156 protein-coding genes, 5 tRNA genes and 1 pseudogene (1 of these 162 running past the window's edge) are annotated in these 171,799 nt (G+C 72.7%); 63 read left to right on the plus strand and 99 right to left on the minus strand.

Annotated elements, in window-relative coordinates:
• The 4 genes from FQ330_RS05025 to rpoB all read right to left on the minus strand — a co-directional run.
• Window positions 1-5,638, minus strand: partial view of an Ig-like domain-containing protein gene (locus FQ330_RS05025; RefSeq protein ID WP_146355719.1) — the 5' portion only. It extends 461 nt beyond the left edge of the window; the window shows 5,638 of its 6,099 coding nt (coding positions 1-5,638); it begins with the start codon at window positions 5,636-5,638; its stop codon lies beyond the left edge, outside the window.
• 215 nt (window positions 5,639-5,853) lie between these two features.
• Window positions 5,854-7,380 (minus strand): hypothetical protein, encoded by a 1,527-nt coding sequence (locus tag FQ330_RS05030; protein WP_146355721.1) that lies wholly within the window; start codon window positions 7,378-7,380, stop codon window positions 5,854-5,856.
• Between the two features lie 157 nt (window positions 7,381-7,537).
• A complete protein-coding gene (rpoC, locus tag FQ330_RS05035) occupies window positions 7,538-11,422 on the minus strand; it encodes a DNA-directed RNA polymerase subunit beta' (RefSeq protein ID WP_146355723.1) in 3,885 nt (1,294 codons plus the stop codon).
• A 43-nt stretch (window positions 11,423-11,465) separates the two neighbouring features.
• Window positions 11,466-14,936, minus strand: a complete 3,471-nt coding sequence (gene rpoB / locus FQ330_RS05040; RefSeq protein ID WP_128188740.1) for a DNA-directed RNA polymerase subunit beta — start codon at window positions 14,934-14,936, stop codon at window positions 11,466-11,468.
• A gap of 254 nt (window positions 14,937-15,190) precedes the next feature.
• On the opposite strand from rpoB, the gene FQ330_RS05045 reads away from it, so the two are divergent.
• The 4 genes and pseudogenes from FQ330_RS05045 to FQ330_RS13510 all read left to right on the plus strand — a co-directional run.
• The gene (locus tag FQ330_RS05045; RefSeq protein ID WP_128188741.1) at window positions 15,191-16,030 is read left to right on the plus strand and encodes a spermidine synthase; all 840 of its coding nucleotides are present in this window, start codon (window positions 15,191-15,193) and stop codon (window positions 16,028-16,030) included.
• A gap of 209 nt (window positions 16,031-16,239) precedes the next feature.
• A complete protein-coding gene (locus FQ330_RS05050) occupies window positions 16,240-16,812 on the plus strand; it encodes a hypothetical protein (RefSeq protein WP_128188742.1) in 573 nt (190 codons plus the stop codon).
• Window positions 16,813-16,905: 93 nt separating this feature from the next.
• Window positions 16,906-17,364 carry a SprT-like domain-containing protein gene (locus FQ330_RS05055; RefSeq protein WP_128188743.1) on the plus strand — a complete coding sequence of 153 codons (459 nt, stop codon included), beginning with the start codon at window positions 16,906-16,908 and terminating at the stop codon, window positions 17,362-17,364.
• A gap of 85 nt (window positions 17,365-17,449) precedes the next feature.
• Window positions 17,450-18,046 (plus strand): annotated as a pseudogene (locus FQ330_RS13510) (spermidine synthase); the annotation flags it as partial.
• Window positions 18,047-18,183: 137 nt separating this feature from the next.
• Here FQ330_RS13510 and FQ330_RS05060 read toward each other — a convergent pair.
• The 5 genes from FQ330_RS05060 to FQ330_RS05080 all read right to left on the minus strand — a co-directional run bounded on the left by FQ330_RS05060 (window position 18,184) and on the right by FQ330_RS05080 (window position 23,085).
• Window positions 18,184-19,662: an MFS transporter gene (locus FQ330_RS05060; protein ID WP_146355725.1), complete on the minus strand. Its 1,479-nt coding sequence runs from the start codon at window positions 19,660-19,662 to the stop codon at window positions 18,184-18,186.
• Between the two features lie 70 nt (window positions 19,663-19,732).
• Window positions 19,733-20,776 (minus strand): L-glyceraldehyde 3-phosphate reductase, encoded by a 1,044-nt coding sequence (gene mgrA / locus FQ330_RS05065; protein WP_146355727.1) that lies wholly within the window; start codon window positions 20,774-20,776, stop codon window positions 19,733-19,735.
• The gene (locus tag FQ330_RS05070; RefSeq protein WP_146355729.1) at window positions 20,773-21,225 is read right to left on the minus strand and encodes a hypothetical protein; all 453 of its coding nucleotides are present in this window, start codon (window positions 21,223-21,225) and stop codon (window positions 20,773-20,775) included. The genes mgrA and FQ330_RS05070 overlap by 4 nt, the downstream gene beginning before the upstream one ends.
• Before the next feature lie 46 nt (window positions 21,226-21,271).
• Window positions 21,272-21,811, minus strand: a complete 540-nt coding sequence (locus FQ330_RS05075) for an NUDIX hydrolase family protein (protein ID WP_128188748.1) — start codon at window positions 21,809-21,811, stop codon at window positions 21,272-21,274.
• A gap of 38 nt (window positions 21,812-21,849) precedes the next feature.
• A complete protein-coding gene (locus FQ330_RS05080) occupies window positions 21,850-23,085 on the minus strand; it encodes a hypothetical protein (protein WP_146355731.1) in 1,236 nt (411 codons plus the stop codon).
• 80 nt (window positions 23,086-23,165) lie between these two features.
• Here FQ330_RS05080 and FQ330_RS05085 point away from each other — a divergent pair, with 80 nt between their 5' ends.
• Together FQ330_RS05085 and FQ330_RS05090 are read left to right on the plus strand one after the other, a co-directional pair.
• Complete coding sequence (locus FQ330_RS05085) at window positions 23,166-23,780, plus strand: alpha/beta hydrolase (protein ID WP_146355733.1); 615 nt, start codon at window positions 23,166-23,168, stop codon at window positions 23,778-23,780.
• A gap of 94 nt (window positions 23,781-23,874) precedes the next feature.
• Window positions 23,875-24,573 (plus strand): LysR substrate-binding domain-containing protein, encoded by a 699-nt coding sequence (locus tag FQ330_RS05090; protein ID WP_146355735.1) that lies wholly within the window; start codon window positions 23,875-23,877, stop codon window positions 24,571-24,573.
• 4 nt (window positions 24,574-24,577) lie between these two features.
• Here the strand turns inward: FQ330_RS05090 and FQ330_RS05095 are convergent, their stop codons facing one another.
• The 4 genes from FQ330_RS05095 to FQ330_RS05110 all read right to left on the minus strand — a co-directional run bounded on the left by FQ330_RS05095 (window position 24,578) and on the right by FQ330_RS05110 (window position 25,939).
• Entirely contained in the window at window positions 24,578-24,781 is a 204-nt protein-coding gene (locus tag FQ330_RS05095) for a hypothetical protein (RefSeq protein WP_225792696.1), read from the minus strand.
• Between the two features lie 154 nt (window positions 24,782-24,935).
• Window positions 24,936-25,023 (minus strand) — tRNA-Ser (locus tag FQ330_RS05100).
• Window positions 25,024-25,034: 11 nt separating this feature from the next.
• The gene (locus FQ330_RS05105) at window positions 25,035-25,574 is read right to left on the minus strand and encodes a GNAT family N-acetyltransferase (RefSeq protein WP_146355737.1); all 540 of its coding nucleotides are present in this window, start codon (window positions 25,572-25,574) and stop codon (window positions 25,035-25,037) included.
• Window positions 25,571-25,939 (minus strand): VOC family protein, encoded by a 369-nt coding sequence (locus FQ330_RS05110; RefSeq protein WP_146355738.1) that lies wholly within the window; start codon window positions 25,937-25,939, stop codon window positions 25,571-25,573. The genes FQ330_RS05105 and FQ330_RS05110 overlap by 4 nt, the downstream gene beginning before the upstream one ends.
• Before the next feature lie 118 nt (window positions 25,940-26,057).
• Here FQ330_RS05110 and radA point away from each other — a divergent pair, with 118 nt between their 5' ends.
• Window positions 26,058-27,419, plus strand: coding sequence for a DNA repair protein RadA (gene radA, locus FQ330_RS05115; RefSeq protein ID WP_128188754.1), 1,362 nt, complete (start codon window positions 26,058-26,060; stop codon window positions 27,417-27,419).
• A gap of 18 nt (window positions 27,420-27,437) precedes the next feature.
• On the opposite strand, the gene FQ330_RS05120 is transcribed toward radA, so the two are convergent.
• From FQ330_RS05120 to cmtR, 6 genes are all read right to left on the minus strand, one after another.
• Window positions 27,438-28,805, minus strand: coding sequence for a flavin monoamine oxidase family protein (locus FQ330_RS05120; protein WP_146355740.1), 1,368 nt, complete (start codon window positions 28,803-28,805; stop codon window positions 27,438-27,440).
• 68 nt (window positions 28,806-28,873) lie between these two features.
• The gene (locus FQ330_RS05125; RefSeq protein ID WP_146355742.1) at window positions 28,874-29,542 is read right to left on the minus strand and encodes a hypothetical protein; all 669 of its coding nucleotides are present in this window, start codon (window positions 29,540-29,542) and stop codon (window positions 28,874-28,876) included.
• A 25-nt stretch (window positions 29,543-29,567) separates the two neighbouring features.
• Window positions 29,568-30,101 carry an amino-acid N-acetyltransferase gene (locus tag FQ330_RS05130; protein WP_146355744.1) on the minus strand — a complete coding sequence of 178 codons (534 nt, stop codon included), beginning with the start codon at window positions 30,099-30,101 and terminating at the stop codon, window positions 29,568-29,570.
• 111 nt (window positions 30,102-30,212) lie between these two features.
• Window positions 30,213-30,899, minus strand: a complete 687-nt coding sequence (locus FQ330_RS05135) for a DsbA family protein (protein ID WP_146355746.1) — start codon at window positions 30,897-30,899, stop codon at window positions 30,213-30,215.
• A 9-nt stretch (window positions 30,900-30,908) separates the two neighbouring features.
• The gene (locus tag FQ330_RS05140; RefSeq protein ID WP_146355748.1) at window positions 30,909-31,547 is read right to left on the minus strand and encodes a cation transporter; all 639 of its coding nucleotides are present in this window, start codon (window positions 31,545-31,547) and stop codon (window positions 30,909-30,911) included.
• A gap of 42 nt (window positions 31,548-31,589) precedes the next feature.
• Entirely contained in the window at window positions 31,590-31,943 is a 354-nt protein-coding gene (gene cmtR, locus FQ330_RS05145; RefSeq protein ID WP_128188788.1) for a Cd(II)/Pb(II)-sensing metalloregulatory transcriptional regulator CmtR, read from the minus strand.
• Window positions 31,944-32,204: 261 nt separating this feature from the next.
• Here cmtR and FQ330_RS05150 point away from each other — a divergent pair, with 261 nt between their 5' ends.
• Both FQ330_RS05150 and FQ330_RS05155 read left to right on the plus strand, forming a co-directional pair.
• Window positions 32,205-33,164, plus strand: a complete 960-nt coding sequence (locus FQ330_RS05150; protein WP_225792697.1) for a cytochrome c oxidase assembly protein — start codon at window positions 32,205-32,207, stop codon at window positions 33,162-33,164.
• A 738-nt stretch (window positions 33,165-33,902) separates the two neighbouring features.
• Entirely contained in the window at window positions 33,903-34,556 is a 654-nt protein-coding gene (locus tag FQ330_RS05155; RefSeq protein WP_164877049.1) for a M23 family metallopeptidase, read from the plus strand.
• 87 nt (window positions 34,557-34,643) lie between these two features.
• Here the strand turns inward: FQ330_RS05155 and FQ330_RS05160 are convergent, their stop codons facing one another.
• The 3 genes from FQ330_RS05160 to FQ330_RS05170 all read right to left on the minus strand — a co-directional run bounded on the left by FQ330_RS05160 (window position 34,644) and on the right by FQ330_RS05170 (window position 37,304).
• Entirely contained in the window at window positions 34,644-35,882 is a 1,239-nt protein-coding gene (locus FQ330_RS05160; RefSeq protein WP_128188761.1) for an Nramp family divalent metal transporter, read from the minus strand.
• Between the two features lie 89 nt (window positions 35,883-35,971).
• Complete coding sequence (locus FQ330_RS05165) at window positions 35,972-36,913, minus strand: cation diffusion facilitator family transporter (RefSeq protein WP_128188762.1); 942 nt, start codon at window positions 36,911-36,913, stop codon at window positions 35,972-35,974.
• Window positions 36,897-37,304, minus strand: coding sequence for an ArsR/SmtB family transcription factor (locus FQ330_RS05170; protein ID WP_146355750.1), 408 nt, complete (start codon window positions 37,302-37,304; stop codon window positions 36,897-36,899). Before FQ330_RS05170 ends, FQ330_RS05165 begins: the two co-directional genes overlap by 17 nt.
• A gap of 156 nt (window positions 37,305-37,460) precedes the next feature.
• Between FQ330_RS05170 and FQ330_RS05175 the strand changes: the two genes are divergently transcribed.
• Complete coding sequence (locus FQ330_RS05175) at window positions 37,461-38,432, plus strand: arsenic resistance protein (protein ID WP_128188764.1); 972 nt, start codon at window positions 37,461-37,463, stop codon at window positions 38,430-38,432.
• Between the two features lie 75 nt (window positions 38,433-38,507).
• Here the strand turns inward: FQ330_RS05175 and FQ330_RS05180 are convergent, their stop codons facing one another.
• Both FQ330_RS05180 and FQ330_RS05185 read right to left on the minus strand, forming a co-directional pair.
• Window positions 38,508-41,420 (minus strand): cell wall-binding repeat-containing protein, encoded by a 2,913-nt coding sequence (locus tag FQ330_RS05180; RefSeq protein ID WP_146355752.1) that lies wholly within the window; start codon window positions 41,418-41,420, stop codon window positions 38,508-38,510.
• Window positions 41,421-41,613: 193 nt separating this feature from the next.
• Complete coding sequence (locus tag FQ330_RS05185) at window positions 41,614-44,094, minus strand: ATP-dependent Clp protease ATP-binding subunit (protein WP_128188766.1); 2,481 nt, start codon at window positions 44,092-44,094, stop codon at window positions 41,614-41,616.
• A 178-nt stretch (window positions 44,095-44,272) separates the two neighbouring features.
• Here FQ330_RS05185 and FQ330_RS05190 point away from each other — a divergent pair, with 178 nt between their 5' ends.
• The 3 genes from FQ330_RS05190 to FQ330_RS05200 are packed head-to-tail and all read left to right on the plus strand — an operon-like array spanning window position 44,273 to window position 46,345.
• Window positions 44,273-44,893 (plus strand): hypothetical protein, encoded by a 621-nt coding sequence (locus tag FQ330_RS05190; protein ID WP_128188767.1) that lies wholly within the window; start codon window positions 44,273-44,275, stop codon window positions 44,891-44,893.
• A complete protein-coding gene (locus tag FQ330_RS05195) occupies window positions 44,893-45,132 on the plus strand; it encodes a helix-turn-helix domain-containing protein (RefSeq protein WP_128188768.1) in 240 nt (79 codons plus the stop codon). The genes FQ330_RS05190 and FQ330_RS05195 overlap by 1 nt, the downstream gene beginning before the upstream one ends.
• A 37-nt stretch (window positions 45,133-45,169) precedes the next feature.
• The gene (locus tag FQ330_RS05200; RefSeq protein ID WP_128188769.1) at window positions 45,170-46,345 is read left to right on the plus strand and encodes a CPBP family intramembrane glutamic endopeptidase; all 1,176 of its coding nucleotides are present in this window, start codon (window positions 45,170-45,172) and stop codon (window positions 46,343-46,345) included.
• Window position 46,346: 1 nt separating this feature from the next.
• On the opposite strand, the gene FQ330_RS05205 is transcribed toward FQ330_RS05200, so the two are convergent.
• Genes FQ330_RS05205 through FQ330_RS05230 form a run of 6 tightly spaced genes read right to left on the minus strand, consistent with a single transcriptional unit; the run spans window position 46,347 to window position 52,344 of the window.
• A complete protein-coding gene (locus FQ330_RS05205) occupies window positions 46,347-46,616 on the minus strand; it encodes a hypothetical protein (RefSeq protein ID WP_128188770.1) in 270 nt (89 codons plus the stop codon).
• Between the two features lie 29 nt (window positions 46,617-46,645).
• A complete protein-coding gene (locus FQ330_RS05210; protein ID WP_128188771.1) occupies window positions 46,646-48,397 on the minus strand; it encodes a lysine--tRNA ligase in 1,752 nt (583 codons plus the stop codon).
• Window positions 48,398-48,436: 39 nt separating this feature from the next.
• On the minus strand, window positions 48,437-49,297 hold the full coding sequence (gene panC / locus FQ330_RS05215; protein WP_128188772.1) for a pantoate--beta-alanine ligase: 861 nt from the start codon (window positions 49,295-49,297) through the stop codon (window positions 48,437-48,439).
• 49 nt (window positions 49,298-49,346) lie between these two features.
• A complete protein-coding gene (locus tag FQ330_RS05220; protein ID WP_146355754.1) occupies window positions 49,347-50,042 on the minus strand; it encodes a Rossmann-like and DUF2520 domain-containing protein in 696 nt (231 codons plus the stop codon).
• Window positions 50,039-51,853, minus strand: coding sequence for a PH domain-containing protein (locus FQ330_RS05225; RefSeq protein ID WP_146355756.1), 1,815 nt, complete (start codon window positions 51,851-51,853; stop codon window positions 50,039-50,041). The genes FQ330_RS05220 and FQ330_RS05225 overlap by 4 nt, the downstream gene beginning before the upstream one ends.
• The gene (locus FQ330_RS05230) at window positions 51,850-52,344 is read right to left on the minus strand and encodes a PH domain-containing protein (protein WP_128188775.1); all 495 of its coding nucleotides are present in this window, start codon (window positions 52,342-52,344) and stop codon (window positions 51,850-51,852) included. The genes FQ330_RS05225 and FQ330_RS05230 overlap by 4 nt, the downstream gene beginning before the upstream one ends.
• 101 nt (window positions 52,345-52,445) lie before the next feature.
• Between FQ330_RS05230 and FQ330_RS05235 the strand changes: the two genes are divergently transcribed.
• On the plus strand, window positions 52,446-53,441 hold the full coding sequence (locus FQ330_RS05235; protein ID WP_146355758.1) for an LCP family protein: 996 nt from the start codon (window positions 52,446-52,448) through the stop codon (window positions 53,439-53,441).
• 7 nt (window positions 53,442-53,448) lie between these two features.
• Here FQ330_RS05235 and FQ330_RS05240 read toward each other — a convergent pair whose 3' ends face one another.
• From FQ330_RS05240 to tilS, 10 genes are all read right to left on the minus strand, one after another.
• Window positions 53,449-53,916 (minus strand): DUF3180 family protein, encoded by a 468-nt coding sequence (locus FQ330_RS05240; protein ID WP_164877050.1) that lies wholly within the window; start codon window positions 53,914-53,916, stop codon window positions 53,449-53,451.
• Entirely contained in the window at window positions 53,913-54,413 is a 501-nt protein-coding gene (gene folK, locus FQ330_RS05245) for a 2-amino-4-hydroxy-6-hydroxymethyldihydropteridine diphosphokinase (protein WP_146355760.1), read from the minus strand. Before folK ends, FQ330_RS05240 begins: the two co-directional genes overlap by 4 nt.
• Window positions 54,410-55,621 carry a dihydropteroate synthase gene (folP, locus tag FQ330_RS05250; protein ID WP_146355762.1) on the minus strand — a complete coding sequence of 404 codons (1,212 nt, stop codon included), beginning with the start codon at window positions 55,619-55,621 and terminating at the stop codon, window positions 54,410-54,412. Before folP ends, folK begins: the two co-directional genes overlap by 4 nt.
• Window positions 55,618-56,184 carry a GTP cyclohydrolase I FolE gene (gene folE, locus FQ330_RS05255; RefSeq protein ID WP_128188780.1) on the minus strand — a complete coding sequence of 189 codons (567 nt, stop codon included), beginning with the start codon at window positions 56,182-56,184 and terminating at the stop codon, window positions 55,618-55,620. Before folE ends, folP begins: the two co-directional genes overlap by 4 nt.
• Window positions 56,184-58,139 (minus strand): ATP-dependent zinc metalloprotease FtsH, encoded by a 1,956-nt coding sequence (gene ftsH, locus FQ330_RS05260; protein ID WP_146355765.1) that lies wholly within the window; start codon window positions 58,137-58,139, stop codon window positions 56,184-56,186. Before ftsH ends, folE begins: the two co-directional genes overlap by 1 nt.
• Window positions 58,140-58,217: 78 nt before the next feature.
• Entirely contained in the window at window positions 58,218-58,955 is a 738-nt protein-coding gene (locus FQ330_RS05265) for a hypothetical protein (protein WP_146355767.1), read from the minus strand.
• A gap of 58 nt (window positions 58,956-59,013) precedes the next feature.
• Window positions 59,014-59,829 (minus strand): hypothetical protein, encoded by an 816-nt coding sequence (locus FQ330_RS05270; RefSeq protein WP_146355769.1) that lies wholly within the window; start codon window positions 59,827-59,829, stop codon window positions 59,014-59,016.
• 102 nt (window positions 59,830-59,931) lie between these two features.
• Window positions 59,932-60,483 carry a hypoxanthine phosphoribosyltransferase gene (hpt, locus tag FQ330_RS05275; protein WP_128188784.1) on the minus strand — a complete coding sequence of 184 codons (552 nt, stop codon included), beginning with the start codon at window positions 60,481-60,483 and terminating at the stop codon, window positions 59,932-59,934.
• A 92-nt stretch (window positions 60,484-60,575) separates the two neighbouring features.
• Entirely contained in the window at window positions 60,576-61,340 is a 765-nt protein-coding gene (locus tag FQ330_RS13260; RefSeq protein WP_192575850.1) for a hypothetical protein, read from the minus strand.
• Window positions 61,341-61,344: 4 nt separating this feature from the next.
• Window positions 61,345-62,337, minus strand: a complete 993-nt coding sequence (gene tilS, locus FQ330_RS05285; protein WP_146355771.1) for a tRNA lysidine(34) synthetase TilS — start codon at window positions 62,335-62,337, stop codon at window positions 61,345-61,347.
• Window positions 62,338-62,384: 47 nt separating this feature from the next.
• Between tilS and FQ330_RS05290 the strand changes: the two genes are divergently transcribed.
• Window positions 62,385-62,930: an inorganic diphosphatase gene (locus FQ330_RS05290; protein WP_146355976.1), complete on the plus strand. Its 546-nt coding sequence runs from the start codon at window positions 62,385-62,387 to the stop codon at window positions 62,928-62,930.
• Window positions 62,931-62,992: 62 nt separating this feature from the next.
• Here FQ330_RS05290 and FQ330_RS05295 read toward each other — a convergent pair whose 3' ends face one another.
• Entirely contained in the window at window positions 62,993-64,426 is a 1,434-nt protein-coding gene (locus FQ330_RS05295) for a peptidoglycan DD-metalloendopeptidase family protein (RefSeq protein ID WP_146355773.1), read from the minus strand.
• A gap of 264 nt (window positions 64,427-64,690) precedes the next feature.
• On the opposite strand from FQ330_RS05295, the gene FQ330_RS05300 reads away from it, so the two are divergent.
• From FQ330_RS05300 to FQ330_RS05315, 4 genes are all read left to right on the plus strand, one after another.
• A tRNA-Glu gene (locus FQ330_RS05300) sits at window positions 64,691-64,763 on the plus strand.
• Between the two features lie 40 nt (window positions 64,764-64,803).
• Window positions 64,804-64,881 (plus strand) — tRNA-Asp (locus FQ330_RS05305).
• 72 nt (window positions 64,882-64,953) lie between these two features.
• Window positions 64,954-65,026, plus strand: a tRNA-Phe gene (locus tag FQ330_RS05310).
• Between the two features lie 160 nt (window positions 65,027-65,186).
• Window positions 65,187-65,507, plus strand: coding sequence for a hypothetical protein (locus tag FQ330_RS05315; RefSeq protein ID WP_146355775.1), 321 nt, complete (start codon window positions 65,187-65,189; stop codon window positions 65,505-65,507).
• Here FQ330_RS05315 and FQ330_RS05320 read toward each other — a convergent pair.
• The gene (locus FQ330_RS05320; protein ID WP_146355776.1) at window positions 65,504-66,181 is read right to left on the minus strand and encodes an NADPH-dependent F420 reductase; all 678 of its coding nucleotides are present in this window, start codon (window positions 66,179-66,181) and stop codon (window positions 65,504-65,506) included. The two genes, FQ330_RS05315 and FQ330_RS05320, sit on opposite strands and share 4 nt — an antisense overlap.
• 104 nt (window positions 66,182-66,285) lie before the next feature.
• Between FQ330_RS05320 and FQ330_RS05325 the strand changes: the two genes are divergently transcribed.
• The gene (locus FQ330_RS05325) at window positions 66,286-66,771 is read left to right on the plus strand and encodes a hypothetical protein (RefSeq protein ID WP_146355778.1); all 486 of its coding nucleotides are present in this window, start codon (window positions 66,286-66,288) and stop codon (window positions 66,769-66,771) included.
• Between the two features lie 2 nt (window positions 66,772-66,773).
• On the opposite strand, the gene FQ330_RS05330 is transcribed toward FQ330_RS05325, so the two are convergent.
• The 7 genes from FQ330_RS05330 to FQ330_RS05360 all read right to left on the minus strand — a co-directional run bounded on the left by FQ330_RS05330 (window position 66,774) and on the right by FQ330_RS05360 (window position 73,537).
• The gene (locus tag FQ330_RS05330; RefSeq protein ID WP_128190539.1) at window positions 66,774-67,217 is read right to left on the minus strand and encodes a pyridoxamine 5'-phosphate oxidase family protein; all 444 of its coding nucleotides are present in this window, start codon (window positions 67,215-67,217) and stop codon (window positions 66,774-66,776) included.
• Between the two features lie 45 nt (window positions 67,218-67,262).
• On the minus strand, window positions 67,263-67,895 hold the full coding sequence (locus tag FQ330_RS05335) for a 1-acyl-sn-glycerol-3-phosphate acyltransferase (protein ID WP_146355781.1): 633 nt from the start codon (window positions 67,893-67,895) through the stop codon (window positions 67,263-67,265).
• A complete protein-coding gene (locus FQ330_RS05340) occupies window positions 67,892-68,974 on the minus strand; it encodes a fatty acid desaturase family protein (protein ID WP_146355783.1) in 1,083 nt (360 codons plus the stop codon). Before FQ330_RS05340 ends, FQ330_RS05335 begins: the two co-directional genes overlap by 4 nt.
• A 119-nt stretch (window positions 68,975-69,093) precedes the next feature.
• Window positions 69,094-71,319 carry an acyl-CoA dehydrogenase family protein gene (locus FQ330_RS05345; protein WP_146355785.1) on the minus strand — a complete coding sequence of 742 codons (2,226 nt, stop codon included), beginning with the start codon at window positions 71,317-71,319 and terminating at the stop codon, window positions 69,094-69,096.
• A gap of 213 nt (window positions 71,320-71,532) precedes the next feature.
• Complete coding sequence (locus FQ330_RS05350) at window positions 71,533-72,993, minus strand: amidohydrolase (protein WP_146355787.1); 1,461 nt, start codon at window positions 72,991-72,993, stop codon at window positions 71,533-71,535.
• A gap of 36 nt (window positions 72,994-73,029) precedes the next feature.
• Window positions 73,030-73,209 carry a hypothetical protein gene (locus FQ330_RS05355; RefSeq protein ID WP_146355789.1) on the minus strand — a complete coding sequence of 60 codons (180 nt, stop codon included), beginning with the start codon at window positions 73,207-73,209 and terminating at the stop codon, window positions 73,030-73,032.
• 64 nt (window positions 73,210-73,273) lie between these two features.
• Complete coding sequence (locus tag FQ330_RS05360) at window positions 73,274-73,537, minus strand: hypothetical protein (RefSeq protein WP_128189248.1); 264 nt, start codon at window positions 73,535-73,537, stop codon at window positions 73,274-73,276.
• A gap of 106 nt (window positions 73,538-73,643) precedes the next feature.
• Here FQ330_RS05360 and FQ330_RS05365 point away from each other — a divergent pair, with 106 nt between their 5' ends.
• Window positions 73,644-74,618: a helix-turn-helix domain-containing protein gene (locus tag FQ330_RS05365; RefSeq protein ID WP_225792698.1), complete on the plus strand. Its 975-nt coding sequence runs from the start codon at window positions 73,644-73,646 to the stop codon at window positions 74,616-74,618.
• 24 nt (window positions 74,619-74,642) lie between these two features.
• Here the strand turns inward: FQ330_RS05365 and FQ330_RS05370 are convergent, their stop codons facing one another.
• The 8 genes from FQ330_RS05370 to FQ330_RS05405 form a co-directional block, all read right to left on the minus strand.
• Window positions 74,643-75,668 carry a hypothetical protein gene (locus FQ330_RS05370; RefSeq protein WP_146355793.1) on the minus strand — a complete coding sequence of 342 codons (1,026 nt, stop codon included), beginning with the start codon at window positions 75,666-75,668 and terminating at the stop codon, window positions 74,643-74,645.
• 217 nt (window positions 75,669-75,885) lie between these two features.
• Entirely contained in the window at window positions 75,886-77,616 is a 1,731-nt protein-coding gene (gene treZ, locus FQ330_RS05375) for a malto-oligosyltrehalose trehalohydrolase (RefSeq protein WP_146355796.1), read from the minus strand.
• 57 nt (window positions 77,617-77,673) lie between these two features.
• The gene (locus tag FQ330_RS05380; protein ID WP_146355798.1) at window positions 77,674-78,141 is read right to left on the minus strand and encodes a hypothetical protein; all 468 of its coding nucleotides are present in this window, start codon (window positions 78,139-78,141) and stop codon (window positions 77,674-77,676) included.
• Between the two features lie 13 nt (window positions 78,142-78,154).
• Entirely contained in the window at window positions 78,155-80,503 is a 2,349-nt protein-coding gene (gene treY / locus FQ330_RS05385; RefSeq protein WP_146355800.1) for a malto-oligosyltrehalose synthase, read from the minus strand.
• 13 nt (window positions 80,504-80,516) lie between these two features.
• Window positions 80,517-82,880, minus strand: a complete 2,364-nt coding sequence (glgX, locus tag FQ330_RS05390) for a glycogen debranching protein GlgX (protein ID WP_146355802.1) — start codon at window positions 82,878-82,880, stop codon at window positions 80,517-80,519.
• A 66-nt stretch (window positions 82,881-82,946) separates the two neighbouring features.
• The gene (locus FQ330_RS05395; RefSeq protein WP_146355804.1) at window positions 82,947-83,420 is read right to left on the minus strand and encodes a YbaK/EbsC family protein; all 474 of its coding nucleotides are present in this window, start codon (window positions 83,418-83,420) and stop codon (window positions 82,947-82,949) included.
• A gap of 168 nt (window positions 83,421-83,588) precedes the next feature.
• Window positions 83,589-84,701 carry an ABC transporter permease gene (locus FQ330_RS05400; protein WP_146355806.1) on the minus strand — a complete coding sequence of 371 codons (1,113 nt, stop codon included), beginning with the start codon at window positions 84,699-84,701 and terminating at the stop codon, window positions 83,589-83,591.
• A complete protein-coding gene (locus FQ330_RS05405; protein ID WP_146355808.1) occupies window positions 84,698-85,729 on the minus strand; it encodes an ABC transporter ATP-binding protein in 1,032 nt (343 codons plus the stop codon). Before FQ330_RS05405 ends, FQ330_RS05400 begins: the two co-directional genes overlap by 4 nt.
• 121 nt (window positions 85,730-85,850) lie before the next feature.
• Here FQ330_RS05405 and FQ330_RS05410 point away from each other — a divergent pair, with 121 nt between their 5' ends.
• The gene (locus FQ330_RS05410) at window positions 85,851-86,795 is read left to right on the plus strand and encodes an EamA family transporter (protein WP_146355810.1); all 945 of its coding nucleotides are present in this window, start codon (window positions 85,851-85,853) and stop codon (window positions 86,793-86,795) included.
• 56 nt (window positions 86,796-86,851) lie between these two features.
• Window positions 86,852-87,367, plus strand: coding sequence for a hypothetical protein (locus FQ330_RS05415; RefSeq protein WP_146355812.1), 516 nt, complete (start codon window positions 86,852-86,854; stop codon window positions 87,365-87,367).
• 4 nt (window positions 87,368-87,371) lie between these two features.
• On the opposite strand, the gene FQ330_RS05420 is transcribed toward FQ330_RS05415, so the two are convergent.
• Complete coding sequence (locus tag FQ330_RS05420) at window positions 87,372-87,968, minus strand: antibiotic biosynthesis monooxygenase (RefSeq protein WP_128189222.1); 597 nt, start codon at window positions 87,966-87,968, stop codon at window positions 87,372-87,374.
• 60 nt (window positions 87,969-88,028) lie between these two features.
• Here FQ330_RS05420 and FQ330_RS05425 point away from each other — a divergent pair, with 60 nt between their 5' ends.
• Window positions 88,029-88,397 (plus strand): VOC family protein, encoded by a 369-nt coding sequence (locus tag FQ330_RS05425; protein ID WP_146355814.1) that lies wholly within the window; start codon window positions 88,029-88,031, stop codon window positions 88,395-88,397.
• A gap of 13 nt (window positions 88,398-88,410) precedes the next feature.
• Here the strand turns inward: FQ330_RS05425 and FQ330_RS05430 are convergent, their stop codons facing one another.
• From FQ330_RS05430 to FQ330_RS05460, 7 genes are all read right to left on the minus strand, one after another.
• The gene (locus FQ330_RS05430) at window positions 88,411-89,178 is read right to left on the minus strand and encodes an LmeA family phospholipid-binding protein (RefSeq protein ID WP_146355816.1); all 768 of its coding nucleotides are present in this window, start codon (window positions 89,176-89,178) and stop codon (window positions 88,411-88,413) included.
• A gap of 248 nt (window positions 89,179-89,426) precedes the next feature.
• A tRNA-Gly gene (locus tag FQ330_RS05435) sits at window positions 89,427-89,497 on the minus strand.
• Between the two features lie 104 nt (window positions 89,498-89,601).
• On the minus strand, window positions 89,602-89,937 hold the full coding sequence (locus tag FQ330_RS05440; RefSeq protein WP_146355818.1) for a GNAT family N-acetyltransferase: 336 nt from the start codon (window positions 89,935-89,937) through the stop codon (window positions 89,602-89,604).
• Between the two features lie 42 nt (window positions 89,938-89,979).
• Window positions 89,980-90,795 (minus strand): TerC family protein, encoded by an 816-nt coding sequence (locus tag FQ330_RS05445; protein ID WP_146355820.1) that lies wholly within the window; start codon window positions 90,793-90,795, stop codon window positions 89,980-89,982.
• A gap of 86 nt (window positions 90,796-90,881) precedes the next feature.
• Window positions 90,882-91,931: a lipoate--protein ligase family protein gene (locus FQ330_RS05450; RefSeq protein ID WP_146355823.1), complete on the minus strand. Its 1,050-nt coding sequence runs from the start codon at window positions 91,929-91,931 to the stop codon at window positions 90,882-90,884.
• A gap of 175 nt (window positions 91,932-92,106) precedes the next feature.
• Window positions 92,107-92,976: an alpha/beta hydrolase gene (locus FQ330_RS05455; protein ID WP_146355825.1), complete on the minus strand. Its 870-nt coding sequence runs from the start codon at window positions 92,974-92,976 to the stop codon at window positions 92,107-92,109.
• A gap of 51 nt (window positions 92,977-93,027) precedes the next feature.
• Complete coding sequence (locus tag FQ330_RS05460; protein ID WP_146355827.1) at window positions 93,028-93,567, minus strand: TetR/AcrR family transcriptional regulator; 540 nt, start codon at window positions 93,565-93,567, stop codon at window positions 93,028-93,030.
• A 61-nt stretch (window positions 93,568-93,628) separates the two neighbouring features.
• Here FQ330_RS05460 and FQ330_RS05465 point away from each other — a divergent pair, with 61 nt between their 5' ends.
• On the plus strand, window positions 93,629-94,531 hold the full coding sequence (locus FQ330_RS05465) for an alpha/beta fold hydrolase (protein ID WP_146355829.1): 903 nt from the start codon (window positions 93,629-93,631) through the stop codon (window positions 94,529-94,531).
• A gap of 16 nt (window positions 94,532-94,547) precedes the next feature.
• Here FQ330_RS05465 and FQ330_RS05470 read toward each other — a convergent pair whose 3' ends face one another.
• On the minus strand, window positions 94,548-96,911 hold the full coding sequence (locus tag FQ330_RS05470; protein ID WP_146355831.1) for an ATP-binding cassette domain-containing protein: 2,364 nt from the start codon (window positions 96,909-96,911) through the stop codon (window positions 94,548-94,550).
• Between FQ330_RS05470 and FQ330_RS05475 the strand changes: the two genes are divergently transcribed.
• Together FQ330_RS05475 and FQ330_RS05480 are read left to right on the plus strand one after the other, a co-directional pair.
• Entirely contained in the window at window positions 96,910-98,235 is a 1,326-nt protein-coding gene (locus tag FQ330_RS05475; RefSeq protein ID WP_146355833.1) for a uracil-xanthine permease family protein, read from the plus strand. The two genes, FQ330_RS05470 and FQ330_RS05475, sit on opposite strands and share 2 nt — an antisense overlap.
• 65 nt (window positions 98,236-98,300) lie before the next feature.
• Window positions 98,301-99,587, plus strand: coding sequence for an MFS transporter (locus FQ330_RS05480; RefSeq protein WP_146355835.1), 1,287 nt, complete (start codon window positions 98,301-98,303; stop codon window positions 99,585-99,587).
• On the opposite strand, the gene solA is transcribed toward FQ330_RS05480, so the two are convergent.
• Window positions 99,553-100,701 (minus strand): N-methyl-L-tryptophan oxidase, encoded by a 1,149-nt coding sequence (gene solA, locus FQ330_RS05485; protein ID WP_146355837.1) that lies wholly within the window; start codon window positions 100,699-100,701, stop codon window positions 99,553-99,555. The two genes, FQ330_RS05480 and solA, sit on opposite strands and share 35 nt — an antisense overlap.
• Before the next feature lie 220 nt (window positions 100,702-100,921).
• On the opposite strand from solA, the gene FQ330_RS05490 reads away from it, so the two are divergent.
• The 4 genes from FQ330_RS05490 to FQ330_RS05505 all read left to right on the plus strand — a co-directional run bounded on the left by FQ330_RS05490 (window position 100,922) and on the right by FQ330_RS05505 (window position 104,430).
• Window positions 100,922-102,133, plus strand: coding sequence for an LLM class flavin-dependent oxidoreductase (locus tag FQ330_RS05490; RefSeq protein ID WP_146355977.1), 1,212 nt, complete (start codon window positions 100,922-100,924; stop codon window positions 102,131-102,133).
• Window positions 102,130-102,747: a CE1759 family FMN reductase gene (locus FQ330_RS05495; RefSeq protein ID WP_146355840.1), complete on the plus strand. Its 618-nt coding sequence runs from the start codon at window positions 102,130-102,132 to the stop codon at window positions 102,745-102,747. Before FQ330_RS05490 ends, FQ330_RS05495 begins: the two co-directional genes overlap by 4 nt.
• Window positions 102,744-103,217 carry a MarR family winged helix-turn-helix transcriptional regulator gene (locus FQ330_RS05500; protein WP_225792700.1) on the plus strand — a complete coding sequence of 158 codons (474 nt, stop codon included), beginning with the start codon at window positions 102,744-102,746 and terminating at the stop codon, window positions 103,215-103,217. The genes FQ330_RS05495 and FQ330_RS05500 overlap by 4 nt, the downstream gene beginning before the upstream one ends.
• A 97-nt stretch (window positions 103,218-103,314) precedes the next feature.
• Window positions 103,315-104,430, plus strand: coding sequence for a phosphotransferase (locus FQ330_RS05505; RefSeq protein WP_146355842.1), 1,116 nt, complete (start codon window positions 103,315-103,317; stop codon window positions 104,428-104,430).
• 19 nt (window positions 104,431-104,449) lie between these two features.
• On the opposite strand, the gene FQ330_RS05510 is transcribed toward FQ330_RS05505, so the two are convergent.
• Together FQ330_RS05510 and FQ330_RS05515 are read right to left on the minus strand one after the other, a co-directional pair.
• Window positions 104,450-105,112, minus strand: a complete 663-nt coding sequence (locus FQ330_RS05510) for a response regulator transcription factor (RefSeq protein ID WP_146355844.1) — start codon at window positions 105,110-105,112, stop codon at window positions 104,450-104,452.
• Window positions 105,097-106,731 (minus strand): sensor histidine kinase, encoded by a 1,635-nt coding sequence (locus FQ330_RS05515; RefSeq protein WP_146355846.1) that lies wholly within the window; start codon window positions 106,729-106,731, stop codon window positions 105,097-105,099. The genes FQ330_RS05510 and FQ330_RS05515 overlap by 16 nt, the downstream gene beginning before the upstream one ends.
• A 96-nt stretch (window positions 106,732-106,827) precedes the next feature.
• On the opposite strand from FQ330_RS05515, the gene FQ330_RS05520 reads away from it, so the two are divergent.
• The 5 genes from FQ330_RS05520 (at window position 106,828) to FQ330_RS05540 (ending at window position 110,952) form a co-directional block, all read left to right on the plus strand.
• Window positions 106,828-108,099, plus strand: a complete 1,272-nt coding sequence (locus FQ330_RS05520) for a phosphotransferase family protein (RefSeq protein ID WP_146355848.1) — start codon at window positions 106,828-106,830, stop codon at window positions 108,097-108,099.
• 62 nt (window positions 108,100-108,161) lie between these two features.
• Window positions 108,162-108,599, plus strand: coding sequence for a hypothetical protein (locus tag FQ330_RS05525; RefSeq protein WP_146355850.1), 438 nt, complete (start codon window positions 108,162-108,164; stop codon window positions 108,597-108,599).
• A 166-nt stretch (window positions 108,600-108,765) separates the two neighbouring features.
• Window positions 108,766-109,185 carry a MarR family winged helix-turn-helix transcriptional regulator gene (locus FQ330_RS05530; RefSeq protein ID WP_128189332.1) on the plus strand — a complete coding sequence of 140 codons (420 nt, stop codon included), beginning with the start codon at window positions 108,766-108,768 and terminating at the stop codon, window positions 109,183-109,185.
• Between the two features lie 11 nt (window positions 109,186-109,196).
• Window positions 109,197-110,447 carry an MFS transporter gene (locus tag FQ330_RS05535; RefSeq protein ID WP_225792701.1) on the plus strand — a complete coding sequence of 417 codons (1,251 nt, stop codon included), beginning with the start codon at window positions 109,197-109,199 and terminating at the stop codon, window positions 110,445-110,447.
• 34 nt (window positions 110,448-110,481) lie between these two features.
• Window positions 110,482-110,952, plus strand: a complete 471-nt coding sequence (locus FQ330_RS05540; protein WP_146355854.1) for a DUF427 domain-containing protein — start codon at window positions 110,482-110,484, stop codon at window positions 110,950-110,952.
• Between the two features lie 7 nt (window positions 110,953-110,959).
• On the opposite strand, the gene FQ330_RS05545 is transcribed toward FQ330_RS05540, so the two are convergent.
• The 5 genes from FQ330_RS05545 to FQ330_RS05565 all read right to left on the minus strand — a co-directional run bounded on the left by FQ330_RS05545 (window position 110,960) and on the right by FQ330_RS05565 (window position 116,352).
• On the minus strand, window positions 110,960-111,754 hold the full coding sequence (locus FQ330_RS05545; RefSeq protein ID WP_225792702.1) for a sulfite exporter TauE/SafE family protein: 795 nt from the start codon (window positions 111,752-111,754) through the stop codon (window positions 110,960-110,962).
• Between the two features lie 48 nt (window positions 111,755-111,802).
• Window positions 111,803-112,594 (minus strand): hypothetical protein, encoded by a 792-nt coding sequence (locus FQ330_RS05550; RefSeq protein WP_146355856.1) that lies wholly within the window; start codon window positions 112,592-112,594, stop codon window positions 111,803-111,805.
• Between the two features lie 67 nt (window positions 112,595-112,661).
• Window positions 112,662-113,684 (minus strand): cytochrome b/b6 domain-containing protein, encoded by a 1,023-nt coding sequence (locus FQ330_RS13515; RefSeq protein WP_225792703.1) that lies wholly within the window; start codon window positions 113,682-113,684, stop codon window positions 112,662-112,664.
• A gap of 926 nt (window positions 113,685-114,610) precedes the next feature.
• Window positions 114,611-115,579: an electron transfer flavoprotein subunit alpha/FixB family protein gene (locus FQ330_RS05560; protein ID WP_146355858.1), complete on the minus strand. Its 969-nt coding sequence runs from the start codon at window positions 115,577-115,579 to the stop codon at window positions 114,611-114,613.
• Window positions 115,576-116,352 (minus strand): electron transfer flavoprotein subunit beta/FixA family protein, encoded by a 777-nt coding sequence (locus FQ330_RS05565; RefSeq protein WP_146355859.1) that lies wholly within the window; start codon window positions 116,350-116,352, stop codon window positions 115,576-115,578. Before FQ330_RS05565 ends, FQ330_RS05560 begins: the two co-directional genes overlap by 4 nt.
• A gap of 66 nt (window positions 116,353-116,418) precedes the next feature.
• On the opposite strand from FQ330_RS05565, the gene FQ330_RS05570 reads away from it, so the two are divergent.
• Entirely contained in the window at window positions 116,419-116,952 is a 534-nt protein-coding gene (locus FQ330_RS05570; protein ID WP_146355860.1) for a MarR family winged helix-turn-helix transcriptional regulator, read from the plus strand.
• Between the two features lie 15 nt (window positions 116,953-116,967).
• Here FQ330_RS05570 and FQ330_RS05575 read toward each other — a convergent pair whose 3' ends face one another.
• Genes FQ330_RS05575 through FQ330_RS05585 form a run of 3 tightly spaced genes read right to left on the minus strand, consistent with a single transcriptional unit; the run spans window position 116,968 to window position 120,052 of the window.
• On the minus strand, window positions 116,968-117,759 hold the full coding sequence (locus FQ330_RS05575) for an enoyl-CoA hydratase-related protein (RefSeq protein WP_146355861.1): 792 nt from the start codon (window positions 117,757-117,759) through the stop codon (window positions 116,968-116,970).
• Complete coding sequence (locus FQ330_RS05580) at window positions 117,756-118,868, minus strand: enoyl-CoA hydratase/isomerase family protein (RefSeq protein WP_146355862.1); 1,113 nt, start codon at window positions 118,866-118,868, stop codon at window positions 117,756-117,758. Before FQ330_RS05580 ends, FQ330_RS05575 begins: the two co-directional genes overlap by 4 nt.
• A complete protein-coding gene (locus FQ330_RS05585; protein ID WP_225792704.1) occupies window positions 118,865-120,052 on the minus strand; it encodes an acyl-CoA dehydrogenase family protein in 1,188 nt (395 codons plus the stop codon). The genes FQ330_RS05580 and FQ330_RS05585 overlap by 4 nt, the downstream gene beginning before the upstream one ends.
• Window positions 120,053-120,355: 303 nt before the next feature.
• Here FQ330_RS05585 and FQ330_RS05590 point away from each other — a divergent pair, with 303 nt between their 5' ends.
• Genes FQ330_RS05590 through FQ330_RS05600 form a run of 3 tightly spaced genes read left to right on the plus strand, consistent with a single transcriptional unit; the run spans window position 120,356 to window position 123,497 of the window.
• Window positions 120,356-121,114, plus strand: coding sequence for an SDR family NAD(P)-dependent oxidoreductase (locus tag FQ330_RS05590; RefSeq protein ID WP_128189056.1), 759 nt, complete (start codon window positions 120,356-120,358; stop codon window positions 121,112-121,114).
• A gap of 9 nt (window positions 121,115-121,123) precedes the next feature.
• Entirely contained in the window at window positions 121,124-122,284 is a 1,161-nt protein-coding gene (locus FQ330_RS05595; protein ID WP_146355863.1) for an acyl-CoA dehydrogenase family protein, read from the plus strand.
• A 28-nt stretch (window positions 122,285-122,312) separates the two neighbouring features.
• Window positions 122,313-123,497 (plus strand): thiolase family protein, encoded by a 1,185-nt coding sequence (locus FQ330_RS05600; protein ID WP_146355864.1) that lies wholly within the window; start codon window positions 122,313-122,315, stop codon window positions 123,495-123,497.
• Between the two features lie 398 nt (window positions 123,498-123,895).
• On the opposite strand, the gene FQ330_RS05605 is transcribed toward FQ330_RS05600, so the two are convergent.
• The 5 genes from FQ330_RS05605 to FQ330_RS05620 form a co-directional block, all read right to left on the minus strand.
• Complete coding sequence (locus FQ330_RS05605) at window positions 123,896-124,393, minus strand: glutathione peroxidase (RefSeq protein WP_128189053.1); 498 nt, start codon at window positions 124,391-124,393, stop codon at window positions 123,896-123,898.
• 54 nt (window positions 124,394-124,447) lie between these two features.
• Window positions 124,448-125,728, minus strand: coding sequence for an MFS transporter (locus FQ330_RS05610; protein ID WP_146355866.1), 1,281 nt, complete (start codon window positions 125,726-125,728; stop codon window positions 124,448-124,450).
• Window positions 125,729-125,945: 217 nt separating this feature from the next.
• A complete protein-coding gene (locus FQ330_RS05615) occupies window positions 125,946-126,563 on the minus strand; it encodes an ArsR/SmtB family transcription factor (RefSeq protein ID WP_146355868.1) in 618 nt (205 codons plus the stop codon).
• Between the two features lie 2 nt (window positions 126,564-126,565).
• Window positions 126,566-126,718 carry a hypothetical protein gene (locus FQ330_RS13265; RefSeq protein ID WP_164877077.1) on the minus strand — a complete coding sequence of 51 codons (153 nt, stop codon included), beginning with the start codon at window positions 126,716-126,718 and terminating at the stop codon, window positions 126,566-126,568.
• A gap of 206 nt (window positions 126,719-126,924) precedes the next feature.
• Entirely contained in the window at window positions 126,925-127,704 is a 780-nt protein-coding gene (locus FQ330_RS05620) for an SseB family protein (RefSeq protein ID WP_146355870.1), read from the minus strand.
• A gap of 69 nt (window positions 127,705-127,773) precedes the next feature.
• Here FQ330_RS05620 and FQ330_RS05625 point away from each other — a divergent pair, with 69 nt between their 5' ends.
• Complete coding sequence (locus FQ330_RS05625; protein ID WP_146355872.1) at window positions 127,774-128,226, plus strand: ArsR/SmtB family transcription factor; 453 nt, start codon at window positions 127,774-127,776, stop codon at window positions 128,224-128,226.
• Window positions 128,227-128,228: 2 nt separating this feature from the next.
• On the plus strand, window positions 128,229-128,900 hold the full coding sequence (locus tag FQ330_RS05630) for an SRPBCC family protein (protein ID WP_146355985.1): 672 nt from the start codon (window positions 128,229-128,231) through the stop codon (window positions 128,898-128,900).
• A gap of 114 nt (window positions 128,901-129,014) precedes the next feature.
• Here FQ330_RS05630 and FQ330_RS05635 read toward each other — a convergent pair whose 3' ends face one another.
• Entirely contained in the window at window positions 129,015-129,719 is a 705-nt protein-coding gene (locus FQ330_RS05635; RefSeq protein ID WP_146355874.1) for a hypothetical protein, read from the minus strand.
• 64 nt (window positions 129,720-129,783) lie between these two features.
• Window positions 129,784-130,113, minus strand: coding sequence for a cupin domain-containing protein (locus tag FQ330_RS05640; RefSeq protein WP_146355876.1), 330 nt, complete (start codon window positions 130,111-130,113; stop codon window positions 129,784-129,786).
• A gap of 48 nt (window positions 130,114-130,161) precedes the next feature.
• Between FQ330_RS05640 and FQ330_RS05645 the strand changes: the two genes are divergently transcribed.
• Both FQ330_RS05645 and ctlX read left to right on the plus strand, forming a co-directional pair.
• Window positions 130,162-130,596: a cupin domain-containing protein gene (locus tag FQ330_RS05645; RefSeq protein ID WP_225792705.1), complete on the plus strand. Its 435-nt coding sequence runs from the start codon at window positions 130,162-130,164 to the stop codon at window positions 130,594-130,596.
• Between the two features lie 133 nt (window positions 130,597-130,729).
• Window positions 130,730-131,767: a citrulline utilization hydrolase CtlX gene (ctlX, locus tag FQ330_RS05650; protein ID WP_146355878.1), complete on the plus strand. Its 1,038-nt coding sequence runs from the start codon at window positions 130,730-130,732 to the stop codon at window positions 131,765-131,767.
• 105 nt (window positions 131,768-131,872) lie between these two features.
• On the opposite strand, the gene FQ330_RS05655 is transcribed toward ctlX, so the two are convergent.
• From FQ330_RS05655 to FQ330_RS05680, 6 genes are all read right to left on the minus strand, one after another.
• Window positions 131,873-132,616 carry a PIG-L deacetylase family protein gene (locus FQ330_RS05655; RefSeq protein ID WP_146355880.1) on the minus strand — a complete coding sequence of 248 codons (744 nt, stop codon included), beginning with the start codon at window positions 132,614-132,616 and terminating at the stop codon, window positions 131,873-131,875.
• 24 nt (window positions 132,617-132,640) lie between these two features.
• Entirely contained in the window at window positions 132,641-133,564 is a 924-nt protein-coding gene (locus FQ330_RS05660) for an ABC transporter permease (protein ID WP_146355882.1), read from the minus strand.
• Window positions 133,561-134,544 carry an ABC transporter permease gene (locus FQ330_RS05665; RefSeq protein ID WP_128189041.1) on the minus strand — a complete coding sequence of 328 codons (984 nt, stop codon included), beginning with the start codon at window positions 134,542-134,544 and terminating at the stop codon, window positions 133,561-133,563. The genes FQ330_RS05660 and FQ330_RS05665 overlap by 4 nt, the downstream gene beginning before the upstream one ends.
• A 24-nt stretch (window positions 134,545-134,568) precedes the next feature.
• On the minus strand, window positions 134,569-136,080 hold the full coding sequence (locus FQ330_RS05670; protein ID WP_192575853.1) for an ABC transporter substrate-binding protein: 1,512 nt from the start codon (window positions 136,078-136,080) through the stop codon (window positions 134,569-134,571).
• A 209-nt stretch (window positions 136,081-136,289) separates the two neighbouring features.
• Window positions 136,290-138,149 carry an ABC transporter ATP-binding protein gene (locus FQ330_RS05675; RefSeq protein ID WP_192575854.1) on the minus strand — a complete coding sequence of 620 codons (1,860 nt, stop codon included), beginning with the start codon at window positions 138,147-138,149 and terminating at the stop codon, window positions 136,290-136,292.
• Window positions 138,150-138,379: 230 nt separating this feature from the next.
• Window positions 138,380-139,555: an FAD-dependent oxidoreductase gene (locus FQ330_RS05680; RefSeq protein WP_146355888.1), complete on the minus strand. Its 1,176-nt coding sequence runs from the start codon at window positions 139,553-139,555 to the stop codon at window positions 138,380-138,382.
• A 107-nt stretch (window positions 139,556-139,662) separates the two neighbouring features.
• On the opposite strand from FQ330_RS05680, the gene FQ330_RS05685 reads away from it, so the two are divergent.
• The 9 genes from FQ330_RS05685 (at window position 139,663) to FQ330_RS05725 (ending at window position 148,878) form a co-directional block, all read left to right on the plus strand.
• Window positions 139,663-139,878, plus strand: a complete 216-nt coding sequence (locus FQ330_RS05685) for a heavy-metal-associated domain-containing protein (RefSeq protein ID WP_146355890.1) — start codon at window positions 139,663-139,665, stop codon at window positions 139,876-139,878.
• Between the two features lie 78 nt (window positions 139,879-139,956).
• Window positions 139,957-140,940 (plus strand): heavy-metal-associated domain-containing protein, encoded by a 984-nt coding sequence (locus FQ330_RS05690; protein ID WP_146355892.1) that lies wholly within the window; start codon window positions 139,957-139,959, stop codon window positions 140,938-140,940.
• Between the two features lie 41 nt (window positions 140,941-140,981).
• On the plus strand, window positions 140,982-143,282 hold the full coding sequence (locus FQ330_RS05695) for a heavy metal translocating P-type ATPase (protein ID WP_128189035.1): 2,301 nt from the start codon (window positions 140,982-140,984) through the stop codon (window positions 143,280-143,282).
• Window positions 143,283-143,330: 48 nt separating this feature from the next.
• Entirely contained in the window at window positions 143,331-143,540 is a 210-nt protein-coding gene (locus tag FQ330_RS05700) for a YHS domain-containing protein (RefSeq protein WP_128189034.1), read from the plus strand.
• Between the two features lie 144 nt (window positions 143,541-143,684).
• On the plus strand, window positions 143,685-144,032 hold the full coding sequence (locus FQ330_RS05705) for an ArsR/SmtB family transcription factor (RefSeq protein WP_225792706.1): 348 nt from the start codon (window positions 143,685-143,687) through the stop codon (window positions 144,030-144,032).
• Entirely contained in the window at window positions 144,025-145,245 is a 1,221-nt protein-coding gene (locus FQ330_RS05710; protein WP_146355897.1) for an MFS transporter, read from the plus strand. The genes FQ330_RS05705 and FQ330_RS05710 overlap by 8 nt, the downstream gene beginning before the upstream one ends.
• Before the next feature lie 135 nt (window positions 145,246-145,380).
• On the plus strand, window positions 145,381-146,100 hold the full coding sequence (locus tag FQ330_RS05715) for a FadR/GntR family transcriptional regulator (RefSeq protein WP_146355899.1): 720 nt from the start codon (window positions 145,381-145,383) through the stop codon (window positions 146,098-146,100).
• A 127-nt stretch (window positions 146,101-146,227) separates the two neighbouring features.
• Window positions 146,228-147,571, plus strand: a complete 1,344-nt coding sequence (locus FQ330_RS05720; protein WP_225792707.1) for an MFS transporter — start codon at window positions 146,228-146,230, stop codon at window positions 147,569-147,571.
• A 50-nt stretch (window positions 147,572-147,621) separates the two neighbouring features.
• A complete protein-coding gene (locus FQ330_RS05725; RefSeq protein ID WP_146355901.1) occupies window positions 147,622-148,878 on the plus strand; it encodes an alpha-hydroxy acid oxidase in 1,257 nt (418 codons plus the stop codon).
• A 12-nt stretch (window positions 148,879-148,890) separates the two neighbouring features.
• Here FQ330_RS05725 and FQ330_RS05730 read toward each other — a convergent pair whose 3' ends face one another.
• The gene (locus FQ330_RS05730) at window positions 148,891-149,265 is read right to left on the minus strand and encodes a VanZ family protein (RefSeq protein WP_128189028.1); all 375 of its coding nucleotides are present in this window, start codon (window positions 149,263-149,265) and stop codon (window positions 148,891-148,893) included.
• A 169-nt stretch (window positions 149,266-149,434) separates the two neighbouring features.
• On the opposite strand from FQ330_RS05730, the gene FQ330_RS05735 reads away from it, so the two are divergent.
• A complete protein-coding gene (locus tag FQ330_RS05735) occupies window positions 149,435-149,728 on the plus strand; it encodes a HigA family addiction module antitoxin (RefSeq protein WP_146355902.1) in 294 nt (97 codons plus the stop codon).
• Window positions 149,729-149,752: 24 nt separating this feature from the next.
• Here the strand turns inward: FQ330_RS05735 and FQ330_RS05740 are convergent, their stop codons facing one another.
• Genes FQ330_RS05740 through FQ330_RS05755 form a run of 4 tightly spaced genes read right to left on the minus strand, consistent with a single transcriptional unit; the run spans window position 149,753 to window position 156,373 of the window.
• Complete coding sequence (locus FQ330_RS05740) at window positions 149,753-150,898, minus strand: Wadjet anti-phage system protein JetD domain-containing protein (RefSeq protein ID WP_128189026.1); 1,146 nt, start codon at window positions 150,896-150,898, stop codon at window positions 149,753-149,755.
• Window positions 150,895-154,224 carry an ATP-binding protein gene (locus FQ330_RS05745; protein ID WP_146355904.1) on the minus strand — a complete coding sequence of 1,110 codons (3,330 nt, stop codon included), beginning with the start codon at window positions 154,222-154,224 and terminating at the stop codon, window positions 150,895-150,897. The genes FQ330_RS05740 and FQ330_RS05745 overlap by 4 nt, the downstream gene beginning before the upstream one ends.
• Window positions 154,221-154,922 carry a DUF4194 domain-containing protein gene (locus FQ330_RS05750; RefSeq protein WP_146355906.1) on the minus strand — a complete coding sequence of 234 codons (702 nt, stop codon included), beginning with the start codon at window positions 154,920-154,922 and terminating at the stop codon, window positions 154,221-154,223. Before FQ330_RS05750 ends, FQ330_RS05745 begins: the two co-directional genes overlap by 4 nt.
• Window positions 154,919-156,373 (minus strand): DUF3375 domain-containing protein, encoded by a 1,455-nt coding sequence (locus FQ330_RS05755; RefSeq protein WP_192575855.1) that lies wholly within the window; start codon window positions 156,371-156,373, stop codon window positions 154,919-154,921. The genes FQ330_RS05750 and FQ330_RS05755 overlap by 4 nt, the downstream gene beginning before the upstream one ends.
• A gap of 288 nt (window positions 156,374-156,661) precedes the next feature.
• Here FQ330_RS05755 and FQ330_RS05760 point away from each other — a divergent pair, with 288 nt between their 5' ends.
• The gene (locus tag FQ330_RS05760; protein WP_146355910.1) at window positions 156,662-157,726 is read left to right on the plus strand and encodes a Fic family protein; all 1,065 of its coding nucleotides are present in this window, start codon (window positions 156,662-156,664) and stop codon (window positions 157,724-157,726) included.
• A gap of 41 nt (window positions 157,727-157,767) precedes the next feature.
• Here FQ330_RS05760 and FQ330_RS05765 read toward each other — a convergent pair whose 3' ends face one another.
• The gene (locus tag FQ330_RS05765) at window positions 157,768-158,664 is read right to left on the minus strand and encodes a LysR family transcriptional regulator (protein ID WP_146355912.1); all 897 of its coding nucleotides are present in this window, start codon (window positions 158,662-158,664) and stop codon (window positions 157,768-157,770) included.
• A 126-nt stretch (window positions 158,665-158,790) separates the two neighbouring features.
• On the opposite strand from FQ330_RS05765, the gene FQ330_RS05770 reads away from it, so the two are divergent.
• The 3 genes from FQ330_RS05770 (at window position 158,791) to FQ330_RS05780 (ending at window position 162,424) form a co-directional block, all read left to right on the plus strand.
• A complete protein-coding gene (locus FQ330_RS05770; protein ID WP_146355914.1) occupies window positions 158,791-159,951 on the plus strand; it encodes an iron-containing alcohol dehydrogenase in 1,161 nt (386 codons plus the stop codon).
• A gap of 84 nt (window positions 159,952-160,035) precedes the next feature.
• Complete coding sequence (locus tag FQ330_RS05775; RefSeq protein WP_146355916.1) at window positions 160,036-161,550, plus strand: CoA-acylating methylmalonate-semialdehyde dehydrogenase; 1,515 nt, start codon at window positions 160,036-160,038, stop codon at window positions 161,548-161,550.
• Window positions 161,551-161,557: 7 nt separating this feature from the next.
• On the plus strand, window positions 161,558-162,424 hold the full coding sequence (locus tag FQ330_RS05780; RefSeq protein ID WP_146355918.1) for an SDR family NAD(P)-dependent oxidoreductase: 867 nt from the start codon (window positions 161,558-161,560) through the stop codon (window positions 162,422-162,424).
• A 130-nt stretch (window positions 162,425-162,554) separates the two neighbouring features.
• Here the strand turns inward: FQ330_RS05780 and FQ330_RS05785 are convergent, their stop codons facing one another.
• Window positions 162,555-163,304, minus strand: coding sequence for a hypothetical protein (locus FQ330_RS05785; protein WP_146355920.1), 750 nt, complete (start codon window positions 163,302-163,304; stop codon window positions 162,555-162,557).
• A gap of 198 nt (window positions 163,305-163,502) precedes the next feature.
• On the opposite strand from FQ330_RS05785, the gene FQ330_RS05790 reads away from it, so the two are divergent.
• The 5 genes from FQ330_RS05790 (at window position 163,503) to FQ330_RS05810 (ending at window position 167,638) form a co-directional block, all read left to right on the plus strand.
• Window positions 163,503-164,762, plus strand: a complete 1,260-nt coding sequence (locus tag FQ330_RS05790) for an ATP-binding protein (protein ID WP_146355922.1) — start codon at window positions 163,503-163,505, stop codon at window positions 164,760-164,762.
• Window positions 164,763-164,851: 89 nt separating this feature from the next.
• Window positions 164,852-165,145, plus strand: a complete 294-nt coding sequence (locus FQ330_RS05795) for a hypothetical protein (protein ID WP_146355924.1) — start codon at window positions 164,852-164,854, stop codon at window positions 165,143-165,145.
• Window positions 165,146-165,154: 9 nt separating this feature from the next.
• Entirely contained in the window at window positions 165,155-165,703 is a 549-nt protein-coding gene (locus FQ330_RS05800; protein WP_146355926.1) for an NYN domain-containing protein, read from the plus strand.
• A gap of 68 nt (window positions 165,704-165,771) precedes the next feature.
• Window positions 165,772-166,257, plus strand: a complete 486-nt coding sequence (locus FQ330_RS05805; RefSeq protein ID WP_128189781.1) for a hypothetical protein — start codon at window positions 165,772-165,774, stop codon at window positions 166,255-166,257.
• A gap of 577 nt (window positions 166,258-166,834) precedes the next feature.
• Window positions 166,835-167,638 (plus strand): class I SAM-dependent methyltransferase, encoded by an 804-nt coding sequence (locus tag FQ330_RS05810; protein ID WP_146355928.1) that lies wholly within the window; start codon window positions 166,835-166,837, stop codon window positions 167,636-167,638.
• Between the two features lie 417 nt (window positions 167,639-168,055).
• On the opposite strand, the gene FQ330_RS05815 is transcribed toward FQ330_RS05810, so the two are convergent.
• Together FQ330_RS05815 and FQ330_RS05820 are read right to left on the minus strand one after the other, a co-directional pair.
• A complete protein-coding gene (locus FQ330_RS05815) occupies window positions 168,056-170,032 on the minus strand; it encodes a DUF262 domain-containing protein (RefSeq protein WP_146355930.1) in 1,977 nt (658 codons plus the stop codon).
• Window positions 170,002-171,483, minus strand: coding sequence for a DUF262 domain-containing protein (locus FQ330_RS05820; protein ID WP_164877124.1), 1,482 nt, complete (start codon window positions 171,481-171,483; stop codon window positions 170,002-170,004). Before FQ330_RS05820 ends, FQ330_RS05815 begins: the two co-directional genes overlap by 31 nt.
• Window positions 171,484-171,799 lie beyond the last annotated feature (316 nt).

The following is a 171,799-nucleotide window of genomic DNA, read 5'->3' on the forward strand; positions in this document are numbered from 1 at the left end:
TGATGGAGTCGCTGTTGCGCACCGACTGCCAGCTGCCGTTGTCGATGCGGATGCGCGTGGTGATGTTCCGGCCGTTCCGCGCGGGAGCGCTCCACTGGAAGGTCACCTGCTCGACCTGCCCGCTGCCGCTCGCCGACGGGCTGCCGATCGCGCCGTAGGGCCGCGCGACGTTGCCGGCGGCCGTCCAGCCGCTCGAGTACTCGACGCCGTCGACGATCGCGTAGGCGCGCACCTCGAACGTGTACGGTCCGCCGTTGTTGTCCACGCCGGTGTAGGTGCCGCCGGGGCCGAACGACTGGGCGCCCGCGCCGCCGCCGCGCACCTCGAAGCGGATCTCGTTCGAGCGCAGGCCGTTCGGGTTGCCGGGCGTCCAGCCGACGACCGAGTCGCCGTTGCCGTCGGTCGCGCTCACGCTGCTCGGCGCGTCGGGCGCCGTGTAGGTGCGCACGGGGGCGGATGCCGCCGATGGCTGGCTCGTGCCGGCATCGTTCGTGGCCGTGACCGTGAACGAGATGCTCTCGTCGGCCGCCGGGAACCGGAAGTTCGCCGAGGTGCCCGTGACCTGCACGGGAGCCGCGCCGTTCGACGGCGTGACCGTGTACGTCTCGATCGTCGCGCCGTTGGGGTTCGGCGCCTGCCACGTCACCTGGATCTGCACCTCGCCCGGGATCGACCGGTCGGGGCTCGCCGACACCTGCTGCACCTGGGTGGGCGGGCCCGCGGGCGTGACGGGCTGCGAGTACGCCGAGAAGTCGCTCGGCTCGGGCGCGAGGTTCACCGCCTGGATGCGGAAGCTGTATGCCGTGCCGTTCGCGAGCCCCGTCCAGGTGAAGCTCGTGCCGGCCGCCTGCTGCTGCACGACTCCGCCGGGCGCCGGGGGCGAGATCTCGACGACGTAGTGCTGGATCGGCGAGCCCAAGGACGCCGGCGGCGTCCAGGTCAGGCCCACCTGCGTGTCGCCGCGCTCGACGACGGGAGGTGCGGGCTGCTCGGGACGCCGGTCGGGTCGGGCCTCGTTCGACGCCGGGGAGGGGTCGGAGTCGCCGACCTCGTTCTGGGCGACCACCTGGAACGTGTAGGTGATGTTGTTCCGCAGCCCGGTGACGGTGCACGTGGTGGACGAGCACGGGAAGCTGATCGCGCCGTCGGTCGACTGCACGACGTAGCCGGTGATGGGCGCGCCGTTCGACGGCGGTGCGGCCCAGGTGAGCGTCACCTGCCGGTCGCCGACCGCGTCGACGTTCGGCCTCGGGGGCGCGTCCGGGCGCGCCTTGACGTTGAGCGTGAGGGTGCCGGTCACCTGCCGCTCGACGCGCTCGGTCGCATCCTGGACCGTGTAGCGCACGGTCAGCACGCCCGAGAAGTCGGCCGCGGGCGTGACGGTGACCGTCCTGCCGTCGGTCGAGGGCTCTCCCTGACCGGCGACCAGCTCGGCAGAGAGGATCTCGAGCGGCACGCCCTCGTCGCGGTAGGGGTTGAAGTCGTCCTGCAGCACGTCGACGGTGACGGGCTGGCCCGCGGTCGCTTCGCCGGTGTCCGGCCGCGCGATCGCCATCGGCCTCGTCGTCGCGACGACCTCGACGACCACGGTGCCGGGCGCCTCGTTGCCGAGCGGGTCGATCGCCACGATCTGGAACGAGCCGGTGGTGCCCGGCGCGGTCGTGCGGTCGGCGGACGCGGTGAAGACCGAGCCCTCGAGCGAGTGCTGCACGCCGGGCATCGAGCCGCCGCGCAGCTCGAAGCGCATCGCCTCCATGTCGCCCACATCGGGGTCGGTGGTGGCGTCGAGCAGGTCGAACGTCGCGGCGCGCTCGCCCGCCTCGGGGCGCACGACCGCGCCCGCGAAGCTCGGCGGGATCGCGCTCGACGGGGTCACGTCGATCGGGATCGTCAGCATCGCCGTGTTGCCGTCGGGGTCGTCGGGCCCGTCGCCGTCGGTCACCTCGAAGGTGATGGATGCGGGGCCCACGTAGCCCTGCGGCGACTGGAAGCGCAGCGTGTCGTTGTCGACGATGAGCGAGCCCTCGGCGTTGACGGCCGTGACCGTGTCGCCGGAGGTGATGCGCGGAGCCCCGCCGCTCGGCACGGTCACCTCGTCGCGCAGCTCGATGATGAGCTCGAGCCCCGATCCGATCTGCAGCGCCTGGGTCGATGCGAGGTACGGCGCCCGGTCGCGCACCGGCGGCACGGCGACGAACGCCTCCGCCGCGAGCCCGTCGATGTCGGTGACGCGGTAGGTGACGACCTGGAACTCCTCCGAGGGCACGACCTGCACCATGTCGCCGACCACGCGGCCCTCGCCCGTGACGATCGACAGCTCGAGGTCGCTCGGGTCGCCGTCGGGATCGAGGTCGTTCTCGAGCACGGGCACGTCGAACGCCTGGTCGAGCTCGACCTGGTCGCGCGGCAGCGGGTCGTCGCGCGCGGCCGGCGGCTGCAGCGGCGCGTCCTCGGCGACCGTCAGGAGCACCGTGCCGGTCGTGCTCGCGCCCCGCGCATCCACCACCGCGTAGGTGAACTGGTAGTCGCCGGGTGCCGAGGGCGACCGCAGGTCGACGGTGCTGCGCTCGGTGTTGACCTCGGCCTCGGACAGCTCGGAGGGCAGCTCGAGCCCGTCGACCTGCAGCGTCAGCGCGTCCTGGTCGGGGTCGGAGTCGTTCTCGAGCACCGGGACGGCGATCGCGCGATCGGGCCGCACCGTGATGAGGTCGGTCTGCGCGAACGGCGTCTGGTTGACGTCGGCGGCCTGCGCGATGCCGATGATCGCGGTCGCCGTGCCCTCGGCGCCCCAGCGGTCGCGCACGCGGTAGGTGAACTCGACGGTGCCGGCGCTGCCGGGGAACGCCTCGAAGTCGAAGTAGTCGGGTCCGACCTCGGGCAGCACGCGCCCGCCGTCGGGGCCGGTGTCGTAGCCGACGAGCTCGACGCCGTCGCCGTCGGGGTCGATGCCGTCGAGCGGGATGGGGATGCGCACGGTCGCGCCGGCGAGCACGCGGGAGGTGACCGTCTCGGGCGCGGGCGGCGCGTTCTGCTCGGCCTCGCGCGGCACGATCGTCACCGCGACCGTCGCCGAGTCGCGGTTGCCGAGCTCGTCGAGGATCTCGTAGGTGACGGTCGCGCGCGTCGGCCCGCCCTCGAGCGCGTGCACGCGCAGCTTGCCCTCTGAGATGAAGGCGACGCCCTCCTCCTCCGAGGCGAAGCTCGTGTCGATCACCTGCGGGTTGATCTCGAACGGCGTGCCGTCGGGCGAGAAGTCGTTGCCGAGCACGTCGACCGTCGCGTAGTCGCCTGCGCGCACGGTCGCCGCGTCGTCGACGGCCTTCGGCGCGCGCGGCTGCTCGGGCGGCGCGACCGGGATCACCTCGACCGTGCCGGTCTCGGAGTAGCGGCCGTTCGAGACGGTGTAGGTGAACTGGAAGGGGCTCTCGAGGCCGCGGTTGTCGACGATGCTGACGATGCGGCGATCGCGCAGCTCGACCGTGACCGGCGCCGCGTTCTCGATCGTGAACTGCTGCACGACCAGCACGCCGCCGGCCGGGTCGACGTCGTTCGCGAGCAGGTCGACGACGGCGCTGCCCTGCTGCGGCACGAGCGCGATGTCGCGCACCGCGACCGGTCGCGCCTCGTCGTCGGGCGTCCGGATGTCGACGCGTACGCGCCCGATGCTCGACAGCGGGCCGTCGGCGATCATGTAGGTGAAGTAGTGGGTGCCGACCGCGCCGCCGGTGATCCGCACCGTGCCGGTCGACGCATCCCAGGTCATCTCGAGCCCCTCGGCGGGCTCGACCGACGCGAGGCGCAGCGGCCGCCCCGAGGGCGAGAAGTCGTTCAGCATCGGGCGCACCGTGGCCTCGCGGCCCTCGATGGTCGTGATGAAGTCGGCGTTCGCGAGCGGGTTCGCGTCGCCGCGCTCGCGCACGTCGACGGTGACCTCGGCCGTCGTCTCGGTGCGGCCGTCGGAGACCGTGATCTCGACCTCCTGGATGCCGACGTCGCCGGTGGCCGTGTAGATGAGGCGGCCCGACGGGTCGGTCTGGATCGTGTCGCCCGAGGCGGAGGTGGCGCCCTGCAGGTAGAGGTCATCGCCGTCGGGGTCGAGCCAGTCGCTGAGCGCCTGGTACTCGTACTCGCCGCCCTGCTCGACGGCGAACGCCTGCGCGCGCAGCTGCTCGGGCGCGCCGTTCTCGCTCTGGGCGCGCACCTGCACGGCCACGGTCGCCTCGTCGGTCTCGCCGCGGCCGTCGTCGATCTCGTACGAGAAGCTGAAGCCGCCGCCCGCATAGTCGGCCGGCAGCTCGAGCTGCAGCCGCGAGTCGTTGGCGACCGGGGCGACGCTCACGCCCTCGGGGAGGGGACCTGCGACCGCCGCCGTGAGCACGTCGCCGTCGGCGTCGACGTCGTTCCACAGCACCGGCAGGATCGTCGAGCGGCCCGGCCGCGCGCCGAACCGGTCGTCGTTGGCGACGGGCGCGGTGTTCTCCTCGTTGACGGGCGGAGGCTGGTTCGTCAGGAGGTCCTCGGTCGACTCGTCCTCCTCCTCCTCGGACTGCTCCTCCGACTCGGGCGGCACGAGATCGTCCCAGTTGTCGACCATGATGAGCGTGTCGGCGAGGATCCACGAGGCGCCCTGCACGAACTGGTTGAGCACGACCGCGTCGCGGTTGACGCGGAAGGCGGTGGGCGAGCCGTCCATCCCCTCGACCTGCACGCGGTGGTCGCGCGCGTCGTCCTGGCAGTCGCGCACGAAGTCGGCCGCGGCGGGCCAGACGCCGTAGACGCAGCCGTCGAGCTGCACGGGGCGCACAGCGTCGCCGCCGTCCGGGTGCTCCTCGACCTCGGGCTCGCCGCCGCCGAGCGGCTGGCGGATGAGCTGGGTCGGCGTCGACAGGACCACGCGGTCGGACGCGTCGCCGACGAGCTGCACCGCGGCGCCCTCGGGCACCTCGACGGCGCGGCCGGGCAGCAGCAGCGCGCCCGTGCTCGCGTCGAGCACGACCGGCTCGGCGCCGACGGCGGTGACCACGGGGTCGGCCATCTCGCGCAGCTCGCCCCGCTCGCGGAAGCGCGGCTCGTCGAGCACGCCGTCCTCGAGCGGCACCACCACCTGCTGCGCGCCGCTGGGCGAGACGGCGTGCACGGTGCCGTCGAGCCCCACGGCGACCGCCGCCCCCTCGCCGAGCTCGGCGATCGGGTCGGTGCTCTCGGCCGAGAACCCGCCCAGCTCGTCGAAGGGCATCGCCCAGAGGAAGCCGTCGGCGGGGTCGAGGATCGCGACGATGCCGCCGCCCATCGCGATCTCGCCCTGCGGCGGCAGCTGCACGCTCGTGCCCGTGGCGACCTGCAGCGGGTCGACGACGAGGGCGGCGGATGCCTCCTGGTTGTGGAGCAGGACCCGGTCGCCGTCCTGCAGCACGTCGAACGTCGCCGTCGGCGACGTCAGGCCGGCGTCGAGCTCCTCGGCCTGGATGTTGATGCGGCCGAGCTCCTGCGTGCTCGTGCGCGTCACCCAGACACCGCCGTCGTTGAGGTCGACGTCGGTGGTCGTGAAGCCGTCGTAGGTGAACGCGAGGATCCCGAGCGCGACGGAGACGGCGGTGACGAGACCGCCCGCTGCCGCAGACCTGCGGTGGTGCTTCACCCACCGGAGCAAGACCGGCTCCCCCACCTCATGAGAAACGCTGACCGAAACCTGAGGGCACGCTTGCAGAGCGTGACCGCGGCCATTGTGTCAGATGAGCGAGCCTCGAGTCTGGGCGGTGTGTCGCGGCCGGTGTCTCGCGACGCGTGCGACCTGCGGTCGCGCGCTCCTCGACCTTGAGCCCTCCGCGCTCACCACGCAGGTGAGCTCCGGGCTCAACTCCTGGCGCGCTCGTAGGCCGCGAGGCGCTCGGCGTTCTCGGCGTTGAAGTCGTCCATCGCCTGGCGGTTCCACTCGCGGGCGCGGCGGCCGCGGCGGGAGACGATCCCGCCGACCCACACCGGCACCTCGCGCGCGATGACGAACGCGAGCACCGACAGGGGCGCCAGGATCAGCTGGCCCAGCTCCTCCGCGTCGATGCCCGGGAGCGCCGTGTAGCTCTCCCAGCCGCCCTCCGCCTCCATGTAGGCGCCGCCGATGTGCGCGGCGTAGACGAGGAGCGCGACGAGGAAGGCGCCGAGCACGTGCGCCCACCAGCCTGCGCGGTTGACGACGAGCGTGACCAGCCAGTAGGCGAGGAAGAAGACGATGACCGGCAGGAGGAACGAGGGCCGCAGCCACACGGTCTCGAGCGTCTCGGCGGCGTCGAAGCCGCGGTCGAAGAGGTAGCCGACCGCGAAGAACGCGGCGGCGAACACGAGCGCGAAGATCGCCGTGGCGAGGAGCGCGACCGCGAAGCCGACCCCGCGGGCGCCCTTCCGGCGCGGCGGCACGGGCTCCTCGACGAGCACGATGGGCGTGCCGCCCGAGGCCGCGCGCGCCGTCTCCTCGTCGACCGCGATCGCCGATGCGGGCACCTCGTCGCGCACGATGCCGAAGCGTTGCGTGCGCTCGTCGGCGCCCGGCTGCTGCTCGAGCACGCGGGTGTCGCCGTCGGCGTCGTGCGTGTCGATCGCACGGGTGGCCTGGTCGTCGTGGTGCTGGGCGTCCATCGCCTGCGTCGGCTCCGGCTCGACGAAGTCGCGGTCGGAGCGGCCGTCGCGGGAGGCGGCGGCGGCACCTGCGGCTCCGGCGGCGGCGACGCCGCCCGCGGCGAGCGCGCCGGCGTGGCCGCGATCGGCGTCGGGCGCGGGGTCGCCGTCGGGCGTGCCGTCGCCGCCGACGTCACCGGCCGCGCCGGCGTCCGTGCCGGCGGTGTGGCGGCGCAGGCCGAAGGAGGGGCGGCGCGGCTCGACGAGCGGAGGCGGGCCGTCGCCCGCGTCGCGCGAGGCGTCGTCGCCGTCGGCCGCCGCGTCGCGGGGGCCCTCGGGCTCGTGCGGGGCGAGCTCGGGCTGCTGCTCGAGCGAGCTGGCCGCCGCGTCGCCGTGCGCCTCGTGGGCGTCGGTGCGGGCCATGTCGTCGGGCGCGGCGGCCGAGTGCGACGGGCCGCGCAGCGTGGAGGGCGCGATCACGGTCGGCTCGATGGGGCTGTCGCCCCGGTCGTCGGCGACCGCGGTGTCGAGCGGCGCGGTGTCGGTGCCCGGCTCGTGCTCCACGAGCGGCTGGTGCTCGTCGTGCTCGGAGACCGAGGTGGCCGCGACCTCCGCGTCGTCGGGCGCGTCGTCGGCCGAGTGGTGGTGCACCTGGCGCTCGCTCGTCGAGGGCTCGACGGCCTCAGCGCCGGTGTCGCCGGTGGTGGGCTCCTTGGCCGATGCGCTGCCGAAGAACCGATCGCGCCACGAGGTGGGCTGCTCGTCGCTCATGGTGAAACCTCCTGAGGCGGCTCGGTGCCGCGCCGTCGGCCGATTGTAGGCACGGCGCGCCGGGCGTCCCCCGCGCCGCACCGCGCGCATCCGTTTTGCCCCGGGCACGACGAAGGGGCCGCACCCTCGCGGGTGCGGCCCCATCGTCGACTGCGGGCTAGACGTACTGCCCGGGCTCCTCGCCGAGCTCGCCGCCCGTGAAGGCGTCGAAGTCGAGGTAGGACAGGTCGGACTCGTCCACGCCGCCGGCGTCGGCGAACAGGCGGTTCGGGTAGCGCTCCGCCTTCGCCTCCTCCGTGGCCTCGACCGAGACGTCGCGATAGCGCGCCAGGCCGGTGCCCGCGGGGATGAGCTTGCCGATGATGACGTTCTCCTTGAGGCCGAGCAGCGGGTCGCGCTTGCCGGCCAGAGCCGCCTCGGTCAGCACCTTGGTCGTCTCCTGGAAGGAGGCGGCCGACAGCCACGACTCCGTCGCGAGCGACGCCTTCGTGATGCCCATGACCTCCTGGCGGGCCGAGGCCGTCTTCTTGCCCTCGGTGAGCGCCGCGCGGTTCAGCTCGTTGTACCGCGAGCGGTCGACGAGCTCACCCGGGAGCAGGTCGGTCTCGCCGTGGTCGACGACCGTCACCTTGCGCAGCATCTGCCGCACGATGACCTCGATGTGCTTGTCGTGGATCGGCACGCCCTGCGAGCGGTACACGTCCTGGACGCCCGAGACCAGGTGCTTCTGCACCTCGCGGACGCCGCGCACGCGCAGCACCTCCTTCGGGTCGACCGAGCCCACCTGCAGCTGCTGGCCCTGCTCGACGTGGTCGCCGTCGCCGACCTCCAGCGTTGCGCGGCGCAGCACCTGGTAGACGAGCTCCTCGTCGCCGTTGTCGGGCGTGAGCACGACGCGCTTCGACTTCTCGTCCTCCTCGATGCGCACCCGGCCGGCCGCCTCGGCGATCGGCGAGGAGTTCTTCGGGGTGCGGGCCTCGAAGAGCTCCGTCACGCGGGGCAGACCCTGCGTGATGTCGCTCGCGCCGACCGAGCCGCCCGTGTGGAACGTGCGCATGGTGAGCTGCGTGCCGGGCTCGCCGATCGACTGGGCGGCGATGATGCCGACCGCCTCGCCGATGTCGACGAGCTTGCCGGTGGCCAGCGAGCGGCCGTAGCAGTGGGCGCAGACGCCGACCGCCGACTCGCACGTGAGCACCGAGCGCACCTTGACCTGCTCGACGCCCGCGGCGATGAACGCGCGGATCTCGAGGTCGCCGATGTCGGAGCCCGCGGTGGCGAGCACCGTGCCGTCGGCCGCGACGACGTCCGTGGCGACGTTGCGGGCGTAGACCGCGGACTCCACGTTCTCGTGCAGCACCAGCTGGCCGTCGACCAGCTCGGCGATCGGGGTGTCGAGGCCGCGCTCCGTGCCGCAGTCGTCCTCGCGGATGATGACGTCCTGCGAGACGTCGACGAGTCGACGCGTCAGGTAGCCCGAGTCGGCGGTGCGGAGCGCGGTGTCGGCCGAGCCCTTGCGCGCGCCGTGCGTGGCGATGAAGTACTCCGCCACCGTCAGCCCCTCGCGGTACGAGGAGATGATCGGACGCGGGATGACCTCGCCCTTCGGGTTCGTCACCAGGCCTCGCATGCCGGTGATGTTGCGCACCTGGATCCAGTTGCCGTTCGCGCCGGCGGTCACCATGCGGTAGATCGAGTTGCCCTCGTCGAACGCGTCCTGCGTCGCCTTCTGCACCTCGTTGGTGGCCTTCGTCCAGAGCTCGGTCAGGTCACCGCGACGCTCGGCGTCGGTGATGAGGCCCTTCTCGAACTTGTCCTGCACCTTGCGCGCCACCTCTTCCGCGGCGGCGACGATCTCGCCCTTGCGCGCGGGGGTGATGACGTCCGAGAGCGCGACCGAGATGCCCGAGCGCGTGGCCCAGTAGAAGCCCGCGTCCTTGATCTTGTCGAGCGTCGCCGCCACCACGGTCTTCGGGTAGCGCTCGGCGAGCGCGTTCACGATGAGCGAGATGACCGGCTTCGCCGCGACCTCGGAGACGAACGGGAAGTCGTCCGGCAGCAGCTCGTTGAAGAGCGCGCGGCCGAGCGTCGTCTCGTGCAGGAACGGCTCGCCGTCGACGAAGCCCTCCGGGCGGTCCTGGTCGCGGAAGACCAGGCCCGACAGGCGGATGCGCACCACGGCACCGAGGTCCAGGGAGCCCTGGTCCATGGCCATGATCGCCTCGGCGACCGAGGAGAACGCGCGGCCCGTGCCCACCGCATCCGCCTTCACCGTGGTGAGGTGGTGCAGGCCGGAGACGATCTCGTGGGTCGGGAGCGTCACCGGGCGGCCGTCGGACGGCTTCAGGATGTTGTTCGACGCGAGCATCAGCACGCGGGCCTCGGCCTGGGCCTCGACCGACAGCGGCAGGTGCACGGCCATCTGGTCGCCGTCGAAGTCGGCGTTGAACGCCGAGCAGACGAGCGGGTGCAGCTGGATGGCCTTGCCCTCGACGAGCAGCGGCTCGAAGGCCTGGATGCCGAGGCGGTGCAGCGTGGGCGCGCGGTTCAGCAGCACGGGGCGCTCGCGGATGATCTCCTCGAGCACGTCCCACACCTGCGGCTTCGACCGCTCGACCATGCGCTTGGCGTGCTTGATGTTCTGGGAGTGACCCAGGTCGATCAGGCGCTTGATGACGAACGGCTTGAAGAGCTCGAGCGCCATCTGCTTGGGCAGGCCGCACTGGTGCAGCTGCAGCTGCGGGCCGACCACGATGACCGAGCGGCCCGAGTAGTCGACGCGCTTGCCGAGCAGGTTCTGGCGGAACCGGCCCTGCTTGCCCTTCAGCATGTCGGAGAGCGACTTCAGCGCGCGGTTGCCGGTGCCCGTGACGGGACGGCCGCGGCGGCCGTTGTCGAACAGGGCGTCGACCGCCTCCTGCAGCATGCGCTTCTCGTTGTTCACGATGATCTCGGGGGCACCGAGGTCGAGCAGGCGGCGGAGTCGGTTGTTGCGGTTGATGACGCGGCGGTAGAGGTCGTTCAGGTCGCTCGTCGCGAAGCGGCCACCGTCGAGCTGCACCATCGGGCGCAGCTCCGGCGGGATCACCGGGACGACGTCGAGCACCATCGCGGCCGGGCTGTTGCCCGTCTGCAGGAACGAGTTGACGACCTTGAGGCGCTTGATCGCGCGGATCTTGCGCTGGCCCTTGCCCTCGGCGATCTGCGTGTGCAGGTCCTCGGCCTCGGCGGCCAGGTCGAAGGCGAGCAGGCGCAGCTTGATCGCCTCGGCGCCCATGTGGCCCTCGAAGAACTCGCCGTACAGGTCGGTGAGGTCGTGGTACGCCGCGTCCTCCGCCTTCAGGTCGCCGACCTTCAGTGTGCGGAAGTCGTCGAAGACCCGCTCCATGTGGGCGATCTGGTCGTCGGCGATCTTGCGCAGCTGCGCCATCTCGCGCTCGCCGGCGTCCTTGACCTTGCGCTTCTGGTCGGCCTTGGCGCCCTCCTCCTCGAGCTGGGCGACGTCGGCCTCCAGCTGCGAGAGGCGCTCGGCGATGTCGGCGTCACGGCGCTTCTCGATCTCGGCGACCTTGAGGCGCAGCTCCTGCTCGAGCTGCGGCAGGCGCTCGTGACGAGCCTCCGTGTCGACCCGGATGATCATGTACGCGGCGAAGTAGATGACCTTCTCGAGGTCCTTCGGCGCCATGTCGAGCAGGTAGCCGAGACGGCTGGGCACGCCCTTGAAGTACCAGATGTGCGTGACGGGGGCGGCGAGCTCGATGTGGCCCATGCGCTCGCGGCGCACCGACGACTTCGTGACCTCGACACCGCAGCGCTCGCAGACGATGCCCTTGAAGCGCACGCGCTTGTACTTGCCGCACGCGCACTCCCAGTCGCGGCTCGGGCCGAAGATCTGCTCGCCGAACAGGCCGTCCTTCTCCGGCTTCAGCGTGCGGTAGTTGATGGTCTCCGGCTTCTTCACTTCGCCATAGGACCAGCCCCGGATGTCGTCGGCCGTTGCCAGGCCGATCCGCAGCTCATCGAACGTGGTTGCGTCGATCAATGCATTTCCCTCTTGTTTCGAAGTTCTGTCTGCGGCTGCTGGATCAGATGTCGTCGATCGACGACATCTCCGGCCGGGAGATGTTGATGCCGAGCTCCTCGGCCGTGCGGAGGGCCTCGTCCTCGTCATCGCGCAGCGTGACGACGTCGCCGGCTGCGTTCAGCACCTCGACGTTCAGGCAGAGCGACTGCATCTCCTTCATGAGCACCTTGAAGGACTCGGGGATGCCGGGCTCCTGGATGTTCTCGCCCTTGACGATCGCCTCGTACACCTTCACGCGGCCGACGATGTCGTCCGACTTGATGGTGAGGAGCTCCTGCAGCGTGTAGGCCGCGCCGTACGCCTCGAGCGCCCAGACCTCCATCTCGCCGAACCGCTGGCCGCCGAACTGCGCCTTGCCGCCCAGGGGCTGCTGCGTGATCATCGAGTACGGCCCGGTCGAGCGCGCGTGGATCTTGTCGTCGACCAGGTGGTGCAGCTTGAGGATGTACATGTAGCCGACCGAGATCGGGTACGGGAACGGCTCGCCCGAGCGGCCGTCGAGCAGGTTGGCCTTGCCCGAGCCGTCGATGAGGCGGAGGCCGTCGCGCGTCGGGAGCGTCGCGTCGAGCAGGCCGATGATGGTCTCCTCGGTCGCGCCGTCGAACACCGGCGTGGCCACCTTCGTGTCGGCGGGCGCCTCGAGCGTGCGGGGGTCGAGACCCTCTGCCCACTCCGGCGTGCCGTCGACCTTCCAGCCCGTCTTCGCGATCCAGCCGAGGTGCGTCTCGAGCACCTGGCCGAAGTTCATGCGCTTCGGGATGCCGAGCGGGTTCAGCACGATGTCGACCGGCGTGCCGTCGGCGAGGAACGGCATGTCCTCCTCGGGCAGGATCTTCGCGATGACGCCCTTGTTGCCGTGACGGCCGGCGAGCTTGTCGCCCTCGGTGATCTTGCGCTTCTGCGCGATGTAGACCACGACCTTCTCGTGCACGCCCGAGCCCAGCTCGTCGTCGCCGTCCTCAGCGCGGAACTGCTTGACGGCGATGACCGTGCCCTGCTCGCCGTGGGGCACCTTGAGCGACGTGTCGCGCACCTCGCGGCTCTTCTCGTTGAAGATCGCGCGGAGCAGGCGCTCCTCGGCCGACAGCTCGGTCTCGCCCTTCGGCGTCACCTTGCCGACCAGGATGTCGCCCGGCACGACCTCGGCGCCGATGCGGATGATGCCGCGCTCGTCGAGGTCGGCGAGCAGGTCGGGGCCGACGTTGGGGAGGTCGCGGGTGATCTCCTCCTTGCCGAGCTTCGTGTCGCGCGCATCCACCTCGTACTCCTCGATGTGGATCGACGAGAGCACGTCGTCCTTCACGAGGTTCTGGCTGAGGATGATCGCGTCCTCGTAGTTGTGGCCCTCCCACGGCATGAACGCCACGAGCAGGTTGCGGCCGAGGGCGAGCTCGCCCTGGTCGGTCGCGGGGCCGTCGGCGATGACCTCGCCGGCCTCGATGCGGTCGCCCGCCGAGACGATGACGCGGTGGTTGTACGACGTGCCCTGGTTGGAGCGGTCGAACTTGCGCAGGAAGTACTGCTGCGTGCCGCCCTCGTCGAGCTGGATCGAGACCATGTCGGCCGAGACCTCGGCGACGACGCCCGCCTTGTCGGCGGTGATGACGTCGCCGGAGTCGATCGCGGCGAAGCCCTCCATGCCGGTGCCGACGAACGGCGCCTCGGAGCGCACGAGCGGCACGGCCTGGCGCTGCATGTTCGCACCCATGAGGGCGCGGTTCGCGTCGTCGTGCTCGAGGAACGGGATGAGGCTCGTCGCGACCGACACCATCTGGCGCGGCGAGACGTCCATGTAGTCGACCTCGGTCGGGACGACGAGCTCGACCTCCTCGCCCTTGCGACGGGCGACGACGCGGTCCTCGACGAACTGCTGCTTCGAGTTGAGGCGGTTGTTCGCGTGGGCGACGACGAACTCGTCCTCCTCCGACGCGGTCAGGTAGTCGATCTGCTCGCCGACGATGCCGTTCTCGACGCGGCGGTACGGCGTCTCGATGAAGCCGAACGAGTTGATGCGCGCGAAGGTCGCGAGCGAGCCGATGAGGCCGATGTTCGGGCCTTCCGGCGTCTCGATCGGGCACATGCGGCCGTAGTGCGAGGGGTGCACGTCGCGCACCTCGACGCCGGCGCGCTCGCGGCTCAGGCCGCCGGGGCCGAGGGCCGAGAGGCGGCGCTTGTGGGTCAGGCCCGCGAGCGGGTTGTTCTGATCCATGAACTGCGACAGCTGCGAGGTGCCGAAGAACTCCTTGATCGCGGCGCTCACGGGACGCACGTTGATCAGGGTCTGCGGGGTGATCGCCTCGATGTCCTGCGTGGACATGCGCTCGCGGACGACGCGCTCCATGCGGGCCAGGCCCGTGCGGACCTGGTTCTGGATGAGCTCGCCGACGGCGCGGATGCGACGGTTGCCGAAGTGGTCGATGTCGTCGACGTCGAGGCGGATGTCGACGGCCTCGCCCTTGCGGACGCCCGGCAGCGTGGTCTCCTCGGCGTGCAGCGCGACGAGGTACTTGATCGTCGCGACGATGTCCTCGACCGAGAGCACCGAGTCGCTCATGGGCGCGTCGATGCCGAGCTTGCGGTTGATCTTGTAGCGACCCACCTTCGCGAGGTCGTAGCGCTTCGGGTTGAAGTAGAAGTTGTCGAGCAGCGCACGGGCGGCCTCGGCGGCGACCTGCTCGCCCGGACGCAGCTTGCGGTAGATGTCGCGGAGGGCGTCCTCCTTCGACATGGGCGCGTCCTTCTCGAGCGTCGCGAGGATCGACTCGTAGCCGGCGAACTCCTGCGCGATGTCCTCGGCGGTCATGCCGAGCGCCTTCAGGAAGACGGTGACCGACTGCTTACGCTTGCGGTCGATGCGCACGCCGACGGCATCGCGCTTGTCGATCTCGAACTCGAGCCAGGCGCCGCGGCTGGGGATGACGCGCGCCGAGTAGATGTCCTTGTCGGAGTTCTTCTCCGGGGTGCGCTCGAAGTAGACGCCGGGGCTGCGCACGAGCTGCGAGACGACGACGCGCTCCGTGCCGTTCACGATGAACGTGCCCTTCTCGGTCATGAGCGGGAAGTCGCCCATGAAGACGGTCTGCGACTTGATCTCGCCCGTCTCGTGGTTCATGAACTCGGCCGAGACGTACAGCGGCGCGGCGTACGTCTTGCCGCGCTCCTTGCACTCGTCGATCGTGTACTTGGGCACGTCGAGCACCGGCTCCGAGAAGGAGAGCTGCATCTTCTCGCTCAGGTCCTCGATGGGCGAGATCTCCTCGAAGATCTCCTCGAGGCCCGAGTGCGCGGGGACGTCGTCGCGACCCTCGGCGTTCGCCAGGTCGAGGCGGGCCTTCCAGGCAGCGTCGCCGATGAGCCATTCGAAGCTCTCGGTCTGCAGTGCCAGCAGGTCGGGGACGGTCAGGGTGTCCGAGATTCGCGCGAAGCTCAGTCGGCTTGCGTTCCGACCGGTCTTGGGGCTCAGTTCAGCCAAGGCAGATACCTCCGGGCCGGGAAGGGTTGCGGGTCTTCCCGGGATCGTGTCGTCGGTGAGAGACTCGTCAACACCCTGAAGCGCCCTGTTCGGGCGCAGGCCGACCGCAATATGAAGGCAGAGGGGATGTCTGTGAGCGCAAATGGCTACGATACGCCGCGGATGCCCGGATGTCCAGCCGGGTCGGCGTGTCGGCCCTCGCCCCTGCGTCCGACGATGCTAGCGCGCGACCCGGATCGCCGCGAGGGCGGACAATGGTGCCTGTGGAGACCCCCAGTCGCCGGCTCTCGAGCGGCCTGCACGCCGAGATGCGCTTCGCCGGCGCGGGCGGCTGGCAGCTCGTCGTCGACGGCACGCCGCAGTCGCACGTCGACCCCGAGCGGCCGGAGCTGCTCGTCTACGAGTACGTGCAGCAGATCGGGCACGTCATCGACGCGCTGCCGCCCGGCCCGGTCACCGCGGTGCACCTCGGCGCCGGCGCGCTGACGCTCCCCCGCTACGTCGACGCGACCCGCCCGGGCTCCCGCCAGCAGGTGATCGAGCTCGAGCCGCTGCTCGTCGAGCTCGTGCGCGAGGTCGCGCCGCTCCCCCGCGGCGCGAGCGTGCGGGTGCGCTACGGCGATGCCCGCGAGCAGCTCGGCCGCCTGCCCGCGGGGCTGCGCGGGAGCGCCGACCTCGTGGTGGTGGATGTCTTCTCGGGCTCGCAGACGCCGGCCCACGTGACCACCGTCGAGTTCCACGCGCTCGTGCGCGACCTGCTCGCGCCCGACGGCGTCGTGGTCGTGAACATCGCCGACGACCGCACGCTCGCGTTCGCCAAGCGCCAGCTCGCTGCGCTGCACGAGGTGCACGGCGAGGTCGCCGCGCTCGCCGATCCCGGCATGCTCAAGGGCCGCAGGTTCGGCAACGTCGTGGCGGTCGCGGGCGCGGCGCTGCCCGACCTCGACGCGATCGGCCGCGCGCTGCGGCGCGACCCGCTGCCGGGCAAGGTCGTCTCGGGCGCCGAGCTGCGCCGCTTCCTCGGGGGCGCGCTGCCGGCGCGGGACGCCGACGCGACGCCGAGCCCCGCGCCCGGCCGCGGCGTCTTCGGCTGACGCGACCCGCCGCATCCGTCCCTTCCCGGGCGCAGGCCGCGCGGCCCCGGCGCACAACGCAAGCCCGGCGCGCCGGCTCAGCGCGCCTCGGCGGGCGGTGGCTCCAGCGGCCGCTGATCGTCGACGGCGGGCTTGCGTTGTGCTGGGCGCCCCGCGGCTCGCGGGGCGGGCTCCCGGGGAAAGCCGCCCCGGTGCGGGACGATGACCGCATGAGCGAGTCGATCGGCTACGACCAGACCGCGCTGCGGAACGCCGTCGACGTCGGGGCCGCGGCCCGCAGGCTGCGCCAGCTCGGCCGCGAGCGCTCGCTCGCCGCGGTGTCGGAGCGCGCCTGGCTGCTCGAGAGCATCGGCCGGCTCGACGAGGCGCTCGCGGCGGCGAGCGAGGCGGTGACCCTCGCGCGAGCGTCGGGCTCGCGCGACCGGGTCGCCGAGGCGCGGCTGCTGCGCGCCTCCGTCGTGCAGACGCGCGGCGACCTGCGCACGGCGCTGCGCGAGTGCACGGCGATCATCGCCGAGTCGCGCTCGAACGACTGGGTCGAGCTCTGGGCGCACGCGCTGCAGCAGCGCGGCACCGTGCACTTCGCGCTCGAGCAGTGGCACGAGTCGCTCGTCGACTTCACCGTCGCGGTCGAGCTGTGCCGCGAGGCGCAGCTGCCGGCCGAGCAGCTCGAGGCGGCCGAGGTCGCGCTGCTCGTCGCGACCGACCGCGCGCAGACCGAGGCCCTGCGGGCCGACCAGGACGTGCCGCGCGCCTCCCACCCCATCTGGGGCGGGCGCTGACGCGCACCTTCCACAGGCGTTCGCGGCCGGTCGGCGCAGCGTGGGCGGCGGCTGGCATGCTCGCAGCCGGGCGCGGGGCTGGAGGAGGAGCGGATGGCTGATCTCGATCGGGTGCGGATCTGGGCGGAGGCCCTCATCCGGCTGCACCTCGACGACAGCTGGAGCTTCGCCTTCGACCGTGCCGCGAAGCGCGCGGGCCTCACGGACTACACGCACCGGCGCATCACGGTCTCGCGGCACCTCGCCGCGCGCTGGGACGACGACGAGGTGCACCAGACGCTCCTGCACGAGGTCGCCCACGCGATGGTCGGGCCGGGTGCGGGGCACGGCCCGCGCTGGGAGCGCACCGCGCGCGAGCTCGGCTACGTCGGCGGGCGCACGCACCAGGGCGAGATCGCCGCGGAGCGCGCCGGCTGGGTGGGCTCGTGCCCCGGCGGCCACGAGCACGTGCGCTTCCGGGCCCCCAGGGGCCGCTACGCGTGCACGCCGTGCACGCGCTCGGCGCGCCGGGTGGTCGAGGTGCGCTGGCGCCGCCGCGAGCAGGCCGCGTGAGCCGCGGGCGCCGGCGGTGACGGCCCGCACGCTCTCGAATGGGCTCGAGGCCCGACTGGTCGCCGACGCGCACGGGCTCGTGCTGGTGATCGACGGCATCGAGCAGTCGCACCTCGGCCCCGCCGGCGCGCCGCCCCGGCACGCCTCGCACCGGTGGATGCTCGCGGCCGCAGTCGAGTCGCTGGCCGCCTCCGGCGGCGGCACGGCGCTCCACCTCGGCGGCGGCGCGGCAGCGCTGCCGCGGGCGCTGCAGGAGGCGCTGCCGCACCTGCGGCAGACGGTGGTCGAGCTCGAATCCGCGATCGTCGCGCTCGTCGCCGAGGCGGCGCCGCTGCCGGCGGGCATCGACGTCGTCGTCGGCGACGGGCGCGCCGTGCTCGAGCGCGTCGCCGCGCCGGTCGCGCTCGTGACCATCGACGTCTTCGGCGCGGGGCGGGTGCCGGCGCCCTTCACGACGCTCGAGTGCTTCGCGGCGGCCCGGGCGGCGCTCGAGCCCGGCGGCGCGCTCGTCGTGAACTCGGCCGACGGCCCGCCGCTGCGGTTCCTCCGCGGTCAGCTCGCGACGCTGCGGGCCGTCTTCGCCCACGTCGCGCTCGTCACCACCGGCTCGACGCTCGCCGGCGCCCGCCACAGCAACGCGGTGCTGCTCGCGAGCGATGCGCCGCTGCCGCTCGACGCGGTGCGGGAGCGGGTGCGCACCGGGCCGCCGCCGGCCGCCGTGCTCGGCTGGGATCGGCTGCGGCGCTTCGTCGACGAGGCATCGCCGGTGCCGGTGCGCGATGCCACCGCGGTCGACTCCCCCGCCCCGGTGCGGTCGGCCTACCTGGGCTCCGCCGCGCTGCCGCCGTCGCTCACCGCGCCGGACGCCCGACCTGCGGGCGGCCCTGACGCATCCCCCGCCCGCACCGCGCCGGGCGCGACCGCCCCGGCCGGCCCGCCCGGCGCATCCGCGCCCTCGACCGCCTCGGGCGGCGCGGCCGCCTCGTAGGAGGCGCTGATGACGCGGTACGAGCGGGTGAGGAAGGCCAGCGCCGACGCGACGACCATGATCGCTCCCGCGATGAGGAACACGAGCGCGATGCCCCGCGCCTCGCCCCTGCCGAGCACCGGCTCGAGCGCGGCGGCGCCGCTGTCGGAGCGCGCCCATGGGATGATCCAGAACTCGGCGATCGGGGCGATGAGGAACGCGGTGACCGGCGCGGCCGCCGCCTCGAACGCCATCGCGAAGCCGAAGACCCGGCCCTGCCGCGAGAGCGGCACGACGCGCTGGATGATGGTCTGCTCGGCGGCCTCGGCCGCCGGGATGAGGCACATGTACGCCCAGATGCCGAGGGCGTACAGCCACCACGAGTCGCGGATGGTGAAGAGCGCCCCGAGGGCGCCCATGATCATGACGACGATCAGCAGCGTGCGGATCGGGCGCCTGCCGAGCCCGAGCCTCGCGATCACCATGCCGCCGATGATGAAGCCGGTGGCAGAGACGCCCACGACGATGCCCCAGACCTCGACGCTGAACAGCTCGAGCCCGTACGGGTCCATGAGCGCCATGTAGACGCCGCCGATGAGGTTGTTGAAGGTCGAGAACACGATGAGCGCGAACAGGCCGCCGATCGCGAGCACCGCGCGCACCGAGCCGCGCAGGTCGATGCCGCGCACCGTGTCGTCGGCGTCGAGCGCGACGACGTCCTCCGGCACGCGCAGCGTCAGCAGGTGGGCGAGGCTCGCGGCGGTGAGGGCGACGGCGATCGCGATGGTCCAGCCCATGCCGAGCTGCCCGATCGCGAGCCCGGAGAAGACGCTCGTGATGATGAACGCGATGCCCTGCACCGTGCCGACCATGCCGTTCGCGTTCGCGTGCCGCGCGTCGGGCACGAGCATCGTGACCATGGTCGACAGGGCGATGTTGCGCATGTGCTCGACGACCGCGCCGCCGAGGATGACCGCGGTGAACAGCCAGAACCACGGCGCCGCGAGGTCGAGCAGCGCCGGCTCGGGCAGCAGCAGGTACATCGCGCCGGCGAGCGCGAAGGCGAGCAGGGTGACGGCGCCGGAGAGCAGCATCACCCGCAGCTTGCGGTGGTGGTCGACGATCGAGCCGAAGAGCATGCTGCCGACCGCGACGAACAGCATGTAGGCGCCGCCGATGATGCCGGTGGCGAGCACGGAGCGCGTCTCGAGATAGACCCAGAAGGTGAGCGCGAACCACAGGAAGCTCGTCGTGACGTTGGCCATCGCCGTGTTGACGAGCACGTGCAGGAACGTGCGCTCGCCCGCCGTGCGCACCTCGCTCGAGGTCATGCGACGACGCTAGCCCCGACCGCCCACGCGCGGCACCCGTCGATCTCGGGCGCCGCGCGTGCCGGGAGGATCAGCCGCGCGAGTCGCGCGCCTCCGCCCACAGGTCGACGCCCGGCTCGTCGCGCGCGAGCTCGTCGATCGCCGCGAGCTCGTCGTCGCCGAACGAGAGGCTGTCGAGCGCGCCGAGGTTCTGCTCGAGCTGCTCGACGCGCGAGGCGCCGATGGTGAGCGACGTGACGCGCTCGTCGCGCAGCGCCCACGACAGCGCCAGCTGCGCGAGCGTCTGCCCGCGCTGCTCGGCGATGCGCCCGAGGCCGCGGATGCGCTCGATCGCCTCGGGTGAGACGTCGGTGTCGAGCGGCTTGCGGGCCGCGCCGCGGCCGGCGCGCGAGTCGGCGGGCACCCCGTCGAGGTACTTGCCGGTCAGCAGCCCCTGCGCGAGCGCGGTGAAGCCGATCACGCCGATGCCGAGCTCGCCGGCCGCGTCGAGGAGGCCGTCGCGCTCGATCCAGCGGTTGAGCATCGAGTACGACGGCTGGTGGATCGTCAGCGGCGTGCCGAGCGACGCGAGGATCTCGTGCGCGCGGCGGGTCTCGTCGGCGCTGTAGCTCGAGACGCCGACGTACAGGGCACGACCGGTGCGCACGATGTGGTCGAGCGCCGCCATCGTCTCCTCGAGCGGCGTCTCGGGGTCGGGCCGGTGGTGGTAGAAGATGTCGACGTAGTCGAGGCCCATGCGCGCGAGCGACTGGTCGAGGCTCGAGATGAGGTACTTGCGGCTGCCGCCGATGCCGTACGGTCCCGGCCACATGTCCCAGCCGGCCTTCGTCGTGACGAGGATCTCGTCGCGGTGCGCCGCGAGGTCGCTCGCCATGACCCGGCCGAAGTTGAGCTCCGAGGCGCCGAAGGGCGGGCCGTAGTTGTTGGCGAGGTCGAAGTGGGTGATGCCGCGGTCGAAGGCCGTCGTCAGCAGCTCGCGCTGCCGCTCGAGCGGCACGTCGTCGCCGAAGTTGTGCCACATGCCGAGCGTCAGCAGCGGCAGCTTGAGGCCGGAGGTGCCGGCGCGTCGGTACTGCATGCGGTCGTAGCGTGCGGGGTCTGCCTGCCAGCTCATCGTGCTCCTGCCTTCTGGTGGGCCGCCGCGTCGGCGGCGACGAGGGTGTTGGTGGCGCCGCGCAGCGCGACCGCCGCGGCGCAGGCCGCGGCGCACGCGGGGCTGTGGAAGTCGATGCCGAGCTCGGCGAGCGCGTCGACGACGCGGCCGGCGACGAGCAGGTCGGCGGCGTTCGGCCGCAGGCTGCCGTCGGCCCACCGCTCCCCCGCCGCCACGATCGCGATCGAGGCGCGGTCGCCGAGGCGCACCTGCTCGTCGAGCGCGGCGCGGGCGATGTCGGATGCGTTGGCGAGCGTCGCGTCGAGCACGAGCGACGTGCGCGGGGCGAGCGCGAGCAGCTCGCGCGTCTCCTCGCCGCGGTCGGCGTCGGCGATGACGATCACGTCGGCGGACGCCGCGCGCACGCCGGCGGCGCCCCACTCGAGGGTCACCTGGTAGTCAGCGCTCATCCTGCAAGCCTACGGATCGCGACTGGACGCATCCGTCGTCGCCGCGTCAGCGCAGCGCGCCGCAGTGGGCGAGCGCCGCGCGCACGAGCGAGCCGCGGCCGCCCTCCATCTCGCTCGCGATGAGCTCGGACGCCGCGGCCTCGGGGCTGAGCCACGTGAGCTCGAGCGCGTCCTGCCGCGGGTCGCACGTGCCGCTCACGGGCACGATGTAGCAGAGCGAGACGGCGTGCTGGCGGTCGTCGGAGAACAGCCCGTCGCCGACGAGCGGGAAGTACTCGGCGATGTGGAACGGCACGGGGCTCGCCGGCAGCTGCGGGAAGGCCATCGGGCCGAGGTCCTTCTCGAGGTGGCGGTAGAGGGCGTCGCGCACGCGCTCGCCGCGCATGACGCGGCCGGAGACGACCGTGCGCGTCATCTCGCTCTGCTCGTTCATGCGCAGCAGCAGCCCGACCTCGGTCACCTGCCCCATGCCGTCGAGGCGCACCGGGATGGCCTCGACGTAGAGGATCGGCAGGCGCTCGCGGGCCTGCTGCAGCTCCTCGTCGCTCAGCCAGCCGGGATTGGGGTCGGGGGTGCGCACAGCCATGGCCCCATTGTGCCTGCCGGAGGGCGGATGCGCCGCGGTCAGGGCCGCAGGCGGCGGCCGGAGCGGTCGGCCCAGAGCGCGAGCCCGAGCCAGGCGGCGGCGACGACGAGCGCGAGGACGACCGAGGGGATGTCGCCGAGCGCGGCGAACCAGCCGACCGGGTCGGGGTCGGGCAGCGCGCTCAGCAGCGTGCGCGCCGCGAAGGTCGTCGCGACGGCGAGCATGCTGATGCGCCCGACGGCCGCGAAGGGCTCGGCGAAGGCGCCGAGCGCCGACGTGCCGCCGCGCAGGTCGGTGTCGACGGTCGGATGCATCGCGCACGCGAGCACGGAGGCGAGGCTCGCGACCGCGAGGGTGAGGGGCGGCGTCCAGAGCGCCGTCGCCGGCTCGAGCGGCTGCTGCCCCCACACGGTCGGCGTGAAGTAGGCGAGGATGCCGAGCACCCCGAAGAGGGTCGCGGCGAGCAGGCCGTAGCCGACGACCCGGCCGCGCTGGTGGCCGGGGACGCTGCGGGCGCGCAGCAGCGCGTGCGCGAGCGCGGCGCCGGCGGCAGCGGGCACCGCGAGGCCGAGGCCGGCGACGACCGTCGTCACCGCCTGCACGACGAGCGGATCGGCGGTCGTGCCGGCGGCATCCGCGATCCCGCCGACGAGGAGCGTGGCGGGGCTGCACCGGTCGCTCAGCTCGCCGCAGAGGCCGGTCGTGAGCCACAGCGCGCCGGCGCCGACGGCCGTGCTGATCACGGTCGCCCATGCCCAGCCCGCCCAGCTGCGCGCGAGGGTGCCGAGCAGCCCGAGCGCCGCGAGCGCGACCGCGAGCTGCACGAGCGGGCCGGCCACGGCGATCCGCTCGAGGCCGCCGAGGGAGCCGCCCTCCGGATCGAGCGGGATGCCGGTCGCGGCCCCCCGGATGAGCGCGGCGCCCGCGGCGACGACGAGGCCGAGGAGGAGCAGGATGAGCGTGCGCCGGGTCGCGCGGCCGGCGCTCGTCCAGCCGCGGTGCTGCGCGAGCGCGTGCGCGCAGCCGGCGATGAGCGCGAAGGCGGGCAGCGCGATCGCGTCGAGGCCGACCGCGCCCCACGGCTCGGAGGCGGGGAACGGGCGGCTGGGCGCTGCGAGCCACGCGACGGTCGCGAGCACGAGCAGTCCGCGCGCGGCGTCGAGCGAGACGACGCGCCCGATGCGCCCGCGGCGCGCCGGGCGACGGGGCCCACCGCGGGCGCCTCGGCCCCCCATGCCCGGCAGCACCCGGGTGGTCGCCGAGGTGCTCGTCACGTGCCCTGCTCCATGCTTCGAGGCTACGGTGTCGGTGAGGCCGCGGGGCCGTCCTGCGCCTCGTGACGAGAGGGGCTCGCATGCACGAGATCGACGCCGAGGCGGTGCGCTGGCGCGAGGGCACCGGGGATGAGCTGCTGGTCGTGATGCACGGCATCGGCTCGCACGAGGGCGACCTGTTCGGCCTCGCGCCGCACCTGCCGCCCGAGCTGACGATCGCGTCGCTCCGGGCGCCGCTGCCCTACGGGGGCGGCTTCGCCTGGTTCGAGTTCTCGCCCGTCGACAGCGACGACCACGAGCTCATCGACCGCTCCGCCGCATCCGTGCTCGGATGGCTCGACGGGCTCGAGCGGCAGCACGACCGCGTGCACCTGCTGGGCTTCTCGCAGGGCGGGGCGATGGCGGTGCAGCTCGTGAGGCTCGCGCCGGAGCGCTTCTCGTCGATCGCGCACCTCGCGTCGTTCGTGCATGCGGGCGAGCTGCCGGGCGACGCGGTGCTCGCGGCGCGCGAGCCGCGCATCCCGCTCCTGACGACGATCGGCGACCTCGACGACGTCATCCACCGCGACAAGATCGAGCGCTCGACGCCGTGGCTCGACGCGCACTTCGCCGTCGAGCGCCGCACCTACCACCGGGCGCACACGATCGTCGCCGAGGAGCTCGCCGACGTCGTGGCCTTCCTCGGCCGCGTCTAGCGGGCGCGCGCTCGATCGGCCCGAGCGAAGGCTCGCGGCGCATGCGGCGGCGTGCGCGCGCTCAGGCCGATCGAGCGCACGGCAGACTGGACCCATGCAGCGGTTCAGGCTCGGCGGCGTCCCGGGCGTCACGCCCGCCAAGTGGATGCGGGTGTGGGCCGAGCGCGTGCCCGACGTGCCGATCGAGCTCGTCGAGCTCGGAGAGGCGGATGCGCCGGCGGCGCTGCGGGAGGGGCGCGTCGACGCCGTGCTCGCGCGCCTGCCGCTCGCGGGCGACGACCTGCACGCGGTGCCGCTCTACGACGAGCTGCCGGTGGTGGTCTCGGCGAAGGGGCACCCGATCGTCGCGTTCGAGACGGTGACGCTCGCCGACCTCGAGGGCGAGCCGCTGCTCGCCGACGAGGGCATGACCTCCGCGCAGCTGCTCGAGGTCGTCGCGTCGGGCGCCGGGCTCGCGATCGTGCCGATGTCGGTCGCGCGGGCGCTCGGCGGCCCCGACACGCGGCACCGGGTCGTGACCGACGCACCGCCGACCACGGTCGCGCTCGCCTGGCTGCGCGCGAACGACTCGCCGCTGCACCAGGAGCTCATCGGCATCGCGCGCGGACGCCGCGCCGGCTCGTCGCGCGGCGCCGAGCGCGAGGGCGGCAGGCACAGCGTGGAGCCGGGCAACGCGGCGACCGGCGCCAAGCCGCGCCCGTCGAAGCCGAAGCCCACCCCGACGCCGGGCCGCCCCCGCCGACGCGGCGGGCACGGCAGGTCGGGCCGCCCGGGCCCCGGCGGGCGGCGCTGACGGCTCAGGCGCCGACCGCCTCCAGCGCGTGGAAGATCAGGTAGACCGGCCAGACCATCGCCTGAAGCAGGCCCAGGATCACGGCCCAGAAGCCGCCGCCCGACTGCCCGACGAAGTAGATCGCCGCGCCGATGTACGCGAGCAGGAAGAAGAACCCCCACGGGCCGGTCTTCTCGACCACCTGCACGCCCCGCCGCTGCTCCGCCACGATGCCCTCGCTCCTCGGCGGCGCCGGAGCCGGCACCGCCGGGCGACGCCTCGCCGTCGTCCGCATCGTACGTCCGGCCCGCCCTCGCGTCGACGGGCGATCCCGCCTGGCACGACGAAGCCCCGCCTCACGGGGAGGCGGGGCTTCTCGAGTGCGGTGACGGTGGGATTTGAACCCACGGTGGAGGGTTGCTCCACACGACTTTTCGAGAGTCGCACCTTCGGCCGCTCGGACACGTCACCAAGGGGAGACCTTACACGACGCCCGGCGCAGACCCCAACCTGACGCCGAGCGTGCGCACCCGGCGGCGCTCGTGCATCCCCTGCTCGACCTTCTCGCCGCCGTCCTCGTGCCAGCCGTGCTGCTCGTAGAAGGTCGCGGCGCGCTCGTTGCCGGCGAGCACCCACAGGTAGGCGCGCTCGTGGCCGTCGGCGGCGAGCCTGCGCTCCGACTCGGCGAGCAGCGCGTGCCCGACGCCGCGCGACCAGCGGTCCTGCATCGCGTAGATCGCGTAGAGCTCGCCGGTGACGCCCTCGACCCGGTCGTAGGCGGGGCCGCACATCGCCCAGCCGACCACCTCGCCGTCGGCCACCGCGACGAGCTCGTGCCGGCGCGCATCCGCGTGGTGCTCCTCCCAGAGCTCGACGCGCCGCTCCGCCTCGCGCTGCACGTCCATGCGGTCGAGCACGCTCTGCGGCACGAGGCCGCGATAGGCGGCCCGCCACGTCTGCACCCGCACCTTTGCGATGCCGGCGGCGTCGTCGATGCTCGCGTCGCGCACGTTCGCGGTCATGCTGCCGCCCCCTGCCGGGTGTCGATGACGCAGAAGCGATTGCCCTCGGGATCCTGCATGATCACGTAGTCGGCGTCGGCGGGCCGCTTCGGCCAGTGCACGCGCTGCGCCCCGAGGCGCTCGAGCCGCGCGACCTCGGCGGCCTGGTCGTCGGCGTAGAGGTCGAGGTGGATGCGCGGGGGCAGGGTGCGCTCGGAGGGCGCCGCGTCGAGCGAGACGTTCGGCCCCGGGCCCGACCGGGGCCTCAGGGGTGCGAAGTCGTCATCCATCGGCAGCCTCGGCTCGTAGTCCAGCGCCTCCGTCCAGAAGCGCAGCTGACGATCGACGTCGGCGCATCGGATCACGACGGAGCCGATGGTCAGCATGGCGTCACCGTAGCGGCGGAAGCCTCAGGAATGCTCCGCTTTTGGTAACGTTGTCCGCAAACTTTTGCGGCGGCTCGGCCCGCGACCCGCGTGGGCGGCTCCCGATACCCTCGCACGCATGGCCAGAGCACCCGGATACCGCTGCGCCGAGTGCGGATGGACGAGCCTCAAGTGGGTCGGCCGCTGCGGCGAGTGCCAGCAGTGGGGCACCGTCGAGGAGGTCGGCGCGACCGTCACGCGCATCGCGCCCGCGGCCGTGCCCGCGTCGCGCGCCGCACGCCCGATCACCGAGCTGCAGGCGGGCGATGCGCCGCGCTGGCCGACCGGGATCGGCGAGTTCGACCGCGTGCTGGGCGGCGGCATCGTGCCCGGCGCGGTCGTGCTCTGCTCGGGCGAGCCGGGCGTCGGCAAGTCGACCCTGCTGCTCGCGGTCGCCGCGACGGCGGCCGCCGCGGGCCGGCGCGTGCTCTACGTCTCGGGCGAGGAGTCGCTCGCCCAGGTGCGCCTGCGCGCCGAGCGCACCGGCGCGCTCGAGCCCGAGCTCTACCTCGCCGCCGAGACCGACCTCGCCACGATCCTCGGCCAGATCCAGGCGACGGCTCCCGAGCTCGTGATCGTCGACTCGGTGCAGACGGTCGCGAGCGCCGACAACGAGGGCCTCGCGGGCGGCCCGAGCCAGGTGCGCGACGTCGCCGCCGCGCTCACGCGGGCGGCGAAGGCGGCGGATGTCCCGCTGCTGCTGGTCGGGCACGTCACCAAGGACGGCTCCGTGGCCGGGCCGCGGCTGCTCGAGCACCTCGTCGACGTGGTCGCGCACTTCGACGGCGACCGGCAGACGGCGCTGCGCTTCGTGCGCACCTCGAAGAACCGCTTCGGCCCCACCGACGAGGTGGGCTGCTTCGAGATGACCGGCGACGGCATCCTCGAGGTGCCCGACCCCTCCGGCCTCTTCCTCTCCCGCTCCGCGACGCCGCTCGCCGGCACGTGCGTGACGGTGGCGCTCGAGGGCCGGCGCGCGATCCCGGTCGAGGTGCAGGCGCTCGTCGTGCAGGCCTCGACGCCGCAGCCGCGCCGCGTCGTGAACGGCGTCGACGCCTCGCGCGTCGCTATGGTGCTCGCGGTGCTCGACCGGCACGCGGGCCTCCACCTCGGCGGCTTCGACGTCTACGTCTCGACGGTCGGCGGCATCCGCATCACCGAGCCCGGTGCCGACCTCGCGATCGCGCTCGCGATCGCGAGCGCCCACCGCAACGTGGCGCTCCCCCGGCAGCTCGCGGCGATCGGCGAGATCTCGCTCGCGGGCGAGATCCGCGCCGCCTCGGCGGTGCAGCGCCGCGCCGCCGAGGCGCGGCGCCTGGGCTACTCCCGCGTCGTCGACGACTCGGTCGGGCTCGTGCGCGCGGCCGTCGCCGACGCCATGCGCGTCGGCCGCGCCGACCCCGCGCCGGCCCCCGCGCTCGCGGCGGTGCCGCGGGGCTGAGCGACGACCGCTGCGCCGCTACGGCTGCAGCCGCTCGAGCACGTCGGCGGCGGCCTGCCGGCCCGAGCGGATGGCGCCGTCGACGTGCTGGTAGCCGCGACCGGCGTAGTCGCTGCACGCCCAGTGGATGGGCCCCACCGGCTGGCGCTGGTCGGCGCCGTAGCGGTGCAGACCGCCGAGGTCGTAGCTCGCGGCGTAGGCCCCGCGAGTCCACTCCTCGCTGCCCCAGTCGCTCTCGTAGTAGACGACCGGCTCGAGCGCCTCGGGCCCGAGGTAGCGCGCGATGGAGGCCAGGACGCGCTCGCGCCGCTCCTCGTCGCTCCAGCGGAACGCCTCGTCGGCGTGCTCATCCGAGACGAAGCCCACGAGCGTGCCGCGCGCATCCTCGTGGTTGGTGTTGTCGTAGAGCTCGTGCACGAGCTCGTGCGGGCCGAAGCCGGTGCCCGAGAGCCCCGCGTCGCGCCAGAAGGGCCGGTCGTAGACGGCGTGCACCTTGATGACGATGCCGAGCGAGAGGTGCTGGTGCAGCTGGTGCTGCCGGCGCGGGAGCGGCGGCTGCACGTCGATGCGGGTGATGAGGTTGGGCGGCACTGCCACGATCACCCGCCGCCCGCGCGCCACGACGCCGTGGGCGACGACCGTCACCGCGTCGTCGCCGCGCTCGATCCGGCGCACCGAGGCACCGAGGCGCACGGCGTCGCCGAGCTCCTCGGCCATGCGCTCGCTCACCCGCTGCATCCCGCCGACGACGCGGCGGTCGAGGATCTCGTCCTCGTCGAGCAGGTTGGCGAAGCCGTCGGCGCTCGCGGCCATGAGCAGCGCCTGCAGGGTGGAGAAGGCGTGCGACGGCTTCGTCAGCATCGCGGGCCCGATGAAGAGCGCGACGAGGTGCGCGGCCGCGGTGTCGTCGGTCTGGCCGGCGAGCCACGCCTCGAACGAGACGGTGTCGAGCTCGCGGGCCCGCGGGTGCGCCCACGGCGCCTCGGGGTCGACCTCGGCGACGAGCGCCTCGATGACGGCGACCAGGCGGTCGACCTCGGTCGCGGTCTCCGGCGCGATCGGGAAGTCGCCGGTGAAGCGCACGGCGCGGCCGCCGTCGACGTACACCGACTCGCCGTCGCGGTGGCGGGGGAAGGTCTCGAGGCCGAGCGCCTCGATGGTCTCGAGCAGCACCGTCTGGTGCGGCGAGACCCACTGGCCGCCGATCTCGAGCATCGCGCCGTCGACGACGTCGGTCCAGGTGCGCCCGCCGACGCGGTCGCGCGCCTCGAGCACCGCGACCGAGCGGCCCGCGGCCACGAGCGCGGTCGCGGCGGAGAGCCCCGCGGGCCCGGCGCCCACGATGACGACGTCGACCTCGAGCTCGGCCTGCTGCGCCTGTGCCACCGCGTCCTCCGATCCGGCCGCTCCGCGGCTCCCTGGCGAGACGATAGCGCGACCCAGCGGCGCGGCGGCTACTCGAGGATGAACTGCGTCGCGGCCGTCGAGGCGTACTCGCCGACGCGCACGCTGAGGCTGTACGCGGCGCCGCCTGCGGCGACCTGCGGGCGCTCGGCAGTGCACGAGTCGACCGAGGATGCGGTGCGATCCCACTCGACCGGCACCGTCGACTGCGGGGCGCCGGGCTCGAGCTGCACGACGTTGTCCTGCACGTCGGCCGCGCAGTCCGACCAGCGGTAGACGACCTGGTCGCCCGTGCGGATCTCGTACTCCTGCACTGCCGTGCCCGCGTTGAGCGAGCACGCGGCCTCGCCCGTGTTCTCGATCGTGAACGACAGCTGCACCCGCTCGCCCGCCGCGTAGGAGGAGCGATCGGTCGCCGGCGTCAACCGCACCTGCTCCGGCGCGCACGGCTCGGTGGGCTCGCCGGTCTCGGGTGTGCCGCCGACCGGGGTGAACGGCTGCGTCGGCGTGGGCGTGGGCGTCGGCGTCGGCGTCGCGCTCGGCTGCGGGCTGGGCGCCGCGGTGCCGGAGGGTGCGGGCGGCGGCGCGTCGCTCCCCGCCTCCCACGGCCGCCACACGAGCAGCACGAGCGCGGCGACGGCGACGAGGGCGAGCAGGCCGAGCAGCGTCCGTCGTCGGCGGACGGCGGCGCGTCGCTTCGCGGTGGATGCCTTGCTCACCGATCCAGCGTAGGCGAGCGGCGGCTCAGAGCCGCTTGAGCATGCGCGTGTTGCCGAGCGTGTTGGGCTTCACGTGCGCGAGGTCGAGGAACTCGGCGACGCCGCCGTCGAGGGAGCGCAGCAGCTCGGCGAAGACGTCCTGGCTCACGACCTGCTCCGCCACCTCCTCGTAGCCGTGGCGGCCGAAGAACTCGGTCTCGAAGGTGAGGCAGAAGAGCCGCGAGAGTCCGAGGTCGCGCGCCCGCTGCTCGAGGTCGACGAGCATCGCGTGCCCGACGCCCTTGCCGAGGGCGCCCTCGGCGACGGCGATCGTGCGCACCTCCCCCAGGTCCTCCCACAGCACGTGCAGGGCACCGCATCCGACGATCTGCCCGTCGCGCTCGGCGACCACGAACTCCTGGACGGCCTCGTAGAGGGTGACGAGCTCCTTGCCGAGCAGGATGCGCCGGCGCACGTAGGGCTCGATGAGGTCGCGCATCGCGCGCACGTCGCCCGTGCGCGCGCGGCGGACGGTCAGCGCGGCGGGGGCGGGGGCGGATGCGTCGGAGGTCACGGTCATCGAGCCTAATCGGCTCCGGCATGCACGCTCAGCGCGCGGTGCATCCGGCGCCACCCGACCGAGTCGAAGCGTGCCGGCGCCCGCCATGGCCGCGCGCACGCTCACTTCGCCCTAGTCGCGGATCGCCGCCTGGATGGCCGTCTCGATGTCGCTCGCCTGGGTCAGCTCGAGTCGCTCCCCGTCGACGAAGATCGTCGGCGTGCGGTCGACGCCGAGCGCGATCCCGGCCTGGAAGTCCTGCTCGACGCGAGCCTCCGTCGCGGGGTCCGCGACCGCCTCGTCGTACGCAGCCATGTCCAGCCCCAGCTGCTCGGCGTACCCGCGGAATCGGGCGGCCTCGGACTCGCGGGCCTCACCCCATTCGGGCTGGGTCTCGAACATGCGCTGGTACATCGCCTCGAACTCGCCCTGCTGCGCGGCGGCCTCCACCGCGATCGCCGCGTTCCGCGAGTTGAAGTGCCCCGGCAGCGGGAAGTACCGGACGCCGAAGGTCACCTCGCCGCCGTACTCCTCGCGGAGCGCTTCCATGGTGGGGTAGACGGCACCGCATGCCTCGCACTCGAAGTCGAGGAACTCCACCACCACCGGCGCGCCGGCGCCGGCATCGTCGAGCAGGTGCGTCGACGGATCCAGGACGGGCGGCGCAGCGGCAGCGGAGGCGGCAGGCGACGCCGGCCCGGCGCTCGTGTCTCGAGGCGCCCCGCTCTCCCATGGCCGCACGACGAGCAGCATCACCCCGATGAGGATGGCCGCGGCGGCGGCGATGATTGATGCCGCGATGACTGGACGAGTGCGCATCGCACCAGTCTACGGGCAGGGCGCGACGCATACCCCGTCGCACGCGTCCGCGCAGTCCTCGCCATCGCCTCCGCGATCCGCTGGACCGCAGCAGAGCTCGCCGCCCCACGCTTCCAACCCCTCCCGCACGGCCAGTGCGGCGACCAGCAGCGCGGCGACGGGATCGGCCCACCACCAGCCGAGCAGCCAGCTCGCCAGCAGTCCGAGCAGCACGGCGGCCGACAAGTAGGTGCAGATCAGCAGCTGCTTCGCGTCCGCCTGCACGCTCCGCGAGCCGAGCTCCTCGCCGGTGCGCAGCTCCGCGATCGCGAGCGCCGGCATGACGACGACGCTCAGCGCGGCGATCACGACGCCGACAGGGCTGGGATCCGCCGCCTCCAGCGTGACCAGTGCCGCCACAGCATCGACTGAGACGTAGGCAGCGAGGGCGAAGAACGCGATCGCGACGATCCTCACCGTCGCGGCTTCCCATCGCTCCGGATCGCTGCGTGAGAACTGCCATGCCACGGCCACCGCCGAGCCGACCTCGACCACGGAATCGAGGCCGAAGCCGATGAGCGCCGCGGAGGACGCGACAGATCCCGCCCAGATCGCGACCGCCGCTTCGACGACGTTGTACGCGATGGCGACTCCGACGATCCACCGCACGCGTCGGCGGAGGCGCGCGGCGCTCCAGGGATGTGCCGGCGGTCACGCTGCTGCCCCGCAGCAGCCCTCGACCGGGCATCCGGCTCCCAGGCACGGGACGCCCTCGTCGACCCGCAGCGTCACGGCGAGCATCGCCTCGATCGCCTGGGTCAGGTGCGGGTCAGCGATCTCGTAGCGCGCCTGCCGACCCTCCGTCTCGGAGACGACGATGCCGCAGCCTCGCAGGCAAGCCAGGTGGTTCGAGACATTGGTGCGCGAGAGCCCGAGATCACGTGCCAGCGCGGCCGGGTAGCCGGGCCCCTCGATCAGTCGGAGGAGGATTCGCGCGCGCGTCGGGTCGCCCATGGCGCGCCCGAGCCGGCCCATCGCATCGAGCCGGTCGACAGTGGTCAGCATATACTGACTATACATCGCAGAGTGACGCTTGATGACGCGCAGGCCGGTCGGCATCGACGGACCGAGCGGGCTCAACGGCCCCACCGGCTATCATCGGTCCGTCGGCGGCACCAGCCCAGCCCAGCCGGACACCGACCGGCGACCGACGCGACCCAGGAGCAGCACCATGCCAGAGCCGCGGGCCCGCGCGAACCACGCACGTCGCGCTCAGCGCCGACCGCGACAGGTCCGGCCGCGCCGGGTCGTCATCCTCCCCACGCCGTGAGCGGCTCCGACGCAGCGTGGTTGCCGCCCCCGAGCCTCGAGCAGTTCCTGCTCCCCGGCTCCACCGGTGCGCCGGTGCTCCCGGTGCTCGCGGCGATCATGGCCATCGCATACGCAGCGGGCGTCACGCGGCTGCGACGCCAGCGGCGACACTGGCCTCCGCTGCGCACTGCGTGGTTCCTGCTGGGCTGCGGCATGCTCGCTGCGGTCACCGGGACACGGATCGACGCCTACGGGCAGTTGATGTTCTCGGTGCTCATGTTCCAGCAGCTCGCGCTCATGATGGTGATCGCGCCGCTGCTCGCTCTCGGCTCGCCCGGCACGCTGCTGCTGCGGGCGACGCCCCGCCACGGCGCCGGCCGCGCCGTGCTCAGGGTCGCCGTGTCCGGGCTGCGCTCGCGGGCAGCCCGCTTCGCGCTGCACCCGGCGCTCGTCATCCCCTTGATGCTGCTGTGCTTCTTCGGGCTGTACGTCGGCGGCGCGGCGGATGCGCTGCTGCAGGTCGATGCCGGACACATCCTGATGGAGGCGGCATTCCTGCTCGTGGGGCTCCTGATCACGGTACCTCTGGTGTCCTCGGATCCGCTGCCCCGGCGACCCTCCTACCCGGGCCGACTGCTCGACATCTTCCTCGAGATGCAGGTCCATGCCGCGTTCGGCCTGGTGATGCTGTTCTCGTCTGCGCCGTTCGTCCGCCACTTCGCGACGTCTGCGCCTGCGGAGTGGCGCGTCGACCCCGTGCACGATCAGGGCGTCGCCGGCGTGCTGGCATGGACGTTCGGAGAGCTGCCGCTCGTGACGATGCTGGTCGTGACGCTCGCGCGCTGGCAGCGCCGCGACCGGTCGCGAGCAGGAGCCCAGCAGCGCCGCGCCGATCAGGAGACAGAGGCGTACAACGCCTACCTCGCCCAGCTGCGGCAGCGCGACCTGCGCGGCGACGGGGACCCGGAGGCGTGACGCCACGACGACCGTCGTGGCGCGACGGGCGGCACCGTCGTCCGACGCTGCGACCCCTTGCGCTGTCGTTATCGTTCCGTTACCTTCGAGGTTGCGTGTGCGTCAGCGAGCGGTGCAGAGGACAGCACTCCGCACGCCCGCGCCCCGGTTCCGCTCGGAACCCTTCCGCTCAGGGCCTGCGGATGCCGCAGCCCTGCTCCACGACTCGACCCGAGGACAGCTTGCCGCGTGACGCTGGACGTTGACCGAGCATCCCGCTCGACCCCTGATGCGCCTCAGGCGCAGACCCGCAGGGCCGCCCGTGAGCGGGAGCGCGCGGCTGCCGCCATCGCGAGGACCGCTGCAGAGGCTCGGGCGGCGGCGCGCACGACCGTCATCGCGGGGTCTCCCCCGATCTACTCGAGCCGCCGCGCGCTCCGGGAAGCCGCGACGCGCTCGGCGGAGTCGCTCGAGGTCCGCGTGACCGGCCCGACGTACGCGCCCCCGGTCGTCGCGGTGGACGCTCCCGCCCTCGGTGTGGGCGGCGCTCACGTGCCGATCGCCCGGCCCGCTCGATCCCCACGACCGGTCGGCGAGCGCCAGGCCCCGACTCGGCGCCCCGCTGCGGTGCGCGGCCGAGCTCGCAGCTTCGCACGGAAGGCCACCGCCGGCGCTGCGCTCGTGTTCATCGGCTCGCTCGTCGTGGTCACCTCCATGCCTGCGCAAGCGGTGCAGCCTCCCGGGGAGCTCGATCCCCAGGTGGCGCAGCTCGAGCCCGAGACGCAGTCGCTGGATCCGGTCGCCGCAGATGCCAGCACGGTCTTCGCCCGTGACGACATCGTGGTCAGGGACCCCCTCGAGAGCGCGCTGATGTCCGAGGGTGAGCGTGCGGCCCTCCAGGCTGTCGCCGACTCAGAGCCCGGCGGCTCCTACTACGGCGGCCGCCCCGCATTCCCCGCCACCTGGTCCATGATGGAGACCGACTACGTGCAGACGCCGTTCCCCCAGGTCACGCAGCTGCCGATCTCGAGCGGCTTCGGGTACAGGTCCGGCGGCTTCCACGGCGGCACCGACATCCCATTGGCCCCTGGACAGGAGATCCGTCCAGTCGCCAACGGCGTGGTGTCGGCGGTGTGGCAGGGCGACAACCCCGGGGGCGGCGGGTACGCCGTCTTCGTCGACCACAACATCGACGGCCAGTTCGTCCAGTCGTGGTACCCGCACATGCAGGCGGGGTCGATCCGCGTGGAGGTCGGCCAAGTCGTCGACATCTCGACCGTCCTCGGCGGGGTGGGCAGCACGGGCCGCTCGACCGGCCCGCACCTGCACCTCGAGATGAAGAACAGCGACTACGTGTCGTTCGACCCGCTCAGGTGGCTGCAGACCCGAGAGACGCGCCTCGAGGTCGGGTAGCGGCCGAAGGCCCCCGTGGCGCCGGCGTGACTCGTTCGACGCCGGCGACGCAGCGGCTACCGTGGCCTCCAGGCGCAGCAAGTCGGCTCACGCGCCCGTGAGCACGAGCCACAGCAGCACGGCGTTGAGCGCTGCGAGCGCTGCGGCCGCGACCCCGCCGGCGATCGTCGTCCAGATGCGGTTCACGTGCGGCCCCATGAGCCGGCGGTCGGCGGTCAGGCGCACAAGCGGGATGAGCGCGAAAGGGATGCCGAAGGAGAGCACCACCTGGCTCAGCACCAGGGCGAGCGTCGGATCGACGCCGAGCCACAGCACGACGAGCGCTGGGACGAGCGTGACCAGCCTGCGGGCGAGCAGCGGGACGCGGACGCGGAGCAGGCCCTGCATGATCTCCGCGCCCGCGTACGCGCCCACCGAGGTCGAGGCGAGCCCGGACGCCAGGAGCCCGATCGCGAACATGGTCGCCACGACCGGCCCGAGCGATGCACCCAGCGCGGCGTGCGCGCCCTCCAGCGTGTCCGTCCCCTCGACGCCTGCGAGGTTCGCGGCCGCAAGCAGCATCATCGCGACGTTCACGCTGCCGGCGATCACCATCGCGACCGAGACATCGATGCGCGTCGCCCGTAGCAGCCGCGGCGTGCTCAGCGCGCGCCGATCGCGGAAGCGGTCGCGCGACAGGCTCGAGTGCGCGTAGATGGCGTGCGGCATGATCGTCGCGCCGAGGACGCTGACCGCGAGGAGCACGGAGCCGGAGCCCTCGAACCGAGGCACGAGCCCGGCCGCGATGCCGAGGGGGTCGGGCGGAGCGACGACGACTCCCCAGGTGAAGCCGAGCACGATCACGGCGAGCAGGCCGATCACTACGTGCTCGAACGCGCGCGGACCCCGCTGCGACTGCACCGCCAGCAGCACCAGCGAGACACCGCCGGTGATGAGCCCGCCGACGAGCAGCGGCACGTCGAACAGCAGCCAGAGCGCCACGGCGCCGCCGATCACCTCGGCGAGGTCGGTCGCCATCGCGACGCCCTCGGCCTGGATCCAGTAGGCGATCCGACCGGCGCGCGATCCGATGCGCTCGCCGCACAGCTCCGGGAGGCTCTTGCCTGTCACCACGCCGAGCTTCGCCGACAGGTACTGGATTAGCCAGGCGACGAGGTTGGCGCTCACCACGACCCAGATCAGCAGGTAGCCATGGCGTGCGCCCGCCGTGACGTTGGAGGCGACGTTGCCGGGATCGAGGTAGGCCACGCCGGCGACCAGCGCCGGCCCGAGCAGCAGCAGCGCTCCGGGCGCAGGCCTCTTCCTCGTCGTCGCGGCGAACGTCATTGCGCCATCGTAGACCTGATTTCGGCTGGCCGAATAATCTGCTTGCGGTATGCCGAGACGCTCTTCCGCCCGCGGCGCCCGGCACGGCCTCAGGGATGACGCACGGCGGCCGACTCCTGCTCGCTGATCCGCGATGTCTCCAGCTGGAACGTGGAGTGGTGCACCGAGACGGGGAAGTGCTCGGCGACGCATCGCTGGATGTCCTCGAGCACCTCGACCGCGTGCCCATCGGCGAAGCAGCTGTCGTCGACCACCACGTGAGCGCTGATCGTCGGGAGGCCCGTCGCGACGGTGGACGCATGCAGATCGTGCAGCTCCTCGACGTGGTCGAGCTCGAGGATGTGTCGGCGCACGTCGTCGAGGTCGAGGTCCTTTGGAGTGAACTCCATGAGGACGCCCGCGGTCTCCTTCATCAGGATGAGCGCTCGGGGCGCGATGAGCGCGGCGATGAACAGGCCCGCGATCGCGTCCGCCTGCTGGAATCCTGTCGTCCAGATGACGATCGCAGCGGCGATGACGCCGAGCGAGCCGAGCGCATCGTTCAGCACCTCGAGGAACGCCGCGCGCATGTTGAAGTTCGCGCCGCGGCCGGACGACAGCACCAGGATCGCGATGATGTTGACGACGAGTCCGATCACGCCGAACACCACCAGCTCGGACGCCGGGATCTCCGGGGGCTCGAACAGCCGACGGATGCCCTCGACGGCGGCATACACCCCTACGGCCAGCAGCAGCGTGGCCTGGCCGAGCGCGGCGATCACCTCGATGCGACGGAAGCCCCAGGTGCGCCGTGATGTGGCCGGACGCCGCATGAGCGACGCGGCGATCAGCGCCACCAGGAGCCCCGCGGCGTCGGTGACGGCATGCGCCGTGTCGGTCAGGAGGGCGAGGCTGCCCGTCACGACCGAGCCGATCAGTTGGGCGACGACGATCGTCGCTGTCAGCGCGAACGCGATGCCCAGACGGACACGGAAGTCGCCGGTCGCCGCGGGGGCACCGTCGGTCGATCCATGGCTATGCCCGGCGGCCATCGGGACCCTCCTCCCCGGTGGCGCCCGCGACCACTGCTGCGTGCGAGCTGATATGCGAGCAGGGCCGCTGCTGCGCGCCGGCCGCCTCGAGCAGTCGCTCCGCCGCCGCGGCCAGGCGCTCGAGATCCTCCGGATGCGCCAGCGCGTACCAGGTCGCCCGCCCGTCGGCCCGGGCGTTGACGAGCCCGCAGTCGGTGAGGAAGGCCATGTGCTTGCTCACCGTCGACTGCGCGAGCCCCAGATGGCCCACCAGATCGCGCACCCGGTGCTCGCCGGTCGACAGGTGCTGGAGCACGCGCAGTCGCGAGGGCTCCGCGAGCGCTTGGAACAGGTGCGCGAACGCCGTCGTCATCCCGACATCGGCGTCGCCGCGCTCGAGTATCATCGTCATGCAGCGATGCTATCTCCGCCGCGCTCTCGTCGCCACCCGTGCCGACGCATCCGCAGCCCGGGCCGGCTCGGGGCAATAGCGTGGAGGCATGAGCGATGAGATGACGGGCAGGTCGAGACCGGTCGCGGCCCGCGTGCGGCTCGTTCCCCGCCGCGGATGACGCTGCGCTTCCTCCGGGCCCTGGACCGGCACCAGGTGCCGCTCTACATCGCCGCGATCGCGGCTGGGGGCGGGCTGGGACTCCTCGCACCCCGCGCTGCCCCGGCTCTCGAGCGGGCGATCGAGCCCGCGCTGATGCTCCTGCTGTTCGCGACGTTCCTCTGCGTGCCGATGACCCAGCTCGGTCGAGCGCTGCGCGACGTGCGATTCCTCGCGACCGTGCTCACGGCGAACTTCGCGCTGCTGCCGCTGCTGGCGTGGGGCCTGTCGCTGCTGGTCGCCGACGACCGGGGCCTCCTCCTCGGCGTGCTGCTCGTGCTGCTCGCGCCCTGTGTCGACTACGTGGTCGTCTTCGCTGGCCTCGCGGGCGGTGCGGGTCCGCGCCTGCTGGCGGCAACGCCATTCCTCATGCTCGTGCAGGTGATCCTCCTGCCGGTCTACATCGCGCTCTTCGCAGGAGCCGAGCTGCTCGGCGTGATCGAGCCGGCGCCGTTCGTCGAGGCGTTCGTGCTGCTCATCGCCATCCCGCTCGCGGCGGCCGCGACCGTCCAGTCGCTCGCACGGAAGCATCCCGCCGCGGGCGCGATCACGACCGCGATGGCGGATGCGACGCCACCGCTCATGATGCTCGCACTCGCCGTGGTCGTCGGCTCGCAGGTCGCCGCGGTCGGGTCGCAGCTCCAGGTGCTCATGCGTGTCGTGCCCCTCTTCGTGGCGTTCGCGGGCGTCGCGGCGGCACTCGGCGTGCTCGTGAGCCGCATCGCCAGGCTCGACGCGGCCGGCGAGCGGGCAGTCATCTTCTCGCTCGCGACCAGGAACTCGCTCGTCGTGCTGCCCTTGGCGCTCGCACTCCCGCCGGCAATGGCGATCGCGCCGCTCGCGGTCGTGACGCAGACCCTCGTGGAGCTCGTCGTGATGGTCGTGCTGGTGCGCGTCGTCCCGCAGGTGACGCCAGCGCGAAGCGCTTGACCGCGGGCGGCGCGGGACGGCCAGCGCGGCGTGAGGGGCGGGACCGAAGCCCCGCCCCTCGCGCCGATCATGCGACTACGAGCACGACGTCAGCGCCGCCACCTCTGCGCTCAGCGACGGCTCGCCGCCGACGAGCGTGAGCGTCGGCATCTGCAGCCGCTCCAGCTCGTCGAGGATGCGCTGCGGCACGCAGTCGGTGCGCGTGATCAGCAGCGGGGCGTCCTGCGCGCCGGCCGCCGCGCCGCCCGCGAGGGCGTCGGGGAAGACCAGGCCGGATGCCAGGTAGGCCCGCTCGACCGGGGCGTCGAACGCCGAGGCCGTGATGATGGCGCTCGTGGCGTAGCGGTCGGAGCCGCCGAGGCGGTTGACCGTGAAGCCCGCGTCGACGAAGTCGCCCGCGATCGACGACGGGACGGCCTCGGCCGAGCCCGCGATGCGGATGCGATCGGCGCCGAGCTCGTCGAGCAGCGCGGTCGTGGCCTCGGGCACCTCGGTGCTCGTGCTCACGAGCAGCAGCGGCCAGTCGAGGTGACCGGCGGCGGCACCGGCCGACAGGCCGTCCGGGAACCGCGTGCCGGCGGCGACGTACGCGCCCTCAGCACCCTCGAAGGCGTACTCGGCGACCAGGCGGCTCGTGTGGTACCGGTCGGAGCCGCCGAGGCGGTCGACCTGCTCCACCGACGCGATCGCGGCGATCTGCGCCTCCGTCTCCGCGCTGATCGACGGCTCGCCGCCGACGATCACGACGCGAGCGGCGCCGAGGCGCTCGATCTCGTCGAGCACGACCTCAGGGGCCTCGGTGAGGCGCGTCAGCAGCACCGGTCCGCCCTCGTGCGCGGCGGCCGGGCCGGCCGTCAGCGCGTCGGGGAAGAGCTGGCCGCTCGCGACGTAGACGACCGGAGCGCCGCCGGGGTAGGCGTCCTGCGACACCTGCACGGCCGTCTCGTACCGGTTGACGCCGTCGAGGCGCTCGGTCGTGAGCGCGATCGGCATCGAGAACGGCACCGCGGTGCCCGAGGCCGTGCGCAGCTCGAAGCGGTCGCCCGCGACGGGCAGCGGCGCCTCGAACTCGACGGTCGCCGAGTCGTCGACCACGGGGAACGTGCCCAGCAGCTCGTCGCCGTAGTGCAGCTCGAGCTCGGTGCTGACCGGCGTGCCGAGCGACGTCAGGTCGATCTCGTTCACCGTGAGCGACACGGGAGCGCCGATCGCGACGGGCGCGGTGGGCAGGCCGACGACCTCGAGCTGGCGGCGCGAGAAGTCGGGCGAGATCGGCGACTGCGCCTCGATGTACGCCGCGAAGGCCTCGGAGTCGACCAGACCCGAGTCGCGGTCGTCCGTGCCGGCGATCAGGCCGCGGAAGTTGTCGCCGCCGGAGAGCAGGAAGCTGGGCACCGCGACGCGGTACGTGTCGTCGGCGGCCACCTCGGCGCCGTCGACCCAGATGCCGGTGATGCGCGAGCCCTCGGCGAGCGTCGAGTCGTAGGTGTACTCGACGTTGTCGCTGAGCCCCAGCTGCAGGTAGGCGCGCGAGGGCACCTCGCCCGCGGCGTTCCGCTGCCACTGCTGCTCGAGCACGACGCGCAGCTGCTCGCCGGTGAGGGTCGTGGTCCACAGGTTGTTCGCGAAGGGCAGCACGGCGGCGGCCTCGCCGACCGTCACGATGCCGTCCTCGGTCTCGCCCTCGCCGGCCTCGTAGAGGAGCTCGGCGCGCAGGCCGCCCGGGTTGGTGATGCCGATCTCGGCGCCGCCGCGGTTCTCGGGCGCGAGCTGGTCGCGCAGCATGTTGGCCACGAGCGTGCCCATGGTGGATGCGCTGCCGCGGTCGTCGCGCTCGTCGGCCGTGAAGGCGGTGGTGATGTCGCCGGTGATCTCGCCGAGCGGCTCCTGGCCGATGACGGCCGCCTGCTCGAGCGCTGCCTCGGTGATCTCGGCCACGGCCGCGACGCGCGGGTAGGTCGCGATCAGCTCGTCCTGCGGCGTCTGCGTGCGCGGCACGATGCGGGCCAGGTCGAAGCTGGCGACGCTCGTGGCCGGGTCGACAGTCGCGACGAGCTGGCCGAGCTGCGCTCCGTAGGACGACGTCTGGATGATCGGGCGCACGTCCTGCTCGCTGCCGTCCGGAGCGGGCGCGAGCCACGAGTAGGACTGGTGCGTGTGGCCGTTGAAGATCGCGTCGACCTCGGGGGCGGTGTCCTCGACGATCGCGCGGAACGCGTCGCTGTCGGCCATCGCGGCGGTGAGCGCCGCGGCCTGCTCCTCCTGCGGAGCGTTCGGGGCGAGGGTCGCCTGCGCGCCCTCGTGGTACTCGGCGACGATGAGGTCGGCCTCGCCGTTGGTGGCGTCGCCGTCGGAGAGCTGGGCGGCGACCGCGTTGACCGCGGCGACGGGGTCGCCGAACTCGACCCCGGCGATGCCGGACGGGTCGACGAGCGAGGGGGTCTCCTCGGTGACGGCGCCGATGACGGCCACGGTGACGGCGTCGTCGCCCTCGCCGACGGAGAAGGTGGCGTAGGAATCGCCGATCGGCGCACCGTCGCGCGTCGCGTTGGCGGCCAGGATCGGGAAGTCGGCCCGCTCGTCGACGCGGCCCTGCAGGTCGTCGATGCCGCGGTCGAACTCGTGGTTGCCCGCGGCGGATGCCTCGAGCTCGAGCGCGTTCAGCACGTCGATCGTGGGGGCGTCCTGCTGCACGGCCGAGGCGTACAGCGACGCGCCGATGCTGTCGCCGCCCGAGATGACGAGCGAGTTCGCGTCGCCCTGCTCGGCCCGCAGCTGCTCGACGGTGCCGGCGAAGCTCACCGTGTTGCTGTCGATGCGGCCGTGGAAGTCGTTGAAGTGGATGAGGTTGACGACGGTGCCGTGCGCGTCGGCCGGGGTGTCGCCCCCGCCGTCCGTCGCGAGCGCCGCGGACGGGGCGACGAGCAGCCCGAGTCCGACCGCGCAGGCGGCGCCGGCCGCCAGGTTGCGCTTGAAGTGGTTGTTCACTGTGGTTCTCCGTTGCAGGGGATGTGAGGCGCGCGAGGCACGCCACTCGCGAGCCTATGAAGTTCTCTCGCGAACCGCGAGGGCCAATCGCCTCCCCCTGGTGAACATCCGGTAACGGTCCGAGCACGACGAAGAGGGAGGGGACCCGCCGGGTCCCCTCCCTCTTCGTGCGGCCTGGCTCGCCGCGCCGCCGTCAGGCGTCGGCGGGCGCCAGCTCCGGCTCGTGCGGCTCCGGCGACGTGTGCGTGAAGACGAACTCGTCGTCGACGAAGTCGACCGTGACGTGCTCGCCCGAGCCCAGCTCGCCGTGCAGGATCCGCTCGCTCAGCGCATCCTCGATCTCGTGCTGCACCGCTCGACGCAGCGGCCGGGCGCCGAGCGCCGGGTCGTGGCCGATGTGGATGAGGCGGCGCTTGGCTGCCTCGGTCAGCTCGATCGTCATGTCGCGGTCGAGCAGGCGCTCCTGCAGCCGCTTGATGAACAGATCGACGATCTGCAGCAGCTCGTCGGGGCTGAGCTGCGGGAAGACGATCGTCTCGTCGACGCGGTTGAGGAACTCGGGCTTGAAGTTCTTCTTGAGCTCCTCGCGGACCTTCGCGCGCATCCGCTCGTAGTCGTTCTCGCTCGAGCCCTCGAGCACGAACCCGACGGGCCCGCCCGAGATGTCCTTGGTGCCGAGGTTGGTGGTCATGATGATCACGGTGTTCTTGAAGTCGACCACCCGGCCCTGGCCGTCGGTGAGACGACCCTCCTCGAGGATCTGCAGCAGGGAGTTGAAGATGTCGACGTGCGCCTTCTCGATCTCGTCGAAGAGCACGACCGAGAACGGCTTGCGCCGCACCTTCTCGGTGAGCTGGCCGCCCTCCTCGAAGCCGACGAACCCGGGAGGGGCGCCGAAGAGCCGCGAGACGGTGTGCTTCTCGCTGAACTCGGACATGTCGAGCGAGATCAGCGCGTCCTGGTCGTCGAAGAGGAACTCGGCGAGCGCCTTCGCCAGCTCGGTCTTGCCGACGCCCGTGGGCCCGGCGAAGATGAACGAGCCGGAGGGGCGGCGGGGGTCCTTGAGGCCCGCGCGCTGCCGGCGGATGGTCTTGGCGAGCACGCTGATCGCCTCGTCCTGGCCGATGACGCGCTGGTGCAGCGCCTTCTCCATGAAGATGAGCCGCGCCGACTCCTCCTCGGTGAGCTTGAACACCGGGATGCCGGTCGCGTTCGCGAGCACCTCGGCGATCACGCCCTCGTCGAGCACGCCCGTGGGGCCGCCGTTGCCGGAGCGCCACTGCTTCTCGGTGCGGAGCCGCTCGCCGAGCAGCTCCTTCTCCTCGTCGCGAAGGCGCGCCGCGGCCTCGAAGTCCTGGCCCTCGATCGCGGCCTCCTTGCGCGTGCGCACGTCGGAGATGCGGTCGTCGAACTCGCGCAGCTCGGGCGGGGCCGAGAGGATCGACAGGCGCAGCCGGGCGCCGCCCTCGTCGATCAGGTCGATCGCCTTGTCGGGCAGGAAGCGGTCCTGCACGTAGCGGTCGGCGAGGTTGGCCGCGGCGACGAGCGCGCCGTCGGTGATCGTCACCTTGTGGTGCGACTCGTAGCGGTCGCGCAGGCCCTTGAGGATGTTGATCGTGTGGGCGACCGACGGCTCGTTGACCTGGATCGGCTGGAAGCGGCGCTCGAGCGCGGCGTCCTTCTCGAAGTGCTTGCGGTACTCGTCGAGCGTCGTCGCGCCGATCGTCTGCAGCTCGCCGCGGGCGAGCAGCGGCTTCAGGATGTTGGCCGCGTCGATCGCGCCTTCGGCCGCGCCGGCGCCGACGAGCGTGTGGATCTCGTCGATGAAGGTGATGATGTCGCCGCGGGTGCGGATCTCCTTCGTCACCTTCTTGAGGCGCTCCTCGAAGTCGCCGCGGTAGCGGCTGCCCGCGATGAGCGAGCCGAGGTCGAGCGTGTAGACCTGCTTGTCCTTGAGCGTCTCGGGCACCTCGCCCTTGACGATCGCCTGCGCGAGGCCCTCGACGACGGCGGTCTTGCCCACGCCGGGCTCGCCGATCAGCACCGGGTTGTTCTTCGAGCGGCGCGAGAGGATCTGCATGACCCGCTCGATCTCCTTCTCGCGGCCGATGACGGGGTCGAGCTTGCCGTCGCGCGCGGCCTGCGTGAGGTTGCGGCCGAACTGGTCGAGGATCTGCGATCCCTTGGCGTCGGTCTGCTGCGTCTGGTCGCCCCCGACCGTCGTCGACTCCTTGCCCTGGTACCCCGCGAGCAGCTGGTTGACGGTCTGGCGCACCCGGTTGAGGTCGGCGCCCAGCTTGACGAGCACCTGCGCGGCGACGCCCTCGCCCTCGCGGATGAGGCCGAGCAGCACGTGCTCGGTGCCGATGTAGTTGTGGCCGAGCTGCAGCGCCTCGCGCAGGCTCAGCTCGAGCACCTTCTTGGCGCGCGGCGTGAACGGGATGTGCCCGGTGGTCTGCTGGCTGCCGGTGCCGATCATGTCCTGCACCTGCGCGCGGACGGCGTCGAGCGAGATGCCGAGCTGCTCCAGCGCCTTCGCGGCGACCCCGTCGCCCTCGTGGATGAGGCCGAGCAGGATGTGCTCCGTGCCGATGTAGTTGTGGTTGAGCAGCTTCGCCTCTTCCTGGGCGAGCACCACGACCCGGCGAGCGCGGTCGGTGAACCTCTCGAACATCGCTGCCTCCCTTCCTTGAGATTCGAGCGTAGCCGCGCGGGTTCGCGGACACGGCCGTGTTCGCTGTCGGCGGCACGGGGCGGATGGCCCGCAGCGCTCGAGCGCGCAGCGCGCTTGACGCGCATATCGATCATCGATAACTTATCGACATTCGATTCGCTGAACGAAGGAGTTCGCGATGACCGCACAGACCGCCAGAGTCCTCTCCCGCACCGATCGCGCCGTGCTGCGGCTCGTGCAGATCGCGGCGTGGGTCGGTGCGGCGCTCACAGCCGTGACGACCGCGCTGAACGCCACGCTCCCGCTCCTCCAAGGCATGGGGGCGGCGCCGCTGCTCGTGCAGCCCGAGCTGCCGGAGCCGCTGGCCGGGCCGACGGAGGGCATCGCCGTCGTGAGCACCCAGTCGCTCGACACGGTCGTCTTCCTCACCGGCCAGCCGACGCACCTCACCCTCGCCATGGTTGCCGCGCTCGTCGCGCGATCGGCCGGCGTCGCGCTCGTGCTCGTCGGCATCGCCATGCTCGCCGGCCGATTGCTGCGCGGACGCGCATTCCTCCAGGCTGCGCAGCTGCCGCTCGCGCTCGTGCTCATCGGCGCAGCCGCCGGGCCGATCGTGGCGGATGCGCTCGAGGGCTGGGTGAGCATGGGCACGTGGCAGGCGATGGGCACCCCGGCCGGATACGGCGCGGTCGCGGCGTTCAACCCCGCGGCCATCTTCTTCGGCCTCGTCGTCGCGACGCTGATGACGGTGTTCCGCGTCGCCGACCGCGCCGAGCGGGACGCCGACGGTCTCGTCTAGTGCCGGCCGAGGAGGACCTCTCGCGGCTGCACTGCCGGCTCGACGAGCTGCTCGAGTCCCGCGGCATGACGCTCACCGCCCTCGCCGAGGCGGTGGGCGTCAGCCTCGTCAACCTCTCGGTGCTGAAGAACGACCGTGCCCGGGCCATCCGCTTCTCCACCCTCATCGCGCTGTGCGATGCGCTCGAGTGCCAACCCGGTGACCTCTTCACGGTCGGCGCTCACGGAACGCAGGGGTGACATCGGTAGCCTCTGAGAGACGACGACGAGGAGCACTGTGACCGATCAGCCCGCGCAGCCCTGGAGCCCACCGCCCGGCCAGTTCGGGCAGCCCAAGTACGGGCAGCCACCGTACGGGCAGCCCCAGTACGGCCAGCCGCCGTACCGGCAGGCGCCGTACGGCGCGGCACCCGTCCCCTACGGCCAGCCGCGGCAGCCGCCCGCGCCCACGCGACCCGCGCTGCTGCCGGCGGCGCTCCCGATGCGCGGGCAGGCGTTCGTCGGCGCCTTCCGGCCGCTGTCGAAGCGGGTGGGCCGCTGGTTCCTCGCGTGGGCGATCGCCATCGGCTTCTTCGCCGCGGGCCAGATCGTCGCGCTCGCCCTGCTGATGCCCGGCGTCGTCGACCTGTTCTCGCAGCTCGACCCCACGAGCGCGCCGACCGAGGAGGAGTTCCTGGACGGGCTCACGCAGCTGATCGGCTCACCGCTCGGCATGCTGGGCGTGAACCTCTCCTGGGCGGCGATGATCCCCGGCACGATCGTCGCGATGGCGGCGTTCGGCAAGGGCGCCGCCGGCTTCGCCTCGAGCGTCGTCGGCCGCTGGCGCTGGCGCGCGGTGGGCCGCTCGGCGATCGTGCTCCTGCCGGTCTTCGCGATCTACATCGGCATCTCGCTCTGGCTGGACCCGTCGGTCGAGTGGCAGTGGGACCCGAACTGGGCGCTCGTCGCGATCGTGCTGCTCACGACACCGCTGCAGGCGACCGGTGAGGAGTTCGCGATCCGGGGCTTCCTGACCCAGATGCTGGGCGGCTGGATCCGGAACCAGTGGCTCGCGTCGATCACGATGGGCGTGCTCACCGGGCTCGCCTTCGGGGCCGCTCATCTGCATCCGTCGTTGTCGGCCACGCTGCAGCTCGCGCTCGTGGGCTTCACGTGCTCGATGCTCACGTTCCGCACGGGCGGACTCGAGGCCGCGTCGGTGCTGCACACGGCCAACAACGTCTTCATCATGGTGCCGCTCGCGCTCACCGGCACGTCGGCCTTGTCGGCGCAGCCGGTCGCGGGCGAGGACTGGCTGTCGTTCGGCGTCACCGCGCTGGCGCTGGCGGTCGCCTACCTCGCGGTGCACTTCTTCCTGGCGAAGGAGCAGCGGTGGACGACCGGCACACCGGCGGCCGACCTGCTCGAGCCGCAGGCGCCCGTCGCGGCGCCCGAGCCCGTCGGGGCGCGCTGAGCTAGGCGCGCGGCGGGGCGTCGGCCGGCGGCGTCGACGCGACCTGGGGCTGCGCGTCGCCCTCGGCCGCGGCATCGGCCGCCGCCAGGGGCCGCTCGCCCTTCGGCGGCAGGCCGGCCTTGGCGCGCTCCTCGGCCTCGATGCGGTCGTACTCGCGACGGGCCGTGCGATCGCCGCGGATGATCATCCGCAGCACCATCCAGAAGATGAGCCCGAGCATGATCGTCGGGATGAGCGAGAAGATCGCGTTCCCCCACCAGCTCTCAGGCATGCCCCCACCCTACCGCGCGCATCCGCCCCTCACGGGGTGAGCAGCGCGCGCACCCGCTCGCGACCGATCGCGAGCAGCAGCGTGGGGATGCGCGGACCCGTCTCGCGGCCGACCAGCAGCCGGTAGAGCAGGGCGAAGAAGGCGCGCTGCGCGGCCGAGAGCTCCTTGTCGCCCTTGACGATGGCGTCGGGCTCGAGCCCGCGCTGCACCTTCGCGACGCCGTAAACCTGGTGGGTGAGCCCGTCGAGCGTCCACGCCTCCTCGAGCGGCGGCAGGCCCTGCCCGCCGTCGAGCAGCAGCGCGATCGCGTCGCGCTCGGTCTCGGTGAGCGCGAGCAGCGCCTCGCGGTCGGGGGCGTCGCGCACCGCCGTGTGCTCGTCGGCGGGCATGTGCGTGGCGACCCACGCCTCCACCTTGTCGAGCCGCGGCCGCAGCGGGTCGAGGTCGACGATCGGGTCGTCGGCGTCGAGGCCGCCGAGGATCCGCAGGATCTGCGCCTCGTCGCCGAAGGTGATGTCGACGACGGATGCGAGGGTGCGGTAGGGCACGCGGCGCGGCGTCTCGGGCAGGCGCTCGTGCGCCGTCGAGACCGCCCGCTCGAGCGCGGCGAGCTCGGCCGGCTGCGCGGTGCCGGCGGCGGCCTTCCGCGCGAGCGCGTCCCACTCGTCGTAGGTGCGCTGCAGCTCGGAGCCGAAGGCGACGTCGAACGACTGGTTCATGCGGCGACGCGCGTAGAGCCAGCGCAGCACCGGCGCCTCCATCACGGCGAGCGCGTCGGCGGGCACGGGGGCGCCGCCGCGCGATGACGACATCTTGGCGACGCCGCCGAAGCCGACGAAGGCGTACATCGGGCCGAGCGGCCGCTGCCAGCCGAACACCGGCGCGAGCTCGAGCCCCACCTGGAAGGACGAGCCGGGCGACTGGTGGTCGACGCCGGAGGGCTCGAAGACGACCCGCTCGTACGCCCAGCGCATGGGCCAGTCGACCTTCCAGACGAGCTTGCCCGAGCGGAACTCGCGCAGCAGCACCGTCTCGCGGTGCCCGCAGGTGCACGAGTACGTCATCTCGGTCGAGTCGTCGTCGTACGCCTCGATCGACGTGAGGTCCTTGCCGCAGCGCGTGCAGTAGGGCTTGTAGGGGTAGTACTCGCCGCCGCTCGAGCCGTCGTCCTCGGTCGCGGCGCCGGATCCGGCGTCGAGCGCCGCCTGCAGCGCCTCGTCCTCGTCCTTCGCCGCCGGCAGGGTGCGGAACTGCGCGAGGATCGCGTCGATCTCGCGGCGGTGGCGCATCGCGTGCAGGATCTGCTCGGTGTAGGCGCCGGCCCGGTACTGCTCGGTCTGGCTGATGCCGCGGTAGCGCACGCCGGCCTCGGCGAACGACGCCTCGGCGGCGCTGCGGAAGTGCGCGGCCCACGAGTCGTGCTCGCTGCCGGGCGGGGCGGGCACGCTCGTGAGCGGCTTGCCGATGTGCTCGGCCCACGTCTCGTCGACGCCCTCGATGCCGGCCGGCACCTTGCGGAAGCGGTCGTAGTCGTCCCAGGAGATGATGTGCTCGGTGTCGACGCCGCGCCGCTGCAGCTCGTCGACGACGAGGTGCGGGCTCATGACCTCGCGGAAGTTGCCGAGGTGGATGGGCCCGGAGGGCGAGATGCCGGATGCCGCGACCGGGCGCGAGCCGCGGCGCTCCGCCTCGGCGATCACCTCGTCGGCCAGGCGGGAGACCCAGTCGGCGCGCTCGTGCTCGGCAGTGCTGTCGTCAGGCGTCTCGGTCGTCTCGGTCACGACGTCCGATCCTACCGGCGGGCGGACCGTGCCCGTCGGTCAGGCGATCGTGAAGACGGCGTTGTCGATGAGCCGCACCGCGCCGACGCGCGCCGCGACGAGCACCTGCACGGGCCCGTGGTGCTCGGCCGGCGCGAGGCGGAACGTTGCCGGGTCGACGATCGCGAGGTAGTCGAGCTGCACGCCCGTGTCGGACTGGAACACCGACTGCGCGGCGGCGAGCATCGCCTCGACGCCGCGGTCCGCGGCCGAGCCCGCCGCGGCCAGCGCGCGCGACAGCGCCAGCGCATCCGCCCGCTCCCCCGGCCGCAGCATGCGGTTGCGGCTCGAGAGCGCGAGGCCGTCGGGCTCGCGCACCGTGGGCACGCCGACCACCTCGACGGGCAGGTTCAGGTCGCGCACCATGCGCCGCACGAGGAACAGCTGCTGCGCATCCTTCTCGCCGAAGAGCGCCACGTCGGGGCCGACGATCGACAGCAGCTTCGTGACGACGGTCAGCACGCCGTCGTAGTGGCCGGGCCGGCTGCGGCCCTCGAGCACCATGCCGAGGTGGCCGGCCGTGACGAGCGTCTCGCTTCGGCCGCCGTCCGGGTACATCTCGTCGACCGTCGGCATGAAGACCGCGGCGACCCCGAGCTCGGCGAGCGCCGCGGTGTCGGCGTCGGGCGTGCGCGGGTAGCGGTCGAGATCCTCGTGCGGCCCGAACTGCATCGGGTTGACGAACACGGAGGCGATCACGAGGTCGGCGCGCTCGAGGCCGGTGCGCACGAGCTCGGCGTGGCCCTCGTGCAGCGCGCCCATGGTCGGCACGAGCGCGATGCGCCGCCCGTCGGCGCGGGCATCGCGCACGAGCGCGCGCACCGCGTCGATGGTGGTCAGGGTCTGGATGGGCTCGGGCACCTGGCCAGCCTAGGCGCGCGGGCGCTCAGGGCCGGGCTCGAGCAGCGGCTCAGGGCTCGACCGGCGGGTCGGGGTAGCGCGCGAGCGCGGTCTCGACCGCCGAGCGGACGACGCCGCCGAGCACGCGGGAGGGCCGCTCGATGCCGATCTCGTGCAGCTGGCGCAGCGCCTGCGCGACGATCCCCTCGGCGAAGCCGCGCGCGGCCTCGAGCGCCTCCGCGTACGCCGGGCGATCGGCCTCCTCGACGACGATCGGCTCGCCGCCCATCTCGACCGCGAGCGCCTGGCCGATCGGCAGCACGGGGCGCGGCGCCGTCACGGCGATGGTCGCCTCGAGCAGCCGCGCGAGGTCGAGCGAGGTGCCCGAGAAGGTCATCGCCGGGTGCAGCGCGATCGGGATCGCGCCGCGCGCCGCGGCCGGGCGCAGCACCTCGATGCCGTGCTCGGGCGCGGTGTGCACGACGATCTGGCCGGGCTGCCACGCGCCGGTCGCGGCGAGGCCGGCCACGAGGCCCGGCAGCTCGTCGCTCGGCACGGCGATGAGCACGAGCTCGCTGCGCTCGACGATCGTGGGCGCGTCGAGGATGGCGACGCCCGGCAGCACCGCCTCGGCGCGGTCGGCCGCCTCCTCGCCCGTGGCGTCGATGCCGACGATCGCGTGGCCGGCGCCCGCGAGCGCCGCGCCGAGCACGGGGCCGACACGGCCGGCGCCGATGATGCCGACGCCGAGGCGGCCGGGCCTCATCGCTCGTCCCGGGGCCGCTGCCAGCGGGCGTCGGGGTGCTGGTGCGGTGGGATCGGGGGCGGGGTGGTCTCGACTCGAGCCGGACGCGCGGCGACCGGATCGGCTCGGCCGGCGGAGGAGGGCGGGGCGGCGGGGGGTGGGGCGGAAGGCGGCGGGGCGGCCTGCGTGACCGTCGGCGGCCGCATGAGGCCGTCCTGCACGGCCGGCGCGGTGGCGAGCACCGCGTGGCGCGACAGCGACGACGCCCACGACTCCGACCCATCGCGGTCGATCGCGACCTTGATCGTGCGCATCGCGTGGTCGAAGAGCAGCGCCGCGTCGCGCTGGTCGATCGCGCCGATGCCCGGCGAGAGCACGGTGTCGGGCACGTGGAGCTGCACCTTGCCGAGGCGCGCGAGGCCGTAGAGCGGACCCTGCTGCAGCGCCACCGACTGCACGCGCGCCTGCGGCACGAGCTGCAGCGAGCGCCAGATGCGGCCGTGCCGCAGCAGGAAGGCGGCCGGGTGCACGTGGAAGCCGTTGCGGCGCACCGAGAACCAGCGGAACACCCGAGCGCGCGGCGGACTGACGACGAACGCGTCGGGTGCCTGGCCGAAGAGCCCCTGGTCGATGAGCAGCGAGTGGGCGAGCTCGGGGAGCACGAGCCCGACGACCGTGCGCACGTCGCGCAGGTCGCCCACCGGCAGCAGGTAGCTCGCCATCTGGCTGCTCTGCCCTGTGCCCGACCCGTCGGGCTTGATCTTGCCGGCGCGCGTGAACGTCACCTGCCACCAGCCGAACGGCCGCCACAGCAGCGGCTGCTTCACCTGCAGCGCGAAGATGCGGCCGGGCGGGATGATCTCGGTCGTCGTCGACGCGAGCCCGTAGGCCAGGCGGATGCCGTCGGGCGTCGCCGCGATCGAGTAGCGCAGCTTCGACCCGAGCGACTTCACGCCCGCCGCGAAGAAGGCGATGGCGCCCGGCAGCAGCGCGAAGATCGCCCAGAACTGCTGGAAGCCGATGATCGCGACGCCGGTGGCGACGACGTAGGCGATCGCCCACACGATCCAGCCGTCGAGCAGCGACGAGATGACGATGCGCACGACGGGGATGCGCACGAGCGAGTCGGGCGCGAGGTGGGCGATCTCGGCGTCCGGTCGCAGCAGCTCGTCGACGACGCCGCCGGGTGCGCCCGCCTGCCGCTGCGCGGCGAGGCGCTGGGCGTCGGCGGCCGACCTGCCCGACGCGCGGTCCATGATCTCGAACCGCAGCGCATTCGCCACCGACGAGCTCAGGTAGTCGAGGTCGACGTTGGAGTCGTTGCCGGCCTGCTGGATCTCGAGCTTGCAGGCGCCGAGCAGCCGCGCGAACCAGGGCCTCTGGATGTTGATGGCCTGGATGCGCGCGAGTGGCGCGCGGCGGTGCCGGCGGAAGAGGATGCCCTGCTCGACCTCGACCGCGTCGCCCGTGATGCGGAAGCGGTGCACGCGCCAGGCGAGCCAGAAGAGCACGATGCCGAGCAGCACGAGGCCCACGACGCCGAGCGAGACCCACAGCAGCTGGTCGAGCACGAAGTCGCCGAAGGGGTCCTGGTCGAAGTCGGCGTCCCACTCGTCGGGCACGAACATGCCGATGATGCGGTCGCGGAACGAGGAGACGACGATGCCGAGGAAGATGATGAGCGCGAGCCCGCCGCGCAGCAGCGGCGTCGCGGGGTGCAGGCGGTGCCACTCGCCGTCGACGAGCCCGATCGCCCGCGCGCGCGCCTGCTGCGCGGCGCTCGGGACGGGCGCGGCAGGCGGGGGCGCCTGCGGCGGAGGGGCGGTCGTCACAGGCCGGCCCGCCGCGACTCCGACACGGCGACCAGCCGGTCGCGCAGCTCCTCCGCCGTCGAGCCGGGCATGCCGGGGATCGTGATCGCGCTCGACGCGGCCGCCGTGACGAACTTCAGGGTCTTGAGCCCGAACATCCGCTCGATCGGCCCCTGCGTGATGTCGACGATCTGCATGCGGCCGTAGGGCACCGCGACGAAGCGGCGGAACAGCATGCCGCGGCGCACGAGCAGGTCGTCGGGCCGTTGGAGGTAGCCGATGGTGCGGGTGCGCAGGAACGCCCAGACCACGCCGATGAGCGCGAGCGCGCCGGCGGCGGCGAGCGGCAGCCAGCCCCACCACGGCATGCGCTGGTCGTTGGCGAGCCAGATGGGCACGGTGGCGCCGAGGGCGACGATCAGCCAGCCGATGACCGAGCCGATCGACTCGACGACCGCGTAGCGCATGCTCACGCGCTGCCACTCTCCGGTGACGTCCAGGCGCTCGGCCACGGTTCCCTCCCCCGTCGTCCGGCGGGCAGCCGGAGGCCCCCGCGGACCCGCCTCCAGGCTAGTGCGAGGCGGCTGAGGGGCGGGTCTGGGATACTGCCGCGGTGAAGGCAGAGACGGAAGAGCGCACGCGGCACACCGGCAGATGGGTCGCCGTCGGGATCGTCGGCGTCATCGTGCTCGCGCTGCTCGCGGCGATCGGCTGGTACTTCCTGCGCGTCAACCCGTCGCTGCAGCAGGTCGAGACCATCGAGACGGCGTTCCCCGAGGAGTCGCTGCGCCCCACCGAGGCCGCGACCGACGGGGCCGCGCCCATCAACGTCCTGCTCCTCGGCAGCGACTCGCGCGCCGCCGACGGCTCGCTGCTCACGGGGCTCGGCGACCGCGCCGACACGATCCTCGTCGCGCACATCCCGCCGGACCGCGAGACGATGCAGCTGATGTCGATCATGCGCGACTCGTGGGTCGAGATCCCGGGCCACGGCATGAGCAAGATCAACGCCGCCCTCTCGCTCGGCGGCGTGCCGCTCATGGTGCAGACCGTCGAGGGCGTGATCGACCAGCGCATCGACCACATCGCCATCATCGACTTCGACGGCTTCGAGGGGCTCACCGAGGCGCTCGGCGGGGTGACCCTGCAGAACGACATCGCCTTCGGCTACCAGGGCTACGACTACCCGCAGGGCGAGATCACGATCCAGGGCGAGGAGGCGCTGATGTACGTGCGCGCCCGCTCGCCCTTCCCCGACAGCGACTACCAGCGCACCTACAACCAGCGCGCGTTCCTGCGCGGGCTCATGGAGCAGCTGATGACGCGCGAGAACCTCACGAACCCCGACCGGATGGCCGACATCCTCGCGCAGGTCTCGCCCTACATGGCCACGAGCGACACGTTCTCGCTGCCGACGGTCATCGACCTCGGGCCGCAGCTGGCATCGCTCGACTCGAGCGACGTGCGCACCTTCACGATGCCCACCCTCGGGGTCGGCATGGAGGGCTCGCAGTCGGTCGTCTACGTCAACTGGGACGGCGTGGAGGAGATCCGCGCGGCGTTCGACGAGGAGTCGATGACGACCTTCGAGCCGGCGCCCGAGCGCTAGGCGCGCCTCAGGCGGCGCCGCGCACCGCCGCGCCCGCCTCGTCCTCGTCGTCGGGCGGCAGCACGCACCAGTGCTCGGCGACGAGGCCCGCGATGAGCTGCAGCAGCCCGCCGACCGCGACGACCGCGAGCGCGAGCACGGCGTCGTCGGCGACGACGACGCGGGTGGCGAAGAACGCGAGCGCGCCGAGCGCCGCGCCGCCGAGCAGCGCGCCGACGAGCGACGACGCCTTCGCGAAGCCGAGCACGCTCGTCGCGTGCCGGTAGCCGATGCGGCGCTTGCCGTGCGCGGCCTGCCGCACCGGCCACGCGACGAGCAGCAGCACCGCGCCGAGCACCCCGAGCGCGGGCCCGAGCGTGATCGGCGGCACGATCGCCGGCCGCCCCGACATCACGAGCATGGTCTCGAGCGCCCACGCGGCGATCGCCGCGAGCAGGGTCGCGACGATCAGCACCGGGGCGGTCGTGCGGGTCACGCGAGCCGCCACACGTCGCCGTCGGCGTACTCCGCGAGCTCGGCGATCGGGCCGTGGCCCGGGAGCGACGCCTCGGGCTCGAGCTCGAGCCACGGCTGCAGCACGAACTGCCGCTCGTGGGCGCGAGGGTGCGGCAGCACCAGGCGGTCCTCGGCGCGCTCGACGCCGCCGATCGTCACGATGTCGATGTCGATCGTGCGGCTCCCCCACCGCTCCGCGCGGACCCGGCCGAGCGCATCCTCGACCGCGTTGACGGCGTCGAGCAGGTCGAGCGGCTCGAGGGTCGTGCCGACGATGAGCACGACGTTCACGTAGTCCGGCGAGAGCCCCTCGCCGTCGGGGTGCCACGACGGCGACTCCCACGCGCTCGAGCGCTCGAGCACGCGGATGCCGTCGATCGCATCGAGGGCGCGCACGGCCGCGTCGATGGTCGCGAGGCGGTCGCCGAGGTTGGCGCCGAGCGAGAGCACCGCGCGACGCTCGAGCGCGAGCCTCATCGGATGCCCGTCCCGTGGCGCAGCCGCGCTCGCTGCACCGTGACCGACACGTCGGCGAACGGCACGGCGATCGGCGCGCTCGGCTTGTGCACGGTCACGACCGCGTGCGCGACGCGGCGGTCGTCGAAGCACGCGTGGGCGATGCGGTCGGCGAGCGTCTCGATGAGGTCGACCGGGTCGCGCTCGACCTCGGCGACGATGCGCTCGGCCAGCTCGCCGTAGTGCACGGTGCGCGTGACGTCGTCGCTCGCGACCGCGTCGCGGATGTCGAGGCCGAGCTCGACGTCGACGACGAACTCCTGCCCCGCCGCGCGCTCCTCGGGCAGCACGCCGTGGTGGCCGCGCGCGCGGATGCCCTGCAGGCGGATGGTGCCGTGCAGCCGCTCGACGTCGTCGAGCACGACGTCCCAGTCCGGCCCGTCGGCGCGGCGCACCGCGTCGAGCGCGCGCAGCGCCGACACGGTGGAGGCGACGTCGTGCACGCGCACGGCGGCGGCGCCGCGCTGCGCCGCGAGCATCGAGGTCGCGGCGGTCGCGGCGTCGCGCTCCTCGGGCGGCGCGCCCTCGGGCACGAGCGCGCCGAGGAAGCGCTTGCGGCTCGTGCCGACCAGCAGCGGCAGCCCCAGCTCGATCACGCGGTGGAGGCCCGCGAGCAGCCGCCAGTTGTCGTCCGGCTGCTTGGAGAAGCCGAAGCCGGGATCGAGGATGATGCGCTCGCGCGCGATGCCGGCGGCCTCCGCCGCGGCGACGCGCTCCTCGAGGTGGGCGACGACCTCGGCGACGACGTCGCCGTAGTGCGTGTCCTGCGTCACGTCGATGCCGCGCGAGTGCATGAGCACGATGCGGGCGCCGCCCTCGGCGACCGCGGCCAGCATCTCGGGGTCGTGGAGCCCCGCGGTGACGTCGTTGACGATCTCGGCGCCGGCGGCCATCACGGCGCGCGCGGTCGAGGCGTGGATGGTGTCGACCGAGACGCGGATGCCCTCCCGCACGAGCTCCTCGACGACCGGCAGGATGCGCGCGAGCTCCTCGGCGGGATCGAGCGGCGTCGCGCCGGGCCGGGTGGACTCGCCGCCGATGTCGATCACGTCGGCGCCCTGCGCGCGCATCCGCCGCGCGTGCGCGATCGCGGCGCCCGCGTCGACGTAGCGGCCGCCGTCGCTGAACGAGTCGGGCGTGACGTTGAGGACGCCCCACACCTCGCTCATCGGCGCTCCCCGATGAGCGCCATGATCTCGGCGCGCTCGATGGGCTCCGCGAGCGCTCCGCGGCTCGCCACCGTGACCGTCGACGACTTGGCCTGCCGCGCGCCCCTGGCCGCGACGCATCCGTGGCCCGCCTCGACCACCACGAGCACGCCGCGCGGGTCGAGCCCCGCGACGAGCGCGTCGGCGATCTCGTCGGTGAGGCGCTCCTGGATCTGCGGGCGCGAGGCGATCGTCTCGACGACGCGGGGGATGCGCCCGAGGCCCACGATGCGGTCGCTCGGCAGGTAGGCCACATGGGCGACGCCCGTGAACGGCAGCAGGTGGTGCTCGCACATCGAGCGGAACTCGATGTCGCGCAGCAGCACGAGCTCGCCCGACTCGCCCGCGAGGTCGGCGGAGTCGAGGTGCGCCGTCGGATCCTCGCCGACGCCCGAGAAGTACTCGGCGTAGGCCTCCGCCACCCGCCGCGGCGTCTCGGCCAGGCCGGGCCGCGCCGGGTCGTCGCCGATCGCCGCGAGGAGCTCGCGGACTGCCGCCGCGATCCTCTCCCGGTCGACGGCCATCAGCTGGCGGGCTCGGTCTCGACGTCGGGCTCGACGACCTCGTCGACGTGCTGCGAGACCGGCAGCTCGATCGGCGGACGGTCGCTCACCGGGCGGTCGGGGTGCGAGAGCCACTGGGGCCGCTCGGGCAGCTTCTCGACCTCGGCGAAGATCGCGGCGAGGCGCACGTGGTCGAGCGTCTCCTTCTCGAGCAGCTCGCCCGCGAGCCGGTCGAGCACGTCGCGGTTGGTGTTGAGCACCTGCCAGGCCTCGGTGTGCGCCTGCTCGATGAGCGCGCGCACCTCGCGGTCGACGGCCTCCGAGAGGGTGTCGGAGTAGTCGCGCCCGCCGCCCATGTCGCGGCCGAAGAACGCCTCGCCCTGCGCGGCGCCGAGCTTGACCGCGCCGATCGCCGCCGTCATGCCGTACTCGGTGACCATCTTGCGGGCGATGCCGGTGGCCTTCTCGATGTCGTTGCCGGCGCCCGTGGTCGGGTCGTGGAAGACGATCTCCTCGGCGACGCGGCCGCCCATCGCGTAGGTGAGCTGGTCGAGCAGCTCGTTGCGCGTGACCGAGTACTTGTCGTTCACCGGCAGCACCATCGTGTAGCCGAGCGCGCGGCCGCGCGGCAGGATCGTCACCTTCGTGACCGGGTCGGAGTGGCGCATCGCCGCCGCCGCGAGCGCATGGCCGCCCTCGTGGTAGGCCGTGATCAGCCGCTCCTTGTCGTTCATCACGCGCGTGCGCCGCTGCGGGCCCGCCATCACACGGTCGACCGCCTCGTCGAGCGCCTCGTCGGTGATCTGCGTGGCGTTGGTGCGCGCGGTGAGCAGCGCCGCCTCGTTGAGCACGTTCGCGAGATCGGCGCCGGTGAAGCCCGGCGTCTTGCGCGCGAGCACCTCGAGGTCGACGCCCTCGGCCATGGGCTTGCCCTTGGCGTGCACGGTGAGGATGGTCTGCCGGCCCTTCATGTCGGGGGCGTCGACGCCGATCTGGCGGTCGAAGCGGCCCGGGCGCAGCAGCGCCGGGTCGAGGATGTCGGGGCGGTTGGTGGCGGCGATGAGGATGACGTTGGTCTTCACGTCGAAGCCGTCCATCTCGACGAGCAGCTGGTTGAGCGTCTGCTCGCGCTCGTCGTGCCCGCCGCCGAGGCCGGCGCCGCGGTGGCGGCCGACCGCGTCGATCTCGTCGACGAAGATGATCGCCGGCGCGTTCTGCTTCGCCTGCTCGAACAGGTCGCGCACGCGGCTCGCGCCGACGCCGACGAACATCTCGACGAAGTCGGAGCCAGAGATCGAGTAGAACGGCACGCCGGCCTCACCCGCGACCGCGCGGGCGAGCAGCGTCTTGCCCGTGCCGGGAGGGCCGTAGAGCAGCACGCCCTTCGGGATGCGCGCGCCGACCGCCTGGAACTTCGAGGGGTCCTGCAGGAACTCCTTGATCTCGCCGAGCTCCTCGACCGCCTCGTCGGCGCCGGCGACGTCGGAGAACTTCACCTGCGGCATGTCCTTGGTGATCAGCTGGGCCTTCGACTTGCCGAACTGCATCACCCCGCGGTTGCCGCCGGAGAGGCGCGTCATGAAGAAGTAGAACAGCGCCGCCAGCAGCAGCACGGGCAGCAGGATGCCCATGAGCGAGAGCAGCCAGTTGCTCTGCGGCACCTCGTCGATGAACCCCTCGGCGGGGTCGGCGGCGGTGATCGCGTCGACCAGCTCCTCGCCGCGCGGCTCGACGTAGTAGAACTGCACCTGCTTGCCGAACTCGGCGTCCGGCTCGGTGAGGATGAGGTCGACGCGCTGCTCGCCGTCGACGATGCGCGCCTGCTCGACGCGGCCGTCCTCGATCATCTGCATGCCGACGTCGGTCTGCACGGGCCGGAACTGCGGCGTCATGAAGAAGCTGAACGCGACAGCGACGATGACGAGCGCGAGCACGATCCAGGGGATCGGACCGCGCAGGAACTTCTTGAAGTCCATGACGTCCTTCTTGGTCGGATTGCACCAGGCTAGCCCCGCGCATCCGCACGGGACCGGCCTGTTCGCTGAGGGCGCGGGCTACGGCAGCAGCTCGAGCGACATGAGGATCGCGCGGATGGTCGCGAACTCCTCGGAGCCCACGTAGGCCTGCGCATCGGCGAGCGAGCCGACCGCCCACGGGGCGCCCTCGCCGGAGCCGGTGACGATCGTCTCCGAGCCGAAGGAGACGAGCCCCTGCTCGGAGTCGAAGGCGTTGATGATCGGGCAGCGCGGCGACTGCGCCTCGGCGGCCGGGCGAAGCCCCATGCTCACGATCCACTGCTCGCCGAGCTGGAGCGCCGCCGCGCCGAAGGCCACGCCGGTGGCGCCGGTGATCGTGACGTCCTGCCGGTCGAGGCCGAGGGTGCGCCAGCCCACCGCGGTGCCCGCGGCGTCGACGCAGCCGGTGGGCAGCGACGCGAGCGTCTCGCCCGTCGCGCCGATCGTGAGCGCGAGCTGCCGCTCGCCGTCGGCGCGCAGCACCGCGAGGCCGCCCGAGATCTCCTCGGTCGACCACTCGGGCGGGATGCGGAAGGTGGCGACGCCGGCGACGGGCACCTGCTGCCACGCGCTCGTGTCGACGCCGGCGATCTCGGGCGGCAGCGACGACTCCACCTCCGGGGCCGGAGGCTCGGCGGGCGCGGTGGGCGGCGGCGCGGTGATGCCGGGCGGGATCGACGGCTGCGGCGTCGGCGTCGGCGCGGTCGAGCAGCCGACCAGCGCTGCAGCGACGACGGCGACGGCGAGCGGCGCGAGCGCGCGTGCGGAGGACCTCATCCCAGCATCCTCCCAAACGATCGCGCGCCCGTGCCTGGGAGCCGACCGAGTGCCGTGCTCAGGGCGCCTCCTCGAGCACCGGGGCGCCAGTGAACTCGAACGAGGAGAGGACGTCGACGAGCAACGCGGCCTCCTCACCGGCGAACCAGTCGCGCGCAAGCTGCTCGGAGCCGAAGTCGATGGTGGTGTCCGGCTCTCCCGCAGCCCCGGCTCCATCGGCGGTCACCGACACCTCGGCGATGCGGTTGCCGAGCCAGAGCACGCCGGTCTGGTCGAGGCACGTCTCGTGGCTCGGGTCGATCGTGGTCGTCATGCCCATCGTCGTGGACCATGCGCCGGGCGCGGCGTCGTTGCTCCAGGTGCTCGCCTCGGCGAGCTCCCCGAGCACGAAGCTCGGGCCGGCCGAGCCTCCGGACTGCTCGATGACCGCCCGCGCCTCGGGGCTGTACGGGTCGACGGGAGCCTTGATCGGGGTCTCGTAGATCGGCCGGCAGTCCGCGAAGTCGGTGCCGTACGCCTCCCGGTACCAGAGCATCTGGGCACCGTCGCCATCGAGCACGACGAGCTCGTTGAGCCAGCCCGGGCCGCGGTCGTACATCTCGGAGGCCTCGCCCATCGCGCTGCGGTCGTCGACCGACCACCCCTCGGGCACCGCGAACCGCACCGCGCCGTCCTGCGACTCGAACGCTCGCCACAGCTCGGCCGAGGCGCTCGGCTCGGGCGTGGCGGATGCGGTGGGCGCGGTTGTCGGCGCGGGCTCGGCCGCGGGGCTCGAGGGAGCCGCGGGCGCGGCAGGCTGCGCGCATGCGGCGAGCGCGAGCGCGGCGAGGACGGCGGCGGATGCGCGGAGCGCGCGGACGGCGGTGCGGGACATCGTGACTCCTTCGGGCGGGCCGGGCGGCCCGTGCTCACCGACATGTCCGATCCTGCCCGCCGGTCACGCCCGGCGGGTCACGATCAGGTCACGATCGCGGCATCACTCGTAGACGTGCGGCGCGAGCACGCCGATGCCGCGCAGGTTGCGGTACTGCTCGGCGTAGTCGAGGCCGTAGCCGATGACGAACTCGTTGGGGATGTCGAACCCGCAGTACTTCACGTCGACCTCGACCTTGAGTGCGTCGGGCTTGCGCAGCATCGTGCAGATCTCGACCGAGGCGGCGCCGCGGGACTCGAGGTTGCCGCGCAGCCACGAGAGCGTGAGGCCGGAGTCGATGATGTCCTCGACGATGAGCACGTTGCGCCCGGTGAGGTCGCTGTCGAGGTCCTTGAGGATGCGCACGACGCCCGAGGAGACGGTGCCGGAGCCGTAGGAGGAGACGGCCATCCAGTCCATCTCGATGTGGCGGCGCAGCGCTCGCGAGAGGTCGGCCATCACCATCACCGCGCCGCGGAGGACGCCGACGAGCAGCAGGTCCTTGCCCTCGTAGTCGGCCTCGATCTGGCGCGCGAGCTCCTCGAGCTTCGCGTGCAGCTCCTCCTCGGTGACGAGCGTCTTCGAGAGGTCTGCCTCGACGTGCGTGAAGTCCATGTGCGCTCCTGAGCGGTCGGCATCGGCGGTGCGACCAACCTACCGGCGACGCGGAGGGACGCGCGTCGCTCAGCGCCGGATGACGCCCCGGCTCACTGCGGCCCCTCGAGCAGCTCGAGCGAGCGGAACATCTCGATGAGCTGGTCGTACTCCTCGGTCGCGGCGTACGCGACGCCCTCCTCCAGCGAGGCCATCCGCCAGCGGTCCGGGTCACCGGTGGTGCCGAAGCCGGTGGACGGGTAGCCCTCGGGCGTCGGCACGTCCGAGTAGGTCAGGCACGGCACGCTGTCCTCCCGCACATCGCTGAGCGAGTGCCCGGCGAAGAACCACGCGGTGTCGGCGGTCTGCTGGCTCGAGAAGGCGACGAGCCGACCCTCCTCGACCGGCCCGACGAAGCTGGTCAGCGGTCCCTCGGCGGTCTGCACCGCCTCGTCGAGGTGCACGACGGCGGGCACGTACCCTGTGCCGTCGCCGTCCCAGTCGTCGCACACGCCGCCGCGGTCGCCGCCGGTGTAGTGGCTGCTGAAGAACGCCAGCACCTCGCCGTCGGCGTCGGAGATGTCCATGCGGTTCATCCATCGACCGTCGAGCTCACTCTCGCCGCTCTCGTCGACGATGCTCCAGCCGGCGGGGATCCGCCAGCGGAAGAGCCCGTCCTCGGTCTCGATGCGCTGCCAGTCCGCGGTCGCATCGGCGGTCGGCGTGGGCGATGGCTCGGCCGTCGGCGTCGGCGCGGGCGTCGACGACGTCGACGCCGAGGTCGAGGCGGGCGCGGTGGGCGCCTCGGCTGCGCTCGAGCAGCCGACGAGCAGCAGCGCGGCCGCGATCATCGCGGGCGCGAGACGGCGGCGCTGCACGGGGTCAGGCCGCGACGAAGACGAGCCTGCGGCCCTCGCGGCTCACGCGGATGCCGGGCAGGTGGATGGGCCCCTGGCCGTGCCAGTCGGTGACGAGCCGCGAGACCTCGAGCGTCTGCTGCCGCGAGAGCGCGACGTGGAACTCGCTCTGCACCGCGAGCCGGATGATGCGCTGGCGCAGCGCCGGCGGGTTGGCCGCGAGCGCACCTGCGTCGAGCGACAGGCCGCCCTCGGCGTGCTCGACGAGGTCGAGGATCTGCTCCTGCGCGAAGTGCGCGAGCGCCTCCGCGTCCTCTCGGAGCGTGTCGGCGGTGCGGGTGAGGGCGAGCGCGACGCCGCCGCCGAGCACCTCGTCGAGCATCGGCAGCACGCGGTGCCGCACGCGCACGCGCAGGAAGCGGTCGTCGTCGTTGTGCGGGTCGCTCCACGGCTCGAGCCCCTGGTCGCGGCACGCCTGGTGCGTGGTCGCGCGCCGCACCTGCAGCAGCGGGCGGCGCAGGAAGCCGATGCGCGGGTGCATGCCCCAGAGGCTCTCGGGGCCTGAGCCGCGCGCGAGCCCGATGAGCACGGTCTCGGCCTGGTCGTCGAGCGTGTGGCCGAGGAGCACGGCGGATGCGCCGGCCTCCTTGCGCGCCTGGAGGAGGGCCGCGTAGCGGGCCTGGCGGGCGGCCGCCTCGGGGCTCCCGTCGTGCGCGACCTGCACGGGCAGCACGCGCACGGGGTCGAGGCCGAGCTCGCGCGCCTGGTCGGCGGCGCGCTCGGCGATCTCGGCGCTGCCCGGCTGCAGCCCGTGGTCGACGACCACGGCGCCGGCGCGGCGGCCGGAGCGCTGCGCCTCGAAGGCGGTCGCGGCGGCGAGGGCGAGCGAGTCGGGGCCGCCGGAGAGCGCGACCAGCACGAGCGCTCCCTCGGGCAGGTCGTCGATGGCCTCGCGCACCGCCCGCCGGACGTCGGCGACGGCGGGCGTCAGCCGCGGTCGACGGTCGCTTTCGGGCATGAAGTAACCTTATGCCGATTCCCCACCCCCACGAGAAGGAGCCGCCGTTGGCCGCCTACGACGTCGTCATCGAGATCCCCAAGGGGAGCCGCAACAAGTACGAGGTCGACCACGAGACGGGCCGCGTCTACCTCGACCGGGTGCTGTTCACGACCTTCGTCTACCCCACCGACTACGGCTTCTTCGAGGGCACGCTCGGCCTCGACGGCGACCCGGTCGACGCGCTCGTGCTGCTCGAGTACCCGGTGCCGCCGGGCGTCTTCGTGCGTGCGCGCCCGGTCGGCCAGCTCAACATGGAGGACGACGGCGGCATCGACACGAAGGTGATCTGCGTGCTGGAGAAGGACCCGCGCTGGGCCCACATCCAGGACATCGACGACGTGCCCCAGCAGATCCGCAACGAGATCGAGCACTTCTTCCTGCACTACAAGGACCTCGAGCCCGGCAAGTGGGCCAAGCTCGGCGACTGGGAGGGCGCGGAGGCCGCGGAGGCGACCGTCCAGGCCGGCATCGCCGCGTTCGACGCCGAGCACGGCGACCAGACCGGCGAGTCGGTGGAGAAGCCCGAGGGCGGACGCGACATCGACGACTGACGCGCGCAACGAGACGAAGGGGGCGCACCGCGAGGTGCGCCCCCTTCGTCGTGCCGGGTCGGTCAGCGCAGGTAGACGCCGCGGGCGTTGAGGAACGACTCGGGGTTGACGAGCGTGCCGCCGACGCGGATCTGGAAGTGCAGGTGGCAGCCGGTCACCCAGCCGGTGCTGCCCTCGTAGGCGATCACCTGTCCGGCGCTCACGCGCTGACCGGGAACGACGCTGGCGGGTCTGATCATGTGGTAGTACTCGGTCTGCACGCCGCCGCCATGGTCGATGTAGAGCATGTTCGCGCCATAGATGTCGCGGGAGCGGAGCGTCACGACGCCGCTGGCCGCGGCGTAAATGGGCGAACCACAGCCGCCTGCGATGTCCACTCCGGCATGCAGCTTGCGGCCGAGCTGGCCGACCGGGTCGTTGCGCATCCCGTAGCCCGACGTGAAGCGTCCGTACAGGGGAGTCTGCCAGCCGCTGCTGGCGGGGGGCGCCACCGGGACGGAGCTGCCGCCACCGCTCGACGAGCCGCCTCCTCCCGAGCCGCCGCCAGCCGCAGCCCGAGCCGCGGCTTCCGCGGCGGCCTGCGCCGCGGCCTCGCGCTGGCGCTGCTGCTCGGCGAGCCAGCGCTGCCGCGCCTCCTCGGCCTCGCGGCGCTCGCGCTCGATGCGCAGCCGCTCCTGCTCGGCGAGGTACGCCTGCCAGCGCTGGCCGGCCTGGTAGTCGGCCTCGGTGGCGGCGCGGTTCTCGACGAGCACCGACAGCTGCGCCTCGAGCACGACGCGGTTGTTCTGCTCCTCCTCGACAGCGGCCTGCGCGGCCATGGCGGCCTCCTGCGCGGCGAGGTAGGCGGCGTCGGCCTCCTCCTTGAGCTGGCCGAGCGCGTCGCGCGCGACGGCCGCCTGGTCCTGGAGGGCCTGCGCGGTGTTGGAGTCCTGCTGCGCCTGCTGGTAGAGCGAGTCGGCGGTGCCGGCGGCGCGATCCATGAGGTCGAGGCGGTAGAGCCAGCTGTCGGCAGAACCGGGGTTGGCGAAGAGCTCGGCGCTCATGTCGCCGGTGCCGCCGCTGCGGGCGAGCTGCGCGGCGAGCTGGCCGGCGGCGAGCTCGGACTCGCTGGCGCGGGCCGACGCCTCGTCGGCCTGCTCCTGCAGGCGCTGGGCGACCGCGACGGCCTCGTCGTAGACGCGCTGCGCCTCGATCGCCTCGGCGGCCTTCTGGTCGGAGAAGGCCTGCGCGTTCACGGCCTCGGTCTCGAGCTGCGCGATGAGGCCGCGGATCTGCTCGATCTGGGCGTTCTTCGCGGTCACGTTGCCGCGTGCGGCCTCGACCTCGGCCCACGTCGGGTAGCCCCACTGGTCCTCGGCGTTGGCGCTCGGGGCTCCGGGCACGACCATGACGAGCACGAGGCTGGCGACTGCCGCAGCCGTGGCGAGGCCGTGGCGGAGGGCGCGCAGGCGCGACCGATCCGCGAGGCCTGGGGCCGGCCGGCTGGGGTGGGCCATGTCGCTCCGTTCGAGCAGCGCGCGGCTGCATCAGTCAACATCGTGCACCCGGGCTGCGCCCGTGTCACGACACACATCGGGAGCCACGCTATCAACTTTCATGTTCCACCTGAAGGTTCCGTTCAGCCGACACTGAGGCGGGTGTGTCGCCGGAACCGCCGCCCGGGTCACACCAGGGGCTCGCCGCGCGGGTCGGCCCCGGTTTGCACGGCGGCCTCCGCGTGCTGTAACGTCATCCCTCGGTAGTCATGTGCTCCGGCGCATGGCCCCATCGTTTAGCGGCCTAGGACACCGCCCTTTCACGGCGGCAGCACGGGTTCGAATCCCGTTGGGGTCACTCACTGCGGATTCACTCTGTACGATGGGACTACCGGTATGGCCCTGTAGCGCAGTCTGGTTAGCGCGCCGCCCTGTCACGGCGGAGGTCGCGGGTTCAAGTCCCGTCAGGGTCGCCATTGCCCTGGCCCTCTCTCACGAGAGGGCCTTGTGCAAGGGCGGGCTCCGGTCCGCCGGGTTCGAGAGAGCCAGGCTCTGTAGCTCAGTTGGTAGAGCGCACGACTGAAAATCGTGAGGTCACGGGATCGACGCCCGTCGGAGCCACAGCAGAAGCCCCCGCCAAGCGGGGGCTTCGTCGTTGGTGCGGCAATCCTGATCGTGCGACACGCCGCATCCGCCCGCCGCCCGCGGCGCCGGCCCGTCTGGCGCGAGCCCGCGACGCGACCTAGGCTCTCGACCGTGACGACGCCGATGCCGCCGACGGATGCGTCCGGCGACGCATCCGGGACGGCCCGCCCCTCCCCCGCCCGCGCCTGGGCCGCGCGGCATCGCCGCGCTCGGGCTCACCGGCGCGGTCGTCGCCGCGGCCATGGCGGTGCTGTGGACGCTCGTCGTCCCCGAGCAGGCGGCTGCTGCGACGGGCGTGCAGCAGCTGGCGCTGCGCTGGGGCCACGCGGCGACCTGGGCGCTGCTCGCGGTCGTCGGCGCGCTGGTCGCCCTCGACGCCGCGCCGCGGCTGCGCTCCGCGCTCGCCTGGGCGAGCCTCGCCTGCTACGCGGCGTTCCTGCTCGCGCTCTGGCTCTAGTCGGCCAGCAGCCCGCGGAGCGTCGCGGCATCCTCGTTCGCACCGAAGGCGGGGAAGCCGGGCTGGAGCCGCAGCCCCGCCGCGAGCGACTCGAGCACGACCGGGTCGAAGCCGAAGCCGTCGACGAGCGCGGCGGCCTCGGTGACCGCGTCGGCGTCGTCGCCGGCGACCGCGATCGCCCGGCGCTGCGGGTGGCCCGCCGGCCGCGGCCAGTCGGCGAGGTCGTGGTAGCCCATGTGGTTGAACGCCTTCACGACCCGAGCCCGCGGCATCGACTCCTGCACGATCACGCTCGTCGGCCGCTCGGGATCGGTGAACTCGTCGCGGATGCCGTCCGTCTCCCACCAGTAGTTCATCGCGTCGATGACGAGCCGCCCCTCGAGCGCCTCGACGGGCAGGCGGTGGTGCTGGCCAAGCGGCAGGGCGAGGATGACGACGTCGGCCGCGGCAGCCGCATCCGCGGACCGCATCGCCTCCGCCCCCGGCGCCAGGTACTCGGCGATGAGCCGGATGCGCTCCGGGCTGCCGGAGCCCGCGATGAGCGTGCGGTGGCCCGCGGCGAGCGAGAGCCGCGCGAGCACCGTGCCGATCTTGCCCGCACCCAGGATCGCGACCGTGCGGGTCTCGCGGGGTCGGTCGATCGTGGCGGTGGTCGTCTCGACCTCATGCGGCATGCGGCTGCTCCCCCTGCTGTGGCTCTCGGATCCGACAACGCCCGCGGGCGCGCGGCGATTCCCGCGTGCGGCCCGGCACCCACCGACCACCGTACGGTGGTCGCATGCGGTACCGGTGGGATGCGGGAGCGGTCGAGGTCGACGGCGAGGAGGTCGCGCGCACGGGCGCGCGCTTCTGGAGCGAGTCCGCGGAGGTCGAGGTGCTCGGCGAGGACTGGGCGTTCCAGCACGGGCCGAGCGGCCTCGCGGCCGCGCGGGACGGCGAGGTCGCGATCGCGCTGGAGCGCGGCGGCCTGCTCGCGTCGCGATGGCGCATGGAGGGTCCGAGCGGCGCCACCGAGCTCGTGCGCACCACCAACTGGCTGCTCGGCGCGCTCTGCCTCGACCTCGAGCAGCGCGGCACGAGGATCGGCTCCGTCGCGCCGGCGGGCCCGTGGCGCTACCGGCCCGAGCTCGCGCTCGAGGCCGGCCTGACGCACGCCGAGGCGGTCTTCGTGCTGTGGGCCGCGTACCGCATGGAGATGCGACGGCCGGGCTCGCGCATCGCGATGTCGGGCTACGGCGGCGGTGCGAGCGGCGCCGTCGGCTGAGCTCAGTCGGTCGAGTCGACGAGCGGCTCGCTCGCCGCGTCGGGCTCGGCGAAGCGGTGGAAGCGGCGCCCGCTGACGCGCGCGAGGTCGATGCGCACGAACTCGCGCTTCACCGTCGGCACGAGCGGATGGATGGGCAGCCGCTCGGCCGCCTCGACCTCGCTGCTCGACTCGAGCCGGCGCGCCTTGCCGTGGCCGATGACGCTCCACGCCTCCTTCGCCCCGATGTGGTCGATCTCGACGACCACGTCGTCGGCGAGCAGCACGCCCGCGAGCTTCGTGCCCGGCGCGGTGCGGAACGTGATCGCGCCGCCGGCCGCGTGGTAGTTGATCGGGAACACCTCGAGGGCCTCGCCGACGCGGAACGCGATGCGCCCGAACTCGAACGCGGCCAGCAGCTTGTGGCACTCCGCCTCGCTGATCTCGTGCACCGGGTTCTCGTCCATGCCGTCATCGTGGCATCCCGGGCCGCGGCGCACCACCCCCGCCGGTCAGGGCTCGAGGCGCTCCTGCGCGAGCCGGGCGGCGAGCCCGGCCTCGTCGGCGAGGCGCGGCTCGGTCGTGCGCTCGGGGTTGATGCCCGCCTTGCCGGCGTAGAACGCGCGGATGCGGTCCATGTCGGTCGGGACATCCCCCGTGAGACGGATGGTCGGGCCGAGGCCCGTGGTGCCGGTGATCGAGTCGACGAAGCCGAGCGTGACGGGGATCCCCGCGTCGTACGCGATGCGGTAGAAGCCGCTGCGCCAGTGCGTCGAGCTGCGCGTGCCGTCGGGCGTGACGACGATGGCGGCGCGAGGGTCGTGGCGCACGAGCTCGACCACGCGCTCGACGAGGCCCGCGGGGTCGTCGCGGTCGACGGGGATGCCGCCGAGCCAGTGCATGACGCCGCCGAACGGGCCCTGGAACAGCTCTCGCTTGCCGAGCCAGCGCACCGGGAGCCGCGCATCCCACGTGATCGCGAGCATGAGCACGAAGTCGCGGTTGGAGGTGTGCGGGGCGCCGATCAGGAGGCGCGGGCCCACGTGCGCCGGCTGCTCGCGCACGAGCCGCCAGGGGCTGAGCCGCCAGTGCAGCTGCGCGATCGCGTGCCGCACGGGCTGCCGGCGGGAGGAGCCTCCGGTCATCGCCTCGTCGCCAGCATCGGGCAGTCGAACGGGTCGCGGGCCGCGAGGCCGACGCGGTTCAGGTGCCGCACGACCGAGCCGTAGGCCTCGACGAGGTTGGTCTCGGTGTAGGGGATGCCGTGCTCGGCGCAATGCGCGCGCACGATCTCGCTCGCGGCACGCAGGTGCGGGCGCGCCATGTTGGGGAACAGGTGGTGCTCGACCTGGTAGTTCAGGCCGCCGAGCAGCATCGTCATGCCCCAGCCGCCGATGTTGCGGGAGGTGCGCACCTGCTTCGTGAAGAAGTCGAGGCGGGCGTCGCGGCTGACGGTCGGCATGCCCTTGTGGTTCGGGGCGAAGGATGCGCCCATGCCGACGCCGAAGACGGCCAGCTGCACGCCGAGGAACGCGAGCGCCATGAGCGGCGGCATGACCCACAGCAGGAAGGTGATCAGCAGCGTGAAGCGCAGCGTGATGAGCCCGAGCTCGAGCCAGCGGCCGTTGACCTCGCGGCGCTCGAAGAGCGTGGCGATCGACCGCACGTGCAGGTTGATGCCCTCGAACGTCAGCAGCGGGAAGAAGAGCCAGCCCTGCCGGCGGGTGATCCAGCGCTGGGCGCCGCGGGCTCGCTTGGCGTCGCTCGGGAGGAACGAGATCGTGTCGATCTCGATGTCGGGGTCGCGGCCGATCTGGTTGGGGTTCGCGTGGTGGCGCGAGTGCTTCGTCTGCCACCACTGGTGGCTGATGCCGACGACGCCCGCGGCGAGGATGCGGCCGAGCCGGTCGTTCGCGGGGCCGGACTTGAACACCTGGCGGTGCGAGGCCTCGTGCGCGATGAACGAGATCTGGGTGAGCACGACGCCGAGGGCGGCCGCGATGGCGAGCTGCCACCACGAGTCGCCGAGCAGCACCGAGCCGACGAGCAGGCCGACGAGGGCGACGCCGAGACCGGCCATCAGCCAGCCGTAGAAGCCGACGGTGCGCTCGAGCAGGCCGGCGTCGCGCACGGCGCGGGCCACGACGCGGAAGTCAGCCCGCGGCGCGTCGGTCTGCCGCTCGCTGGCGGGAATGGTCGAGCGGAGTGCTCCGGCGGTGATCATTCCTTCAGCGTATGGCGTACGCAATTCCGCTCGCGGTATGTACCCCTATGAGTCGGCCATGAGGGGCGGATGGCGAGAGGGGGATGCCGGCGCCGGCATCCCCCTCTCCTCCCGCTCGGTCAGCGGGTCGCGACGTGCGCCTCCTCGGCGTCGGCCGACGCATCCGTCGGCACCGTCTCGACCGAGTCGACCGACGGCGCCGAGGCGGCCGAGTCGAACGCCGACGGCGGCAGCGGCGCGGCGCCCGCCTCGACGATCGGCTGCGCGTCGGGGTCGGTCGCCTTCGCGCGCTTCTCGGGCACCGGCAGCTCGCCCGCCGCGCGGAGCGCCGCGTAGTGGGCCATCGCCTCGGCCTGGCGGGCGCCTTCGGCGCCGCTGGCGATCCGCGCGCGCAGGTGCTCGTCGCCGAGCCCGAAGGCCGCGACGAGGTCGAGCGCGTGCGGGCGCAGCTTCTGCAGCAGTCGCTCGATCGTGGAGGTGACGGCCTTCGAGCGGGCGCCCGAGAGGCGGCCGTGCTCGAGGTGCCACGCCGCGTGCTCCTCGATGATCGTGAGCGCGAAGAGGTCGCGCACGTGCGTCATCACCTTGCGGGTCGCCTCGGGCATCCGCTCGACCGCGGCAGCGAGCGCGTCGTACTGCTGCAGCTCGACCCAGGCGCGGGCGGCCTCGATGAGCTCGTGCTGCTCGTCGTTGAACGCGGCCGCGGCCTGCGCCTGGTCCTTCGGCGCGTGGCGCAGGCGACCGGCGATGTCGGCGACCATCGTCTCGACGCGGTCCTCGAGCAGGTCGCGCTGCACGTCGCGGTCGCGCAGGGCGATCGACGACTTCTTCACGTTGCGCAGGTCGCGCACGTCCTGCGACAGGGTGCGCAGGCCCACGAGCGCGGTCGCGCGGTCGAAGAGCTGGTCGGCGGCGAAGCGGGCGATCTCGGCCTTCGACGCGCCCTTGAACTGCTTGGAGAAGTCGCCGAGCAGGCGCTTGCCCACCAGCTGCAGCAGCACGGTGTTGTCGCCCTCGAACGTGACGTACACGTCGAGGTCGGCGCGCAGCTGCACGAGGCGGTTCTCGCCGAGGAAGCCGGCGCCGCCGCACGCCTCGCGCGCCTCCTGCAGCGTGTCGAGCGCCTGCCAGGTGGAGAGCGCCTTGAGCCCGGCGGCGAGCGTCTCGAGGTCCTCGCGCTCCTCGGGGGTGTCGCTGCGGCCCGAGAAGACGCCGTCGAACTTCGCCAGCAGGATCTCGTGCGCGTAGCGCTGCGCGTAGGCCTTGGCGAGGCGCGTGAACAGGCGCCGCTGGTGGCGGCGGTAGTCGAGCAGCACCTCCTCCTGCGTCTCGCTCGACGCATTGAACTGGCGGCGCTCGGCGCCGTAGCGGATGGCGATCGCGAGCGCGGCCTCCTGCGCGACGACCGCGGCGCCGTCGAGCGACACGCGGCCCTGCACGAGCGTGCCGATCATCGTGAAGAAGCGCCGGCCCGGGCTCGCGATCGGGCTCGAGTAGGTGCCGTCGGGGGCGACGTCGCCGTAGCGGTTCAGCAGGTTGGTGCGCGGCACGCGCACGTGCGTGAAGTGGAGGCGGCCGTTGTCGATGCCGTTGAGCCCGCCCTTGTAGCCGTCGTCCTCGCCGCCGATGCCGGGCAGGAAGCTCCCCTCGTCGTCGCGCAGCGGCGTGTAGAACGCGTGCACGCCGTGGTCGACGCCCTTCGTGATGAGCTTCGCGAAGACGACCGCGTGCTTGCCGTGCAGCGCGGCGTTGCCGAGGTAGTCCTTCCACGCGCCGCGGAAGGGCGTGTGGATGACGAACTCCTCGGTCGCCTCGTCGTACGTGGCGGTCGTGGCGATCGACGCGACGTCGGACCCGTGGCCCGTCTCGGTCATCGCGAACGCGCCCGGCACATCCAGGCGCATGATCGGCGGCAGGAACGTGTCGTGGTGGTGCTGCGTGCCGAGGTGCAGCACGGCGGCGCCGAACAGGCCGTACTGCACGCCCGACTTGATCTGCAGGCTCGGGTCGGCGAGCACGAGCTCCTCGAAGCCGGCGATGTTGCCGCCGTGGTCGTCCTGGCCGCCGAGGTGCGACGGGAAGGCCGCGAGCACGGCGCCGTCGTCGACGAGCTGCCGCATCTGGCCGAGCACGCGCTCGCGATGCTCGGCGACCGTGAGGTCGTCGATGCGCTGGTAGCGGGGGTCTGCGACCTTCGCGCGGGCGGCGAGGCGGCGCTCGGCCCACGTGCCCAGCAGGTCGCGGCCGAGCCACTCCACGTCGACCTGGCCCTGCAGTCGCGGGCGGGTCTCGGCGCTCGCGCGGTGACGGTCGGCGCGGGCGGGTGCGGACGTGCGGTCGGCCATGGTTCCCCCTTCAGGACGGATGCGCCCCCACGGTAGGCGCGTCGACCAGGGGGGCGGTCAGTGGTTGGACGCCCGTGCAACGACGGGCGCGGGCCGGCGCGACCGGTTGTGCCGCATCCACAACGGCCCGGGGCATCCGCTGTGCGAACCCTGTCGCGGCGGATCAGGGACGCGAGCAGCTGCCCGGCGACGGACGGGCGCGTGAGCCCGCCGTCAGAGGGCGCCGTGCACGACCTCGCCGGCGACCATCGTGAGCGCCACCGGCATGGTGCGCAGCGCCGCGGCGACGGCGGCCGGGTCGTCGTGGGCCGACGGCAGGGGCGGTGCGGCGCCGAGCACGACGATGTCGGCGGGCTCCTCGGCGGCCAGCCGCGACCGGCTCGAGGCGCGCACGGCCTGCTCGAGGGAGATCGCCTCCTCGGGCTGCCAGGGGTGCTCGTCGCCGCGGGTGCGCGTGACGGCGGTGGCGATCGCGAGCCACGGGTCGAGCGGCGTGACGGGCGCGTCGGAGCCGAGCACGACATCCACGCCCGCGTCGACGAGGCTGCGGATCCGGAACGCGTCGCGGCTGCGGTCGGCCCACAGCGCCGCCGTCAGCTCGCGGTCGTCGAGCGCGTGCTCGGGCTGGATGGAGGCGGTGATGCCGAGGCGCGCGAGCCGCGGGATGTCGACGCCCGAGACGAGCTGCGCGTGCTCGATGCGGCCGCCGGTGCCGGCGCGCTCGAACGCGTCGATCGCGGCCGTCACGGCGGCGTCGCCGATGGCGTGGATCGTGGCGTCGATGCCGAGCTCGCCGGCGCGCGCGAGCAGGCGGTCGAGCGCGGCGTCGTCGACGTTGCGCACCCCGGTGCCCTCCTCCCCCGTCTCGAAGGAGCCGTAGGGGTGCGCGGTCCAGGCCGTGCGGGTGCCGAGCGAGCCGTCGGAGATCACCTTGAGCCGCCCCATGCGTGCCCTATGGGCGATCGCATCGCCCGTGCGCAGGCCGCGCTCGGCGGCGAGCTCGAGGTCCTTCGCGTACACGCCCGCCTCCACCCGGAGGGGCGTGGAGCGGCCGGGACGCATCCAGGCGCCGACGGCGTCGTCGAACTCGAGGTCGACCACGCCCACGACGCCCCGCTCGGCGGCGGCGGCCAGAGCGTCGACGACGTGACGGTCGAGCGCGTCGGCGTCGAGCATCCCCTCGACCGCGCTCAGCGCGTCGAACGCCGCCTCCTCGCGCAGCAGCGGCGCGTCGAGGTCGATGCCGAGGCGGCTGAGCATCGCGGTGTTGGGCCAGGAGCAGTGCACGTCGCTCGAGACCACGAGCGTGGGCACGTCGCCCGTCTGCGCGTCGAGCAGCGCGCGGGTGGGCGGCGCGGGCCAGAGGCCGTCGCGCATGCCGACGAGCACGACGGGCTCGCCGCCCCGGTGCGCGCGGGCGTGGTGTCCCGCGAGCGCGGCGGCCTCCTCGGCGCTCGCCGCGTCGAGCACGCTCGCGCGCGTGCGGTGGCGGGCCCACTGGCCCATGTGGGTGTGCTCGTCCCACAGGCCCGGCAGCACCGTCGCGCCCTCGAGGTCGTGCCGCGCGCCGGTCGAGGGCGTCGTGCCGGCGGGGCTCACCCGCTCGATGCCCCCGTCGAGGATGTCGAGGTCGATGAGGGTGCCGTCGAGCAGGCGGGCGTTCGCGAGGCGCATGCCTCGCACGCTACCGGGGCGAGGCCCCGGGCGGCGTCAGTGCGCGCCGCGGGGCTCGCGGCGTCGGGCGATGCGCTCGCGGTCGGCGCGCGTGCGCGGCTCCCGCTGCAGCACGAGCAGCACGACGGTGGCGGCTGCGCCGACGACGCCGAGGGCGGCGAGCAGCACGATCCAGGTGGGATCGGCAGTCGCCGCGCTCGTCCAGGTGGCTTCCATGGCACCGATGATGCGCCTGCGCCGCCGCCCGCGCCAGAGGCGGATCGGGCGTCGGCGGCGGGGCTCAGTACGCGCCGGCCCAGACGCGGGCGTCGCCCATCTGCGGGGCGAGGCCGTTGCCGGGGGCGTCGAGCCGGTGGGCGATGCGCTCCTCGACCTCGGCGGCGATGCGGCGGGCATCGGCGTCCTCGACGCGCTCGCGGAGCCGGGCGAGCCGCTCGGGGTCGACGGGGGTGCGGGGGGCGCGCTGCCGCAGCAGGGCGTCGATCGTGCCGGCGACGGCGCCGATCGCGAGGGCGATGAGGAGGATGATCCAGAGTGCTTCCATGGCAGGAAGTCTGCGCTCGCCAAGATCCTGCCACCAGTGGCAGGATGGTCAACACTCGACAAGATCCTGCCAAGGCGGATCGGTCCCGAGGGAGAGCGAGGAAGCCGTGCTGCAGGTGGCCTGCATCGTCGACGACGAGGTGAGCGCGTTCGAGCTGGCGGTCGCGGCCGAGGTCTTCGGCGCCGACCGCACCGACCGCGGCGTGCCCCGCAACGACTTCCGGGTCGTGACGCCCACGCCGGGCCCGATCCGCGTCGAGGGCGGGCTGGGCCTGCCGATCATGGTGCAGGAGGGGCTGGCGTTCGCCGACGAGGCCGACGTCGTCATCGTCGCGCCCTACGCCGACTGCTGCATCGACGCGGCATGCTCGGTGAGCATCGCCCACGTGCTGCAGCGGGCGGTGGCCCGAGGCGCCCGCGTGCTGACGCTCTGCACCGGTGCCTTCGTCGCCGCGCGCGCCGGCATCCTCTCGGGCCGACGGGTCGCGACGCACTGGCGGCACGTCGAGCAGCTGGCCGAGCAGTTCCCCGACATCGTCGTCGAGCGCGACGCGCTCTGGGCCGACGACGGCCCCGTGACCTCGAGCGCCGGCACCGCGGCGGCCATCGACGCCTCGCTCCACCTCATCCGCGAGCTGCAGGGCGCCCAGGTCGCGGCCATCATCGCGCGCTCGATGGTGGTGCCGCCGCTGCGCGACGGCGGGCAGTCGCAGTACGCGGTCGGCCCGGTCGCCGAGCAGCGCGCCGACACGCTCGCGCCGCTCATCGACTGGGTGGCGGCGCGGCTCGACGAGGAGCACACGATCGCCTCGCTCGCCCGCCGCGCTCGGCTCTCCGAGCGCACCTTCGCGCGCCGGTTCCGCGAGGAGCTCGGCACGACGCCCGCCGCGTGGCTCGTCTCGCAGCGCGTGCAGCGCGCGCAGGCGCTGCTCGAGGCGACCGACCTGGGGCTGGATGCGGTGGCGCAGCAGGCCGGGTTCGGCACGGCCGCGCTCCTGCGGCACCACTTCACGCGGCAGCTGGGCGTCGCGCCATCGGCGTACCGCCGCCGGTTCGCGGTCTCGGAGACGGTCGACGCCTGAGTCCCCGCCTGCCCGACGGCGGCGTCAGCCGAGCGCGCTCCAGCCCTCGGGCATCCACCCTTCTGCCTCGAGCACGAAGCGGCCGACGCGCGAGGGCGCGCGCTTGCGGATCTTCGCGTTCGAGGAGCGCAGCTCGGCGACCGGCTTCGACAGGAGCGACAGCTCGCGGCGATCCCCCGGCGCCTGGTCGGGGCGCGGCGCGGCGGCCGTCACCGCCCGCCCGGCGGCCCACGACGGCGCTCGCGCACCGAGCACCTCCAAGGCGATCGAGCCGTCGGCGGCGTCGGCGAGCAGCACGGGCACCGGGTCGCCGCCGTCGACCGGCACGAGCCAGCGCAGCCAGTCGGTCGGGTCGTACTCGGGCAGGGATGCCTCGGCCTCGGCCTCGAGCGCGGCGCGCGACCCGATGCGCCAGACCCCGTGCGGCGCATCCGGGAACCCGTCGTAGAGGTACACCTGCAGCGCCTGCACCACCGACGCCGGCACGAGGGCGTCGTCGTCGTCGAGCGCGGGCGCCTGCGCGTCGTCGGCCGCGACGGCGTCGTAGATGCCCGGGTGCAGCGCACGGCCGTAGGGCGAGACCGGGTGCAGCCACAGCAGCCCGCTCTCGTCGTCGACGCCGCCCTCGACGACGAACGCACGCCCCTGCTCGTCGACGGCCCAGAGGCCGAACGGGTCGACCTCGCACTCGCGCTCGGGCACCGGTCCGTCGAGCTCGAGATCCTCGCGGTGCTGCGCGATGGCGAGGTCGGTCTCCTCCCACGGGTAGCGGGCGTCGAACACCGGGTCGCGGCGCACCTCGGCGCCGGGCTCCTCCGGCTCGAGGACCACGGTGAGCAGCCAGCCCTCGTCGGGGTCGTCGTCGAGCAGCGCTGCGACCGACGTGCTGTAGAGGCCGGGCGACAGCTCGCCCGCGCCCTCCGGCACGCGCAGGTAGAGGCGCAGCGGGCCGTCGGGCTCGGCCGACATCGCCACCTCGGCGATCTCGCCGCGGCGGGTCTGGAGGTAGCCGGTCACGGGGAGGTCGAGGGTCTCGACGGTGGGCGTCACGGGGTCAACGGTAGTCGGGGTGGGGGCGGGGTGGTCTCGACTTGGTCGCTGCGCGACCGGCTCGACCGGCGGAGGGGCGGGCGCCGCGCGGTGGTCTCGACTCGGTCGCTGCGCGACCGGCTCGACCGGCGGAAGGGCGGGGCGGGCGCGGCGGGGTGGTCTCGACTCGGTCGCTGCGCGACCGGCTCGACCGGCGGAGGGAGGAGGGGGCGCGGGGTCAGTCGAGGAGGGCACCGCTGCCGGGCGGCAGCGTGAGCTGCTCGGCGACCGCGACGTCGGGGTGCGTCTGGAAGCGCAGCCGCCGCTTCGTCACCGGCACCGTCTGCGGCTCGGAGCCGACGTTCACGACGATCTCGACCGCATCCGTCCTGCCCGCCCGGCGCACGAGCCGCAGCACGCCCGCGGCCTCGTCGACCTCGACGGCGTTCCGCGCGTAGTGCGGGTCGGTGAGCGCCTCGAGCTCGCGGCGCAGCCCGGCGAGCTGCCGGTAGCCGTCGAGCACCCGCGCGTGCCGCTCGCGCCGCGCCTCGGCCCAGTCGAGCTTCGAGCGCTCGAAGGTGGCCGGGTCCTGCGGGTCGGGCACGACCGCCGGGTCCCAGCCCATCCGCTCGAACTCGGCGAGCCGGCCCTCGGCGGTGAGGCGCCCGAGCTCCTCCTCCGGGTGCGAGGTGAAGAACTGGAACGGGCTCGACGCCGCCCACTCCTCCCCCATGAAGAGCATCGGCGTGTAGGGGCCGGCGTAGAGCAGCAGCGCCGCGCACAGCAGCTGCGACTCGGTGAGCACCTCGGTGATGCGGTCGCCGCGGGCGCGGTTGCCGATCTGGTCGTGGTTCTGGGCGCTCACGACCAGCCGCCACGACAGCGAGCGGTCGGTGTCGATCGGGCGCCCGTGGTCGCGCTCGCGGAACGACGAGTACGTGCCGTCGTGGAAGAAGCCGCGCTCGAGCACCTTGCCGAGCGCCGTGAGCGGCGCGAAGTCGGCGTAGTAGCCCTCCGTCTCGCCCGTCAGCGCGACGTGCACGCCGTGGTGGAAGTCATCGGACCACTGGGCGTCGAGCCCGTAGCCGCCGCCCTCGCGCGGGGTGATGAGGGTGGGGTCGTTGAGGTCGCTCTCGGCGATGAGCTCGAGCGGCCGCCCGAGGTGCGCCGCGAGCGCGGCGGTCTCGACCGCCATCTCCTCGAGGATGTGCAGCGGCCCCTCGTCGCGCAGCGCGTGCACGGCGTCGAGGCGCAGCGCGTCGACGTGCATGTCCTCGAACCAGAAGCGCACGTTGTCGAGGATGAAGCGCCGCACGGCCGGCTCGGCGACGTTCACGTGCTCGCCCCATGTGGAGCGGCCCTCGCTCGAGAGGTACGGGCCGAACAGCGGCAGGTAGTTGCCGGAGGGGCCGAGGTGGTTGTGCACGACGTCCTGCACGACGGCGAGGCCGGCGCCGTGGGCGGCGTCGACGAACCGCTGGTAGGCGGCGGGGCCGCCGTAGCCCTCGTGCACCGCGTACCAGGCGACGCCGTCGTAGCCCCAGTTGTGGGTGCCGTTGAAGCCGTTGACGGGCAGCAGCTCGACGTGCGTGACGCCGATCTCGAGCAGGTGGTCGAGCCGCTCGGCCGCCGCGTCGAGCGTGCCCTCCTGCGTGAACGTGCCGATGTGCAGCTCGTACAGCACGCCGCCGGCGATGGGCCTGCCCGTCCAGTCGGCGTCGGCCCAGTCATGGGCGGATGCGTCCCACGTGCGGGAGCGCTCGTGGACGCCGTGGGGCTGCCGGCGGCCGCGCGGATCGGGCCGCACCGCGTCGTCGTCGTCGATCTGGAAGCCGTAGTCGCCCGCCGGCGCGAGCGCGTGCCACCAGCCGCCCTCGGCGCTCGTCATCTCGACGCTCTCGCGGCCCGCGACGACGCGCATGCGCTGCGCGTTCGGCGCCCAGACCCGGTACTCGTGCAGCTCGCTCATGCGTCGATCCTCGCAAGCGAAGCGGAGCGGCGGCTGAGTGCGGGGGGTCCCCGGCGCTCAGGCGCGGGGCGCGGCCGCGACGGGGCGCGCGGGCGAGCGGGGCCGGAACCACGGCGTCGACGCCGGGAGCGCCAGCAGCACGGTGCCGACGAGCGGCGCGAGCGACATGAGCACCGTCTCGAGCGCGGGCGAGGCCGTGGCGACCAGGATCCCGAGCCCTGCCACGCCGCCGACGGCGCCGAGCACGACGACCGGCCAGCGGGCCCAGCGGCGCCGGAGGCTCACCGCGATGAGCGCGACGAGCACGAGCACCACGCCGACGCCGAGCGCGATGGCCGTCGCCGCCTCGCCGCCCGGATCCTCCGTCGGCAGCCCGAGCGTCGCGACGTACCAGAGCGTCAGCACGACGGCGAAGCGGGCGACCGACAGGAAGGCGCCCCAGAGGAGGACGAGCGCGACGAGCGCCGTCCAGGGCCGCCCGGCGCGGGGTGCGCGGGGTGCGGATGCGGTGCCGATGTCGGTCATGACGGCACGCGGGTCAGTCGGCGAGGGTGAGCAGCGCGACCGGCAGCGTGCCGAGCACGTCGGCCATCCGCGCCTCGCCGCCCTCGACGACGCGGCCGGTGAGCACGTCGCGCCAGCGCACCGCGTCGTCGCCGCGCGGCGGCAGGTGCAGCGTCGTCTCGCCCCAGCCGCCGCGGGCCGCGAGCCCGATCGGCAGGCGCGTCGCGACCGCGATCGCTCCGCCGCGGTCGAACGCCAGCACGTGCTGCTCGGCATCGCCCGAGGCGAGCACCGGCTCGTAGTGCTCGAAGCGCTCGGGGTGCTCGCGGCGCAGGCGCAGGGCCTCGCGCACGAGCCGCACCTTGGCGACCTCGAGGTCCCACGCGCCCGTGACGGGCTCGCGCGCGGACGACCGCAGCGCATCCATCCGCTCCCAGTCGACGGGCCGGCGGTTGTCGGGGTCGACGAGCGACTGCTCGAGCGCCTCCGAGCCCTGGTAGACGTCGGGGAAGCCCGGGATCATGAGGTTGAGCAGCTTCGCCGACAGCACGTTCGAGCGGAAGCCCTCCTCCGTCGCGGCGAGGAACGCCTCGACGTCGCGGCTCGCGGGCTCGGCCATCACGTTGCGCACGAGCTCGGCGAGGTGCCCCTCGAAGCGGGTGTCGGGATCGGTCCAGTGCGTGATCGCGTCGGCCTCGCGCGCGGCCTTCTCCATGTAGGCGACGAGCCGCTCCTCGCTCGCCGGCCACGCGCCGACGACCGCCTGCAGCAGCAGGTTCGCGAACGCCCGGCCCTTGTGGGGCGCGAAGACGAGCAGCTTGTCGAGCAGCGCCTCCCACTGCTCGGGCACCTCGGCGATCGTCGTGATGCGGGCGCGCACGTCCTCGCCGCGCTTCGTGTCGTGCGTCGACAGCGCGTTCATCGCGTGCGGCCACTCCGCCTGCCGCTTCGCCATCGACGTGTGGAAGTCGTGCACCGTGATGTCGAAGACATCCGGGTCGCCGCCCACCTCGTTGAGGCTCGTCAGGCGCGAGTACCGGTAGAACGCGGTGTCCTCGACGCCCTTCGCCATCACCATGCCGCTCGTCTGCTGGAAGCGCAGCGCCGCCTCGTGCCGCGGGTTGCCGAGCACCGGCAGCAGCGCGTCGATGGTCTCGGCCAGCTCCGGCCGGTGCTGCTTCGCGCGCTCGGCCGCGGCGCCGAGGTGCTCGAGCCCGTCGGGCAGGTACGAGCGGTACACGGGGAAGCAGGCGAGCAGCTCGGCGATCGCGTCGTCGGTGTCGTCGGGCGCGCCCCGGTCGCCCCACGCATCCGCCGCCCGCACCTCGCGCTCGAGGCGCAGCACCTCGGCGCGCAGGATGCCGTCGGCGATGCGCCGCTTCGTGCGGTGCGTGAGCTCGGCCCAGTCGACCGGCTCGCCGCCGCGCAGGCGCGCGTCGAGCGCGTCGAGCGGCTCGGCCGCCGCCGGATCGGTGAGCACCCGGTCGATCTCGCCGAGCGTGTCGTAGCCGGTCGTGCCCGCCGTCGCCCAGCGCGGCAGCTGCTCGCCGGGCTCGAGGATCTTCTCGACGAGCACGAACGCGCCGCCCGTGAGGCGGTCGAGGTCCTCGAGGTAGCCGGCGGGGTCGCGCAGGCCGTCGGGGTGGTCGACGCGCAGGCCCTGCACGAGGCGCTCGTCGAACCACCGGCCGATCTCGGCGTGCGTCGCGTCGAACACCTCGGGCAGCTCGACCCGCACCGCGGCGAGCGTCGTCACCGCGAAGAAGCGGCGGTAGTTGAGCTGGTCGTCGCCGGTCTTCCAGTGCCCGAGGCGATAGTGCTGCCGCTCGAGCACCTCCTGCGCCGAGCCCTCGCCCGTGCCGGGCGCGACCGGCAGCCGCGTGTCCCAGTAGCGCAGCGCCTGCGCCTCGCCGTCGTCGTCCCGCTCGAGCTCGAGGTGGGCGACGGTGCCGTCGTCCGACCAGTCGTCGTCGCCGACGATCGGCAGCAGCAGCTTGCCGCCGCCCGCCTCCCAGTCGACGTCGAACGCCGGCGCGATCGCGCTCTCGCGCCCCTCGCGCAGCAGCTGCCACCACCAGGCGTTGTGCTCCGGCACGGCCACGCCCATGTGGTTGGGCACGATGTCGACGAGCACCCCCATGCCGAGGCCGCGCGCCTTCTCGGCCAGCGCATCCAGCCCCGCCTCGCCGCCGCGCGCCGGGTCGACGCGGGCGTGCGAGACGACGTCGTAGCCGTGGTTCGAGCCGTGCTCGGCCTCGAGGATGGGCGACAGGTAGACCCAGTCGACGCCGAGGTCGGCGAGCGCGTCGAGCCGCTCGGCCGCGTCGAAGAGCGTGAACTCGTCGCTGATCTGCAGTCGGTAGGTGCTCTGCGGCGTGCGCACGGGTCTCCTCGGGTCAGCGGTCGGGATGGTCGTCGGATGCGCCGTCGGCGGGCAGCTCGTCGGGCACGGTGCCCTCGCGTCCGGGCTCGATCGGCTCGCCCGGGCCGGCCTGGGGCGTGGATGCGTGGAGCGGCCTCGCGTCGGTCGTCCGCGAGTCGGGCGTCGTCACCGGTCCCGGCGCCGACGAGCTGGCCGCGGCGATCGACGCCGCGACCGAGAAGTCCTGGTCGACGGGCGGGATGTGCTCGCGGAGCACCGCGACCGAGCGCGGCGCGAGCTTGCCGACCTCGCCGGCGCGCACGGGCCCCTCGACGGCCTCCTGCGCGCCCGTGTCGATGAGGACATCCCACGCCTCGGCGTACTCGGCCGGCGGGATCGCCACGTCGAGCTCGTCCTCGGACGCGTTGCAGTAGATGAGGAAGTGGTTGTCGGTGATGCGCTCGCCGCGCATGCCGCGACCGGCGATGCCGTGCCCGTTGAGGTACATGCCGACGGCCTTCTCGCTCGCGGCGGCCTCCCAGTCGGACGGCTCCATCGGCGTGCCGTCGACGCGCAGCCAGACGATGTCGTTCAGGCGCTCGCCATCGCCGGTGCGCACGGTCGAACCGGTGAAGAAGCGCTTGCGGCGGAAGGTGGGGTGGTCGTGGCGCAGCTTCGCGACCGCGGCTGTGAACTCGATGAGCGGCTGGTCGATCGACGACCAGTCGATCCAGCTGAGCTCGGAGTCCTGCGCGTAGGTGTTGTTGTTGCCCTGCTGGGTGCGGCCGAGCTCGTCGCCGTGCAGGATCATCGGCACGCCCTGGCTGAGCAGCAGCGTCGCGAGGAAGTTGCGCTGCTGGCGCGCCCGGATCGCGAGGATCTCGGGGTCGTCGGTGGGGCCCTCGGCGCCGTAGTTGTAGGAGCGGTTGTGGCTCTCGCCGTCGTTGCCGTCCTCGCCGTTGGCGTCGTTGTGCTTCTCGTTGTAGCTGACGAGGTCGCGCAGCGTGAAGCCGTCGTGGGCCGTGACGAAGTTGATGGACGCGACGGGCCGGCGGCCGGAGTGCTCGTACAGGTCGGCGGAGCCGGCGAGCCGGCTCGCGAACTCGCCGAGCGCCGTGGGCTCGCCGCGCCAGAAGTCGCGCACCTGGTCGCGGTACTTGCCGTTCCACTCCGTCCACTGCGGCGGGAAGTTGCCCACCTGGTAGCCGCCCGGGCCGATGTCCCACGGCTCGGCGATGAGCTTGACCTGGCTGATCACCGGATCCTGCTGCACGAGCTCGAAGAAGGTGGAGAGCTTGTCGACGTCGTAGAACTCGCGGGCGAGGGTCGCGGCGAGGTCGAAGCGGAAGCCGTCGACGTGCATCTCGGTGACCCAGTACCGCAGGCTGTCCATGATCATCTGCAGCGAGTGGGGGTGGGCGACGTTGAGGCTGTTGCCGGTGCCCGTGTAGTCCATGTAGTGCTGCTCGTCGCCCTCGACCAGGCGGTAGTAGGCCCGGTTGTCGATGCCGCGCCAGCTGAGCGTGGGGCCCATGTGGTTGCCCTCGGCGGTGTGGTTGTAGACCACGTCGAGGATCACCTCGATGCCGGCGGCGTGCATGGCCTTCACCATCGCCTTGAACTCCTGCACCTGCTGGCCGCGTTCGCCGGCGCTGGCGTACTCCGCGTGCGGCGCGAAGAAGCTGAGCGTGTTGTAGCCCCAGTAGTTGCGCAGGCCCTTCTCGACGAGCGTCGCGTCGTGCACGAACTGGTGCACCGGCATCAGCTCGATGGCCGTGATCCCGATCTTCTGCAGGTGGGCGATGATCGACGGGTGCGCGAGGCCGGCGTAGGTGCCGCGCAGCGCCTCGGGCACGTCGGGGTGCGTCTGCGTGAGGCCCTTGACGTGCGCCTCGTAGATGACCGACTCGTTGTACGGCGTGCGCGGGTAGCGGTCGCCCGTCCAGTCGAAGAACGGGTTGATGACGACGCCCTTGACCATGTTGGGCGCGGAGTCGTCGTCGTTGCGGCTCAGCGGGTCGCCGAAGGTGTAGCTGTGGAGCGGCTGGCCCCACTCGATGGTGCCGCTCGTGGCCTTCGCGTAGGGGTCGAGCAGCAGCTTCGCGGGGTTGTGGCGCAGGCCCTGCTGCGGGTCGTAGGCGCCGTGCACGCGGTAGCCGTAGCGCTGGCCGGGCTGCACGCTCGGCAGGTAGCCGTGCCAGACGTACGCGTCGACCTCGGTCAGCTCTACCCGGGTCTCGACGTCGTCGTCGTCGAACAGGCACAGCTCGACCTTCTCGGCCGACTCGGTGAAGAGCGCGAAGTTCGTGCCGGTGCCGTCGAACGTGGCACCCAGCGGGTATGCCTCCCCGGGCCAGACCTCGAGCGCGGGGGCGGGGGTGGGTGCAGTGTCAGTCACGTGCCCGAGTGTATGGCGGCCATGCTTCGGGGAAGGTGCGAGCCGGGGCGGCGGCGGGGCCGGCCATCAGTCGCCGACGACGCGCTCCTCGCCGCCGGTGATGCGCAGCAGCTCGTCGTACGTGAGCATGAAGACGGTGTCGGCGGTGCCCGCCGCGGCCGAGAGCTCCGGGTAGTCGCGGAGCGCGACGTCGACGATCGTGCGGATGGGCGCGGGGTGCCCGAGCGGCGCGACGCCGCCGATCACCTGCCCGGTCGCCGCGCGCACCTGCTCGGGGGTGGCGCGCTCGATCGGCCCCTCGCCGAGCTGCTCGGCGAGCATCGCCGTGTCGACCCGGTGCCGGCCCGACGTCATCACGAGCAGCGGCGCATCCGCCATCCAGAAGATGAGCGAGTTGGCGATCGCGCCCACCTCGATGCCGAGCGCCGCGGCGGCGGCCTTCGCGGTGTGCGTGCCCTCGTCGAAGCGGATCACGTCGCGGTCGATGCCGAGCTCGCGCAGCTGCGCCTGGATCGCGGCGGCCCTGGTCGGAAGCGTCATGCCCCCATCCTGCCCGGGCCGCTCGCGCACAACGCAAGCCCGGCGTGGGCGTTCCGCGGGCGGATGCGGCGCGGGGCCGGGCAGCCCGCCATCCGGACGATCCGGGCTTGCGTTGTGCTCGAGGGGGCGAGGCGAGGTGCGGGCGGTCGGGCGGATGGGCGGGGCGGGTCAGGCGATGCGGCTGCCGGGGGCGAGCCGGCGCGCCGGGGCGCGCACCGCGGCGATCGCGCCCCACACGGCCGCGGCCGCGAGCGCCACGTGGATGCCGAGCCCGACGAACCAGCTGGGCACGGTGCGCTCGTAGATCTCGCGCGGCGAGTCGCCCTGATAGCCGCCCATGGGGTCGTAGTCGGCGCACGACTCGACGTGCGGCGGCTCCTGCAGCCCGCGCACGCCGAGCCCGATCTGGCCGAAGACGTCGTCGGGGTAGCTGTCGCCGCCGAAGTGCGGCGGGATGGCGTCGGCGAGGATCACGTAGGGGTTCGCCGCGAGCATCCACCACACCCGGTCGGGCCGGGCGACGACGGTCGTGTAGGTGCGGTCGGTCTCGACGCACGTGGCGTTGCCGGTCTGCTCGTCGTAGTCCCAGCTGATCTCCTGCCGCTCCTCCTCGGTCTGAAAGGCGATCGTCGCGACGCCGAAGCCGATGAGGGTGCCGACGCTGAAGAGCGCCACGAAGAGGTAGCTGACGACCGTCGAGAGCACCGGCCGGCGGATGAGGCCCGAGAGCCCGACGCCGATCGCCGAGATGACGCCGATCTCGAGCACCACGATGGGGATCGCGACGAGCACCGCCTCCCAGCGGAGCCCTCCGAGCATCGCCGACGCGAGCATGAACGGCGTGCACACGGCGAGGAAGCCGAGCGAGGCGATCCACGAGCCCAGCACCTTGCCGAGCACGAGCTGCGAGGCCGTCACCTGCGTCACCTGCGTCGACGCGAGCGTGCCGCCGTCGCGGTCGCCGTTGATCGCGTTGCCCGAGAGCGCCGGCGTGACGAGCGACGTGACGAGCATCACGAGGAAGATCGTCATCGCGAAGATGGCGCCGCCGAGGTCGCGCTGGTAGCCCTGCAGCGACAGGAACAGCACGGTGATCACGCCGCCGACGACGATCGCGACCACGCCGAGCAGCACGTACCAGGCGACGCTGCGCACGCGCTGCGCGAGCTCGAGCCCGACGACGACGCCGAGCAGCCGCAACCAGCCGAGGGCTCCGGATGCGTCGGGCGGGGCCGGGCGGGACGCCTCGTCGGCCATGGGCGCGGTGTCGGTGCGGCTCATCGTCGGCCTCCGGCGAGCGAGAGGTAGGTGCGCTCGATGTCGCCGACGGCGGGCGCGAAGTGCGTGATGGGGACGCCGGCGCGGACGAGCCGGGCGAGCACGTCGGCGGCGTCCTCCTCGCGGTCGAGCGCGACGTGCGCGACGTCGCCGTCGATGCGCACGCGGTCGAAGGCGACGCCGATGTGGGCGAGCTGGTAGCTGAGCGCCTGCGGGTCGAGCGCGCGGATGCGCCACTCGCGGGCGGCCTGCCGGGCGAGCACGAGCCGCTCGCCGCCGACGACCTCGCCGCGGTCGACGAAGACGGCGTCCTCGGCGATCTCGTCGAGCTCGGAGAGGTCGTGGCTCGAGATGAGCACCGTGCCGCCGGCGGCGGCGAAGCCGCGCAGCAGCTCGCGCAGCTCGAGGCGGGAGGTGGGGTCGAGGCCTGCGGCCGGCTCGTCGAGCAGCAGCACGCGCGGGCGGTGCACGAGCGCGCGGGCGAGGCCGAGCCGCTGCTGCTGGCCGCGCGAGAGCACGCGGCTGGGGCGCCGCGCGAGCTCCTCGAGCCGCGCCTGCACGATGAGCTCGTCGGCCCGTGCCCGCGCCGCCGCCGTCGGCATGCCGTGCAGCCGGCCGACGGTCGTGAGGATCTGCCGCGGCGACAGCGTGCGCCACGTGCCGAGCACATCCGGCATCCACCCCATCGCGCGCCGCACCGCGCGGGGGTCGCGCATGGGGTCGGCGCCCGCGATGCGGATCTGCCCGGCGTCGGGCGCGAGCAGCGACGCGAGCATGAGCAGCAGGGTGGTCTTGCCGGCGCCGTTCGGCCCGATGAGCGCGGTCACGCGGCCGGGCCTGGCGTGGAAGGTCATCTGCCGCACGGCCTGCACGCTGCCGAAGCTGCGCGCCACCTCGTCGACGACGATGCCGTCGGCGTCGAGCGGCGGGCGCCCGGCCGCGCCGTCGAGCGGGTCGGCGAAGACGGGCGGGGCGGATGCGGGGATCGGCTCGGGCGCGCCGGGCTCGGCGGCCCGGTCGCCGGACGTCATCGTCGCCCGCTCAGGGGGTGCTGCATGGCTCGATCCTGGCCCCCGCGGGTGCCGCGTGACCAGTGCCGCGCGCAGAGTCATCCGTGCGGATGACATCGCCGCCGACGCCTACGCTGGAGGGATGCCGCACCTCCCCCGCCTCCGCACCGGCGGGATCGTGGCGGGCGTGCTGCTCGTGCTCTGCTCGATCGCCTCCGTGCAGCTCGGCGCCTCGATCGCGAAGACGCTGTTCGACCGCATCGACCCGGCCGCGCTGACGCCGCTGCGGCTCGCCCTCGCGGCGCTCGTGATCCTCGTCATCGCGCGCCCGCGCATCCGCTCCTGGAACCGCGCCGCGTGGCGCTCGGTAGCCCTGCTCGGCGTCGCGCTCGCCGGCATGAACCTGCTCTTCTACCTGTCGCTGCCGCGCATCCCGATCGCGCTCGCCGTCGCCGTCGAGCTGCTCGGGCCGCTCGTGCTCGCCCTCGTGCAGTCGCGCCGGCTCGTCGACGTCGCGTGGGTCGGGCTCGCCGCGATCGGGGTGGGCGTCATCGGCGCGCAGTCGATCGCGGGCGACCTCGACCCGGTCGGGGTGCTGCTCGCGCTCGGCGCGGGCGCCTGCTGGGCGGGCTACATCCTCGCGTCGGCGTCGGTCGGTCGGCAGGTGCCGGGCGTCGGCGGCCTCGCGGGAGCGCTCGTGATCGCGACGGTCGCGGTGCTGCCCTTCGGGCTGCTCGGGGCGATCGGTGCGGTCGGCGCCGACCCGTCGGCGCTGCTGCCGGCGTTCGCGGTCGCCATGCTCTCGAGCGCCATCGCCTACGGCCTCGAGCTGCTGGCGCTGCGCCGCGTGCCGACGCGGGTCTTCGGCATCCTGATGGCGCTCGAGCCGGCGTCGGCCGCGCTCTTCGGCTTCCTCGTGATCGGCGAGCTGCTCGGCGGCCTCGACCTGCTCGCGCTCGCGCTCGTGATCGTCGCCGCCGTCGGCGTCGCGATGACCGCGGCGCGCGGCCGGCGCGAGCCGCCGCCGCTCACCGGGCCGGTCGGGCTCGGGCAGCCGGGCGTGGGGCAGGTGCCGCCGCTGCCGTGACGGCGCAGCCGCCCGGCGGGCAGACCGCGCTCGGGCGGGCCTGCGACGATGGATGCGTGGGCGAGCACGACGAGGACGCCCGGCGGTGGGCGCCGCCGGGGCATCCGGCCGCGCGCGGCACCGGCGGCGGCGACGCGCCCGAGCAGCCCGGCACCTCGGCGGCGGCACCGTGGACCCGCGGAGCCCGGCCGACCCGCCGGCCGGACGACGCATCCGCCACCTCCGCCGTGCCCGTGCCGGCGCCGCCGTGGGACGCGCCGCCCGAGCAGGGCGCGGCCGGCGAGCGCGAGCCGCGCATGTGGCCGATCGCGGCCGGCATCGCCGGGCTCGCGGTGCTCGCGTGCATCCCGCACTGGGTCGCGCCGACGATCGCGCTCATGGTCTCGCTCGTCGGCATCCCGATCGCGTGGGGGTTCCGGCGCATCTCGCACGGGCGCCGGCGCGTGCAGTACGTCGTCGTGGTGCTGACGCTGCTGCTGACCGCCGCGCTCGCGGTCATCGCGCCGCTCCTCTGGCTCGAGCTCGGCGTGCTCGCGCCGCTGACCGTGCCGGACGTGCCCGCGCCGGAGTGATCCGCTAGCTGCCGGGCCGCGACCGCGGGTGGAGCCAGGGCGCCGCGAGCCGCGTGATGAACGGCAGGATGAGCCCGACCATGATCGGCGTCAGGATCACGGTCGAGATCAGCAGCCGCAGCGGCAGCGCGAGCTCGGCGAAGCCGGGGATGAGCCCGAGCAGGAACGTGACGAGCACGTTCATGGGGAAGAACGCGAGCCAAACGACGATCATCTGCTTCCACACGGGCGGTGCGGGCGTCGACTGCCGGATCTCGACGCGGGCGTCGTCCTGCAGCACCACGCCCTCCGGCGCGTCGAACCACCCCTCGATGCCGGTGCGGCGCTCGACGCGCGACTCGCGGGCGAAGCTCGCGCCCGCCGAGATCCACTGCGCGCGCTCGACGCTGCGCTCCCACGCCTCGAGCGTCGCCCGGTCGGCGAAGCGGTAGATCATGTGCCAGCGCACGCTGCCGGGCTCCTCGCGCACCCAGCCGGCGCCGAGGAAGCCCGGGAAGAGCGTCGCGAGCGCGACGCCGTGCTGCACCCACGCCTGCGCGTAGCGCTCCATGCTCGGGTCGACGGTGCGCTCGATGGCGACGGTGATCGGCGACTGCTCCATGCCTCAACCGTGGCAGACGGGAGGTTTCGCCCGCATGTCGCGCGGGGCTAGCGTTCCGGCATGGACAGCGTGGGCGAGGGGTTCGACGAGCTGCTGGCGATCGCGTGCGTGCGCGACCGGGCGGCGGGCATGCGCTGGTACGAGACGCTCCTCGGGCGCCCCGCCGACGCGATGGCGGGCGAGGAGGCGCTGTGGCGGATCGGGGCGGATGCGTGGCTCGTCGTCGATGAGCGGCCGGCTCGGGCGGGCGCGTGCACGGTCACGATCGCGGTGCGCGGGCTCGACGCCATGCTCGAGCGGCTCGCCGCCGCCGGCGTGCGGCCCGAGCACGCGGAGCGCTACGCCAACGGCGTGCACCACGTGACCATCGCCGACCCGGACGGCAACAGCGTCTCGCTCGCGGAGGCGCCCGCGGGCTTCGCGCTCTGACGGGCCTTCGCGGTCAGCAGGTGCCGTTCGCCTGCAGCTCGGGATCGTCGATGATGCCGCCGTCGATGGCGAAGCCGGCCACGACCTCGTCGCCGACGACCTCGACCGACTGCAGGGTGAGGGCGGCGGGCACCGAGGAGGCGATGCAGACGCTGCGGTCCTGCAGCAGCGGCTCGAGCAGGCCGCCGAACTGCTGGCGCAGCTGGTCGGCGGTGACGGTGGCGTCGGCGATGCTGCCCGAGACGGGCGAGAGCACCAGGTCGCCCTCGGCGGCGCCCGGCTCGAGCACGATGCCGAGCGGGATGGCCGCGCCGAGCACGTCGACCTCGGTCGACGCCGTCACGTTCGGCTCGTCGAGCTCGATCGTCTCGGCCGGGAAGCCGTCGATCGTCGCCAGCAGGGCGCGCAGCTGCTCGGTCGTCATCCGCACGTCGGCGGTGCCGCCGGCCGCGGCGCGGTCGGCGCGGATCGGCACGTCCTGCAGCTCGGCGGCGACGTCGCCGCTGAACGAGCCCACCGTGACGTCCTGCGAGGCGAGCCGCACCTCGGCGAGCGAGCCGGCGACGAGCTGCGGGAGCAGGATCCCGTCGATCTCGACATCGACCGGGTGATCGGCGGGCAGCTGCAGCTGCTCGACGACGGTGGAGCGGATGACGCCGGGCACCATCTGCCGCGCGACGAGCTCGGCGACGACGAGGAGCGCCGCGATGACGACGAGGATCGCGGCGAAGACGAAGAACGCGCGGCCCGGGCTGCGGCGGGGCTTCGCGGTGGCGGTCATCGGCGGGCTCCGTCGGGCGTCGGGGTCTCGAGGCTGCCCGTCTGGATCACAGGTCGAGGGTAGATGGGGCGTCGCATGAGCGCCTGAACGGCGAAGACCCCGCCTCAGGCGGGGTCTCGTGGAGCGGATGACGGGCGCGGAGGCCCGGTGGGGCTCCGGGTGATCCGACCAGCGCGGCCGCAGGCCGCTCGACCGTTCGATTCCCGGCAGGAGCGACGAAGGACCCCGCCTGCGGCGGGGTCCTGAGGAGCGGATGACGGGAATCGAACCCGCGCTATCAGCTTGGGAAGCTGAAGTTCTGCCATTGAACTACATCCGCGCGGCCGGGTGACCGGCTCGGGTCCATGGTACGGCACGGCGCTGGGAGGCGGGGTGGTCTCGACTCGCGCGGCTCCGCCGCGCGGCTCGACCAGCGGAGGGAGGCTACGCCGTGGGCGGGGAGGGCACGTAGGGGTGCGCCACGAGCGACTGGTGCTCGGGGTGCTTGCCCAGCCAGCCCTGCACGAACGTGCACTGCGGCACGATCCTGCGGCCCGCATCCGTCGCGTCCTGCATCGCGAAGCGCGCGAGCGCGCTGCCCACGCCGTGGCCGCCGAACGCGTCGCCGACGACCGTGTGCTGGAGCACGCGGTTGCCGTCGGCGTCATCGGCGTACGAGAGCACGCCGGCGAGCCGGTCGCCGATATGGGCCTCGTAGCGGGAGCGGTCGGAGTCGTCGCCGACCACCACGTGGACGTCGTGCGATGCGGGCTCGGTCATGCGACCCATCCAACCCCGGCGGCCCCGCCGCCGACAAGGGCGTCAGCGCGACTCGGCGGCGGGCGCCTCGGGAGCCGCAGCCCCGTCGGCCTGCTCGTGCAGGGTGTCGTGCAGGTGCACGGGCTCGACCTGCTTGCCCTTGCGCTTCGCGCGGCGCGACGCCGCCCAGAGGTTGAGCCCCTCGACGAGCACCGCGAACGCCATCGGGCCGTAGATGAGGGCCTTGTCGATGTGGATGCCGAAGCCGTCAGCGATGAGGAAGACGCCGATGAGCAGCAGGAACGACAGCGCGAGCATCTTCACCGTCGGGTGGCGGTTCACGAACTCGAAGATGAACTTCGCCGAGAACAGCAGGATGCCGAACGACAGCAGCACCGCGGTGATGATGACGAGCATGTTGCTCGTCATGCCAACGGCGGTGATGACCGAGTCGAGCGAGAAGACGAGGTCCATGAGCAGGATCTGCGCGAGCACCGCGCCGAAGGTGGCCTTCACCGCGGAGGAGGCGTGCTCCTCCTCGCCCTCGAGCTTCAGGTGGATCTCGTGCACCGCCTTGTAGAGCAGGAACGCGCCGCCGGCGATGAGGATCAGCTCGCGGCCGGAGAAGCCCATGCCGAAGAGCGTGAAGAGGTCGTCGTTGAGCGTGATGATCCAGCCGGCGAGCAGCACGAGCCCGACGCGCATGACCATCGCGAGCGTGAGGCCCAGGTTGCGCGCCCGCGCCTGCTGCTCCTTCGGGAGCTTCGAGGCGAGGATCGAGATGAAGATCACGTTGTCGACGCCGAGGACGATCTCGAGCACGAACAGGGTGAGGAAGACCGCGATGAGGTCGGGCGTGAATTCGAGCGAGAAGTCCATAGGAGGAGGATCCTACGGGCGGAAGGTGTCCTGATGCCGTGAGCGGGCCGCGCCGCGGAGACCGCGTCGGCTCAGGGCATGCCGGCTCAGGGCACGCGGTGCAGCCACTGCGCCGTGCCGAACTTGGCGCGGATACGCTCGTCGGCCTCGGCGAGCTCGGCGTCGGTGAGCGCGCCCTCGGTGCCGCCGTGGAGGCGGCGGAACGTGGCCTTCAGCGCCGCCTGCACCTCGGCCTTGCCCATGCCCGTCTGCGACTTCAGCGGATCGACGCGCTTCTTGGCGCTCGTCGTGCCCTTGTCGGAGAGCTTCTCTCGGCCGATGCGCAGCACCTCGGTCATTTTGTCGGCGTCGATGTCGTACGACATCGTCGCGTGGTGCAGCACGGCGCCGCCGGCGAGGCGCTTCTGCGCGGCGCCGCCGATCTTGCCCTTCGCCGACGTGATGTCGTTGAGCGGCGCGTAGAACGCGTCGATGCCGAGCCCCTTCAGCGCCTCGATGACCCACGCATCCAGGAAGGCGTAGGAGTCCTGGAAGCTCATGCCCTGCACGAGGTCGCCGGGCACGTAGAGCGAGTAGGTGATCGCGTTGTCGGGCTCGGAGAACATGGCGCCGCCGCCCGTGATGCGGCGGAGCACGGGGATGCCGTGGCGCTCGGCGTTCTCGGGGTCGACCTCGTTCTTGAAGGACTGGAACGAGCCGAGGTAGACGGCCGGGCCGGCGAGGTTCCAGAAGCGCAGCGTCGGCCCGCGGCGGCCGGCCCCGACCTCCTCGGTGAGCACCTCGTCGAGCGCGACGTGCACGATCGGCAGCCGCGGCTCGTCGTCGATGATCGTCCACTCGTAGTCGCTGAACGAGCTCGCGTGCTGCAGCGCCCGGCGGATCGCGACCCCCACCGACTCGGGGGTGAAGCCGAGCAGCACGGCGCCCTCGGGCAGGCCGGCCTTGATCGCCTCGCCGATCTCGACGGCGGTCGCGGTGACGGGCAGGCCGTTCACCGCGGCGTCGATCGCGCCGAGCGCGTCGTCGGGCTCGAGGAAGAAGTCGCCCGCGAGGCGGAAGCCGGCGATGCGGCCGTCCTGCTCCTCGAGGTCGACGACCACGAGCTTGCCGCCGGGGACCTTGTACTCGCCGTGCATGCGCTCCAGCCTAGGCGGCGGTCGGTCGGGCGCACGCCGTGCGGTCGTGGCCCGGCGCCCCCGCCGACCCGTTGCACCCCCTACGACCCGGTGCACCGGGTCGGTGGCGGTGGGAGGGGTCGGTGAAGCGGCGGGCGCACGCGCGGGAGTGCGGCACCCGGCCAGCCGGCGCCCGTCAGGCAGGCAGCAGGCGCGCGTCGAGCCAGGCGACGATGTCGTCGAGCACCTTCGCGCGGTTGATCTCGTTGAGGATCTCGTGCCGCGCGCCCGGGTAGACCGTGACGGTGACGTCGGTGAGGCCGCCGCGCGAGCGGTAGGCGTCGCCGAGCCGCCGCAGCGACTTGGGCCCGGCCATCGAGTCGTCGGAGCCGCCCGCGATGAGCATCGGGATGGGCGGGTCGATCCGCTTGGGGACGCCGTAGAGGCGCAGGCCGTCGGCGACGCCGAAGAGCGGCAGCACCTTCGCCGGGAACGTCAGCGGATCCTCGGCGAACGCCGCGACGACAGCCGGGTCGCGCGAGATCCACTCGTAGCCGGTGTCGCCCAGGTGGGCGTGGCGGGCGTTGAGGTCGCCCGGGTTCATCGAGCCGGGCATGCGGTAGGCGGTGCCGCTCAGGATCGCGGCGTCGACGAGGTCGCTGTAGCCGTTGAGCAGGATCTGCGTCGACAGCGAGCCCCACGAGTGGCCGAGCACGGCGACGGGCAGGCCCGGGTGCTCGGCCCGGATCTGCTTGAGCACGTGCACGAGGTCGCCGACGACCGCGCGCATCCCGCCCGGTCCGAGCCGCCCGAGCCGCTCGAGGTCGCCGCCGTGCTGCGTGACGCCGGTGGCGCCGTGACCGCGCTGGTCGATGGCCCACACCGCGTAGCCGGCCCGCGCGAGCCGCTGCGCGACGTGCTCGTAGCGCAGCGCGTGCTCGCCGAGGCCGTGCGCGATGAGCACGACCGCCTTCGGCCTGCCCGGCCGCCAGCGGTAGCGATGGATCGTCACGCCCTGGAGGTCGACGAACGTCGACTCCTCCCGGATCGCGGTGAACTGCGGCATGGTGCGGAGTCTACGACGGCGATCCCGGCGCCGCCCCTGCACCGCCCGCCGTCAGCCGAGCGCGCCCCGCACGACGATCGCGAGGGCGGGCCGGGGGTCGGATGCGTCGCCGCGGGCGATGCGGTGGAGGATGATGCCCTCGCTCGCGGCCATCAGCGCCTCGGCCGCGCGCTCGGGCTCAGGCGCGCCGAGATCGCGCAGCGCGCCCTCGACGACGGCGACGTACCCGGCGCGCGACGCGCTGATGCGCTCCCGCAGCCGCACGTCGTGGGCCGCCTCGAGGAAGAGCACGTGGCGGGCCGCGGTCGCGACGCGCAGGGGGCCCGTGACGAGCTCGATGAGCTGCGCCGACTGCTCGACGAGGTCGTCGGCGCTCTCGACGCGCATCGCGCGCAGCCCTAGCATCTCGGCCGCGACCAGCCCGTCCGAGGCGCCCTCCACGAGCGCCGCCCGAGTGCGGAAGTGGTTGGAGGTCGATCCCTCCGGCAGGCCGGCGCGCTCGTCGACGCGCCGGTGCGTGAGGCCTCGCGCCCCCTCGGTCCCGAGCAGCTCGATGGCCGCCGCGACGACCCGATCGCGCGTGGTGCTCATGGCTGGGCAGGTTACTACAGAGGTAGTGGCGTGCTCACTACGATCGTAGTAGCGTTCGGCCATGGAAGCCCAGACAGCGGCGCCCATGCCCGAGGTGGCAGGCGTCACGCACCGCCGGATCCGCGCCGGCGACCTCGACGTGCACGTGGCCGAGGCGGGACCGGCCGATGCCCCGCCCGTGCTCCTGCTGCACGGCTCGCCGCAGCACTGGTACGAGTGGCGGGGGGTCATCCCGCTGCTCGTGGCCGACCACCGCGTCATCGCGCCCGACCTGCGCGGCTGCGGGTGGACATCCGCCCCGGCCGGCGGCTACGACCTCGACACGCAGACGCGCGACGTGCTCGCGATGCTCGACGCCCTCGAGCTCGAGCGGCCGACGCTCGTCACGCACGACTACAGCGGCTTCATGGGCTGGCGCATCGCGTTCGACCACCCCGAGCGGCTGCGCGCGCTCGTCGCGCTCGGCTCGCCCCACCCGTGGAGCCGCCCCACCGCCGGCATGCTGCGGCAGGTGTGGCGGCTGTGGTTCCAGCCCGTGCTCGCGGCGCCCGGCGTCGGCCCGCTCGCCGTGCGCGGCGGCCGGCAGCGCGCCGTGTCCTTCATGCTCGACTGGCCCGAGCGCACCTTCGACGACGCCGACCGCAACCGGTACCTCGCCTTCTGGCGGCAGCCCGCGTCGGCGCACGCGCTCTCGGCCATCTACCGGCAGCTCGTGCTGCCCGGCATGGCCGCCATCGCGCGCGGGCCGTGGGACGGCCGGCACCTCGCCGTGCCGACGCGCATCGTGCTCGCCGGCAAGGATCCGATCCTCGACGAGGCCTCCCTGGGCCCTTGGCGCGGCACGGCCGACGACCTGCGGGTCTCGACGGCGGCGGGGGCCGGGCACTACATCGCCGACGACCGGCCGGATGCGGTGGCGGCGGTCGTGCGGGAGGTGACCGCCGCGGCTGCGGGGCGCGGGTGAGGGTCCGGGTGCGGGCTCACGCCGGCGCGAGCCGCCTCGCGAGGTGGCGGCCCGTGAGCGAGTCGCCCGGGTCGGCCGCGAGCGCCGCCGGCGTGCCCTCGAAGACGACCGCGCCGCCCTCCGCGCCCGCGCCCGGGCCCAGGTCGATGAGCCAGTCGGCGCGCGAGACGACGTCGAGGTTGTGCTCGATCACGATCACCGTGCGACCGGCGTCGACGATGCGGTCGAGCAGGCCGATGAGGTTGTCGACGTCGGCCATGTGCAGGCCGGTCGTCGGCTCGTCGAGCACGATGACCGCCGCGGTCGTGCCCATCTCGATCGCGAGCTTCAGCCGCTGCCGCTCGCCGCCCGAGAGCGTCGTGAGCGTCTGGCCGAGGCGGATGTAGCCGAGCCCCACGTCGACGAGGCGGCCGAGCATCGGCTGCACCTGCCGCTCGGTGAAGAACCGCCGCGCCTCCTCGACCGACATGTCGAGCACGTCGCCGATCGACGCGCCGCGCAGCTCGTACTCGAGCACCTCGGCCGTGAAGCGGCGGCCGCCGCACAGCTCGCACTCCGTGACGACGCCCGCCATGAAGGCGAGGTCGGAGGAGATGACCCCGAGGCCCTTGCACTCGGGGCACGCACCCGCGGAGTTGGCGCTGAACAGCGCCGGCTTCACGCCGTTGGCGGATGCGAAGGCCTTCCGGATGGGCTCGAGGATGCCCGTGTAGGTGGCCGGGTTCGATCGCCGCGAGCCCTTGATCGCCGCCTGGTCGACGAACGCGACGCCGTCGCGCGGCAGCGAGCCGTGGATGAGCGACGACTTGCCCGACCCCGCGACGCCCGTGACGGCCACGAGGACGCCGGTCGGCGCATCCACGTCGACGCCGCGCAGGTTGTGCTCGCGCGCGCCGCGGATCTCGAGCCGGCCGGAGGGCGTGCGCACCTCGGCGTTCAGCTGCTGCCGGTGCTCGAGGTGCTCGCCGGTGCGCGTGCCGGAGGCGCGCAGCTCGGCGAAGGTGCCCTCGAACACCACGGTGCCGCCGTGGATGCCGGCGCCGGGGCCGAGGTCGACGACCCGGTCGGCGATCGCCATCACCTCGGGCTTGTGCTCGACGACGAGCACGGTGTTGCCCTTGTCGCGCAGGCGCTGCAGCAGCCCGTTCATGCGCTCGACGTCGTGCGGGTGCAGGCCGGCGGTCGGCTCGTCGAAGACGTAGGTGACGTCGGTGAGCGCCGAGCCCATGTGGCGCACCATCTTGGTGCGCTGCGCCTCGCCGCCCGAGAGGCTGCCGGCGGGGCGGTCGAGCGAGAGGTAGCCGAGCCCGATCGCATCGAAGGTCTCGAGCAGGTCGACGAGCTTCGCCCGCAGCGGCGCGGTCGCGGCACCGCCCGCCTCGGGCGGGATCGCGGCGACGAACGGCGCGAGGTCGGTGAGCTGCATCGCGGTCGCCTCGGCGATCGTGACGCCCTGCACCCGCACCTCGCGCGCCGCCGCGTTGAGCCTCGTGCCGTCGCACTCGGGGCACGCCTCGAAGGTGGCGGCGCGCTCGACGATGCCGCGCAGCGTCGGCTTCATCGAGTCGACGTCCTTGACGAACACGCTCTTCGTGAGCTTGGGGATGAGGCCCTCGTAGGTCATGGCGAAGCCCGCGAAGTCGACCTTGCGCTCCTCGCCGTGCAGGAACAGCCGCAGCTCGTCGTCGGAGTAGTCGGCGATGCGCTTGTCGGGGTCGAGCAGGCCCGACTCGGCGTAGAGCTTCCAGTACCAGCCGCCGACGGCGTAGTTCGGGAAGTCGATCGCGCCCTCGTTGAGGCTCTTCGAGCGGTCGACGATCACGTCGACGTCGATCGTCGACACCCGTCCGAGCCCCTCGCACGCCGGGCACATGCCGCGCGGGTCGTTGAACGAGAAGAGCACCGACGACTCGAGCCGGGGCTCGCCCACCCGCGACCACAGGATGCGGAGCATCGTGTACGCATCCGTCGCCGTGCCCACGGTGGAGCGCGAGTTGGCGCCCATCTGCTCCTGCCCGACGAGGATCGCCGCCGTCAGGCCCTCGAGGCTGTCGGCGTCGGGCTGCGGCGCCGGCGGCATGAAGCCCTGCACGAACGCGTCGTACGTCTCGTCGATGAGGCGGCGCGACTCGGCCGCGATCGTGCCGAACACGAGGCTCGACTTGCCCGACCCCGAGACGCCGGTGAAGACCGTCAGCTGCCGCTTCGGGATGTCGACGTCGACGCCCTGCAGGTTGTTCTCGCGCGCGCCCCGCACGCTGATGTGCTCGACCACGCGTCGACCGTACCGTCGCCCGCCCGCGCGCGGCACTGCCGTACGATCCGGGAGGCGGCCCGCAGCCCCATCCCGCACCCGCACACCCGAACCGAGGAGCCGCATGCCCACCTGGCGCCGCCGCGACGAGAGCCGACTCGACGCATCCGACATCGTCCTGCCCGAGGAGCGCCTCGGCTGGGGCCGCACGATCGGCCTCGGCATGCAGCACGTCGTCGCGATGTTCGGCGCCACGTTCCTCGTGCCGATCATCACCGGCTTCCCGCCCTCGACGACGCTCCTCTTCTCGGGCATCGGCACGATCCTGTTCCTGCTCGTGACGGGCAACCGCCTGCCGAGCTACCTCGGCTCGTCGTTCGCGTTCCTCGCGCCGATCGGCGCCGCGACCGCGATCGGCGGGCAGGGCTTCGCGCTCGCCGGCATCGTGCTGGTCGGCGCGCTGCTCGCGCTCGTCGGCCTCATCGTGCACCTGGCCGGCACCCGCTGGATCGCCGCGCTCATGCCGCCGGTCGTCTCGGGCACGATCGTCGCGCTCATCGGCTTCAACCTCGCGCCCGCCGCGCGCGACAGCTTCCTCGCCGACCCGCTGCTGTCGGTCGTCACGCTCGGCGCCATCATCGTCACCGCGGTGCTCTTCCGCGGCCTGATCGGCCGGCTCGCGATCCTCGTCGGCGTGGTGGTCGGCTACGCCGTCGCCGCGGCCACGGGCGGCATCGACTGGTCGGGCGTCGAGGAGGCGGCGTGGATCGGGCTCCCCGAGTTCCAGATGCCGACCCTCGACCCCGCGCTGCTGCCGGCCTTGCTGCTGTTCGTGCCTGTCGTCCTGCCGCTCATCGCCGAGAACCTCGGCCACGTGAAGGGCGTCGGGCAGCTGCTCGACCGCGACCTCGACCCGCTCGCCGGCCGTGCGCTCATGGCCGACGGCGGCGCGACCGTGCTCGCGGGCCTCTTCGGCGGCTCGGCGACCACGACCTACGGCGAGAACATCGGCGTGATGAGCGCCACCCGCGTCTTCTCGACCGCCGCCTACTGGGTCGCGGCGATCGCGGCGATCCTGCTGGGCCTCTCGCCCAAGGTCGGCGCCGTGATTTTCGCCGTGCCCGCCGGCGTGCTCGGCGGCGTGACGACCGCGCTCTACGGCCTCATCGGCATCATCGGCGTGCGCATCTGGATCGAGAATCGCGTCGACTTCTCGATCCCGCGCAACCAGTTCGCCGCGGGCGTCGGCCTCATCGTCGCGATCGCCAACTACACGCTCACCGCCGGCGAGCTCGTCTTCGAGGGCATCGTGCTCGGCACGGTCGCGACGCTCGTGATCTACCACCTGATGGATGCGCTCGAGCGGCTGCGCGGACCGCGCGCGGCTGCGCGCGACGACCACGCGCCGCCCGCCGCCGCGCCCGCCGAGCCGGCGCCCGGCAAACGGTAGCGGCAACCGTCCCGGGCGGCGGACCCGATCCACCGAGGCACCGCCGCCCGTGCCACGCTTGCGCCATGACCGCATCCGGCGCGCTGCCCAGCCCGCGCCGCGTGCAGGGCACCTACTACGTGCTCGTGCTCGGCAACACGCTCGCCGCGTCGTTCATCTGGGGCATCAACACGCTGTTCCTGCTCGACGCGGGCCTGACGAACCTCGAGGCGTTCGCGGCCAACGCGTTCTACACGGTCGGCGTGCTCGTCTTCGAGATCCCCACCGGCGTCGTCGCCGACACGCTCGGCCGCCGCGCCTCCTACCTGCTCGGCACGGCGACGCTCGCCGCGACGACGACGCTCTACTGGCTCATGTGGCTCTGGCAGGCGCCCTTCTGGGCGTGGGCGGCGGTCTCGGTGCTGCTGGGCCTCGGCTTCACCTTCTTCACGGGCGCGGTCGACGCGTGGCTCGTCGACGCGCTCGAGGCGACCGGCTATCGCGGCAGCCTCGAGGCGGTGTTCGGCCGCTCGCTCGTCGTGAGCGGCGCCGCGATGCTGGCGGGCTCGGTGCTCGGCGGCGTCATCGCGCAGCTGACCGACCTCGGCGTGCCGTTCCTGGTGCGCGCCGGGGTGCTCGTGGTCATGCTCGCCGTCGCGGCGCTGCTCATGCACGACCTCGGCTTCGCGCCCGAGCGCGGCGCCGGCTCGGTGCGGGCGACGCGCGCCGTGCTGGTCGCCTCGTGGCGCCACGGGCTCGCGCGCGCACCGGTGCGGTGGCTGCTGCTCGCGAGCCCCTTCACGGCCGGCGTCGGCTTCTACGTCTTCTACGCCCTGCAGCCGCACCTGCTCGAGCTCTGGGGCGATCCCGAGGCCTACTCGATCGCGGGCCTCGCCGCCGCGCTGCTCTCGGGCGCGGCGATGCTCGGCGGCGCGATCGCACCGCTCGTGCGGCGCCTGTTCGCGCGGCGCACGAGCACGATCCTGCTCGCCGCCGCCACGAGCACGGCGGTGCTGCTCGCGCTCGGCCTCGTGCAGGACTTCTGGGTCGCGGTGGCGCTCGTCGCCGTCTGGGGCGTGATGACGGCGATCGACGACCCGGTGCACCGCGCCTACCTCAACGACATGATCCCGTCGAAGCAGCGGGCCACCGTGCTCTCGTTCGACTCGCTGCTCGGCTCGGCGGGCAGCTCGGCGTTCCAGCCGCTCCTCGGCCGCAGCGCCGACCTCGGCGGCTACGGCTTCTCGCTGCTGCTGAGCGGCGCGCTCTCGGCCGTGGCGGTGCCGTTCGTGCTGCTGAGCCGCGCGCAGCGCTCCCCCGCCGACGCCGCTGAGGGCGTCACCGACGAGGATCCAGGAACCCGATCTCCGTGAACGGCGGCTCGTCGACGGCGAGCTGGGCGGCGAGCTCGCCGAGCGCCGATGCGTGCTTGAACGAGTGCCCCGAGCAGCCGCCGGCGACGACCACCCGGTCCGACGCATCCGTCGGCCCGACGACGAACTGCCCGTCGGGCGTGTGGGCCATGATGCAGGTCGTCAGCTCGGCAGGCTCCGGCTCGAGATCGGGGAAGGTCGCGGCGACGAGGTCGCGGATGCCCTCGGTCTCGCCCGCGTGGATCTCGCGGTCGATCGCGTCGGGGTCGTCGGCCTCGAAGGGCCCGTCGAACTCGGGGCCGACCTTCGCGAGGTCGCCGGCGAGCGCGCCGTGGCCCCAGATCCACGCGTCGTGCCCCGGCACCGAGCGGATGAAGAGCGGGATGCGCTCGATCGACGCGTCGCCGCCCTCGCGCGCCCGGAACCAGCTCATGACGACGCGGTGGGGCGTGATCGCGAGGCCCGGCACGAGCTGCGGCAGCCAGGGCCCGGCCGCGACCACCGCCCGGCGCGCGCGCACGTCGCCGCCCGCGAGGTGCACGGTGACGCCGGATGCGTCGGGCTCGATCGCGAGCACGCGCTCGCCCGTGCGGATGGTGGCGCCCGCCGCGCGCGCCGCGTCGACGGCGGCGACGATCGCCGCCTCGGGCCGCAGCACCCCGGCCTCCGGGTCCCACAGGCCCACGTCGCCCGGATCGAGTCGGGCGTGGCCCGGGAGCCGGCGGGCGAGCTCGTCGGCGTCGAGCCGCTCGACCGGCAGGCCGTGCGCCGCGGCGGCGGCGAGCGTGCCCTCGATGATGCGCGAGCCCGGCTGGCCGATCATGATGCCGCCGGTCTCGAGCAGCAGCTGCTCGCCGCTCGCGGCCTCCAGCTCGCGCCAGAGCTCGCGCGCGCGGCGGGCGATGGGCACGAGCCCCGGGTGCTCGAGGCACGCGACGCGGAAGAGTCGCGTGCGGCCGTGCGAGCCGCCCCAGGGGTGGCCGGGCTCGTGCTGCTCGATGCCGACCACGTCGAGGCCGCGCGCCGCCAGGCGCCAGGCCGCGCTCGAGCCGATCGCGCCGAGGCCCACGACCGCGACGTCCGCCACGTGCTGGCCCACCGCATCCGCTCGCATCCCTCGACCCTAGTTCGGGACGACGCTCGGGGCGCGCCGTCGGCCAACCGGCTCCGCGCGGCTGCGGCCGGATAGTCCGGCCGGACACGCACGGAGCCGGTTGACGGACGGCGCTCGGGGCGCGTCGAGGCGCAGGGAATAGCCTGGGGTACGGCACCGTTGCACAAGTCGTTCAGTTTTGAAAGAATTGCCCGTGACGGAAGGACACCCCATGAGCAGCATGCAGTTCGGCATCTTCTCGGTCAGCGACATCACCGAGGACCCGACCACCGGTCGCACGCCCACCGAGCACGAGCGCATCCAGGGGTGGGTCGCGATGGCCCAGAAGGCCGAGGAGGTCGGCCTCGACGTCTTCGCCGCGGGCGAGCACCACAACCCGCCGTTCTTCTCCTCCTCCCCCACCACGACGCTCGGATACATCGCCGCGAAGACCGAGCGGCTCATCCTCTCGACCGCGACGACGCTCATCACGACGAACGACCCGGTGAAGATCGCCGAGGAATTCGCGATGCTGCAGCACCTGAGCGAGGGCCGCGTCGACCTGACGCTCGGCCGCGGGAACACCGGCCCCGTCTACCCGTGGTTCGGCAAGGACATCCGCGACGGCATCGAGCTCGCGATCGAGAACTACGCGCTGCTGCGCAAGCTCTGGCACGAGCCGGTCGTCAACTGGCAGGGCAAGCACCGCACGCCGCTCACGGGCTACACCTCGACGCCCGCCCCGCTCGACGGCGTCGCGCCGTTCGTGTGGCACGGCTCGATCCGCTCGCCGCAGATCGCCGAGCAGGCCGCGTACTACGGCGACGGCTTCTTCCACAACAACATCTTCTGGAACAAGGAGCACACCGAGCGCATGGTGCGCCTGTACCGCTCGCGCTTCGCGCACTACGGCCACGGCGAGCCCGAGCAGGCGATCGTCGGCCTCGGCGGCCAGGTGTTCATGAAGCCGACCGAGCGCGAGGCGAAGGAGCGGTTCCGGCCGTTCTTCGACGTCGCGCCGGTGTACGGCCACGGGCCCAGCCTCGAGGAGTTCACCGAGGCGACGCCGCTCACCGTCGGCACGCCCGAGCAGGTCATCGAGAAGACGCTCGCGTTCCGCGACTACGCCGGCGACTACCAGCGCCAGATGTTCCTCGTCGACCACGCCGGCCTGCCGCTCGAGGAGGTGCTCGAGCAGATCGAGATCCTCGGCACCGAGGTCGTGCCCGTGCTGCGCCGCGAGTTCGACAGCGTGCGCCAGGCGGGCGTGCCGGATGCGCCGACCCACGCCGCGCGCGTCGCCGCGGCCCGCGAGGCGGGCACGCAGCTCGGCGAGCAGGGCAGCGCCTGGCGCGAGCAGGGCGTGCGCGGCGACCTCGACACCGGCGCCGCGATCGCGCGGCAGGCCGGCGAGCCGGGCGGCCGCGGCAGCGAGGGGCGTGAGGTCGCATGACGAAGCCGCGCATCGCCGTCGTCTCGGCGGGTCTCGGGGAGCCGTCGAGCACGAAGCTGCTCGCCGACCGCCTGCGCGACGCGACGCTCAAGGCGCTCGCCGACCACGGCCAGCACTCGGAGGCGGTCGACGTGGTGCTGCGGCCGCTCGCGCAGGACATCGCGAGCCACATGCTCACCCACAACCCGTCCGAGGCGCTCGCCGCGGCGATCGCCGAGGTGGTCGACGCGGAGGCGATCATCGCCGTCACGCCGACCTTCAACATGTCGTACTCGGGGCTGTTCAAGTCGTTCTTCGACGTGATCGAGGAGGGCCAGCTCGCGTCGATCCCGACGGCGCTCGGCGCGACCGGCGGCTCGGCGCGCCACTCGATGGTGATGGACACCGCGATGCGGCCGATGTTCGCCTACCTCAAGGCGCAGGTCGTGCCGACGGGCGTCTTCGCCGCCTCGGAGGACTGGGGCTCCGACTCCGGCCTGGACCGGCGCATCGCCCGCGAGGGCCGCGAGCTCGCCGACCTCATGGTGGCGCTGCCGCGGCGCCGCGAGGCCGACCCGTTCGACGAGTCGGGCGAGGCGTTCGTCTCGTTCGAGCAGATGCTGGGGCACGCGTGACGAGCGGCCTCGCGCCGCGGGCGTGGCGCGGGTACTTCGAGGGCTCGCGCCTGCTCGAGAACGAGCTCGAGCGGCGCCTGAAGGAGTCGGCCGACATGGACCTCGGCGACTTCAACGTGCTGCTCGTGCTCTCGGAGGCCGAGCAAGGGCGGATGCGCATGGGCGACCTGGCACGCGCGCTCGCGTTCGCCCCGGGTCGGCTCACCTACCGCGTCGCGGCGCTCGAGAAGGCGGGCCTCGTCTCGCGCGAGCCCTGCCCCGCCGACCGGCGCGGCACGGATGCGGTGCTCACGGATGCGGGGCGCACCAGGCTGCGCAAGGCGCGGCCCGTGCACGCTCGGCACGTCGAGGAGCTGTTCCTCGGCGACCTCGACCGCGAGGCGCTCGAGGTGCTCGACCGGGTGTTCGGCCCGCTGCGGGCGCGGCTGCTCGACGGTCGGGCGAGCGACCCGGGCGACGCGCACGACTGACGCCGGGCGCCCGGCAGGCTGACGCGGCGGTGCGGATCCGCGCCGTCCTGTGGATGCGGACGGGCGCGTCCCAGCCCGGAACTGGAACGATGGAGCCGTGCTGGAGCAGCGGCTGCTGGAGAAGGCGATCGGCGTCGCCGGTCGCCTCATCGCCGTCGAGCCGTTCGGCGAGGGCAGCATCGCGCGCTTCACGGTCGACAGCGGCGAGCACGCGGGCGAGTGGTTCGTCGACAGCTCGAAGCAGGCCGTGCCCGTCGAGACGGGCTTCGTGATCCGCTCGCGCGACGGCGTCGTCGTCGCCCGCATCTGGAAGCATCCGCTCGACCCGCGCCTGCCCGCGCTGCGCACCGCGGTCGACCCCGAGCGCATCGCCCGCATCTCTGCCGCCGCCGACAGCAGCGGCCCCGTCGAGGCGAAGGTGCTCGCCTACCGGCCGGGCCGGCGCGCGGTCGTGCGACTCACGCAGCACGGCGTGCACCTGTTCGTGAAGGTCGTGCGGCCGGGCGAGGCCGAGGATCTCGCGGCGATCCACGAGGCGTGCCGCGCCGCGGGCGTGCCGGCGCCCGAGGTGGCGCACTGGAGCCCCGCTGGGGTCGTCGTCGTGCGCGACGCGACCGGCACGCCGGGGCCCGTCGCCGCGGCGCGGATGCCGGCGGGCGAGCTGCTCGACGCGGTCGACGCGCTGCGCGAGCGGCTGCTGACGGTCGAGACGCGGCGCATCGCGCGCGCGTCGGTCGGCTCGCGCGTCGACTGGCACGTCGACCGCATGGCCGGCGGGCTGCCGGGGCGCGCCTCCGACGCGCAGCGGCTGCTGCCCGCGCTGCTCGAGCACGTGCGGCGCGAGGGTCCGCCGCGGGTCGTCCACGGCGACCTGCACATCGGCCAGCTCTTCTTCGACGGCGGCGAGGTGTCGTCGGTGATCGACGTCGACACCGCGGGCCTCGGCGACCCGGCCGACGACAGCGCCGCCTTCATCGGCCACGCGACCGCGAGCGCCGCCCGCAACCAGGCGGCCGGGCGCGACGGCGACGCCGCGCAGCTGCGGGCCATCGCCGACGCGGCCGCCGACCGCTGGCTGCGCGACCCGCACACGACGGCGCTCACGGTGCTGCACCTGCTCGGCCACGGCATCCGTGCCGCCGAGCGCGCCCCGGGCGCCGCCGAGCTGCTGCTCGACCGGGCGCTCGAGCTCGCGCGGGTCGCCGCGCGCTGAGCGGGGCGACGCCGAGCGGCTAGACCAGCCGGTAGCCCATGCCGCGCACCGTCTCGATGCGGTCGGCGCCGAGCTTGTTGCGCAGGTAGCGCACGTACACGTCGACGACGTTGGAGCCCGGGTCGAAGTCGTAGCCCCAGACGCGGCTGAGCAGCTGCTCGCGCGAGAGCACCTGGCCGGCGTTGCGCACGAGCTCCTCCGCGAGCGCGAACTCGCGCCCCGACAGGTCGACCTCGCGCCCGTCGACCCTGGCCCGGCGCGTGCGGATGTCGAGCTCGAGCCCCTGGTGCGCGAGCGCGGCCGCGGCGTGGGCGGCCGAGCCGTTGGAGGCCATCCGCAGCCGCACGCGCGCGAGCAGCTCGTCGAAGCGGAAGGGCTTGGGCATGTAGTCGTCGGCGCCGCCCTCGAGCCCCGCGACGGTGTCGGCGCCGCCGGCGCGCGCGGTGAGGATGATGACCGGCATCGTCGAGCCCGAGCCGCGCAGCTGCGAGAGCACCTCGAAGCCGTCCATGCCGGGCAGCCCGATGTCGAGCACGAGCAGGTCGAACTCGTCGGTGAGGGCGAGGTCGAGCGCCTCCGGGCCCGTCGGGGCGACGCGCGTCGAGTAGCCGGCGGCGGTGAGCCCCTTCTCGACGAACGCGGCGATGCGCGCCTCGTCCTCGGCGATCAGGATCGATGCCATGGCTGCTCCTCGGGAATCGCGCGGCTCGCGGCGGGGTCGGCGGGCGGATGCGACGGGGCACCCGGGCGGGCGGCCCCGGTCGGCGCCACGGGGGTCGGATGCGCTGCGGCACCTGGGCGAGCCGGGTGCGGCGCGACGGGCGGGGGCGCGACGGGCGGGGGCGCGACGGGCGCCGCGGCGGCGCCCTGCGCCGGCGGCGCGACGACCGCGCCCGGCAGCGTGAGGACGAACTCGGAGCCGGCGCCCGCATCCGCCACCCACGCCCTGCCGCCGTGCCGCTCGGCGATGAGCGCGACGATCGCGAGCCCGAGGCCGGAGCCGTCGTCGCCGCGGCCCTCGGCGACCCCGCGGCGGAACCGCTCGAAGATGACGGCCTTCAGCTCGTCGGGCACGCCCGGCCCGCGGTCGCGCACGAAGAGCTCGACGTCGCGGCCGCGCTGCCGCGAGCCGATCGCGATCGGGCCCTGCGCATGCCGGGCGGCGTTGGCCACGAGCTGCAGCATCGCCTGCGTGATGCGGCCCGGGTCGAGCCGGGCGAGCACGGGCGCGGACTCGACGCGCTCCTCGAGCGCCGCGCCCTCGACGCCGCGGGCCTTCATCGCGATCTGCTCGGTGAGCGCGGCCAGGTCGGTCTCGCGGATCGCGAAGGCGTCGGCGTCGCGCAGCCGCGCGGCCGCGCGCAGGTCGTCGACGAGCCGCGCCATGCGGTCGAGCTCGTCGATGACGAGCGCGCGCGTCTCGGCGACCTCGGCCGGGTCGTGCTCGTCGACGAGCTCGAGGTGGCCGCGCACGATCGTGATGGGGGTCTTCAGCTCGTGGCCCACGTCGCGCAGCAGGTCGCGCTGGCTGTCGAGCGCGCCGCCCAGCCGATCGAGCATGCCGTTCACGGTGACCGCGAGCTGCGAGACGTCGTCGCGGCTGTCGCCGACGGGGATGCGCTCCGTCAGGCTCGCCTCGGAGGAGCGCTCGGCGACCTCGCGCATGCGGCGGATGGGCCGCAGCAGCCGGCCGGAGACGAGCAGGCCGATGACGAAGGTCGCCGCGGTCGCGAGCAGGGCCGTGAGCGAGAACACCCGGGCGGCCTCGTCGAGCTCGGCCAGCTCGGCGGCGACGTCGTAGCCCGTGACGAACACCGCGCTCGGCGGCTCGCCCGCGGCCGGCTCGCCGATGATGACGGGCGCCGAGAGGTAGCGCACGGTGCGGCCGTCCTGCGCGTAGGTGCCCATCACGATCTCGCCGCCGGCCGTCTCGGCGACGATGCGCTCGACGAAGCCCGGCAGCGCCTCGAGCTGCACGTCGGTCTGCACGCCCGGCTTCCACGCGGCGCTGCCGTCGACGATGCCGAGCGTGCCCGTGTTGTCGTCGGGCGCCAGGCGCTGCACGATCGCCTGCAGCGCCTGGTCGGCCGACTCCCACTCCTGCTGCGCGACCGTGAAGCCGCCCGCGTCGAGCGCCGCCTCGAGGTTGCGGTCGATCTGCTCGAGCACGCGGCTGCGCTCGACGACGTACGCGACGCCGCCGGCGACGAAGACCGTCACGAGCGACAGCAGCGTGAGCAGCCCGACGATGCGCGAGCGCACCGTCCAGGTGCGCAGGCTCGGTCGGGCTCCGGCGGGCATGCCCCCATTCAACCGCGCGGGCCTCGGCATGGGCGCCTGCGTGAGAGAAGCCTCACGCGGGCCCCGACGGGCTCGCGGATCTGGTGAGATCGGAGCGTGGAGAGCGATCGGTCGACGGCGCGCGCGAGCGCCGAGGAGCAGCTGCTGCGCGACGCGCTCGGCGACGAGCTGCAGGGACGCCTCCGCGTGCTGAGTCGCGAGCCCTTCGGCGCGGGGTCGCTCACGGGCTTCGAGGAGCTGCGCGACGAGGTGGGCGCCGGCGACGGCGCCGCGGGCTCCCCCGCCACCCGCTACTGGTACGTCGACACCTCCGGCCGCCGCGTCGAGGCCGAGACCGGCCTCGTGCTCGGCGACCCCGAGCATCCCGAGGCCCGCATCTGGCTGCACCCGGCCGACCCGCGCCTGCCCGCGCTCGCCCCCGCGTCGTTCCCCGAGGCGGCGGCGACCCTCATGGGCCGGCTCGGCGTCTCGATCGACCGGCGGCCCGAGCTGCTGGTCTACCGACCCGGCAAGCGGGCGATGTTCCGGATGCGCGCGGGCGACCGGGAGACGTACCTCAAGATCGTGCGCCCCGAGTCGTCGGCCTCGATCGTGCGGCTGCAGGAGGCGCTGCGCGCGGGCGGCGTGCCCGTGCCGCACATCACCGGATGGTCGGAGCTCGGCATCGTGCTCACCGAGACCGCGGCGGGCGTGCCGCTCACATCGCGGCTGCACGAGCTCGACCCGGAGCGGCTGCTCGACTCGATCGATGCCCTGCGCGAGCGGATGGGCGCGGTCGACGTGGGGCCCGACGCGCGGCACTCGCTCGCCCTGCGGCAGGACTGGTACCTGACCCGGCTGCGGGCCGCGCTCGCGCGCTGCGCCGACGGGCGCGGCGCAGAGGCGGGCGACGCGCTCGTGCTCGTCGCGGCGCTCGAGGCGCGCCTGGCCGAGCCCGACGCATCCGCCCTCGCCGTGCCCGACGACGCCCGGCGCACCGTGCACGGCGACCTGCACGTGGGGCAGCTCTTCGTCGACGGGGCCGACGCGAGCGCCGTCTCGGGGCTCATCGACATCGACACGGCGGGACTCGGGGACCCGGCCGACGACGAGGCGGCGTTCCTCGGGCACCTGGTGGCGTCGATCGCGCTCGCCCGCGCCGACGCCGGGCGCGCGGCGGGCTTCCGCCGGCTGCTCGACGCGGCCGCGGCGCGCTGGCTCGCCGACGGCCGCGCCGGCGCCGCGCGCGTGGCGCACCGCACCGCCGTGCACGTGCTCGCCCACGCGCTCGGGCCCGCCGAGCGCGGCGACCTCGACACCGCCCGCGCGCAGCTCGACCTCGGCGTGCGGCTCCTCGAGCCCGATGCCGATGCCGCTGCCCTGGGGTGATCATGAGAGAGCTCTCATGCGCGCCTCGGCGGCACCTCACCCGCGGCGGGGATGCTTGAGGCATGCAGCGCTCCCAGTGGATCCTCGTCGGCAGCGCCGGCGTGCTCAGCCTCGGCGCCCTCGGCATCGGCGCGATGGGCGTGGCCAACGCGATGTCGGTGCAGGATGCGACGGGCACCCCGATCGCGGGCGCCGAGATCCGCGGCGACGCGGTGAGCCAGGGCGCCGGCGATGCCGTCGCCGAGATGCTCGAGAAGGCCGCGGCGAGCCCGATCGTGGCGCCATCGCCCACCGCGACCCCGTCCGTGACGGCGACGCCCTCGGCGTCCTCGGCTCCGGCGCCGGCGCCCGCACCGGCCCCCGCGCCCGCCCCGGCTCCGGCCCCGGCCCCGGCCCCCGCGCCGGCCCCCGCCCCCGAGCCTGCCCCGCAGCCCGTGCCCGCGCCTCCGGCCGACTCCGTCTCGGCCGTCTCGGCCGCATCCGCCGCCTCGAACGACTGACGCGCCGTCGCCCGCGCGGCGAGCGGCCGCTCCGCGCGGTGACTCGGGCGCCTGCGCCCGACGGGGGCGGGCGCGCCGGCCCCGGTCGGGCGCAGCTGCCCCAGTCGGCGCCGAGGGGCCGCCGCCGCGGTGGACGACCCCCGAGGTCGTGAGGTAGACTAACGAAATGCCCTCCAACGCGCTCGCCGACTCCCTCCGCGTCGCGCTCGTGCGCATGGGGCGCCGCATGCGGCGCGAGCGGGGCGACGAGTCGCTCTCGCTCCACCACCTCTCGGCGCTCGGCGCCATGCAGCAGCTCGAGGAGCCCACCCTCGCCCGCATCGCCGCGGCCGAGTGCGTGAAGCCGCCGAGCATGGTGAAGACGCTGCAGCACCTCGAGGCGCTCGGCTACGTCGAGCGCAGCGACCACCCGAGCGACGGGCGCATGGTCGTGTTCCGCATCAGCGGCAAGGGCGACGCGATGATCGCCGAGACCCGCGAGCGCCGCAACCGCGCGCTCGCCGCCGCCATCGAGCGGCTCGACCCCGCCGAGCGCGAGATCCTCGAGAAGGCCGTGCCCCTCATCGAGCGGCTGGCCGAAGCATGATGTTCCGGTCCTTGCGGCTGTTCAACTACCGCACGTGGTTCACCGGCGCGCTCATCTCGAACGTCGGCGCGTGGATGCAGTCGACCGCGCTGTCGTGGACGGTGCTGACGGTGCTCACCGCCAACGACGCGACCGCGGTCGGCATCAACATGGCGCTGCAGTTCGGCCCGCAGCTGCTGCTCGTGCCCGTCTCAGGCCTCATCGCCGACAAGTACGACCGCCGCAAGGTGCTGCTCGTCACCCAGTCGGCGATGGGCCTCCTCGCGCTCATCCTGGGCGTCGTCGTCACGGCGGGCGTCGTCGAGCTGTGGCACGTGCAGCTGTTCGCGCTCGCGTTCGGCATCGTGCAGGCGTTCGACATGCCGGCCCGCCAGGCCTTCGTCTCCGAGCTCGTCGGGCAGGACGACATCGGCAACGCCGTCGCGCTGAACTCCGCCTCGTTCCACGGCGCCCGGCTCGTGGGCCCGGCCGTCGCGGGCGTGCTGATCGCGCTCGTCGCGCCCGGCCCCGTCTTCCTCATCAACGCGCTCACGTTCATCGCCATGCTCGTCGCGCTCATGCGCATCCGCACCTCCGAGCTGCAGCCGAGCCCGCGCGGCGCGAAGGGCTTCGGCGACATCGTGCAGGGCTTCCGCTACGTGCGGAAGCGCGGCGACCTGCTCATCGTCTTCGCGATGGCGTTCATCCTCGGCACGTTCGGCCTGAACTTCCCCATCTACATCTCGACCATGACGAGCGTCGAGTACCAGGCCGAGGCCGACACCTTCGGCGTGCTCTCGAGCGCGATGGCGATCGGCTCGGTGACGGGCGCCTTGCTCGCGGCCCGCTCCGCCAGGCCCCGCTGGACGTTCATCATCGGCGGCATCGGCCTCTTCGTGCTCGCGTGCGCCTTCGCCGCCGTCGCCCCGCACATCATCGTCTTCGGGGTCGCGCTCGTCGTCGCCGGCTTCACGGCGCAGCTGTTCATGACCAACGCGAACGCGATGGTGCAGCTCACGAGCGCGCCCGAGATGCGCGGTCGCGTCATGGCGCTGTACGGCGCCGTCTTCATGGGCGGCACGCCCATCGGGGCGCCGATCGTCGGCTGGGTGGCGGATGCGTGGGGTCCCCGCGCCGGCATCATGGTCGCGTCGGTCACGTGCCTGGTGGCGTTCGCCCTCGGCGCCGTCTGGTGGATCAAGGCCCGCCGCGACGACCGCATGAGCCGCACCGGCACGCTGACGCTGCCGCCGGCGACGGAGTCCGTCGACGTCGTGAAGTGACCATGCCGCCGCAGGCGGTGCGAGGGGGGATCGGATGCGCCAGGTCGAGTCGGTGTGGGACTACCCGCGGCCGCCGCGGGTCGAGCCGAGCGACGAGCTCGTGCGCGTCGTGCTCGGCGGCGAGGTGATCGCCGAGACGCGCGCATCGCTGCGGGTGCTCGAGACGAGCCATCCGCCCACCTACTACCTGCCGCGCGACGCGTTCGTCGAGGGCGCGCTGTCGCAGGCGCCCGGCGCGAGCGTGTGCGAGTGGAAGGGCCGCGCGAGCTACCTGACCGTCTCGGGCGGCGACCGCTCCGAGCAGGGGGCGGCGTGGACCTACCCGGTGCCGCGGCCCGGCTTCGAGGCGCTGCGCGACCACGTGGCGATCTACCCCGGCCGCATGGACCGCGTCGAGGTCGACGGCGAGCAGGTCGTGCCGCAGGAGGGCGGCTTCTACGGAGGCTGGATCACCTCGCGCGTCACCGGCCCCTTCAAGGGCGCACCGGGCACGCGCGGCTGGTAGCCGCCGGCTACTCCTTGTGGCCCTGCTTCCACGCCTCCACCACGAGGCGCACGATGAGCAGCGCCAGGAACACGGCGAAGATGACGGATGCGGTGCGCGGGTCGAGCGCAGCGGCGGCAGCCGCGCCGAGCGCGGTCGTGACGCTCGCCGAGAGCCCCACGATCACCGCGGCGATCAGGTCGACGTTCTTGCGGCGCAGGTTGCCGATCGTGCCCGAGATGGCGGTCGGGATCATCATCGCGAGCGACGTGCCCTTCGCGACGAGGTCGCTCTGCCCGAAGAGCAGGATGAGCATCGGCACGACGACGATGCCGCCGCCGACGCCGAGGATGCCCGAGAGCACGCCGGTGACGAAGCCGAGCACGACGAGCCCGATGATCGGCAGCACGTCGAGCTGCAGCTCCGCGTCGCGCGACGGCACCGCGAAGAACAGGCTGACGGCGACCGCGATGAGGAAGACGATGAACGCCCAGCGGATCGCGACGACCGGCAGCTTGTGCAGCAGGTGCGCGCCGACCTGGGCGCCGACGACCGAGCCGATCACGAGGATGAGGGCGACGAGCCAGTCGACGTTCCCGGCGACGGCGTAGCTGCCGACCCCGACGAGCGCGGCGGGCACGATCGCGGCGAGCGACGTGCCGGCTGCGAGGCGGCGCGGGAAGCCCGCGGCGAGCGCGAGCAGCGGCACGATGACGATGCCGCCGCCGATGCCGAACATGCCCGAGAGGAAGCCGGCGAAGAGGCCGATGCCGACGAGGGCCCAGATCGGGCGGCGGTGGTCCGTCTCGAGCTCGTCAGTCACCCGTCCATTCTGCCGTGCGCCGTCGCATCCGCCCGCCGTGCCCTGCGGCTACGCCGTGGGCGCCGCCTTCGGGCGCATGGCGTGCGCCATCCACCACCACGTGAAGACGCCGATCGCGGTGTGCACGACGACGCCCACCAGGATGCCGATGAGCACGACCGCGATGCCCCAGCCGAGCAGCTGGCCGCCGTCGAGGGCGGTGCCGTCGAAGCCCATGCCGCCGAAGCCGTCGCCGTCGGAGCCGTCGGTGCCCTGGCCGCCCCACGGAGCGCCCATCCCCATGGGCAGGCCGCCGAACGGCATCGTGATGCCCGACATGAGGCCGGTGATCACGTTCGTGCCGACGATCGCGATGCCCCAGCCGGCGAAGGTGATGCCGACCGGGTGCTCGACGCCGGGCCCGCGCAGCATGCGGATGCTGACGAGGAAGCCGACGACCAGCAGCACCAGGCCGACGACGACGCCCACGATGAAGACGACGGAGTACGAGGCGAGCCACTCGACCGCGCCCGGGAGGATCGGCGGCATGCCGTCGAGGCCGCCGTTCCAGAGCGCCGCGAGCGCGCTCAGGAGCCCCGCGACGAGGAACGGCAGGGCGAGGAGGCCCGCGGACGTGGTCGCGATGTGCAGGCCGAGCCAGCTGATGCCGCCGCCGACGCCGCCCGCGAGGCGGGCGCGGCGGGCAGCCTGCCGGGTGAGCGGCGGGCGCGGGGGCTGGGGCGCGGCCGTCGCGGAGGACAGGTGGCCGTGCGGCTGGGGCGCAGCCGCAAAGGGCTGCGGGTGGGGCATCATCTGCGGTCCGGGTGCGCCGGGCTGCGGGGCAGGGTTGGGCACCGTCATGGCGCCACCGTACGCCCGGCGGGAGGCCGCGAACAGGCCCCGTGACCGCCCGGGCGCGGCGTGGCGCTCACCTCGACGAGACCGTGCCGAAGCGCTGCGCGATCGGCACGAGCAGCGCCGGCCGGGCGGCGATCCAGGCGGCCGCGATCACGAGCAGGGAGCCCGCGAACCAGAGGAACCCGATCCAGTCGTCGGCGTCGCGCGCGGCGTACATGTGGTTGAGGTTGCGCAGCGCCCCGGTGGTCAGCACGAGCAGCACGTGCGTGACGATGAAGACCACGAAGTAGAGCATCACCGGGAAGTGCACGGCCCGCGCCCACGCGATCGGGTAGGCGCGGTCGAGCCGCTCGTTCCCCTTCGGCCACCAGCCGCTCATGCGCACGCCCGTGATGATCGCGAGCGGCGCCGCGACGAAGACGGTGGCGAAGTAGGCGAGCTGCTGCAGCGCGTTGTAGGCGACCCAGCCGTCCTCGACGGGCCAGTCGAGCGTCGCGTACTGCAGCCCGGCCGAGATCGCGTGCGGCACGACCTCCCACGTGGTCGGCACGATGCGCATCCACTGCCCCGTGGCGATGAGCAGCACGACGAACACGACGCCGTTCAGCACCCAGAGCACGTCGAGGCTCGTGTGGAGCCACACGGTGAGGGATGCCTTGGTGCCGGTGCGCTTCGAGGTCCAGTAGGCCTCGGGCTTGCGCTCGGCGCGCACCTGGAGGCCCGAGCGGATGATGAGCACGATGAGCAGCGCGTTCGCGAAGTGCGACCAGCTGAGCCAGGGCGGGATGCCGACAGGGGCGCCCTCGGGCAGCGGCGCGGTGCCGTGGTACTGCTCGACGAACGCGGCGATCGGCTCGAGGCCGACGAACCAGCGCGCGATGGCGACGAGGATCGTGGCCGCGCCGACGACGGCGAGCGCGACGAGCACGCCGGCGGCGATCCACTGGCGGCGCGTGGCGGGGCGGAGGCCGGGTGCGGCATCCTTCGCGGGGGTCGTCTCGACTCCGGCGCTGCGCGCCGGGCTCGACGAGCGGGTGGGCTCCTCCGCTGATCGAGGAGCGGCCGCAGGCCGCGTCTCGAGATCACCCGGCACACCCTGCGCGGGAGTCGTCTCGACTCCGGCGCTCCGCGCCGGGCTCGACGAGCGGGTGGGCTCCCCCGCTGATCGAGGAGCGGCCGCAGGCCGCGTCTCGAGATCACTCGGCACACCCTGCGCGGGGGTCGTCTCGACTCCGGCGCTGCGCGCCGGGCTCGACGAGCGGGTGGGCTCCTCCGCTGATCGAGGAGCGGCCGCAGGCCGCGTCTCGAGATCACCCGTCGCACCCTTGGCGGGAGTCGTCTCGACTCCGGCGCTCCGCGCCGGGCTCGACGAGCGGGTGGGGGCCGCCGCCGGTGGCGCCGCTTCCTCCGCTGATCGAGGAGCGGCCGCAGGCCGCGTCTCGAGATCACCCGTCGCACCGGGCGCCGGGCTCGCCGCCCGGGCCGCCGCAGCCGGCCAGGGCTCGCCTCCGGCGACGCGCGGGAGGCCGCGGCGGATCGACGCGGCGCCGTCGAGCGCGGGAGCTGCGGTCCCGGCGGCGACCGCCGCCGCGGGCCGCGACTCCTCCTCCGCTGATCGAGGAGCGGCCGCAGGCCGCGGCTCGAGATCATCCGGGGCGCCGGGTGCGGGGGTCGTCTCGATACGGCCGCTCCGCGGCCTACTCGACGAGCGGGGGGCGACGGCATCCGGCCACGGCTCCCCGCCCGGCACCCTCGGGAGCCCACGGCGCATCCCGGTGGCGGGCTGCTGCCCGGCGACGGGCACGGCGACAGGCGCCTCCGGTACGGATTCGCGGGTGTCGGCATCCGCGACCCGCGCATCGGTACCGGAGATCGGCTCGGCGACGGCCACCGGCGGCTCGGCCACCGGCGGCGCGGCCGGCTCCGGCGCGACCGGCGCCACCGCTCCGCCGGGCGGCCAGGGCTCGCCGCCGGGCGCGCGCGGCAGCCCGCGGCGCACGACGATCGGCTCCGGCACGCTCAGCCCTTCCGCGCCTCGAGGGCGCTGATCAGCTGCGGCACGATCGTGAAGAGGTCGCCCACGACGCCGAGGTCGGCGACCTCGAAGATCGGGGCAGACGCATCCTTGTCGATCGCGATGATCGTCTTGGCCGTCTGCATGCCCGCGCGGTGCTGGATCGCGCCGGAGATGCCCACCGCGAGGTAGAGCTCGGGCGAGACCGACGTGCCGGTCTGCCCCACCTGCAGCGACTGCTCGGCGTAGCCCGCGTCGACCGCGGCGCGCGAGGCACCCACGGCCGCGCCGAGCGCGTCGGCGAGCTGCTCGACGAGCGCGAACTGCTCCTTCGAGCCGAGCCCGCGGCCGCCCGAGACGACCTTCTTGGCGCTGCGCAGATCCGGGCGCGACGAGGTCTGCGGCGCCGGCTCGAAGCCCTCGACGACCGCCGCGCGGCGGCCCGACGCCTCCACGGCGAACTCGTGCACGTCGGGCGTCGCCGCCTCGGCGCGCGCGTCGATCGCGCCGAGGCGCACGGTCGCGACGAGCGGGCCGAAGGTGGCCGCCGAGTCGACGTCGTAGGCGCCGCCGTAGACCGAGTGCCGCACGACGACGCCCTCGTCGTCGCGCGAGACGCCGACGATGTCGGCCGCGAGCGGCGCGCGAAGGCGCGCGGCGAGGCGACCGGCGACGTCGCGCCCCTCGATGGTCGCGGGCACGAGCACGGCGTCGGGCTGCACGAGCGCGACCGCCGCCGCCGCCGCGTCGGCCGCGGGCACGCCCAGCTGGTCGCCGTCCGCGGTCGCCGTGTGCACGGTCGTCGCCCCGAGCGAGGCGGCCTGCTCGGCGAGGCCGGCCAGCGCATCCGCCGGTCCGACGACGACCGCGACGGGCGTGCCGATCTCGGAGGCCGCGCCGAGCACCTCGGCGGCGCCGGCGGGGAGGCCGCCGCCGGGCGCGGCGGGCAGCACGGTGAGGATGGGGTGCGTCATGCGAGCCTCCGGTCGGCCAGGAACGCGGCGATGCGCTCGCCGGCGTCGCCCTCGTCGGTGATGATCTCGCCGGCGGCGCGCGGCGGCCGCTCGGCGACGGCGGTCATGATCGAGCGCGGCGACGCCGTCTCGTCGGCCTCGACCTCGAGGTCGTCGAGGGTGAGCTGCTCGACCGGCTTCTTCTTGGCGTTCATGATGCCGCGCAGCGCCGGGAAGCGCGGGTCGGGCAGCGCCTCGGTGATCGACACGATCGCCGGGAGCGCGGCCTGCGCGACCATCGACCCGCCGTCGGTCGCCCGGGTGCCGCGCACCGCATCCGCCGTGATCTCGAGCGACTCGAGCCGCGTGATGGCGGGCACGTCGAGCAGCTCGGCGAGCCACGGCACGAGCACGCCGCCGACGCCGTCGGTGGATGCGTCGCCGGCGATGACGAGGTCGAAGCCGCCTCGGCGCAGGGCCGCGGCGAGCACCTCTGCGGTGCGGCCGAGGTCGGCGCCCGCGAGCCGCTCGTCGGCGACGTGCACCGCGGAGGCTGCGCCCATCGCGAGCCCCTTGCGGAGCGTGGACTGCGCGGCCTCGGGCGCCATCGTCAGCACGACCACCTCGACGTCGGACGCCGACTCGGCGTGCCGCAGCGCCGCCTCGAGGGCGCGCTCGCCGATCTCGTCGAGCACCGTCTCGCTCGCCGCGCGGTCGGCGAGCCCGGTCTCGAGGCTGAGCACGCGCGGCCCCCAGGTGTCGGGCACGGGCTTCATGAGCACGACGATCTTCATCGCGATCCCTTCGGTGTGTCGGCGACTCGCGCCTCGGCTACGGTGATGCTCGACGAGGAGGAGCCCTTGGCCAGACCCGCGATGCCGATCGATCCGATCGCCGAGGCGCGCCGCCAGTGGCTCGCGCACGGGTGGGCGGATGCGGTGCCGGGCATGGTGCTCGTGACCTCGGTGAACCGGGCGCAGCAGCTGCTCGTCGCGCCCGTCGAGTCGACGCTGCGGCCGTTCGCGCTGTCGTTCGCGCGCTTCGAGGTGCTGCGGCTGCTCGCGTTCACGCGCGACGGGCGGATGCCGATGGGCTCGGCGACCGCGCGCCTGCAGGTGCACCCGACGAGCGTGACGAGCACGGTCGACCGGCTCGTGCGCGACGGGCTCGTGCGGCGCGAGAAGCACCCGACCGACGGGCGGGCGACGGTGCTGGCGATCACGGATGCGGGGCGCGAGCTCGTCGAGCGGGCCACGGAGGCGCTCAACGCGCAGGCGTTCGCCGATGTCGGCCTCGACGAGGCCGACGCGGCCGACCTGGTGCGCATCATCGCGCGGCTGCGCAAGCGCGCAGGCGACTTCGAGGATCCGCCGGAGCTGCCCGAGCCGCTGTAGCTGAGGGTCTCGCGCTCAGCGATGCCGGAAGCTCGGTTCGCGCTTCTCACGGAACGCCGCCATCCCTTCCTTCTGGTCGGCCGTGTCGAACAGGCCGGTGAAGAGCTCGGCCTCGACGGCGATGCCCTGCTCGAGCGGCACCTCGAGCGCCGCATCCATCGCCGCCTTCGCGGCGCGCAGGGCCGGCAGCGACTTCGCCGCGATGCCGGCGGCGACCGACTGCGCCTCGTCGAGCAGCTCGGCCGCGGGCACGACGCGCGAGACGAGGCCGATGCGCTCCGCCTCCTCGGCGCGCACGCGGCGCCCGGTGAGGATGATCTCGGCCGCCTTCGGGTAGCCGACCGCGCGCACGAGCCGCTGCGTGCCGCCGATGCCGGGGATCACGCCGAGGCTCAGCTCGGGCAGCCCGAAGACGGCGGTGTCGGCGGCCAGGATGATGTCGCACATGAGCGCGAGCTCGCACCCGCCGCCGAGCGCGTAGCCCGACACCGCGGCGATGACCGGCTTCTGCACGTGCGCGAAGTCGAGCCACGCCTCGAAGTGCCCGCGCCCATCCGCCCCGCTCTGCCGCATCTCGGCGGCCGACCGGTCGGCCATCTCCTTGATGTCGGCGCCGGCGGCGAACGCCTTCTCGGAGCCGCTCACGACGATCGCGCCGACGCCGTCGTCGGCGTCGAGCTCGGTCGCGACCGCCACGAGCTCGCGCATGAGCTGCGCGTTGAGGGCGTTGAGCGCCTCGGGCCGGTCGAGGTGGATCCAGGCGACGCGATCGCGCCGCTCGACGCGGATGGTCTCGAGCTCGGTCATGCGCGCTCCTCCTGCTGCGATCGGGTGGGCAGTGCCAGGTCGCCCTCGGGCACGGGGGCGAAGCAGGCCTCCACCATCGCAGGCGTGACGCCCGCGAGCGAGGCCGGGCGCCAGCGCGGCCGGCGATCCTTGTCGACGAGCTGCGCGCGCACGCCCTCGGCGAAGTCGGGCGCGAGCGACACGTGCCGCGAGACGCGGAACTCCTGCACGAGCGCCTCCTCGAGCGAGCCCATCCGGCGGGCGCGCCGCAGCGCCGCGAGCGTCACCGCGACGGCGAAGGGCGAGCGCTCGGCGATGGTGCCGGCCATCGCGACGCCCTCGTCGCCGGCGGCGCGCAGCCGCGCGACGATCAGCGCCGGGTCGTCGCCGGCGAAGGCGTGGTCGATGAGCGGCCGGCTCGCCTGGAGCGTGCCGGCGGGCGGGGCGGTCGCGAGGCGCGCGATGGCGTCGTCCGGATGCGTCGTCTCGAGCAGCGCGAGCAGCTCCGGGAGGCGGTCGTCGGGCACGTGCGCATCCGAGAGCCCGAGCGCGATCGCGTCGGCGGCGCCGAAGTGGTCGCCGGTGAGCGCCGCGCGGGTGCCGAGCTCGCCGCTGCGGCGCGTGAGCAGCCAGGTGGCGCCGACGTCGGGCACGAAGCCGATCGTCACCTCGGGGAAGCCGATGCGGGTGCTGCCGGTGGCGACGCGGTGGCTCGCGTGGCCCGAGATGCCGACGCCGCCGCCGAGCACGATGCCGTGCTGGATCGCGACGACGGGCTTCGGGAAGCGCGCGATCGCGGCGTTCATCGCGTACTCGTCGCGCCAGAAGCGGGCGGCGCCGCGCCCGCCGTTCGACTGCACGTCGTCGCGGAGGCTCACGACGTCGCCGCCGGCGCAGAGCGCCCGCTCCCCCGCGCCCGTGATCGCCACGCACTCGACCTCGTCGTCCGCTGCCAGCGTGCGCAGCGCATCCGCCACGTCCCGCACCATCGCGTGCGTGAGCGCGTTGAGCGCCCGCTGCCGGTCGAGCACGATCACGCCGAGCGCGCCGCGGCGCTCGACGCGCACGTGCTCGGCGGGCGGCGCGCTCGCGCTCGCGCTCGCGGTCGCACTCAGGGTCGGCTCGGTCATCGCGCCCCCAGCATGGCGCGGCCGACGATCATGCGCATCATCTCGTTGGTGCCCTCGAGGATGCGGTGCACGCGCAGGTCGCGCACGACGCCCTCGATGCCGTACTCGTGCAGGTAGCCGTAGCCGCCGTGCAGCTGCAGCGCCTCGTCGGCGACGCGGAAGCCGGCGTCGGTCGCGAACCGCTTGGCCATCGCGCATGCGACCTGCGCGTCGGGATCCTTCGCGTCGAGCTTCGCCGCGGCCCGCTCGACGAGGGCGCGCCCGGCCTGCAGCTCGGTCTCCATGTCGGCGATCTGGAACTGCACGTGCTGCCGCGACGCGAGCGGCTGGCCGAACGTCGCGCGGTCCTTGACGTAGGCGATGCTGCGCTCGAGCGCCCACTGCGCGCCGCCGATCGAGCACGCGGCGATGCCGAGGCGGCCGCCGTTCAGCCCGCGCATCGCGATGCCGAAGCCGTCGCCCTCCTCGCCGAGCCGGTCGGCCGCGGGCACGCGCACGCCGTCGAGGATCACCTGGCGGGTCGGCTGCGCGTTCCAGCCCATCTTGTGCTCGTCGGGGCCGAAGGAGAGGCCGGATGCGTCGCCCGGCACGATGAAGGCGGTCATGCCGCGCGATCCCTGCCGGTCGGGGTCGCTGCCGCCCGTGCGCGCCATGACGACGTAGACGGCCGACGAGCCCGCGCCCGAGATGAACTGCTTCGTGCCGGTGAGCACGTAGTCGTCGCCGTCGCGCACGGCCGCGCTGGCGACCGCGGCGGCGTCGGAGCCGGCGCCGGGCTCGGTGAGGCAGTAGCTGGCGAGGTCGTCCATCGAGCACAGGCGCGGGAGCCAGCGGCGGCGCTGCTCGTCGGTGCCGAACTCGTCGATCATCCAGGCGACCATGTTGTGGATCGAGAGGTAGGCGGCGACGGCCACGTCGCCGCGGGCGAGCTCCTCGTAGATGGCGACGGAGTCGGCACGGGTGAGGCCGGAGCCGCCGACGTCCTCGCCGACGACGATCGCGCCGAGCCCGAGCGAGCCCGCCTCGCGCAGCGTCTCGACGGGGAACTCCTTGTCGGCGTCGCGCTGGTTGGCGAAGGGCGCGAGGCGGGCCTCGGCGAAGTCGCGCACCGCCTCGACGAGCGCGGCGCGCTCCTCTGCGGTGGCCTGGGCGGCCATCGTGCCGGCGGTGCTGATGGCGGACATGCGCTCACGACCCCTTCGTCGCATCCGTTGTGCGTCCACGTAGATAGATGGACGTCCACATATCTACCATCCCGGGCTCACGGCGCGCCAGCGCCGCGACGCCATCTGCCCGCGCATCGTTCGTCGACCGGCCAGGTGTGGCGCCGGCCGGATAGTCCGGCCGGCCGTGCACTGGGCCGGTTGACGAACGGCGACGAGGAGGCGGCGGGGCGCGACGGACTGCCCGCGCGGTTGAGGAAGAGCGGATGCGGTCGCTACCGTCAGGGGCGATGGCGCCGACGGCGGCGCCCGCGAAGGGTGCGCATGGACATCACGGGACAGGTGGCCCTCGTCACCGGCGGAGCATCGGGGCTCGGCCTCGCGACCACGAAGGCACTGCTCGCGCAGGGCGCGCGCGTCGTGGTGCTCGACCTGGGCGGCACGCCCGCCGCCGAGGCGGCCGCAGCGATCGAGGGCGTGACCGTGGTCGCCGCCGACGTGCGCGACGAGGCGCAGGTCTCGGCCGCCCTCGACGCCGCCGACGCGCTCGGCGACCTGCGCGTCGTGGTCAACTGCGCCGGCGTCGGCGACGCCGCGAAGGTGCTCGGCAAGCAGGGGCCGTTCCCGCTGGCCCAGTTCCAGCGGGTGATCGACATCAACCTCGTCGGCACCTTCAACGTCATCCGCCTCGCCGTCGAGCGGATGGCGCGCACCGAGCCGATCGGCGAGGAGCGGGGCGTGATCGTGAGCACCGCATCCGTCGCCGCCTTCGACGGCCAGATCGGGCAGGCCGCCTACACCGCGTCGAAGGCGGGCGTCGCCGGCATGACGCTGCCCATCGCGCGCGAGCTCGCGGCGCTGCGGATCCGCGTCAACACGATCGCCCCGGGCCTGTTCGACACGCCCCTGCTCGCGGCGCTGCCCGAGCCGGCGCGCATCTCGCTGGGCCAGCAGGTGCCGCACCCGGCCCGGCTCGGCGACCCCGCCGAGTTCGGCCTGCTCGTGACGCAGATCGTCGCGAACCCGATGCTCAACGGCGAGACCATCCGGCTCGACGGCGCCATCCGCATGGCGCCGAGATAGGAGGATCGGATGCGCTCCGACTACTACGACGACGACCACGCCTCGTTCCGCGAGAGCGTGCGGGAGTTCGCCGCGCGCCACGTCGCCCCGCACTACGACGACTGGGAGCGCGACGGCCTCATCGACCGCGACCTCTACCGGCGGATGGGCGAGGCGGGCCTGATCGGCATCGCCATCCCGGAGCGCTTCGGCGGCATGGAGGTCGACGACTACCGGTTCCGCATGGTGATCAGCGAGGAGCTCGCGCGCGTCGGCGCGGCGGCGCTCAACGCCACGCTCGGCGTGCACGACGACATCGTCATCCCCTACCTCCTCGACCTGGCGAGCCCAGAGCAGCAGGAGCGCTGGCTGCCGGGCATGGCCGCCGGCACCTCGATCGGCGCGATCGGCATGACCGAGCCCGGCGCCGGCAGCGACCTGCAGGGCATCCACTCGAGCGCCGTCCGCGACGGCGACTGCTGGGTGCTGAACGGCTCGAAGACCTTCATCACGAACGGCATCCACGCCGACAAGGTGCTCGTCTTCGCGCGCACCGACCCGGCGGCGGGCTCCCGCGGCTTCACGCTCTTCCTCGTCGAGGAGGGCATGGCCGGCTTCGAGCGCGGCCGCAAGCTCGAGAAGGTGGGCCTCCACTCGCAGGACACCGCCGAGCTCTTCTTCCGCGACGTGCGCATCCCCGACGCCAACGTCGTGGGCGAGCCCGGCATGGGGCTCGTCTACCTCATGCAGCGGCTGCCGCGCGAGCGGCTCTCGATCGCGACCGGCGCGCTCTCGTCGGCCGAGGCCGCCTACGCGTGGGGCCGCGACTACGTCTTCCAGCGCTCGGCGTTCGGCGGCCTGATCGGCGACCTGCCGACGGTGCGGTTCACGCTCGCCGAGCTCGAGACCGAGCTCGACATCGCGCGCGCCTACCTCGAGCGCTGCGTGCTGGCGCTCAACGAGGGGCACCTGACGACCGTCGACGCGTCGAAGGCGAAGTGGTGGGCGACCGAGCTCGAGCAGCGGGTCATCACCCGCAGCCTGCAGCTGCACGGCGGCTACGGCTTCATGGAGGAGTACCCGATCGCGCGCGCGTTCCGCGACTCGCGGGTGCAGACCATCTACGGCGGCACGACCGAGATCATGAAGGAGATCATCGGCCGCGACATCGCCAAGCGCGCGAAGCCGTAGCTGCGCGCGACCGGCGGGAGGGCGACGGATGCGTGAGGCAGTGATCGTCGACGCGGTGCGCACCGCGTCGGGCCGGGGCAAGCCCGGCGGAGCGCTCTCGGGGGTGCACCCCGTCGACCTGCTCGCCTCGGTGCTCGAGCAGCTCGTGGCGCGCACCGGCATCGACCCGGCGACGATCGACGACGTGATCGGCGGCTGCGTGCAGCAGGTCGGCGAGCAGTCGGGCAACGTGACGCGCAGCGCCCTGCTCGCGGCCGGCTTCCCCGAGCACGTGCCCGGCACATCCGTCGACCGGCAGTGCGGCTCGAGCCAGCAGGCGGCGACCTTCGCGGCGCAGGCGATCATGGCCGGCGCGCAGGACGTCGTGATCGGGTGCGGCGTCGAGTCGATGAGCCGGATCCCGCTCGGCACGGCGGCGATCGAGCGCGACATCCACGGCTCGCGCCTCGCCGAGCGCTACCCCGACGGGCTCGTGCACCAGGGCATCTCGGCCGAGCTCATCGCGGCGAAGTGGGGGCTGTCGCGTGCCGAGCTCGACGACTTCGCCGCCCGCTCGCACGAGCTCGCGGCGGCGGCCGGCGCCGACGGGCGCTTCGACGGCGAGATCGTGCCGATCGATCTCGGCGAGGGGCGGCAGCACCGCGTCGACGAGACGGTGCGTGCCGCGACGACGCGGGAGGGGCTCGCGGGCCTCGCCCCCTCGTTCGAGCACCCGCGCTACGCGGTGCGCTTCCCCGAGATCGCGTGGCGCATCACGCCCGGCAACGCTTCGCCGCTCACCGACGGGGCGTCGGCGGCGCTCATCATGTCGCGCGAGATGGCGGATGCGCTGGGGCTCCGCCCGCGGGCGCGCTTCGTCGCGTCGTCGGTCGTCGGCGACGACCCGATCATGATGCTCACGGGGCCCATCCCGGCGACGGCGAAGGTGCTCGCGAGGGCCGGGCTCAGGATCGGCGACATCGACGCGTTCGAGGTGAACGAGGCGTTCGCGTCGGTGCCGCTCGCGTGGCTGCGGGAGACGGGCGCGCCGCTCGAGCGGGTCAACCCGCGCGGCGGCGCGATCGCGCTCGGGCACGCGCTCGGCTCGTCGGGCACGCGGCTGCTCGCGACGCTGCTGGGGCAGCTCGAGCAGACCGGCGGCCGCTACGGCCTGCAGACGATGTGCGAGGGCGCCGGCATGGCGAACGCGACGATCATCGAGCGGCTGGGCTGAGTCTCAGCCCCGCTAGCCCCGCTCGTCGAGCCGCGCCCGCCCCCGCTCGTCGAGCCGCGCCCGCGCTCCGCTCGTCGAGCCGCGCCCGCCCTCCGCTCGTCGAGCCGCGCCCGCGCTCCGCTCGTCGAGCCGCGCCCGCCCTCCGCTCGTCGAGCCGCGCCCGCGCTCCGCTCGTCGAGCCGCGCCCGCCCTCCGCTCGTCGAGCCGCGCCCGCAGGGCGCGAGTCGAGACGACGCTGCTGATCTCGCGCCCCAGAGCTCCGCGAATATAGGGACAGTGGCGCTCATCCGCCGCCGATGACAGCCACTGGCCCTATATCTGCGGCGCGCGGGGCGCGAGCGCCGGATGCGCCGGGCGAGCGCGCGCCGCGCGGCGCGAGGGACGCTGTGCGGGCCGGCTCAGGCCGCCGCGCTGCCGCGCTCCGCGAGCGCGCGCTCGATGTCGTCGCGCAGCTCGTCGGGCGTCGTCGTCGGGGCGAACCGCTCGATCACGCGGCCGTCGCGGCCGATGAGGAACTTCGTGAAGTTCCACTTGATGGCACCGCCGAGCTTCCCCTTCTTCTCCTCCTTGAGCCACTGGAAGACCGGGTGCGTGTCGGGGCCGTTGACCGCGATCGGCGCGAACATCGGGAACGAGACCCCGTAGTTGCGCTGGCAGACCTCGGCGATCTGCTCGACCGAGTCGTGCTCCTGCTTGAACGAGTCGGAGGGGAAGCCGAGCACGACGAGCCCCTCGTCCTGCAGCTCGCGGTGCAGCTGCTCGAGGCCCTCGAACTGCGGCGTCAGCCCGCACCGGCTCGCGGTGTTCACGACCAGCACCACCTTGCCCTCGAACGCGCCGAGGTCGACCTCGCCGCCGGTGAGTGCCTCTGCCTGGAAGTCGCTGAGCGTCGTCATGCCGACCACCCTGCCGGGCCTTGCTATGCGCGGCCCGAGAGCGGCGCATCCGCCTCAGTCCGAGTCGGCTGTCCGCGCATCGAGCCGGCGACCGGCCCAGACCGCGGCGGCCGCGAGCAGCACGCCGACCGCGGCGACGAGGATCAGCCAGCGGAAGTCGACCACGACGAGCAGCGCCGAGCCGAGCGCGAGCAGCAGCATCTGCGGCACGTTGATCGACACGTTGAGGGCCGCCGACGTGCGGCCCTGCAGGCGCGGCGGCGTCAGCCGCATGCGCAGCGTGACGACGCCGACGATCACCCACGGCACGCCGAACCCGATGAGGCCCTGCACCGCGCCCAGCCCGGCCCAGCGCATCCACGCCTCCGCGAGCGGCCACTGCACGAGCGCCCACGCGGCGAGCGTGCCGAGCCCGAGGAGCGCCAGGCCCCAGCCGACCAGGCGGCGCTCGCAGATGCGGCGCAGCATCCACGCGGCGCAGAGGCCGCCGGCGAGCGCGCCGACGCCCTGGATCGCCTGGGCGGGGCCGAGGGCCGCCGGCCCCTCCTGCAGGCCGTGCTCGACGAGCGGGAAGATCGTCGCGTTCAGCAGGCCCGTGAGGCCGAAGCCCGCGGCGACCGCGATCGTGAGCAGCCGCAGCAGCGGGTCGGCGAGGAGCGCGCGGAAGCCCGCCGAGAGCTCGTGCCAGTAGGTCTCGCCCTCGAGGCGCGGCTGCGGCTCGGACTCCTGCAGGCGGATGGTCGACATCATCACCGCCATCACGAGGAAGCCGGCGGTCGCGAGCGCGATGACCGCCCACGGGCCGGCCGCGACGTAGAGCGCGGCGCCGAGCGCCGGGCTCACGATGCGGCAGCCGTTGTCGATCGAGGTGAAGATGCCGTTCGCGCCCGCGAGCTCCTCGTCGGGCAGCAGGTCGCGCAGCAGCCCCGACTGCGCCGCGGCGGTGAGGTAGGCGGCCAGGCCGTAGCCGAACGTGGCGGCGTAGATGAGCCACACGTGCTGCGCGCCCTGCACGAGCAGGAGCGTGAGCACGACGGCGGCGGTGCCGAGGTTGGTGGCGATGAGCAGGGGCCTCCGGTGCACGCGGTCGGCGAGCTGGCCGGCGAACGGCGCGAGCAGCGCCGGCAGGCCGATGAAGAGGAACACGAGCGCGCCGGCCGCGTCGGAGCCGGTGAGCTCCTTCACCCAGATGGCGAGCACGAGGTAGAGGGCGCTGTCGCCGAGGTTGGTGGCGACCCAGCCGACCATGAGGCGCCGGTAGGCCGGGCGGCGCATGGGGCTCGGCGGCCTGGGGGCGGATGCGACGGGTGCGGTGGCGGCGGCGGTGCCGGTCATGGCGGGTCTCCTCGGGGAGGGGCGGCGGGGTGGAGGCGCGGCGAGCGAGGGTGGGGTCGTCTCGATACGGCCCTGCGGGACTGCTCGACGAGCGGGGTGCGGGCGGGGTCGTCTCGATACGGCCCTGCGGGCCTACTCGACGAGCGGGGTGGGGGCGGGGTCGTCTCGATACGGCCCTGCGGGCCTACTCGACGAGCGGGAGGGGTGGGGCGGCGCGCTAGGGCGTCGGCTCGGACGCCGGGTCGGGGTTGACCGCGCCGAAGAAGTGGGCCTTGCGGCTGCCCGAGGGGCGGGTCGCCGGGTCGGCCTCGCGGCCGTGGAAGCGCTCGGTGAGCCGGGCGATGTCGCCCGAGAGCTCCGAGAGCTCCTCGGCCGTCGCCCAGAAAGTGGAGAGGTTGACGGTGACGCCCTCGACCCACTCCGGCTCCTCGGCGCGGGTCATGAAGAAGTCGACGAGGCGGGCGGCCTCGTGCTGCACGTAGAGCGCGCCGATCGTGGCGGAGGTGCGCAGCGATGCCGGGTCGGAGGGGTCGGGGCGCAGGTCGCGGCTGCGGTGGGCGGGCCGCCAGGGCTTCGACGTGCCCTGCGCCTCGGCGCGCTCGATGAAGCCGGCCTTGGCGAGGGAGCGCAGATGGAACGAGCAGTTCGAGGGGCTCTCCCCCACCTGCTCGGCGATCTGGGTGGCCGTCGCCTCGCCCAGCTCGTCGATGACGGCGAGGATCTCGACGCGCAGCGGGTGCGCGAGCGCCCGCAGCACCGCGGGGTCGCTCGTGCGCAGGTCGGGCTTGTCGTGCCGGCCCTCGCTGCGCTGCTGCGCGTCGCGCTCCTCAGCCATGCTCAGATCCAACCACGCTGGATCATCGCCTCCGCGCGCACGCGGTCGTAGCGGCGCTCGGTGCGCTCCGCCTCGAGCCGTGCGCGGTGCCGCTCGTCGGCGCTCATGCCGATGACGCGGAGCGTCGTGGTGCGGATGCGGTCGGTGCGTCCCATGGGATGCCTCCTCGGTCTGTGCCGGCGATGGTCCCTGGGTGGTGCCGACATCCGAAAGAATACTTTCAAAGCATCCGCTTCGCAACAGTTCTTTCAAAAGAACCGCTTCGGCGTGTCGGGCGGTGCCGCGGGCACGACTGAAGGCCCCGACACCGTCACGGCGTCGGGGCCCGATCGGCGGCTTCAGCCGCGCCGTCAGGTGCGGCTCAGGAGCCCGCGAGCTCCTCCGCGCTGAGCTCGACCCACGGCCCTGCCGGGTTGATGACGAGCGACGAGAGGGTGCTGCTGCCGCGGAGCATCTCGAGCACCTTCGTGGTGGTCGTCGGGATGACGCCGTCGCGCGGCTCGCGGGCCGCGACCTCGGGCGCCGACGTGTAGGCGAGCAGCGCCACGGTGCCGTCGGGCCGTCGGCTCACCCGCAGCCGGGGCTTGCCCTCGTGCACCTGGCCGGCCTCGAGCGCGCCGGCGAGCAGCAGCGGCGCGTCGACGCGCAGCGCCGCGAGCACGTCGGCGGGCGTGGCGAGGCCGGCGTCGGCCGCGGCGATGACGCGCTGCAGGGCCTCGTTGCGGGGGTGGCGCAGCGCGCCCTCGATGTCGGCCGACGAGAGCGCGGCGGTCGTCTCGGCCGGGTCGATGAAGAGCCAGCCGGCGCCCTGCCGCTTGGCCATCTCGAGCACCGCGGAGGCCGGCTGCGCGACCGACTGCACGCGGGTGCCCTCGGGGTGCATGCGGGCGATCTCGGCGTTGCTCGTGAAGGCGAGCAGCGCCCGCTTGCCGTCGGGGCCGACGCGGCTGCTGATGCGGATGCGGGCGCGCTCCTGCAGGCGGCCGTCCTTGACCTCCATGTCGGAGCCCGTCGCGTCGAGCAGCAGCTCGCCGGCGAGCGCCGCGCGCAGCACGTGCACGACGGTCTCGAGCTTGGGGTCGGCGGCGAACGCCGCGACCGCTCGGCGCAACCGCGCGTTGTCGACCAGCTGTCCGCTCATGGCCCCACGCTATCCCGTGCGAGACATCTCACTGTTGACGTATATAAGCCGCGATGCAACCATTGCCCCATGCACGCGCTCGACGTCCTCGGCGATCCCGTGCGGCGACGCATCCTCGAGCTGCTCGCCGACGGCGAGGCGAGCGCGGGCGCGATCGCTGCCGCGATCGGCGCGGAGTTCGGGATCAGCCAGCCCGCCGTGAGCCAGCACCTGCGGGTGCTGCGGGAGCAGGGCTTCGCGACCGTGCGGCCCGAGGGCCAGCGGCGCCTCTACGCCGTCGACCCGGCCGGGCCCCGAGCGGCCCGCGAGTGGCTGAGCGCCTTCGACGCCTTCTGGATCCCGAGGCTCGCCGCGCTCGACACCGAGCTCGCGCGCGGGCGGAGGCGGCGACGGCTCGCAGCGGAGCGCGAGGGCGGCGCAGCGGCACCGGTCGCCTCCGACGCCGGCCGGGCCGATGCATCCGCCCATGACGACGGCGAGGGCGACCGCCCCGCCTCCCCCACCCCGACGAAGGAGCGATGACCATGGTGGATGTGCTGGCCCAGCTGGGCGCGGTCGACCGGACGGTGCAAGGCACCCAGATCGATGGCGAGCCCGCGCGGCTGCAGAGCCTCGCGCAGACCTACGACGCGCCGATCGACGACGTGTGGGATGCGGTGACGAGCCCGGAGCGCATCGCGCGGTGGTTCCTGCCGGTCTCGGGCGAGCTGCGGCTCGGCGGCCGCTACCAGCTCGAGGGCAACGCGGGTGGCGAGGTGCTCGAGTGCGAGCCGCCGGCCGACGGCGCGGCCCGCTACCGCGCGACGTGGGAGTTCGGCGGCGGCGTGACCTGGCTGACCGTGCGGCTCGCGAGCCTCGGCGAGCGCACGCGGCTCGTGCTCGAGCACGTGGCCCGCGAGGCGGACGTGCCGGCCGAGATGCGGGAGACCTTCGGGCCGGGCGCGACCGGCGTCGGCTGGGACGGCGGCCTGCTGGGCCTCGGGCTGCACCTGGCCGCGCCTGACACGGCGATGACGCCGGCCGAGGGCGAGGCGTGGGCGGCGACCGAGGAGGGCAACGCCTTCTACCGGGGCGCGGCCGACGCGTGGGCCGAGGCCTCGATCGCGGCCGGCACCGATCGCGAGACGGCCGGGCGGCAGGCGGATGCGACGTACGGGTTCTACACGGGCACGCTCGACCTGGGCGGCGGCGCGTAGGCGGGCTGCCCGCGGCGGACGCCTACGTGCACGGATCGAGGAGCGGTCACCGGATGAGGGCGGTGCGTCCTCGACCCGTGCGCGGGGCCTGGATCGTCCTCGCCCGGTGACGGGTCAGGCGCGACGCGCCGCGTCGCGCGGGCGCAGCGCCCAGCCCATCCACCGCCATGCCCCGGCCCCAGCCATGGCGCCGACCACGGTGCCGATGAACCCGGCGGCCAGCGCCGCGATGGCGAAGCTCGTCGCCGGGTCGCCCTCGGGCTCCAGCAGGGAGGTCACGATCGCGACGGCCACGGCGACGAGGTGCACGGGCACGGTCGCGATCGCGGCCGCGGCCGCCGTGATGCCGAGCGCGCGGCCCGCTCCCCAGCGCCGCAGCCGCAGCCAGCTCAGCAGCAGGCCCAGCAGGCACAGCACGGTGCCGATGGCGACGACGCCGACGGTGATCGGCGTCACGATCTCGGCGATGCCGTCCGCGAGCGGGTTCACGCCCGACCACAGGTAGACGAGGGGCGTGATGAGGGCGGAGACCCCGACGATGAACGCCCAGAAGAGCACGATGACGCCGCCGAGCGCCGTCCCGACGCCGAGCAGCGCGCCGCTCGACGCGCCGATGCGCAGCAGCCGGCGACGCTCCGCGTCGGTCAGCGGCGGGCGCGGCGCGGCGGCTTGCTGCCACGCGACCTGCTGGTGCGCGGGGAGCTGCTGCTGCACGGGCGGCTGCCACGCGGGCTGCGACGGCTGCTGCGGCATGGGCGGCTGCCACGTGGGCTGCGGCGGCTGCGACGACTGCGGGGCGCCCTGCGGCGGGAGGCTCATGCCGCGACCGTAGGGGCGCACGCCTGCGAGCCCGCTAGGACGCGCGCGGGTGCCGCGGGCGGCGTCACCGGACGGCGACCGTCAGCAGCACCGCCGCATCCGTCACCGCGTCGAGCGCGTGCCGCTCGTCGGGGATGCCGACCACATCGCCAGCCGAGGCCTCGAGCTCGCCGCCGGCCCAGCGCAGCCGCACCGTGCCGGTGAGCACCTGCAGCGTCGCCTCGCCATTGGCCTCGTGCTCGTCGAGGCCGCGCCCGGCCGCGAGCCCCATCACCGTCTGGCGCAGCGCCGCGTCGCGGCCCGAGCGGATCGACCGCCCGGCGCGCCCGCTGCTCGCCTCGCGGGCGGTGGCGAGCAGCTCGTCGGCGAGCGAGGGCAGGTGCACGGGGTCCATGGAGCCAGCATGCCGCGCGGGCGCCCGCGGCTCTACCCTCGGATTCAGGTGTCCCGGCCCGAGGAGGCGGCGATGACGACGGATGCGACGGGCCCGCGAGCGGGCGACGAGCGGTCGGGTGTTCGCGCCCCGCGCATCCTCGCGAGCACGGGCGACCTCGGCGCCGCGGCCGGCCCCGACGCCCGCGGCGCGATCTGGCGGCTCGACGAGGCCGAGCGGCACCTCGACGCGAACGTGATCGCGCTGCCGCCGGGCGAGCGCATCGAGTCGCACGCCGGTCCGGACGAGGACGTGCTGTGGCACGTCGTCGCGGGCTCCGGCACGCTCGCGACCGACGACGGCGAGGTCGAGCTGCTGCCGGGTGCGATCGTGTGGCTGCCGCGGCGCTCAACGCGCGCCGTCATCCCCGGCCCCCAGGGCCTCCGCTACCTCTCCGTGCATCGCCGCAAGCCCGGCCTCGGGATCGGTCGCGCGCCGGCGTGATGCGGCGCCGCAGCCGGAATCGAGCGCTCCGGGGCCGAAGACGTACGCTTTCGCCCGTCGCAACCCCTCGCCGCGCCAGCACCTTGCGCGAACGCCCGATATGCGCGCGCCCGCGCCGCTAGATTCGGCAGGTGTGAGCGCCACCGCCCCCGAAGCCGTCATCCTGATCCGCGCGCTGCAGTTCCGGCCCAACCCGGCGACCGCGGCCGACAACGCCTTCCAGGCCGAGCCCGACGACGGCGAGACGCCCGACGAGACCGCCGCGAAGGCGCTCGCCGAGATGGACGCGGTCGCCGAGGCACTCCGCGCGGTCGGCATCACGGTGCACGTGTTCGAGGACGAGGACCACACGCGTCCCGACAGCGTGTTCCCCAACAACTGGCTCTCCACGCACGCCGGCGGTGCCGTCGCCGTCTACCCCATGTACGCATCCAACCGCCGGCATGAGCGCCGCACCGACGTGCTCGAGATGCTGAAGAGCACGTACCGGGTGCAGACGATCATCGACTACTCGGGGCTCGAGCCCGACGGCATCTTCCTCGAGGGCACCGGCGCGATGGTGCTCGACCACGTCTCGCGCGTCGCGTACATGGCGCGCAGCCACCGCGCCGACACGAACGTGCTCGAGCGGTTCTGCACCGACTTCATGTACGAGCCGATGGTCTTCGACGCCGTCGACGCCGACGGCGTGCCGGTCTACCACACCAACGTCATCGCGTGCGTGGGCACCGACGTGGCGCTCTTCGCGCTCGACATGATCCCGGATGCGCGGCGTCGGCAGGAGGTGCGCGAGCGGCTCGAGGTGCACTGCCGGAAGGTCGTCGAGCTCACCGAGGAGCAGGTGCGCGAGTTCGCCGGCAACGCGGTGGAGCTCTCGGGCCGCTGGCCCGACGGCCGCCGCCGCACGATCATGGCGATGTCGGAGCGGGCGCGCAGGTCGCTGCGGCCCGACCAGATCGCGGTGATCGAGGAGTCGTGCGAGATCGTCGCGGTCGACATCCCCACGATCGAGCTCGCGGGCGGGTCGGTGCGCTGCATGATCGCGGGCGTGCACCTCGACCCGCGGCCCGCGCGCGAGCCCGAGCTCACCGAGGCGGTCGAGGCGATCGCCGAGGAGCCCGAGACGATGGACGGCGCCGAGGCGGCGTCGGAGCTGGAGCCGGCCGGCTAGGTGCAGGGACTCGGACCGAGACGCCCGTCGCCGACAACGGCCTTGCTGCGTGCCCAGGAACAGCGCCCTGCACCGAGCTCGAAGGCTCGGTGCAGGGCGCTCCGATCACCGGACGAGGCGGTCCAGCAGGAACGTCCCTTCCCTGCGGTACGGCTCGCCGAGCACCGCGCCGGAGTGGGACGCGATGCCGTTGCTGATCGCAAGCGCGGTGAAGAATGCTCGCTGCCCTTCGAGGCCGAGCGTCTCGACCTCATCGTCGGTCCACGACGGCACGATCGACTTCAGGATCTCGGGGCTCGTGTGCTCGAGCCAGTGCTGCGCGCTGAAGGTGTTCTGCGATGTCAGGACGCGCAGGGCGTCGAGCTTCTTGGGAAGGTGCTCGCCGATCTCCACGACGCAGTTCGGGCGCTCCGGCGTCATGTAGAAGATGGTCGGGATGGGGTGCGGCGGGTGGCCGCCACACTCCTCGACGCGCCAGTCACGGCCGGCGACGGCGAGCGCCTCGGCGAAGAGGATGGCGATCACCCGACGGTCCGGGTCGAGGTCGTGCTGCGCGTGCTCCGGGTCCTGCATGATGATGACGTCGGGCTTCTCCCGCCGGATGAGCGACACGACCTTCAGCTTCGCATCGCCGAGGAAGTCGACCTCGCCGAAGCCGACGTCCAGGAAGTCGACCTCGCTCGTGATGCCGAGCGCTCGGGCGGCGTCGCTGATCTGCGGGCGGCTCTCCTCCCGGCACATCAGCACCGCGGCATGCACGGAGTCTCCCGCCGCGATGGCGGAGGCGATCGCGCCACCGCACTCCACGATCTCGAGTCCGTAGCTGGCCATCATGAGCACTCTCGTCATGGCGTTCCTTTCATCTCAGCGCCGTCAAGCACGGCGGAGTCGGGGGTTGATCTTCTGCTCCAGGGCGTAGCCCAGCAGCGCGAATCCGAGCGCGGCGAGCATGATGAGCAGCCCGGGCGGGACCACCCACCACTGCCATGCGGGCGTCAGGAACGCTCCGCGCGCCTGCGCCCAGTACAGGACAGACCCCCAGCTCTTCTGCAGCGGGTCGCCGAGCCCGAGGAACGAGAGGGACGACTCGAGCAGGATGGCCGCACTCGTCGCGGCGACGAACTCGCCGATCGCCAGGAGGAACGTCCGCGGCAGCACATGCCTTCGGATGATGTAGCCGTCGCGGGCGTTCATCGAGCGGGCCGCCGTGACGTAGTCACGGCGCGACAGGCTGAGCACCTGAGAGCGGATGACCCGGGCCGTCGGTGCCCAGATCAGGAACGCGATCACGAGGATGGTGTTGAGCACGCTGCGGCCCAGGTACGCGGAGAGCACGATGAGGAGCGGCAGGAAGGGGAGCACGAGGACGACGTCTACACCGCGCATGATGATCGAGCCGACGCGCGGGAAGTACCCGCCCACGAGACCGATCGCGGTGCCGACGAGCATGGCCGCGGACGCGGCCACGACGCCGACCATCAGCGAGACGCGCGTGCCGAAGATCAGCTCGCTGAGGATGTCCTGCCCGACGTCGTTGGTGCCGAGCAGATGCGCGGCGCTCGGCGGGGAGAACGGCGCTCCGGCGCGGATCGTCGGGTCGTACGGCGCGATGAGCGGCGCGAAGATCGCGACGAGCACGAGTGAGCCGACGATCACGGCTCCGACGATGCCGATCAGGCGCGTGTAGTCGCGCGGAGCGGGTCGCGTCAGCTCGCGGGGCGCGAGGCGCGCTCGGAAGCTGACCGTCGGGATGCCGGTGGTCTTGGGGTGCGACGGCGATGGGGGCTTGGGCGTCATGTCCTCGTCCTCGGGTCAAGTCGGGGATACAGCAGATCGGCCAGGATGTTCGCGACGAGCACGGCGATGGTGAAGACGAGGAAGGTCGCCTGCATCACCGGGTAGTCCCGCGAGGAGACGGCTTCGAACACGAGCCGGCCCAGGCCGGGGTAGGAGAAGACCGTCTCGATCACGACGGAGCCGCCGAACGCGAACCCGAGCCGAAGCGCGATCACGGTGCTGACGGGCACGATGGCGTTCCGCACCACGTGGCGCGAGAGGACCTGGGTGTTGGTGAGTCCCTTCGCCTGCGCCGTCCTGATGAAGTCCTCGCCCATGACCGAGAGCGTCGAGTACCGCATCGTGAGGAAGATCCCGGGGATGCTGAGGATCGTCAGGGTGAGGATCGGCAGCGCGGCGTGAGCGGCGATGTCGACGAACGCGTCCCACGGGGCGAGCTGCGCACCGGGGGTGACGGCGCCGTAGGAGGGCAGCCAGCCCAGCGTCACGGAGAAGAGCGCCACGAACAGCATGCCCAGCCAGAAGGACGGCGTCGAGTCCAGGGCGATCATCGTGTTCAGGCTGACCACGTCCGATGCGCGACCGCGTCGCCACGCGGCCAGCACACCGAGGGCGATGCCGATGAGCGATGACAGCAGCAGCGCCGTCATGGTGATCAGCAGGGTCCACGGCAGGCGCTCGAGGATGAGATCGCCGATCGCCTCGTTCATGCGGAACGACGTGCCGAAGTTGAAGGTCAGCACGTTGCCCCAGTACCGGAAGTACTGCACGATCATCGGCTGATCGAGTCCGGCTTCACTGATCAGCTCCTCCCGCTCCTCCGGGGTCAGCTCGGACGGCTCCACGCCGGCGAGCAGGGCGAGCGGGCTCCCCGGCATCAGCCGGGGCAGCACGAAGTTGAGGGAGATGGCCACCGCGAGCACGATCGCGTACTGCCCGCCTCGGGAGATCAAGAACCGCCAGGGGCCCACAGTGGCCACCTCCTTCTCGTCAGTGCCGGACCGTCAGGGTCGGGCGTCGGCAGGGATGAACGACAGCTTGTTGATCGGTCCCTGCCCGGTGATCGAGGTCCAGCCGCCGTAGGCGTCGCTCGAGTGGCCGTAGAGCCCGTTCGGGTAGAGGAGGGTGATCAACGGGAGCTCTTCGGCGATGAGCGCCTGGAGCTCGGCCGCGACGGCGCGCCGGGCCTCAGGGTCCGACTCCGTCCGCAGCTCGGCAGCCAGCGCATCGGCTTCCTCGCTGCGGTAGCCGGTGATGTTCAGGTTGCCGAGCGTCGGGTCGCTGTCCACCAGCGCACCCATCTGGCCGATGTCCGCCTGGGTGGGTGCCGACCAGCCGAATACAGCCATGTCGTAGTTGCGTCCCGCTGCGACGTCGTACTCCGGCCAGACCAGCTGGTCGAAGGCCTCCTGGTCGAGGGACGCCACCTCGACGCGCATCCCGATCTCGGCGTACTGCGCCGCCAGCAGCTCGGCGATGCGCATCCGCAGCGCGTTGCTCGATACCGCGAGCAGCTCGACCTCGAGTGCTTCGCCGTCGAGCTCGCGCACTCCGTCGCCGTCGCTGTCCGTGATCCCGGCCTCGTCGAGCAGAGCATTGGCCGCGTCCACGTCGAACGTCGTCTCGATGCTCTCGTCGTAGAACGGGGACTCGGGGTGCACCCAGCCGGCATTCCCCGGGATCGCGGCACCGAGGTAGACGTCCGAGACGAGCAGCTCGCGATCTGTGGCCAGATTGATCGCCTGACGCACGGCGACATCCGAGAACGGCGCCCGCTGCGTGTCGAACGCCAGCAACGTCGTCACGTACTCGGGTCCTTCGAGCACCGAGAGCCCCTGCTGCCCGTTCAGCACGGGAACCTGCTCAGGCGTCACCGACCGGGTGATGATGTCGATCTCGCCCGACCGCAGCGCGGCGACCGCGCCCGCGTCGTTCGCGAACTGGATGACCCTGATCTCCTCGACGGTGGGAGCACCGGCGAAGTATTCAGGGTTGGCCTGGAAGCTGTAGCTCGTGCCCGGGTCCGACTCCACGAGGCGGTACGGGCCGGAGCCGACGCTGGTCGACTCGTCGAAGGGCGCCTCGTCCGGAGCGTCGATGCTGGACCAGATGTGCTCCGGCAGGATCGGCAGCTCGGCGAGCGTGCGGAGCTCGAACGACGCCCCTGGCTCGAGCAGCTGGACGGAGACGGTCTCGCCGTCGACGGCGACCGACTCGACGTTCGAGACGGCGGTCCGGAAGCGTCCGGGAGGGCCGTCCTGGTAATAGGTGAAGCTGAACGCCACGTCCTCGGCCGTCAGCGGCTCGCCGTCGTGCCAGGCCGCGTCGTCGCGGATCGGCATCGTGTAGGTGAGCCCGTCCTCGGACGTGGTCACCTCCTCGGCGAGCCACGGCTGCGGGACTCCAGCCTCATCGATCTGCAGCAGGGAGTCGTAGACGAGGCCGAGGAGGTTGTAGCCGGTCGCGGTCTCGTACGTGTGGGGGGTGATGTTGCCCTCCTGGCCGAAGTTCGCCATGCGGACGATCTCCGCACTGCTCGCCCCGGCGTCTGGCGAGGGCCCCCCGCTCTCCTGGGGGGCTCCACCCGCGGCACAGCCGCCGAGCAGGGCCGCGATGGCAGTTGCGGAGACGATCGTCGACCAGCTCCGTCGTCGGTAGATGCGCTTCATTGCCTTCACTCCGTTCCTTCATGTTGCGCGCCGAGGAGGCGCTGTGTGTTGGTGTTTCAGGTTTGGCGAGTGAGCTCCGGCTCACCGAGCCGGACGCACGCCACGTCATGCGTCGGCGTCCAGGCGGTGAGCGTCGGCACCGTGGTGTCGCACCTGCCGATGACAGCGGCGGGGCATCGCGAGTGGAAGCGGCAGCCCGGTGGGGGCGATAGCGGGCTCGGCGGGTCGCCCTGCAACGGGGTGGGGGGGAAGCGCTTGGTCGGATCAGGCGTCGGCACGGCACCGAGCAGCGCGCGCGTGTAGGGGTGCTGCGGGGAGCCGAAGATCGCTTCACGATCCCCCACTTCGACGATCTTGCCCAGGTACATGACCGCGACGCGGTGGGCGATGTCGCGGATCACCGCGAGGTCGTGCGAGATCACCAGCAACGAGACCCCGAGATCCGCCTGCAGGCGACGGAGGAGACCGAGGATCTGCGTCTGCACCGTCACGTCCAGCGCCGAGACCGGCTCATCGCACACCAGCAGGGAAGGCTCGAGGCTCAGTGCTCGAGCGATCGCGACCCGCTGCCGCTGCCCGCCGCTCAGCTGGTGGGGATGCCGTCGCGCCAGCTGCGGGTCGAGCTCGACGAGCTCGAGCAGCTCTGCGGCGCGAGCTCGGCGGCCGCTCGCCGACATGCGGTGGTTGATCAGCAGCGGCTCGGTGACGATCTCCTGCACCGAGAGCCCCGGGTTCATCGAGGATGAAGGATCCTGGAACACCATCTGCGCGTTGCGTCGGAGTGCGCTCAGCGATGCTCGCCTCGCCCCAGCGACATCCTGGCCGGCGAGGTGTACGGTGCCGTGGCGCATCGGTTCGAGACCGAGGAGGGCGCGGGCGAACGTCGACTTCCCCGACCCGCTCTCTCCGACAAGCCCGACGGTCTCGCCCGCGGCGATCTCGAGGGAGACATCGTCGACGGCTCGGACGAGGCGGTTCCCCGTTCGTAGTCCGCGCTTCACCTGGTAGGCGACCTCCAGGTCGCGGACGTCGACCGCGGCGGTGCCGGTCGCCGTCGCCCGCGGCGGCAGCTCGCGCAGCGGCGCATCCAGGCGAGGCATGCTCTCGAGCAGCGCGATCGTGTAGGCCTCGCGCGGAGCCGCGAAGATGTCGTGGCAGCTCCCACGCTCGACGACGCGACCGCTCTGCATGACCGTGATGTCGTCGGCGATCTGCGCGACCACCCCGAGGTCGTGGCTGATCCAGATCGTGGTCATCGATCGCTCGGCCGTGATGCGCTGGACGAGCCTGAGGATCTGCGCCTGCACCGTGACATCCAGTGCAGTCGTCGCCTCGTCGGCGATGAGGACCCGGGGCTCCGCGGCGAGAGCCATGGCGATCATGACGCGTTGACGCATGCCGCCGGAGAACTGGTGCGGGTACTCCTTGACGCGCCGCTCCGCCTCAGGGATGCCGACTTCCGCCAGCAGCTCGGCAGCTCGCTTCCAGGTCGCGCCGGCGGCGGTGCCGCGGTGTGCAGTCATCGACTCGAGGATCTGCGCACCCACGGTCATCACCGGGTTCAAGGAGGACAGCGGATCCTGGAAGATCACACCGATCTCGGCGCCTCGTACCGCCCGCAGCTCTGCGGGCGCAGCATCCACCAGCTCCTTCCCGAGGTACCGGATCGATCCACTGACCTGCGCTTCCTCCGGGAGGAGGCCCAGCACTCCCATCATGGTGACGCTCTTGCCGGATCCCGACTCTCCCACGATCGCGTGCGTCGTGCCCGAGCGGACGGTGATGTCGACCCCGCGCACCGCGTCCACGTCGCCGCTCGAGGTCCGGAACGAGACGCTGAGGTCACGGATCTCGAGCGCTGCAGGGCCGTCGGCTGCCGGGGCCGTCGTGCGCACATCTGCTTCCGGTTTCAGCATGGGAATCCCTGCGTCTCGAGGTCGGACCGGTGATGCGAGGGCACGAGAGAGGAACATTCGGTTCATCATCGAGCCGCTTGCTGGATACCACCGGGGGGTATGCGTAGACCGTACACGGACGGGTCGGAAATGCGAAGCGACGGCGCTCGGGCGCGTCGAGATGCGCGAGCTGCGGTGCGCTGAGGCGGCGCCTCACCGTCCCTCCGCCGCCCTGGCTCAGGCCAGGCCGCTCAGGCGACGCCGAGCCGCGATGCCGCCCGGGCGACGTGGGGCCCGGCGTTCCAACCCACGACCCCGGTGAGCACGCCGTGAGCGTCGGTGAGCTCGGTGATGAGGCCGCCGCCCTCGAGCTCGACGGGGCGCTCGGCGGCGCCGAGCGCGGCCGAGCCCCTGCCTGCGACCACCGCGCCGTGCGCCATCAGCGTGAAGCCCGTCGTCACGCGCCATGGGCCCGGGTCCTCGGCGAGGCCGAGGTCGTGCAGCACCGCGCGCGCCGCGTGCGCGCCCTGGGCGCCCGCCGCATCCCAGTGGTCGGCGCGCAGGCCGCCGGTCACGGCGGCGGCGCTGCCCGCGGCGTAGACACCATCAGCCCCCTCCACGCGCATCCGGTCGTCGACGGCGATGGCGCCGTCGAAGCCCGCCCACGCCGTGTCGGGCCGCGAGCCGACGACGACGAGCACGGCGTCGGCGGTGAGCTCGCTCCCGTCGGCAAGCTCGACGATCGCGGCGTCCGAGGGCGCAGCGGGCGTCGCCGCGGCCGACGCTGCCCGGATCGCGACAACCTCGGTGCCCAAGCGGGCGTCGACGCTCTCGGCGCGCAGCGCCGCGAGGCGCGTCGCGATCTCGGTACCGAGCGCGGCGCGCAGGGGCAGCGGCGAGCGCCCCACGAGCGTCACGCGGGCGCCCGCCTCCGCGAAGTGGCTCGCGACCTCGGCGCCGATGAAGCCTGCGCCCAGTATCACCAGCCTGGCCCCAGCGGGCTCCGGTAGGGCCTCGCGGAGCGCCTGCGCGTCGCGCGCGGCGTGCATGGCGTGGAGGCGCACCGCGCCGTCGACGGCGATCGCCGCGTCGAGGGCGCGCGGGGCGCTGCCGGGTGCGAGCACGACCGCGATGCCGCGCAGGACCCGGCCGTCGTCCAGGACGATGGCCCGCTCCGTGCCGTCGAGGCGCGCGGCGCGGGCGTCGATCACCTCGACATCCGGCAGCGGCGGGAGCGCGATCTGCTCGGCCGTCAGCAGTCCGGGCAGCACCCCCTTGTCGACGAGGGTGCGGTTGATCGGCGCGGCGCCCTCGCCGTTGATCAGTCGGATGGGCCCGGAGAACCCTTCGGTCCGGAGCGCACGGGCGCAGCCGTGCCCGGCCGCCCCGGCACCCACGATCAGCACTGCCTGCTCGAACGACGACATCCGTCCCGCCTCTCCTCGCGACCGCTTGCGCGGATACCCCCCTGGGGTATACCTTTCACGGTAACAGCACGGAGGGCCGATCGGGCCCGCGGATCCAGGAGGCGACCATGACGACGACCGAGTACCAGGTGACCGGGATGACCTGCGGCCACTGCGAGGGCGCGATCCGCAGCGAGGTCGGCCAGATCGCCGGCGTCTCCGGCATCGAGGTCAGCGCCGCCTCCGGCCACCTCGCGGTCTCGACCGCAGGCGACGCGCCCGTCGACGACGCGGCCGTGCTCGCCGCCGTCGAGGAGGCCGGCTACGAGGCACGCGTCGCCTGACGCACCACGGTGCCCGCCCGCATCGGCACACACCGCATCCCGCTCCGCTCCCCACGCAGCCCCGACGAAGAGGACCCGATGAACACTCCCGCCCGTCTCAGCATCTACGGCCTCGGCCTGGTCGCCGCCTTCGGCGCAGCCTTCCTGGTCGCCGGCGCGGTGGTGCCCGACTCCGCCGTCGAGGCTCGCGCCGCAGAGGTCGAGGAGGGCCATGGCGCCCACGAGGAGACGGTGCTGCCCGACGAGGCGGCCTCCGCCGCGCTCCCGGGCCTCTCGCTCGACGCCGACGGCTATCGGCTGAGCCCGATCACGGCGCCCGACGCGGTCGGCGAGGAGGAGGAGCTGCGCTTCTCGGTGCTCGGTGCCGACGACCAGCCGCTGCTCGAGTACACCGAGGAGCACGAGAAGGACCTGCACCTCATCGTCGTCCGCCAGGACGGCAGCGAGTTCCGGCACGTGCACCCCGAGATCGACGCCGAGGGCACGTGGTCGCTCCCCTGGAGCTGGGAGGAGGCGGGCACCTACCGCGTCTTCGCCGACTTCACGCCGGGCGGCGCCGAGAGCGGCGTGACGCTCACCCGCACCCTCAGCGTCGCCGGCGACTTCGAGCCCGCCGCCCAGGAGGACGAGGTGCGCACCTCGCAGGCCGGCGACTTCGAGGTCGAGCTCATCGGCGACCTGGCCGCAGGCGGCAGCTCGACGCTCACCGTCGAGGTCACTCGCGACGGCCAGCCCGTGACCACCATGGAGCCGTACCTCGGCGCCTTCGGCCACCTCGTGGCGCTGCGCGACGGCGACCTCGCCTACCTGCACGTGCACCCCGAGGGCGCCGAGCCGGAGGCGGGTCAGCTCTCCGGCCCCACCGTCGAGTTCGCCACCGAGGCGCCGACGCCCGGCCGCTACCTCCTCTACTTCGACTTCCAGGTCGACGGCGAGGTGCAGACCGCCTCGTTCGTGCTCGGCACCGACGGGGAGGCCTCCGAGAGCGGCACGTCCGACGAGGGCGACCACGAGGAGCCCGCCGAGGGCGACACGCACGACGACGGCGAAGACGACCACTGAGCCGCTGACGCTCCCCTACGCGAACGCAAGGATCGAACATCATGTCCACACCCGAAGTCGTCAGCGAACGGCCCGCGAGCAGCTACGAGATCGAGATCGGCGGCATGACGTGCTCGTCGTGCGCGATGCGCATCGAGAAGAAGCTGAACAAGCTCGAGGGCGTCGAGGCGTCGGTGAACTACGCCACCGAGAAGGCCAGGGTCTCGGCCCCCGAGGGGTTCGACCCGTCGCTGCTCATCGCGGAGGTCGAGAAAACCGGCTACACGGCGACCCTGCCCAAGCCGAAGGCCGCTGAGCCGCAGCCCGGCGACGAGGACGAGCCCGTCGACCACGAGCTCGTGGCACTCCGGCAGCGGCTCATCGGCTCCATCGTGCTCTCGGTGCCGGTCATCCTCATGGCGATGATCCCCGCGCTGCAGTTCACCTACTGGCAGTGGCTCTCCCTCGCCCTCGCGTCGCCCGTCATCGTCTGGGCGGCCTGGCCGTTCCACCGCGCGGCATGGATGAACCTGCGCCACGGCGCGGCGACCATGGACACCCTGGTGTCGGTCGGCACCGGCTCCGCGTTCATCTGGTCCCTGTTCGCGCTCTTCTTCGGCACCGCCGGCGTCCCGGGCATGACGCACCCCTTCGAGCTGTCGATCGCGCCGAGCGACGGCGCCGCGAACATCTACCTCGAGGTCGCCGCCGGCGTCACGATGTTCATCCTCGCGGGGCGCTACTTCGAGAAGCGCTCGAAGCGCCAGGCGGGAGCGGCGCTGCGCGCGCTGCTCGAGCTCGGCGCGAAGGACGTCGCGGTGATGCGCGGCGGCGCCGAGGTGCGCATCCCGATCGACGAGCTCGCGGTGGGCGACGAGTTCGTCGTGCGCCCCGGCGAGAAGATCGCGACCGACGGCGTGATCGTCTCCGGCATGTCGGCCATCGACGCGTCGATGCTGACCGGCGAGTCGGTCCCCGTGGAGGCCGGCCCGGGCGACGCCGTCACGGGCGCGACCGTCAACGCGAGCGGCCGGCTCGTCATCCGGGCCACGCGGGTCGGCTCCGACACGCAGCTCGCGCAGATGGCCAAGCTGGTCGAGGATGCGCAGTCGGGCAAGGCCGAGGTGCAGCGCCTCGCCGACCGGGTCTCGGGCATCTTCGTGCCGGTCGCCATCGGGATCGCGGTCGTCGCGCTCGGCGCCTGGCTCGGCGCCGGCTTCCCGGTCGCGAGCGCCTTCACTGCCGCGGTCGCGGTGCTCATCATCGCCTGCCCCTGCGCGCTCGGCCTCGCGACGCCGACGGCGCTGCTCGTCGGCACGGGCCGCGGTGCGCAGATGGGCATCCTGATCAAGGGCCCCGAGGTGCTCGAGTCGACCCGCAAGGTCAACACGATCGTGCTCGACAAGACCGGCACCGTCACGTCGGGCAGGATGACGCTCGTCGACGCGGTCGCCGCCCCGGGCACCGACCGCGGCCAGCTGCTGCGACTCGCCGGTGCGATCGAGGACGCCTCCGAGCACCCGATCGCCCAGGCGATCGCCAAGGGCGCCACCGAGGAGCTCGACCTCCTGCTGCCGCCGGTCGAGGACTTCCGCAGCATCGAGGGCAAGGGCGTCACCGGCGTCGTCGACGGGCACGCGGTGCTCGTCGGCCGCCAGTCGCTGCTCGACGACTGGTCGGTGGCCGTCGATGACGAGCTGCAGCGCCGCAAGGCCGCAGCCGAGGAGCAGGGCAAGACCGCCGTGCTCGTGGCCTGGGACGGCGAGATCCGCGGCCTCCTGGTCGTCGCCGACACCGTCAAGCCGACGAGCGCGCAGGCGATCCGGCAGTTCCGCGAGCTCGGGCTGACGCCGATCCTGCTCACGGGCGACAACGAGACGGTCGCGAAGCGGATCGCCGCCGAGGTGGGCATCGACGAGGTCATCGCCGAGGTGCTGCCGAGCGACAAGGCCGACGTCATCTCGCGGCTCCAGTCCGAGGGCAAGGTCGTCGCGATGGTCGGCGACGGCGTCAACGACGCGGCTGCGCTCGCGCAGGCCGACCTGGGCCTCGCCATGGGCACCGGCACGGACGCCGCCATCCAGGCATCCGACATCACGCTGGTCAGGGGCGACCTGCGCAGCGCGGCCGACGCCATCCGGCTCGCCCGCAGGACGCTCGGCACCATCAAGGGCAACCTGTTCTGGGCCTTCGCCTACAACGTGGCCGCCATCCCGCTCGCGGCCTTCGGCCTGCTCAACCCGATGCTCGCCGGTGCGGCGATGGCGTTCTCCAGCGTCTTCGTCGTCGGCAACAGCCTCCGCCTTCGCTCCTTCAAGAGTCGCGCGGTGGACCCCCAGACGTCGGCCGCCGCGCGCGCCTAGCGCCGGCGACGACGACTGACCTCACCCACACCCCGAAAGGAACCCACCATGTGCGAAGCCCACGACCACGCCGCCGCCACCACCACCGAGGCCGCGACCGCCGAGTGTCCCGTGATGCGCGGCAACCACGTCGATAAGGCCGACGCCGAGGCGCAGGGCCTCGTCCGCGAGTACCAGGGCGAGACGTACTACCTCTGCTGCGCGGCATGCGGCCCGCTGTTCGACGCTGACCCCGAGAAGTACCTCGTCGCGGCCTGAGTCGCCGGCACGACGGAAGAGGCGCCACCCAATGCGGGGCGGCGCCTCTTCCGCGTCGCGGCGTCCGGTCGTAACTGCGCTCCCAGTCGACGCGCTGTTGCCGCGCCGGTCTGGCTATGCCATTGTTTGCGTATGAACGCAGATATGCAAGTAGTCGACGAGCCGGTCGAGCTCGCGGTCGAGGTCTTCTCGATGCTCGCCGACGCGACGCGGGTGAAGATCCTGCTGGCGCTCCGCGAGGGCGAGCAGTCGGTCGGCGACCTCGCCGCCGCGGTGCGGAAGCCCACGCCCGGCGTCTCGCAGCACCTCGCCAAGCTGCGCCTCGCGCGCATGGTGGTCGCCCGCCACGAGGGCACCCGCGTCTACTACCGGCTCGCCGACGACCACGCGAGCGAGCTCGTCGCCGTCGCCATGCACCAGGCCGAGCACATGCTCGGCACGGCCCCCGAGCACCTCGGCGTGCCCGAGGAGGTGGGCGGCGACCGTGCGTGAGGTGCTGCGGAACCCCGCCTACGCCAAGCTCTTCAGCGCGCAGATCGTCGCGCTGCTCGGCACGGGCCTCCTGACGGTCGCGCTGGGACTCCTCGCCTTCGACCTCGCGGGCGGCGACGCCGGCGTCGTGCTCGGCATCGCGCTCACGATCAAGATGCTCGCGTACGTGGGCGCCGGGCCGCTGCTCATCGCGGCGACCAGCCGCGTGCCGCGGAAGGCGCTGCTCATCGGCGCCGACGTCGTGCGCGCCGCGATCGCGCTCCTGCTGCCGCTCGTCGGCGAGGTGTGGCAGATCTATGTGCTCATCTTCCTGCTGCAGTGCGCATCCGCCACCTTCACTCCCGCCTTCCAGGCGGTGATCCCCGAGATCCTGCCCGACGAGCGCCAGTACACCCGCGCCCTCTCGCTGTCGCGGCTCGCCTACGACCTCGAGTCGCTCGTGAGCCCCGCGCTCGCCGCCGCGCTGCTGCTCGTCACGAGCTACTCCAACCTGTTCCTGGGCACCGTCGCCGGCTTCGCGCTCTCGGCGCTGCTCGTCGTCGCGACGCGGTTCCCCGCCATCGAGGCGCAGCAGGGGCTGACGTTCTTCCAGCGCCTGACGCAGGGCGCGCGCATCTTCCTGCAGCACGCCGAGCTGCGGGCGCTGCTCGCGCTCAACCTCGCGGTCGCGGCGCCCACGGCGATGGTGATCGTGAACACCGTGGTGCTCGTGCAGGACCGGCTCGCGCGGCCGCAGGCGGATGTCGCGTTCCTGCTCGCCGCCTACGGCGCGGGCTCCATGGTCGTCGCGCTGCTGCTGCCGCGGCTGCTCGAACGCGTGCCCGACCGCACGGTCATGCTCGCGGGCGCCGCGTCGGCGACGCTCGGGCTCGGAGGGACGACGGCCGCGCTCCTGACGGTGCCGTCCTGGCCGATGCTGCTCGCGCTCTGGGCGGTGCTGGGAGCGGGCAACGCGGCGATCCTCACCGCGTCGTCGCGGCTGCTGCGGCGCAACGCCTCGACGCAGGAGCGCCCGGCCGTCTTCGCCGCGCAGTTCTCGCTGTCGCACGCGTGCTTCATCGTCACCTACCCCCTCGCGGGCGTGCTCGGCGCGGCGCTCGGGCTCGGCTGGACCGCGCTCGTGCTGGGGGCGATCGCGGGCGTCGCCACCCTGGCGGCCGCGCTGCTGTGGACGAGCCGGGAGCCGGCGCGGCTCGAGCCCGTCACCGATTGAGGATCGGTCGCGGAACGAGGAGGCTCGCTCCTCGATCCGCGGCGGGCTCCGATTCGCTCCTCGATCGGTCGCGCGGCGCAGCCATGACCGCGTGGGCGCGGCCGAGTGCCTGGTGGCACTGCGATACTCGGGGCGATGAAGGCGCACGAGACCGTGATGGGCTGGGTGACGGCCGAGCTGCAGAGCGGCCGGCTGTCGATCGGCGATCACCTGCCCGGTGAACGCGCGCTCGCCGAGACGCTGGGCGTGTCGCGCGGATCGCTGCGGGAGGCCCTCCGCGTGCTCGAGGCGGTCGGCGCCATCCGCACCTCGACCGGCTCCGGCCCGCGCTCGGGCACGATCATCACCGCGTCACCGGGTCAGGCGCTCGCCCTCTCGCTCAACCTGCAGCTCGCGACCCGCCACGTCGAGCACGCCCACGTGTTCGAGGTGCGGCTGCTGCTCGAGGCCTGGAGCGCCGAGCACGCCGATCTCGCCAGCGGCGACTGGCCGACGGCCGAGCGCCTCCTCGACCGCATGGACGACCCCGGGCTCGGCGTGCCCGAGTTCCTCCAGCTCGACGCCGAGTTCCACGTCGCGCTGTCGCGCGCGGCGGGCAATCCGCTCATCAGCACGCTCATGGACGCGCTGCGCACCTCCATCGCCGACCACACGCTCGCGCGCGCGCAGGCGCTGCCCGACTGGCCGACGACGGCGACGCGGCTCCGCGGGGAGCATCGCGGCATCTATGAGCGGATGCGCGCCGACGACCGGGAGGGCGCTGCAGCGCTGCTTCGCGACCACATCCGCGGCTACTACGCCGAGACCTCGACGGAGCCGGACGGCGCTCGCACCGCGACGGACGCGACGGGGTAGCGACGCGCTCCGCCGGTGCGGACCGCGCGCCTTCGGCGCTTGACGGCGGGTGCCCGCTGCTCTATCGTCGCTGTGGTCTGACCACATGGTCCGACCACACTCGAACGCTTCTCGAAGGAGAGAAACCGTGGCCAGCACCTCTGCTCCCGCAGCTCAGCCGCCGCATCGGCTCAACTACCGCGTCCTGTTCGGCAGCCTCTCCGGCAGCGTCATCGAGTGGTTCGACTTCCTCGTGTACGGCACGGTCGCCGCCCTCGTCTTCAACCGCATCTTCTTCCCCACCGACGACCCGTTCATCTCGACGCTGCTGGCCTACGCGTCGTTCTCGCTGACGTTCTTCTTCCGGCCCATCGGCGGCGTCGTCTTCGCGCACATCGGCGACCGGATCGGCCGCAAGAAGACGCTGTTCCTCACGCTGATGCTGATGGGCGGCGGCACCGTCGCGATCGGCCTCCTGCCCGACTACTCGGCGATCGGCATCTGGGCCCCGATCCTGCTCGTCCTCTTCCGCATCATGCAGGGCATCGGCATCGGCGGCGAGTGGGGCGGAGCCCTGCTGCTGGCCTACGAGTACGCACCGAAGCACCGCCGAGGCCTCTACGGTGCCGTGCCGCAGATGGGCATCAGCCTCGGCCTGCTCCTCGCCTCGGCCGTCGTCGCGCTGCTGACGCTCATGCCCGAGGACCAGTTCCTGGCATGGGGCTGGCGGATCCCGTTCGTCGCGAGCGTCGTGCTGGTCTTCATCGGCCTGTGGATCCGCAACGGACTGGACGAGACGCCCGAGTTCCAGCGGATCCGCGACACCGGCGCGCGCCTGCGCCTGCCCATCAAGGAGGTCGTCACGAAGCACTGGGGCGCCGTGCTCGTCTCGATCGGCGCGAAGGCCGCCGAGACCGGCCCCTTCTACATCTTCGGCACCTACGTGATCGCCTACGCCACGAACATCCTCGACGTGCGCCAGAACATCGTGCTGCTCGCCGTCGCGGCCGCGGCGCTCGTCGCCACGGTGTGGATGCCGTTCTTCGGCCATCTCTCCGACCGCGTCGGCCGCGCCGTGCTCTACCGGATCTCGGCGACGGCGACGATCGTGCTCGTCGCGCCCTACTTCTGGGTCCTGAACACCGGTGAGACGTGGGCGGTCTTCGCCGCGACCATCGTCGCGTTTGGCCTGCTGTGGGGCAGCGTGAACGCGATCCTCGGCACGCTGATCGCCGAGAGCTTCAGCCCCGAGGTGCGCTACACCGGCGCGACGCTCGGCTACCAGGTGGGCGCTGCGATCTTCGGCGGCACCGCGCCGCTGATCGCGGCGTGGCTGCTCGAGGCGAGCGGCGGCGAGTGGTGGCCGATCGCCGTCTACGTAGCCATCTGCGCCGGCCTGTCGGTCGTCGCCTCATTCTTCATCTCGCGCGTCGCGCACGTCGAGGCGACGCAGGAGGCCACGACGAGCGATCCCGTGCCCGACGTGCGCTGAGCGCCGCGCCAGCCGCGCCCATCCGTCCCGCATCCACACCGAGGAGCATCATGAAGCGACAACTCCCCCGACTCGGCGAGCTCGCCGAGCTCATGCAGTTCAAGCGTCCCGACCTCGACGCCCGTCGTCGCCGGCTCGACGCGGCCCTCACGATCGACGACCTGCGGGCGATCGCCAAGCGGCGCACCCCGGCCGCCGCCTTCGACTACACCGACGGCGCCGCCGACGGCGAGGTCTCGCTCACCCGCGCGCGGCAGGCGTTCGAGGACGTCGAGTTCCACCCCGACATCCTGCGGCCCGCCGCGAGCGTCGACACCTCGACGACCGTGCTCGGCGGCCCGAGCTCGATGCCCTTCGGCATCGCGCCCACCGGCTTCACGCGCCTCATGCAGTCCGAGGGCGAGACCGCCGGCGCCGGTGCCGCGGCCGCCGCGGGCATCCCCTTCACGCTCTCGACGCTCGGCACCACGACGATCGAGGAGGTCAAGGCGGTCAACCCGCACGGCCGCAACTGGTTCCAGCTCTACGTCATGCGCGACCGCGAGGTCTCGTACGGGCTCGTCGAGCGGGCGGCCGCCGCGGGCTACGACACCCTCATGTTCACGGTCGACACGCCCATCGCCGGCGCGCGCCTGCGCGACAAGCGCAACGGCTTCTCGATCCCGCCGCAGCTGACGCTCAAGACCGTCGTCGACGCGATCCCCCGCCCGTGGTGGTGGTTCGACTTCCTCACGACGCCCAAGCTCGAGTTCGCGTCGCTGTCGACCACCGGCGGCACCGTGGGCGAGCTGATCAACAACGCCTTCGACCCGACCATCTCGTACGACGACCTCGACGTCATCCGCTCCATGTGGCCGGGGAAGCTCGTCGTGAAGGGCGTGCAGAACGTGCCGGATGCGGTGCGGCTCATCGAGGGCGGCGTCGACGGCATCGTGCTGTCGAACCACGGCGGGCGCCAGCTCGACCGCGCGCCCGTGCCGTTCCACCTGCTGCCGCAGGTCGTGCGCGAGGTCGGCCGCGACGCGACGGTCATGGTCGACACGGGCATCATGCACGGCGCCGACATCGTCGCCTCGGTGGCGCTCGGCGCCAAGTTCACGCTCATCGGCCGCGCCTACCTCTACGGCCTGATGGCCGGCGGGCGCCAGGGCGTCGACCGCACGATCGCCATCCTGCGCTCCGAGATCGAGCGCACCATGGCGCTGCTGGGCGTCTCGTCGCTCGACGAGCTCGAGCCGCGCCACGTGACGCAGCTGCAGCGGCTCACGCCGATCGCGCGCGACGCGGCGGAGCGCATCGAGGGCTGAGCGGGCGACTCCTCAGGCCGCCGGCACCCGCCGGCGGCCGGCGAGGCGGCGGCGCAGCAGCAGGCCGAGCGCGAGGCCGAGCGCGACGCCGACGAGGTCGGCGACCGCGTCCCACGGGTCGCCCGAGCGCTCGGCGAGCAGCGCGTGCTGGATGAGCTCGGATGCGACGGCGTGGGCTGCGAGCGCCGCCCCGAGCCAGGCGGGCGCGAGGCCCGCGAGCACGCCGAGCAGCGCCGGCGCGAGGAACACCGCCGCGTGCAGCACCTTGTCGAGCCCGGGCGCCTGCGGCAGGTCGGACGGCGGGCTCGGCAGGTAGAGCACGACGAGCTGCGCGACGAGCGCGAGCGCGAAGAGCGCCCCCGCCGCCCGACGCACGCCCACTCGCATGCGTCGATCGTCGCATCTCTTCCACAGCGGCCCGACGACCCTGCCCCCGGAGTCATCCCTGAGCGCATCATCGGATCATGGCAAGTACGGGGAAGCGGCCCATAACGCGTTGCGTTCATAACGCCACGCGTGATGCAATGCTCTCGTGATCAAGTCGTTCGGAGGAGCGATGAGCAAGCTGGAGCCAGTGCACCCCGGCGAGGTGCTCCACGAGGAGTTCCTCGTGCCGCTGGGCGTCACGCAGCACCGGGTCGCGGTCGCGATCGGGGTGCCGCCGCGCCGGATCAACGAGATCGTCCATGGCAAGCGCCGCCTCACTGCCGACACGGCGCTGCGGCTCGCACGCTACTTCGGCACGTCGGCGCAGTTCTGGGTGAACCTGCAGTCGCGCTTCGACCTCGAGAGCGAGCGCGACCGCATCGGAGCGCGCCTGGAGGAGATCCGCCCGCTGCAGTCTGCCTGAGGCGCAGCACGTCTCTACATGGGTTCAGCCCTGGAGCTCCATCCGGACTCGTTCGAGCGCTGCCCGCCAGGGGATGCGCTCCTGCTCCAGCCGCATGTCGCCCTCGTCGCGCAGGCGGTCGAGCGCCGCTTGCTCGTGCGCCTCGAGCGTCGGGTAGCTGCCGCGCGCCGGCTTCGGTTCGGGCACCCACAGGTCGCGATGCGCGAGCAGCACCGCTTCGTCCATCAGGAGGCTGCGGACCCGCGGCAGCGCCGTGCGCAGCCGGTGCAGGATCGCGAAGCCATTCGAGTCGAGGTCGCCCCAGTACAGCACCTGAGTCGCCACGATCCAGGGCACCCGCGCGAGCTCGGCGACCGCGAACCCGGAACCGTGCACCGCAACCACGCCGTCCAACGGCGGCAGCGACAGCAGCGTCTCGAGGTTCTCGAGCACCAGCACCGTCGGGGCGCCGACCTCCAAACGGGCGAGCTCATCGATCGACGCCCCGAACGAGCGAGGCGCACCGGGCAGCATGTTGTCGTCGAGCAGCCGAGCGCGGAAGAGCTGCTCAGCGCCGACGACGCCGAGGCTCTCACGCCCGGTCGCGGCGAGCACGAGGGCCGACACGACCGCCCGGTGCGACGCGAACCACTTCGAGTCCACGCCGCGGATGGGCAGCTGGCGCGGACGCATCCCGTCGACCGGGTGCTCGCAGATCCAGCGTGCCGCGGCGAGCACGGAGGCAAACTCGTCCTCGGCGTAGTCGGCGAGCGCTGTCGCGTGGGTGCGTGCTGCCGTCGCGACCGCCTGCCCGCCTCCCAGCGCGGCGATCGCGATCGCCACTCGCGATCGCATCCGCGCCCACGCATCCGCCGACGCTCGTCCCGCGAACGCGGCCAGGGCGTCCGCCCCCGAGATCGTCACGCGCACCGGCACGGTCTGCGCGCCGACGCGGCTCCACGCCCGCACCTCCCACTCCACCTCGACGCCCGGCTCCTCTGCCGCCGTCGCCCAGGCGTCGCGCCACCCGAGCACCGCGCCCGGCAGCTCGAGCGCCTGCCGCTCGGTCGGCGCGTGGAGCGCGACCCGCACCGTTGCGACGGAGGCAGCCTCTGGATCGCACGCCCAGTCACGCGCACGCGTCGCGACCCGCGAAGCCACGCGCAACCGCGCCTCATCCACCCCGATCACCGGACCTCCGAGAACCCGAGCTGGTCGACCGTCGACTGCCGCTGTGTCGGGTTCTGCACGACGGCCACCCCGCCGATGTACGGCTCGAGCGTCTGGAGGAGCTTGAGCGGCGTGGCGAGCACCATGTGGAAGCCGAACTCGACGAAGACATCCATCGCCATGCGCGTGTAGGCGCTGTCAGCCTTGTCGAACGCCTCGTCGAGGATGACGGTGCCGTAGCGGGGCATGTCGGCGCCGTCCTCCGTGAGCTGGTATCGGAGCGCCGCCGCGAGGCAGAACACGACGAGCTTCTGCTGCTGTCCGCCGGAGAGCGATGCACCCGAGTCGTAGGTGGCGTGCACGAGGCCCGCGCTATCGACCACCTCTGCGAGGAAGGACACATGCAGGCGCGTGTCGAGGCACAGCTCGCGCCACTTGCGGTCGGCGGCATCGCTCGAGGCGAGCCGCGCCATCAGCTGCGCGAGCACCTCGAAGCGCCGCTCGGCGGAGGCCGCGTCCTCGTCATCCCAGCTGCCCTCGGCGATCTGCGCCAGCTCGGCAAGGAAGCGCTGCACCACGTCGCCGCGCGTCAGCTTCACTCGGATGCGCAAGAACCGGTCGCGGTCGAACTGCGACCGCCCGAGCGACTCGTTGACGGGCGCAATGCGCTCGCGCACCTCCTTCGGCGCATCCAGCAGCTCCTTGCGCAGGAACCCGACGACGAGGCTCGACTTGTCACGCAGCAGTCGCCGGAAGCTCTGCTCCTGCGAGGGCAGATCGTTGGCCTCGATCGTCACGAGCAGCGCCCTGAACCCGGCGCGGTCGTCGATGCGGGCGACGAAGTCGGCGGATGCGGCGGCCCACCTGGCCTGGAAGCCGGTCGCCGCCGCGGCGAAGTCCTGCGCGGCCAGATCGCGCTCGCCGATCGCCCGCTCGCGCTCCCGGCTCAGCCGACCCTCGACCTCGCGGGAGGCGTCGGCGAGCTCGGCCAGAGCGATGCGACGCCGCATGTCGCGGAAGTGCGCAACGAGTTGCTCGACCGCCTCCGACTCGAGCTCGCCGCGCCCGTCGTCCGCGACGGCTCGCTCTGCCTCGGCGATCAGACCGTCAAGCCGCTCGAGCTCGAGCCTCGCCGTCCGCTCCATGGCGACTGCCTCGTCGGCGGCGGCACGGGCGGCGTCTGAGACGGCCCGGGTCTCCTCGACGGCCGAGGCCGCCCGCTGCAGGTCGCTGCGCGCGCTCGTCAGGGCTGCGCGCTGCCGATGCAGCTGGGCGACGCGCGCACCGGCCGCCTCGGCGTCGTACTGCTCCCAGGATTCCGACAGCAGCTGCTTCAGCTGCTGCCGCCGACGGATGCTCAGCGAGACCTCCGCCTGCAGCAGCTCGACCTCGCGCGCGGCCGCTCGCACGTCGGCCTCCGCCTCCAGGTGCTGCGCCACCAGTGCCTCGTGGCGCGCCTCGCTCGATCCGAGCAGCCACCGCGTCGGGTCGTCGACGGCGAACCGGTCATCCTTCTCGTAGCGGGTGGCCGAGCGCTTCACCTGCCCGCGGATCGTCACCGCGCGAGCGAAGCGGTCGAGCTCATCGGCCGTCTCGACGCACGCGACGTCGAACTGCTCGGCGAGCCTGTGCGAGAGCCAGTCGTGGAAGCCGCCGGCGCTCACCGTGAGCTTGCGCACCAGGGAGACGTCGCTCGCGAGCGAGCGCGGCGAGCGAGACGTCGCCTCGACGAGCTCGTAGTCGAGCTTCAACCCGAGCGATGCGCCGTCGATCCAGCGCCGCGCGGCCGTGAGGTGCTCGGCCCGCACGAGCAGGGTGGTGGCGAGCGGGCGCAGCACCCGCTCGATCGCGCCTGTCCAACGGCGCTCCTCGGGCCTCACGTCGAGCAGCTCGCCGGCGAAGGGCACCGCTTGCTCCGGCACGCCCAAGTGGGCGGCCAGCCGCGATCGCACGTCGAGCCGACGCGCATCGATGTTGCTCCGGGAGCGCCGCAGCGCCTGCAGCTCGGCGTCGATGCGCTTGCGCCGGTCGGTCGACTGCGCGAGCCGCTGCACGGCGGGATGCTGCATGTCGAGCTTGGCCGCGGGCTGCCGCAGCTCGTCGTCGGCCATCGTGCGCAGCTCGACGAACTGCGCCTCGTCGCGCGGCGCCTGCTCGATGCCGACGTCGGCGAGCTGCCGCGTCAGCCGCTCGAGCTGCGCCCGCCGGTGCGCGACCTCGCGCTGCGCGTCCCCGATGCGTCCGTCGAGCTGCGCCAGGTCAGCTCCGCCCGCGCGGTCGAGCGCCTGCTGCGCCAGCCGATGATCGTCGGCGGCGGCCGCATCGCCCTCGCGCGCCGCGGCGAGCGCCGCGCGAGCCTGCTGGGCAGCGACGTCGGCGATCGTGCGCTCCTGGCGAGCGAGCCGCAGCCGCTCCCGCGCCTCGAATGGCCGCACGAGGTCGCGCAGCGCTTCGGCTGCGACGGCGCGGGCGGACGCGTCGTCGTACCGGTCACCGATGTCGCGCATGACGGCGAGCGCGTCGCGCTGCAGCCGCAGCTCGACGACGTGCTGGTGCGCCGCGTCCAGCTCGCCGAACTGCTGCACAGCATTGTCGGCGATCGTGAACGTCTGCGGCCGGTCGAGCATGAACGTGCGGAACAGGTGGTCGAGGCCGCCCAGGTTCTTCGCCGACTGCGTGCGGTGCAGCAGCTGCAGCGCGTTGTCGCCGCTGATGCCCAGCAGGCTGCCGAGGCGCGCGTAGAACTTCGCGTGCTTGCCGCTCGTGGTGATCACCGCTCGCGGGAACGCGCGCTGGAGCCCACGCGTGTCGATGCCGTTGGCCTGGCTCGTCACGAAGCCGCGCAGCCGTTCGAGGTCGAGCTCCCCCTGCTCCAGCAGGTAGGCGTCGCGCAGATCGCTCCTGTCGGTCGACGTGCCCTTCAGGAACATGAGCCTCGCCAGGCTGAGCGACCCATCCGCGCCGTCCCCGTAGCGCAGCAGCACGCCGCTCACGACCGTGCCGGGCCGCAGGAACCGGCTGACGACGCGGTCCTGCTCCTCGTCGGCCGTCTTCGACCACGCGCCGCGCACGTAGCTGACGATGCTGCGGTCGCCGCGAGCGGCACCTGCTCCTTGCGCGGCAGCGTTGAACTGGAGCATGCCGTCGGGCGTGAGCACCGCCGCGATGCCGTCGAGCAGCGAGGACTTGCCGGAGCCCGAGCCGCCGGTGATCAGATGCCCCTTGCGCGCCACGTGCACCCGATGCAACCCGTCGAAGGTGCCCCAGTTGAGCAGCTGCACCTCGGCGAGTCGCCACTGCGCGCGCTGCTGCGGGGCCTCGAGGCCGGGGATCTCGAGCATCGTCATCGCTCCGACTCCTCGTCGCCGGCCGAGACGGGCTCGCGGTCGTCGAGCGCCGCAGCCCCGCGCTCGATCGCACGCTCATACTCGAGGCGCAGCGCCTCCACGCGCTCGTCGTCGAAGATGAGCCGCAGTGCCGGCGAGATCTCGACCCTCTCGTCGCCGCCGGCGCGATGGATGAGTCCGAGCTTGTTCATGAGCTTGGTCCAGGAAGCGTTCATGCGGCGCTCGAAGTCGGCGGGGTCGCGCGCCACGCGGTAGGGCGCGAGCTGCTCGTACACGTCGGCCCGATCGATGAACACGCGTCGTTCCCCGCGCGCGGCCAGGAGGTGCTGACGGAGCACGAGCAGCATCAGCGTGTCCATGAAGGTCAGCGGTCGCGTGCGTACGGCGAGCGGAACCGCCCGATCGCCGGCGTCGACCGGGCGCACGAACGCGATCTCGTCGGCGCGGTCGATCACGAGGTCGAGGAACAGGTCGTGCAGGCGCGAGCGGATCGCGTCGGTGTCGGCCAGCAGAGCGAGCCAGAGCCGGCCGCGGTTGGCGGCTGAGAGGTAGGGTCCCTGGACCAGCTCGAGGAGCGCACGCCTCGAGTCCTCGCGCAAGCTCCCGACGTCGCCCGGCCACAACGTCGTGAAGCCTGACGACGCATCCGTCTCCTGCTGGTCGCCCTCGATCGACCCTGGCGTGCGCGCGTCGGTCATGTCGGAATCCTCTCGGTGAAGCTGTGGGTGCGCACGCGAGCGCTGCGGCGGGCGCCGTCGGCCCCCGACCAGGTCACGGACTCCGTCTCATCAGCCGAGACTCTGCCGTGCCGGGCCGCGAGCGTCATGAGTCCGACGACGCTCGCGACCCCCTGCGTCGCTGACCACTCGTCGAGCAGCGCGGCGACGGTGACGGCAGCCGTGCCGCGCAGCCGGTCGTTGACCACGCCGCTCAGCTCCGCGAAGTCGATCTCGGTGTCGCGGGCGAGCGCTCGCAGCTGCTCGAGGTCGGCCAGGCCCGGCTGGTGCGCGACGACGTGCACATCGACGGCGAACTCGGAAGGGTCGTGGAAGGCGAGCGCCCCAAGGCTGGAGAGTTCGACGGAGGTGAGCGGCAGTTCGATCCCGCTGGCGTGGAAGGGCTTGACGTGCTCGGCAGCGCGTTGCGCCGCGGCGAGCGCGGCGCGTATGGAGCGCTGCAGCGCGCGATCGCGCTGGAAGTCCTGCGACTGCACGTAGCGGCGCAGGCCGCGCGCGAACTCGGCGAGCACGCCGTGGATCTCGTGGCTGCCGAGCTTGAGCGTGTGCAGGAACGTGCGCAGGAACCGGCGCTCGGCCGTGGTCATCGCATGGCTGAGGTCACGATCGAGGAGGCTCGCGATGTCGTCCTCGAACGCCTCGCTGCGCTCGGTGTCGAGCACGAGCGCCGAGAACGCGCTGAACGTGAGCCCTTCGTCGGTCTGCTCGATGAGGTCGACGCCGCGGAAGATCTCCTCGACGACGCTGCGCTGCGACTCGTCGGAGTCGAGCAGGCTCGCCATGAGCTCGTGGTTCAGCTGATCGAAGCGGGCGCGCACGCGCTGGAAGTCGGAAGGCACGTCCTCGGCCAGCCTGAGGATCTCGGCGACGCGCTCCTTGGCCCGAGCCGCATCGAGCGGTTCGAAGCGGCCCTCGCCGATCGCCTGGATCTGCGCGTCGATGACGGCTCGCTCTCGCTCGAGCGCCTCCCGGCGGCGGGTGCCGTCCGGGTCGGTCTCGACAGCGAGCCGCTGCACCTGATCGCGGATCGTCATCAGCCTCGACTCGGTCGCCGTCGCTCGCGGCTGCTCGATCTGCTCGAAGATGCGGATCGCGCGCAGCGCCTCCGAGGAGAGCTCTACCGTCTCTGCTCGCGCCGCCGGTGCGGGGCGTCGGACGAGCCAGCCCGCCGAGCGCCAGGCCGCGGCGTACGCGACGCCGGTCTGCGGCAGCGCGAAGTGCGACCGCAGCGCGTCGAGGTCGGCGTCGAGCAGGTCGACGAACTCCTCCGCCGGCATGCGGCGGGTCTGTCCGCCGAGGTGCCTCGAGAGGAGCGCGACGATGATCGGCGCGTGCTCCGCGCGCAGCAGCGCGAACGCGGCGTCGGTGTCGACCAGGCGCCGCAGGCGCAGTGCCGCCCCGAGCGCCGTCACAAGCCTCGCCTCATGGCTCCATCCTGGCTGAGGCGGGTGACACGGTCGCTCGCTCCACGCCGACCCGCGCATCGACACCCGTCGTAGCGATCAGATCTATCGTTTGAGTTCGAGGGTACGACTCCGAACGGGAGGACGGCGCACCCCGCGAGGAGCCGCCCGACCGCGTCGCGTAGCGGCCGGGCCGCTGTCCCCAGCACCTGTCGACGTCGCGAACATATCCGGCGAACGTGTTAACTTCTTGGCTGTTTGGGTAACACATTCGACCGAAGTGTTGAGGAAGCCGACATGTCATCGTGGACCCCGCACGAACCGTACAACGACCTGCCGCCACGTCCGCGCCCTGTCCAGCCTCCCAGCACGCTGCTGCTCGAGGCGGCAAGCGCACTGGGGCGCGCGGATGAGGCAGCTCGCTCCATTCCGAATCCGGGCGTGCTCGCGGCCGTCGTTCCGATCTTGGAGGCGCAGGCCTCTTCGGCCATCGAGAACATCGTCACCACCAGCGACGAGCTCCTGCGCGAGGCCGCGGGAGTCGGAACTCCGACTCCCGCAACCACCGAAGCCCTGCGGGCACGAAGCGCACTGATCGTAGGCGTGGACGCACTCCGTGCTCGGCCCGTCTCCCCCGCGATGGCGACCCTCGTCGCCGATGAGCTCATGGGTCATTCGATGCAGTTCCGGCGGGGAGGTGGCGTCTACATCGGTCGTCCAGACGGAACGCGCGTCTACACGCCCCCAGAGGGCCACGAGCGGATCGCCTCACTGCTCGATGAGTGGGCGACCTACGTGCACGATGCATCGGTCGACCCGCTCACTCGGATGGCGCTCAGCCACTACCAGTTCGAGGCGATCCACCCGTTCCACGACGGCAACGGGCGAACGGGCCGCATCCTGAACCAACTTCTGCTCATCGAGAGCGGCCTGATCGAGCAGCCCGTGCTCTATCTGTCCGGCATGATCAACCACCGGCGGCGCGACTACTACGAGCGCCTGCTCGCCGTCACCGCAGAGGACGCATGGGAGCCGTGGCTCGAATTCATGCTGCTCGCGGTTCGCGATGGCTCCCACTGGTCGCTCGAGAGAGCCGTTCGCGTTCGCGCTGCCTTCACGACGGCCGCCGAAGAGATCGATCGTGTCCTGCCGAACGGGGTGAGCACGAAATTCGTCGACGTCCTCTTCCGCAACGCCTACGTCACCATCCGTGACGTCGTGGAGGCTTGCGGCGTCACGCGCCAGACCGCTTCGAACTGGCTCCATCGGCTGAGCGATAGCGGCCTGATGACGGAACTGCCATCAGGCCGCACGAAGGCCTTCGTGAATCGGCCGTTCCTCGCCGCACTCGTCGAGGACTGATCGTGCCCACAGGAACTCGGACCGATCAGGCCTGAGCCGGGTCACACCGTCGCCCTCGACAGGTGCGGGTGCTCTGCGACGAGCGACCGGATCCCGTCGGTGATGACGCGCACCCGCAGGAGCTCGGTGAGGTCGCGCGGCACGACGAGCCAGTAGGTGCGGCGGATGCGCAGCTCCTCCGGGAGCACGCCCACGAGCTCCGGGTCGGCGCCGCCGATGTAGGTCGGCAGGAGCGCCACGCCGAGGCCGGCGCGCGCGGCGCTGTGCTGGCCGGTGATGTTGTTGGTCTGCAGCCGCGCGTGGGCGCGCGGCAGCAGCTCGTCGAGGATGCGCAGGGGCGCCACGTCGAGCAGCGCCTCGACGTACCAGATGAGGTCGTGGGCGCGCCGCAGCTCTTCGACCGTGACCGGGGTGCCGTGGCGCTCGAGGTAGGCGCGCGAGGCGTAGCAGCGCAGCTCGTAGTCGGCCAGGTGCTGCACCGCCGCGGCGCGCGGCGAGGGCCGCTCGAGCGTGACGGCGACGTCGAAGTCGCGCGCGGTGATGAGGTCGTGGCTCGTCGCGGTGATCACCTCGACCGAGAGGCCCGGATGCGCGTCGAGCAGCGGCCGCAGGCCCGGCACGAGCACGTTGGCGCCGAAGCCGTCGGGCGCGAGCAGCCGCGCGGTGCCGCTCAGGTCCCCGGCGCGCGAGACGACCGCCTCGAGCGCCCGCGCCATGCTCGACTCGACCGCCTCCGCGTGCGGCAGCACGAGCCGCGCGGGCTCGGTGATGCGCCAGCCCTGCGGCGTGCGGTCGAACATCCGCACGCCGAGCTCCTGCTCGAGCCGGCTGATGCGCCGCGACACCGTCGTCTCGTCGACCTGCAGGCGGGCGGCGGCGTCGCGCAGCCGGCCCGTGCGGGCCACCTCGAGCAGGTAGCGCAGGTTCTCGGCGTCCATGCATCCATTCTGCACTTCTGCAGTCGAGTCTGCGCGTTTGGGCGTTGACGCCTGCATCCGCGCATCCCAGGCTGGGAGCATCCATCCCCGTCCTGCGGGGCCGAGAACCACGAAGGCGTGCACCCGGTGAGCATCGACATCAACACTCCCCCGATCCTCCGATTCGGCGCGGGCAGCGTCGACAGCATCGGCGAGCTGCTCGCCTCCTCGGGCGCCGCGCGGCCGATCGTCGTCACCGACCGCTTCCTCGTCTCCACCGGCGTCGCGGCCCGGGTGGCGGAGTCACTGGCGGCGTCGGGCATGGAGGCGGCGGTCTACGACGGCACGATCCCCGACCCCACCACCGACTCGCTCGAGTCGGGCCTCGCCGCGATCCGCGAGCACGGCGCCGACAGCATCGTCGCGCTCGGCGGCGGCAGCCCCATCGACACCGCGAAGGCCCTCTCGGTGCTCGCCGTGCGCGGCGGGCACATGCGCGAGCTCAAGGCGCCGTTCCAGTTCATGGGGCCCGCGCTGCCGGTGATCGCCGTGCCCACCACCGCCGGCACCGGCTCCGAGGTGACGCAGTTCACGATCATCACCGACAGCGCCAACAACGAGAAGATGCTGTGCGCGGGCCCCGGCTACCTGCCGAAGGCCGCGGTCGTCGACTACGAGCTGACGCTCTCGATGCCGCCGCGCCTCACCGCCGACACCGGCATCGACGCGCTCACCCACGCCATCGAGGCGTACGTGAGCCGCAAGGCCAACCCGGTCTCCGACGTGTACGCGCTCGCCGCGATCTCGCGCATCGGCCGCTACCTGCGCCGCGCCTACCGCGACGGCGACGACCGCGAGGCGCGCGAGGAGATGATGACGGCGGCGACGCTCGCCGGCATGGCGTTCTCGAACGCGTCCGTCGCCCTCGTGCACGGCATGAGCCGGCCGCTCGGCGGGCACTTCCAGATCGCGCACGGCATGGCCAACGCGATGCTGTTCGCCGAGATCACCGCCTTCTCGGTGGGCCACGCCGTCGAGCGCTACGCGACCTGCGCTCGCACGCTCGGCGTCGCATCCGCCGACGACGACGACCAGGCGGCCGCCGACGCGCTCGTCGCCGAGCTGCGCGCGCTCGCCCACGAGCTCGAGGTGCCGACGCCCGCGAGCCGCGGCATCGAGCAGGCCCTCTGGGAGGAGCGCGTGCCGGTGATGGCGCAGCAGGCGCTCGCCTCCGGATCCCCCAACAACAACCCCCGCGTGCCGACCGCCGAGCAGGTCGAGCAGCTGTACCGCGCGATCTACGCGTGACTCCCGCTGGTTGAGCCGGTCCGTGCGCGAAGCGCGCAGACCGAGTCGAAACCACCCACGATCCCAACGCAACCAGGAGCATCCATGAGCATCACCGAAGAGACCACCGAGACGACGACCGTCCACCACTGGATCGACGGCCGCCCGCACGAGAGCGCCGGCGACCGCACGGCGCCCGTCTACGACCCGGCGCTCGGCGTCGTCACGAAGCACGTCTCGCTCGCCGACGACGCCGACGTGCGCGCGGCGATCGCGTCGGCGTCGGCGGCGTTCCCCGCCTGGCGCGACCTCTCGATCGCGAAGCGCCAGGCGATCATGTTCCGCTTCCGCGAGCTGCTCAACGAGCGCCGCGGCGAGCTGGCCGAGATCATCACGAGCGAGCACGGCAAGGTGCTGGCGGATGCGGGCGGCGAGATCGCGCGCGGCCTCGAGGTCGTCGAGCTCGCGACCGCGTTCCCCAACCTGCTGAAGGGCGCGTACTCCGAGAACGCCTCGACCGGCGTCGACGTCTTCTCCGTCAAGCAGCCGCTCGGCGTCGTGGGCATCATCAGCCCGTTCAACTTCCCCGCGATGGTGCCGCTGTGGTTCTTCCCGGTCGCGCTCGCGGCCGGCAACACGGTGGTGCTGAAGCCGAGCGAGAAGGATCCCTCGGCCGCGATGTGGATGGCCGCGCTGCTCAAGGAGGCGGGCCTCCCCGACGGCGTGCTCAACGTGCTGCACGGCGACAAGGTCGCCGTCGACGGGCTGCTCACCGCGCCCGAGGTGCAGGCGATCTCGTTCGTCGGCTCGACGCCGATCGCGCAGTACATCTACGAGACCTCGGCCAAGCACGGCAAGCGCGTGCAGGCGCTCGGCGGCGCGAAGAACCACATGCTCGTGCTGCCCGACGCCGACCTCGACCTCGTCGCCGACGCGGCCGTGAACGCCGGCTTCGGCTCGGCGGGCGAGCGCTGCATGGCCGTCTCGGTCGTGCTGGCGATCGACTCGGTCGCCGACGCCCTCATCGAGAAGGTGCAGGAGCGCGTCGCGACGCTGCGCATCGGCGACGGCCGCCGCGGCACCGACATGGGCCCGCTCATCACCGAGGCGCACCGCGACAAGGTCGCCGGCTACATCGGGATCGCCGAGGCCGACGGCGCCGAGGTCGTCATCGACGGCCGCGGCATCGAGGTCGACGGCGAGGCCGACGGCTTCTGGCTCGGCCCGACGCTGCTCGACAAGGTGCCCACCACGTCGAAGGCCTACGAGGAGGAGATCTTCGGGCCGGTGCTCTCGGTCGTGCGCATCCAGTCGTTCGAGGAGGGCGTCGAGCTCATCAACTCGGGCGCGTTCGGCAACGGCACGGCGATCTTCACGAACGACGGCGGCGCCGCGCGCCGCTTCCAGCGCGAGATCCAGGTCGGCATGGTCGGCGTCAACGTGCCGATCCCGGTGCCCGTGGCCTACCACTCGTTCGGCGGGTGGAAGCAGTCGCTCTTCGGCTCGTCGAAGGCCTACGGGGCCGCCGGCTTCGACTTCTTCTCGCGCGAGAAGGCCATCACGCAGCGCTGGCTCGACCCGAGCCACGGCGGCCTCAACCTCGGCTTCCCCGAGAACTGAGCCGCGGATGCGTCGCGAGCAGCTGCGCGGGCGGGGTGCGGTCGTCACCGGCGGTGGCGGCGGCATCGGCCGCTCGATCGCGATGGCGCTCGCCGGCGCGGGGATGGATGTCGTCGTCGCCGACGTCGACGTGGCGGCGGCCGAGCGTGTGCGCGACGAGGTGCGCGCGCTCGGCCGTCGCGCCGTGGCCGTGCGCTGCGACGTGTCGCAGCTCGCCGAGGTCGAGGCGCTCGCGGATGCGGCGTATCGCGAGCTCGGCGACATCGCGGTGCTCGTCAACAACGCGGGCGTCACGTGGCGGCCGTACCGGGCGAGCTGGGATGCGTCGGTCGACGACTTCGCATGGATCATGGGCGTGAACTTCTGGGGCGCCCTCCACGGCCACCGGGCGTTCGTGCCGCGCATGGCCGCGTCGCCGCTGCCGTCGCACATCGTGAACACGTCGTCGGCGGCGACGCTGCGGCCGGTGCCCGGCCACGCGGCGTACACGGCGTCGAAGGCTGCGATCGACGGCTTCTCGATGGCGGTGCGCGCCGAGTACGAGGCGGCCGGGCTAGACATCGGCGTCACGCTGCTCTATCCCGGTCCCGTGCGCACCGGCTTCGCCGGCAGCGAGCGGCTGCGGCCCGAGGCGGATCGCGCCGAGACGCGCGGCGTCGTGCCGTGGTCGAGCTACACCGACGGGCAGCCGATGCGGGCGGGTGCCGAGGCGCCCGGCGCGATCGACCCCGACACGGTCGGCCCCCTCGTGCTCGACGCGATCGAGCACGACCGCCCCTACGTCATGACGCACCCCGTGCCGCCCTTCCTCGCCGAGCGCGCCCGCCAGCTCACGGAGGCCGCGCCACCGGCTCCCCACCCGTCGGTCGAGTAGCGGCCGCCCCAGCCCCGCTGGTCGAGTAGCGGCCGGCTCTGCCGGCCGCGTATCGAGACCACTCCCGCCCCGGCGCCCGCCCCCACCCGCTGGTCGAGGAGCCGCCGCAGGCGGCGTCTCGAGACCACACTCACCCCACGGTGAGCGTCACCGGCCCGGCGTCCCCATCCTCGAACGCCCACGCCACCACCACGACCTCCTGCGCCGACTCCCCGAACAGCTGGATGCTGGGGTTCCGGTCGCCCCCGGAGTCGTCGTCCCGGTAGGTGGTGTCCGAGTCGCTCATCTGCGCCCACAGCACCGCGTCGAAGTCGGCGATCGCGCTGACGGCCTCGTCGCCCTCGGCGATGGTCGCAATGGCGACCCCCGGCCGCCCCGGCTCGACCGCGAGCGCGACCTGCTCCCCCGGACCCACCGCATCCGTGCTCGTCACCACCTGCAGCTCGAAGCCGGTCGCATCGCCGCCGTACTCGGCGACCTCGATCGTGTAGCTGCCGGGCTCGAGCACCGTCGCGAGCAGCGGGTCGCGGGTGCTGGTGTCGAGCGCGAAGCCGCCGGCCTCGTCGTAGCCGTCGTCGTTCTCGACGTCGGCGCCGTCGCCGACGATGCGCAGCGTGAGGTCCTCGTCGTCGGTCGAGGAGGCGGTGGCGACGACCGCGGCGCGCTGGTCGATGAGCAGCGTGAGCTCGGCGGTGCCGTCGCCGGGGATGAATCCGGTGCGCACGTCGCCCTCGTCCGGCGAGCCCTGCGCGATCGGCTCGAGGCTCTCGGGCCTCGGCACCGGCGGCGGGCTCGGGATGAAGCACCCGGTGAGCGCGAGGGCTGGCATCGCGACGAGGAGGCTGGCGGCGGCGACGCGGCCGACCTGTGCGTGGCGCATGCTGCGGACCCCTTCCGATGCGGTGCGGCTGCCCGGCTCGATCGTAGGCCGAGAGGACTGAGCGTCGCGTTCTCGCGCGGACCGCGCCTCGCGATCCCATCATGAGCCAGGTCGCCAGCCTCAGCAAAGCGGCCGATTCAAGACAGCGAAACAACGGATTCGCTACAGCGTTCTGCCGGATTGAGATACGGTGGCACCATGCGCCCGACGCTCGACCGCCACATCGCCGCGCGCGCGAGAGAGCGCCTCGAGTACTCACCGATGCTGGTGATCGAGGGCGCGCGCCAGGTTGGCAAGAGCACGCTGGCCCGACAGATCGCCGCGGAAGGCGCGGTGCACGTGACGCTCGACCATCAACCGACCCGTGACGCAGCGGCGGCCGACCCAGAGGGCTTCGTCGCCCAGGCCGGTGATCGTCAGCTGGTCATCGACGAGCTGCAGCGGCTCCCGCTCCTGACGCTGGCCCTGAAGGCAGCGATCGATGAGGAGCGGCGGCCAGCTCGGTTCATCACGACGGGATCAGCAAGTCTGCTGACGGTGAGAGGTACGGCCGACAGCCTCGCGGGGCGCGCTTCGCGTCTGCGTCTCCACGGCTTCAGCGCCGGGGAGCGAGCCCAGACCTTCGACGACTTCGCGCAGCTCGTGCGCCAGCATGGGGTCTCACGGTTGATCGGTGTCGCCGGCATCTACCAGCGCGCTGGCTATGCAGGACTGGTCACCCACGGCTCCTTCCCTGACGCTCAGCTGCTGCCCGAGCGCGCACGCAACGCGTGGATCGACGACTACCTGCAATCGCTCGTCTCGCGCGACCTGCCGGAGCTGCGACGAGAAGTCCGACCCGCGCGCGTGATGGCCCTGCTCCGGGCACTGAGCGGGCGGCAGTCGTCCGAGCTGGTGCGCGCCCGGCTCGCGACCGAGGTCGGCATCCCCAGCTCGACGATGCCGAGCTATCTCGACCTGCTGCACGATGTGGGACTGATCGCGACGCTGCCGCCGTGGACGCCGAACCTCGCCAAGCGCGAAGTCGGAAAGCCCAAGGCGCTGGTGCTCGACGGTGCCATCGCGACGCGGCTCACTCGGGTGACCGCACGCCAACTCGCTTCGCTCGAGTATGGCGAGGCGTTCGGCGCCTACCTCGAGGCGTGGGTGACGGCAGAGCTGCTCAAGCAGCAGACGTGGTCGGAGCAGGAGTTCGAGCTTTTCCACTACCGCGATCGGAACGGTCACGAGGTCGACCTCGTCCTCGAGTTCGCCGATGGCGCGGTGCTCGGCATCGAGGTGAAGGCGTCGAGCTCCTACAGCGCGCAGCAGTTCCAGGGTCTTGTGAAGCTGCGCGACAAGCTCGGGGAACGCTTCCTGGGCGGCATCGTGCTCGGCACGGCGGAGCATGGCTACCGCTATGCCGATCGCCTCGTCGGCGCGCCGGTCTCGGCATTGTGGGAGGCGTCGACGCGCTGACGTACGGCGGCATCAGCGCGGCATCGGGGGCGCTGTCCGCCCTGAGCGTCAGTGCGTCGATGTCAGCGGCCGTCGCCAGGCTGAGCCTCATGCACCTCGATCTCGACACCATGGTGGCCATGCAGCGCTCGCGGCTGGCCGAGTTCGTCGGCGGCCCGCTCGACGGCACCGTCACCGACGACTGGGAGCCCGTGCCCGGCACGACCGAGGTGGGGGCGCCGATGGCGCGCATGCCGGTGCCGTACCCGATGGGCGATGCGGTGGCGATCGTCTACGTCTGCATCGGCCGCACCGCCGACGGTCTGCGGTGGCACATGCGCTACGTCGCCCTCGAGGGGCCGGACGGCGACCCGCTCGACGTGCGCTCGGAGCCGCCGGGATAGGGTCGCACCATGGCCGAGCGCACCACCTATCTCCTCGTCGACGGCGAGAACATCGACGCGACGCTCGGCATCTCGATCCTCGACCGCCGCCCGGAGCCGCAGGAGCGCCCGCGCTGGAACAAGGTGCTCGACTTCGCCGAGCGCACGTGGCAGCAGCCGGTGAAGGGCCTCTTCTTCCTCGCCGTCTCGCACGAGCTGCCGGCGTCGTTCGTGCAAGCACTCATCGCGATGGGCTACCGGCCGGTGCCGCTCAGCGGCGAGGGCAAGGTCGTCGACATCGCCATCCAGAAGACGGCGGATGCGCTGGCCGCCCGGGCAGACGACGTCATGCTCGTGAGCCACGACCGCGACTTCGCGCTGCAGATGCAGCGCCTCGCGCAGGACGGCGCGCGCCGCGTCGGCATCGTCGGCTTCGGCGAGTTCATGGCCGGCGACCTGCGCGACGTCGACGGCATCGAGTTCTTCGACCTCGAGTACGACGTGGCGGCGTTCAACTCGCGCCTGCCGCGCGTGCGCATCATCCCGATCGACGAGTTCGACCCGTTCGAGTTCATCTAGGCCCGACGAGGAGCGGATCCATCGATACAGTGCGATCGGTTGTCACCGGTCGGCATCACACTCAGAGTGTGGATGCGCGCGACGGATTCGAGATCACTCCAGTGGCACTGCCCGAGTTTCGCATCGCCCGTCCGCATCCTCGGCTTGGAGATCCCGATTTCGACCCGGTCGACGCTGTGCTCGACTCGCCAGAGTTCCGCGACGCGATCATCTGGAAGGCACAGGGCGGAGAAGCGGCACTCCTGGAGGACGCTAACGGCCTTGCCGCGAAGGTGCGTGGGCTCGACGACAACCGATTCGGCATCGTGAAGCGGCGAGCGGGATCGGTGACGCCGTTCGCTCAGACGCTCAGGATCGGGGATGCCTGGATCGTCGAAGTGCACGACGGAACGGACGACGACTGGGCTCACCGTGTCCTCCGCGCTGCGCGCAGCGTCCCCGCCGGACAACTCGACCCCGCAGAGTCGTGGAACGCATCCGACGCCGCGGACATCATGTGGTCGTGGCTGCACGGCGATCGCCTCGAGCACCTGCAGCGAGTTCCGCTGCGATGAGCACGCACCGCTGAGACAGGGGTCGCCGCAGAACCGTCATCGTTGCTGGTGCGGCGGCGTGCCGCGCGCCTGCGCCTCAGCAGCCGCACTCGCCGGAGAGCGACAGCTGCATGCCGCAGGTCTCGCATATTCCGGGCGACGCGACGCGGCTACGTCGAACGCTCTCGCCTCGCCAAGATCCATGATGCGGGTGGCGCACCCCCACAGAGCCTGGCAGCTGCTCGCTGTCGAACCGATCGACGTCGCCGACCAGATCGAGCACCTCTTGCTCCGAGCGGAACCCGATGGTCGAGCCCGTGTGCACCCGCAGCGCGGTGCCCTCGTCGGAGCGCTCGACGCGGAAGTGGTCGCTGTACCGAATCAGGGTCGAGTCACCCAGGTGCTCGACGAAGCCTCAGATGAACGGCTGGTTGTGCTCGTGCGTTCGCATCTCGCGGAACGCTTCGCTCAGCGACTCGAACCTCTGGCGCTCCATGGCGGCCTCCTGTCCTGCATGGGTCGATCGCAGCCCCGATCGCTGACATGTCAGCGGTGACCCGCACCATCGTTCCCACGGATCGAACAAACGGAACCAGAGATGACGACCACGCAGGAACGGATCACATCAGCCGATCTCGGCTGGTGGCTCACGAAGTCGGCCGAGCTCGAGTGGACCTTCGCGAAGACGTACGCGAAGACGGCGCCGCACAGCTACGTAGCACGCGGCCGGACCGCCGGCATGAGCGACGAGGACTACATCCGGGCTGGCCGGGTGATCCACACCTTCGGCCGACCGGGCAAGTTCTACGACCGCACCGAGATCTACCTGGAGGCCCGAGGCATCAAGTGGTGGACGATGGATCGCGACGTGCGCGACACCGGACTCATCAACCAGGCCCCGACAGACCGCCTCTATGGCGTGCAGGACGCGCCGAGCACGGAGTCCATCTTCACCTCGCCGTATGACGAGCTCGCCTCCGGCTGGGATGCAGAAAACCCCACGTCGGAGGCCCTCGCCGGTGCACTGACCGCGGCCTTCGAACGCCTCCGATCGACGTACCCTCCATCGGTGCTCGACATCGGATGCGGCACAGGTCGCGTACTCGACCTCGGGCTCGCGCGGCCAGAGCGCTACGCGGGAGTCGACCCCAGCGGCGCAATGCTCAACCACCTCGTGCGCAAGCACCCGAGGGTGGGCGCCGTGTACCCGTTGCAGCTGGATGTCCCCGCGGCGCCGTGGTTCACACACGGTCAGTTCGAGATCGTGACGGCGCTGATGCCGCCCGGCGACGCACTGTCGGCTCCGTTGATCGAGGAGCTTCGGCGGATCGCGAGTCGCGGCGTGGTCGTCGGCGACGGTGATGACGTGCACGTGCTCGACCCTGTCGCGCCTCAGAACTGAGAGGTCGCGCGCAGCCTGCGAGCCGGCTCAGCCACGCTCGCGCTCAGTGCGCTCCGATCGCCGCGCCTGCGCAGCGCAGAGGTCGCATCGGAGGACACCTTCCCAGGCGAGATCCTCGCGGCCGGTTACGGCGCACTGCCCCATGCGGCGTCGGCGTTCCTCCTCGGTTGGTGCTGACGCGACGCAGCCACATCCGCGCGGCGGTGCTACAGACGCCGAATCCTCGCGAGAAATTTGCTGGTTCGCCGCGCAGCGTTGGCAAAGGACCGCTGCGGCTCGTCCGCCGCCGAGATCATCGAGACTCTTGGAAGTTCCGACTTGAGATCAGCCGGGACCTCTTCGACCCAGAGCGAGCCCCGGCCCGATGACCGATCAGCCTTCACTGCATCGGCAGCGTCGAGATCGGCAGCGTCGAGCCTAGAGCGGGAGCGGCTTGAAGAGCACCGTGCGCATGGCCCTACCCTGCTCGTTGATCTGCGTCGCCCCCCACTTCCCATCCTGCTTCTGAAGCTCGGCCATGTAATGAAACTTCAGGCTCTGGTCAGACGTCCCGTACTTGGCCACTTTCCAGTCGGGAGTGTGATCAGAACGGATGGAGTTCTCCGTGCGCGTCATGAGGCACAGGTTGCCGAAATCATTCACGGAGGCTCGTTGCTCGGCCGATTCAGCAAGATTGACGGGGAGAAAGTGCTCAATTGACGTGCGATAGGCAAAGCGGAACCCTGCGGCATTCACGCTTGGCAAGCCCTCCGGTGTTTCGTCCAGGATCACGCTGCTCCACCACAGTTTGTAGTCAAGCAGGTTGAGGGCGAAATGGGGTACTCCCGTGCCGACATCGAGGGTGCTTCCTTCTCGAGCACCGAGCTCTTCGAGATCGTCCTCCGCCATCCTATGGAGACGCAAGATGAAGTCAGCGCCATCGACGTGGTTCTTCTTGGCCCAAGACCTGTCAAGATATTCGAGAATCCGGTACAGGAACTCCTTATACACACGCCGCTGATGCGTTACCTGATACATCGCCTGGAGCATCAACACTTGCTGAGTTGCCTCGCCAAACGCGTTGGACGCTGAGAGTTTTGCGCTTCTTGTTTCGGGTTGAATGCGACGGAGACGATGAATCACCCAGTTGGAGTCCGCACCTGGGCCCGGTTCATCCAGCGGCTTGATGACAAAGTTGTCGAACAAGAACTTCGCGCGAAGCAGCCGGAAGGCGAACGCCAGCGCACTGTCCGCAGTCGTGATCGCTCGCTCGAACAGCGCGACAAGTTTCTTGTCGTCCAAGGGGATCTCCACTTGGCCATCGACGTGCATCCGAAGGACGTGAAGTAGAAAATTCGGGAAATCGATGATCGCGCCGTACCTGCCAGCGTCGCCGTCGTCCTGGACGCCTCGGCTGTTAACCCCGACCTGTTGCTCTCGTTCCTCAAGCACCGAGTCTAGGAATCTGCCGCCTGCAGCGAGAGCCTGCTGAGCAGGCTGAACCCTGCTAGCGAGATCTTCGACGTCCGTCGGTTCGAATCTGTCCCATCCGCTGCCGCTGCTGGTCCCAGGGTGGCCGAAGATCGCTGACCTAGGGTTCGGCTCGAATCGCGCTTGGACGTGCCGGGTGAAGTCCGAGCACGCGTCCCAGACAGTCGAGAAGAGTGCTCGACCCTCGCTGTCCTCGCCGATCAGTCCCAAGAGGTGCGCCTTGACGATCTCGTGCTTCTCCAGCTGCTCGCCACGCGTGTTCATGACCTCGAAGTAGTGGTTCAGGTCAGTTTCCGGCGGAAGCTCCGTCAGCACGAGCCGCACCCTGTCGAGGAGGTACCCCAGGACGTTGCTCGCCATGTCCGACTCGGCGTCGTAGCTCGGAGCGGCGCCCTGGTCCGCCAGCATCCGCACAAGTCTTGTTCCATCGCTGAGCAGGTTCCCGAGCGCTTCGGCGCCGGCCTTGATGCCGTCGTCCTGCAGCGCCTTCATGGCCGCCGACCGCGTGTCCGATCGGGCAAGCACAGCCAAATCAAGGTTGGAACGTTTGCGCTGCTCGAAGGAAAGCAGGCGGTCCGAGATCTCGAAAGGAGCGGGCAGCTTCGTGAGAGCCGGTCTTAACTCAGGGTGAGTCAAGGCAACGAAGAGAGTTGTGAGGCGTTGCTGCCCGTCAATCACGTCGAACAGAGGCTGGTCGGACTCTATGTCTCGCACCTCGTGCAGCACGAGTGAACCGATGTAGTAGTTGGGGCGGTCAAGAACGCTTACGATGTCACGGACGAGAGTCTCGATCTCGAGCCTTCCCCAGGCGTACGCGCGCTGGTAGATGGGCACTCGGAATCGGCGGCTACCATCGAAGAGCTCGCGAATCGTGACGAAACGGGGCCGACCGGTCATCGCTGCAGTCCCCGTTCGAGCCCCCATAGTCGCTGAATTACCTCGGCATCTGTCGGGTTCCGCCGTGATCGGTCCGCACCGTAGAGTTTCGGCTCGGGCACCGTCCGGTCGAGTACTTCACGTGCAGACAATGCCTCTCGGATCTCCCGGAACAAGTTGACGCCCGCCACTTCCGGTCCACCGTCGAGCGCGTGGTTGTTGATCGTCTCCCGCTTCACGGCAAACTTGCTGGCCCGCGGCAGCACGGCAAAGCGGGCGGCAAGGCCCGCAAAGCGGTCGCGCTCCTGCGAGCCGAAGCGGTCATGGTAATACAGAAGTAGAGCGTCCAGGAGCCCGCGGACGTATGCGTAGCGGGACCGGTCGCCACCAGGCTCGCTCTGCTCGTCAATCGGCGCGCTCACCGATGAGCGCCACGCGCCCCACAGCGGACTGAGCTCCTTCGGAAGCTCGTCGAAGTTGAAAGCATGCAGGCCGAGCCGGACCCCTTGTTGGTAGTAGTGCCAGACCATGCGAAAGAAGGTCTCGCCATTGAGGATCGGTTGGTCGATCTGGTGTGGATACTCAATAGGCTTCATCATGCGGAAACGGGCCAGAGTCGCATTCTCGGATCTGAAATCGTCGATGTAATTCTTGGCGTATACGAAGGAACGCGCCCAGTGATTCTCCTCGTTGGTGCCGTCACGTTCGCGGATACCCTTGAACATCCCGATATCCGCTGCCGTGAATCCCTCTCTTGGAACCGGCCGGCCCGCGGCCCAACGACGTATCTTGAAGAGGTACTCCGCAAAGAGGGCGTTGACGTGCGCCGCTGGGATGCTTTCCCAGAGCTCGACGACCTCACGCTTCATCGCTATGTCACTTCTACCGCTGCCGATCTCTCTCAGGTGGAATGCCTTCAACAGGTCGGTTGGATAAAGCGGCCGCCCTCTCGCGTTCTGCGAGTCGAACATTTGGAAAGCTTCATCGAGGTTTGCCAAGGTGACGACGACGACTTCGCACTGGAGGAAGACGGCGTCGGAGAACGCTCGCAGGGCATCGACGTCCCAATCCTGAACAAGGCGCGCTAGGAAAGCGCGGTTCTCCTTTGCCCGGGCAGCCGTCCGCTCCGCCCCGAATGGCGATAGTCGTAACCGAGCTACATCCCTCATGCTGGGATCCACGCCGGTCTCTCTGAGAACGGCAGCGAGGAGGTGCAAGGTGGTCAGCCGTTGCTGACCATCGACGACATCAAGGATGTCGTCACCGCGCTCATCCGCATGTCGATGCAGGATCACCGTGCCGATCCGGTAATGGCCGCTGGGCGTGAACCTCTGGATATCGTCCACGAGTTCCGCGACATTGCGAGCGCTCCACGTGTAAGGCCGCTGGTAGTCCGGAATCCGGAGGTTCGCGTTTCGAAGCAGTTCATGCACCTTCCACACCGCGACATGCGGGCGCACGTCGCGAGTCGACAACACATCAGGCAGCGCGGCAGTCACAATCGCAAAGGTAGCGAATCATTGCCAGGCACCGCGCGGGGAATCATCTGTGCAGTCCCCTCCGCTCGCCGGTACATCGCACTCCCGGAGCACGGCGCGACAACCAGGAGGGCGCGCAGAATGCCTGCACTTGAGCGCAGCGGCTTCGGCTGCACGCCACCAATCTGATGGCCCCGCACAGCCAACGGCGGGGTCACGTCCCGCTGAGTGGTGGAGTTTCTCGACACCGTGCGGTCAGTTGTTCTGATTATGCAGCAGCGAGTTCTGGCATGGCCACCTCCTCGTGCATCAGGTCGAGCAGGCGCATGGAGTTCTC

Source organism: Agrococcus sediminis (genome assembly GCF_007923295.1).
Classification (GTDB): domain Bacteria; phylum Actinomycetota; class Actinomycetes; order Actinomycetales; family Microbacteriaceae; genus Agrococcus; species Agrococcus sediminis.

What these genes read in the sequence shown, in the direction of transcription:
- FQ330_RS05360 (WP_128189248.1), bottom strand. Translation starts at nt 73,537, where the DNA reads ATGGAAGCACTCTGGATCATCCTCCTCATCGCCCTCGCGATCGGCGCC.
- hpt (WP_128188784.1), bottom strand. Translation starts at nt 60,483, where the DNA reads ATGGACTTCACGCACGTCGAGGCAGACCTCTCGAAGACGCTCGTCACC.
- FQ330_RS05540 (WP_146355854.1), top strand. Translation starts at nt 110,482, where the DNA reads ATGCGCCAGGTCGAGTCGGTGTGGGACTACCCGCGGCCGCCGCGGGTC.
- FQ330_RS05490 (WP_146355977.1), top strand. Translation starts at nt 100,922, where the DNA reads ATGCAGTTCGGCATCTTCTCGGTCAGCGACATCACCGAGGACCCGACC.
- FQ330_RS05575 (WP_146355861.1), bottom strand. Translation starts at nt 117,759, where the DNA reads ATGACCGAGCTCGAGACCATCCGCGTCGAGCGGCGCGATCGCGTCGCC.
- FQ330_RS05355 (WP_146355789.1), bottom strand. Translation starts at nt 73,209, where the DNA reads ATGGAAGCCACCTGGACGAGCGCGGCGACTGCCGATCCCACCTGGATC.
- solA (WP_146355837.1), bottom strand. Translation starts at nt 100,701, where the DNA reads ATGCGAGCGGATGCGGTGGGCCAGCACGTGGCGGACGTCGCGGTCGTG.
- FQ330_RS05425 (WP_146355814.1), top strand. Translation starts at nt 88,029, where the DNA reads ATGGACAGCGTGGGCGAGGGGTTCGACGAGCTGCTGGCGATCGCGTGC.
- folP (WP_146355762.1), bottom strand. Translation starts at nt 55,621, where the DNA reads ATGAGCGAGGTGTGGGGCGTCCTCAACGTCACGCCCGACTCGTTCAGC.
- FQ330_RS05635 (WP_146355874.1), bottom strand. Translation starts at nt 129,719, where the DNA reads ATGAGCCTCCCGCCGCAGGGCGCCCCGCAGTCGTCGCAGCCGCCGCAG.
- FQ330_RS05750 (WP_146355906.1), bottom strand. Translation starts at nt 154,922, where the DNA reads ATGACCGACGCGCGCACGCCAGGGTCGATCGAGGGCGACCAGCAGGAG.
- FQ330_RS05595 (WP_146355863.1), top strand. Translation starts at nt 121,124, where the DNA reads ATGCGCTCCGACTACTACGACGACGACCACGCCTCGTTCCGCGAGAGC.
- FQ330_RS05190 (WP_128188767.1), top strand. Translation starts at nt 44,273, where the DNA reads ATGACCGCACAGACCGCCAGAGTCCTCTCCCGCACCGATCGCGCCGTG.
- FQ330_RS05345 (WP_146355785.1), bottom strand. Translation starts at nt 71,319, where the DNA reads ATGGCCGACCGCACGTCCGCACCCGCCCGCGCCGACCGTCACCGCGCG.
- FQ330_RS05610 (WP_146355866.1), bottom strand. Translation starts at nt 125,728, where the DNA reads ATGACCGGCACCGCCGCCGCCACCGCACCCGTCGCATCCGCCCCCAGG.
- FQ330_RS05790 (WP_146355922.1), top strand. Translation starts at nt 163,503, where the DNA reads ATGCGCCCGACGCTCGACCGCCACATCGCCGCGCGCGCGAGAGAGCGC.
- FQ330_RS05455 (WP_146355825.1), bottom strand. Translation starts at nt 92,976, where the DNA reads ATGCCGCAGTTCACCGCGATCCGGGAGGAGTCGACGTTCGTCGACCTC.
- FQ330_RS05590 (WP_128189056.1), top strand. Translation starts at nt 120,356, where the DNA reads ATGGACATCACGGGACAGGTGGCCCTCGTCACCGGCGGAGCATCGGGG.
- FQ330_RS05055 (WP_128188743.1), top strand. Translation starts at nt 16,906, where the DNA reads ATGGCTGATCTCGATCGGGTGCGGATCTGGGCGGAGGCCCTCATCCGG.
- FQ330_RS05715 (WP_146355899.1), top strand. Translation starts at nt 145,381, where the DNA reads ATGAAGGCGCACGAGACCGTGATGGGCTGGGTGACGGCCGAGCTGCAG.
- FQ330_RS05660 (WP_146355882.1), bottom strand. Translation starts at nt 133,564, where the DNA reads ATGACGCCCAAGCCCCCATCGCCGTCGCACCCCAAGACCACCGGCATC.
- FQ330_RS05620 (WP_146355870.1), bottom strand. Translation starts at nt 127,704, where the DNA reads ATGAGCGGACAGCTGGTCGACAACGCGCGGTTGCGCCGAGCGGTCGCG.
- FQ330_RS05395 (WP_146355804.1), bottom strand. Translation starts at nt 83,420, where the DNA reads ATGACGCTTCCGACCAGGGCCGCCGCGATCCAGGCGCAGCTGCGCGAG.
- FQ330_RS05760 (WP_146355910.1), top strand. Translation starts at nt 156,662, where the DNA reads ATGTCATCGTGGACCCCGCACGAACCGTACAACGACCTGCCGCCACGT.
- FQ330_RS05165 (WP_128188762.1), bottom strand. Translation starts at nt 36,913, where the DNA reads ATGGCCGCCGGGCATAGCCATGGATCGACCGACGGTGCCCCCGCGGCG.
- FQ330_RS05560 (WP_146355858.1), bottom strand. Translation starts at nt 115,579, where the DNA reads ATGACGCACCCCATCCTCACCGTGCTGCCCGCCGCGCCCGGCGGCGGC.
- FQ330_RS05160 (WP_128188761.1), bottom strand. Translation starts at nt 35,882, where the DNA reads ATGACGTTCGCCGCGACGACGAGGAAGAGGCCTGCGCCCGGAGCGCTG.
- tilS (WP_146355771.1), bottom strand. Translation starts at nt 62,337, where the DNA reads ATGCCCGAAAGCGACCGTCGACCGCGGCTGACGCCCGCCGTCGCCGAC.
- FQ330_RS05585 (WP_225792704.1), bottom strand. Translation starts at nt 120,052, where the DNA reads ATGTCCGCCATCAGCACCGCCGGCACGATGGCCGCCCAGGCCACCGCA.
- FQ330_RS05725 (WP_146355901.1), top strand. Translation starts at nt 147,622, where the DNA reads ATGAAGCGACAACTCCCCCGACTCGGCGAGCTCGCCGAGCTCATGCAG.
- FQ330_RS05685 (WP_146355890.1), top strand. Translation starts at nt 139,663, where the DNA reads ATGACGACGACCGAGTACCAGGTGACCGGGATGACCTGCGGCCACTGC.
- FQ330_RS05220 (WP_146355754.1), bottom strand. Translation starts at nt 50,042, where the DNA reads ATGAGGCCCGGCCGCCTCGGCGTCGGCATCATCGGCGCCGGCCGTGTC.
- FQ330_RS05550 (WP_146355856.1), bottom strand. Translation starts at nt 112,594, where the DNA reads ATGACGGTGCCCAACCCTGCCCCGCAGCCCGGCGCACCCGGACCGCAG.
- FQ330_RS05475 (WP_146355833.1), top strand. Translation starts at nt 96,910, where the DNA reads ATGCCCACCTGGCGCCGCCGCGACGAGAGCCGACTCGACGCATCCGAC.
- FQ330_RS05320 (WP_146355776.1), bottom strand. Translation starts at nt 66,181, where the DNA reads ATGCCGCATGAGGTCGAGACGACCACCGCCACGATCGACCGACCCCGC.
- FQ330_RS05135 (WP_146355746.1), bottom strand. Translation starts at nt 30,899, where the DNA reads ATGCGCACTCGTCCAGTCATCGCGGCATCAATCATCGCCGCCGCCGCG.
- FQ330_RS05170 (WP_146355750.1), bottom strand. Translation starts at nt 37,304, where the DNA reads ATGACGATGATACTCGAGCGCGGCGACGCCGATGTCGGGATGACGACG.
- FQ330_RS05675 (WP_192575854.1), bottom strand. Translation starts at nt 138,149, where the DNA reads ATGCTGAAACCGGAAGCAGATGTGCGCACGACGGCCCCGGCAGCCGAC.
- FQ330_RS05735 (WP_146355902.1), top strand. Translation starts at nt 149,435, where the DNA reads ATGAGCAAGCTGGAGCCAGTGCACCCCGGCGAGGTGCTCCACGAGGAG.
- FQ330_RS05130 (WP_146355744.1), bottom strand. Translation starts at nt 30,101, where the DNA reads ATGACCGTGACCTCCGACGCATCCGCCCCCGCCCCCGCCGCGCTGACC.
- FQ330_RS05515 (WP_146355846.1), bottom strand. Translation starts at nt 106,731, where the DNA reads ATGCCCGCCGGAGCCCGACCGAGCCTGCGCACCTGGACGGTGCGCTCG.
- FQ330_RS05110 (WP_146355738.1), bottom strand. Translation starts at nt 25,939, where the DNA reads ATGCTGACCATCGGCTCCGTCGTGATCCGATGCGCCGACGTCGATCGT.
- FQ330_RS05765 (WP_146355912.1), bottom strand. Translation starts at nt 158,664, where the DNA reads ATGGACGCCGAGAACCTGCGCTACCTGCTCGAGGTGGCCCGCACGGGC.
- FQ330_RS13265 (WP_164877077.1), bottom strand. Translation starts at nt 126,718, where the DNA reads ATGGGACGCACCGACCGCATCCGCACCACGACGCTCCGCGTCATCGGC.
- FQ330_RS05510 (WP_146355844.1), bottom strand. Translation starts at nt 105,112, where the DNA reads ATGGCATCGATCCTGATCGCCGAGGACGAGGCGCGCATCGCCGCGTTC.
- FQ330_RS05700 (WP_128189034.1), top strand. Translation starts at nt 143,331, where the DNA reads ATGTGCGAAGCCCACGACCACGCCGCCGCCACCACCACCGAGGCCGCG.
- FQ330_RS05060 (WP_146355725.1), bottom strand. Translation starts at nt 19,662, where the DNA reads ATGACCTCGAGCGAGGTGCGCACGGCGGGCGAGCGCACGTTCCTGCAC.
- FQ330_RS05495 (WP_146355840.1), top strand. Translation starts at nt 102,130, where the DNA reads ATGACGAAGCCGCGCATCGCCGTCGTCTCGGCGGGTCTCGGGGAGCCG.
- FQ330_RS05630 (WP_146355985.1), top strand. Translation starts at nt 128,229, where the DNA reads ATGGTGGATGTGCTGGCCCAGCTGGGCGCGGTCGACCGGACGGTGCAA.
- FQ330_RS05690 (WP_146355892.1), top strand. Translation starts at nt 139,957, where the DNA reads ATGAACACTCCCGCCCGTCTCAGCATCTACGGCCTCGGCCTGGTCGCC.
- FQ330_RS05340 (WP_146355783.1), bottom strand. Translation starts at nt 68,974, where the DNA reads ATGATCACCGCCGGAGCACTCCGCTCGACCATTCCCGCCAGCGAGCGG.
- FQ330_RS05070 (WP_146355729.1), bottom strand. Translation starts at nt 21,225, where the DNA reads ATGAGCGCTGACTACCAGGTGACCCTCGAGTGGGGCGCCGCCGGCGTG.
- mgrA (WP_146355727.1), bottom strand. Translation starts at nt 20,776, where the DNA reads ATGAGCTGGCAGGCAGACCCCGCACGCTACGACCGCATGCAGTACCGA.
- FQ330_RS05045 (WP_128188741.1), top strand. Translation starts at nt 15,191, where the DNA reads ATGGTGCCTGTGGAGACCCCCAGTCGCCGGCTCTCGAGCGGCCTGCAC.
- FQ330_RS05335 (WP_146355781.1), bottom strand. Translation starts at nt 67,895, where the DNA reads ATGACCGGAGGCTCCTCCCGCCGGCAGCCCGTGCGGCACGCGATCGCG.
- FQ330_RS05405 (WP_146355808.1), bottom strand. Translation starts at nt 85,729, where the DNA reads ATGACGTCCGGCGACCGGGCCGCCGAGCCCGGCGCGCCCGAGCCGATC.
- FQ330_RS05205 (WP_128188770.1), bottom strand. Translation starts at nt 46,616, where the DNA reads ATGCCTGAGAGCTGGTGGGGGAACGCGATCTTCTCGCTCATCCCGACG.
- FQ330_RS05445 (WP_146355820.1), bottom strand. Translation starts at nt 90,795, where the DNA reads ATGGACTTCTCGCTCGAATTCACGCCCGACCTCATCGCGGTCTTCCTC.
- FQ330_RS05565 (WP_146355859.1), bottom strand. Translation starts at nt 116,352, where the DNA reads ATGAAGATCGTCGTGCTCATGAAGCCCGTGCCCGACACCTGGGGGCCG.
- FQ330_RS05670 (WP_192575853.1), bottom strand. Translation starts at nt 136,080, where the DNA reads ATGGCGAACTTCGGCCAGGAGGGCAACATCACCCCCCACACGTACGAG.
- FQ330_RS05580 (WP_146355862.1), bottom strand. Translation starts at nt 118,868, where the DNA reads ATGACCGAGCCGACCCTGAGTGCGACCGCGAGCGCGAGCGCGAGCGCG.
- treZ (WP_146355796.1), bottom strand. Translation starts at nt 77,616, where the DNA reads ATGAGCGAGCTGCACGAGTACCGGGTCTGGGCGCCGAACGCGCAGCGC.
- FQ330_RS05655 (WP_146355880.1), bottom strand. Translation starts at nt 132,616, where the DNA reads ATGACGAGAGTGCTCATGATGGCCAGCTACGGACTCGAGATCGTGGAG.
- FQ330_RS05705 (WP_225792706.1), top strand. Translation starts at nt 143,685, where the DNA reads ATGCAAGTAGTCGACGAGCCGGTCGAGCTCGCGGTCGAGGTCTTCTCG.
- FQ330_RS05775 (WP_146355916.1), top strand. Translation starts at nt 160,036, where the DNA reads ATGAGCATCACCGAAGAGACCACCGAGACGACGACCGTCCACCACTGG.
- FQ330_RS05440 (WP_146355818.1), bottom strand. Translation starts at nt 89,937, where the DNA reads ATGACCGAGCCCGCATCGCACGACGTCCACGTGGTGGTCGGCGACGAC.
- FQ330_RS05265 (WP_146355767.1), bottom strand. Translation starts at nt 58,955, where the DNA reads ATGAGGTCCTCCGCACGCGCGCTCGCGCCGCTCGCCGTCGCCGTCGTC.
- FQ330_RS05410 (WP_146355810.1), top strand. Translation starts at nt 85,851, where the DNA reads ATGCCGCACCTCCCCCGCCTCCGCACCGGCGGGATCGTGGCGGGCGTG.
- FQ330_RS05380 (WP_146355798.1), bottom strand. Translation starts at nt 78,141, where the DNA reads ATGACCGACATCGGCACCGCATCCGCACCCCGCGCACCCCGCGCCGGG.
- FQ330_RS05810 (WP_146355928.1), top strand. Translation starts at nt 166,835, where the DNA reads ATGACGACCACGCAGGAACGGATCACATCAGCCGATCTCGGCTGGTGG.
- FQ330_RS05465 (WP_146355829.1), top strand. Translation starts at nt 93,629, where the DNA reads ATGGAAGCCCAGACAGCGGCGCCCATGCCCGAGGTGGCAGGCGTCACG.
- FQ330_RS05090 (WP_146355735.1), top strand. Translation starts at nt 23,875, where the DNA reads ATGCAGCGGTTCAGGCTCGGCGGCGTCCCGGGCGTCACGCCCGCCAAG.
- FQ330_RS05315 (WP_146355775.1), top strand. Translation starts at nt 65,187, where the DNA reads ATGCGTCCGGCGACGCATCCGGGACGGCCCGCCCCTCCCCCGCCCGCG.
- FQ330_RS05780 (WP_146355918.1), top strand. Translation starts at nt 161,558, where the DNA reads ATGCGTCGCGAGCAGCTGCGCGGGCGGGGTGCGGTCGTCACCGGCGGT.
- FQ330_RS05470 (WP_146355831.1), bottom strand. Translation starts at nt 96,911, where the DNA reads ATGCGGCTCCTCGGTTCGGGTGTGCGGGTGCGGGATGGGGCTGCGGGC.
- FQ330_RS05800 (WP_146355926.1), top strand. Translation starts at nt 165,155, where the DNA reads ATGGCCGAGCGCACCACCTATCTCCTCGTCGACGGCGAGAACATCGAC.
- FQ330_RS05185 (WP_128188766.1), bottom strand. Translation starts at nt 44,094, where the DNA reads ATGTTCGAGAGGTTCACCGACCGCGCTCGCCGGGTCGTGGTGCTCGCC.
- radA (WP_128188754.1), top strand. Translation starts at nt 26,058, where the DNA reads ATGGCCAGAGCACCCGGATACCGCTGCGCCGAGTGCGGATGGACGAGC.
- FQ330_RS05480 (WP_146355835.1), top strand. Translation starts at nt 98,301, where the DNA reads ATGACCGCATCCGGCGCGCTGCCCAGCCCGCGCCGCGTGCAGGGCACC.
- FQ330_RS05030 (WP_146355721.1), bottom strand. Translation starts at nt 7,380, where the DNA reads ATGAGCGACGAGCAGCCCACCTCGTGGCGCGATCGGTTCTTCGGCAGC.
- folK (WP_146355760.1), bottom strand. Translation starts at nt 54,413, where the DNA reads ATGAGGCTCGCGCTCGAGCGTCGCGCGGTGCTCTCGCTCGGCGCCAAC.
- FQ330_RS05730 (WP_128189028.1), bottom strand. Translation starts at nt 149,265, where the DNA reads ATGCGAGTGGGCGTGCGTCGGGCGGCGGGGGCGCTCTTCGCGCTCGCG.
- FQ330_RS05270 (WP_146355769.1), bottom strand. Translation starts at nt 59,829, where the DNA reads ATGTCCCGCACCGCCGTCCGCGCGCTCCGCGCATCCGCCGCCGTCCTC.
- FQ330_RS05430 (WP_146355816.1), bottom strand. Translation starts at nt 89,178, where the DNA reads ATGACCGCCACCGCGAAGCCCCGCCGCAGCCCGGGCCGCGCGTTCTTC.
- FQ330_RS05450 (WP_146355823.1), bottom strand. Translation starts at nt 91,931, where the DNA reads ATGCACGGCGAGTACAAGGTCCCCGGCGGCAAGCTCGTGGTCGTCGAC.
- FQ330_RS05075 (WP_128188748.1), bottom strand. Translation starts at nt 21,811, where the DNA reads ATGGCTGTGCGCACCCCCGACCCCAATCCCGGCTGGCTGAGCGACGAG.
- FQ330_RS05325 (WP_146355778.1), top strand. Translation starts at nt 66,286, where the DNA reads ATGCGGTACCGGTGGGATGCGGGAGCGGTCGAGGTCGACGGCGAGGAG.
- FQ330_RS05330 (WP_128190539.1), bottom strand. Translation starts at nt 67,217, where the DNA reads ATGGACGAGAACCCGGTGCACGAGATCAGCGAGGCGGAGTGCCACAAG.
- FQ330_RS05600 (WP_146355864.1), top strand. Translation starts at nt 122,313, where the DNA reads ATGCGTGAGGCAGTGATCGTCGACGCGGTGCGCACCGCGTCGGGCCGG.
- FQ330_RS05815 (WP_146355930.1), bottom strand. Translation starts at nt 170,032, where the DNA reads ATGGGGGCTCGAACGGGGACTGCAGCGATGACCGGTCGGCCCCGTTTC.
- FQ330_RS05640 (WP_146355876.1), bottom strand. Translation starts at nt 130,113, where the DNA reads ATGGACCCCGTGCACCTGCCCTCGCTCGCCGACGAGCTGCTCGCCACC.
- FQ330_RS05615 (WP_146355868.1), bottom strand. Translation starts at nt 126,563, where the DNA reads ATGGCTGAGGAGCGCGACGCGCAGCAGCGCAGCGAGGGCCGGCACGAC.
- FQ330_RS05745 (WP_146355904.1), bottom strand. Translation starts at nt 154,224, where the DNA reads ATGACGATGCTCGAGATCCCCGGCCTCGAGGCCCCGCAGCAGCGCGCG.
- FQ330_RS05105 (WP_146355737.1), bottom strand. Translation starts at nt 25,574, where the DNA reads ATGACCGCGAACGTGCGCGACGCGAGCATCGACGACGCCGCCGGCATC.
- FQ330_RS05175 (WP_128188764.1), top strand. Translation starts at nt 37,461, where the DNA reads ATGACGCTGCGCTTCCTCCGGGCCCTGGACCGGCACCAGGTGCCGCTC.
- FQ330_RS05795 (WP_146355924.1), top strand. Translation starts at nt 164,852, where the DNA reads ATGCACCTCGATCTCGACACCATGGTGGCCATGCAGCGCTCGCGGCTG.
- FQ330_RS05420 (WP_128189222.1), bottom strand. Translation starts at nt 87,968, where the DNA reads ATGGAGCAGTCGCCGATCACCGTCGCCATCGAGCGCACCGTCGACCCG.
- FQ330_RS05295 (WP_146355773.1), bottom strand. Translation starts at nt 64,426, where the DNA reads ATGGCCCACCCCAGCCGGCCGGCCCCAGGCCTCGCGGATCGGTCGCGC.
- FQ330_RS05050 (WP_128188742.1), top strand. Translation starts at nt 16,240, where the DNA reads ATGAGCGAGTCGATCGGCTACGACCAGACCGCGCTGCGGAACGCCGTC.
- folE (WP_128188780.1), bottom strand. Translation starts at nt 56,184, where the DNA reads ATGGCCGTCGACCGGGAGAGGATCGCGGCGGCAGTCCGCGAGCTCCTC.
- FQ330_RS05785 (WP_146355920.1), bottom strand. Translation starts at nt 163,304, where the DNA reads ATGCGCCACGCACAGGTCGGCCGCGTCGCCGCCGCCAGCCTCCTCGTC.
- ftsH (WP_146355765.1), bottom strand. Translation starts at nt 58,139, where the DNA reads ATGGACTTCAAGAAGTTCCTGCGCGGTCCGATCCCCTGGATCGTGCTC.
- cmtR (WP_128188788.1), bottom strand. Translation starts at nt 31,943, where the DNA reads ATGCTGACCACTGTCGACCGGCTCGATGCGATGGGCCGGCTCGGGCGC.
- FQ330_RS05680 (WP_146355888.1), bottom strand. Translation starts at nt 139,555, where the DNA reads ATGTCGTCGTTCGAGCAGGCAGTGCTGATCGTGGGTGCCGGGGCGGCC.
- FQ330_RS05460 (WP_146355827.1), bottom strand. Translation starts at nt 93,567, where the DNA reads ATGAGCACCACGCGCGATCGGGTCGTCGCGGCGGCCATCGAGCTGCTC.
- FQ330_RS05350 (WP_146355787.1), bottom strand. Translation starts at nt 72,993, where the DNA reads ATGCGCCTCGCGAACGCCCGCCTGCTCGACGGCACCCTCATCGACCTC.
- FQ330_RS05525 (WP_146355850.1), top strand. Translation starts at nt 108,162, where the DNA reads ATGCAGCGCTCCCAGTGGATCCTCGTCGGCAGCGCCGGCGTGCTCAGC.
- FQ330_RS05085 (WP_146355733.1), top strand. Translation starts at nt 23,166, where the DNA reads ATGCACGAGATCGACGCCGAGGCGGTGCGCTGGCGCGAGGGCACCGGG.
- FQ330_RS05695 (WP_128189035.1), top strand. Translation starts at nt 140,982, where the DNA reads ATGTCCACACCCGAAGTCGTCAGCGAACGGCCCGCGAGCAGCTACGAG.
- FQ330_RS05530 (WP_128189332.1), top strand. Translation starts at nt 108,766, where the DNA reads ATGCCCTCCAACGCGCTCGCCGACTCCCTCCGCGTCGCGCTCGTGCGC.
- FQ330_RS05605 (WP_128189053.1), bottom strand. Translation starts at nt 124,393, where the DNA reads ATGACGACGCTCAGCGACTTCCAGGCAGAGGCACTCACCGGCGGCGAG.
- FQ330_RS05400 (WP_146355806.1), bottom strand. Translation starts at nt 84,701, where the DNA reads ATGAGCCGCACCGACACCGCGCCCATGGCCGACGAGGCGTCCCGCCCG.
- FQ330_RS05625 (WP_146355872.1), top strand. Translation starts at nt 127,774, where the DNA reads ATGCACGCGCTCGACGTCCTCGGCGATCCCGTGCGGCGACGCATCCTC.